At 57.4% G+C, this 225,019-nt stretch carries 232 protein-coding genes, 2 tRNA genes and 1 pseudogene (2 of these 235 only partly in view); 132 read left to right on the forward strand and 103 right to left on the reverse strand.

All coding sequences use genetic code 11. The features are described 5' to 3' along the window. Positions 1–492, reverse strand: partial view of a leucine--tRNA ligase gene (leuS, locus tag MWU39_RS13125; RefSeq protein WP_247160584.1) — the beginning only. Its footprint begins 2,019 nt before the window's first position; only the first 492 of its 2,511 coding nucleotides appear in the window; its start codon is at positions 490–492; the stop codon falls past the left edge of the window. Between the two features lie 25 nt (positions 493–517). After that, the gene (locus MWU39_RS13130) at positions 518–922 is read right to left on the reverse strand and encodes a DUF3576 domain-containing protein (RefSeq protein WP_247161101.1); all 405 of its coding nucleotides are present in this window, start codon (positions 920–922) and stop codon (positions 518–520) included. Positions 923–1,350: 428 nt separating this feature from the next. On the opposite strand from MWU39_RS13130, the gene MWU39_RS13135 reads away from it, so the two are divergent. From MWU39_RS13135 to MWU39_RS13155, 5 genes are all read left to right on the forward strand, one after another. After that, positions 1,351–2,103 carry a hypothetical protein gene (locus tag MWU39_RS13135; RefSeq protein WP_247160585.1) on the forward strand — a complete coding sequence of 251 codons (753 nt, stop codon included), beginning with the start codon at positions 1,351–1,353 and terminating at the stop codon, positions 2,101–2,103. Between the two features lie 129 nt (positions 2,104–2,232). Further along, the gene (gene phbB / locus MWU39_RS13140) at positions 2,233–2,955 is read left to right on the forward strand and encodes an acetoacetyl-CoA reductase (protein ID WP_247160586.1); all 723 of its coding nucleotides are present in this window, start codon (positions 2,233–2,235) and stop codon (positions 2,953–2,955) included. A gap of 89 nt (positions 2,956–3,044) precedes the next feature. Continuing rightward, positions 3,045–3,707 carry a PilZ domain-containing protein gene (locus MWU39_RS13145; protein WP_247160587.1) on the forward strand — a complete coding sequence of 221 codons (663 nt, stop codon included), beginning with the start codon at positions 3,045–3,047 and terminating at the stop codon, positions 3,705–3,707. A gap of 41 nt (positions 3,708–3,748) precedes the next feature. Next, complete coding sequence (locus tag MWU39_RS13150) at positions 3,749–3,961, forward strand: TIGR03643 family protein (RefSeq protein WP_247160588.1); 213 nt, start codon at positions 3,749–3,751, stop codon at positions 3,959–3,961. 212 nt (positions 3,962–4,173) lie between these two features. Further along, positions 4,174–4,434: a ribbon-helix-helix domain-containing protein gene (locus MWU39_RS13155; RefSeq protein WP_247160589.1), complete on the forward strand. Its 261-nt coding sequence runs from the start codon at positions 4,174–4,176 to the stop codon at positions 4,432–4,434. On the opposite strand, the gene MWU39_RS13160 is transcribed toward MWU39_RS13155, so the two are convergent. Together MWU39_RS13160 and murA are read right to left on the reverse strand one after the other, a co-directional pair. Next, positions 4,376–5,575 (reverse strand): hypothetical protein, encoded by a 1,200-nt coding sequence (locus tag MWU39_RS13160; RefSeq protein ID WP_247160590.1) that lies wholly within the window; start codon positions 5,573–5,575, stop codon positions 4,376–4,378. The two genes, MWU39_RS13155 and MWU39_RS13160, sit on opposite strands and share 59 nt — an antisense overlap. Next, complete coding sequence (gene murA, locus MWU39_RS13165; protein WP_247160591.1) at positions 5,575–6,858, reverse strand: UDP-N-acetylglucosamine 1-carboxyvinyltransferase; 1,284 nt, start codon at positions 6,856–6,858, stop codon at positions 5,575–5,577. Before murA ends, MWU39_RS13160 begins: the two co-directional genes overlap by 1 nt. A 127-nt stretch (positions 6,859–6,985) precedes the next feature. Between murA and galU the strand changes: the two genes are divergently transcribed. Further along, the gene (galU, locus tag MWU39_RS13170) at positions 6,986–7,867 is read left to right on the forward strand and encodes a UTP--glucose-1-phosphate uridylyltransferase GalU (RefSeq protein WP_247160592.1); all 882 of its coding nucleotides are present in this window, start codon (positions 6,986–6,988) and stop codon (positions 7,865–7,867) included. Between the two features lie 76 nt (positions 7,868–7,943). Here the strand turns inward: galU and MWU39_RS13175 are convergent, their stop codons facing one another. The 8 genes from MWU39_RS13175 to glnE form a co-directional block, all read right to left on the reverse strand. Next, the gene (locus MWU39_RS13175) at positions 7,944–9,680 is read right to left on the reverse strand and encodes a flotillin domain-containing protein (protein WP_247160593.1); all 1,737 of its coding nucleotides are present in this window, start codon (positions 9,678–9,680) and stop codon (positions 7,944–7,946) included. 24 nt (positions 9,681–9,704) lie between these two features. Further along, on the reverse strand, positions 9,705–10,346 hold the full coding sequence (locus tag MWU39_RS13180; RefSeq protein ID WP_247160595.1) for an OB-fold-containig protein: 642 nt from the start codon (positions 10,344–10,346) through the stop codon (positions 9,705–9,707). A gap of 195 nt (positions 10,347–10,541) precedes the next feature. After that, complete coding sequence (locus MWU39_RS13185; protein ID WP_247160597.1) at positions 10,542–11,834, reverse strand: cytochrome P450; 1,293 nt, start codon at positions 11,832–11,834, stop codon at positions 10,542–10,544. Next, complete coding sequence (locus MWU39_RS13190; protein ID WP_247160599.1) at positions 11,834–13,372, reverse strand: acyl-CoA synthetase; 1,539 nt, start codon at positions 13,370–13,372, stop codon at positions 11,834–11,836. Before MWU39_RS13190 ends, MWU39_RS13185 begins: the two co-directional genes overlap by 1 nt. A 212-nt stretch (positions 13,373–13,584) precedes the next feature. After that, complete coding sequence (locus tag MWU39_RS13195; protein ID WP_247160600.1) at positions 13,585–14,301, reverse strand: M23 family metallopeptidase; 717 nt, start codon at positions 14,299–14,301, stop codon at positions 13,585–13,587. 157 nt (positions 14,302–14,458) lie between these two features. Continuing rightward, positions 14,459–15,250 carry a ferritin-like domain-containing protein gene (locus MWU39_RS13200; RefSeq protein WP_247160603.1) on the reverse strand — a complete coding sequence of 264 codons (792 nt, stop codon included), beginning with the start codon at positions 15,248–15,250 and terminating at the stop codon, positions 14,459–14,461. A gap of 8 nt (positions 15,251–15,258) precedes the next feature. Then, positions 15,259–15,732, reverse strand: coding sequence for a peroxiredoxin (locus MWU39_RS13205; protein ID WP_247160604.1), 474 nt, complete (start codon positions 15,730–15,732; stop codon positions 15,259–15,261). A gap of 3 nt (positions 15,733–15,735) precedes the next feature. Beyond that, a complete protein-coding gene (gene glnE / locus MWU39_RS13210) occupies positions 15,736–18,498 on the reverse strand; it encodes a bifunctional [glutamate--ammonia ligase]-adenylyl-L-tyrosine phosphorylase/[glutamate--ammonia-ligase] adenylyltransferase (RefSeq protein WP_247160605.1) in 2,763 nt (920 codons plus the stop codon). Between the two features lie 75 nt (positions 18,499–18,573). Here glnE and MWU39_RS13215 point away from each other — a divergent pair, with 75 nt between their 5' ends. The 4 genes from MWU39_RS13215 to MWU39_RS13225 all read left to right on the forward strand — a co-directional run bounded on the left by MWU39_RS13215 (position 18,574) and on the right by MWU39_RS13225 (position 22,332). After that, positions 18,574–20,277: a M28 family metallopeptidase gene (locus tag MWU39_RS13215; protein ID WP_247160606.1), complete on the forward strand. Its 1,704-nt coding sequence runs from the start codon at positions 18,574–18,576 to the stop codon at positions 20,275–20,277. A 49-nt stretch (positions 20,278–20,326) separates the two neighbouring features. Continuing rightward, positions 20,327–21,310, forward strand: coding sequence for an agmatine deiminase family protein (locus MWU39_RS13220; RefSeq protein WP_247160608.1), 984 nt, complete (start codon positions 20,327–20,329; stop codon positions 21,308–21,310). 40 nt (positions 21,311–21,350) lie between these two features. Continuing rightward, entirely contained in the window at positions 21,351–21,485 is a 135-nt protein-coding gene (locus MWU39_RS14580) for a hypothetical protein (protein ID WP_281501234.1), read from the forward strand. An 88-nt stretch (positions 21,486–21,573) separates the two neighbouring features. Then, positions 21,574–22,332: a DUF1223 domain-containing protein gene (locus MWU39_RS13225; protein ID WP_247160610.1), complete on the forward strand. Its 759-nt coding sequence runs from the start codon at positions 21,574–21,576 to the stop codon at positions 22,330–22,332. A 5-nt stretch (positions 22,333–22,337) separates the two neighbouring features. Here MWU39_RS13225 and MWU39_RS13230 read toward each other — a convergent pair whose 3' ends face one another. The 3 genes from MWU39_RS13230 to MWU39_RS13240 form a co-directional block, all read right to left on the reverse strand. Continuing rightward, complete coding sequence (locus MWU39_RS13230) at positions 22,338–23,084, reverse strand: sulfite exporter TauE/SafE family protein (RefSeq protein WP_247160611.1); 747 nt, start codon at positions 23,082–23,084, stop codon at positions 22,338–22,340. Positions 23,085–23,101: 17 nt separating this feature from the next. After that, complete coding sequence (gene thrS, locus MWU39_RS13235) at positions 23,102–25,102, reverse strand: threonine--tRNA ligase (protein ID WP_247160613.1); 2,001 nt, start codon at positions 25,100–25,102, stop codon at positions 23,102–23,104. 81 nt (positions 25,103–25,183) lie between these two features. Next, a complete protein-coding gene (locus tag MWU39_RS13240; protein WP_247160615.1) occupies positions 25,184–25,420 on the reverse strand; it encodes a hypothetical protein in 237 nt (78 codons plus the stop codon). A 49-nt stretch (positions 25,421–25,469) separates the two neighbouring features. Between MWU39_RS13240 and MWU39_RS13245 the strand changes: the two genes are divergently transcribed. From MWU39_RS13245 to MWU39_RS13255, 3 genes are read left to right on the forward strand one after another with little or no spacing between them, the layout of a single operon-like run. Next, positions 25,470–25,646 carry a hypothetical protein gene (locus MWU39_RS13245; protein ID WP_247160616.1) on the forward strand — a complete coding sequence of 59 codons (177 nt, stop codon included), beginning with the start codon at positions 25,470–25,472 and terminating at the stop codon, positions 25,644–25,646. Continuing rightward, the gene (locus MWU39_RS13250) at positions 25,643–26,254 is read left to right on the forward strand and encodes a hypothetical protein (RefSeq protein WP_247160617.1); all 612 of its coding nucleotides are present in this window, start codon (positions 25,643–25,645) and stop codon (positions 26,252–26,254) included. The genes MWU39_RS13245 and MWU39_RS13250 overlap by 4 nt, the downstream gene beginning before the upstream one ends. Next, the gene (locus MWU39_RS13255; protein ID WP_247160618.1) at positions 26,254–26,445 is read left to right on the forward strand and encodes a helix-turn-helix transcriptional regulator; all 192 of its coding nucleotides are present in this window, start codon (positions 26,254–26,256) and stop codon (positions 26,443–26,445) included. Before MWU39_RS13250 ends, MWU39_RS13255 begins: the two co-directional genes overlap by 1 nt. A gap of 4 nt (positions 26,446–26,449) precedes the next feature. On the opposite strand, the gene MWU39_RS13260 is transcribed toward MWU39_RS13255, so the two are convergent. Next, positions 26,450–28,114, reverse strand: a complete 1,665-nt coding sequence (locus tag MWU39_RS13260; RefSeq protein ID WP_247160620.1) for an alkaline phosphatase D family protein — start codon at positions 28,112–28,114, stop codon at positions 26,450–26,452. 76 nt (positions 28,115–28,190) lie between these two features. Between MWU39_RS13260 and MWU39_RS13265 the strand changes: the two genes are divergently transcribed. From MWU39_RS13265 to MWU39_RS13290, 6 genes are all read left to right on the forward strand, one after another. Then, a complete protein-coding gene (locus tag MWU39_RS13265; RefSeq protein ID WP_247160622.1) occupies positions 28,191–28,922 on the forward strand; it encodes an alpha/beta hydrolase in 732 nt (243 codons plus the stop codon). An 11-nt stretch (positions 28,923–28,933) separates the two neighbouring features. Beyond that, positions 28,934–29,779 carry a tetratricopeptide repeat protein gene (locus tag MWU39_RS13270; RefSeq protein ID WP_247160623.1) on the forward strand — a complete coding sequence of 282 codons (846 nt, stop codon included), beginning with the start codon at positions 28,934–28,936 and terminating at the stop codon, positions 29,777–29,779. Beyond that, positions 29,776–30,783: an LLM class flavin-dependent oxidoreductase gene (locus MWU39_RS13275; RefSeq protein ID WP_247160625.1), complete on the forward strand. Its 1,008-nt coding sequence runs from the start codon at positions 29,776–29,778 to the stop codon at positions 30,781–30,783. The genes MWU39_RS13270 and MWU39_RS13275 overlap by 4 nt, the downstream gene beginning before the upstream one ends. Before the next feature lie 95 nt (positions 30,784–30,878). After that, a complete protein-coding gene (locus MWU39_RS13280; RefSeq protein WP_247160626.1) occupies positions 30,879–35,600 on the forward strand; it encodes an NAD-glutamate dehydrogenase domain-containing protein in 4,722 nt (1,573 codons plus the stop codon). Positions 35,601–35,648: 48 nt separating this feature from the next. After that, entirely contained in the window at positions 35,649–36,899 is a 1,251-nt protein-coding gene (locus MWU39_RS13285) for an FAD/NAD(P)-binding oxidoreductase (RefSeq protein ID WP_247160627.1), read from the forward strand. 12 nt (positions 36,900–36,911) lie between these two features. Further along, positions 36,912–38,072, forward strand: a complete 1,161-nt coding sequence (locus MWU39_RS13290; protein ID WP_247160628.1) for a CoA transferase — start codon at positions 36,912–36,914, stop codon at positions 38,070–38,072. Here MWU39_RS13290 and queG read toward each other — a convergent pair. Continuing rightward, on the reverse strand, positions 38,069–39,133 hold the full coding sequence (gene queG / locus MWU39_RS13295; protein WP_247160629.1) for a tRNA epoxyqueuosine(34) reductase QueG: 1,065 nt from the start codon (positions 39,131–39,133) through the stop codon (positions 38,069–38,071). The genes MWU39_RS13290 and queG overlap by 4 nt on opposite strands. Before the next feature lie 70 nt (positions 39,134–39,203). On the opposite strand from queG, the gene MWU39_RS13300 reads away from it, so the two are divergent. From MWU39_RS13300 to msrB, 4 genes are all read left to right on the forward strand, one after another. Continuing rightward, a complete protein-coding gene (locus tag MWU39_RS13300; RefSeq protein ID WP_247160630.1) occupies positions 39,204–40,178 on the forward strand; it encodes an ATP-binding cassette domain-containing protein in 975 nt (324 codons plus the stop codon). Then, positions 40,175–41,491, forward strand: coding sequence for an ABC transporter permease (locus MWU39_RS13305; protein ID WP_247160632.1), 1,317 nt, complete (start codon positions 40,175–40,177; stop codon positions 41,489–41,491). The genes MWU39_RS13300 and MWU39_RS13305 overlap by 4 nt, the downstream gene beginning before the upstream one ends. Before the next feature lie 93 nt (positions 41,492–41,584). After that, entirely contained in the window at positions 41,585–42,922 is a 1,338-nt protein-coding gene (locus MWU39_RS13310; protein ID WP_247160634.1) for a cytochrome P450, read from the forward strand. An 87-nt stretch (positions 42,923–43,009) separates the two neighbouring features. After that, positions 43,010–43,510 (forward strand): peptide-methionine (R)-S-oxide reductase MsrB, encoded by a 501-nt coding sequence (gene msrB, locus MWU39_RS13315; RefSeq protein ID WP_247160637.1) that lies wholly within the window; start codon positions 43,010–43,012, stop codon positions 43,508–43,510. A 32-nt stretch (positions 43,511–43,542) separates the two neighbouring features. Here msrB and MWU39_RS13320 read toward each other — a convergent pair whose 3' ends face one another. Then, positions 43,543–44,172, reverse strand: a complete 630-nt coding sequence (locus tag MWU39_RS13320) for a PilZ domain-containing protein (RefSeq protein WP_247160639.1) — start codon at positions 44,170–44,172, stop codon at positions 43,543–43,545. Positions 44,173–44,321: 149 nt separating this feature from the next. After that, positions 44,322–44,406, reverse strand: a tRNA-Leu gene (locus tag MWU39_RS13325). A 131-nt stretch (positions 44,407–44,537) separates the two neighbouring features. On the opposite strand from MWU39_RS13325, the gene MWU39_RS13330 reads away from it, so the two are divergent. Beyond that, positions 44,538–46,220: a cation:proton antiporter gene (locus MWU39_RS13330; protein ID WP_247160640.1), complete on the forward strand. Its 1,683-nt coding sequence runs from the start codon at positions 44,538–44,540 to the stop codon at positions 46,218–46,220. A gap of 18 nt (positions 46,221–46,238) precedes the next feature. Here MWU39_RS13330 and MWU39_RS13335 read toward each other — a convergent pair whose 3' ends face one another. Both MWU39_RS13335 and MWU39_RS13340 read right to left on the reverse strand, forming a co-directional pair. After that, positions 46,239–46,520, reverse strand: coding sequence for an integration host factor subunit beta (locus MWU39_RS13335; protein ID WP_247160641.1), 282 nt, complete (start codon positions 46,518–46,520; stop codon positions 46,239–46,241). A gap of 180 nt (positions 46,521–46,700) precedes the next feature. Further along, entirely contained in the window at positions 46,701–47,039 is a 339-nt protein-coding gene (locus MWU39_RS13340; protein ID WP_247160642.1) for a GntR family transcriptional regulator, read from the reverse strand. Between the two features lie 184 nt (positions 47,040–47,223). On the opposite strand from MWU39_RS13340, the gene MWU39_RS13345 reads away from it, so the two are divergent. From MWU39_RS13345 to MWU39_RS13365, 5 genes are read left to right on the forward strand one after another with little or no spacing between them, the layout of a single operon-like run. Then, positions 47,224–48,897, forward strand: a complete 1,674-nt coding sequence (locus tag MWU39_RS13345) for an oligopeptide:H+ symporter (protein ID WP_247160643.1) — start codon at positions 47,224–47,226, stop codon at positions 48,895–48,897. 26 nt (positions 48,898–48,923) lie between these two features. Beyond that, a complete protein-coding gene (locus tag MWU39_RS13350) occupies positions 48,924–50,321 on the forward strand; it encodes an amidohydrolase (protein ID WP_247160644.1) in 1,398 nt (465 codons plus the stop codon). Further along, positions 50,318–51,628: an amidohydrolase family protein gene (locus tag MWU39_RS13355; protein ID WP_247160646.1), complete on the forward strand. Its 1,311-nt coding sequence runs from the start codon at positions 50,318–50,320 to the stop codon at positions 51,626–51,628. The genes MWU39_RS13350 and MWU39_RS13355 overlap by 4 nt, the downstream gene beginning before the upstream one ends. Then, positions 51,628–52,128: an FKBP-type peptidyl-prolyl cis-trans isomerase gene (locus tag MWU39_RS13360; protein ID WP_247160648.1), complete on the forward strand. Its 501-nt coding sequence runs from the start codon at positions 51,628–51,630 to the stop codon at positions 52,126–52,128. Before MWU39_RS13355 ends, MWU39_RS13360 begins: the two co-directional genes overlap by 1 nt. A 27-nt stretch (positions 52,129–52,155) precedes the next feature. After that, on the forward strand, positions 52,156–52,827 hold the full coding sequence (locus MWU39_RS13365) for an NnrU family protein (protein ID WP_247160650.1): 672 nt from the start codon (positions 52,156–52,158) through the stop codon (positions 52,825–52,827). Here the strand turns inward: MWU39_RS13365 and MWU39_RS13370 are convergent. From MWU39_RS13370 to rpe, 10 genes are all read right to left on the reverse strand, one after another. After that, positions 52,824–53,621: an alpha/beta fold hydrolase gene (locus tag MWU39_RS13370; RefSeq protein ID WP_247160652.1), complete on the reverse strand. Its 798-nt coding sequence runs from the start codon at positions 53,619–53,621 to the stop codon at positions 52,824–52,826. The two genes, MWU39_RS13365 and MWU39_RS13370, sit on opposite strands and share 4 nt — an antisense overlap. 12 nt (positions 53,622–53,633) lie before the next feature. Then, the gene (locus MWU39_RS13375; RefSeq protein ID WP_247160653.1) at positions 53,634–54,431 is read right to left on the reverse strand and encodes a crotonase/enoyl-CoA hydratase family protein; all 798 of its coding nucleotides are present in this window, start codon (positions 54,429–54,431) and stop codon (positions 53,634–53,636) included. Between the two features lie 283 nt (positions 54,432–54,714). Continuing rightward, positions 54,715–54,945, reverse strand: coding sequence for a hypothetical protein (locus MWU39_RS13380; RefSeq protein ID WP_247160655.1), 231 nt, complete (start codon positions 54,943–54,945; stop codon positions 54,715–54,717). After that, the gene (gene dxs / locus MWU39_RS13385; RefSeq protein ID WP_247160656.1) at positions 54,945–56,870 is read right to left on the reverse strand and encodes a 1-deoxy-D-xylulose-5-phosphate synthase; all 1,926 of its coding nucleotides are present in this window, start codon (positions 56,868–56,870) and stop codon (positions 54,945–54,947) included. The genes MWU39_RS13380 and dxs overlap by 1 nt, the downstream gene beginning before the upstream one ends. Positions 56,871–57,011: 141 nt before the next feature. Further along, positions 57,012–57,473: a transcriptional repressor gene (locus MWU39_RS13390; protein WP_247160658.1), complete on the reverse strand. Its 462-nt coding sequence runs from the start codon at positions 57,471–57,473 to the stop codon at positions 57,012–57,014. Between the two features lie 49 nt (positions 57,474–57,522). Beyond that, positions 57,523–58,209, reverse strand: coding sequence for a peptide-methionine (S)-S-oxide reductase MsrA (msrA, locus tag MWU39_RS13395; RefSeq protein WP_247160659.1), 687 nt, complete (start codon positions 58,207–58,209; stop codon positions 57,523–57,525). Then, positions 58,206–58,385 (reverse strand): hypothetical protein, encoded by a 180-nt coding sequence (locus MWU39_RS13400; RefSeq protein WP_247160661.1) that lies wholly within the window; start codon positions 58,383–58,385, stop codon positions 58,206–58,208. Before MWU39_RS13400 ends, msrA begins: the two co-directional genes overlap by 4 nt. A 377-nt stretch (positions 58,386–58,762) precedes the next feature. Then, complete coding sequence (gene purH, locus MWU39_RS13405; RefSeq protein WP_247160662.1) at positions 58,763–60,385, reverse strand: bifunctional phosphoribosylaminoimidazolecarboxamide formyltransferase/IMP cyclohydrolase; 1,623 nt, start codon at positions 60,383–60,385, stop codon at positions 58,763–58,765. 20 nt (positions 60,386–60,405) lie between these two features. Then, positions 60,406–62,283 carry a heparinase II/III family protein gene (locus MWU39_RS13410; RefSeq protein WP_247160663.1) on the reverse strand — a complete coding sequence of 626 codons (1,878 nt, stop codon included), beginning with the start codon at positions 62,281–62,283 and terminating at the stop codon, positions 60,406–60,408. Beyond that, entirely contained in the window at positions 62,283–62,945 is a 663-nt protein-coding gene (rpe, locus tag MWU39_RS13415; protein WP_247160665.1) for a ribulose-phosphate 3-epimerase, read from the reverse strand. Before rpe ends, MWU39_RS13410 begins: the two co-directional genes overlap by 1 nt. A 218-nt stretch (positions 62,946–63,163) precedes the next feature. On the opposite strand from rpe, the gene MWU39_RS13420 reads away from it, so the two are divergent. Both MWU39_RS13420 and MWU39_RS13425 read left to right on the forward strand, forming a co-directional pair. Further along, the gene (locus MWU39_RS13420) at positions 63,164–63,679 is read left to right on the forward strand and encodes a DUF2141 domain-containing protein (RefSeq protein WP_247160667.1); all 516 of its coding nucleotides are present in this window, start codon (positions 63,164–63,166) and stop codon (positions 63,677–63,679) included. A gap of 45 nt (positions 63,680–63,724) precedes the next feature. Next, positions 63,725–64,930, forward strand: a complete 1,206-nt coding sequence (locus tag MWU39_RS13425; RefSeq protein WP_247160669.1) for a M20 family metallopeptidase — start codon at positions 63,725–63,727, stop codon at positions 64,928–64,930. 8 nt (positions 64,931–64,938) lie between these two features. Here MWU39_RS13425 and MWU39_RS13430 read toward each other — a convergent pair. Beyond that, positions 64,939–65,015, reverse strand: a tRNA-Arg gene (locus tag MWU39_RS13430). A 142-nt stretch (positions 65,016–65,157) separates the two neighbouring features. On the opposite strand from MWU39_RS13430, the gene MWU39_RS13435 reads away from it, so the two are divergent. The 17 genes and pseudogenes from MWU39_RS13435 to MWU39_RS13515 all read left to right on the forward strand — a co-directional run bounded on the left by MWU39_RS13435 (position 65,158) and on the right by MWU39_RS13515 (position 80,272). Further along, positions 65,158–65,559 (forward strand): hypothetical protein, encoded by a 402-nt coding sequence (locus MWU39_RS13435; RefSeq protein WP_247160671.1) that lies wholly within the window; start codon positions 65,158–65,160, stop codon positions 65,557–65,559. 44 nt (positions 65,560–65,603) lie between these two features. After that, a complete protein-coding gene (locus MWU39_RS13440; RefSeq protein ID WP_247160673.1) occupies positions 65,604–66,095 on the forward strand; it encodes an MmcB family DNA repair protein in 492 nt (163 codons plus the stop codon). Between the two features lie 39 nt (positions 66,096–66,134). Next, positions 66,135–66,905: a sterol desaturase family protein gene (locus tag MWU39_RS13445; protein WP_247160675.1), complete on the forward strand. Its 771-nt coding sequence runs from the start codon at positions 66,135–66,137 to the stop codon at positions 66,903–66,905. Further along, positions 66,902–67,339, forward strand: coding sequence for a DUF2141 domain-containing protein (locus MWU39_RS13450; protein WP_247160677.1), 438 nt, complete (start codon positions 66,902–66,904; stop codon positions 67,337–67,339). The genes MWU39_RS13445 and MWU39_RS13450 overlap by 4 nt, the downstream gene beginning before the upstream one ends. Positions 67,340–67,480: 141 nt before the next feature. Continuing rightward, positions 67,481–68,080: pseudogene (locus tag MWU39_RS13455) on the forward strand (hypothetical protein); the annotation flags it as partial. Positions 68,081–69,425: 1,345 nt separating this feature from the next. After that, a complete protein-coding gene (locus MWU39_RS13460) occupies positions 69,426–70,517 on the forward strand; it encodes a phosphatase domain-containing protein (protein WP_247160679.1) in 1,092 nt (363 codons plus the stop codon). Continuing rightward, positions 70,518–71,483 (forward strand): alpha/beta hydrolase, encoded by a 966-nt coding sequence (locus tag MWU39_RS13465; RefSeq protein ID WP_247160680.1) that lies wholly within the window; start codon positions 70,518–70,520, stop codon positions 71,481–71,483. A 10-nt stretch (positions 71,484–71,493) separates the two neighbouring features. Next, positions 71,494–72,873 carry a M48 family metalloprotease gene (locus tag MWU39_RS13470; protein ID WP_247160681.1) on the forward strand — a complete coding sequence of 460 codons (1,380 nt, stop codon included), beginning with the start codon at positions 71,494–71,496 and terminating at the stop codon, positions 72,871–72,873. A gap of 64 nt (positions 72,874–72,937) precedes the next feature. Then, a complete protein-coding gene (locus MWU39_RS13475) occupies positions 72,938–73,627 on the forward strand; it encodes a DsbA family protein (RefSeq protein WP_247160682.1) in 690 nt (229 codons plus the stop codon). Continuing rightward, complete coding sequence (locus tag MWU39_RS13480) at positions 73,627–74,619, forward strand: hypothetical protein (RefSeq protein WP_247160683.1); 993 nt, start codon at positions 73,627–73,629, stop codon at positions 74,617–74,619. Before MWU39_RS13475 ends, MWU39_RS13480 begins: the two co-directional genes overlap by 1 nt. 92 nt (positions 74,620–74,711) lie before the next feature. Then, positions 74,712–75,926 (forward strand): histidine kinase, encoded by a 1,215-nt coding sequence (locus tag MWU39_RS13485; protein WP_247160684.1) that lies wholly within the window; start codon positions 74,712–74,714, stop codon positions 75,924–75,926. 2 nt (positions 75,927–75,928) lie between these two features. Then, complete coding sequence (locus MWU39_RS13490) at positions 75,929–76,726, forward strand: LytTR family DNA-binding domain-containing protein (protein ID WP_247160685.1); 798 nt, start codon at positions 75,929–75,931, stop codon at positions 76,724–76,726. A 282-nt stretch (positions 76,727–77,008) separates the two neighbouring features. Beyond that, positions 77,009–77,869: a carboxylating nicotinate-nucleotide diphosphorylase gene (nadC, locus tag MWU39_RS13495; protein WP_247160687.1), complete on the forward strand. Its 861-nt coding sequence runs from the start codon at positions 77,009–77,011 to the stop codon at positions 77,867–77,869. Continuing rightward, complete coding sequence (locus MWU39_RS13500) at positions 77,866–78,297, forward strand: hypothetical protein (RefSeq protein ID WP_247160689.1); 432 nt, start codon at positions 77,866–77,868, stop codon at positions 78,295–78,297. Before nadC ends, MWU39_RS13500 begins: the two co-directional genes overlap by 4 nt. Positions 78,298–78,318: 21 nt before the next feature. Beyond that, positions 78,319–78,762, forward strand: a complete 444-nt coding sequence (locus tag MWU39_RS13505; protein WP_247160690.1) for a hypothetical protein — start codon at positions 78,319–78,321, stop codon at positions 78,760–78,762. Then, positions 78,759–79,466 carry a ribonuclease T gene (locus MWU39_RS13510; RefSeq protein ID WP_247160692.1) on the forward strand — a complete coding sequence of 236 codons (708 nt, stop codon included), beginning with the start codon at positions 78,759–78,761 and terminating at the stop codon, positions 79,464–79,466. Before MWU39_RS13505 ends, MWU39_RS13510 begins: the two co-directional genes overlap by 4 nt. 56 nt (positions 79,467–79,522) lie before the next feature. Next, positions 79,523–80,272 (forward strand): STAS/SEC14 domain-containing protein, encoded by a 750-nt coding sequence (locus MWU39_RS13515; RefSeq protein ID WP_247160693.1) that lies wholly within the window; start codon positions 79,523–79,525, stop codon positions 80,270–80,272. A gap of 44 nt (positions 80,273–80,316) precedes the next feature. On the opposite strand, the gene MWU39_RS13520 is transcribed toward MWU39_RS13515, so the two are convergent. Next, positions 80,317–80,775, reverse strand: coding sequence for a nucleoside deaminase (locus MWU39_RS13520; RefSeq protein WP_247160694.1), 459 nt, complete (start codon positions 80,773–80,775; stop codon positions 80,317–80,319). Positions 80,776–80,927: 152 nt separating this feature from the next. Between MWU39_RS13520 and rpmB the strand changes: the two genes are divergently transcribed. Continuing rightward, entirely contained in the window at positions 80,928–81,215 is a 288-nt protein-coding gene (rpmB, locus tag MWU39_RS13525) for a 50S ribosomal protein L28 (protein ID WP_247160695.1), read from the forward strand. Positions 81,216–81,297: 82 nt separating this feature from the next. Here rpmB and MWU39_RS13530 read toward each other — a convergent pair whose 3' ends face one another. The 4 genes from MWU39_RS13530 to xseA are packed head-to-tail and all read right to left on the reverse strand — an operon-like array spanning position 81,298 to position 84,919. Continuing rightward, positions 81,298–82,269: an esterase-like activity of phytase family protein gene (locus MWU39_RS13530; RefSeq protein WP_247160696.1), complete on the reverse strand. Its 972-nt coding sequence runs from the start codon at positions 82,267–82,269 to the stop codon at positions 81,298–81,300. 1 nt (position 82,270) lies between these two features. Continuing rightward, positions 82,271–83,194 carry a M23 family metallopeptidase gene (locus MWU39_RS13535; protein ID WP_247160697.1) on the reverse strand — a complete coding sequence of 308 codons (924 nt, stop codon included), beginning with the start codon at positions 83,192–83,194 and terminating at the stop codon, positions 82,271–82,273. 5 nt (positions 83,195–83,199) lie between these two features. Continuing rightward, entirely contained in the window at positions 83,200–83,403 is a 204-nt protein-coding gene (locus tag MWU39_RS13540; protein ID WP_247160699.1) for a DUF2093 domain-containing protein, read from the reverse strand. Positions 83,404–83,428: 25 nt separating this feature from the next. Next, positions 83,429–84,919, reverse strand: a complete 1,491-nt coding sequence (gene xseA, locus MWU39_RS13545) for an exodeoxyribonuclease VII large subunit (RefSeq protein ID WP_247160700.1) — start codon at positions 84,917–84,919, stop codon at positions 83,429–83,431. On the opposite strand from xseA, the gene purD reads away from it, so the two are divergent. Both purD and MWU39_RS13555 read left to right on the forward strand, forming a co-directional pair. After that, positions 84,918–86,201: a phosphoribosylamine--glycine ligase gene (purD, locus tag MWU39_RS13550; protein WP_247160702.1), complete on the forward strand. Its 1,284-nt coding sequence runs from the start codon at positions 84,918–84,920 to the stop codon at positions 86,199–86,201. The genes xseA and purD overlap by 2 nt on opposite strands. A 44-nt stretch (positions 86,202–86,245) precedes the next feature. Next, positions 86,246–86,608, forward strand: coding sequence for a hypothetical protein (locus MWU39_RS13555; protein WP_247160704.1), 363 nt, complete (start codon positions 86,246–86,248; stop codon positions 86,606–86,608). Between the two features lie 186 nt (positions 86,609–86,794). Here MWU39_RS13555 and MWU39_RS13560 read toward each other — a convergent pair whose 3' ends face one another. Beyond that, entirely contained in the window at positions 86,795–87,805 is a 1,011-nt protein-coding gene (locus MWU39_RS13560; RefSeq protein ID WP_247160706.1) for an adenosine kinase, read from the reverse strand. 5 nt (positions 87,806–87,810) lie between these two features. On the opposite strand from MWU39_RS13560, the gene MWU39_RS13565 reads away from it, so the two are divergent. The 3 genes from MWU39_RS13565 (at position 87,811) to MWU39_RS13575 (ending at position 90,031) form a co-directional block, all read left to right on the forward strand. Then, on the forward strand, positions 87,811–88,617 hold the full coding sequence (locus tag MWU39_RS13565; RefSeq protein ID WP_247160709.1) for an EI24 domain-containing protein: 807 nt from the start codon (positions 87,811–87,813) through the stop codon (positions 88,615–88,617). Further along, a complete protein-coding gene (locus tag MWU39_RS13570) occupies positions 88,610–89,008 on the forward strand; it encodes a hypothetical protein (protein ID WP_247160711.1) in 399 nt (132 codons plus the stop codon). The genes MWU39_RS13565 and MWU39_RS13570 overlap by 8 nt, the downstream gene beginning before the upstream one ends. A gap of 63 nt (positions 89,009–89,071) precedes the next feature. Then, a complete protein-coding gene (locus tag MWU39_RS13575; RefSeq protein ID WP_247160713.1) occupies positions 89,072–90,031 on the forward strand; it encodes a hypothetical protein in 960 nt (319 codons plus the stop codon). A gap of 21 nt (positions 90,032–90,052) precedes the next feature. On the opposite strand, the gene MWU39_RS13580 is transcribed toward MWU39_RS13575, so the two are convergent. From MWU39_RS13580 to MWU39_RS13640, 13 genes are all read right to left on the reverse strand, one after another. Next, a complete protein-coding gene (locus MWU39_RS13580; protein WP_247160715.1) occupies positions 90,053–90,409 on the reverse strand; it encodes an iron-sulfur cluster assembly accessory protein in 357 nt (118 codons plus the stop codon). Next, a complete protein-coding gene (locus MWU39_RS13585; RefSeq protein WP_247161102.1) occupies positions 90,409–90,906 on the reverse strand; it encodes an SUF system Fe-S cluster assembly protein in 498 nt (165 codons plus the stop codon). Before MWU39_RS13585 ends, MWU39_RS13580 begins: the two co-directional genes overlap by 1 nt. Next, positions 90,906–92,138, reverse strand: coding sequence for a cysteine desulfurase (locus MWU39_RS13590; RefSeq protein WP_348646399.1), 1,233 nt, complete (start codon positions 92,136–92,138; stop codon positions 90,906–90,908). The genes MWU39_RS13585 and MWU39_RS13590 overlap by 1 nt, the downstream gene beginning before the upstream one ends. Further along, positions 92,135–92,893 carry a SufD family Fe-S cluster assembly protein gene (locus tag MWU39_RS13595; RefSeq protein WP_247160716.1) on the reverse strand — a complete coding sequence of 253 codons (759 nt, stop codon included), beginning with the start codon at positions 92,891–92,893 and terminating at the stop codon, positions 92,135–92,137. Before MWU39_RS13595 ends, MWU39_RS13590 begins: the two co-directional genes overlap by 4 nt. After that, positions 92,893–93,144, reverse strand: coding sequence for a hypothetical protein (locus MWU39_RS13600; RefSeq protein ID WP_247160717.1), 252 nt, complete (start codon positions 93,142–93,144; stop codon positions 92,893–92,895). The genes MWU39_RS13595 and MWU39_RS13600 overlap by 1 nt, the downstream gene beginning before the upstream one ends. 50 nt (positions 93,145–93,194) lie before the next feature. Continuing rightward, positions 93,195–93,962: a Fe-S cluster assembly ATPase SufC gene (gene sufC, locus MWU39_RS13605; protein ID WP_247160718.1), complete on the reverse strand. Its 768-nt coding sequence runs from the start codon at positions 93,960–93,962 to the stop codon at positions 93,195–93,197. Next, positions 93,962–94,486: a hypothetical protein gene (locus MWU39_RS13610; protein WP_247160719.1), complete on the reverse strand. Its 525-nt coding sequence runs from the start codon at positions 94,484–94,486 to the stop codon at positions 93,962–93,964. The genes sufC and MWU39_RS13610 overlap by 1 nt, the downstream gene beginning before the upstream one ends. Positions 94,487–94,491: 5 nt before the next feature. Further along, positions 94,492–95,049, reverse strand: a complete 558-nt coding sequence (locus MWU39_RS13615) for a DUF559 domain-containing protein (protein WP_247160721.1) — start codon at positions 95,047–95,049, stop codon at positions 94,492–94,494. Continuing rightward, positions 95,046–96,548, reverse strand: coding sequence for a Fe-S cluster assembly protein SufB (gene sufB / locus MWU39_RS13620; RefSeq protein ID WP_247160723.1), 1,503 nt, complete (start codon positions 96,546–96,548; stop codon positions 95,046–95,048). Before sufB ends, MWU39_RS13615 begins: the two co-directional genes overlap by 4 nt. Then, complete coding sequence (locus tag MWU39_RS13625) at positions 96,545–96,973, reverse strand: SUF system Fe-S cluster assembly regulator (RefSeq protein WP_247160725.1); 429 nt, start codon at positions 96,971–96,973, stop codon at positions 96,545–96,547. Before MWU39_RS13625 ends, sufB begins: the two co-directional genes overlap by 4 nt. 87 nt (positions 96,974–97,060) lie before the next feature. Continuing rightward, positions 97,061–97,933 carry a helix-turn-helix domain-containing protein gene (locus tag MWU39_RS13630; RefSeq protein WP_247160728.1) on the reverse strand — a complete coding sequence of 291 codons (873 nt, stop codon included), beginning with the start codon at positions 97,931–97,933 and terminating at the stop codon, positions 97,061–97,063. Positions 97,934–98,129: 196 nt separating this feature from the next. Beyond that, on the reverse strand, positions 98,130–99,023 hold the full coding sequence (locus MWU39_RS13635; protein ID WP_247160730.1) for a helix-turn-helix transcriptional regulator: 894 nt from the start codon (positions 99,021–99,023) through the stop codon (positions 98,130–98,132). A gap of 4 nt (positions 99,024–99,027) precedes the next feature. After that, complete coding sequence (locus MWU39_RS13640) at positions 99,028–100,848, reverse strand: DUF885 domain-containing protein (RefSeq protein ID WP_247160737.1); 1,821 nt, start codon at positions 100,846–100,848, stop codon at positions 99,028–99,030. A 361-nt stretch (positions 100,849–101,209) separates the two neighbouring features. On the opposite strand from MWU39_RS13640, the gene MWU39_RS13645 reads away from it, so the two are divergent. The 3 genes from MWU39_RS13645 (at position 101,210) to MWU39_RS13655 (ending at position 105,945) form a co-directional block, all read left to right on the forward strand. Continuing rightward, positions 101,210–102,262, forward strand: coding sequence for a quinone-dependent dihydroorotate dehydrogenase (locus MWU39_RS13645; RefSeq protein ID WP_247160739.1), 1,053 nt, complete (start codon positions 101,210–101,212; stop codon positions 102,260–102,262). Between the two features lie 10 nt (positions 102,263–102,272). Beyond that, the gene (gene ggt / locus MWU39_RS13650) at positions 102,273–103,991 is read left to right on the forward strand and encodes a gamma-glutamyltransferase (RefSeq protein WP_247160740.1); all 1,719 of its coding nucleotides are present in this window, start codon (positions 102,273–102,275) and stop codon (positions 103,989–103,991) included. 133 nt (positions 103,992–104,124) lie between these two features. Then, entirely contained in the window at positions 104,125–105,945 is a 1,821-nt protein-coding gene (locus tag MWU39_RS13655; RefSeq protein ID WP_247161104.1) for a long-chain fatty acid--CoA ligase, read from the forward strand. Between the two features lie 8 nt (positions 105,946–105,953). On the opposite strand, the gene MWU39_RS13660 is transcribed toward MWU39_RS13655, so the two are convergent. The 3 genes from MWU39_RS13660 to MWU39_RS13675 form a co-directional block, all read right to left on the reverse strand. Then, positions 105,954–106,484: a hypothetical protein gene (locus tag MWU39_RS13660; protein ID WP_247160742.1), complete on the reverse strand. Its 531-nt coding sequence runs from the start codon at positions 106,482–106,484 to the stop codon at positions 105,954–105,956. Between the two features lie 70 nt (positions 106,485–106,554). Then, on the reverse strand, positions 106,555–107,535 hold the full coding sequence (gene thiS / locus MWU39_RS13665; RefSeq protein ID WP_281501235.1) for a sulfur carrier protein ThiS: 981 nt from the start codon (positions 107,533–107,535) through the stop codon (positions 106,555–106,557). Between the two features lie 61 nt (positions 107,536–107,596). Further along, positions 107,597–107,977 carry a MerC domain-containing protein gene (locus MWU39_RS13675; protein WP_247161106.1) on the reverse strand — a complete coding sequence of 127 codons (381 nt, stop codon included), beginning with the start codon at positions 107,975–107,977 and terminating at the stop codon, positions 107,597–107,599. Between the two features lie 131 nt (positions 107,978–108,108). Here MWU39_RS13675 and MWU39_RS13680 point away from each other — a divergent pair, with 131 nt between their 5' ends. From MWU39_RS13680 to rpsI, 5 genes are all read left to right on the forward strand, one after another. Next, entirely contained in the window at positions 108,109–109,203 is a 1,095-nt protein-coding gene (locus MWU39_RS13680) for a COX15/CtaA family protein (protein ID WP_247160745.1), read from the forward strand. Then, complete coding sequence (gene cutA / locus MWU39_RS13685) at positions 109,200–109,535, forward strand: divalent-cation tolerance protein CutA (RefSeq protein WP_247160746.1); 336 nt, start codon at positions 109,200–109,202, stop codon at positions 109,533–109,535. The genes MWU39_RS13680 and cutA overlap by 4 nt, the downstream gene beginning before the upstream one ends. Before the next feature lie 42 nt (positions 109,536–109,577). Then, entirely contained in the window at positions 109,578–110,297 is a 720-nt protein-coding gene (locus MWU39_RS13690; RefSeq protein WP_247160748.1) for a hypothetical protein, read from the forward strand. A gap of 208 nt (positions 110,298–110,505) precedes the next feature. Beyond that, entirely contained in the window at positions 110,506–110,985 is a 480-nt protein-coding gene (rplM, locus tag MWU39_RS13695) for a 50S ribosomal protein L13 (RefSeq protein ID WP_247160751.1), read from the forward strand. Continuing rightward, positions 110,985–111,503 carry a 30S ribosomal protein S9 gene (gene rpsI, locus MWU39_RS13700; protein WP_247160752.1) on the forward strand — a complete coding sequence of 173 codons (519 nt, stop codon included), beginning with the start codon at positions 110,985–110,987 and terminating at the stop codon, positions 111,501–111,503. Before rplM ends, rpsI begins: the two co-directional genes overlap by 1 nt. Before the next feature lie 81 nt (positions 111,504–111,584). Here the strand turns inward: rpsI and MWU39_RS13705 are convergent, their stop codons facing one another. From MWU39_RS13705 to MWU39_RS13715, 3 genes are all read right to left on the reverse strand, one after another. Beyond that, the gene (locus MWU39_RS13705) at positions 111,585–111,782 is read right to left on the reverse strand and encodes a hypothetical protein (protein WP_247160754.1); all 198 of its coding nucleotides are present in this window, start codon (positions 111,780–111,782) and stop codon (positions 111,585–111,587) included. A gap of 120 nt (positions 111,783–111,902) precedes the next feature. After that, positions 111,903–112,646 carry a metallophosphoesterase gene (locus tag MWU39_RS13710; RefSeq protein ID WP_247160760.1) on the reverse strand — a complete coding sequence of 248 codons (744 nt, stop codon included), beginning with the start codon at positions 112,644–112,646 and terminating at the stop codon, positions 111,903–111,905. 52 nt (positions 112,647–112,698) lie between these two features. Beyond that, positions 112,699–113,010, reverse strand: coding sequence for a hypothetical protein (locus MWU39_RS13715; RefSeq protein WP_247160762.1), 312 nt, complete (start codon positions 113,008–113,010; stop codon positions 112,699–112,701). 187 nt (positions 113,011–113,197) lie between these two features. Between MWU39_RS13715 and MWU39_RS13720 the strand changes: the two genes are divergently transcribed. Then, positions 113,198–113,506, forward strand: coding sequence for a UrcA family protein (locus tag MWU39_RS13720; protein ID WP_247160764.1), 309 nt, complete (start codon positions 113,198–113,200; stop codon positions 113,504–113,506). A gap of 131 nt (positions 113,507–113,637) precedes the next feature. Here the strand turns inward: MWU39_RS13720 and MWU39_RS13725 are convergent, their stop codons facing one another. From MWU39_RS13725 to fumC, 3 genes are all read right to left on the reverse strand, one after another. Further along, positions 113,638–114,393: a LytTR family DNA-binding domain-containing protein gene (locus MWU39_RS13725; RefSeq protein WP_247160765.1), complete on the reverse strand. Its 756-nt coding sequence runs from the start codon at positions 114,391–114,393 to the stop codon at positions 113,638–113,640. Next, positions 114,386–115,570, reverse strand: a complete 1,185-nt coding sequence (locus tag MWU39_RS13730) for a histidine kinase (protein ID WP_247160766.1) — start codon at positions 115,568–115,570, stop codon at positions 114,386–114,388. Before MWU39_RS13730 ends, MWU39_RS13725 begins: the two co-directional genes overlap by 8 nt. A 198-nt stretch (positions 115,571–115,768) precedes the next feature. Then, positions 115,769–117,202, reverse strand: coding sequence for a class II fumarate hydratase (gene fumC / locus MWU39_RS13735; protein WP_247160767.1), 1,434 nt, complete (start codon positions 117,200–117,202; stop codon positions 115,769–115,771). Positions 117,203–117,392: 190 nt separating this feature from the next. Between fumC and MWU39_RS13740 the strand changes: the two genes are divergently transcribed. The 5 genes from MWU39_RS13740 (at position 117,393) to MWU39_RS13760 (ending at position 122,630) form a co-directional block, all read left to right on the forward strand. Next, positions 117,393–117,995 (forward strand): protein-L-isoaspartate O-methyltransferase, encoded by a 603-nt coding sequence (locus tag MWU39_RS13740; protein WP_247160768.1) that lies wholly within the window; start codon positions 117,393–117,395, stop codon positions 117,993–117,995. Continuing rightward, on the forward strand, positions 117,995–119,470 hold the full coding sequence (locus MWU39_RS13745; protein WP_247160770.1) for a TolC family outer membrane protein: 1,476 nt from the start codon (positions 117,995–117,997) through the stop codon (positions 119,468–119,470). Before MWU39_RS13740 ends, MWU39_RS13745 begins: the two co-directional genes overlap by 1 nt. A gap of 51 nt (positions 119,471–119,521) precedes the next feature. Continuing rightward, positions 119,522–119,998: a DUF2497 domain-containing protein gene (locus MWU39_RS13750; RefSeq protein ID WP_247161108.1), complete on the forward strand. Its 477-nt coding sequence runs from the start codon at positions 119,522–119,524 to the stop codon at positions 119,996–119,998. Positions 119,999–120,066: 68 nt separating this feature from the next. Beyond that, on the forward strand, positions 120,067–122,220 hold the full coding sequence (locus MWU39_RS13755; protein WP_247160772.1) for a S9 family peptidase: 2,154 nt from the start codon (positions 120,067–120,069) through the stop codon (positions 122,218–122,220). After that, the gene (locus MWU39_RS13760; protein WP_247160773.1) at positions 122,217–122,630 is read left to right on the forward strand and encodes a (2Fe-2S) ferredoxin domain-containing protein; all 414 of its coding nucleotides are present in this window, start codon (positions 122,217–122,219) and stop codon (positions 122,628–122,630) included. Before MWU39_RS13755 ends, MWU39_RS13760 begins: the two co-directional genes overlap by 4 nt. Positions 122,631–122,639: 9 nt before the next feature. Here MWU39_RS13760 and MWU39_RS13765 read toward each other — a convergent pair whose 3' ends face one another. After that, positions 122,640–122,957 carry a hypothetical protein gene (locus tag MWU39_RS13765; RefSeq protein ID WP_247160774.1) on the reverse strand — a complete coding sequence of 106 codons (318 nt, stop codon included), beginning with the start codon at positions 122,955–122,957 and terminating at the stop codon, positions 122,640–122,642. A 135-nt stretch (positions 122,958–123,092) separates the two neighbouring features. Between MWU39_RS13765 and MWU39_RS13770 the strand changes: the two genes are divergently transcribed. From MWU39_RS13770 to xth, 3 genes are read left to right on the forward strand one after another with little or no spacing between them, the layout of a single operon-like run. Then, positions 123,093–123,524 carry a CBS domain-containing protein gene (locus tag MWU39_RS13770; RefSeq protein ID WP_247160775.1) on the forward strand — a complete coding sequence of 144 codons (432 nt, stop codon included), beginning with the start codon at positions 123,093–123,095 and terminating at the stop codon, positions 123,522–123,524. Positions 123,525–123,561: 37 nt separating this feature from the next. Continuing rightward, positions 123,562–123,891, forward strand: a complete 330-nt coding sequence (locus MWU39_RS13775; protein ID WP_247160777.1) for an iron-sulfur cluster assembly accessory protein — start codon at positions 123,562–123,564, stop codon at positions 123,889–123,891. A 38-nt stretch (positions 123,892–123,929) separates the two neighbouring features. Further along, positions 123,930–124,742, forward strand: coding sequence for an exodeoxyribonuclease III (gene xth, locus MWU39_RS13780; protein WP_247160779.1), 813 nt, complete (start codon positions 123,930–123,932; stop codon positions 124,740–124,742). A 78-nt stretch (positions 124,743–124,820) separates the two neighbouring features. Here the strand turns inward: xth and MWU39_RS13785 are convergent, their stop codons facing one another. From MWU39_RS13785 to MWU39_RS13830, 10 genes are all read right to left on the reverse strand, one after another. After that, positions 124,821–125,492, reverse strand: coding sequence for a cell wall hydrolase (locus tag MWU39_RS13785; protein WP_247160780.1), 672 nt, complete (start codon positions 125,490–125,492; stop codon positions 124,821–124,823). A 199-nt stretch (positions 125,493–125,691) separates the two neighbouring features. Continuing rightward, positions 125,692–126,033, reverse strand: coding sequence for a DUF1491 family protein (locus tag MWU39_RS13790; RefSeq protein WP_247160781.1), 342 nt, complete (start codon positions 126,031–126,033; stop codon positions 125,692–125,694). After that, entirely contained in the window at positions 126,030–126,506 is a 477-nt protein-coding gene (locus MWU39_RS13795; protein ID WP_247160782.1) for a PaaI family thioesterase, read from the reverse strand. The genes MWU39_RS13790 and MWU39_RS13795 overlap by 4 nt, the downstream gene beginning before the upstream one ends. Then, positions 126,496–126,957, reverse strand: coding sequence for a PTS sugar transporter subunit IIA (locus tag MWU39_RS13800; protein ID WP_247160783.1), 462 nt, complete (start codon positions 126,955–126,957; stop codon positions 126,496–126,498). The genes MWU39_RS13795 and MWU39_RS13800 overlap by 11 nt, the downstream gene beginning before the upstream one ends. Positions 126,958–127,113: 156 nt before the next feature. Continuing rightward, a complete protein-coding gene (gene raiA, locus MWU39_RS13805; RefSeq protein ID WP_247160787.1) occupies positions 127,114–127,677 on the reverse strand; it encodes a ribosome-associated translation inhibitor RaiA in 564 nt (187 codons plus the stop codon). Between the two features lie 55 nt (positions 127,678–127,732). Next, the gene (dnaQ, locus tag MWU39_RS13810) at positions 127,733–128,440 is read right to left on the reverse strand and encodes a DNA polymerase III subunit epsilon (RefSeq protein ID WP_247160789.1); all 708 of its coding nucleotides are present in this window, start codon (positions 128,438–128,440) and stop codon (positions 127,733–127,735) included. A gap of 62 nt (positions 128,441–128,502) precedes the next feature. After that, positions 128,503–129,102, reverse strand: coding sequence for a dephospho-CoA kinase (coaE, locus tag MWU39_RS13815; protein WP_247160791.1), 600 nt, complete (start codon positions 129,100–129,102; stop codon positions 128,503–128,505). Beyond that, positions 129,099–129,956: a shikimate dehydrogenase gene (gene aroE, locus MWU39_RS13820; protein WP_247160792.1), complete on the reverse strand. Its 858-nt coding sequence runs from the start codon at positions 129,954–129,956 to the stop codon at positions 129,099–129,101. The genes coaE and aroE overlap by 4 nt, the downstream gene beginning before the upstream one ends. After that, positions 129,953–130,555: a Maf family protein gene (locus MWU39_RS13825; RefSeq protein WP_247160794.1), complete on the reverse strand. Its 603-nt coding sequence runs from the start codon at positions 130,553–130,555 to the stop codon at positions 129,953–129,955. Before MWU39_RS13825 ends, aroE begins: the two co-directional genes overlap by 4 nt. Beyond that, positions 130,552–131,397: a pyruvate, water dikinase regulatory protein gene (locus MWU39_RS13830; protein WP_247160795.1), complete on the reverse strand. Its 846-nt coding sequence runs from the start codon at positions 131,395–131,397 to the stop codon at positions 130,552–130,554. Before MWU39_RS13830 ends, MWU39_RS13825 begins: the two co-directional genes overlap by 4 nt. Positions 131,398–131,734: 337 nt before the next feature. Here MWU39_RS13830 and hemE point away from each other — a divergent pair, with 337 nt between their 5' ends. From hemE to MWU39_RS13855, 5 genes are all read left to right on the forward strand, one after another. Next, complete coding sequence (hemE, locus tag MWU39_RS13835; protein WP_247160797.1) at positions 131,735–132,754, forward strand: uroporphyrinogen decarboxylase; 1,020 nt, start codon at positions 131,735–131,737, stop codon at positions 132,752–132,754. A gap of 9 nt (positions 132,755–132,763) precedes the next feature. Next, positions 132,764–133,207 (forward strand): CopD family protein, encoded by a 444-nt coding sequence (locus tag MWU39_RS13840; RefSeq protein ID WP_247160798.1) that lies wholly within the window; start codon positions 132,764–132,766, stop codon positions 133,205–133,207. A gap of 177 nt (positions 133,208–133,384) precedes the next feature. Next, positions 133,385–134,650 carry a transcription termination factor Rho gene (gene rho, locus MWU39_RS13845; protein ID WP_247160800.1) on the forward strand — a complete coding sequence of 422 codons (1,266 nt, stop codon included), beginning with the start codon at positions 133,385–133,387 and terminating at the stop codon, positions 134,648–134,650. 18 nt (positions 134,651–134,668) lie between these two features. Beyond that, positions 134,669–135,106 (forward strand): hypothetical protein, encoded by a 438-nt coding sequence (locus tag MWU39_RS13850; protein ID WP_247160802.1) that lies wholly within the window; start codon positions 134,669–134,671, stop codon positions 135,104–135,106. A 61-nt stretch (positions 135,107–135,167) separates the two neighbouring features. Continuing rightward, positions 135,168–135,560 (forward strand): BLUF domain-containing protein, encoded by a 393-nt coding sequence (locus MWU39_RS13855; RefSeq protein WP_247160809.1) that lies wholly within the window; start codon positions 135,168–135,170, stop codon positions 135,558–135,560. Positions 135,561–135,570: 10 nt separating this feature from the next. On the opposite strand, the gene MWU39_RS13860 is transcribed toward MWU39_RS13855, so the two are convergent. After that, positions 135,571–135,972: a nuclear transport factor 2 family protein gene (locus MWU39_RS13860; protein ID WP_247160813.1), complete on the reverse strand. Its 402-nt coding sequence runs from the start codon at positions 135,970–135,972 to the stop codon at positions 135,571–135,573. A 148-nt stretch (positions 135,973–136,120) separates the two neighbouring features. On the opposite strand from MWU39_RS13860, the gene MWU39_RS13865 reads away from it, so the two are divergent. From MWU39_RS13865 to MWU39_RS13890, 6 genes are all read left to right on the forward strand, one after another. Next, entirely contained in the window at positions 136,121–136,381 is a 261-nt protein-coding gene (locus MWU39_RS13865; RefSeq protein WP_247160814.1) for a DUF6489 family protein, read from the forward strand. 21 nt (positions 136,382–136,402) lie between these two features. Beyond that, a complete protein-coding gene (gene mnmE / locus MWU39_RS13870) occupies positions 136,403–137,680 on the forward strand; it encodes a tRNA uridine-5-carboxymethylaminomethyl(34) synthesis GTPase MnmE (RefSeq protein WP_247160815.1) in 1,278 nt (425 codons plus the stop codon). Positions 137,681–137,777: 97 nt separating this feature from the next. After that, complete coding sequence (mnmG, locus tag MWU39_RS13875; protein ID WP_247160817.1) at positions 137,778–139,643, forward strand: tRNA uridine-5-carboxymethylaminomethyl(34) synthesis enzyme MnmG; 1,866 nt, start codon at positions 137,778–137,780, stop codon at positions 139,641–139,643. 11 nt (positions 139,644–139,654) lie between these two features. Further along, positions 139,655–140,278 (forward strand): 16S rRNA (guanine(527)-N(7))-methyltransferase RsmG, encoded by a 624-nt coding sequence (rsmG, locus tag MWU39_RS13880; protein ID WP_247161109.1) that lies wholly within the window; start codon positions 139,655–139,657, stop codon positions 140,276–140,278. 54 nt (positions 140,279–140,332) lie between these two features. After that, positions 140,333–141,109, forward strand: coding sequence for an AAA family ATPase (locus tag MWU39_RS13885; RefSeq protein ID WP_247161111.1), 777 nt, complete (start codon positions 140,333–140,335; stop codon positions 141,107–141,109). After that, positions 141,106–142,083 carry a ParB/RepB/Spo0J family partition protein gene (locus MWU39_RS13890; protein ID WP_247160818.1) on the forward strand — a complete coding sequence of 326 codons (978 nt, stop codon included), beginning with the start codon at positions 141,106–141,108 and terminating at the stop codon, positions 142,081–142,083. The genes MWU39_RS13885 and MWU39_RS13890 overlap by 4 nt, the downstream gene beginning before the upstream one ends. A gap of 111 nt (positions 142,084–142,194) precedes the next feature. On the opposite strand, the gene MWU39_RS13895 is transcribed toward MWU39_RS13890, so the two are convergent. Next, positions 142,195–143,121 carry a hypothetical protein gene (locus MWU39_RS13895; RefSeq protein ID WP_247160820.1) on the reverse strand — a complete coding sequence of 309 codons (927 nt, stop codon included), beginning with the start codon at positions 143,119–143,121 and terminating at the stop codon, positions 142,195–142,197. Positions 143,122–143,270: 149 nt separating this feature from the next. Next, entirely contained in the window at positions 143,271–143,768 is a 498-nt protein-coding gene (locus tag MWU39_RS13900) for a GAF domain-containing protein (protein ID WP_247160822.1), read from the reverse strand. Positions 143,769–143,830: 62 nt separating this feature from the next. On the opposite strand from MWU39_RS13900, the gene MWU39_RS13905 reads away from it, so the two are divergent. Next, the gene (locus tag MWU39_RS13905) at positions 143,831–145,315 is read left to right on the forward strand and encodes a PQQ-dependent sugar dehydrogenase (protein ID WP_247160825.1); all 1,485 of its coding nucleotides are present in this window, start codon (positions 143,831–143,833) and stop codon (positions 145,313–145,315) included. A 4-nt stretch (positions 145,316–145,319) separates the two neighbouring features. On the opposite strand, the gene MWU39_RS13910 is transcribed toward MWU39_RS13905, so the two are convergent. After that, positions 145,320–147,062 carry an acyl-CoA dehydrogenase gene (locus MWU39_RS13910; RefSeq protein ID WP_247160827.1) on the reverse strand — a complete coding sequence of 581 codons (1,743 nt, stop codon included), beginning with the start codon at positions 147,060–147,062 and terminating at the stop codon, positions 145,320–145,322. A 92-nt stretch (positions 147,063–147,154) separates the two neighbouring features. Here MWU39_RS13910 and MWU39_RS13915 point away from each other — a divergent pair, with 92 nt between their 5' ends. Next, on the forward strand, positions 147,155–148,093 hold the full coding sequence (locus MWU39_RS13915) for an L-threonylcarbamoyladenylate synthase (protein WP_247160836.1): 939 nt from the start codon (positions 147,155–147,157) through the stop codon (positions 148,091–148,093). Here MWU39_RS13915 and MWU39_RS13920 read toward each other — a convergent pair. The 6 genes from MWU39_RS13920 to MWU39_RS13945 form a co-directional block, all read right to left on the reverse strand. Beyond that, entirely contained in the window at positions 148,090–148,422 is a 333-nt protein-coding gene (locus tag MWU39_RS13920) for a YfjI family protein (protein ID WP_247160837.1), read from the reverse strand. The two genes, MWU39_RS13915 and MWU39_RS13920, sit on opposite strands and share 4 nt — an antisense overlap. A gap of 62 nt (positions 148,423–148,484) precedes the next feature. Continuing rightward, positions 148,485–149,264: a head GIN domain-containing protein gene (locus MWU39_RS13925; protein WP_247160839.1), complete on the reverse strand. Its 780-nt coding sequence runs from the start codon at positions 149,262–149,264 to the stop codon at positions 148,485–148,487. Between the two features lie 160 nt (positions 149,265–149,424). Then, complete coding sequence (locus MWU39_RS13930) at positions 149,425–149,961, reverse strand: CarD family transcriptional regulator (protein ID WP_247160845.1); 537 nt, start codon at positions 149,959–149,961, stop codon at positions 149,425–149,427. Between the two features lie 312 nt (positions 149,962–150,273). Next, a complete protein-coding gene (gene fdxA / locus MWU39_RS13935; RefSeq protein WP_247160847.1) occupies positions 150,274–150,612 on the reverse strand; it encodes a ferredoxin FdxA in 339 nt (112 codons plus the stop codon). Positions 150,613–150,708: 96 nt separating this feature from the next. Further along, positions 150,709–150,993, reverse strand: a complete 285-nt coding sequence (locus MWU39_RS13940; RefSeq protein ID WP_247160848.1) for an RNA-binding S4 domain-containing protein — start codon at positions 150,991–150,993, stop codon at positions 150,709–150,711. Beyond that, positions 150,990–153,545, reverse strand: a complete 2,556-nt coding sequence (locus MWU39_RS13945) for a helicase-related protein (protein WP_247161113.1) — start codon at positions 153,543–153,545, stop codon at positions 150,990–150,992. The genes MWU39_RS13940 and MWU39_RS13945 overlap by 4 nt, the downstream gene beginning before the upstream one ends. Before the next feature lie 287 nt (positions 153,546–153,832). Between MWU39_RS13945 and MWU39_RS13950 the strand changes: the two genes are divergently transcribed. The 5 genes from MWU39_RS13950 (at position 153,833) to MWU39_RS13970 (ending at position 158,297) form a co-directional block, all read left to right on the forward strand. Further along, positions 153,833–155,548: a M23 family metallopeptidase gene (locus MWU39_RS13950; RefSeq protein ID WP_247160849.1), complete on the forward strand. Its 1,716-nt coding sequence runs from the start codon at positions 153,833–153,835 to the stop codon at positions 155,546–155,548. A gap of 63 nt (positions 155,549–155,611) precedes the next feature. Further along, on the forward strand, positions 155,612–156,607 hold the full coding sequence (hemB, locus tag MWU39_RS13955) for a porphobilinogen synthase (RefSeq protein WP_247160852.1): 996 nt from the start codon (positions 155,612–155,614) through the stop codon (positions 156,605–156,607). After that, the gene (locus MWU39_RS13960) at positions 156,600–157,172 is read left to right on the forward strand and encodes a GNAT family N-acetyltransferase (RefSeq protein WP_247160853.1); all 573 of its coding nucleotides are present in this window, start codon (positions 156,600–156,602) and stop codon (positions 157,170–157,172) included. The genes hemB and MWU39_RS13960 overlap by 8 nt, the downstream gene beginning before the upstream one ends. Further along, positions 157,165–157,722 (forward strand): GNAT family N-acetyltransferase, encoded by a 558-nt coding sequence (locus MWU39_RS13965; RefSeq protein ID WP_247160856.1) that lies wholly within the window; start codon positions 157,165–157,167, stop codon positions 157,720–157,722. Before MWU39_RS13960 ends, MWU39_RS13965 begins: the two co-directional genes overlap by 8 nt. A gap of 2 nt (positions 157,723–157,724) precedes the next feature. Next, on the forward strand, positions 157,725–158,297 hold the full coding sequence (locus tag MWU39_RS13970; RefSeq protein WP_247161115.1) for a gamma carbonic anhydrase family protein: 573 nt from the start codon (positions 157,725–157,727) through the stop codon (positions 158,295–158,297). 185 nt (positions 158,298–158,482) lie between these two features. Here the strand turns inward: MWU39_RS13970 and MWU39_RS13975 are convergent, their stop codons facing one another. Then, positions 158,483–158,995 (reverse strand): DUF1993 domain-containing protein, encoded by a 513-nt coding sequence (locus MWU39_RS13975; RefSeq protein ID WP_247160858.1) that lies wholly within the window; start codon positions 158,993–158,995, stop codon positions 158,483–158,485. Positions 158,996–159,044: 49 nt separating this feature from the next. After that, on the reverse strand, positions 159,045–160,640 hold the full coding sequence (locus MWU39_RS13980; protein WP_247160861.1) for a cisplatin damage response ATP-dependent DNA ligase: 1,596 nt from the start codon (positions 160,638–160,640) through the stop codon (positions 159,045–159,047). Between the two features lie 89 nt (positions 160,641–160,729). Here MWU39_RS13980 and MWU39_RS13985 point away from each other — a divergent pair, with 89 nt between their 5' ends. After that, on the forward strand, positions 160,730–161,032 hold the full coding sequence (locus MWU39_RS13985; RefSeq protein ID WP_247160862.1) for a hypothetical protein: 303 nt from the start codon (positions 160,730–160,732) through the stop codon (positions 161,030–161,032). Between the two features lie 25 nt (positions 161,033–161,057). Here MWU39_RS13985 and MWU39_RS13990 read toward each other — a convergent pair whose 3' ends face one another. From MWU39_RS13990 to MWU39_RS14010, 5 genes are all read right to left on the reverse strand, one after another. Continuing rightward, entirely contained in the window at positions 161,058–162,089 is a 1,032-nt protein-coding gene (locus tag MWU39_RS13990) for a ligase-associated DNA damage response exonuclease (protein ID WP_247160864.1), read from the reverse strand. A gap of 38 nt (positions 162,090–162,127) precedes the next feature. Continuing rightward, a complete protein-coding gene (locus MWU39_RS13995; protein WP_247160866.1) occupies positions 162,128–162,658 on the reverse strand; it encodes a hypothetical protein in 531 nt (176 codons plus the stop codon). A 5-nt stretch (positions 162,659–162,663) separates the two neighbouring features. Beyond that, positions 162,664–165,063 (reverse strand): ATP-dependent Clp protease ATP-binding subunit ClpA, encoded by a 2,400-nt coding sequence (clpA, locus tag MWU39_RS14000; protein ID WP_247160868.1) that lies wholly within the window; start codon positions 165,061–165,063, stop codon positions 162,664–162,666. Between the two features lie 115 nt (positions 165,064–165,178). Next, positions 165,179–165,802, reverse strand: coding sequence for a hypothetical protein (locus MWU39_RS14005; RefSeq protein ID WP_247160869.1), 624 nt, complete (start codon positions 165,800–165,802; stop codon positions 165,179–165,181). Continuing rightward, the gene (locus MWU39_RS14010) at positions 165,799–166,002 is read right to left on the reverse strand and encodes a DUF1192 domain-containing protein (RefSeq protein ID WP_247160870.1); all 204 of its coding nucleotides are present in this window, start codon (positions 166,000–166,002) and stop codon (positions 165,799–165,801) included. The genes MWU39_RS14005 and MWU39_RS14010 overlap by 4 nt, the downstream gene beginning before the upstream one ends. Before the next feature lie 135 nt (positions 166,003–166,137). Between MWU39_RS14010 and MWU39_RS14015 the strand changes: the two genes are divergently transcribed. After that, a complete protein-coding gene (locus MWU39_RS14015; RefSeq protein ID WP_247161116.1) occupies positions 166,138–167,124 on the forward strand; it encodes an NAD(P)H-quinone oxidoreductase in 987 nt (328 codons plus the stop codon). Further along, a complete protein-coding gene (locus MWU39_RS14020) occupies positions 167,117–167,746 on the forward strand; it encodes a glutathione S-transferase family protein (RefSeq protein WP_247160872.1) in 630 nt (209 codons plus the stop codon). The genes MWU39_RS14015 and MWU39_RS14020 overlap by 8 nt, the downstream gene beginning before the upstream one ends. 23 nt (positions 167,747–167,769) lie before the next feature. Here the strand turns inward: MWU39_RS14020 and MWU39_RS14025 are convergent, their stop codons facing one another. Further along, positions 167,770–168,456 (reverse strand): hypothetical protein, encoded by a 687-nt coding sequence (locus tag MWU39_RS14025; RefSeq protein WP_247160875.1) that lies wholly within the window; start codon positions 168,454–168,456, stop codon positions 167,770–167,772. Positions 168,457–168,673: 217 nt separating this feature from the next. On the opposite strand from MWU39_RS14025, the gene MWU39_RS14030 reads away from it, so the two are divergent. Beyond that, positions 168,674–169,489 carry a DUF1013 domain-containing protein gene (locus tag MWU39_RS14030; protein WP_247160877.1) on the forward strand — a complete coding sequence of 272 codons (816 nt, stop codon included), beginning with the start codon at positions 168,674–168,676 and terminating at the stop codon, positions 169,487–169,489. A gap of 125 nt (positions 169,490–169,614) precedes the next feature. After that, positions 169,615–171,279: a long-chain fatty acid--CoA ligase gene (locus MWU39_RS14035; RefSeq protein WP_247160879.1), complete on the forward strand. Its 1,665-nt coding sequence runs from the start codon at positions 169,615–169,617 to the stop codon at positions 171,277–171,279. 84 nt (positions 171,280–171,363) lie between these two features. Here MWU39_RS14035 and MWU39_RS14040 read toward each other — a convergent pair whose 3' ends face one another. After that, positions 171,364–171,771 carry a polymer-forming cytoskeletal protein gene (locus MWU39_RS14040; RefSeq protein WP_247160881.1) on the reverse strand — a complete coding sequence of 136 codons (408 nt, stop codon included), beginning with the start codon at positions 171,769–171,771 and terminating at the stop codon, positions 171,364–171,366. A 4-nt stretch (positions 171,772–171,775) separates the two neighbouring features. Continuing rightward, positions 171,776–172,948 carry a peptidoglycan DD-metalloendopeptidase family protein gene (locus MWU39_RS14045; RefSeq protein ID WP_348646400.1) on the reverse strand — a complete coding sequence of 391 codons (1,173 nt, stop codon included), beginning with the start codon at positions 172,946–172,948 and terminating at the stop codon, positions 171,776–171,778. A gap of 301 nt (positions 172,949–173,249) precedes the next feature. Between MWU39_RS14045 and MWU39_RS14050 the strand changes: the two genes are divergently transcribed. From MWU39_RS14050 to MWU39_RS14085, 8 genes are all read left to right on the forward strand, one after another. Next, on the forward strand, positions 173,250–174,530 hold the full coding sequence (locus MWU39_RS14050) for a glutamate-5-semialdehyde dehydrogenase (RefSeq protein WP_247160884.1): 1,281 nt from the start codon (positions 173,250–173,252) through the stop codon (positions 174,528–174,530). 18 nt (positions 174,531–174,548) lie between these two features. After that, entirely contained in the window at positions 174,549–175,190 is a 642-nt protein-coding gene (locus MWU39_RS14055; protein WP_247161120.1) for a nicotinate-nucleotide adenylyltransferase, read from the forward strand. A gap of 90 nt (positions 175,191–175,280) precedes the next feature. After that, positions 175,281–175,709 carry a ribosome silencing factor gene (rsfS, locus tag MWU39_RS14060; protein WP_247160889.1) on the forward strand — a complete coding sequence of 143 codons (429 nt, stop codon included), beginning with the start codon at positions 175,281–175,283 and terminating at the stop codon, positions 175,707–175,709. 242 nt (positions 175,710–175,951) lie between these two features. Next, positions 175,952–176,374, forward strand: coding sequence for a 23S rRNA (pseudouridine(1915)-N(3))-methyltransferase RlmH (locus tag MWU39_RS14065; protein WP_247161121.1), 423 nt, complete (start codon positions 175,952–175,954; stop codon positions 176,372–176,374). A 4-nt stretch (positions 176,375–176,378) separates the two neighbouring features. Beyond that, positions 176,379–177,629, forward strand: a complete 1,251-nt coding sequence (locus MWU39_RS14070) for a peptidoglycan DD-metalloendopeptidase family protein (RefSeq protein WP_247160890.1) — start codon at positions 176,379–176,381, stop codon at positions 177,627–177,629. Positions 177,630–177,760: 131 nt separating this feature from the next. Next, positions 177,761–179,098, forward strand: coding sequence for a S41 family peptidase (locus tag MWU39_RS14075; RefSeq protein ID WP_247160893.1), 1,338 nt, complete (start codon positions 177,761–177,763; stop codon positions 179,096–179,098). 19 nt (positions 179,099–179,117) lie between these two features. Continuing rightward, on the forward strand, positions 179,118–179,588 hold the full coding sequence (locus tag MWU39_RS14080; protein ID WP_247160895.1) for a disulfide bond formation protein B: 471 nt from the start codon (positions 179,118–179,120) through the stop codon (positions 179,586–179,588). Continuing rightward, positions 179,585–180,106, forward strand: coding sequence for a demethoxyubiquinone hydroxylase family protein (locus tag MWU39_RS14085; RefSeq protein WP_247160896.1), 522 nt, complete (start codon positions 179,585–179,587; stop codon positions 180,104–180,106). Before MWU39_RS14080 ends, MWU39_RS14085 begins: the two co-directional genes overlap by 4 nt. Before the next feature lie 118 nt (positions 180,107–180,224). Here MWU39_RS14085 and MWU39_RS14090 read toward each other — a convergent pair whose 3' ends face one another. Then, positions 180,225–181,568 (reverse strand): nucleotide sugar dehydrogenase, encoded by a 1,344-nt coding sequence (locus tag MWU39_RS14090; protein ID WP_247160906.1) that lies wholly within the window; start codon positions 181,566–181,568, stop codon positions 180,225–180,227. 174 nt (positions 181,569–181,742) lie between these two features. Between MWU39_RS14090 and MWU39_RS14095 the strand changes: the two genes are divergently transcribed. Beyond that, positions 181,743–182,321, forward strand: a complete 579-nt coding sequence (locus MWU39_RS14095; protein ID WP_247160909.1) for a hypothetical protein — start codon at positions 181,743–181,745, stop codon at positions 182,319–182,321. Positions 182,322–182,331: 10 nt separating this feature from the next. Here the strand turns inward: MWU39_RS14095 and MWU39_RS14100 are convergent, their stop codons facing one another. Beyond that, on the reverse strand, positions 182,332–183,345 hold the full coding sequence (locus MWU39_RS14100; protein ID WP_247160911.1) for an SDR family NAD(P)-dependent oxidoreductase: 1,014 nt from the start codon (positions 183,343–183,345) through the stop codon (positions 182,332–182,334). 35 nt (positions 183,346–183,380) lie between these two features. Next, complete coding sequence (locus MWU39_RS14105) at positions 183,381–184,679, reverse strand: sugar transferase (protein WP_247160914.1); 1,299 nt, start codon at positions 184,677–184,679, stop codon at positions 183,381–183,383. A gap of 222 nt (positions 184,680–184,901) precedes the next feature. On the opposite strand from MWU39_RS14105, the gene MWU39_RS14110 reads away from it, so the two are divergent. From MWU39_RS14110 to MWU39_RS14200, 19 genes are all read left to right on the forward strand, one after another. Next, complete coding sequence (locus tag MWU39_RS14110) at positions 184,902–185,900, forward strand: GDP-mannose 4,6-dehydratase (protein WP_247160917.1); 999 nt, start codon at positions 184,902–184,904, stop codon at positions 185,898–185,900. Between the two features lie 34 nt (positions 185,901–185,934). Next, entirely contained in the window at positions 185,935–186,741 is an 807-nt protein-coding gene (locus tag MWU39_RS14115; RefSeq protein WP_247160919.1) for a hypothetical protein, read from the forward strand. Between the two features lie 37 nt (positions 186,742–186,778). After that, a complete protein-coding gene (locus MWU39_RS14120; protein ID WP_247160921.1) occupies positions 186,779–188,344 on the forward strand; it encodes a lipopolysaccharide biosynthesis protein in 1,566 nt (521 codons plus the stop codon). After that, on the forward strand, positions 188,331–189,407 hold the full coding sequence (locus tag MWU39_RS14125) for a glycosyltransferase (RefSeq protein WP_247160922.1): 1,077 nt from the start codon (positions 188,331–188,333) through the stop codon (positions 189,405–189,407). The genes MWU39_RS14120 and MWU39_RS14125 overlap by 14 nt, the downstream gene beginning before the upstream one ends. A 67-nt stretch (positions 189,408–189,474) precedes the next feature. Then, on the forward strand, positions 189,475–190,797 hold the full coding sequence (locus MWU39_RS14130) for a hypothetical protein (protein ID WP_247160924.1): 1,323 nt from the start codon (positions 189,475–189,477) through the stop codon (positions 190,795–190,797). 75 nt (positions 190,798–190,872) lie between these two features. Continuing rightward, positions 190,873–191,964, forward strand: coding sequence for a glycosyltransferase family 4 protein (locus MWU39_RS14135; protein ID WP_247160928.1), 1,092 nt, complete (start codon positions 190,873–190,875; stop codon positions 191,962–191,964). After that, the gene (locus tag MWU39_RS14140; protein ID WP_247160930.1) at positions 191,964–192,524 is read left to right on the forward strand and encodes an acyltransferase; all 561 of its coding nucleotides are present in this window, start codon (positions 191,964–191,966) and stop codon (positions 192,522–192,524) included. Before MWU39_RS14135 ends, MWU39_RS14140 begins: the two co-directional genes overlap by 1 nt. Continuing rightward, positions 192,521–193,744, forward strand: coding sequence for a glycosyltransferase family 4 protein (locus MWU39_RS14145; protein WP_247160931.1), 1,224 nt, complete (start codon positions 192,521–192,523; stop codon positions 193,742–193,744). The genes MWU39_RS14140 and MWU39_RS14145 overlap by 4 nt, the downstream gene beginning before the upstream one ends. 6 nt (positions 193,745–193,750) lie before the next feature. Next, positions 193,751–194,923 carry a glycosyltransferase gene (locus MWU39_RS14150; protein ID WP_247160936.1) on the forward strand — a complete coding sequence of 391 codons (1,173 nt, stop codon included), beginning with the start codon at positions 193,751–193,753 and terminating at the stop codon, positions 194,921–194,923. 14 nt (positions 194,924–194,937) lie between these two features. Next, positions 194,938–195,480 (forward strand): putative colanic acid biosynthesis acetyltransferase, encoded by a 543-nt coding sequence (locus tag MWU39_RS14155; RefSeq protein ID WP_247160949.1) that lies wholly within the window; start codon positions 194,938–194,940, stop codon positions 195,478–195,480. 83 nt (positions 195,481–195,563) lie between these two features. Continuing rightward, positions 195,564–196,415, forward strand: a complete 852-nt coding sequence (locus tag MWU39_RS14160) for a glycosyltransferase family 2 protein (protein ID WP_247160954.1) — start codon at positions 195,564–195,566, stop codon at positions 196,413–196,415. A 20-nt stretch (positions 196,416–196,435) separates the two neighbouring features. Continuing rightward, a complete protein-coding gene (locus tag MWU39_RS14165) occupies positions 196,436–197,407 on the forward strand; it encodes a UDP-glucuronic acid decarboxylase family protein (RefSeq protein ID WP_247160957.1) in 972 nt (323 codons plus the stop codon). A gap of 27 nt (positions 197,408–197,434) precedes the next feature. Further along, entirely contained in the window at positions 197,435–198,745 is a 1,311-nt protein-coding gene (locus tag MWU39_RS14170; RefSeq protein ID WP_247160960.1) for a UDP-glucose/GDP-mannose dehydrogenase family protein, read from the forward strand. Between the two features lie 34 nt (positions 198,746–198,779). After that, on the forward strand, positions 198,780–199,541 hold the full coding sequence (locus MWU39_RS14175) for a glycosyltransferase family 2 protein (RefSeq protein WP_247160963.1): 762 nt from the start codon (positions 198,780–198,782) through the stop codon (positions 199,539–199,541). Continuing rightward, a complete protein-coding gene (gene gmd, locus MWU39_RS14180; RefSeq protein WP_247160965.1) occupies positions 199,538–200,659 on the forward strand; it encodes a GDP-mannose 4,6-dehydratase in 1,122 nt (373 codons plus the stop codon). Before MWU39_RS14175 ends, gmd begins: the two co-directional genes overlap by 4 nt. Before the next feature lie 19 nt (positions 200,660–200,678). Further along, positions 200,679–202,100 carry an O-antigen ligase family protein gene (locus MWU39_RS14185; protein ID WP_247160966.1) on the forward strand — a complete coding sequence of 474 codons (1,422 nt, stop codon included), beginning with the start codon at positions 200,679–200,681 and terminating at the stop codon, positions 202,098–202,100. A gap of 76 nt (positions 202,101–202,176) precedes the next feature. After that, positions 202,177–202,890 (forward strand): polysaccharide biosynthesis/export family protein, encoded by a 714-nt coding sequence (locus tag MWU39_RS14190; RefSeq protein WP_247160968.1) that lies wholly within the window; start codon positions 202,177–202,179, stop codon positions 202,888–202,890. A gap of 8 nt (positions 202,891–202,898) precedes the next feature. After that, a complete protein-coding gene (locus MWU39_RS14195; protein WP_247160970.1) occupies positions 202,899–205,016 on the forward strand; it encodes a polysaccharide biosynthesis tyrosine autokinase in 2,118 nt (705 codons plus the stop codon). 135 nt (positions 205,017–205,151) lie between these two features. Further along, positions 205,152–206,240, forward strand: a complete 1,089-nt coding sequence (locus MWU39_RS14200; RefSeq protein WP_247160972.1) for a hypothetical protein — start codon at positions 205,152–205,154, stop codon at positions 206,238–206,240. 7 nt (positions 206,241–206,247) lie between these two features. On the opposite strand, the gene fabI is transcribed toward MWU39_RS14200, so the two are convergent. The 3 genes from fabI to MWU39_RS14215 all read right to left on the reverse strand — a co-directional run bounded on the left by fabI (position 206,248) and on the right by MWU39_RS14215 (position 209,083). Further along, positions 206,248–207,066, reverse strand: coding sequence for an enoyl-ACP reductase FabI (gene fabI / locus MWU39_RS14205; RefSeq protein WP_247160982.1), 819 nt, complete (start codon positions 207,064–207,066; stop codon positions 206,248–206,250). Then, positions 207,063–207,935: a YihY/virulence factor BrkB family protein gene (locus MWU39_RS14210; RefSeq protein ID WP_247160984.1), complete on the reverse strand. Its 873-nt coding sequence runs from the start codon at positions 207,933–207,935 to the stop codon at positions 207,063–207,065. Before MWU39_RS14210 ends, fabI begins: the two co-directional genes overlap by 4 nt. A 182-nt stretch (positions 207,936–208,117) precedes the next feature. Continuing rightward, positions 208,118–209,083, reverse strand: a complete 966-nt coding sequence (locus MWU39_RS14215) for a DnaJ C-terminal domain-containing protein (RefSeq protein ID WP_247160985.1) — start codon at positions 209,081–209,083, stop codon at positions 208,118–208,120. Positions 209,084–209,243: 160 nt separating this feature from the next. Between MWU39_RS14215 and pdxH the strand changes: the two genes are divergently transcribed. Beyond that, complete coding sequence (gene pdxH / locus MWU39_RS14220) at positions 209,244–209,897, forward strand: pyridoxamine 5'-phosphate oxidase (protein WP_247160986.1); 654 nt, start codon at positions 209,244–209,246, stop codon at positions 209,895–209,897. Between the two features lie 11 nt (positions 209,898–209,908). Then, complete coding sequence (locus MWU39_RS14225; protein WP_247160988.1) at positions 209,909–210,718, forward strand: PhzF family phenazine biosynthesis protein; 810 nt, start codon at positions 209,909–209,911, stop codon at positions 210,716–210,718. Here MWU39_RS14225 and MWU39_RS14230 read toward each other — a convergent pair. After that, the gene (locus tag MWU39_RS14230; protein ID WP_247160989.1) at positions 210,703–211,851 is read right to left on the reverse strand and encodes a serine hydrolase; all 1,149 of its coding nucleotides are present in this window, start codon (positions 211,849–211,851) and stop codon (positions 210,703–210,705) included. The two genes, MWU39_RS14225 and MWU39_RS14230, sit on opposite strands and share 16 nt — an antisense overlap. A gap of 35 nt (positions 211,852–211,886) precedes the next feature. Here MWU39_RS14230 and MWU39_RS14235 point away from each other — a divergent pair, with 35 nt between their 5' ends. Beyond that, positions 211,887–212,231 carry a hypothetical protein gene (locus MWU39_RS14235; protein WP_247160991.1) on the forward strand — a complete coding sequence of 115 codons (345 nt, stop codon included), beginning with the start codon at positions 211,887–211,889 and terminating at the stop codon, positions 212,229–212,231. A gap of 3 nt (positions 212,232–212,234) precedes the next feature. On the opposite strand, the gene MWU39_RS14240 is transcribed toward MWU39_RS14235, so the two are convergent. Next, positions 212,235–213,170, reverse strand: coding sequence for a GDP-L-fucose synthase (locus MWU39_RS14240; RefSeq protein ID WP_247160992.1), 936 nt, complete (start codon positions 213,168–213,170; stop codon positions 212,235–212,237). A 68-nt stretch (positions 213,171–213,238) separates the two neighbouring features. Further along, on the reverse strand, positions 213,239–214,423 hold the full coding sequence (mnmA, locus tag MWU39_RS14245; protein WP_247160994.1) for a tRNA 2-thiouridine(34) synthase MnmA: 1,185 nt from the start codon (positions 214,421–214,423) through the stop codon (positions 213,239–213,241). A 137-nt stretch (positions 214,424–214,560) separates the two neighbouring features. On the opposite strand from mnmA, the gene MWU39_RS14250 reads away from it, so the two are divergent. From MWU39_RS14250 to MWU39_RS14275, 6 genes are all read left to right on the forward strand, one after another. Next, a complete protein-coding gene (locus MWU39_RS14250; RefSeq protein ID WP_247160995.1) occupies positions 214,561–214,950 on the forward strand; it encodes a hypothetical protein in 390 nt (129 codons plus the stop codon). Next, on the forward strand, positions 214,947–215,246 hold the full coding sequence (locus MWU39_RS14255; RefSeq protein ID WP_142787698.1) for a DUF1153 domain-containing protein: 300 nt from the start codon (positions 214,947–214,949) through the stop codon (positions 215,244–215,246). The genes MWU39_RS14250 and MWU39_RS14255 overlap by 4 nt, the downstream gene beginning before the upstream one ends. Positions 215,247–215,418: 172 nt before the next feature. Further along, positions 215,419–215,682, forward strand: coding sequence for a GlsB/YeaQ/YmgE family stress response membrane protein (locus MWU39_RS14260; RefSeq protein WP_247160996.1), 264 nt, complete (start codon positions 215,419–215,421; stop codon positions 215,680–215,682). Between the two features lie 272 nt (positions 215,683–215,954). Further along, on the forward strand, positions 215,955–217,205 hold the full coding sequence (locus tag MWU39_RS14265) for an efflux RND transporter periplasmic adaptor subunit (RefSeq protein WP_247160998.1): 1,251 nt from the start codon (positions 215,955–215,957) through the stop codon (positions 217,203–217,205). 45 nt (positions 217,206–217,250) lie between these two features. Further along, positions 217,251–220,778: an efflux RND transporter permease subunit gene (locus MWU39_RS14270; protein ID WP_247160999.1), complete on the forward strand. Its 3,528-nt coding sequence runs from the start codon at positions 217,251–217,253 to the stop codon at positions 220,776–220,778. A 127-nt stretch (positions 220,779–220,905) separates the two neighbouring features. Then, positions 220,906–222,129, forward strand: coding sequence for a DUF445 domain-containing protein (locus MWU39_RS14275; protein ID WP_247161122.1), 1,224 nt, complete (start codon positions 220,906–220,908; stop codon positions 222,127–222,129). A gap of 5 nt (positions 222,130–222,134) precedes the next feature. On the opposite strand, the gene MWU39_RS14280 is transcribed toward MWU39_RS14275, so the two are convergent. From MWU39_RS14280 to MWU39_RS14290, 3 genes are all read right to left on the reverse strand, one after another. Next, a complete protein-coding gene (locus tag MWU39_RS14280; protein WP_247161000.1) occupies positions 222,135–223,025 on the reverse strand; it encodes an energy transducer TonB in 891 nt (296 codons plus the stop codon). A 67-nt stretch (positions 223,026–223,092) separates the two neighbouring features. Next, on the reverse strand, positions 223,093–224,022 hold the full coding sequence (locus tag MWU39_RS14285; protein ID WP_247161002.1) for an electron transfer flavoprotein subunit alpha/FixB family protein: 930 nt from the start codon (positions 224,020–224,022) through the stop codon (positions 223,093–223,095). Between the two features lie 23 nt (positions 224,023–224,045). Further along, the gene (locus tag MWU39_RS14290; RefSeq protein WP_247161003.1) at positions 224,046–224,792 is read right to left on the reverse strand and encodes an electron transfer flavoprotein subunit beta/FixA family protein; all 747 of its coding nucleotides are present in this window, start codon (positions 224,790–224,792) and stop codon (positions 224,046–224,048) included. Between the two features lie 223 nt (positions 224,793–225,015). Here MWU39_RS14290 and MWU39_RS14295 point away from each other — a divergent pair, with 223 nt between their 5' ends. Then, a protein-coding gene (locus tag MWU39_RS14295) for a DUF6265 family protein (protein WP_247161004.1) crosses the window boundary here: on the forward strand, positions 225,016–225,019 show its beginning. It continues 929 nt past the right edge of the window; only the first 4 of its 933 coding nucleotides appear in the window; it begins with the start codon at positions 225,016–225,018; its stop codon lies beyond the right edge, outside the window.

Genomic DNA, 225,019 nt, shown 5'->3' on the forward strand with positions numbered 1-225,019 from the left:
CATATCGACCGGATCCCAGTTCACCTCGGATGATTTTCGGTACACCAGGCCGGCGGCGTACATATCGATGAAAAGCGATTGTTCGTGTCCGTAATATTCGGGATCGCAGGTCGCAAACTCGCGCGTCCAGTCGAGCGCAAAGCCGATCCGTTTCAGCTGCGCCTTCATCCCCTCGATATTCGAACGGGTCCACGCGCCGGGATGGACTTTCTTTTCCATCGCCGCATTTTCTGCGGGCATGCCGAAAGCGTCCCAGCCCATCGGATGGAGCACTTCGCAGCCGCGCATCTTCTTATAGCGCGCCAGCACATCGCCCATCGTGTAATTGCGCACATGCCCCATATGGATGCGCCCCGATGGATAGGGGAACATCTCAAGGATGTAGCTCTTGGGCTTTTGGCTATTGGAATCCGCGTTGAACGTGCCCGCGTCATCCCACGCGCGCTGCCAGCGCCCGTCGGCCGAAGACGGATCGAAACGATTATCAGTCATGTGAAACCCGCTAACGCGAATTGGATCAGGAAGCGAGAGCCTTGCGGCGCAGATCGCGCGCTTTCGTCAGGATAATGTCTTCGAGCTTCTGCACAGTCGCGGCCTGAACAGGCGCTTCGACCCATTGGCCGCTCTGCGATACCTGACGGCTCGCTGCGACGCGAAGGGCGTCTGCACGCAGATCCTGATCAAGAATAGTCACGGTCAGCTTCACGCGCTCGTTCGGGTTGCTCGGGTTCGCATACCAGTCAGTCGCGATCACACCGCCTGCGCTGTCTGCGGAGGCAAGCGGAGCAAAACTGACTGTTTCAATCGCAGCGCGCCACAGAAACGCATTCACGCCAATCGTGTTGATTTGCGCCGATTGCAGTTCGGATGTTGGGCGATCACGGCCACCACATGCTGCCAGAGTGGCGAGCGCACCCGCCATGAGTGCGATGCGTGTCGTGTTCGAAAATGCGAGTTTGGCGCGTGTCACTAGAGGCAAATCCCTTTGTCTGTCTTCAACGGCTCTATAACCCGCACACCGCGCGCGGCAAGCTTTGTGCAGCGATGATTGTTGCACAAACCGTTATCAGTTCTGACCGTTGGAAAGCCATCTTTGGCCTTAAGGGGCGCTGAATTGCCCGCATTCTCTGGGCGAATCTGTGTGCAGGGAGCAACAGTTTAACGGGGAACTGCAATTCGCAGTGTGGAAAAGATTGCGCAGGGGCGTGCCATAATTCAGTCTCCCCAGTGTTGTAAGAGTTATTCCGAGTCGACTCAGTAACCGTTCAGGCAACTGATGCGAATAAGGGTAATAACAGCGACCGATTCCCACCTTTGGGGATCATCACAAGACAGGGGCAGTCGAAAGACATGGCACGCGGTTTGAACATTGGAGCAGGAAAGCAGCGTAAGCTGCCATTGCTCGGTGTGGCCGGCGCTCTAATGCTCGCACTGCCTTCGGCTGGACTTGCGGTTGTCGGCTTTGGCCCAGCCACCGTTTCCGGCGATGACAGTGGTTTTGGAATTTTCACTCCGGCTTCAATTGATCCGGATCTCGCCGCTCGAGTGGCTGATAAGGCCCGTGCGCAAGGGATTCGTTTTACACCTGCCGGATCAAACCCGGTTCTGAGTAACAACACTGTGACCGTTGCAGTGCGGATTGATGCCGATACTGCGAAAGCCGTGTCTGTGCGCTCCGCAATCGAAGCGGCTCCCGGCGCTGGCAAGACAATCGCTTCGCTGCAGTCCAGCCGTTTCAATCTCGGCACGGCGCGCGGTTATCAAAGCTTTGCTCGGCAGGTTGAACTGCCCAGCAATGTTCAGAACCTCGCCGTTCCGGACTTGACCGAATTTGAGCCCGCGCAGCCGCGTGCTGTTAAGAAGCCAAGCCGTCTGCAACCGCGGATCGAGCTTGAGGATGAAGCGATCGCTGGTCGCTCACCGAACACTCTCGACTCGCTCGGTTCGCAAACCGTCGATGTGGGCGGCAGCTTCAGCCTTTCGCCAAACCTCGATGTGACCGCAGGTGTCCGTTACTCGCAAGAACGCGAGCGCCTCGATCCGCTGACCAATTCGGTTCAGGACAGTCAGGCGGTCTATGTCGGGACCCAGATCAAATTCTGATCGGGAGACCGGAAGGCACTCACCACGAGACATTCGTATGCAAGACCTCGCTTCGGCGGGGTTTTTCTTTGCCTTCCGTAACGTCAGGTCTAGGTTTGCTTTTGAAATCACTATTCGAAAGGACAAACGATGAACCGTGTAGCCGTAGTCACCGGAGGAACGCGTGGGATCGGGCGCGCGATTTGCGAACAATTGAAATCGGACGGGTTCAATGTTGTCGCCAATTACGGCGGCAATGATGCCGCCGCGCAGCAATTCTCCGAAGAAACGGGTGTGGCGACATACAAATTCGATGTCGGCGATCACGAAGCCACCCTGGCCGGATGTGAACAAATCGCCGCGGAAGTCGGCCCGGTCGAAGCGGTCGTCAACAATGCCGGGATTACCCGCGACGGGACGCTGCACAAGATGAGCTATGACGATTGGCATGAGGTCATGCGCATCAATTTGGGTGGGTGCTTCAATATGTCGAAAGCCTGTTTTCCCGGCATGCGGGAGCGCGGATGGGGCCGGATCGTCAATATCGGCTCTATCAACGGGCAGGCGGGCCAATATGGCCAAGTGAATTATGCAGCAGCCAAATCGGGCATACACGGCTTCACCAAAGCGCTCGCGCAGGAAGGCGCACGCGCCAACATCACCGTGAACGCTATTGCGCCCGGCTATATCGACACAGATATGGTCGCCGCCGTTCCGCAAGGTGTGCTTGATAAAATCGTCGCGAAAATCCCGGTCGGGCGTTTGGGACAGGCAGGCGAGATCGCGCGCGGGGTGAGTTTCCTATGTTCCGAAGAAGCCGGTTTCGTCACCGGCTCCACCATGAGCATAAATGGCGGCCAACATATGTATTGAGCACCTTGCTGGCAGCTCCCGCAATTTAGTCATTCGTTAAGCATATCTGGTTAACTTGCCTTATCCATAAAATTGGTGGGGAAGTTTTGATGGCCGAAATGCAAAGACTATCACCGTCCGAAATGGGACGTCGCACGGTTCGCCGCGCCGATCCTGAGCGTGTCGATCTCTGCAACCGCCCTGCCAAAATCGTTAGCCATTCCGGCGAATATCTTTGCCTGATGGAGGCCTGTTCCACGATTGATATCGCCTTGGGGTTTCTTCACGCGGCACCTCCTGAACCGCGCTTGCTCTTGCAGCTTGAAAATGGGCTGACATTCCCGATCGAACGGGTGTGGACTGGCAAACGCCGCGCTGGATACCGTTTCGCGGGTGAAGTTCAGCTTGATGATTTCGCTGTGGGAACCGGAACGTTCGAAGCGCGCCCGATCCGTTTGAAAATTTCAGCGCCGGCTCAAATCGTGGATGGCAACGAGAGCAGCCATGTTCAGCTGATCAATCTGTCACGCGGAGGCGCACAATTTGAAAGCACCGCCGCGCATCAACTAAACCGCTTGGTCAGCGTCGCGATTGCAGATGGCCCGCAATGCCTTGGTGAGATTCTCTGGAAAGACGGAGACCGGTTCGGAATGAAATTCCAGCATCCGCTTTCCATCGAAGAATTGTCCAACGCGGCGCTCGCGCTGCAGCCGCTTGACGCGCCGTTCCAGACGCCGCTGACCTCAAGCTTTGGAAAAGCGCGCGCAGCCTAAGCAATCGGAACCAATCCGGTGGCTCCCTAGTTTCTAGGGATATGTCGTCACCGGAACTCAGCGAAGCAGAAATCAGCGCGGTCATTGAAATGGCGCTGAGCGATCATATCGCCTTTGCCGAGATTGAGGCGCAATTTGGTTTGGCGGAAAAGCAGGTCAAAGTGCTGATGCGCGAGAACATCAAACCATCCAGCTACCGCACCTGGCGCAAGCGCGTGCGCGATTTTTCGGATCGGCGCGAACACTATAAATAGGCGAACCCTCGGGCCGCCAAGTTTTCCTACATCGATGCAGACCGCTACGGATGATCCGGTTCTTTGAAATCGTCGATCCGCCGAAAAGTTGGACATGTGTCACCCGTGCCCTACACTTGGTTTTCCAATGAAATCATGAATTTACTCTGTAGGGCACACATGACAACCCGCCCGATATGTCATGCGTGTCCTACATCTGGTAACACGCCCGCATGACAACGACACCGCTCTATCATCCCCCAGTCAAACGCTCGATCGAGATCGCTGGTCACAAGACCAGCATTTCTCTTGAACCGTTATTCTGGGAAATGTTGCGAGATGTAGCGCAAGCCGAAAACGTCCCGATCAATGCCATTGTCGCCCGCGTCGATGCCGAGCGCATCCGGGCCGAAACCCCGCCCGGATTGGCCAGCGCTATTCGGGTGTGGCTGGTAAGCCAGGCCCTTGTTCAGAGGCCGGGCGAACAGCCCTGACGGTGTAACGGCCAGGCCTCAGCGCGAGTTTGACACTCTCGCCCGGGTCCACCCAAATCCGGTCGGCAGGAACAGCATTAAATGGATCGCCTGCATGAAAAGCTTCGATCACGAATGGTCCGTTTGTAGGCGCCAGCTCATCCGGACTGGAAATTTCAACTCGCCCGTCGCCAAAACGCCATTCCGGTTTGCCGTCCCTGAATGAAGGAACCGGATGGTCGACGATATAGTCAAACCATCCTTCGATAGTCGCGGGAGCCTTTGACAATTGCACGGCGTCGCCGCTTCCCCGGCAATGGGTCTGCGAGATCGTTAGTGGGTCAATCCCCGTCATGCGTTTGAGGCGAGCTGCCATCCACGCGCTTTCAGACCCATCCTCATTTTGCGTGATGAACTCACGGGCGTGTGAATACCCCACATGCACAATCAATTTTTCTTCAGCGCCCATTTCAGCGATGATTGCCACGAGGTTTTCGGCCTGGGCCTGCTCGCGCCGCGCAATCGAAAGCTGTACATCCGTCCGGTCCGCGTTTGGATCGTAAACCTGCTCGTAGGCGGCAAACCGAAAACCGAGCCGCTTGGCCTCTCGCAACATCTCACCAAAGACTGGCTCCCTGCTGTACCAGCCAAGGCGATAATCAATGTGGGAGACGCCCGCATAGAGAGCGACCGGATCGGGACTATCGGCTTTGTTCGCAAAAGTTTCCGCCGCCAACACGCCGAAGCCGTGCGGCCTGAGCGCCGCAATCACTTTGCGTGAAAAGTCGCGATGCTGGGTCGCCTTGTGGCTTTCATTGATGATGACAACCCGGTGAGACATCGCAGCCTTCACAATCCGGTCAATCACCGCCTCTGCACCGATTGCCGGAGCGGCGATGGCCGCACATGCATCGGGGCTGTATTCGCCGCTAGTTTCGGCGCTGTGATCCTCGCGCCCCAACATCGACCATTCTTGCTCAACCACGCCCGACCCGGGGAAACGTTCATCCTCTTTGGGTCGCTTATACAGGTAAGGGGTATGGGTCTCATCCGCCTCAATCGGGCTGGAAATCACATCGAGTATGACTTCGCTTTCTTGTTCAGGAGCAAAGCCGCCGACAAGCAAAGCTGCAACACAGATGGTCGCCGCCTGCCGCAGCATCAATCGTCGCCGACGCGCTCTATATCAGCGCCAACCAGTTGCAGTTTTTCCTCAAGCCGTTCGTAACCGCGATCCAGATGATAGATGCGGCGCACGGTTGTTTCGCCTTCGGATGCAAGGGCGGCGATAATCAGGCTCATCGAAGCGCGCAGATCGGTCGCCATGACTTCGGCGCCTGTCAGATCGACCGGGCCTTTAACGATCGCGGTGCGGCCTTCGGTCGCGATATCCGCGCCCATCCGTGCCAATTCGGGCACGTGCATGAAACGGTTTTCAAAGATCGTTTCCTTGAGCACGCTGGTGCCTTCCGCCTTGCACAGCAGGCTCATCAATTGGGCCTGCATATCGGTGGCCAGGCCGGGGAATGGAGCGGTTGTCAGGTCGGTCGGTTTGAGCGGACTGTTGGCCGCCACTCGGACACCTTTGGCGTCTTCCTCCACGTCCAAGCCAATGGCGCGAAGGGCAGTAAGCGTGGAGGCCATATCATGCGCGCTCGCCCCTTCGAGCCGTACATCGCCGCCCGTGATCGCCGCTGCGCAAGCGTAAGAGCCGGCTTCGATACGGTCGGGCATGACTTTATAGGTCGCGCCGTTCAATCGTTTGACACCGTGGATGGTCAGATCGGATGATCCGATCCCTTCAATCTCGGCGCCCATCGCGACCAGCAAATTACAAAGGTCGACAATCTCTGGTTCGCGAGCAGCGTTGAAAAGCCGGCTTGTACCATTGGCCAGCACCGCCGCCATCAGCGCGTTCTCTGTTGCTCCGACTGACACGACCGAGAAATCGAAATCGCCGCCCGGCAGGCCGCCATCAGGCGCAATGGCTTTGACATAACCTTGGGTCAGTTCAATCTCAGCGCCGAATGCTTCGAGAGCCTTCAAGTGCAGGTCAATCGGACGGTTGCCGATGGCACAGCCGCCCGGCATCGATACGGTCGCTTCGCCCATCCGGCCCAGCATCGGGCCAAGCACTAGGATCGAAGCACGCATTTTGCGCACCAGATCATAAGGTGCGACGGTCGAGGTGATCCGCGTGCCTTCAAGCGTCATGACCCGGCCGAAATCTTCCGGACGTGTTCCCTGGATCGCGGTCGTGATCCCGAACTGATTCATCAGGTGCTGGAACCCGTCAATATCCGCCAATCGCGGCAGGTTGCGCAGCGTCAGCGGTTCCTCTGTCAGGATCGCGCATGGGATCAGAGTCAGGGCGGCATTTTTTGCGCCCGAGATAGGAATGGTGCCGGAAAGGCGGTTGCCGCCACGAATGAGTAGTTTGTCCATGGCGCATTCCTTTAGAGTTTTTGACAGCCCGCGCAAATGCTCCGGCTGACAAACGAGCGGCATAATAAAAATGCAATGAGGATGCGCCGGTTGACGGAGGCTTAAGCAAACCAGTAATCGGATCGACATGACCAATCCAAAACCAATCAAGAAGGCCGTTTTTCCCGTCGCGGGCCTTGGCACTCGTTTCCTCCCCGCGACCAAGGCGATCCCAAAGGAACTGCTTCCCATCGTTGACCGCCCATTGATTCAATATGCGGTCGATGAAGCGCGCGAGGCGGGGATCGAGCAGATGATCTTTGTTACGGGCCGCGGCAAGACGGCCATCGTCGAACATTTCGATGTGGCTTACGAGCTTGAAGACACGATGAGCGAGCGCGGCAAGGATATGACCGTGCTGGATGCGACCCGTGCAACGCCGGGAGACATCATCACCGTGCGTCAGCAAGTGCCGATGGGCCTGGGGCACGCGATCTGGTGTGCACGGGCGATTGTTGGCGATGAACCGTTCGCGATCTTCCTCCCCGATGAATTGATGATCGGCAAAAAAGGCGGCACAGGCTGCATGAGGCAGATGGTCGAGGCCTACAATCAAGTCGGCGGCAATTTGATCAGCGTGCTCGAAGTTCCGATGGAGGAAGTTTCCAGCTACGGCGTCATCAAGCCAGGCGCGGAGAACGGTGCGCTGACCGAAGTGACCGGGCTAGTTGAAAAGCCGCCCGTGGCAGAGGCTCCGTCGAACAAGATCGTGTCGGGTCGCTACATCCTTCAACCCGAAGTGATGCGCACTCTTGAAACGCAGGGCAAAGGCGCAGGCGGGGAAATTCAGCTAACCGATGCGATGGCCAAGATGATCGGCGATCAGGCCTTCCACGCCGTGACATTTGACGGAAACCGTTATGATTGCGGCAGCAAATTGGGATTTGTCGAAGCGACCCTAGCCTTAGCGTTGCAGCGTGAAGACATGGGCTCGGATGTACGCGCAATGGCCGAGCGTTTGCTCAAGTAAGCTCGCGCTGCACGCACAAACAAAAGCCCCGGGGAAGCGTGATGCGACCCCGGGGCTTTGTTTTGGATAAGCGCGCTTACTCGGCGGCTTCGTCGCTCGGCGCTTCTTCTTCGCCAGCACCTGCATCGTCAAAGTCGATGTCCGGGCTCAAGCTAGAAAGTGCCTTCGCTGCGTCCGATTCCGGATCTTCCGCTGCGGCTTCGACCAGAGTGCTGAGCGAGGAGCCGTTAAGGCCAAGCTCTTTCATCAGCCCGTCCAGCACTGGCGCCTGCGCACGGTAAGCGAGGGCCGCTGATACGGCGTCAGTTGCCAGGTTTCCCGAGCCGCCTCCGGCACCTCCGGTTGATCCGCCGCCCGACGATCCACCGCCATTGGTAAGCCCGTCGACCTGAACGATCTTGATCGAGTCGATTGCTTCCATCGGCTTGGCGCTTTCACGGATAACCTCAGGCAGCACCTTCAGCAGGGCAAGCTTTGTCTGCAGGCTGATCTGATCCATCGAAAGGATATTCGCCGCCTCGTTGATGGCTTCCTGACCAGCGGCTTCGACTTCAAAGCGCACACGGTCGGCTTCGGCCCGCAGGATTTCGGCGTCGGCTTCACCCTTAGCCTCGAGGCGCGCTGCCTCGGCGCGGTTGGTCGCAGCGTCTTTCTCCGCTTCGGCTTCAACCTTGATGCCGATTGCATCACGCTCCGCCTGCTTCGCAGCTTCGATCAGTTCGATCTTCTTCTGACGCTCGGCGATCTCGCTTTCACGTGAAGTGACAACTTGCTCTTCGGCAGTAACCGCTTTCGCACGGGCCGCGTCGGCTTCGGCCTTGGCCTGGCTTTCCTCACGCGACTTGTTCTGAACCGCAATTTGCTGTTCCTGACGGGCGATTTCGAGAGCACGCTTCTGGTCGATACGAGCTTCTTCGACGAGACGGTCTGCCTCAATCTGTTGTGCATCGACCTGCTTCTTCGCTTCGATCCGCGCGGCATCGGCTTCACGCTGACGCTCGGCTTGCTCACGGGCGATTTCCGATGTTTGCGACGCGCGGCGGATTTCCACTTCGCGCTCTTGGCCTAGGCGTGCGTATTCAGTGTCACGCCCGATTTCGAAGGATCGCTGATCCGCTTCGAGGTTCTTCGTCTCCATCTCTACGCGAGTGTCCTGCTCGATATCGTTACGCAGTTTCTTGCGCGCTTCGATTTGTTCAGTCAGCTTGGTAAGACCTTCGGCGTCAAACGCGTTATTGGCGTTGAAGTGCTCGATGCTCGTTTGGTCGAGTCCAGTGAGCGAGACCGATTCCAGTTCGAGACCGTTCATCGCAAGGTCGTTCGAAGACACTTGCTGCACTTTTTGCACAAAGTCTGCGCGTTGCTCATGCAGCTCGTTCATGCTCATACCCGCCGCAACAGAGCGCAGCGCGTCAACGAATTTACCTTCGACGAGGTCTTTAAGCATTTCCGGCTGCATCGTGCGCTGACCCAGCGTTTGCGCGGCCATCGCAATGGCCCCTGCGTCCGGGCGAACGCGAACGTAGAATTCGGCCTTCACGTCGATCCGCAAACGGTCGAGCGTAATCAGCGCCTCTCCGTCCCTGCGGACCACTGCCAACACGAGGGTGTTCATATTGACCGGCATCGTTTCGTGAAAAACCGGGAAAACCATGGCGCCGCCATTCATGACGACTTTTTCACCGCCAAAACCGGTCCGCACAAAGGCAGTCTCTTTGGACGCGCGGCGATACAGCGTCGTCATGAAAATGAAGATGATGATGATCAGCGCGATCCCGCCGCCAACCAGCATTGCAAGTGTTAAAAGATCCATGTTCCCTCCAATAATTCAAACAGTTCAGGGCTGTAGCAACGGGCTTTCGTAGCGCACGCCGAAGAAAATTTCTCCTTCGCGGCGCACCAGAAGCACTGTCTCACCCTCGGTCAGTTCCGCTTGCGGATCATGCGGTTCGACCATGACAAAGTGGGGATGCCCGAAAGCATCTTTGACTTTCGCGCGGGCTGGTGATGCCTCGCGGGCTGTGCCCGTCTGAATCACCGCGTCGCGCCTGACGAGGCTTTCCAAACCCACCGCCGTCGTCTCGTCTTTGGGAAGCACTTTCTCGATTGGCCTCACGGCCAAGCCATTCAGCGGCAGCGAAGCACCGCCAGCCAGCAAGCCGGCGAGACCTGCGGACAAAGGCGAACCGGCTAGGCTCGAAATGATCCACTGCCCGAAAACACCTGTGACGGTGAATACGAACAACAGGCTGGACAGCCACACCAAGAAAGGTACGCGGCCAAGGCCGAGCACGCTAGACACGCCATCCAGAAAGCCACTGGCTTCGAGCCCGTCAGCAACATCTGCGTCTATCTCAATCTCGATATCGTCAGCGCCTTCGAAAAGGTCACCCACGCCGATGATTTGCAACGCTGCGATGATAAACAACGCGATGAGCGAAGCTGCAAAAGGCAGGTTGTGCGGTTCAAGCAGGATCATTGGATTTCACCCGCAACAAACCGCGCTGCAAACATTGCAACGATCTGTTTCCTGATTTTTCCCATGAACCGAGCATTAACACATGTTTCGCAAAAATAATAGAAAAATCGAACTTTGAGTTCGATAAATACGTATGACGAACGATTGTTATTCAATACTGCTTGAATTGTTGCGAATCGTCCCCATATCCAGAGCTTATGCTGGCGTTATTCGCAGGGGAAGCGATTTCAATCCGCCCACGAAAGTGCTGGTTGCACGGCGCGCTTCGCCCGCAGGTTCAACCGCTTCGATCCGATCCAGCAAAACCTCAAACAAGATCCGCATTTCCATACGCGCCAGGTGCAAGCCAAGGCACTGATGCGCGCCTGCTCCGAAGGCGAGGTGACGGTTGGGCGAACGCGCCGCATCGAACCGGCGCGGATCGTCGAACTGCGCGGGATCATGATTGGCTGCGACATAATTGATCATCAGCCAGTCGCCCTTTTTCAGCTCCTGCCCGCCTAGCTGCGTATCCTCCGCCACAGTCCGCATGAAGTGCTGCACCGGCGAGGTCCAGCGGATCGCTTCTTCGACAATACCCGCCAGCAATGAACGGTCCGCTTTGACCCGTGCGAATTGCTCGGGATCATGCGACAAAGCCATCATCGCCCCTGCCGTGGAGGCGGAAGTGGTGTCATGCCCTGCCGCGGCGAGAATGATGTAATAACCCATCATATCCCGGTCATTCAGAGGCTCTCCATCAACCAAGGAATTGGCAATGGTGCTGGCGACATCTGATGTGGGATTGGCACGCTTTTCGGCGGTAATGCCTGCAAAATACGCCTCAAAATCCTTTACCGCACCCGCGACAAGCTGCGTGATCTGCTCCGGCGTCATTGCCGCCATGCCAGACTGGTTCAAATCTTCGTCTTGCCCGCCGAACATCTGCTGTGTCAGCATCATCATGCGCGGCTCGTCTTCTTCGGGCACGCCCAGAATCTGCATGACAACGTGCAAGGGATACGGGCCGGAGACTTGCTTCACAAAGTCAATGTCCGGCCCGGCTGCCAGCATCCTCTCGACCGTGCGTTCCGCAATGGCGCGAATTTCGCCCTCAATGCCGCGAAGGTTCTTTGGCATGAACCATTCCTGGGTCAGCTTGCGATATTTCATATGGATCGGCGCATCGAAAGTGACGAGGCTGGCGACCATATGCTCGCTGCCACCGGTCATGGCCTTGGCAAAGGCGATGCCTTCATTCAGCGAGAAAACCACCGTCTGCGGATTGTTGAGATAGGTCGCATTGTCTTTGGAGACCTGCATCACTTCGTCATATCCGGTGACCAGCCAGAACGGGCGGTGGACATCGTCTACGCCTTCGACACGGACGACCGGCGACTGGGCACGGATTGCATCGAAGCGGTCGAGCAAATTGTCCCAATCTGCGTAACTGGCGGGATCTATGATTGCGCGGCCGTTGACCGCATCAAGCGTCGGAGCGCTGGCCATCAGCTTGCTGCCTTTGCTTCGTATTCGTCGCGAAGCTCGCGCTTATACAGCTTGCCGTTTGCCTCGCGCGGCAGGTCAGGGCGGAAATCGAACAGTTTCGGCATCTTGATCCTCGCCAATTGTGGGGCGAGGAAATCGCGCAGTTCCTCTTCGAATGCGTCTCCTGCATCGGCCATATCCAGCGGCTGAACCACGGCGACGACCTTCTCACCCAGATCAGGGCAAGACGCACCGATCACGGCGGCGTCCATGACCTTGTCATGGGTTACGAGCAGGTTCTCGATTTCCTGTGGGTAGATGTTCACCCCGCCTGAAATGATCATGTGGCTCTTTCGGTCGGTCAGGAACAAGAACCCGTCTTCGTCGACATGGCCGATATCGCCGAGTGTCATCCAGCCTTTAGGATGGGTTGCCTCGCGCGTCTTTTCAGGATCATTATGGTATGTCGGCAGAAGCGCGTTTTCGAAATAGATCAGCCCGTCTTGACCAGCGGGTACATCTTCGCCGTCAGGGCCGCACACATGCAGTGTGCCGTAGATCGCCTTGCCCACCGTGCCGGGATGGGTCAGCCAATCCTCCGACTTGACCAGTGTCATGCCGATACCTTCGCTGCCAGCGTAGTATTCGTTCACGATTGGGCCCCACCACTCGATCATTTCCTGTTTGATCGGAACAGGGCACGGTGCCGCGGCGTGCAAGGCGCGTTGATGACTGGACAGATCATATTTGGTGCGGATCGCCGGATCGAGTTTGAGGAAACGCACGAAATGGGTCGGTACCCACTGACTATCGGTGACCTTGTAGTCCTGGATCGCTTGAAGCGCGGCTTCCGGTTCGAACTTTTCCATGACAACCACTGTTCCGCCCAAACGGTGCGCGGTCGATGCCCAGCCAATCGGAGCCGCATGATAGAGCGGCGCGGGCGATAGGTAGACCATCGATCCATCGGCAGGCATGCCGGCACCCATCATTGCAAGCCCCATCAGCGGGTTTGGAGCCAAGGGGTCGGGATCCTCCGGGGGTGCGGGCCGGATTCCTTTCGGGCGCCCCGTAGTGCCGGACGAATACAACATGACTAGGCCGGCGCTTTGATCGTCAATCGGTTTGCAGCTTTGCGCATCCAGCAGCGATTGAAAATCATCTGCATCGCCAGAATCCATGACCAGCATCGGGATATTCGGACATTCGGTCCGAATATCGTCCAGCACGTCATCGAAGGCAGTCGAAGTGATCAAGAACTTCGCCTCGGCATCCTTCAGGATGTACGAGATTTCAGGTGCGGTCAGACGGGTCGAGATCGGTACCAGCATCGTGCCAGCACGCTGAGATCCCCAGACCAAAGTAAAAAACTCAATCCTGTTCTCGAGCAGCACTGCAAACGCATCATTAGCGCCCAAGCCGCGCGTGCGCAGCAATTGAGCAAAGCGGTTTGATGCGGCATCAAGCTCAGCAAAAGTCATTTGCTTCCCGCTACCCGCCATGATCACCGCAGGATGATCTGGCCGATTTTGGGCGTGCGTAATGGGGTGCAGGCTCATGAATTTTCTCTCCCTAGCGCGGCCTCATAGAGGCGCGCGCGATTCACTCTCTAAATGAAACCTAACGGCGGAAGAGCCGCACTCAAGCGAAATCGGAAGTCGCGCCAGCCAATCGATGGCGCAAAAAAAGGCGGCGGGTAAACCCGCCGCCTATACTCGGACATCCTCTCCAATGTCCGACCCGCTTTTGAGCGGGTTATTCCGAATGCGGCTTACTTGCCGCCGCGACCGGTCAGCGTCGCCTGATTAGAGGCTGCGACCTGCGTTTCGGTTTCTAGCATATAGGGAATCGGGTTGACTGCAACCCCGTCGACACGGACTTCATAATGAAGATGTGGACCAGTTGACCGACCGGTAGAGCCGACATAGCCAATCACATCGCCTTTGCGAACCGTATCACCAGCGGCAACAGCCAAGCGTGACATGTGCGCATAACGGGTTTCGAGATCGGAACCGTGATCGATGCTGATGTAAAGACCGTAGCTGGAGAACCAGTCGGCGCGCTCAATGATGCCATCAGCGGTAGCGTAAATCGGTGTGCCAGTCGGCGCGGCCAGATCGACGCCCTTGTGACGTGCGCGGCGGCGAAGAACCGGGTGATTGCGCATTCCGTATCCGCTCGTAAGCGTCGAATTGGAAAGCGGGCTGCGCGACGGAACCGAAACGACTGGTTGCTGTGTAACAGGAGCGCCCGGGCCTTTTTCGTCAAGCGCTGTCCAGCTCGCGAACAGCTGGCGGAACCGCGGATCGCCTGTATTCAGACTTTCAGCTTTCGCTTCTTCAATTGGCTGGGTGATATCCGCTGTCGCGGTAGAGGTGTTGGCCGTATTTGCCGTGTTCGCTGCAGCCGGAGCCGCTGCAATCAACGAAGCCGCAGCCACAACAGCTGCAGTCGCTTTTGAAATCGGACGCTTGAAAAGCGTGTTCATACTAACCCGGTCCTTTTGCGCCTTATGAACGCATTATCTCAACTCAAATCACCCAAAATACCGGCAGTCTTTGCGCTGCATTCCGTAAATCGATGATCGTTCAAACCGGCGATAGGCCTGTCAAAACTTGTAAGAGCGGAGTTATCGGGCCGAAATCTTAAAGCGCAACTTCCGCGTAGAATTCGCGCGATAAACCGGCTGCAAGACGGGCTGAGTCGTTAAATGGCGGCTTAACCGCCCCTCTGAAATAGCGCTGGACCAGAGTTTTCCACATCGATTCTGGCGGATTTCCGTGGTTTTCGGCGCATCGCAGAAAATGTTTTGTCCCGAATCGGACGTGCCGAATTTCATCGTCAAGAATGCGCGTCAAAATCTTTGCGCCGTTCTCGTCACCCGCACTCTGCACGCGCTCCAAAGTGGCAGGCGTGACGTCAAGCCCGCGCGCCTCCAGCACCATTGGCACAATCGCGAGGCGAGCCGCGACGTCATGCCGGGTTGTATGCGCCGCCTCCCATAACCCCCCATGGGCCGGCAATGCGCCGTAATGGCTGCCAAGGGTTTTCAGCTTTCTGTCGAGCAGAGCAAAATGCATCGCTTCATCGGCAGCGACATAGAGGAAGTCCGCAACGAACTCCTCACCCATTTCCTCACCAAAGCGCCCAGCCATATCAAGCGCCAGATCAATCGCGACAAATTCTATATGGGCGAGCGAATGCCACAGTGCGATTCGCGCACGGTCTGAACCGAATTTGCCGCGCTTAGGCATCTTCTTTGGATCAAGCAGTTCGGGCGTGTCAGGGCGGGCGGGGTATTCCGGCATTGTGACGTCAAAGCGCCACTCCAGATCACCTCGCCGCCAGCGCCGCGCGACATCGCGGGTCGCGAAGCATTTGGCGCGCGGATCGGCGGTCATCAAAGCCGCTTGAATGGCGGAAGACAGGCTTTGCATAGTTTGGATCAGAGTGCCTTTGCAGCGGCCAGCACCTCTTCGGCATGGCCTTTGACTTTCACTTTATTCCAGATCTGCGCGATCTTGCCATCAGCATCGACCAGATAGGTCGAACGGACCATGCCCATATAGGTTTTCCCGTACATCTGTTTTTCGGTCCAGATGCCAAGCGCATCGGACAATCCACCCTCTTCCGCGTCGGTGGCGAGCGGTGTTGTCAGGCCATGTTTGGCGATGAAATTCTGGTGTTTTTTCGCGCTGTCTTTGCTCACACCGAGCAGTTCGGTGCCAGCCGCATCGAAGTCCGCTTTGAGCGCGGTGAAATCTTTCGCTTCCGTAGTGCAGCCGGGCGTGTTGTCTTTCGGATAAAAGAACACGACCAGCTTCTTGCCCTTGAAATCGGATGCTTTGACGGTGCCCCTCTCAGGGGTGCCCATTTCAATATCCGGCATCGCGTCGCCCACTGCGGGGAAATCACTCATACTTCACTCCATTCCATCATGACTTGTGTCTTCGAGAGATAGCGCTTCACCGAAGATCGCGTTCCAAACCTCTGCGACTTCTTGCCGCGCCTGTTCGAGAGCTTCGAGCAAGGCAACAAAATCCTTTTCGCCGCATGCCCGTGCCAAGGCTCGCGCGGCACTCGCAGGAGGCTCCATAGTATCGGGCGCAAGCAAACGCCCTGCAACCAGCGCCCGCGTCATCACATCATGCGCCCGACCGATTTCAGCAGGCATCAAGTCAGCCGAAATCAGGGCCCGAACAGCTGTACCCAAGTCAGGGTCAAAAGCATCCGGATGCGTTTCGACGAGTATGGAGCCGTCTGTCATCCGACCCTTCAGCTGTAGATAGTGCACAACAAACTCAAGATCGACCAATCCGCCGCGCCGCAACTTCACATCCAGGATCCCACGCGGATGCTTGTGTTTGGCCATTTCGGCGCGCATCGATAGGACCGCTTCTTGCAACTGAGCGTGGTCCCGTTTGCTTTGTAGCACTTCTTCCAGCAGGCCATCGAGATCAGCGCGCGCCGCATCAGATCCGGTCAGCACGCGCGCGCGGGCAAGCGCCATATGCTCCCATGTCCAGGCAGTCTCGCGCTGATACTTGGCGAAGGCATCGCAGCTAACCGCAAGCGGTCCTTGCGCACCTTGAGGCCGCAGTCGCGTATCCACTTCGTATAGAGCGCCTTGCGCTGTGGGCACCGAAAGCGCCGCAGTGACACGGCTCGCCAAGCGGTTGAAATACTGCGTGGCACCCAGCGGGCGTGGACCATCGGATTGCGCAGTAAAATCCCCGGTAAAGAGATACACAATGTCCAAATCGGAGGCATGTGTGAGCGCACCGCCGCCCAGCCTTCCAAGGCCAAGGACCAGCAATTCGCCGCCTTTGATCCGGCCATGTGCACGAGCGAATTCGGCTTCGGTCTCCCGCATCGCAATATGCAATCCAGCCTCAGCCGTCCGCGATAAAGCGCGCGCAATATCGAGCGGATCGGTCATGCCCTCTATCAGTTGCACGCCCAACGCAAAGCGTATGTCGCCAGTGACCGAACGGATCGCATCGAGCGCAGCCTCATAGTCGGGTCGGATCATCGATTGACTGATACTGGCAGCGATTTCTTCGACCGATCCGGGCAATTCAAGCGCGCTCTGATCAAGCAACGTGTCGAGCAATTCCGGGCCACGAGCGAGTTCGTCTGATAAAGTCCGCGTCAATGTTAGCGTGGCAACCAAGCGTTCCAGCACATCGGGTTCGGCGGCAAGCAGTCGGAACAGCGTTATGGCAGAAGTCGCTCCATCGAGAATACCTTCCCAGCGGGTGATCGCGAGTTCAGGGGCGTCGCTTGCAGCGATAACAGTCAGAAAGGTCGGAAACAGTCGATCAAAGGCTTCAATCGCAGCTTCGGAACGCAAACATGCAAACCTGCCATCGCGCCAGCCTTCGATCCGTTTTGCCAATGCCTCAGGATCAGCAAAGCCTTGCTCACCGAGCTGCCGGACGAGCTCGTTTTGCTCAGGAACCGCACCCTGGGTTGGGTCTGCTTGTCCGATCAAACCTTCGTATATTTGGCCCACTTGATCGGTAAGTGCGGTTAGCTCTGCGACCAGTGCTGCGCCATCCGATAGCCCGTCGAGCCGCGCTGCATTATCAAGCGCTTCCCCCTCGGGAAGTGTGTGCGTTTGACGGTCGTTCACCATCTGCAACCTATGCTCGATTGTGCGCATCCGGTCATAGCCATCGCCCAGCACCTTAGCGTGATCCGCTTCAATCCGCCCGGCTGCAGCGAGCGCATTGAGCGCCGCGCGTGTGCCACTGACCCTTATATTTAGATCCCGACCTCCGTGTATCAATTGATGTGTCTGTGCGAAGAACTCGATCTCTCGGATGCCCCCGCGCCCGCGCTTCACATCAAAGCCCGGACCTGGCCGAACAGGGCCGTCATAACTCTCTCGAATGCGCAATGTCAGCGCGCGGATTTCTTCGACAGCGCCAAAATCGAGCGCGCTGCGCCACACAAACGGCCGGATTGCCTGGAGGAACCTTTCACCAGCACAGACATCACCAGCCGCCGCTCGCGCGCGAATGAAGGCCGCCCGTTCCCAAGCGAGCGCTGCGCCCTGATAATGCGCCTGCGCCGATCCGACAGGCACGGCCATCGGACTGATTTCGCTCGCCGGGCGTAAACGCAGATCGACGCGCTGGACATATCCCTCTGCAGTATTCTCGCCGAGTATTTTGACAACGCGGCGCGCATAGCGCTGGGCCGCATCGCCCGGATCATCGTTCTCACGGCATCTCAGAGTGGCCGGATCATACAGCAGGATTGGGTCGATATCCGACGAGTAGTTGAGTTCCCCTGCCCCCTGCTTGCCAAGCGCGAGCGCGAAAAACCCCTCCGGTTCGCCTTCACCAACACGATCATCAATTGCCGCTCTAATAGCCCGATCCAAAGCCCTGTCGGCAAAGTTGCTTAGCTCCGCGACGACCCTCGAAAGCGAAAGTGCGTTGGCGAGATCGCCAATCGCCAACGTCGTAGCGAGTGCCAACCGTTCCCGGCGCAGCCCGATACCCACATCCTCATGCACACCGCGTTTCTGCGTCCACACAAGAGCCGCATCGATATTTCCCGCCGCTAGTAATTCGCGCAGCTCAGGCTGTCTCTCAAGCGCGCGCGCCAAAAACGGTGCATGCGCCTCCGCACGCCTCAGCGCGTCGCTCCAGTCTGGTTGCTGATCCGCAGTCATCCCGCTCTCTCTTGCAGTGCCCCCAATGCTCTGCAAGAGAGGCGGCTTACTATTTTTGACGAGAGGACAACCCCGATGATGAAACGCATGAGCGCCTTAAGCGCCCTTGCCGCAGGTGCGCTGACTCTAGCGGCTTGTGACGGCATGATGATGGGCGGCGAAATGACCGCTGATCTCGATATTCCTGACGTGGAAGCAGGCGAGCTGTCCGAAGCGACGATGGTCGACATCACCCGCGAGCTTTCCAGCGATGAGTTCGAAGGGCGCATGCCGGGTACACCGGGCGAGGAAAAGACCGTAGCGCTTCTCACGGAGCGGTTCGAAGCTGCCGGGCTTCAGCCGGGCAATGGCGATAGCTGGGTGCAGGAAGTTCCCCTTGTCGAAATTACAGGCAAGAACTTCGCGCCGCTTACAATCACCAATGGTGAGACCGATCTCGTTTATGATTTTGCCAGCGAATGGGTTGGTGTGACCTATCGGGAAGAGGCGAATATCCAGCTTGCCAATAGCGAGATGGTGTTCGTTGGATACGGCATCAACGCGCCAGAGCGCGACTGGAACGATTATGAAGGCGTCGATGTAACCGGTAAAACCGTCGTCGTTTTGGTCAACGACCCCGATTGGGAAACAGAAGGGCTCGACGGCACATTCAACGGCAGAGCGATGACGTTCTATGGTCGTTGGACTTACAAGTATGAGGAAGCCGCGCGTCAGGGCGCGGCTGGCGTCCTGATCGTCCACGACACCGAACCGGCCAGCTATGGCTGGAACGTGGTCGAATCCAGCTGGCAGGGCCCACAAGCCTACCCCCAGCGCGGCGAAAATGCGCCGTCCTTCACAACCATGAACGGATGGATTCAGAAAGAGGTTGCGCGCGAAGTTCTAGCCGCTGCAGGTCAGGATCTCGACGAGCTGACCGCCGCTGCAAAAACAGCGGATTTCAAAGCGGTGGAGCTCGGCATGACCGCCTCGACCAGTTTTGAAAACGACATTCGCACATTTGAATCGCAGAATGTGATCGGCATCCTTCCCGGAAGCGAAGCGCCAGACGAATATGTCATCCACACCGCGCACTGGGATCACTTGGGCCGTTGCCCAGCCGCACCCGATGGCGATGATATCTGCAACGGCGCGGTCGACAATGCGACCGGCACAGCAGCGCTCGTCGCTCTAGCAGAGGCGCACGTCAAAGCGGGCGCGCCGCGCCGCAGCCTCGTGTTTCTTGCCGTGACAGCCGAAGAATCCGGTCTTCTCGGCGCGTATTACTACGCCTCGAACCCAGTCTTCCCACTCGAACAGACCGTTGGCGGCGTGAACATGGACGCGTTTCTTGTCGCGGGCCCATCCAAAGATGTGACGGTGGTCGGCCCGGGCAAATCACAGCTCGACTTGTTCCTTGAAGCGGCTTTGGTTGCGGACGGGCGCGTTGCTACACCAAATCCGAGCCCGGAAGCCGGGTATTATTACCGTTCCGATCACTTCGCGTTTGCGAAGCAGGGCGTTCCGATGCTGTATGTCGATGGCGGTGAAGACCTGATCGATGGCGGCCGCGAAGCGGGTAAAGCGGTTGCGGATGATTACCGTGCGAACCGGTATCACGGCCCGAAAGACGAGTTCAACGAGGAGTGGGACTGGTCCGGTGTGATGGCCGATCTTCAGCTGATGTATCGTCTTGGCCGCAGCATGGCGATGAGCACCAGCTGGCCCAACTGGAACGAGGGCGACGAGTTCAAAGCCACCCGCGATGAAAGCTGTGCCGCTGCCGAAAAGGGCTGCTGAGGGGCCACTGAAACGACCCTAAAGCGACTGAAACGAACAGAACCGATCCATGGCCACCCTTATGCCGCCCGAATGGGCACCTCAGGACTGGCTATGGATCGGTTTTCCGCATCTGGCCGATGAATGGCCGGACTATCTGGAGGCTGCGCAAAAGCAGATCGCCGATTTTGCCAGCGCGGTTGCGGACAGCGGGCAAGAGGTTCGTCTGCTGGTCAGGGACGATGCCAATGCAGCACGAGCCCGCGAATTGGTAAGCGACAAAGTCACGCTTGAGCAGCGCGCCTATGGCGATGTCTGGCTGAGAGATACCGGGCCGCTGATTGTTGCCGAAGATGGCGCGGAGTCGGCGCGCCGATTCGGCTTTAATGGTTGGGGCGGCAAATATGAGATGCCGGGCGACGAAAGCATCGGGGCGGAACTGGCCCGCGATGCCGGGTTGCCGATCGAAACGTCTTCAATGATCCTCGAAGGCGGCGCGATTGATGGGGATGGAACCGGCCTTGTCGCGACGACGGAACAGTGCCTGCTCAATCCCAATCGCAATCCAGCCATGACACGGGAGGATATTGAGGTTGAGCTCAAACAAGCGCTCGGCTTCGATCGCGTGCTGTGGTTGGGCGACGGCTTGATCAACGATCATACCGATGGCCATGTCGACAATATCGCGCGCTTTGTCGGGCCGAACCGTTTGGTGGTTCCCGAAGCGACCGGCGAAGACGACCCCAACGCAGAGATCTATGCCGATGCAGCAATGCGCGCAGAGAAGTTTGGCATGGAAGTCGTCCGCATACCTTCTCCTGGCCTGATCATCCGCGACGGGGCGGTCGAGCCAGCGAGCTACGTCAACTTCGCGATCACGACGCATCTTGTTGTGGTGCCAACCTTCGGCTCACCCCACGATGCGGATGGTGTTGCCGCGATTGCCGCCCTCTTTCCCGATCGGGCAACTGTCGGACTGGCCGCTGATGCTGTGCTCGCAGGTGGCGGCGGCTTTCACTGCGCCAGCCAGCAAATGCCCAGCACGCGTACATAATCTTAACACCTCGTTAGGGTTTTGCCGCGAGAATGTCGGCATGACCAAAGCGATCACCCTTTCCAGAACAGCCTTTGAATCTGCGCATGCGCGCCGGCTCGAAATGGTTCGCGGCGTGATCGTGCTGGGCTGCGGTGTGGCTTTGATCCTCGCCGGGCAGCCGCTTCCGCTTTAAGCGATCTCCGAAAACCCGTCATTGGTAGGTTTGTAACCACAGGCGGGTTTCGCGCGAATAATCTTCGAGATGTTATCGAGGTGATTTCATGCGCACATCCCGAACCCTGACCTTTACTCTTTTGGGCTTTTGCGCCGTCGCGCTGGTCTGGGCCATTGGTATTCCAACCGGAAGCGCCCAACCGAGCTACGCCCCGCACAAGGGTGAGCCCGTTCTGATCGAACTGTTCACCAGCCAGGGCTGTTCTTCGTGTCCGCCCGCCGATCGATTGGCGGCACGATTGGCAAGGGAGGACGACCTCGTGGTGATTTCCAGGCCGGTCGATTATTGGGACAGACTTGGATGGAAAGACACGTTCGGCAAAGCGGAAAACACCGCATTACAGCGCAGCTATGCTCGTCGCGGCCTTGGCGGATACAATGGCGTTTACACTCCGCAAATTGTTGTTGCTGGCTCGCTAGGAGAAGTCGGTTCCGACGAGAGAGCGGTGCGCGGTTTCGTCAATCGAATTGGTTCAAAACCGGCTGCTGCCATTCGGGTGCGCGGTTCATCAGAACGCGGTTTCTCCATCGGTGTTGCTGGGACCACAAGCCGTTCTGCGGAGCTGATGCTGATCGGCGTTTCTACCGAAGAAAAGATCGATATCGGCCGGGGTGAAAATCAAGGCCGCAGCCTGACCTACACGAACGTGCACATTTCAGAGCGAGGCATCTCCAACTGGTCAGGTGGAAAAGCAAGCCATGTGCTTACCGCCAGTCAGCTATCGATCGCAGGCGCGGATCGCTATGCGCTGGTTTTGCGGGTTCCGAATGGCGGAAAAGTGCTGGCCGCGAGCTGGCTCGAATAGCAGGTTCAGTAAAGCAGCTTGACCAGTGCAGCGAGCGCTGCTGCTGCCAAAACAAACGCCACAAAGCTGCGCCAGACGGTATCGCTGACTTTGCCGAAAGCGAAACTGCCCAGCCAGTTGCCAAGCAGCACAGCAGGAAACAGGAGCAGCGCGAGCCACAGCAACCGCAATTCAAGCTCGCCAATCGCATAGCCTGACGCCAGCCCCGCAAAAGCCGCAACTGTGAAGATCGCCAGCATGGATGCCTTGGCAATCTCCCGCGCGATTTTGCGCCCGACATAATAGGGTACGACCGGCGGCCCCGGCATACCTGCAAAGCCCGTCAACAGGCCGCTGATAATTCCGGCTCCGACCGTGGTCGCCGCGCCCGGCATCTTCGCTTCGCGAGTGGGCAACAGGATCAGGACAAACGCCGAAAGAGCAACGAGCGCAATGAGCAGCCGCGCAATATCAGGCGGCGTTGCTGCCAAGGCAATCAGCCCGGGTGCGGTGGTGATCAGAACCAGCCCGCTGATCACCCAAGCCGATTTCTCAGCATGTTTCAGGAACATGCGCAGCTCGCTCAGTCCGATAAACAGCGCGAGGAAATTGATGATCAGCACCGCCTCGATTGGCGTAAGCGCCAGCGCGAGGATCGGAACCAGCAGGATCGCCATGCCGAACCCCGCCATCCCCCGCACAAAGGCAGAGGCAAAAGTGGCGATCACGGCAATCGCGATCTGAGCCCACCCAAAACTGGCGAGAAGTTCCATGCGCCCCGTCTGGACCGTTAGACGCGCAGATCCGGCGGGGTGGCTTCTGCATTGAGGAAGGCGACCGCCTCGTCCAGCGTCAGGACCTTCTGATCCTTTTCGCCCAATGTGCGCATCGTAACCTTGCCTTCTTCCTCTTCGCGCTTGCCGACCACAAGGATGTGCGGAACCTTCGCGAGGCTGTGTTCGCGCACCTTGTAGTTGATCTTTTCATTGCGAAGATCGCTCTTCACGCGAAGGCCCGCTGCGGTCAGCTTGGCTTCGACCTGCTCGGCATAGCCATCGATGTCGGACACGATGGGCGCGACAACGGCTTGGACGGGCGAAAGCCATACCGGCAGACGGCCAGCATAGTGCTCGATCAGAATGCCGATAAAGCGCTCATACGATCCGAAGATCGCCCGGTGCAGCATGACGGGGCGATGCTTGCCGCCGTCTTCGCCGATATAGGTCGCATCCAAGCGTTCGGGTAGAACGCGGTCGGACTGGATCGTGCCAACCTGCCATGTCCGGCCAATCGCATCGGTCAGGTGCCATTCCAGCTTCGGCGCATAGAACGCGCCTTCGCCCGGCAGTTCTTCCCAGCCGAATTCTTCGGTCGCCATGCCTGCCTCTGCGACGGCATCGCGCAATTCCTGCTCGGCCTTGTCCCAATCCTCATCGGAACCGAAACGCTGCTCAGGACGGGTCGCGAGCTTGATTTCGTATTTGAAGCCGAAATCCTGATAAACGGCGTCGGCCATTTCACAGAACTTGCGCACTTCCTCGACCACCTGATTTTCGGTGCAGAAGATATGTGCATCATCCTGAGTGAACTGGCGCACCCGCATCAGGCCATGCAGCGCGCCATGCGGCTCGTTACGGTGGCAGCAGCCCATCTCGCCAAGGCGGATCGGCAGATCGCGATATGACGTGATGCCCTGTTTGAAGACGAGAACATGCGCGGGGCAGTTCATCGGTTTCAACGCCATCCAGTCGGCTTCGCCGCTGATAACAGGCCCGTCATCTTCGGTGTTGGGCACTTCGTCGGGGATCACAAACATGTTCTCGCGGTATTTGCCCCAGTGGCCGGATTGCTCCCACTGGCGCGCATCCATGACCTGCGGTGTCTTGATCTCGCGGTAGCCGCCGCCATCCATTTTGCGGCGCATATAGCTCTCAAGCTCGCGCCAGACGCGGTAGCCTTTCGGATGCCAGAACACACTGCCATGCGCGACATCGGAGAGGTGGAACAGGTCCATCTCTCGGCCGAGTTTACGGTGATCGCGCTTGGCCGCTTCTTCGAGCCGCATTAGGTGCTGGTTGAGCTGTTTCTTGTTGAGCCAGCCCGTGCCGTAAATACGCGTCAGCTGCGCATTTGCTTGGTCACCGCGCCAATATGCGCCCGCAACCCGCATCAGCTTGAACGCCTGCGGGTCGAGTTTCCCGGTGGAGGGCAGGTGCGGCCCGCGGCACATATCGAGCCAGTCATCGCCCGACCAATAGACCGTCAGTTCTTCGTTTTCGGGCAGTTCCTTGGCCCATTCGGCCTTAAACGTTTCGCCTTCGGATTCCCATTTTTGGATCAGGGCCGCGCGTGACCAAGCCTCGCGCCGCAGCGGTTTGTCCGCCTTGATGATCTCGCGCATTTTCGCTTCGATATCGGGCAGGTCTTCGCTGCTGAACGGTTCGCGGCTGGCCGGTGCCATCACGTCGTAATAGAAGCCGTCATCGGTCGCTGGACCAAATGTGATTTGCGTGCCTGGATAGAGCGCCTGCACCGCCTCGGCGAGGACGTGGGCAAAATCGTGCCGCGCCAGTTCCAGCGCATCTTCCTCGTCCTTGGAGGTGATCAAAGCGAGCTCGCTGTCACCTTCAAATGGACGGCCAAGATCGCGCACCTCACCGTTTACACGCGCCGCGAGCGCGGCTTTCGCAAGGCCGGGGCCAATCGCAGCAGCGACATCAGCGGGAGTGCTGCCCGGCTCCATTTCGCGCACGGAGCCATCGGGCAGGCTGATCTTAAGCAGTTCGGTCATTGTTCTTCCGTCTCGTTTCCCTTGCGCCCATGGCACACTCATGCACGCGCTTGAAGAGAGGTGCCTTGATATTTCCAGATTTCAGGAAGCTGACACCGCGCCGCCCGAAACCGGTAGTCCGGGGCGCGGGTGTGGCTGGGTCAGACCAACAGCAACCGGCCCCGGAAAACCGGGGTGGTGGTAGTGGTGGTGGTCGTCACACGGTTGGCCATGGCCAGCGAGATAGCGATGCGCGGCGCGGTTGTCACCCACCCAGCACACGAGCGCCACAAAACGGAAAGCACCCGCTCCATATTGGAAAGTTAGCTTGACATTCATGCGAATCAATGACAAGTGTGCTTTCCATAAGTGAAAGGGAGCTTTCCGAATGACACGTACAACACAAGCATTGATCTGGGCCGCGATCATCATCGCAGCCGCGCTGATCTCCGCCTCTTATGGACTGAGCAATGCCGCTAGCTTTGGCATTATTTCCGGTCTCAGCGGCGCAGCATGGGGCTCGCTCCAAGCGGACTCGCCTTGTGTACGGGGATGCTTGCAATGAGCGGTGCCCGGACTCAAACAAAGTGCAAACCCGTCTTGCCGTGGTTTGTCGTCTTCTTCGCCTTTCTGATCGGTTCTTTGGTCGCAATCGATTTGCTTGACGTGAAAAACCCGCTGATCGCCAACGGCTTGATCCTGCTTTCAATGATCCCTCTTGCGAAGGCCGGGCTGAATGCCTCTGCCAATGCCGCTTCACGCGGAGAGGTGGGCAATGCAACGCGCAATTACCTGATCCGTATGTTGGTGGTCAGCGTTGCCTATATCGGGGCGGTTTTCGCAGCGAGCCAATTGATTGACGATGGCGATCCGGTGACCGTTCTAAGCGTGATCATTGCGCTGGTTCCGGGCCTTGCGATTGCGCTCTATTTCTGGGCGATGGGCAAGTATCTGGCCGAGCAGCAGGATGAGTTCTTGCGAATGCTGATGGTTCGCCAGGCGCTCATCGCGACCGCGATTGCCTTTTCTGCCGCAGCGATCTGGGGCTTTCTCGAAAGCTTTGGCCAAGTCCCCCACATTGACGCGTATTGGTGGCCCATAGTCTGGTTCTTGGGGATCGGCATCGGCGCAATCTTCAACAAAGTTCAATATGGAACCGTCGGAGAGCTTTGATGAACAACCGCCTCAAAGTGCTCCGCGCCGAGCGGGACTGGTCGCAGCAGGATCTGGCTGAACGACTCGGCGTGAGCCGCCAGAGTGTGAATGCGATTGAAAAGGGCCGCTATGACCCGTCGCTTCCGCTGGCCTTCACGATCTCCGAAACCTTCGGCTTACCCATCGAAGAAATCTTCAGCCGCGACTGAGCCACTACGTCTTCAGTGAGTGCGACCCCGCCGCACTTTCGACCCGCTTCGTCCCCGCGAGGCGGGTCGATCGCGTCTTGATGCCCGCTATAAAGCGGTATTCGGTGATCGCTTTGGTGGGCGTCAGCTCGACCGCCATATAGCCGCGCTGCGATGTGTCCGCCCACTTCAATTCATCATTGGCGCGCACCACTAGGCTCGCCATTTTATCGGGTGCGATCACAGGCAAATAGGTTTCGAAACCGGGCGAACTCACCGAGCACACGCCGAGCTCAACGCCCACTTTCTCACCTTCATGGCCAAGCTCGAATGCCCAGCCATTGTGTGTGTCACCAGCGAGCACCAACAGGTTCGCATCCGCTTCGAGCGCGCTTTCAAACACGCGGTCACGCGCGGCGGGGTAGCCGTCCCAAGCGTCCATATTGAGCGGCAGACCAGCCTGACTTGCCATGGCCGATGCCGCGACACGGTTGCGCACAAAGGGCGGTATGCCCTCGCCCAGCATGTCCAGCAGATCGGGCGCAGCAGAGAGTTTACCCATCAGCACTTGCTGGACCAGCACCTGCCATACGGTGCCGTCTGACTTTGACCGGGCCAGCCCATCCGCAAGCCATTGTTCCTGCGCCTCGCCCATCAATTGCCGCTCGGGATCGGCCCATTCGCCTTCGCGAAACTTCGTCAGCGCAGCGATCATCGCATCGGGATTTTCCTGACCCTCCAACACCTTTTGCAAAGAGAACTGCTCATCGCGTCCCTCCAGCCGTGTGTCGAGCCGGAACAGAGTCGCCAGATTGCCAATGTCATAGGCAGCATAGGGCTCATCCGAAACCGGCATCCATTCGCGGTAAACGCGCTTCGCCACTGCTTTGCGCACCTCCCAATCGCCTTCGGTTGCCTCCTGATGGTTTTGGGCGCCGTCTTTCCAGCTGTCATTGGCGCTTTCGTGATCGTCCCAAACCGCGATCATCGGCATCACCTGATGCAGCCGCCTCAAATCTGGGTCGGCGCGGTATGTCGCATAGCGAAGCCGGTAGTCCGCCAGCGCAACAATCTCGCTTTCGGGGGCCAGTACTCGTTCCGCCACCGCTGCACCCGCCGACGGATAGGTACCTGCACCATATTCGTAAATGTAATCGCCAAGATGCAGCGCTAGGTCGCAGTCATTAGCCTCGGCCGCATGGGCATAGGCATTGAAATAGCCAAAGCCGAAATTGGAGCATGAGAAGACAGCGAGTTTGAAACTGCTTTTCGGCCCTTCCGGCAAAGTGCGAGTCCGGCCAATTTCAGATTGAGTGCCATCCGGCGCGCCGAATTGAAAATAGTACCAAGTGTCCGGCTCCAGCCCCTCTTTGGCGATCGCCTTAACGCAGTAATCGCGCTGTTCTGTGACAAGCGCATACCCTTCACTCACTGGCTGAGAGAGGTCAGCGTTCTTTGATATCCTCCAGGTGAGCGTATCCACCTCACCAACATACCGTGTCCACAAAAGGACGCTGTCCGAGTGCGGCTCCCCACTGGCGACGCCATGGGTAAAGCCGGTGCCAAATGTTCGTGCAGAGGCAGGAGTCGCGGCCACGGCAGCCGATGCTCCCGCCAGAGCAAACAGGTTGCGGCGGGATATGCCTGTTTTGGCGCGGGCGGGCATTTCGGCAGCGTCAGTTTTCATCATTGTCTTCTCTCCCCAGAGCCGGCTCACATACATCGGAGCTTGCGCGCCGTGCACAGGTGCGGGCATGATAGCTGTCATGTCAAATGTGCAGTTTCATGAAATGCCCGATCGGCGTAAAATCGCTTATCGTCACACCTCGGGGAGCGGGCCGACACTGGTGTTCTTGCCCGGCTACATGTCCGATATGGATGGCGGCAAAGCAACATCGCTGTTTGCAGAGGCAAAGGCACTGGGCCGCTCTTGTCTGCTGCTCGATTATTCAGGCTGCGGCGCAAGCTCCGGCGATTTTGCGGACGGCACGCTGTCGAAATGGCGCGATGAAGTGCTGGCTTTGATCAAGGCCCATGCGACCGGCCCGATCCTGCTAATCGGATCATCAATGGGCGGCTGGCTGATGTTGATGGTAGCAGAGAAGTTGGGAGACCGGCTTGCAGGGATTGTCGGCATCGCATCTGCACCCGATTTCACCGAATGGGGCCGCAGCGAAGCGGATCAGGCCAAACTATTGGCAGGCGAAACGGTTTATGACGAAAACCCTTACGGGCCTGAGCCAACGCCGATGCACCCCGGCTTTTGGGCGGACGGTCAGGCCAACCGCATGCTCGACAGCGAGATTGCAATCCACTGCCCCGTCCACCTGCTCCACGGACAGCGCGATGCCGATGTTCCGTGGGAAATCAGTATGCGACTCAGCAAAGCCCTGCGTTCGGACGCGGTACAGGTGACACTGGTAAAGGACGGCGATCACCGCTTGTCGCGCGATTCTGATATCGCGCTGCTTAAGGCGGCTGTCTCCAGCTTTTACTAACGGAAATCATCGTGTCACTGCTTCTCGCAACTCTTCTTCAGGCGGCCCACGGCAATACCGGCGCGATGCCGAATTTGCCCGACGACCTGATCCATCGCCCGCCACGGTCAAATGTGATCGAAGCGCCCGCAAATCCCACCAGCGCATGGCTGTCGGAATGTCTGGATCAGCTTGCCGAGGACCCGGCGCGTGCGCATTCGAAAGCGCAAATCCGCCGCACCGAAACCAGCGGCGCGGACCGTGTGATTGCGAACCATTGCCTGGGGCTTGCATCGACGGAACTGGGGCTGTGGGATGACGCCAGAGCCGCTTTCCTCGCCGCACGTGACGAAACACCTGAAGGCGAAAACAGTGCCCGCGCGCGGTTCGGCACGATGGCTGGCAACGCTGCTCTCGCTGGCGGCGATGCGGAGGCTGCCGCTGCCATGCTGACTGCAGCGCGCCAGGATGCCAGCACAGCAGCCTCAGCGACTTTGGAGGCTCTCGCTGCAATCGATCAAGCCCGCGCATTGGTTGCCCTGAACCGCGGAGAGGACGCCTTGAATGCGCTGAGCGCCGCGACACAACTTGAACCGGCGATGGTGGAAGGCTGGCTGTTCAAGGCGACGCTTTTGCGCAGGATGGACAGGCTTGACGAAGCCCAAACCGCGATTGAGCGCGCTTCCGATCTCGCTCCGGTCGATGGGCAGATCGGTTTGGAAGCCGGCGTGATCGCGGTGCTTTCGGGCCGCGAAGACTCAGCGCGAAAGAGCTGGCAATCGGTGGTCAACACTCAGCCCGACAGTCCCGCTGCGCAAACCGCCAAAAGCTATCTTGCGCAAATCGGCCCAGCGGCAGACACACCTGCAGAACCATGACCCAATTCTCTGTCCTCGATCTTGTCCCGGTTAGCGAAGGCCGCACGCTGGGCGATGCTTTCGAGGCAAGCGTTGCGCTTGCAAGGACAGCCGAAAGACTGGGCTGCAAGCGCTACTGGGTGGCCGAACATCACGCCATGGAAGGCATCGCAGGGGGTGCGACATCGGTGGTGCTGGCCCATATCGGCAACGCCACGAGCAGCATTCGCATCGGGTCTGGCGGCATCATGCTTCCCAACCACACGCCGTTCCAGATTGCGGAACAGTTCGGCACGCTTGATGCGCTTTTCCCCGGACGGATCGATCTGGGCCTTGGCCGCGCTCCGGGAGCTGGACCCGAATTGCAGCGAGCGCTGCGCAAAGACCTGCATCAGGCTTCTGAGTACTTCCCTCAGGATGTGGTCGAACTTCGCGCGCTCCTGACCGGAGACCTCGACTTGCCAATCAAGGCGACGCCGGGTCTAGGCGCGAATGTCGATTTTTGGATGCTGGGGTCAAGTCTGTTCGGCGCCCAGCTCGCTGCGAAACTTGGGCTGCCCTATGCGTTTGCCGCGCACTTTGCGCCCGATCATCTGGACAATGCACTCGAGATTTATCGCCGCGGCTTTCAGCCATCCAACGCGCTGGTGAAACCTTATGTCGCGGTTGCCATGAACGTCTTTGCCGCGTCCAACGATGGCGAGGCGGAATATCTCGCATCCAGCCAACAGCAGGCATTCGTTGCCTTGCGCACTGGCACACCGGGCAAGCTCAAGCCGCCAATTGAAGGCTACAAGGCGACGCTCCCTGCGCCTCATCGCGCGATGCTCGATCATTTGAGCCAAGCCGCAGCCGTCGGAACGCCTGCAACGGTTTGTGAGAAGATCGTTGCCTTTGCGGATCGCACCAAAGCGGATGAGATTATCCTGTGCGGATCGACTTTTGATCCTGATGCTCGGGTCCGCTCGCTTGAGCTCACGATGGAGGGACTTGCAGCTTCTCAGGCGGCGTCCATTCCTGCGTAGTTTTCCGGATGATCGCGCTTGCACACCTTAGGCAAAAGCGAGTAAGCCGTAACGATAAAACAAACCAGCATAATAATGTTGCTCGGAGCAGGATCATGGTGTCGAAGGCGTCGGAGAAATCCGCTAAGCAGCCCGCTAAACAAGCAGGCGCTTCCAATGCGTTGCTCACTTCGCTGAAAAAGCATCTGAAGGCATCGATTTTACCGGGCGACACCTCGCTCGACGGGCCAGCGCTTGCTGAAGCGGCCGAATTTATCCTCGAAGCGGCGCATCAGCGCGATTCCCAACGATCATCGCTCCGGCTCGAATCGGCGGCGGGTGAACGGCGCAAGATGCGCATCGCCATCATCAATGACGATATGCCGTTTCTGGTGGATTCGATTGCTGCGACGATTGCAGCGCAATCGCTCAGCATCGACCGGCTCGTGCACCCGGTCCTTTGCGCAGAGCGCAACGAAGCTGGCGAGCTGATTCGTTTGAGCGATGCCAAGAGCGACGGCCTGCCATTGGAATCGTTGATCTACATCGAAACACCGCGTGTCGATGCGCGCCAACGCCGTGAGTTGGAACAGGCTCTGCGTGTTACCCTTGGTGATGTCCGCGCGGCTGTTACCGATTGGCCCAAGATGCAGGCCCTGATGGCATCGGACATAGAGGCAATAGGCGATGATGAATCGCAAGCCCTTATGACCTGGCTGAACAAAGGGATGCTGACGCAGCTCGGTCATGTAAAACGCGACCGTGATGGCAAACAAAGCGAAGCTAAGGGTATCTGCCGTAAGAGTACGCGTGATATTCTGGCCGAGGCCTCGATAGAACGTGCGTTCGATTGGTTCGATGATTGTGATACGCGCAATGATCGGCACGATTTGCTGGTCATCAAAGCCAACCGCCTTTCCCATGTGCATCGGCGCATCCCGCTCGATCTGTTTATCGTTGGCCTGCGCGATACGAAGAGCGGCAAGGTGCAGACGCTGTCGATTCATGCTGGCATCTGGACAAGCGCTGCGATGGCGACCCCGCCAACAGAAGTGCCCGTGTTGCGGGCCGACCTTGAAGCGATCTCGCAAAAGCTTGGCTTCAGTACGGGCGGTCACGCAAGCAAAGCGTTGATCCATGCATTCACCGCATTGCCGAATGATCTGCTGATCGGCTTCACTCAGGATTCCATCGCTCGCCTCGCCACCACGATGATGAGCCTTGTCGACCGGCCCCGCCCGCGTCTTGCGCTGATCACATCACGGCTCGATCGGCACATTTACGCGTTCGTCTGGCAGCCACGCGATACAGTCTCGACTCAGGTCCGCTTGCAAATCGAAGATATGTTCACGGCGCATGAAGGCACAGCGGTGCTGGATTGGACCCTTGAAGTCGAAGGCGGCACGCTGGCCATGCTGCAATTCGTAATCGACATTCGCGAAGCGAAACAATTGCCGAATGAAGCAGCGCTTGAGCTGCAGTTCCAGGACATGCTGCGCGGTTGGGGCGAAGCGGTCGAGAAGCAACTGTCCGAAACTATGGACCCGTCGCGCGCAGCGGCACTGGCTTCGCGATATGCCGACGCTCTGCCAATGAACTACCGCGGGCGTTATGACGCAGCGGAGGCGGCCCTCGACATCACCTGCCTTCGCGGTCTGAACAGCGATCTTGAAAATAGGCGCGGTGTCCGCCTCTATTGCATCGGCAAGGATCCTGCGCACCGGCTACGCCTTAAGATTTATCAGCAGGAAGGCGCGCTGCCGCTGTCAGACGCTGTGCCCGCTCTCGAAAACTTCGGCTTCCGAGTGATCAAGGAAATCCCCGTCACGCTGGATGAGGGCAAGCTTGGCACGATCCACGAATTCACCGTCGACCTGCCCGAAGGCGCATCGGCTGCCAAACTGCTGGAGCGCGCGCACGCAATCGAGCCCGCAATCGCCGAAGTGCTGAACGGCGGAGCGGAAGATGATCCGTTCAACCGTTTGGTAGTAAGCACCGGTCTTGCCGCGCGGGAAACCGAATGGCTGCGGGCGATTTATCGCTATCTGCGCCAAACCGGCATGGGCTTCACCATCTACACTGTGGTTGATGCGTTGGGACGCGCCCCTGATGTTACCCGCGCAATGATCGACCTGTTCGTTGCCAAGCATAACCCCGGCTTTTCGAGCAGCCGGGATGAAGCGGTTTCAGGCGCGGGGGCTGCGTTCAATCGCGGTCTCGCCAAAGTCTCCGCGATCAACGATGATCGCTTGCTGCGCCTGTACCGCGCCGTGATCGACGCGGTCTTGCGCACCAACGCGTTTGCGCCAGCCGCAGCCGAAGCGCTTGCGTTCAAAATTGATTCCGCCCTTGTGCCGAACCTGCCGAAGCCTGTGCCGTGGCGCGAGATTTTCGTTTATTCGCGCCGCGTCGAAGGCATCCATTTGCGCTCAGGCGCGATTGCCCGCGGCGGCCTGCGCTGGTCCGACCGGCGCGACGATTTCCGCACCGAAATTCTTGGCCTGATGAAAGCGCAGCGGGTGAAGAACGCTGTCATCGTGCCGACCGGTGCGAAAGGCGGCTTCTACCCGAAACAATTGCCATCACCTGCAACCGACCGCGAAGGTTGGGCCGCGGAAGGCCAAGGCAGCTATGAAGTGTTCATCAGAACGCTGCTGTCTGTCACCGACAACATCGTCGATGGCAAAGTCGTCCATCCTGAAAAAGTCGCGATCCATGACGGAGAAGACCCCTATTTCGTAGTCGCCGCCGACAAAGGCACTGCGCGGTTCTCGGACGTGGCAAACGGGATCGCTGGAAGCCGCGATTTTTGGCTCGACGATGCCTTCGCAAGCGGCGGCTCAAACGGATACGACCACAAGGCGATGGGCATCACCGCGCGCGGCGCGTGGGTTTCTGTGCAGCGACACTTCCTCGAAATGGGTGTCGACGTTCAGAAAGACAGTATCCGCGTCGCAGGGTGCGGCGATATGTCCGGCGATGTCTTTGGCAATGGCATGCTGCTGTCGAAAGCGATTAAGCTGGTCGCGGCGTTTGATCACCGCCACATCTTTATTGACCCCGATCCCGATCCCGCAGCCAGCTGGAAAGAGCGCAAGCGCCTTTACGACCTGCCGCGCTCGAGCTGGGAGGAATACAATTCCGATCTCATTTCCAAAGGCGGCGGCGTCTATTCGCGCGACCTGAAACGCATCAAGCTTTCCAAGAAAGCGCGCGAGATGCTCGGCATCGAAGAGAAAGAAATCGAACCTGATGCACTGGTCAGCGCAATCCTTAAGGCAGAGCTGGACCTGATCTGGTTTGGCGGCATCGGCACTTACATCAAAGCGGAACACGAAGGCCATCTGGCAGTTGGCGATCCCGCCAACGATGCGTTGCGCGTAGACGCAGCGGAGCTGCGCACCAAAGTCATCGGCGAAGGCGCAAACCTTGGCATTACGCAAGCGGGCCGCATCGCGTTTTCGATGAATGGCGGGCGCATCAACACCGACTTTATCGACAATTCGGCGGGCGTCGATTGCTCGGATAACGAAGTGAACATCAAGATCGCTTTGGCTGCCGCAACGCGCGAAGGCGCGCTGACCGAGAAGAAGCGCAACAATCTGCTAGCCAAGATGACGGATGAAGTTGCGGAAATCGTGCTGGAAGACAATCGCCTCCAAGCACTGGCGCTTTCCGTCGCAGAGGCGGCAGGGCCGGAAGCCACTGCATCCTATATCCGCCTGATCGAGCAGCTTGAAGAGATCGGCGATCTCGACCGGCGAACAGAGGGGCTTGCGCAAAGCGACGCCTTCACGCGCCGCGCCGCTGATGGCAAAGGCCTGACACGGCCAGAGCTCGCAGTGCTGCTCTCTTCAGCCAAGCTGGCTTTGCAGGACGCCATCGAAGGAAGTGGATTGCCGGATGATCCAATGCTGGAATCCTCTCTCATCGCACTCTTCCCAGAGCCGATGCGTAAGAGCTTTACTCCGCAAATTCAGGGCCACCGCCTCCGCCGCGAGCTGGTCGCGACTGACCTTTCCAACCGCATCGTAAACCGGCTTGGTCTGGTCCACGCATTCGAGCTTGCAGAAGAAGAGGGTGTGGGCCTTTCAGATGTCGCCGCTGCTTTCGTGGTGGTTGAACGGATGTTCGATCTCGGCACGCTTTGGGAAGAGCTCGACACCGCGAAAATGAGCGAAGCGGCCCGATTGACTTTGTTTGACCGCGCTGCCGCGGCAGTCGGAAATTTGATGTCTGACGTGCTGCGAACTGCAGCAGGTCAGGTGCAAGCTGGCGAATTGGTCGAAACGCTCCATTCGCGCATCGGCATATTGAAAGAGGCACACAGCGAGCTTTTGTCGAGCGAAACGCGAGAGAGATCGGAGCAACTGCGCCGTCATTTCGTTGATCAGGGTTGCCCCGATGCACTCGCTCTCAAAGTGGCGAACCTGTTTGATTATGATGGATCAATCGGGCTGGCTCAGCTGTCTCTCACGACGGATCTCGATCCCAAACAGATAACCCACGCCTTTACCGATATTGGCGGACGGATCGGGCTGGATTGGGCGCAGGGCACCGCCGCGCACATGTCTCCATCCGATATCTGGGAACGACTCCTCGTCGACGGGCTTGCGCGCGATTTCCAGCATATGCGGCTTGAATTTCTTCGCCGCTTGCTCCGCCGAAAGGGTGGTAAAGACGATCCGCAGGGCGCGATTGCCGATTGGGCAGCGCGCAATGAGAACGCCGTTGCGCAATTCCGCGCGATGATTACGCGGGCTCAGGCGCGGCCTCCAATCGCTCCGGCGGTGCTGGCGCAGATCGCCAGTCAGGCCCGCAACTTGCTGGAACGCTAAGTCTCTAACGGCTTGACGGACACGCAATTTGCGGCGACCCATTCGCGCATGACGCAAGAGGGAAATGCTCCGGACCACGCAGATGTGGTGATCGTCGGCACCGGCCATGGCGGCGCGCAAGCAGCGATTGCGTTGCGCCAGCAGGGCCATGAAGGTTCGATCCTGATGATCGGGCGCGACAGCATCCCGCCCTATGAACGCCCGCCCTTGTCCAAGGAATATCTGGCGGGCGATAAGGGATTTGAGCGGATCATGATCCGGCCCGAGAAATTCTGGGCCGACAAGAATATTGATCTGCTGCTCGGCAGCGGCGTAACCGAAATCGACTGGATGGGGCACAACCTCACGCTCTCGAACGGAAGCGCAATCGGCTATCGCAAGCTGATCTGGTCGGGCGGCGGCGATCCGCGACGCTTGGGCTGTCCTGGCGCGAATCTGAAAGGCGTGTTCTACGTTCGTGACAAGCGCGATGCTGATGCAATGATGGCTGCGCTGGAAGCCGGAGCGAAACGCGCTGTTGTAATAGGCGGCGGTTATATTGGACTGGAAGCAGCCGCTGTCCTGCGAAAGCTCAGCTGCGAAGTGACGCTAGTGGAAACGCTGCCGCGCGTTCTTGCCCGTGTCGCTGGCGAGGACCTCTCAAATTTCTACCAAGCCGAGCACCGCAGACAAGGCGTCGATATACGTCTTGAAACCAGCGTAACCGAGATTGTCGGCACTGACGGACACGTCTCCAGCGTGACGCTCGACAATGGCGAGGGTGTCGAGTGCGATATGGTCGTGGTGGGCATCGGGATTGTGCCAGCGGTGGCGCCGCTGATCGCTGCGGGAGCGGCTGGATCCAACGGGGTCGATGTCGATTTCTGCTGCCGCACGACTTTGGACGATATCTACGCGATTGGTGACTGCGCCGCGCACGCCAATCCCTATGCGGATAGCGCCGTCATCCGCTTGGAGTCGGTCCAGAACGCGCATGATATGGCGAACATCGTTGCCAAGGCGATCATGGGCGACAAACAGGAATACAATTCCCTGCCCTGGTTCTGGTCCAACCAATATGATCTGAAATTGCAGACGGCGGGACTGAGCCTTGGCTATGATGAGACTGTCTTGCGCGGCGACCCGGACACGCGGAAATTCACCGTCGTCTATCTCAAAGAGGGCAAACCAATCGCCTTTGACTGCGTTGGCACGATGAAAGACTATGTGCAGGGCCGCAAAATGCTCGAAGCGGGAACCGAGAAAGTGGATCGGGACTTACTCGCCGACCCTGACATACCGCTCAAAGAAATGCTGTAAGGGCTCGCCCCAATGATAAGTGCCAATGACGGAAAGCCGATGCTCGAAGGCGTGGAGGTCATTGACCTGACCAGCGTCGTTTTCGGCCCCTATGCCACGCAAATCCTGTCAGATTACGGCGCGGATGTCATCAAAATCGAAGGGCCTAGTGGCGATGCCTATCGCCACGGTGCAAAGCCCGCCCAAACGCCAGGCATGGGGCCAGGCTTTATCGCGCTCAATCGCGGCAAGAAGTCGCTCGTTCTCGACCTTAAGAACCCCGACGATGCAACGACGCTTCGCGATCTTTTGAGCACCGCCGATGTGTTCGTCCACAATGTCCGTGAAGCGGCGATTGCACGTCTTGGGTTCGACTATGACACGGTCAAAGCGCTGAATCCGGCCATCATCTATGTCCATTGCGTCGGCTTTGGATCGGGCGGACCCTATGCCGGATTGCAAGCCTATGACGATGTCATTCAAGCCGCGACGGGCACCACCACCCTATTGCCGCGCGTCGATGGAGATGAGCGCCCGCGTTACCTGCCGTCGCTGATCGCGGATAAGGTCGCGGGGCTACACGCCGCCTACGCCACGCTCGCCGCGATCACCCACCGTCTCCGCACGGGCAAAGGCCAGCATGTCGAAGTGCCGATGTTCGAGGCTTTTGCCAGTTTCATGCTGAAAGAGCATCTCGACGCGAAAACATTTGATCCGCCAAATGGTGATGCGGGTTATGGCCGTCAGGTCGACCCCGATCGTCAGCCGATGATGACCAAAGATGGCTGGATCAGCATCGTGCCATACACTCTGCCGCAATTCCCCAAAGTTGTGGCGCTGCTGGGCGATCCTGAACTGGTGGGCGAAGAACGGTTCAAGGACCCGCGCGGGATCATCGCCGCCGCGCCCGAGCTCTATCAGCGCATGGCCGCACTCACTCCTCTAAAAACGACCAGCGAGTGGCTGGAGATCCTGCGCGAGCACAACATCCCATGCATGGCAGTGACCGACCTAGATGATGTGATCGACGACCCGCATTTGCGCGAGACTGGCTTTTTCGAGCTTTCCGAGCATCCAAGCGAAGGGGCGCTGTATCAGATGCGCGATCCCAACACGTTCAGCGATTGGTCCCCCGAAGCGCCGGGCCACGCTCCGCGTCTGGGCGAGCATAATAGCGAGTTTGGTAAGAACTAGGCCAACCGCGCCGCTGCCCATTCGGCAGCATCTGCTACCACCGGATCGGGATCGCTTTTCAGCGCCATGACCTGCGGCATCAATCTGGCATCACCGCTATTGCCCGCCGCATAAAGGCAGTTGCGCACGAACCGATTTCGCCCGATCCGTTTGATAGGAGAGCCGGAGAAGAAAGAACGAAAGCCCGCATCATCCAGCGCCAGCAACTCGCCAAGGCGCGGCGCTACCAATTCGGCGCGCGGTAAGAATTCACGCATCGCATGCGCTTGATCGGCAAACTTGTTCCATGGGCACACGGCAAGGCAATCGTCGCAGCCGTAGATCCGGTTGCCCATCGCCTCGCGGAATTCCTCCGCCACCGGGCCTTTGTGTTCAATCGTAAGGTAGGAAATGCAGCGCCGCGCATCGAGCTTGTAAGGCTGCGGAAAGGCATCGGTCGGGCAGCTATCAAGGCAGGCGCGGCATGACCCGCATTGATCGCGCTGCGGCTCACTTACGGGCAGGTCGAGCGTCGTGTAGATCGCACCAAGAAACAGCCAGCTGCCATGCTCGGGACTGACAAGGTTCGTGTGCTTACCCTGCCAGCCGATCCCCGCTGCTTCACCCAGCGGCTTTTCCATAACCGGGGCGGTATCGACGAACACCTTCACTCGGGCGTCGGGTTGATCAGCAACCAGCCAACGGGCCAGCGCCTTCAGCTTCTTTTTGACGACATCGTGGTAATCCTTGCCCTGCGCATAGACCGATATCCGCGCGTGGCTTTTCGCGTCTTCCAGCGCCATCGGATCATTCGCAGGCGCGTAGCTCATACCAAGCGCGATAACGCTGCGCGCTTCGGGCCATAACCCTTGCGGAGAGCGGCGATGCTCCAGCCGGGTCTCCATCCACTCCATCGAACCGTGATTGCCTTCGCCCAGCCATGTCTCAAGCCGTTCGGCCCGCACAGGATCCGTACCCGCGCTGGCTATCCCGAACGCAGCAAAACCTAAGCTGCGCGCTTCTTCCTCCAAGCAATCCACCAGGGCAGTCTCGGGGTTATCGGTAACTGCGCTGTTAACCACGCTTGGGGTTGCTCCCGTTCAGTTTCGCGCGTTAACCACCGCGCTTATGCATATGACAGTAGGCGAACACATGACGGCTCACAACGTCGCAGAACCCGGTGCGGATGATCGACCGCTCGCAATTGAAGCGCGCGGGCTGGTCAAAGACTTTGACGGAACACGTGCAGTAGACGGCGTTGACATCTCGGTACCCGAAGGCGCGATCTATGGCATTCTTGGCCCTAATGGTGCGGGCAAGACCACAACTTTGCGGATGCTGCTCGGCATTATTGACCCTGATGAGGGTATCCGCCGCGTGTTCGGGCATGATCGTCCGCACGACATCGGCCGCTTGATCGGCTATCTTCCCGAAGAGCGCGGGCTGTATCCGGCAATGAAATCGGTTGAAGCCATCGCTTTTATGGGCGCGCTGCGCGGGCTACCGTTGGCCGAAGGGCGCAAGCGCGGGATGGAATTGCTTGAACGGCACAATCTTACCCATGCGGCTGATCGCCAGATCCGTCAGCTCTCCAAAGGCATGGCGCAGACCGTGCAATTGCTCGGCACGCTGGTTCACCGGCCGCGCCTTGTTGTTCTAGATGAGCCATTTTCCGGCCTCGATGCCATCAATCAGGGCAAGCTCGAAGGGATGATCCGCAACCTCGCCGATGACGGCGTGACCGTGATCTTCTCGACCCACGTGATCCATCATGCAGAGCGCCTCTGCGAAGGCGTAGCGATCATTGCAGGGGGCAAAGTTCCCTATGCGGGCAGCGTCGAGAGCGCACGAGACCGTATTCCAGCGCAAGTTCGCCTCGAGACACGCGCCCGCGAGGGTGCATGGACCAACGCCATGCCGGATGATGCACGGCGCGAAGGCGACTTCTTCTATTTCTCGCTTCCCGAAACCGGTGTTGAGCCTTTGCTCAAACGCCTGATCGAAGGCGAAGCAGGCATTATGTCGCTTTCTATCGAGCGCGCCGGTTTGCACGATGCATTTGTCGCTATCGCGGGTGAAGCTGCGGCCCGACAACTTGAGACGGATCAGGCGGGAGGTGCATCATGAGCAATCACGATCAAGCCGCCATCGACGCGCGTCCGCGCCTCTCTCGTCTTGAGGCCGCATGGGTAATTGCCCGGCGCGACTTTATTGCTGTGCTCTTCAGCCGTGCATTTTTGTTCTTTCTGATCGGGCCGCTCTTCCCCGTATTGGTTGGCGGGCTTGCTGGCAGCATTGGCGGGCAGAATTCCCGTGCAGCTGTCAGCAGCGAGATCGGCCTTGCCATGAGCGCCGAAGACAACGCCGCGATGATCGCTGCAGCAGCCAATCTGAAGCCGCAATTGCGCGGCGGTGTGCCCGATCTCGTTACAGTGCCTGAGGCGGCGGATAATCCGAATTTCGACGCCCGGGAGCACCTGGAACAGCGCAAGGGCAACTACGTCGCCATAGTTGGCGGCTCGCTTTCAGCGCCTGCGATCACGGGAACCGAAGGGCAAATCAACCGGTGGAAAGGCCCCGTCGAACTCCTCGCCGGAACTGCAATGAGCGCTGCACCAAGCACTTTCCCACAAAGTTCGACCACGCTGGTCACTTCCAGCGCTGCTTCGGAGCGCTCTTTGCGCCTGCGCACAGCGGGGGCAGCACAGATGATCCTGTTCCTTCTGACGATGCTGCTCGGTGGAATGGTCCTCTCCAACCTCGCCGAGGAAAAGGGTAACAAGATTATCGAAATCCTCGCCGCCGCACTGCCTATGGATGCGGTTTTTATGGGCAAGCTGTTTGCCATGTTGGGCGTCAGTTTTGTCGGCATCGCCGTGTGGGGCGCGTTTGGATGGGGTTTCTGGGCTGTGGCCGAAGATGCCATCGTCACCGTGACGCAAACCAATTACCGCGAGCTTCCCGGCCCCGCTGTCGGCTGGCCGATGTTTATGACGCTGGCGATCCTGTATTTCTCGATGGCGTATCTGCTGCTCGGGTCTTTGTTCCTGACAATCGGGGGCATGGCGAGCACCGTGCGCGAAGTGCAGACAATGTCGATGCCGGTCACAATGATGCAGCTGATGGTGTTCTTCCTCGCCGCCTACACGGTGACCATGCCGGGATCGGCGCTTGAAACGGTTGCAATCATTTTCCCGCTGTCGTCGCCATTCGCGATGCTGGCTCGGGCCGCCCTCGAAGAGACGCTGTGGACCCATGCTCTTGCTCTACTTTGGCAGGCATTCGCTGTGATCGTCTTGGTCAAAGGCGGATCAATGCTGTTCCGCAAGCGTGTAATGAAATCGGGCGGCGGAGGTCATGCGAAAAAGCGTCGCAATTGGTTCGGTAAACGGGGCCCCACCAATTCGGCGCAACAATCTTCCATCGAGCCGGCAGAATAAGTCGCATTTCGCAACCGAGTATTGACACCTGTGTCAGTTACGGCAGGATGCGGGCCCAGAGACAGGAACACGTTGTCCTGACGGGAGAGAGATATGGCCACGATTGCCCCAAAGCGCCCTGAAGTGCGCACATCGCCGACTGCTTATGAAGCTATCAAAGAGCACTACGAGAACAATCCAGGCGAACGCCCCGAGCATCCGCACAAGTGGGATGTGAGCCGCAGCGATATCTATTTCGAGGACAAGTGGCAGCCGATCTTTGCTGAGATGCAGGAAGCCGGCCCGCTCCACTACATTCCCGAAAGCCCATACGGCCCGTACTGGGCGGTGGTTGGCCATAAAGCGATCCAGCATATCGAGGCCCTTCCAGAAACCTTCTCGTCCAGCTGGGAGCATGGCGGGATTACAATCCTAGAGCGCTTGACAGAGGAAGAGGCTGAGGCCGCCGGGGCTGACACGCGCGAGCTGCCGATGTTTATCGCGATGGACCGCCCGCAACATACTGGCCAGCGCCGTACGGTTGCCCCCAAATTCACACCGTCGGCGATGGTCGATATGGAAACAGAGATTCGGCGGCGCACAGGCGAGTTGCTCGACACTCTGCCGCGCGGCGAAACCTTCGACTGGGTTGAAGAGGTTTCTATCGAATTGACCACGGGCATGCTGGCAATCCTGTTCGGTTTCCCGTGGGAAGACCGCCACTTGCTGACATTCTGGTCCGACTGGTCAGGTGATACAGAGCTTGCCACTGTGCGCGATCTGGACGCGACCCGCTGGGAAATCCTGCAAGAGATGGCTGGCTATTTCCAGTCGCTCTGGATCGAACGCACTCAGGACAAAGAGCCCGGCGATGATCTCATTTCGATGATGATCCATTCCGAAGCGATGAACCAAATGCGCCCCGAAGAGTTCATGGGCAATCTGGTACTGCTTATCGTAGGCGGAAACGACACCACCCGCAATTCGATGAGCGGCTTCATTCATGCGCTCGACAAGTTCCCGGATCAGCGCAAAGTGTTCGAGGAAAACCCCGATGTAATCCCGAACGCCGTACAGGAAATGCTGCGCGTGCAGACGCCGCTCGCGCATATGCGCCGTACCTGCACCGAAGACACCGAAGTTTTTGGACAGACAATCAAAAAAGGCGACAAAGTCGTCTTGTGGTATCTCGCCGCCAATCACGAAGAAGGCGTGTTCGAAGAGCCGCACAAGCTCGATCTGCGCCGTGACAATGCCCGCCGCCATATCGCTTTTGGTTACGGCATTCACCGCTGCGTCGGTGCGCGCTTGGCCGAATTGCAATTGCGCATTCTTCTTGAAGAGATGCACAAGCGCCGGATGCGGGTGCATGTGGCCGGTGATGTGGAGCGTGTACGGGCGAACTTCGTCCACGGCTTTCGCAAACTTGAAGTCGAAATCACCGATTTCTGAGCTGGCCTAAGCGCCCAAGTGAAACTTTTTGGACGTTTCCAACGTAAACAGAGGTGAGACACTTTTGTTTTGTCGGGAGCAAAACGCATGAAATTTGGACTATCCAGCCGCCGCCGCTTTATCGCGAGCGCCGCAATCGCAGCCTCCATGCCAGTGCTTGCGAGCTGCGGAGCTACCCCTGCGCAGGCCCGCAAAGATTTCCGCATTCGGAAAACCGAAGGGCAATGGCGCCGCTCCCTGACCCGTTCGGAATTCCAAATTCTGCGCGAAGCGGGGACCGAACGCGCGTGGACCTCACCGCTGAACAAGGAAAAGCGCAAAGGCACATACAAATGCGCCGGATGCGGGAATGCAATTTACTCGTCAGCCCACAAATATGACAGTCGCAGCGGTTGGCCGGCATTCTACAAAGCCATCGACAAAGGCGCAGTCGGCACATCCGTCGATTACAAGATCGGCTATGCCCGCACAGAGGTGCACTGCGCGGATTGCGGTGGGCATCTGGGACACATCTTTGGAGACGGCCCCAAGCCAACAGGCAAGCGTCACTGTATCAATGGGATCGCAATGGACTTTGTCCCGGCATAAGCAGTTCGGGCAGTCATCTGGACCTGAGGGGCTTAGTCGGAAAGAAGCGTAGGCGACTGTAACTTGGCTGCCAATCGAGCGAAGTCGCCAAGCGTGAACGTGTCATCGAACACCACGCCATACTGGTTGTCTCGCCGCCAGCGTACTTTCGCACGAACTTCCTTTAATCCCTCAGGGCTGGAAAGACGCAAAGTCTGATCAATTGCAAACACACCGTCGCATTCGAATCGCGCGCCTTGCTGCGACAGGTTTTCGACAACAGCTTCGCATGACTGAGTCAGCGTACCGACCGTGATGGGGAAGAAAACGCCCAGACGCAGTCCGCGTTTCGGGTATTCGCCAGCCTCATTGATAAGTTGAGCGACATCAACGGAATTTGTGAATTCAAAACCGGCTTCGTTGTTGCGTTCCCAGACGGGCCTCACTTCGTAGCGTCCGCCGCCAGGCATATGCAGTTCCAGCGGGTCACCTTTCGGCAGCCCATGGAACAAACGCACGCTCACGCCAGTCTCGGACACGTCGCGGATCACGCAGACAAATTCCCCCTCATGCGCGACCAAACGCGCAGCCCGGATAAGCAGCGTAAAGCGCGGTGCAACGCGCAGTTCGGCTGCATTGTCCGGTTCTGTTTCAACGCGCGGATTGGTCGCCATATTGTCCATTTCTGGTCGCCTTGCACCCTGCATAATCCTGATCAGATGCAGAGAACCGAGAGTGGTCGTAAAGATTCGAAAAGAATCGATAGGTCCAGACCGGTTAAGACGGCGATAATGCCGGGCTATGGTTGGCAGATAATTGGAGAGTTGGCAGCTGGTGCGGGTGGCGGGACTCGAACCCGCACGATCAAAGATCAGGGGATTTTAAGTCCCCGGCGTCTACCATTCCGCCACACCCGCCGATGCAATTGCCCAGCTGAAATTGCGCGATAGCCAGCGGAGCTCGACACGGCAACCGATCAAACACCTCGCTTGCCACTTCGCACTTTAGGCCCCATTTGCCAGAGCCAACGCATCATTCAGGGACAGCTATGGCAGGCGAACTTCACGACGCGCATTCAGTGGTCGCCACAATCCAACCGGCGATTACCTTGCTTGGCCTCGGAATAGGGGCCGCGCTAATCTCGCGCGCGTGCCGCCTCAATCCGATTGTCGGCTATCTCGGGCTGGGGCTCGGGATTGCGGCACTTGGCTATGCCGATGACTTTAGCGGTCCGGTGGTCGCAGCAATGGCTGAAGCTGGCGTGATGTTTCTGCTGTTTAATCTCGGACTGCACTTCTCGCTTGGACGCATAAAAGCCGAGGCCGCCAATATCTTCGGTTTCGGCAGCTTGCAGATGCTCATCGCAGGGGGCGGATTTGCTGCCCTATTCTGGGCGATCGGATTGCCCGTTGAGTTCGCCATTATCGGTGGCTTTGCCATGGGCCTGTCTTCGACTGCGGTTGTCATTGGCCTCGTACGCGAGCGCGATCAGGAAGATTGCCCGGTCGGGCGCGCCTCGCAATCAATCCTGATCTTTCAGGACATCGCCGCGATCCTCCTTCTTGTCGCAGCAGGAGCATTGGGAAGTGGCGGGGCCATTGCGCCGCAACTGGGCCTGGCCGGCCTCAAAGCACTGGCGGCATTTGGGATTGCAGTCGTGTTTGCGCGCTATCTGATCGGTCCGCTGTTCAAACTTATCGCGAGAGCCGGCAGCAGCGAGGTGTACACCGCAACCGCGCTGTTCATTGCGCTAGCTGCTGGTTGGGCGACTGGGGTTGCGGGTCTTTCGCTCACCCTTGGGGCGTTTCTCGGCGGTATGGCAGTGGCGGACTCCCGTTATCGCATCATGGTGCAGACGGAAATTGACGCGTTTCGTGGGCTATTTCTCAGCTTCTTCTTTATCTCGGTCGGCTTGGCGATCGATCCGGCAATCATCGCCGAGAATTGGATCTTGGTGATCGCCGCCGCGGTTGGATTGATTGTCCTTAAATGCGGATTCAACGTGCTCGCGGGGCTGGCGAACCGTTGGTCTGTGCCAGGCTCGATCCAGCTTGGTTTTCTTCTTGGACAGGGCAGCGAGTTTGCGCTGGTTCTGTTCGCGATCCCGGCTGTTGCTGGTCTGGTCGATAGCGAGGCGCTTTCGATCCTTGTGTCAGCCATCGCGATCAGCCTTGCCGTGACGCCGCTCGTTTCGAATATCGGCCGGAAACTGGCAGGCAAATTGCGGGCTGGCCCAGCAGACAAAAAGCTCGAAGGTGATGATGCGCCGGTTGTCATAATCGGGCTGGGGCCGGTCGGGCGCGGCGTCGCCGATGCGCTCGCATACAACGACATCGGCTATCTTGCTGTGGAACCCAATGTAGCGCGCTTCGAAACCGCTTTGGCAGATGGTTACCACGTGCATCAGGCCAATGCAGGCGATCCGCGCAGCTGGGATGCAATCGGCATGGGTAAGCGCGAAGTTGTTGTCGTTGCTACAAACAATCTCAACGTTTCACGCGAACTTGCGCCGCTTGTTGAAGATCGGCTGCCCAATATTGAACGGGTGATCGGCTTGCCGGGGCCCGAAGGTCTCGAGGAATTTGCCGAGCTTGGGATGATGCCAGTCGACGTGACACGCGAAGGCGGGCCCGATCAGGTCGTCGACATGGTGTTTGCCGCGCTTAATCGCGAGCGCAAATTGCCGAACTCCAACTTCGTCAATGACGAGGCTGAGCGGGTCACTGCATGATAGGAATGATGAGCGGCGTTAGGAGCCGTTCAAACGCTGCCGAATTTCTTTGCCAGCTTTGAAATACGGCACACGTTTCGCCGGTACTTCGACAGATTCGCCGGTGCGCGGATTGCGTCCTGTGCGAGCATCGCGTTCTCGTGTCGAGAATGCCCCAAAACCGCGAAGTTCGACCCGGCCACCTTCGGCCAGCCGCTGCGTAATCTCGTCAAAGAAGATATCGACGACCTGCTCGATCTCTTCAGCGCGCAATTCCGGATTGTCATTGTGCAATTGCTGCAGCAATTCGGATCTAATCATATCTTTGACTTCCCAGTGATCCAGGACGGACGCATGAATGTATGCAATCCGTCGTGCCCCTCAACTATGCCCCGACCCAAAGGCGCTTCATGAACAAACGCTGCCATGCCCGCGCCCATGTGGCAAGTCGGAGGTGGCATAAAGTTGCATTTTTCTCATTACGGCACAGGAATTTGCCGTTTAAGTGCACTCGGCCAGCTCAGCGAGGTCCAATCCGAGTCGGCGCATCCGCGCACGAATTTCCGGCCATTCCTCCTGGAGGAACTGTTCTTTCTCGCGAGTGCGCAATTGCTCAGCCGCGCCCTCGACAACATACATGCCGACGCCGCGCTGGACCTCGACTAACCCGTCATTCTGAAACTGCTGATACGCTTTGGCCACTGTCAGCGGATTTGCGCCTTGCTCAGCCGCAAGCGCGCGCACCGACGGCAACATTTTGCCCTCGGCATATTCGCCTTGAATGATGGACGCGGCGATTTGATCGCGCAGTTTCAGGTAAACAGGTCGGCTTTGGCTCATAACATCCTCGCAAAGTGCAGTAGTGCCATAATACAGCGAAGCGCGTCAAGTTCCCGCCCTTTGTGAGGCGTGCGACGAACCGTGCAACAAAAGCTTCACAGCGCCGAAACACACGTTAGGGTGCGCCGCTTGATGCGCCCGTGGGGTCGGGCGCGACGATAAGATAAATAGGGATCTGCAGAACATGGGCGAACTTAAAGAATTTGCGATGTGGGGATATGGGGACTGGGCCATGGTCGTGGCCTCGATCGTCCTTGGTATCTTTCTGATCGGCGGCGCTTGGGCGGTAACCCGCCCTCAAGAAGAGGTCATGGGTCACCCCAAAGGACTCTACATGCTGTTCTTTGCCGAGATGTGGGAGCGTTTCTCTTACTACGGCATGCGCGCCTTGCTTACGCTCTATCTGGTCAAGCACTGGATGTATTCGGATGGCAGCGCCAACCTGATTTATGGTGCCTATACCAGCCTCGTATACATCACGCCGGTGCTCGGCGGTTGGCTGGCTGACCGATACTTGGGACAACGCAAAGCGGTTCTGTTCGGCGCTGTTCTGCTGACACTCGGTCACTTCTTTATGGCGTTCGAAGGCGACGGCTCGGGCTATGCCAACGATCCAACGCTCAACGTATTCTGGCTCGCTCTGGCATTGATCATTGTTGGCTCAGGCTTCCTCAAAGCGAACATCTCCGTGATCGTGGGTCAACTGTACCCGCGCACAGATATTCGCCGCGATAGTGCTTACACGATCTTCTACATGGGCATTAACCTCGGCGCAGCGGCAGGCGTTCTGATCGCCGCGTATCTGGGTGAAACTGTCAGCTGGGCGCTCGGCTTTGGCCTTGCTGGCTTCGGTATGCTGCTCGGCCTGATCGTGTTCATCATCGGCAAGCCGCTGTTGAAGGGCAAAGGCGAAAGCCCGAACCCTGCGAAGTTGAAAGAGAAAGTCGGCGGCATTAGCCTCGAATGGCTGCTGTACGGTGTCGGCTTCGCCGGTGTCGCGGTGATCTGGTTCCTGATCCAGTATCAAAGCCTTGTCGGTGGCATCTTGCTGGCTTCGGGCATCGCGCTTCTCGCATACGTTCTGTTTGAAGCGTTCAAGCTCGACAAAGAAGCACGCGAACGTGTGTTCGCGATGATCTTCCTGATCTTGCTGATGCCTTTGTTCTGGGGTTTGTTCGAGCAAGCTGGCGGTTCGCTTAACCTGTTTACCGATCGCCACGTTGATAAGGGCGGTATTCCAACCACCTTCTTCCAATCGATCAACCCGATCTACATCATCCTGCTTGGCCCGCTTTTCGCAGGTCTGTGGCAGTGGATGGCACGCAAAGGGATTGAACCCTCAACGCCTGCCAAAATGGGATTGGGCATCGCGCAGATGGGCCTCGCCTTTATCGTAATGGTCTGGGGCGCTGAAACCTTCAGCACCACTGGCGAAGCTGGCGCGATTATGATGCCAGTGCTCTTCCTGTTCATCTTCTACCTGCTGTCGACCACTGGTGAGCTTTGCTTGTCACCGGTCGGCCTCTCGGCGATGAACCGGCTGTCCGTGAAGCACATGGCCAGCCTGATGATGGCAGCGTTCTTCTTCGGCACGGCAGGCGGCAATTATGTCGCAGGCTTCATGGGCTCGCTCATGGGTGAAGGCGAAGGCGGCAACATGACCCGCGAAGGCGCTCTTGAAGCGTACTGGACCATGGGTCTCGTCGCTTTTGTCGTCGGCATCTTGGTTTGTTTCGTCAGCCCGCTGGTGAAGAAGCTGATGCATCTCGACACGCTGAAAGACGAAGAAGACGATCACCTTGCTGGCGAAGCCGAACTTGGCGAACCTGCAGCTGCTGGCACTCACCCGGCGCAATAACCCGTTAAGTGAACAGGGGAATGAATGTGACTAAGAAAGTCTGGATTGCAGCAGCAAGCGCCTTTGCGCTTGCTGGCTGCGCGACGACCGGTTCGGCCAATACGGCTGGCGACGATAGCGGATCCGATGATGCGCCTCGCTTTGCTGCCCAAACCGAAGCGGAAGGGCCATTCCCCTCAACTTACAATGCCTATCCGGGCACGCCGACCGCTCTGGTTGGCGCGACCGTGTATGACGGTGCGGGCAATCGGATCGAGGGCGGCACTGTCCTCTTCCGCAATGGCAAAGTCGAAGCTGTCGGCGGCAGCGATCTTTCGACCGAAGGCTACGCAGTCCTCGATGGCACCGGTAAATTCGTCACACCCGGGATCATCGATATCCACTCGCACCTTGGCGATTATCCATCACCGGGTGTTCAGGCACACAATGACGGCAATGAAGCCACCGCGCCGACTACACCGGATGTCTGGGCCGAACATTCGGTGTGGCCGCAAGATCCCGGTTTCAGCCGCGCGCTCGCCAATGGCGGCATTACCTCGCTGCAAATCCTGCCCGGCTCAGCCAACCTGATGGGTGGTCGCTCTGTCACGCTTAAAAACGTGCCAAGCCGCACTGTGCAAGGCATGAAGTTCCCCGGTGCGCCATACGGCTTTAAAATGGCCTGCGGTGAGAACCCAAAACGCGTTTACGGCGGACGCGGGCGTAAGCCTTCGACACGCATGGGCAACTTCGCAGTCAACCGTCAGACTTGGTACGACGCAATCGAATATGCGAATAATGACGATGCCAAACGCAACCTCGGCAAAGAAACGCTGAAAGGCGTTCTCGAAGGCGACATCCTCGTCCACAACCATTGCTACCGCGCGGATGAGATGGCGCTGGTGATGGATATGGCCAAAGAGGTTGGCTACAAAGTCACCGCGTTCCACCACGCGGTCGAAGCCTACAAAATCGGCGATCTGCTGCGCGAGAATGGCGTATGCAGCGCAATCTGGGCCGACTGGTATGGCTTCAAGATGGAAGCCTATGACGCGATCATGGAAAACGCCGCGCTGCTCCAGAAAGAGGGCGCCTGCGTGGTCATCCACTCAGACAGCCAAAACGATATTCAACGCCTCAATCAGGAAGCTTCCAAAGCGCAGGCAGCCGGTGCGCGGATGGGCATCGAAATTTCCGACGCGGACGTGATCGGATGGATCACTCTCAACGCTGCGAAGGCCATGGGCATCGACGATATGACTGGCAGCCTTGAAGAAGGCAAAATGGCCGACGTTGTCCTTTGGAACGGCGATCCTCTGTCCGTCTATTCACGGCCTGAAAAGGTCTGGATCGACGGGGCTCTTATGTATGATGCGATGGACCGCAAACGCCGTCCGGTTAGCGATTTCGAGCTTGGCCAACCCGGCGAAGGAGATGTGAAATGAAGCGCCTCCTAACTCTCGCGGCTTCGGCCATCGCTCTTTCTGCAACCCCGGCCTTGGCTCAGGATGTGGTTATCGCAAATGCGACCGTCGTAACTGGGGATGGCAGCGAGCCGATCCAAAACGGCGTCGTTATGGTCGAGAATGGCCGCGTCACCTATGCAGGCACGGCAAACGGTCAATCGTTCGCGACAGACTTGGTTGTGGATGCGGATGGCGCCTGGGTCACACCGGGCATCTTTGCAACCGTCACAACGCTCGGGCTCGTCGATGTCGGCGCGGTGAGCGAATCCAATGATAGCCGTGCGGGCGGTGCTCCGTTCAGCGCGTCGCTCGATGTCGCTCCTGCGGTCAATCCAAACTCGCAGAATATCATGATCCACCGCGCCGCAGGGATCACCCGCGCTGCGACAACCACGCTTCCTTCGGCTTCGATTTTTGCCGGACAAGGCGCGATCATTGATCTGGATTCCGACGGCACGCCCATTGTGAAAGCCCGCGCTTTCCAGATGGTCGACCTCGGCGAAGGCGGTGCGCGCCGTGCCGGTGGCAGCCGCGCTGCGACCTACACCTTGTTCCGTGCATCCTTGCGCGAAGCTCAGGCGCTATCCGGAGGGGGAACTCCGCAAACGACCGAAATCACCGCCGACGGCGAGGTACTGCTAGGCCGCTTCGATGCCGAGGCTTTGAAGCCAGTGGTTGCGGGCACGCAAAAACTTTATGTCGGGGTCGAGCGCGCAGCAGACATTCGCAGCGTGCTCGCGCTCAAATCCGAATTCCCGCGCCTCGACATGGTGCTAGTGGGTGCGAGCGAAGGCTGGCTGGTAGCCAACGAAATCGCGGCCGCTGGTGTGCCAGTGCTCGCTGATCCGCTGGACGCATTGCCGACCGGTTTCGATCAGCTTGCTTCCACTCAAAGCAATGTTGGCCGAATGAAGCGCGCTGGCGTAAAAGTCGGCTTGAACGCGGCGAGCATCGAGAATCCACGGCGTTTGGCACAGCAGGCCGGCAATCTCGTCGGTCTCGCGAAAATGCCTGGAGCAGCCGGACTGACATGGGGCGAGGCGTTCGCCTCGATCAGCTCAATCCCAGCCGATATAAGCGGGATGGGCGGCAAAGCGGGCGTGTTGAAACAAGGCGCTCTCGGTGATGTCGTGATCTGGGATGGTGATCCGCTGGAAGTGACATCCGTCCCGACCAAAGTGTTTATCGGCGGTGTTGAGCAGCCTTTGGACAGCCATCAAAGCCGTTTGAAAGAGCGGTACCGCGATCTTGACGAAAGCGATCTGCCAAAGGCTTACGATTGGTGATGCGGGCGATTGCAGCGGCGGCGCTTGCCGTTTCGATGATCAGTGCGCGCCCTGCAATTGCGCAGGAAGACACGGTAGAGGAAACCGCCGAGCAGGCGGTGAATGACATCGCCTGGCACACCGCCCAGCAAACCTATCTGTTCGATCTGAAAACTGCGGATGGCTGGCGTTATATGGATGGCGGCCTGCGGTGGCGATGGACCCGATATAACGGTTCTGAAGAGAGGCCGAGCGTCGCCGATACGGTGACCCTGCATTACGAAGGCAAACTCATCGACGGGACGGTGTTCGACAGCTCCTATCCACGCGGAGAACCTGCGACTTTCCCTCTCGGACGTTTGATTGAAGGCTGGAAAATGGCTGTGCCGAATATGGCAGTGGGCGAAGAGATCGAAATCGCGATTCCTTCTGACCTTGCTTACGGCGCTGAAGGTAGAGGCCCGATCCCGCCCAATGCCACTCTGCTGTTCAAAGTTGAGCTGATCGCTATCGCAGAGTAAGTTGACGGCAATCTAGGGGGATTGCTCATGTCTGCGCTCACGGAACTTGTTGCTGCAAACGTAGCTTTTGTTGGCACACATTTCGCCATGTCGCACCCTTTGCGCGCGCCTTTGGTTGGGGTGCTTGGCAATGTCGGCTTTCAGATCGCTTATTCGCTGGTCAGCTTTGCGACGCTTGGGTGGATCTACTTCGCGTTCAAGGCAGCGCCAGCAGCTGACCTACCCGGTTCGGGCGATTTTGGCTGGATCATTGCTACGATCATCACTCTGCCCGCGATGATCTTGCTGGCGGGTTCGTATGTCAGCAACCCTGCAATGCCAACGCCAAAAGCCGCAGAACAAGCCCGCGCAGAACCGAAAGGCGTGTTCAAAGTCACCCGTCACCCGATGATGTGGAGTTTTGCACTGTGGGCATTCTCCCACATCGCCATCCATTACAGCTGGCGCACCATGATCACCGCATCGGCGATGGGTTTTCTCGCGCTGGTCGGAGCGCATCTTCAGGACCGTAAGAAACAAGTTCTTATGGGCGAAGCGTGGGCCGAATGGGAAAGCAAGACCAGCTTTTGGCCGCGTTGGAGCGCGATCTTTGGCGCCGGAGCCTTTCCTTGGGCGGTGGGGCTGATCTTCTTCGTTTTCTTCTGCTGGCTCCACTTGCCAATTGGCGGCGTTCCTGCGGGCATTTGGCGCTGGTTCTAACGCTCAAAATCGAGCGACAAAATCCAGTCTCGCCGGGCTTCTTGGGATCGGCGCTCAAAACTCAGCCCATGACCGGAGCCGTCAAAGGTTTGAAATTCGTGCTCCTTGGCAAGCGCGGCGAGCGCCCGCCCATGTTCGTACGGCACGACAAAATCGTCCGTGCCGTGCTGGATCAGGATCGGCATATCAAGCTGCCCGATCTTGGCTGCGTTGTCATATTGCTCTCGGACAAGGCTGCGCGCGGGAAGCCACCACAGGTTGCTCTGCGCCGCATCGGGCAATGACGTGAACGGCGCGATGAGCACAAGAGCCGCTGGGTCATGGCGCAGGGCCATTTCCGTACCCACGCCGCCTCCGATCGAATTGGCGACGATGACCGTTTTTTCCGGATAGATTCCTGCCTCAGCAAGCCAAGCCATCGCGGCGTCACCGTCGAGGTAGAGCCCCTTTTCCGAGGGATCACCCGGATTGCCGCCATAGCCGCGATACTCAACCATAAAGACGCCGAAACCAGCCTCAGCAAAGGTCATATTGGAAGCGCTCGCCGCCTCGAGAGTGCCGCCATTGCCGTGAAAATAGACAATTGTGGGAAGCCCCTCTTGCGCAGGGCGGTAAAACGATCGGAGGTTCAACCCATCCGAAGTCTGCAGCGTGACCTCCTCATAGCCAGGCGTCAGCACGGCTGGAGACTGCGGAGCCGGATAGATGAAATGCGATTGAAACGCCCACATGATCACCAACACCGTGACATAGCACGTCGCAACCATAACCAGCGCGGATCGGAGCCATTTCATGCGGGCGGCAGCCTATTCGCCCTTAAAGGTTGCAGCGCGCTTTTCGATAAGCGCGGCGACACCCTCAGCATGGTCTCCGGTCGTATGCATCATCGCCTGAGTGTTGGCCGCCATTTCCAGCGCCGTGTCATAATTCACCTGAGTGCCCTGCCGCAGCAGCATCTTGGACTGACGCAGTGAGTGGGGCGGCATCGCTGCGATCTTCGTCGCCATCTCCTGAGCTTCGGCCAGCAAGTCATCATGCGGTACGACGCGGCTGACGAGGCCCCAATCCTGCGCTTGCTGAGCGCCGATAACATCGCCGGTGTAGAACAATTCCGATGCGCGGCTCATCCCGATCACGCGCGGCAGGATCCACGTTCCACCATCGCCGGGAATAATGCCCAGTTTCAGGAAAGTGACGCCGAACTTGGCCTTGTCGCTCGCAATGCGAATATCGGCGAGGCATGAGACATCGCAGCCAAGACCAATAGCAGGCCCGTTGACCGCAGCGATAACTGGCACGCGGATAGCGTGGAGGGCGCGCAGCATCATATGAATATTGTCGCGGTATCCATCGGAGATTGCAGGCGTGGAGCCGCCAAACGTGCCGGTCTTGCTCTGCATAGCTTTGATATCGCCGCCCGCGCTAAAGGCCCTGCCTGCGCCCGTCAGAATGACGCAGCGCACATCGATATCGCGATTGATCGCATCGCAAGCGGCGCGGAATTCCTCCCCATCCCCCGGCGCGCCTAGCGGGTTCATCGTATCGGCGCGGTCGATGGTCAGAGTGGTGACGGGGCCGTCGCGTGTAGTCTGGAGCAGGGGCATCGGGTTCCTCAAGTGATTGCGATGCTTCGGTCTAGCACAAAAGGCCGCTTTGAACAGTTGGATGCGGATGACACTTTTCCCAACATGTCACCCTGTTTTCTGGGGCGTTACTTCGTCTTTTCAGAGGGTTGGTGATGTTGGATACAGGTGACACTTGTCCAACTCTGGGAGTTTTATTGAGGCATTTGTACGGCGGGGGCATGGCCTAACCGCTATGCCAGCGACGCATGATGTAGGAAAGGCAGCCACAGCTTCGTCACCCCTGCGGAGGCAGGGGTGACGATTAGTCAAAAATCGAAAGCAGCCTTCGTGTTCCGAGACCAATTGCCGTCAAGATCGCAAGCCATAACGCGGTGACCACAAGTTGAGCGACGGGGTCCAACGGCTCGCTTGTGGTCGCGCCTCCGTTGGCAAACCAAGTGAACGCGTAGATAAGCGTGACGACCAGCGCCAAGACTACGCCTAAGGCCCTGATTATAATTTCGGCAAAGGTTTCAACCAGCCAGCGCGGCATCAGGCCGAAGCCTCCTCAGCAACCCCCGCGCTGTTATGCTTCAGCGCCTTCAAAACCGTATCGACGATCTGCGGCGCGTTCAGACCTGCTTCGTCATACTGCTTCGCCGGGTCATCGTGATCCTGGAATGTGTCCGGCAGGCGCATCGTGCGAACCTTCAAACCGCTATCCGTCAGCCCCTCATCCGAAGCATAGGTGAGAACGTGTGCACCGAGGCCGCCGATGGCGCCTTCCTCTACCGTGATCACCACTTCATGCTCGCGCATCAGTTTGGCGATCAGGTCTTCGTCGAGCGGCTTGGCAAAGCGCATATCGGCGACGGTGGTCGAAAGCCCCTTTGCCTCCAGCGTGTCAGCCGCCTTCTTTGCCTCTTCAAGACGCGCACCGAGTGACAGGATAGCGACCTTGGTGCCTTCGCGCACCACGCGTCCCTTGCCGATCTCTAGCTTTTCAAGCGTGTCAGGGATCGCAACACCCACGCCATTTCCGCGCGGATAGCGGAAGGCAATCGGCCCGTCGTCATATTCGACCGCAGTGTAGGTCATATGCGCCAGCTCGGCTTCGTCAGCCGCCGCCATCACCACCATATTCGGCAGTGTCGCAAGATAGGTAATGTCGAACGCGCCAGCATGGGTGCAGCCATCCGCACCGACCAGCCCGGCACGGTCAATCGCAAAGCGGACCGGCAGGTTCTGGATCGCAACGTCATGGACGACTTGGTCATAGGCGCGCTGTAGGAAGGTCGAATAGATCGCAGCGAATGGACGCATGCCCTGCGCGGCGAGACCGGCAGCGAATGTCACGCCGTGTTGTTCGGCAATGCCGACGTCAAAACTGCGCTCCGGATGCGCTTTTGCAAAACGGTCTACACCGGTGCCCGATGGCATCGCGGCGGTAATCGCGCAGATACGGCTGTCGGTTTCAGCAAGCTTCGCCAGAGTATCGCCAAAAACGTTCTGATAGGCGGGCGGACCGGCAGCGCTTTTCTTTTTCTCGCCTGTGACAACATCGAATTTGGGCACGCCGTGATATTTGTCGGCGCTTTCTTCGGCGTATTTGTAGCCTTTGCCCTTCTGCGTAACGACATGGATCAACACCGGGCCTTCAGATGTGTCGCGTACATTCTCGAGCACAGGGATCAAGTGATCAAGATTGTGCCCGTCGATTGGCCCAACGTAATAAAAGCCGAGCTCTTCAAACAGCGTGCCGCCGGTGACCATACCGCGCGTATATTCTTCAGCCTTGCGAATGCCTTGGTGCATCCGGCGGCTCATTTTCTTGACTGCTTTTGAAGCAAGACTGCGCAGGCCAAGATATTCGCTCGAAGAAACCATCCGCGCGAGATAGGCGGAAAGACCGCCCACCGGCGGCGCGATCGACATATCATTGTCGTTGAGGATCACGACGAGACGATTGCCCGCCTGCTCGGCGTTGTTCATCGCCTCATAAGCCATGCCAGCGCTCATCGCGCCATCACCGATCACCGCGATACCGCGACCCGGCTTGTCGTTCAGCTTGTTTGCCATGGCAAAGCCAAGCGCGGCCGAAATCGATGTCGACGAGTGCGCTGCGCCAAACGGATCATATTCGCTTTCCGTGCGCTTAGTAAAACCTGACAGCCCACCGCCCTGGCGCAGGGTGCGGATACGGTCGCGCCGTCCGGTTAGGATTTTGTGCGGATAGCACTGGTGCCCCACATCCCAGACGAGTTTGTCATCGGGCGTATTGAAAACATAGTGGATCGCCACAGTAAGCTCGACCACGCCGAGGCCCGATCCCAAATGGCCGCCAGATGTGCTGACAGCATCGATCATTTCGGTGCGCAATTCGTCTGCGAGCTGGCGGAGTTGTTCTGGCTCTAAATCACGAAGCTCGTCTGGTGTAGGCACTTGATCGAGCAGTGGAGTGTGGGGCTTTTGATTCATGAGAAGCGCTTTACACCCTCAAAATGAAACTGTCGATGAACGGCTCGCCGCTCATAGAGAACGCTTCAGCGCTCGATCAGACCCTCCACTCAAGCTCAGATGCGCCTTTTGCACCTTTCCCTTCGGCTCGCGGCAAACTGTTTAAGCGCATGCACGGCAGACGCCGCGAATCTCCAAGACAGGGCGTTCAGCCTTGAAATTCTTCGCCGCGGCAAGAGCACGCACGGTCCGGCTAACCTCTTCATCATCAACGTGGGTCGCATCGCCGCATTCATCGCAAACGAGGAAGATGCAGTCATGCTCGCAGCCCGGGTGAGTATTCGCGAGATAGGCGTTGGAGCTTTCCACGCGCAGCGCGAGATTGTTCGAAACAAACAGATCGAGAATGCGGTAAACGCTGTTGGGTGCCACCCGCTTGCCGCGCGCAGCGGAAAGATTATCGGCGATGTCATAGGCCGAGACCGGGCGTTCGTGCTTGGCAAGCTCGGCAAACACGGTTTCGCGCATGCCGGTCCATTGTTCGCCCGAGCCCGTCAACGCATTGCGCGCCGCCTCAACCAGCGTTTCTCCGGAATGTTCGTGGTGCGCGTGATCATGTGCCATGCGCGATGATATAGGCGCGGATTGGTCCCTCGCCAAGCAGCGGCAGTGCTTAAGCCCCGTCGCGGAGGAACTTGGTCCTGTAATCACGCGGGAACATAACACGCAACGCCTTCACTTTAGGGGCGTCCCAGCGGACGATGTAACCGTGACGCGGGTTCTTCGCCATAAAGTCCTGATGGTACTTTTCAGCAGCGTAGAATTTCCGGTGCTTCTCGATTTTAGTGACGATCGGGCGCTTCCAGATACCGGATGCGCTCATCTGCTTGAGATAGGCTTTGGCAACCGCATTCTGCTCGGCATTCAACGGAACAAGTGCGCTGCGATAATGCGCTCCAACATCAGGCCCCTGACGATTCTTTAGTGTCGGATCGGTGACCACCGAAAAGAAGATTTGCACCAGCTCGTCATAACGCACGACATAGGGGTCATAGGTGATCATCACCGCTTCGGCGTGATTGGTGCCGCCCGCGATAATGCGGTTGTATTTGGCCGTTCCTGCAGAGCCGCCATGGAAACCAGAGACCGCTGATTTCACGCCTTTGACGTGGCTGAAAACGCCTTCCACGCCCCAGAAACAACCGCCTGCAAAAATGGCGGTTTTGAGGCCCGCGCCCTCTTTGGCTATCCGCTTGGGCGCGGGTGCGTTGACTGGCTCTTCCAATGCTAGTGCGGGAGAGGAACAGGCCGATAGGCCCATAGAGATAGCGGCCAGGCCGAGGACAAGAGTGCGCTTCATTCGGAAATGCTCCAGAAATCATCCGAAGGCTGCGGCGCTTCCAGTGTCACAGCGGCGTTCGCCGGCGACGAGATTTGATCGCCCCATTGATCAATCGTCGCCGCACCAACAATCACTGCTCCAACGGCAAAACCAAGAGCAAAGTTGCGATAAAGATCAGGGGCAAAGAGGTTCATAGGGATTCTCAAGATTTCGTTTTGCGTGTCTCAAGCGCCCCATTGCACCGCGCCGGATTGCGCGAAAATGAATGCGGCCTTCATGCGACAATTCGCGACAAAGTTCGATTTAGTTACGCCTCTAGAGAGAAAAAGATGCCAAGCCGTTAACCTTGTTTGTTTCGCGCCCTCAAACGCCGGGCGCGGGCCATCCGGCCCGCTTGGCTTCCTCGCATAAGCTCGGGCGGCCGGTCGGCCTTGCGATACCTTCGGCATCGAATCGGTGCGAAAGCTTAGGTAAAGCTGCGGAGCACGGCGCGCAGCGCCGCAAGGGCGACCGCCCGCCCGCAGGTCCGAAGGGCCTAGGAAAGCGCACCCCGGATGGGGTGCGCAAAACATCAATGCCTAAAGTGCCGCATGCTGGTCAGGACCATTGCGAGGCCTGCCTCATCAGCCGCCGCGATCACTTCTTCGTCTCTAATCGAGCCGCCAGGTTGGATCACAGCAGTTGCCCCCGCTTCGGCGGCTGAGATCAGTCCGTCGGCAAACGGGAAGAACGCATCCGATGCAACCGCACTACCAACGGTGCGCGGCTCAGACCATTCATAGGTTTCCGCAGCCTCTTTCGCCTTGATCGCCGCTATGCGGGCTGAATCTCGGCGGTTCATCTGCCCCGCTCCGATGCCAGCCGTCGCCCCGTCTTTGGCATAGACTATTGCGTTAGATTTGACGTGGCGTGCCACCGTCCATGCAAACAGGCAGTCTTTGAGTTCTTGCTCTGTCGGCTCACGCTTCGTCACCACCTTCAGATCATCGAGCGTCACCGCGCCATTATCGCGCCCTTGGATCAGCATGCCGCCTGCGATGGTCTTCATTGCAAAGCCGCCCCGGCGCGGATCGGGCAAAGTTCCGCATTCAAGCAGGCGCAGGTTTTTCTTCTTGGCAAAGACCTCGCGTGCTTCGGCGCTGACTTTCGGCGCGATCACAACTTCTGTGAAGATGCTGGCGATGGCTTCGGCAGTTGCGCCGTCCAATTCCGTATTCACCGCAACGATACCGCCAAAAGCTGAAACACTGTCGCATTGAAGCGCATCATTCCAAGCCGCCAGCAGCGAACTGCCTTGCGCCACACCGCATGGGTTGGCGTGTTTGACGATCACAACCGCAGGGTCTTGTCCGGCAAATTCAGCGACCAGTTCCAGCGCCGCATCAGCGTCGTTCAAATTGTTATAGCTCAGCGCCTTGCCTTGAAGCTGTTCAGCCTGCGGAACGCCGCTCGTACCAGTCACTTGCGGGACATAGATCGCCGCTGATTGGTGGGGGTTTTCGCCGTAACGCAGGATATCTTCGCGTTTGAAAGCCAGTGGCATGGTGTCGGTGAAAGGCGTGGCCTTGAGAGCTTCCGGACCAAGCGGATTGGTAAAGGCATCGCCAAAGGCGAACCAGTTCGCAATCGCCGCATCATAGGCGGCCGTGCGCGCATAGGCCTTGCCCGCCATGCGGATACGGAACGCATCTGACGTCGCGCCATCATTCGCGTCCAGCTCTTCGAGAAGCTCGGCGTAGTCCGCCGCGTCTGTCATGATCGTCACAAAGCCATGGTTCTTGGCCGCGCTGCGGACCATGCTCGGCCCGCCAATGTCGATATTCTCGATCACTTCCGCGCGTTCCGCGCCTTTGGCGACAGTAGCCTCAAACGGATAGAGATTGACCACAACGAGATCGATCGCGCCGATACTGTGTTCGTTCATCGCGGCGACGTGTTCGTCATTATCACGCAGCGCCAACAATCCGCCGTGGACGGTCGGGTGCAGCGTCTTAACGCGGCCATCCATCATTTCCGGAAATCCGGTAAGTTCAGACACATCGAGCACATCGAGACCCGCATCGCGCAATGCCTTGGCCGTGCCGCCTGTGCTCACCAGCTCAACGCCGCGTGCTGCCAGTGCCTTGCCCAAATCCGCAAGGCCACTTTTGTCGGACACCGAAAGCAGCGCCCGCTTGATTACCGTTTTTGCCAATTCTCTAATCCCTTTGGGTTTTAACCCATCTTCTTGAGCAGCCAGGAGAATTGACCCCCGCCGCGTGACGTCAAACCTTCGATCACCAATTGCTCTGTCGGATGCGGACGACCATCGCCATCGACCCACAAGCTGTCTTCGCATTTCAGCGCGACATCCGCCGCGCCCGCCGCGTCACCGCGCAAGCGGAACTGCCACAGCTTTCCATCCGGCGTGAGCAAGCTTGCACCGCGTCCGTCTTCGGACAGATGCGCCTCAACCCCGCGCCCGAGATGGAAACGGATCGCAAAGCCGATCTTGCCGCGTTTGCCCTTGCGCGAGACGGGCAAAAGGATGTCTTCACCCGCCAACTCGCTGCCATCCGTACGGAGGGAAAGGACCCGCTGGTGCGTGAGGCCAAAGCGGGCGCCGTAGCCATCGTGGCTGGCCTCAATCCGGTGCGCTTCGCGGCCATGTTTGCTCAGCACTTTGCGCTCAACGTCAACCGTTTCCGCCCCGCGCCCAAGCTTACCGTGCAGCAGCACAGCTGTGGAGTTGGCATTGTCGAGAATAAGAGTGGAATGCGCCGCAGTCGCGCGCAGGCCTTGCCCAATTCTCGCAGGGATCTGGCCACCTGAAAGCGACGATCCGCCACAATTGACGATCAGGCGAGACGGGCCGTCTGAAACTTCAAAAGCAAGCGTCGATGCGCAGCCATTGCGAACATGGCGCGCGCGGGGAGGCGGAGCGGCGTCAAATTGCACCACTGTTTTGCCGCCGCGCAGCCGGTGAAAGCCCCAATGCTCAACTTCCTTGAGCGGGCGCGTGCGAATGCCCGTTGCCGCAAGCAATGACGCCACTCGGTCGGCGGCGATTGCGCCATTGCCTTGCCAACTGCCCAAACCGCCATCGCCGTGACGCAGCACCAGCAGCGGCGGCACCAAAAGCTCGCGCATCACAATCAGCGCTTCGGGAACATCGACCTCAACTGCTTCATAGCACGCGATCAAGTTGGTCAGAACCGCGATGGCGTCCATTTGCGCCTCTGGGCAGCGAGCCAGCACGCCGCCATCTTCGCCAACCAATTCCCCAAGCGCGCGAATAAGCGCAGCTTCGCCATAAAGGCGTCGAGGCTTGCCTTCCGGCAACAAAAGCCCGGCTGCCGTCACGCCAGCAAGACCAGCAATCTGGCCAAGCCCTGCGCCTGTGCGGACCGCTTTGCGGTCAAGCCAACCGGCTGTTTCCTGAATGGCGGCAAGCAGGCGAGGCCGCAACTCACCACCTTTGGTGCCGAGGATTAGAGGCGCGTGGACCAGCCAAGCGAGCAGGCGGAGGCCGACATTCTCCACCTCCCACGCCGGGCCTTTTGCAGGTTCACCATTCGCTTCGAGCCAACGCAAGGTGATCCGTTCAGCAGAACTGATGCAGTCTTCGCGCGGCGCGCTAGCAGCGAGGTCCGCCAGCCAAGAGAAAGAGTGCAAGGTGCGCTCAACCCGCGGCGCCGACTTAGCAGTGGCCTCAAAATTGACCTGGGCGATCGGCAGTTTGACGCCATCGATCAGAAAATGCCCCGCTCTGATCGCAGTCCCGGCGGCACGATTGCCAATGGCGGGAGCATCGACCGTGGCGAGAATACGCACAGGTGCCGCGCGGCGGAAGGGAGCCGCGAGCGCATGACCGGGCACACCCATACGGTATGCCATGCGGATCAAAGCCTCACCTGCGCTGGAACGCGGCGCGATAACATCCGTCAGCGCGAGAGCGCGCGATGTTTCGACTTCGGGATGGAGGCTATCTTCATCGCCAGCAACAACGGCCAAACCGCCCGCATGCTCATTTCCCCCGCCTAGGGGAAGGGCGGCATCATCAGCAATATCCTCGATCTCGTCTTCGGGAGTATCGCGGAACAGGGTTGCCATTACCTCTCGCCCTTAAGCGCGGCGATATTGGCAGCGTATTGATCGGGACCGCCTTTGAATGTGGCTGACCCTGCGACCAGCACATCGGCGCCGGCCTCTTCGCACAATCGCGCAGTTTCCGGGTTTACTCCGCCATCAACTTCGAGGTGGATCGGGCGACCCTCTTTTTCGATCATGGCGCGGATGCGGCGCACTTTATCGAGCTGTGAATGGATAAACGTCTGCCCGCCGAAACCCGGATTGACGCTCATCACAAGCACCAGATCGACGAGGTCCATCAGATTATCGAGCACCTCGACCGGCGTGCCGGGGTTGAGCACCACACCGGCCTTTTTGCCCAGCGCGCGGATCGCCTGAAGCGTCCGGTGGACGTGGGGCCCTGCTTCGGGGTGAACGGTGATGATGTCCGCGCCAGCCTCGGCAAAAGCCTCCAGATACGGATCGACAGGCGCGATCATAAGGTGGACGTCAAATGTCTTGCTTGTGTGCGGGCGCAGAGCCTTAACAACATCTGGTCCGATTGTGATGTTGGGCACATAATGTCCGTCCATCACATCGATATGCACCCAATCTGCACCGGCTGCGTCAATCGCTCGCACCTCCTCACCCAACTTCGAAAAGTCAGCGGAAAGAATTGAAGGAGAGATCAGTGGTGCTGGCATAATTGTATCTTCGGGTGTGGGAAAAGTCCCGTATCGCGCTGCTCCACCATACGGCACGCACGAATCCTCTCACAAGCGCGGGCCGAACCCTTTTCCACCGGTGTAAGGCTCAGTTTTGGGTCAATTCAGGTGGAATTCAGCGCGCCTGTGCCATTTGTCGATGCATATTGGGCCCCGTGAAACGGCCACGAATGTATTTGAAGGTTTGGAATACGACTATGAAACCAATGGCAATTGGCTTTGGAGCGCTGGGCGCTCTGGCGCTCGGTTCAGCGCTGGCAATCGCGCCAGCTGCCTCCGCACAAACGGCTTACGCCCAGGTAAGCGGCAACGATATGAGCAAGTGCGCCGCGGGCAACGGCCCTGCGGTGCGTCTCCGTGTGAGCGGATTGAAGTCTTCCAGCGGCAATTTGTTCGTACGCGTTTATTTCGCCAAGAGCGGCGATTGGCTCAAAAGCAAACGGTACCTCACCCGCATCGACACGAAACCGCGCCAGGGGTCTATGACAGTCTGCGTGCCAGTGCCGCGCGCAGGCAACTACGCCATCGCTGTTCAGCATGATGCGAACGGCAACCGCGAAATGGACTTTTCGAAAGACGGTGCCGGCATGTCGAACAATCCGAAGATTGGTTCGTTTCTCGGTATCCCGCGCCCACCTTCGGCGAAGAAAGCCAGCTTCAGCGTTGGAAACGGCGTCAAGCCACTCGCCATTACAGTCCGCTACCGCGACTGACTTTAACCGCTATGCGCGCGGGGCAGGCAGCGCTAACCTGCCGTCATGCTAACCGACACACTTCTCGATTCCGCCCGCGCACTCGCGCCTGATATCATTGCGCTGCGCCGCGCCATCCACGCCGAACCGGAACTGGGCCTACACACGCCGCTGACCATGGCGAAGGTGCGAGAGGCGCTGTCCGATCTGCCGCTTGAATGGAAGACCGGCCCGTCAACGACAGGCGCTGTCGCGACACTCACAGGCGGAAAGGCCGGCGCAGATGCTCCCCGCGTGCTGCTACGCGGCGATATGGACGCGCTGCCTATGGACGAGAAAACCGATCTCGATTTCGCATCCACCATTCCGGGCCGGATGCATGCCTGCGGTCACGACACTCACACCGCAATGCTAACGGGTGCCGCGCGAATTCTCGCCGCGCAGCAAAGCGAGTTGACCGGCACTGTCGATTTCATGTTCCAGCCGGGCGAAGAAGGGTATCATGGCGCGCGCTTTATGCTGGATGATGGCCTGATTGATCCGCTGCCCGATGCCGCGTTTGCGCTCCATATTATGCCCAACGCCGCATACGGTGTTCTCGCGGGCCGCGCAGGGCCGCTAATGGCAGCAGCTGATCAATTCACCATCACCGTCAAAGGACGCGGCGGGCATGCCTCCATGCCGCATGATTGCGCCGATCCCGTGCCAGCCGCAGCGGCGATTGTCGGTGCGATCCAAGCCATGGTGACGCGCCGTTTTAAAGCCACCAATGCTGTGGTTGTGACCGTGACCCAGATTCACGCAGGCACCGCCCACAACGTAATTCCGGACGATGTCGTTCTGGGCGGCACGATCCGCACGCTTTCCGCCGATCACCGGGAGAAAGTGCACGGCCTCATCGCAGAAACCGCGCGCCAAACCGCGGCTGCATACGGCGTCGAGGCAACATGCGAGCTTGAGTTCGGCTTTCCCGTGACGCTGTGCGATACAAGGGCTGTCAATCTGGGCGAGAAAGTCGCGAAGCAGCTAGGCGGAGCAGAAGGTTGGCGCGATCTACCCGACCCGATCATGGGCGCAGAGGATTTCTCCTACCTGCTCGAAAAAGTGCCGGGCGCGATGTTCTTTTTGGGCGTTGCGCCCGATGGCGAGGACTGGACACAGTGCTGCGCGATCCACTCCCCTCGAATGCATGTAGACGAAGGCGCATTACCACACGGGGCAGCAATGCTCGCAGGCTGCGCGCTCGAATTCATCGAAAACGGGTTCGCGTAGAGAAAAAATGGCGCACCCGAGAGGATTCGAACCTCTGGCCTCTGCCTTCGGAGGGCAGCGCTCTATCCAGCTGAGCTACGGGTGCCGATTGCCTGACGCTACAATCACGCCGGGCGCGCCGATTAGCAAGGCTTATGCCGCTTCGCCAGCCAATAATCGACATCGGGCGCAAATGGCCAATCCAACATTAACCAAAAGACAAGGCGTTCGCGTCTATACAGCGCTCCATGTCAGCACTACCTCCAGAGCAGATGCGCGTAATGCGCGAAACGGCCGAGCAGGCCACACGCCCCATCCAGGCGCTCGCGCAGAAATGGGATGACCTGCACAGCAGAGCTGCTGAGGTCGCGGCTCTGGCGCAGCTTGCACCCGAAAAATCGGATCAGGACGCTGACCGCTTCGCGACAGCGCTTGGTCAATCTGCCGAATGGCAACGCGAACTGGCGTGGCAGGGCATCGAGGATATCGATGCAATGATGCAGCCCGGATTAAGAGCGCTAAAAGTCATCACGGCTCGCGGCATGGATGCAAATGCTCCCGCACTGGCGCTTTGGCGCGAATTCCATATGGCACGCGAAGGGGTCCTGCATGTGCTCGTGACCGACAGGCGCGCGGTGCCCCGCGACTAAGTCAGCAGGTTGACCTTGTTCGCGGTATGTTCCAATCATGCCGCATGACTTCTACCGTTCCAGACACAATTGATTCGCCTTCAACTGCTCAGGATGTGGCGCGCGGCATCATGCGCCTATTCGCGCGCAACGATATCTGGTGTCTGCCAGAGGTTCCGCTCAAGAATGGGCGGCGATCTGATTTGATGGGCGTTGATGCCAAGGGCCTGATCGTGATTGTCGAGATCAAGGTCGCTCGCGGCGATCTGCTCGGCGACAGCAAATGGCCCGATTATCTCGATTATTGCGACCGCTTTTTTTGGGGCGTGCCGCCAGGGCTCGACCGAAGCCCGCTGGAAAGCGAAGCGTACCGGCCTGATGCCTGCGGCGTCATAGTGGGCGATGGCTATGACGCAGAGATATTGCGCCATGCCCCTCTCGATCCGCTCGCAGCTGCCCGGCGCAAGGTTCAGGTCGAACGGCTCGCCCGAATGGCGATGCGACGCCACACCGTCTTACATGATCCGCATTGCGGCGATCCGGTAAGCGCGGGATAGGACTGTTTTCGGTAAGCTTTCTGCGTCATACATGGCGCCATGCTATCGCCTGACACGCCCATCCTACTTGCCTTATTGATCGTTAGCCTCGTGACGTCGGGATTTGTCGCGGCCCGGTACTTCGCGTCCAGTGGGCTTTTCGCATGGATCACTCAGCGGGTTCGCCCGGGTCTCTATGATGGACAGCGGGCGCAAATTGGCCGCGAGATCCGCTGGTCCTTGCTCGCCACGGTCATTTACGGCGCGCCCGCCGGGATGCTTTTCTGGAGCTGGAACCACTTTGGCTGGACACAGCTTTATGCAGGTTTCACCGACTATCCGCTGTGGTACCTGCCGCTTTCGGTGCTGATCTATCTCTTCGCGCAGGACACGTGGTTTTACTGGACCCACCGCGCGATGCATGAACCCCGATTGTTCAAAGTGATGCATAAAGTCCATCACGACAGCAAACCGCCAACCGCGTGGACAGCAATGAGTTTCCATTGGCTGGAATCGATCATTGGGGCGGCGCTGATCCCTGCAATGCTGCTCATTGTGCCAATCCACATCGCTATGCTGGGCGTGGTGCTGTCCATCGCAACCCTGATGGGCGTCACCAATCACATGGGTTGGGAGATTTTCCCGCGATGGCTTGTTCATTCCCCGTTGGGACAATGGGTGATAACAGCCAGCCATCATGAAAAGCATCACGAGGAGTATCGATGCAACTTCGGTCTGTATTTCCGTTTCTGGGATCGCGTTTGCGGGACCGATCGCGGCTTCTCGAAACGCATCGTGAGCGAAGCCGGGCACGAAAGCGCCCAAGCATGATACGCTCCGTGGTTCTTGCCGCGGGCACCGCTTTGACAGCGATGGCTGCGCCCGTCGCCGCGAGCGAAGTCACGATCACGGTCACCAATTTGCGATCAACCGAAGGGGTTGTGCGAGCCTGCATCACCGCCCTCGAAAAGGCTTTCCCCAAGTGCAAGAAAGACCCTGAATCGCTCCGCACCGTCGTGCCAGCAGGTGAAACTGTGACCATTACGTTCAAAGGTGTGAAACCCGGCAAATATGCCATCGCGCTGCTGCATGATGAAAACAACAACGGCAAAGCCGATCGTGCCTTGGGCATGATGCCAAAGGAAGGATATGGCTTTTCGCGCGATGCACCGGTCCGGATGGCGCCGCCGAAATTCAAAGATGCGGTGTTCGATCTTGGCGAAGCACCACAAAACCTGACGATAAAGATGCGCTACTTCCTCTAGGCAAGCACGCAATTGGCTGACTGACGTCACTGGCCCTATCGCTCGCAATTCTCAGAATTCCAGCATGCACTTAACGGGATGTTTACCACGCATCTCCAGAACCCCAGACGGTAAACGTTAAGCAAGGGGCGTGTTAAGGCCATGGACAATCTGCGGGGTACTTTTGATTCCAGCGATCCGATCGGCAACGATCAGGACTGGGATGCCCACGAAGACGAGGTGGCGCGCGAATTGCCGCCCGAAGCAATCGGCCAGGATGAGCGCCGTATGCAAGTGCGCGCTTATAATCACTGGGCCAGCCTGCTTGCCGATAACAGCTTTCCTTCGATCGAAGATCTTGAGCCGCACAATCTCCATGATTTCGGCCCGAACAGCGTGCTGCTCGATTTTTCTGCTGGCGTTGAAGACCCCGCCGTTCAGTATCTGGGGGACCAGCTTGCTGAAGAATGCGGCACAGACGGATCGATCAAACAGCTGTCAGACGTGCCGCCGCGCTCTTTGTTGAGCCGGATTACCGATCACTATATGCAGATCCTCGCCAATCAGGCGCCAATCGGCTTCGAAGCGGAATTCGTGAACCAGCGCGGTTCCTCGATCATGTATCGCGGTATCCTGCTGCCATTTTCGAGCGACGATGAAACCATCGATTTCATCTATGGCGTGATCAATTGGAAAGAAATCGCGGACCAGGTCACTTCGGACGAATTGCTGCTTGAAATCGATCAAGCACTCGAAGCAAGCGACGAGCCAGCCGAAGATGAAGACGAACCGCAAAAGCATCATGCCGATCAGCTTGTCGACGCACCCAGCGCCGACATTTTTGAACTCGGGGCAGAAGCCGAAATTTCTGAAGAAGCCCCGGCATTTGAGCCAGAGTTCAGCGACAATGTCGCCTCGCTTAGCGGCGACTATGAAAGCCCCAAAGACGAGAACGATCTGCCGCTTCCCGACTTCGGGCAATATTCGCTTGACGATCCTGATGATGAGGAAGACGAAGAAGAAAGCGATGCAGGATACAGCTTCGCTTCCCTATCGGACTACATCGAAACGCCTACCAAAAAGGCAGTCGACCTCGAAGCAGATCATTTTGATGCTGCGGACTATCAGGCCGAGTACAACGATGACGTGCCTGAGAGTGATGACAGCGAATTCTCGGACTACGCACCGCTTTCCGATGAGATTGCGGAAGAGGACACTCCGGCTGAACCCAAAGCGAAAATGCCGATCGACCTCGGCAGCTTTGGCGAGCCAGAAGAATTCAGCGAACCTTCTATTGAAGAAGTGAGCGAGATCGAAGAGCCTGTCAGCGAACCGCTTTACGACGAAGAAGAAGCGGTGGAAGAAGAGAGCTTCGTTGCCGAGCAACCTGCTCCTGAACCGATCGATGTCCCAGCGGCTCCCGACATTAACGACGAGCTTGGCGAAAATGCCGACCTGTATGATTTCCTCGCGGCCGCACGTGAGCTTGCACAGTCGGCAAATGTTGCGGAAGATCGCAGCCGCACCGCGCTCTATAGCGCCGTTGGCCGCGCCTATGACTTCTCGCTAGCCGCGAAAGCCGCGCCTGAGGAATATAACGAACTGCTCGAAGAGAGCGGCCTGAGTGTTCAGGATCGCGCGCCGATGACCCCGGTCGTCAAGCTCGTGTTTGGCAGCAATTACGACAAGACCCGCCTGACCGAATATGCTGCCGTTCTGGCGCATGCTCACCGCCATGAAATGGAAAGCGGATCGCTCGCAGAATTCCTGGAGAACGCCGATGGCGGTCTTAAAGGTGTCGTCGCGGCAGAACGCCGTCTGCGCCGCGAGGAAGCAGGCAAAGAAGTCGAGGCAGCCGATGAAGTCCGCCGCGCGCTCGCCAAGAAACTGCGCGAGTTGGAGGAGCTGACATTTGAGGCTCTGTCTGGCGACGGTGCAGAATTCTCGCTCGTCGTGGTACGCCGCGATGGCGCTGGCAACGTGTCCATGATCGGCGAAATCGATGACGATATTCCGATGATTGAACGCGCTGCCAGAAAGCTCGTCGGCTAAACACCGCTAAAGTCATGCTTGGACTATAGAGCGCTCGCCGCTAGGCGCAGCGTCTATGGTTTTTGGCCGCGCATCCCGAACTCCCGTCAGGGTACAACCGTTCTTCGGCTATCGCAGTGCGTCGGCGTTATTTCTAACCGCGCGCGCTTTAGCCCAACCAGAGCCATTGTTTGAAAAGCGCGGCTTTTGGCGCAGTCTTTCGGTGATGTTCGGGCAATATGCGTCGCGCGAAGTGGCAGGGCTTAACGTGCAGCTCGAGTTTGCACTCGGCACAGGCGAGACTATCCGCGAAACGGCGACAAGCGATGAAGAGGGCTTTGTCCATTTCAAGATCGCCTTCCAGCAGGCCCACGAACTGCCCGTTCAAACAGGCTGGGATGCGGCGGCGCTAACTTGGCGTCCTGCCCCCAAAAGCCCCGAACGCTCAAAGACTGCATATATTCTCGCGCCCGGGAAAAACGCGGCAACGGGCGTGATTTCCGATATCGATGACACAATCCTCGAAACAGGCATCACCGGAAGCGCGCGGGCAATTCTGCGCAATTGGAAACGTGTTCTAGCGCAAATGCCAGGCGAGCGGATTGTCGTGCCCGGTGCGCCGGAATTCTATTCGGATTTGGGCGGCGGCACAGGGCGCAAACCGTCGGATCGCGGCCCTTACAATGCGCCCGTTCCGCAGCCGATCCCCCGGCCTGTCTTCTACGTCTCATCAAGCCCGTGGAACCTGTTTTCGTACCTCGTTACATTCAAGCATCAACGCGATTTACCGCTCGGGCCGATCATGCTGCGCGATTGGGGGTTGAACCGGGAAACTCTTGGCTCTCAGGGGCACGGATCGCACAAACAACGGGCAGTGGAGCGGCTGCTTGCAACTTATCCGGATATGCGGTTCGTGCTGGTCGGCGATGATACGCAGAAAGATCTGACAGTCTTCGGTGAAACCGCCCTCGCTTTACCCGATCGGATTGCAGGTGTGTTCATCCGTCAGGTCGCGAACCGCAAATTGAACGATGCCGAAAAGGCGATTCACGTAGGGCTAGAGGCATCACCAGTTCCGTTTTGGACGGGATCGGACTACGCCGCAGCTCGTAACTTTCTAGCCGCTGCGAATTTGCGCGGTGATGTAGCGCCAAATAAGGTCAATTGAATGAACGGAAAAAGGATGCGCCGAATGATTGTCTGGACGCTCGGCGGGCTGGTTGTTGTTGGCGTTATCGGCGCGCTGGTATTGCAATATGCGATTGCGCAGAACGGCCCTGCCGTGCTGAGCGCGGTTGACCGGCTCACCGGTGGCGACGGCGGTGCGGAGCAGTTGGCCGTCGTCTCTACCGGCGATCACCCCCAACAAAAGCTGGTCGTTTGGGGGCCGGACACGCAAGAGCATGCGCGCAGCGGAAAGCCCCGCCCTGTCCTGTTGTTTGTCCATGGCGGCAGCTGGCGATCTGGCGATCCGGAGGACTATGACTTTGTTGGCCGCGCTTTTGTCGAACGCGGTTTCCTTGTCGTCTTGGCGGGATACCGGCTTGAAGAAGCAGGCAAATATCCGGCCATGTTGACCGACACCGCAAGCGCTATCGGCTGGACCCATCGCGAAATCGCAAATCATGGCGGGGACCCGGAAAACATTGTTGTCGCTGGCCATTCTGCCGGAGCTTACAATGTCGTAATGGCTGCGCTTGAAGACAAATGGCTCGCCGAAGAGGGGCTGTCGTCTGATGACATCAAGGGCGTGATCGGCATGTCTGGTCCGTATGATTTTTATCCTTTTGATAGCGATTCCACTATCGCAGCCTTTGGTGAAGCGCCTGAGCCTGAAATCACCCAACCGATCGCCCATATCACTGGCAACGCGCCGCAAATGCTGTTTCTCCATGGCGAAGAAGACACCACCGTGCGCCCGCGCAACAGCCGAATCCTGGCAGAGAAATTGAAAGACGAAGGCGGGCACGCGCTCACCGTCTTCTTCCCTAAGAAAGATCATATCGATCCACTGACGTCACTCGCGGCCCCATGGCGATCACGGCGCGAAGTGGCCGATTTGATTGCCGGGTTTGCGACCGGCGTTACCAGTTCTGACACGGTTTCAGTTCCTGTTCAGGAGGAAACGCGTTAGCAGGAGCCCAATGCGCCCGCTCCAAAATCTCTCGCTCACGCGCTTTTGCGCCTATTGTCTGGCTCTGCTTGCCAGCAGCCTCATCACGCTGAACCCGGCGGCTGCGCAATCTATTCTGCGCGATGCAGAGACCGAAGCCCTGCTGCGCGATATGACCGCCCCTCTGGTCGAAGCTTCGGAGCTGGAGCCCGGCAATGTCGATATTGTTCTGATCAATGATCCGTCGATCAACGCCTTTGTGGCGGGCGGCCAGGTCATTTATGTCCATGCGGGCCTGATCAACGCTGCCGAAACCGCCAACGAAGTGCAAGGCGTGCTCGCTCATGAGCTTGGCCATATTACCGCCGGTCACGTTGTCCGATTTAATGAGCGCACGACCGCCGCAAACGGAATCAGCATCTTGTCGCTGCTCATTGGTGTCGGTGCGGCGCTTGCCGGGGCTGGTGATGCAGCGATTGGCGCTATCATGGCCGGTCAACGCGCGGCGCTGGGCAGTTTTCTCGCCTTCAACCGCAATCAGGAAGCCTCAACCGATCTTGCCGGCGCTCGCTATTTGTCGGGCGCAGGTATTTCAGGCCGGGGAATGCTGAAATTCTTTGACCGTCTGCGCGATCTCGAAATTCGCCGCGGCTTTAGCCAAGGCGATGAAGCCACTTACACCCGCACCCACCCGCTTTCCGGCGACCGTATCCAGACACTGCGCGATCTTTTGCAGGAAGATGCCGCATGGGATGCTCCCGATGATGCGGAGTTGCAGGAGCGTTTCTTGCGCGTGCGCGCCAAATTGTTCGGCTATCTCGCCGAGCCGCGCCGGACGTTTACGATGTACCCGGAGAGCGATACGAGCGCACCAGCTCGCTATGCCCGCGCCTATGCCTATCACAAGGACGCACAGGTAGAGAAAGCGCTGGCGGAAACCGACGCGCTCCTCGCAACCGATCCAGACAATCCGTATTTCCTCGAAGTGCAGGGCCAGATCCTGCTGGAATCAGGCCGCGTAGAAGACGCGCTGATCCCGCTTCGCCGCGCAACTGACATTACACTGAACCAGCCGCTCATCGCAGGAATGTTCGGGCACGCATTGATCGCGACCGAGGACAGAGATAACTACGCCGAGGCCGAAAAAGTGCTCCGCGCGGCGGTGGCCAAAGATCGGTTCAATCCCTTCGCTTGGTATCAGCTGGGCGTTGTTTACGCGGCCAAAGGCGATATTCCGCGAGCGAAGCTTGCCAGCGCCGAACAACAAGTGATGAACCGGGACTATCCTCAGGCGCTGCGCAATGCTCAGGCAGCCGAAGCGGGATTGCCGGTCGGTTCGCCCGATTGGCTGCGCGCTCAAGATGTCGCGCTTCAGGCGCGCTCCGAATTGGAGCGCCTGCGGGACCAATAAGGCAGATATGATCTGCTGGCGTTTTGAATAGGCCACGTTACTAGTCACCAACATGGAAAACGGCATGCGTACTTCGCTTCTCACCGCGCTGTTGGCGCTCGTATTCGGCTTTCTGGGCGCTGGGGTGTGGTCTTTGGCGGGCCTCGCCGACAACCGCACGCGCGGGTACTTGGTAGAAAATCCAGAAATCCTCGAAGAAATGGCGATGGCGCTGCAGGATAATCAAGCGCGTGAACGGCTCGCCAAAGCAGGGGACGAGATTTACGAGGCGTTTCCCGGCGCGGTTATGGGCAATCCGGATGGCAGCAGAGTGCTGGTGGAATTCACAGACTACAATTGCCCCTATTGCGAAGCGAGCCTGGCTGATGTGAACCGCTTGATCTCGGAAGATCCCGATTTGAAGGTTGTGATGCGGGAATGGCCGATTTTCGAAGGCAGCGATGCCGCCGCAAGAATGGCTTTGGCTGCCGGGCTTCAGGGCAAATACGCCGCATTTCACGAAACGATGTTCAAACTGGGCCCGACCACTCCCGAAGCCATCGAAGCTGCCGCTATCGAAGTGGGTTTGGATCTCGACCGGGCACGAAATGATGCGGCCTCTGATGCGGTTTCGGTAGAACTTGCCAAGAATCTCAGTTTCGCCCGCTCGCTCGGTTTTAGCGGAACTCCCGCTTGGATCGCTGGTGACAACGCAATGGGCGGAATGGTCGGATACGAAGCGCTGAAAGAGGCGCTCGACGAAATCGAAAGCTGATGATCCGCAGTTTCGCAATCTGCGGAATTGGCGCTGCGTTGCTCGCCACGGCGGCGCTCGCATCTGCGTTTGATCGCAGAGCGGTCGACTACGCCGCAGAGCGCGCCGCGATCGAAGAGTTTCAAGAGCTCGATCAAAGATTGCAGGATGTCGGCTGGAAGCTTGCGCGCGCTAACGCCGATTTTTGCCCCCGCACTGCCCCTTCCATCGGTCTGCAATTGCAGGATATGGCGAGTTATGGCTCGCCCGATATCGCCCGCCGTGCGCTTAACTTGATAGCTGACTTCGCGGTGCAAACCGCCGCACAAGGATCGCCATCCGCGCAGTCCGGTGCCTTTCCCCGTAACCGCGAAATCGTAGCGGCTGACGACCTCCGCTTTGGTGAATGGTCAGCCAAGCCGCGCCTCGACTGGCAGCGGCTGGTCCGCGCGCATGATGCCATTGATGCCACGCTTGAAAGCGACGGTGAAATAACCTTCCGGTTCAGCGATGCTTCGACCGAGACAATCAAACCCGTGACCGTTTGCCAAACCCGTTTCGAATTGTCGGGCGAGGGCGAACGCGCCGTGGCCGATGGCAAACGTGTGGTGATCGGCTCGCGCTTTTACGGCTTCACTTATGTCGAAGAGCTGTTCGCCGCGGCTGTCGCGCATGAGCTTGCACACAACCTGCTCGGTCATCGCGATTGGCTCGATAAAAACGGGCGAAAGCGCCGCAATGTCCGCGCAACCGAACGCGAAGCTGACAAATTGATGCCGTGGCTGCTCGCCAATGCTGGCTATGACCCTGCCGCCGCCGCCCAGTTCTTTCGCGAATACCAACCCAGCAGCGGCGGTGCGTTTCTCCTGCCCGGATCGCACGATTCCTGGCAAAAGCGCGCCAGAGCTGTCGAAGCCGAAGTGCCGCGCATTCAATCCTTGATTGAAGCCGGCGGGAAGGCCGATTGGTCCGCCCAGTTCGAGCGCCTGATCGAGCCAATAGAGCCGCGCTAAACAGCAAAACCTGCGCCCAGCCGGTGCGCACCTGCGCCGATCCATGCAAAACACACTGCTAACCGGCTAAAATTGAGCTATGGGTAAAGAATATGGCAGTGCTTCAAATTCAGCCAGCACCGTTTTTCGCGAGCAAAAACCGCGCCTTTTGGAATCTCCAGCTGGCCGGCTGGGGCGGTGCGTTTCTGCTGCGCGCGGTGAATGCTGCCGCCAATGGATTGCCATACAGCCAGCTAATCCTGATCCTGATTATGACTATCTCAGGCTTTTCTATCAGTCTGGTTCTCTCGGTTATCTATCGCCAATTGATCGGTCGCCGTCCTTTGGTCACATGGGGCGGCACGGTGCTGGTCCTGATCGGTGCAGTGATCGTTTACGCTTCGATAGATGCCTGGGTTCAGGTTCTTTATTATGGCGATGCGCGCGAGGCGACATTTGCGCAGCGGTTCATCGGCTTGTCGTTTATTCCGCTAACACTGCTGGGCGCGTGGAGCGCGCTGTATTTTGCGATCAATTACTTCCTGACGGTTGAGCAACAGGCCGACCGGCTGGAGCGGTTGGAAGCGCAAACCACCGCAGCCCAGCTTGCGATGCTGCGGTACCAGCTGAATCCCCACTTCTTGTTCAACACGCTGAATTCAATCAGCACGTTGGTTCTGCTCAAACAAACCGAGCCCGCAAACGCGATGCTTACCCGGCTTTCAAGCTTTCTTCGCCACACGCTGATTGCTGAACCTGGCAGTCAGGTGACGCTCGATCAGGAAGTCGAGACCCTTGGCCTCTATCTCGATATTGAGCGTATGCGGTTCGAAGAGCGGCTGCGCACCCATTTTGAGATTGAAGAAAAGGCCCGCGTGGCATGCCTGCCTTCGATGCTGCTTCAGCCGCTGGTTGAAAACGCGATCAAATATGCGGTCAGCCCGCAAGAGGAAGGCGCACGTATCTCTGTGACCGCACGCGTCGTTGGCGAGCGGCTTCGCATGACTGTTGAAGATAGCGGCCCCGGCGTTGATGGGCCGATGCAAAACACGATGATTGACCATCTCGGCAACCCCTCGCCCAGTCAGACCGTGTCGACGGGTGTCGGCCTCGCCAATATCCGCAACCGTTTGATGCAGGCTTATGGCGACAGCCATCTCTTCGAGACACGCTCTGAGCCCGGCGGCGGCTTCACAGTTATGATCGAAATCCCATATCAGCCTTTAAGAGAGGCTACGCCCGACAACCCCGAAGCAGACGATGCTGGATCACCCCCCGATGCCAGCAACGTCATAGAATTAAACCCCCAACGCGCCACTGGATCATAGTTATGACTATTCGCACCATCCTCGTCGACGATGAGAAACTCGCTATTCAGGGCCTGCAAGTGCGGCTCGAACCTTTTGAAGACGTCGAAGTGATCGAAACCTGCTCGAATGGCCGCGAAGCCATCCGCAAGATCAAGACCGAAAAACCCGACCTTGTCTTCCTCGACATTCAAATGCCCGGTTTTGATGGATTTTCCGTCGTCAAAGGCGTGATGGAAATCGAACCCCCGCTGTTCGTTTTCGTAACCGCTTATGAAGAACACGCGATCCGCGCGTTTGAAGCCAACGCCGTCAACTACCTGATGAAACCGGTGGATGAGGACAAGCTCGCCGACACAATCGAGCGTGTGCGCCAACGCATTGCCGAGAAGAAATCGTCTGAAGATGCCGACAAATTGCTCGACGTGCTGGCCGAGGTCGCACCAGACCGCGCCGCCAATTTCAGCGAGGGCGATGATGCTGGAGCGGATCGTTTTGAAAAACTGATCAACGTGAAAGATCGCGGCCAGATTTTCCGCGTCGAGGTTGAAAGCATCGAGCATATCGAAGCGGCGGGCGATTACATGTGCATCTATACTGGCGACAACTCGCTGATCCTGCGCGAGACGATGAAGGATCTGGAGCGGCGCCTTGATCCGCGCAAATTCCAGCGCGTCCACCGTTCGACAATCGTCAATCTCGACCAAGTGCGTCAGGTGAAGCCGCACACCAATGGCGAATGCTTCCTCGTGCTGGATAGCGGCGCAGAAGTGAAAGTTTCGCGGTCTTACAGAGATGTGGTCGCGCGTTTCGTGCATTAAGGCTTTGCGAATGCGCATCCGCGCATTCGTCCTCGCTAGATGCGCAGCAGAGCTGCGCCCGCTGCGGGCGGGCCGTCGCCCTTGCGGTCGCTTTGCGACCGATCTTCGCCGCTAGCCTTCCAATTTGGCACCGGTTCGACGCCGCAGGCGTCGCAAGCCCGACGGGGCGTCGCGCCTGATGGCGCGCAGCCAAGTGAGCGGATGCGAACGCTGGCGCTTGAAGCGAAAAACAAAAAACTCCTCCGCTTGCGCAAAGCAAACGACTCCGCCAAACCCGATCTCATGGCTTTCACACTCCTCGGTTTTGACCTCGACAAATTTGTTCGCGAAACTCTTGATGAAGACCTCGGCGTCGGCCTTGAAGGCGGCGGGGCGGATGTCACCTCGACCAGCGTGATCCCCGCCGATGCACGCTTTTCAGGCGTGATGGACAGTCGCGATCCTGTAGTGGTTGCGGGCTTACCGTTGGCCGAAGCGTTCTTCCGTTCGCTTGATCCCGGCGTTGAGATTGAAACGCTTGTCGCTGACGGCGACAGTGTGAATTCAGGCACCGACCTGATGCGGCTTAAGGGCAATGCTCGTGCGCTCCTTACCGCAGAGCGGAGCGCGCTCAATATCGTGCAACACCTCTCAGGCATTGCGACCATGGCGCGCGAATATGTCGATGCGATGGACAACCCCGATTGCACTTTGCTCGACACACGCAAGACCCTTCCCGGGCTGCGCGTGCTGGAGAAATACGCGGTCCGCATGGGCGGCGCGCAGAACCACCGAATGGGCTTGTGGGATGCCGCCATGATTAAAGACAACCACGTCGCGGTCGCTGGCAGTGTTGGCGAAGCGGTGCGGCGCGCGCGCGATGCAGGCGTCAAACCGATCATTTGCGAAGTCGACCGGCTCGACCAGATCGAACCTGCTATCGAAGCGGGCGCGCACCACCTGTTGCTCGACAACATGTCACCGGATGTCCTTAAAGATGCGGTCGCCATCGTCGCAGGCCGCACCGCCACCGAAGCAAGCGGCGGGATCAATCTCGATACGATCAAGGCAAAGGCCGCGAGCGGCGTTGACTATTGCTCCGTCGGCCGGCTCACGCAAAGCGCCCCCGCCGCCGATGTCGGGCTGGATTTCACGCCGCTGTGAGGATTGCCAAAGGTCCCCGGCCTTGGTCCATCAATCTGTTCGCGGGCATCCTGTTGATCCTAGCGCTCTGGAATCTGTCTGTCGCGCTGTTCGATCTGCCCGCGCAAGAGGAGTTTCTGCGCTCGCTTGGCTTGGGGCTCGACTGGAACCGCGACTGGACCATTGTGACAAGCTCGGCATGGTTCACCATTGAGCTGATCCCGATTGCTTTGGTCTGGGTGGCCGCCAGCCGCTTTGCTCGCGTCTTCGTCGGCTGCATGGCGGGATTGAAGGCGGTATTGCTTCTCACCAACCTTCCCGCGCTCTATGCCTTGCCCGGAATGCTCGCGGGACAATCGATTTCGCTTGCAGCGGTCGCGTTGCTCTTCACAAAGGGTGCCAATGACTGGTTTTCTGCGAAGGAAGCAGACCCTGAAATATTCGAATGATCTGCAGTGAGAGAAGAACTTATGAAACCCAAATCCATCATCATGTTCGACAAGCTGTTCTGGATCTCGATGATCTTGGGTCTGCTCTATCTGGCCTACACATGGAACAGCATCTTTGCTGAGCTGGACACAGCCGAATTCGGCGACGATCCAATGGTCAGAAGCATTCTCATCGGATCGCTGATTGTGGGCCTGCTGTTCGCTTACGGCATATCGATCCTGCTCTGGTATTTGACTTCACGCAAAGCGAACAATGTCGCCCGCTGGATTTACATCGTGCTGACAGGGCTCGGCGTGCTGATGACTATTGGCGGCCTTTTCGCGCTGCCGATGGATGAAGTGATCATATCGATCGGACTATCGCTCCTGCAGATTGCAACGGTGGTTTACCTTCTGCTGCCGGATGCCGCCGCTTGGTTTGCGAACAAAGGCAAGCCTGACACGGACATCTCGACATTCGAATGACTCGCACGGCTCAATTGTTCGCTATTGCGGCATTGGCGATACCTGGCCAGCTCGCCGCTCAGGCCTATCAATGCCGCGCGCCCAATATTGCCAGCGTACCGCAGATTTCCTCGGATAGCCGTCCGCGCAATCTGCCGGTAACTGGCTACACAATGGCGCTCAGCTGGTCGCCGGAGTTCTGCAAGCCGCGCCAAGACAGCCGCTCTCACAAAGTCCAGTGTTCGGGCGACAATGGGCGGTTTGGCCTGGTGGTGCATGGTTTGTGGCCGCAAAGCGCGAATGGCAGCTGGCCGCAATGGTGCCGCGCGCCCGGTGTTCTCACCCCGCAGGAACTCCGCCGCAACATGTGCATGATGCCCTCGGCCCGCCTCGCAGCGCGCCAATGGGCAAAGCACGGCAGCTGTATGGTCAAAAAGCCGGAGACCTATTTCAAAGTTACGCGCATCCTGTGGGATAGCTACCGAATTCCTGATTATGACCGGATCAGCCGCGAAGATGATTTGACCGCGGGCCGCATCCGCAAAGCCTTTGCCGATGCTAATCCCAGTGTTTCAGCCAGCGCGGTGGGCGTAAAGCTCAACAGTCGTGGTTGGCTGCAGGAACTGCGCATTTGTTACGGGAAACGCTTCAGGCCTACGCGCTGCGATGACAGACGCTTTGGTGCGAGGGATGGTGTCAAAGCGAAGATCTGGCGGGGGTTGTGAAGGCAAATTGATTCAGATCAAGGCGCGGATTTGCGAATCGCAATATTCGAGTCAGCATGATCAACATCGAAAAACTCTCCGGCAAGGCGCATCACATGGTTGTGATGGGTGAATTCCTTCAGGCAGATGCTCAGCGGCTTGTCGATTTCGCTGGTGAGTGCAATGCGGTGGGCGGCGGTGGAAACGTCCTCATTGACCTAACAGCGGTTACCGATTTCTCGTTTTCCGCCGTAGCAATCGAATTGGCCCACATGCCAACCCTGTTCAAATGGGTGTACGGCCTCGATCGGATCGCAATCATCTCAGACAATGATTGGGTGCGGACCGGAGCCCGGATTGAAAGCGCGTTGCTGCCCGGTGTCACCTACGAAGTGTATGACGAGGATGAAGTAGACGCAGCCGTCGCTTGGATCAAAGAGGGAGCCGACGGCGCACATACTGGCGCGGTCCGCGAACTCGACCTCGGCAAACCCGACATCGCGGCATATGAGATATCGGGAAGGCTGGACCGCGAAGAATCCGAACGCGGAACGGCCATGATCCGCTCCCGGTTCGCCGCATCCGATTGCTCACGCTTGATGCTCGTCATCCGCAATTGGCATGGATTTGATGCAGACACGATGTTCAGCAAGCAAGTTTTTTCAGCCAAGCTTGAATTGATGAAGCAGCTGGATCGTTATGCAATTGTCGGCGGGCCGAAATGGATCAGAAACATGGCAGGCCTCATAGATCCGCTGATTAAGCCGAAGCTGCGTTGCTATGAACTGGATGAGCAGGACGAAGCGATTGCGTGGCTGGAAGCCTAATCTGAGATTGTAGCTGACCCGATCTCTGTATCACCGCTGCGCCATTATTTTCGCCGTTCCTTGAAAAACGCCTTTAGCAATTCTGCCGCTTCACCCTCTCCCATGCCCGAATAGACCTCTGGGCGATGAAGGCATTGCTCTTGTTCGAAAACCCGTGAGCCGTGCTCCACCGCGCCGCCTTTGGGATCGCTCGCGGCGTAATACAGCCTTGCAATCCGTGCGTGGCTGATGGCTCCTGCGCACATCGCGCAGGGCTCAAGCGTGACATAGAGATCGCATCCCGTCAGCCGCTCGTCTTCCAGTTTGGTCGCAGCTTCCCGTAGCGCGCGAATTTCTGCGTGACCGGTCGGATCGGGCGGTGTGCGGGTTGCATTGGCAGCCACCGCGATAACCTCACCGTTCTTCACCACCGCCGCTCCAACGGGCACCTCATCAGCCTGCGCAGCGTCATGTGCGGCGTCTAGCGCTATCTGCATCGGTTGCGGGATCGGCCATCTGGTCATAGTCACCGCGCTAGCGATGCAGGCCCACACGCGCAACTTTGCTTGACGATTCGCCAGTGCGGGGTTAAGTGCGCCGCTTCCCGGGATAACCCGAGCTTTTGGTCCGCCGAATCATCCGTGCGGCCCGTAACCGTGAACAGACGAGAGATAACATGTCGCGTATTTGCGAACTGACCGGCAAAGGTCGCCAGGTGGGCAACAATGTCAGCCACGCCAACAACAAGACCAAGCGCGTTTTTCTGCCAAACCTGCAGAACGTCACGCTGCTGAGCGAAAAGCTTGATCGTGGTTTCAAATTCCGCGTGTCGACGCACGGTCTGCGCTCGGTTGAGCACAATGGCGGTCTCGATAACTGGCTGCTCAAAACCAAAGACGAAAAGCTTTCGACTCGCGCTCAAAAAGTGAAGCGTGAACTTAAGAAAGCGGCTGCCGCTTCTTAAGCCTTACGGCTAAAGCGATATGCGAAAAGGCGTGCGGAGTTCGCTCCGCGCGCCTTTTGCGTTTCCGGTGCGGCGGCCTACCTTATTCGCCGATTGTGTCCGGATCGAGGATCAGCTTTGCCAGCAATGTGCGCTGCATAACCGACAGGTTATCATCCGAGATCAGCCAGATCGCGACACGCCCATCGGGTAGAGCGCGTGCAGCAATCCCTTCGTAATTTTCGCGCGGGATCACGCCTGCCAGATTGAGCGTGACCTGCGGTGCCCAGGTATCCTCGCTGCCTGTTTCGGGAGCCGGCCCGATGGCCAACTTGCTCTCAAACGGCGGAATACCGACGGACGGCGCTAGGTTCCGCAGCAACAGCACAATCCGCCCATCGGGCAACTGCACCATATCGGTGGTCGCATGGCCCGGAACCGGCGGAAGATAGGCGAAGGTGGTGTGGGCCTCCTCTCCAAGAGGATCATCGGAATAGATCAAGCCGGTGCGGCGGCCCTCCGGGATCACAACAAACCGCCCGTCATTCAGGCGGGTCATTGCCTCTGCACCGGTGTTATTCGACCAACCAAGCGCTTTTGCATCGAGCTTTAGAATGCCCGTCGGAGTATGGTCGGCGGTGAAACGGTGAATGCCGTGATTGTTCTCTAATGACGCCCAATAGGTACCGCTTTCGGGATCACGCGTCGCGGCCTCTATGTCGGCAAGCATGGTTGGCCCGGCGACGGCGAGAGTTTGGCGAATCACGCTTGCCTTGGGATTGGGCTGATCAGGTTCGGTCAGGCTAAAGCGCGCGCCGCGATCAGACAGGCTGAGGAGGCGGTTATCCGGAAGGGCAATCAGCGAGGAGAACCCGCCGAATATCAGGCTTTCGCCCTCATAATGCCAAACGCCCTCGACGCTCCATCCCGGCGTATCCGTCTCGCCCGAAGTCTGAATCTGTTCGGCATTGATTTCGGCGGGCGGTTCCCACGAAACGGGCGTGCGCAGGAAAGTGCCCGGCGCGCAAAGGCAGGCGATCATGATCGCCGCAAATACGCGGCGGCGCCTGCTCATCTCAGTTCATCGGGCCGGTAAACAGCAGGGGATCAAGCCGGGCATCGTTCCATTTCAGGCTCCAGTGCAGGTGGGGCCCGGTGGAGCGACCGGTCGAGCCGACATTGCCGATATAATCGCCCTGTTTGACCGTCTGTCCCTCTTTCACCGCCAGCTTGGACGCGTGAAGAAACGCGCTGTTGAGGCCCGCGCCATGATCGATGATGATAATGTTGCCCTCAAGGCTGAAACCCGTCCGAGCGAGCACCACTACACCGTCAGCGGGCGCGACAAACGGCACACCGTTGCCCGGCGCGATATCGATGCCCGAATGATAGCTGCCCGGTTCGCCGCGATAGATGCGCTGGCGGCCGAAATGACCGGATATGCGCCCTTTCACCGGCCAGACAAAATCCTGCTGCCAGCCAGTCGATCCGGTGACCTTCTCGCGCGCGCCTTTGATCGCCAGCCATTCCGGCTCGCGCTTCTTCCACCATGCCTCGCTGCTGCCACCGCCGCGCTTGGCGACATTGACCCGCTGGATGTTCCATTTGCGCGGAGCGATCTTGAGGGTCTTCTTCACAATTATGGCGCCGTGAGCCATTAAGAGGAGCTCTTCAGCACTATCGCGATCGAACGCGGCGAAAAACAAGCCATCATCACCAACAGGTATTTCCTGACCGTCCAACAACACAACCGTAGTTCCGGTAGGAGCCAAACCCCTAATATAGCCACCTTGAGTCAGCTCGCCAGAATACGAAAAATTCATAACAGGATGAATGCTCGGCTCAGGCGGCGGGATGTAAATCACCTCCTGAGCATCCGCGAACGCTATAGGTTTTGCATCGGTTTCAGACGCGCTGGCTTCAATAGGCTCAGCGATTTGGACGCCTCCACAGCCGGAAGTCGCGCAAGCCAGCGCCAAGGCAATCCAACTCAATGCCATGGGCCTCACCCTTCGCCGAGGAGACGGCGCGTGGCGATTTCCGGCGAGGCATAGGCCTCCTGATGCTCGGAGCTCCAATAACGCAGCTCCTCAAGCGGAATGACTTCGCCCGAAACGGCGCAATAGACGTGTTGGCCGGGCCGCAATACGCGGAAGGCAGAGGGGCCATAATGGAGTTTGGCGGCTTTATCGCCGGAGGACATCAACATGGGTCAGGTCTCTAACATCGTGGGTTCAGTCAAACAAATCGTTCTGCTGCGGCGGAGTTCCGGTGGCAGGTTTGGGTTTTGGCGCGCGTTTTGGCTTGGGCGATGACGAAGCCAAGGGCGAAGCACCTGTCGTCACTTCAAGCATGTCATCCTTGAATTGAAGCTTAAGCGCCGCCTCGCGCTCGGCCTGCGCCTTTGACGTTAGCGCCTTTCCGGAGGCATCGCGGACAATCGCATAACCGCGCTCCAGAGGCCGCTCTGGATGAAGTTGCTCTGCCAATCGCGATAGGGATGCAAGCGCATCGCGTTTATTCGCCAGCGGGCGCTCGACCAATCCGCGAACCAATCGGGCATTATCAAGCCGCCGCTTTGCATCGCTATGCGCGCGTTTTAGTGCGTTCGGCGATAGCCGCGAGGCCACTCCAGCGAGGCGTTCACGCCCCTGTCCAGCGCGGTCCATCAATCCGCGTCGCAATCGCTCGGATGCCTCATCGAGCCGCTGCGATTGCGCCTGAAGAACCTGTTCGGGCTTTGGCAAACGGCGCACCCGCGCCTCCAACCGCTCGCGGCCTAGCTCGACAGGACGATAGACAGCGCGGCGTTGGCGCGCGGCGAAGTCTGCCAATGTCGCATCCAGATCGACCCGCACCGGAACGGCCATTTCGGCTGCTGCTGTCGGTGTTGGCGCGCGCCGGTCGGCCGCGTAGTCTGCAAGGGTCGTATCAGTCTCATGCCCGACAGCCGAAATAACCGGAATGGTACATTCCGCTATCGCTCGAACCACCGTCTCTTCGTTGAAGCTCCACAAATCCTCGATCGAACCGCCACCGCGCGCGACGATCACGACATCAGGGCGCGCCACTGCACCGCCCTGTGGAAGCTCGGAAAACCCTCTAATCGCTGCAGAAACCTGCTCTGCTGCGCCTTGGCCCTGAACCAATACAGGCCAGACCACGACATGGCTAGGAAAGCGATCCGCCAGCCGGTGCAGGATATCGCGAATAACCGATCCGGTCGGCGAAGTAACCACACCGATAGTGCGCGGCAGATAGGGCAAAGCGCGTTTGCGCTCCCGGGAAAACAGCCCCTCCGCCTCCAGCCGCGCTCGGGTTTTCTCCAGCAAAGCCAGCAAAGCGCCCTCACCCGCCAGCTCAAGGCTATCCATCACGATCTGGTATTTTGACCGGCCCGGATAGGTCGTCAGCTTGCCCGTCGCGATCACTTCCAACCCGTCTTCTGGCACGAAGGCCATGCGGTTCGTATTGCCGCGCCACATCACGCCATCAAGCACGGCTTTGTCGTCTTTGAGCGCGCAATAAAGGTGGCCAGATGCGGCCCGCTTTACACCGGACAATTCCCCGCGCAGACGCACGTGACCGAAACGATCCTCGACACTGCGTTTCAGCGCCTGCGAAATCTCGGTGATCGACAGCGGCTCGGCGTTGTCGCCCTGACGCTCTCGCGCTACCAAACCGCCAGATTCGGAATCGTCATAATTTGAGGGGGCGCGAGCCATGAATGTCCTTTTGCTTGGATCGGGTGGACGCGAACATGCGCTGGCATGGAAGCTGGCGCAATCCCCTACGCTAACCCGGCTGTTTGCTGCCCCCGGAAATCCCGGCATTGCCGAGTGTGCGGAGCTGTTGACGCTGGATGCGAGCGATCACAACGCATGCATCGGTTTTTGTCAGGAAAACGCGATTGATCTGGTGGTGATCGGGCCGGAAGCGCCCTTGGTCGACGGCCTCGGCGACAGTCTTCGCGCGGCAAACATTGCGGTGTTCGGCCCCGACAAAGCCGCGGCGCAATTGGAAGGGTCAAAAAGCTTTACCAAACAGCTTTGCGACCGCGCCAATATCCCAACTGCGCGTTACACAGAAGTGTTCAATTACCGCGAAGGGCTCGATGCCCTTGGCGACTTTGAGAAACCCTATGTCATCAAGGCGGACGGGCTGGCAGCAGGCAAAGGCGTGTTCATCGCGGAACACAATGACGCCGCACGCAACGCGTTTATCGAAATTTTCGGTACTGACAAAATGGACACTGTAGAGGGTTCAAAAGCGGTGATCGAGGAGTTTATGACAGGCGAGGAAGCGAGCTTCTTTGTCCTGACCGATGGCGAGACGATTCTGCCATTTGGCACGGCGCAGGATCACAAACGCGTTGGCGAAGGGGATGAAGGCCCGAACACCGGCGGTATGGGTGCCTATTCACCCGCACCCGTCCTCACACCAGAGCTGCAACAGCGCGCGATTGACGAAATCATTCGCCCGACAGTCGACACAATGCGCGCCGAAGGCATGCCCTATTCGGGAGTGCTTTATGCCGGCCTAATGCTGACCGATCAGGGGCCTAAGCTGGTCGAATACAATTGCCGCTTTGGCGATCCAGAATGTCAGGTCCTGATGATGCGCCTGCAGGGTGACCTTGCCGCAATCATGCTCGCCTGCGCCAAAGGAGAATTGGCCAGCGTTGAAGCGCAGTTTGCCGAGGAAACCGCCCTAACCGTGGTGATGGCGGCGGAGGGCTACCCAGCAAGTGCCAAAAAGGGCGGCGCTATTGAACTGGGCGAGGCTGAAGCAAGCGGCGCCAAGGTCTTCCACGCGGGCACGGCGATGAAAGACGGCGCGCTGGTCGCAAATGGAGGCCGAGTGCTGAATGTCGCTGCGCGCGGAACGAGTGTTACGGCGGCGCAAAAGTCGGCTTACGAAGCCGTCGATGCGATCAGCTTCGAAAGCGGGTTTTGCCGCAGGGACATCGGCTGGCGCGAAGTTGAGCGGGAAAATCCGCAAAATTGATCTGAGTCAATGAGGCCCCACGCGGCTCATGCTCTATTGCGCGCATGAACCAGTCCAAAGGCCTATGCACCGTCGCCCTAATCGTCTCCGCACTAGCGGTTGCTGGGTGTCAGCCGCACCCGAGTCCACAAACTGCTGGCTCCGGATCGCCGCCCTCCCTTATCGCAGGGGTCTGCGGCGATTGCCACGGGGTGGAAGCACCCTTCATCTCGCCCAACCCGGAAGCCCCTGGCTTTGATGCCATCGCCAATCGCGAAGGTCTGAATGAAAAGACGATGAACTCTTGGCTGCTCAACGCGCACAATTATCCGCTCCAGATGGAGTTTGAATTGTCTGAAGGGGAAGCCAAGCAAATCGCCGATTACATGCTCACGCTGCAGAGCGACGATTATGAGCCAGAGCAGTGATTTTCCTACTTCGATGAGCGGCGCTAACCTGCGCGCGGCTCTTTCAAATCGTCAGCTTCCCCGCTCACAATGCGGGCGTTTCAGTTGGACATATGTCACCTGTGTCCAACATCGCTAACTTCATGAATTACAGGCGAAATACCATGTAGGCACCGCATGACACTTCGCCGATTTGTCATGTGGTGCCTACAGCTTTTCAGCCATCAGTGCCTGCATGTCGGTCTCCGGACGCGGGCCGTAATGCGAGATCACTTCGGCAGCGGCGATTGCGCCGCGTTTCAGGCAGGTTTCCAGGGCTGCGTCTTTGACAAAGCCAGATAGGAAGCCCGCCGCAAACTGATCACCTGCGCCGGTTGTGTCGATCACTTTGGCGACCGGCTCGGCGGCGACTTCGGCGCGTTCTCCGTGTGCAATCGCAACAGCACCCTTCTCGCCTTTGGTCGCGACCAGTACCGGCACCTTGCCAGCAATCGCGGCAATACCCGCTTCGAAATCATCCTCGCCAGTCAGCGTCGCGAGTTCGCTTTCGTTGACGAACAAAATGTCGATCACGCCGTCTTCGATCATCGCACGGAAATCATCGCCATGCCGATCAATCACAAAGCTTTCACTGGCGGTAAAAGCGACCTTGCGACCTGCCGCTTTTGCAACGTCGATTGCCCGGCGCATCGCACGGCGTGGTTCTTCGGGATCCCACAGATACCCTTCGAGATAAAGGATGCTGGCGCTGGCGATCAGATCTTCGTCCAGCGCAGCGGCGGGCAGGAACTGGCCCGCACCAAGGAAGGTGTTCATCGTCCGCTCGCCATCCGGCGTCACAAAGATGAGGCAGCGGCCCGTAGGCGGCTCAGATTCGCGCATCGGCGTGTCAAAATCGATGCCAGCCGCGCGAATATCGTGGGCGAACACTTCGCCGAACTGGTCATTAGCAACCTGCCCGATAAAGGCGCATTGCGTGCCGAGCTGTGCAAGGCCCGCCAGCGTGTTGGCGGCCGAACCGCCTGATTTTTCAGTCGCTTGACCCATTGCTGCGTAGAGCGTGTCAGCGCCATCTGCATCCACAAGCGTCATTCCGCCGCGATTGAGGCCAAGCTCGGCAATGGTTTCATTTTCGCAACTGGCAATAATATCGACGATGGCATTGCCGATAGCGATCACATCATAGCGTGGGTCTGTCACAAAAAGGCGTCCTGTCATGAGAAGTGTTTGAAGTTCGCGACCGCCTAGCCGGAACCGGAGGAGACGCCAAGGGGTGGATGAGTGGCTGTTTCGCGTTTGACTTCGAAGGCGCGGCACACCATCGCAGTCCTATGAACGCGGTCCTCGCCTCTCTTTCCAAAGCGTTTGGCCAATTGAGCGACCCGGCAATCATGCGCGTCGCGGCAAAAAGCATCGGGATCACGGTGCTGTTGTTCGTGCTGGCCGGTTTTGGGCTGTATCTGGGGCTTGAGTGGTTTTTTGCTTGGAACGGCTGGGAAACTGGCGGCATGGCGCAAGCCGCGGCGGCGGCAATCATCGCGATCATCGCATTCTGGTTTCTGTTCCGCGTTGTAGCGCTCGCTGTCTTGCAGTTCTTTGCCGACAAAATCGTCGCTGCGGTGGAGGCAAAGCATTATCCCGATCTTGCCGATAAAGCGCAGCCGCTGCCCTTGCCTCAGGATATTGCAAATTCGGTTCGCGGGCTTGGCCGCGCATTGGGGTTCAATCTGCTCGCGCTGCCTTTCGCGATTGTGCTTATCTTCACTGCATTTGGTCCGGCAGTCGTATTCTTGCTGGTCAATGCGGTGCTGCTCGGACGGGAACTTACCGATATGGCCTGGCTCCGCCACACTGGCGGCAAGCGCAAGGCAAGTCCGGTCAAGGGCAGTGACAGGTTGATGCTGGGCGGCGTGATTGCGGCGATGATGCTGGTCCCGTTCCTCAACCTGATCGCTCCGGTGGTCGGCGCAGCGGCAGGGACGCACCTTGCCCATGATGCGATGCGCCGAAAGGAATTGGGTCATGCGTAGTGTGATGTTGCCCGTTATATTGCTTTCGATCTCTGCTTGTTCGGCCGGATCGGGAGCCACCTATGTCCCGCCAAACGCTTCGGCACCGCCGAACAACCAGCCAACCGAAACATTTCGTCGACCAGCAGTTGACCGGGAAGCTGGTCTTGAAAGCATAATCGGCGCGCCTGCATCACGTTTGCTATCGCGCCTTGGCGAGGCGCGAATTGACCTAACCGAAGGCGATTCTCGCAAATTGCAGTTCACAGGTGAAAGCTGCGTGCTCGACATCTACCTCTACCCCTTGCAGGCGGGCACAGAGCCGGTGGCGACCCATATCGAAGCGCGCATGCGCAGCGGCGGTCGTGCGATCGACAAAAGCCAGTGTCTGGGCGAAGTCGAGGCACGGTAACCGGGTCTTAAGTACATTTGTGTCATACCCTCCTTGGATTTTTATGAGGTTTGACGCAGTTCCATGACCACACATTTCACCGAACTGGCGCAGCGCGCCGCCGCCGATGGTGTTGTATCGCCAGAAGAACTTCTTGGCCTTCGCCGTCAGGGCTGGGGCGATGGGATCATCACCCGCGAAGAGGCGGAAGCCCTATTTGCCATCAACAATGTGCTGGATGAACGCGACAGTGAATGGTGCGACTTCTTCGTGGAAGCCATCGGCGAATATGTTCTCAACGGCACCCAGCCGCGCCAGCAATGCAACGCCGAAGAAGCCGAATGGCTAATCGCGCAGGTTGATCATGACGGCGTGGTTGATAGCCTCGTTGAGCTAGAAACGCTGGTTCGCATTGTAGAACGCGCGGAAAATGTACCGGAGCGCCTTAAGAACTATCTGCTTGAGCAAATTGAACGCGAAGTGATGACTGGCACTGGTCCGACTCGCTGCGGCGGTGAACTATCAGCAACACATGTCAGCGCCGCGGAAGTCAGAATTCTGCGCCGCGTGATCTTTTCAAGCGGCGGTTACGGCCCTGCTGCTGTCAGCCGGTTTGACGCCGAACTTCTGTTTCGGATCAAAGACGCAACCCTTGAAGACGAAAACGATGCTGGTTGGGCCGATCTGTTTGTGGACGGCATTGCCAATTACCTACGCGGGTTCGTCCTCGACAACGCGCAGCTGAGCCACGAGCGAAAGCTGGAGCTCGTGAAATTTGTCGAAGCAGAAAGCAAAGGCCATGCCGCGTTCCTCGGCGCAATGGCGAAGAGCAAAGTCGGTCTCGGGCAGCGCATAGGCTGGGCCATGGAGCATTTGAATGGCACCGATGGCCCGCAGAACGATTACTATGCCGATGCAGAGGCTGGCCACGCGGTTACTGCGAATGAAAAAGGGTGGCTGGACAGCGCGATCGACCAGGATGGACAGATCGACGAATTAGAACAGCGCTTACTCAGACGGCTTGTCGAAGAAGACGCGCTCTGATTCTTCGGCCAACAGGCCCTATCAGACCATAAAGCTTTCGCCGCAACCGCAGGCGCCTTTGGCATTGGGGTTTTCGAACGTGAAGCCAGCTGTGAAGTCGTCTTCCACCCAATCCATGATTGACCCGACGAGGTAGAGCACGCTGGCACCGTCAATGTAGAATACGCCGTCAGGTGTTTCGATTTTCTCGTCGAATTTCGCTTCCTCGGTGACGTAGTCAACCGAATAGGCAAGGCCAGAACAGCCGCGGCGGGGGGTCGACAGCTTGACGCCTATGGCATCATCTGGGGCGAGGCTCATCAAATGGGCGATGCGTTCTTCCGCGCCTTTGGTCAGAGTGACAGCAGCGGGTATCTGGCGAGTTTTGGTATCGGCCATCAAAGCATCCCCAGTTCGAGGCGTGCCTCGTCGGTCATCTTTTCGGGACTCCAAGGCGGATCCCACACCAGGTTTACCTCGGCATCGCGAATACCTGGCACCGATGCAGCGCGCAGCTCAACCTCGCCCGGCATCGTTTCGGCGACGGGGCAATGCGGTGTGGTCAGTGTCATCGTGATGGTCGCGTCGCGTTCGTCATCGACATCCACACCGTAAATCAGGCCAAGATCATAGATATTGACCGGAATTTCCGGATCGTAAATTTCTTTGAGCGCATCAACCACGGCGGTCTGCAGATCGCTACCCGGGCCGCCGACTTCACCAGCCGCAGGTTGCTGTTGCAGGAACCCGTCGAGATAATCCCGCTTGCGCGATCCGGTGTCGGAGGCGACATCGGAATCAATAACGTCTGAAACACGCGCACGCGGCGGTTTCACCACTTCATCGTTCGGCGCTGGGGCCGCGACAAATTCGGTCTCGTCCTGAGGTTTGTTCATCATACTTTCCCAAAAATCCGGCGCGTGCGGGCAATGCCCTCAAGCAGTGCGTCGACATCATCATGTGTCGAATAAAGGCCAAAACTGGCCCGCGCGGTCGCTGTCACATCCAGATAATCCATCAAAGGCTGCGCGCAATGGTGTCCTGCGCGGATCGCGACGTTCGCTTCGTCCAAAATTGTGCCGAGGTCGTGCGGATGAATGCCCTCGATCGCAAAGCTTACAATCCCCGCGCTGTCGGCAGGACCAAACAGAGTGACATCGTTCATAGAGCCGAGTTCACGGCGAAGGCGCTCCACCAATTCCGCTTCGTGTGCGTGTAGACGGTCCAAACCCGCCTCACGGACGTAATCCGCTGCAGCAGCGAAAGCGATGGCTTCACCAATGGCTGGCGTACCCGCCTCAAAACGCTGCGGTGCAGTCGCGTAGGTCGTCTTTTCAAATGTCACACGGTCAATCATCGCACCGCCGCCTTCCCATGGCGGCATCGCGTCCAGAATTTCACTGCGCGCCCACAGCGCACCTATGCCTGTCGGGCCGTAAAGCTTGTGTGCGCTGAAGACATAGAAATCACAGCCAAGCGCGTTCACGTCAAAGTTGATCCGGGGCGCGGCCTGACATCCATCCAACAGCAGCTTCGCGCCGACATTATGCGCCAGCTCCGCCGCACGCGGTGCATCCAGAACACTGCCGAGCACATTCGACACATGTCCGAATGCAACCAGCTTGTGCCGCTCGGTCAGCATCGCTTCTGCAGCGTCGAGATCAATGCGGTGATCATCGGTAAGCGGGCAAATATCGATGATCGCGCCGGTTGCTTGGGCAATCATCTGCCACGGCACAATGTTAGAATGGTGCTCCAATTGAGAGAGCAGAATGCGATCACCCGGCTTTAGGTTTGCACGGCCCCAGCTGTTCGCAACGAGATTGATCGCCTCAGTCGCGCCTCGCGTGAAGACAATCTCGTTTTCCGCGCCGCCAAGAAAGCGCGCGACCATCCGGCGGGCGTTTTCGTATGCCTGTGTCATTTCGGCAGAGCGCGAATAGACACCGCGATGGACCGTGGCATAATCTTCGCCCAGCGCTCGGCTCATCGCATCGATCACAGCGCGTGGCTTCTGTGCGGTCGCCGCGGTGTCGAGGTAATGCCAAGGCGCACCGTCATGCGTGACCATGCCGGGGAAATCCCCGCGCAGGTCAGGCAATGTCGAGATGGCTGCTGGTGCGTTCACAGCGCCGCTCCCTCAAGGGCAGTCAACGCTGCCTCGAGCAACCTTTCGCGCTCAGCTTCATCTTCCAGTTCGACGAAGGCATCACCGAGGAAAGCCTGCACCAACAGGCGCTGTGCCTGCTCCGGCGAAAGGCCGCGCGCCGCCATGTAGTAGCGCGCCGCTTCGTCCAGTTGCCCTACAGTCGCGCCGTGTGCGCACTTCACATCATCTGCGAAAATCTCAAGCTGCGGGACGGCATTGGCGCTTGCACCAGCTTCGAGCAGCAGGCCTTTAAAATCCTGTGCCGCATCGGTCTTCTGCGCGTGGCGGGCAACTTTGATCTCGCCAAGAAAATTGCCCGTGCCCGTGCCCCAATGGACGCTACGCACCGTCTGATTGCTGGTGCCATCTGGCTCCGCGTGAACGGTCGTCGTCACAAATTCGCGCACAGCATCGCCGCCGCCAATTGTCACACCGCCAAATTCGAAATGCGCACCCTTGCCCAAAGTCACTTCGACTTCGAGGCGGGTGAAATCCTGTCCGATATTAGTCGCAAACAATTCGGCCCGTGCGCCATCGTCAAGCGTAAGGCGAATGCGGTGCAATTCCGGCGCATCCGAACCAATGAGCATGGTGTCATGCCATGTTTCGCCAGCAGCAACGCTGACCTCGTTCCACGCACTGAGCGCGCCTTCGCCGAGACGCTGAACCGCATCAATATCGGCATAGCGCCAGGCCTCATCGCGGCGTGTCGGCAGAGTTGTTGCTTGGGTCATTACGATGTCTTCTTCATTGCGCGCTCGAACTGTTCCACCAGCCCGTTGCGGCTCTTGCGGATGCACTTTTCGATGGCACCCGTTTCCTTCGCGCCCTTACGCACACATTTGGTGGCGGCACGGCAAAACTTATCATCCAGCCGCGGGCGACCAGTTGATCCGCTTAAGGAACAATTCCAGCTTCCTTCCTGGTCTTGGCCAACCGTGACCTGAAGGCTGCGCAACCGTCCAAGAACAACGATCTCGGGCACGGGTTCAGCCGCAGGCGCCGCCTGCAAGGAAAAGAGGAGAGCGGAAAGGATCACGCGGCCGCTTCTGCCATGACAGCATCATAGCCTTCATCTTCGAGACGCAGAGCAAGCTCAGGCCCGCCCGTCTGAACGATCCGGCCATCGGCCAGCACGCTGACGCGGTCCGGCTTCACAACGTCCAAGAGGCGCTGATAGTGAGTGATGAGCAGCACGCCTTTGTCCGGCGCACGCATGATCGAGTTGATGCCCTCACCCACGATCCGCAGCGCATCAATGTCGAGCCCGCTATCGGTTTCGTCCAGCACCGCAAAGGCCGGGTTGAGAATGCCCATCTGGACCATCTCGGCCCGCTTTTTCTCACCGCCGGAAAATCCGACATTCACCTGCCGCTTAAGCATCTCCATGTCCATTTTCAGGAGGCCGGCTTTTTCCTTCGCCAGTTTCAGGAATTCGCCGCCCGAAAGCGGTTCTTCCTCGCGATATTTGCGCTGCGAATTGAGCGCTTCACGCAGGAACTGGACGTTTGATACGCCGGGGATTTCGACCGGGTATTGAAACCCGAGAAACAGACCAGTTGCAGCGCGTTCATGCGGATCAAGATCGAACAGATCTTCACCTTGGAACTCAACAGAGCCTTGAGTCACTTCGTATCCCGGCTTTCCGCCAAGGACGTTTGCAAGGGTCGATTTGCCGGCACCGTTCGGGCCCATAATCGCATGCACCTCACCCGCTGGCACTTCCAACGAAAGGCCTTTGAGGATCGGTTTTTTGCCGCTCGCGCCGTCTACTTCGGCGTGAAGGTTGTTAATTTTCAGCATTACTTCGATGCGTCCTCAGTCTTTTTCTGGCTCTGATCGATCGCGGATTTCACGACCGACGCATCGAGCAAATCCATAATCAAGCCCTTGGGCTTGGTTTCATTATATTCCGTCTCGGCGCGCTCAGCGCTCGCCATTCTGTTGACGAATTGAGCGTCCAAATCAGCCCCACGTGCGATGTGGATGCGGCCGATATGGGCGAACACTTCGGCGACGTCGTCAGGCGAATAATCTTCAAGTTCACCGCGATTGGCGAGAATTCGATTGGCCTCAGACTGAGCTGTTGCAGACGTTTCGGCACAGCGGGGAATGTCGCTGCGATGCTGCTCTTCAAGATTGGCTTCGCCCGAGACCATACGGTTCACCACGTTCAGACATCGGCGATAGTCATGAATGAACGGAGTGATGATGCGTGGATACTCGACGGTCCACGTTTCAGGAGTGTCGTTCTTGATCGCGACTGGTGTTTGGCCTGCCGCCTGCAAAGCGAGCAATGGGGCGAGAGCAATTGAAAACATAGGCATAGCGTTCAGTCCCGTGAGTAATCGTTGTTCGTGCGTGAGGGGCGATCATTCTCGTCGCGGCGTTGGTAGTAATCCTGTTTCGGGTTTGCCTCCCGGTGGGCGCGTGCGGCTTCACGTTTGTCACCGATGCGGGCGCGCATGCCGAGTGTGATCCGTTCCAGCACTTTATCCATATCGTCGAGGATGTCGGAAGCGCGGATGCGCATCACTTTGATGCCAACCGCTTCAAGGCTTTTGTCGCGCCGCGATGCAAGCGCCTCGTTGTCGTCCTCTTCAAAGATATCGATCGCCATGCCGAGCGTGTGGCAATTGAAATCGACAATCGCGCTGCCGACAACGGCAAAGCGTTTGAAGGTGTGACGGCCCAGATTGGCTTCTGAAAACCGCTTCGCAAGAGCTTTGTGAGCGGGCGAAGCAAACCGCTTCATTTCGCGCGCACGATCATGCAGCTCATCAAGACGCTTGTCGGAGATCTTCCAACCGCGGCCCTTTTTGTTGAGGGTCTCAGTAACGTCGCCTTGCTCGGAAGGCGGTTTGAGAGCGAGTTTTTTGCGATCAGTCATCCCACGCTCCCCTCAAGCGAAATTGCCAGAAGCTTTTGCGCTTCGACGGCGAACTCCATCGGCAGTTCTTTGAGCACATCCTTGGCAAAGCCGTTAACGATCAGGGCCACGGCCTCTTCCTCGTCCAGCCCGCGTTGCATCGCGTAGAACAATTGCTCGTCGCTGATTTTGGAGGTGGTGGCCTCGTGCTCGATCTGCGCGCCGGGGTTCTTGACCTCAATGTATGGCACGGTGTGCGCGCCGCATTCGTCGCCCAAGAGCAGACTGTCGCATTGGGTAAAGTTACGGACGTTATCAGCAGATGCGCCTACGCGAACGAGGCCGCGATAGGTGTTGTTGGATTTGCCCGCGCTGATGCCTTTGGAGATGATCGTTGAACGGCTGCCTTTGCCGTTATGGATCATCTTCGTACCGGTGTCCGCCTGTTGGAAATTATTGGTCACCGCGACCGAATAAAATTCGCCAACGCTGTTTTCACCGTTGAGCACGCAGGATGGATATTTCCATGTCACTGCGGAGCCGGTTTCGACCTGCGTCCAGCTGATTTTGGAGCGGTCGCCCTGACACAGCCCGCGCTTGGTCACGAAATTGTAGATCCCGCCGACGCCTTCGGAATTGCCGGGATACCAGTTCTGGACGGTCGAATATTTGATCTCCGCGTCTTCCATCGCGACCAGTTCAACCACGGCAGCGTGCAGCTGGTTCTCATCGCGCATCGGCGCGGTGCAGCCTTCGAGGTAAGAGACGTAAGCGCCCTTTTCGGCGATGATCAGGGTCCGCTCAAACTGGCCAGTATTTTCGGCGTTGATGCGGAAATAGGTGCTAAGCTCCATCGGGCAGCGCACGCCCTCTGGCACATACACAAATGTCCCGTCCGAAAAGACCGCCGCGTTGAGGCAGGCAAAGTAGTTGTCGCGTGTCGGAACAACGCGGCCCAGCCACTTTTTCACCAGCTCTGGATATTCTTTGATCGCCTCTGAGATCGAGCGGAAGATCACGCCCGCCCGCATCAACTCCTCGCGAAAAGAGGTTGCCACGCTGACGCTGTCAAACACGGCATCAACGGCGACTTTCTTTGCGCCCTTCACCCCGGCGAGAACTTCCTGTTCGCCAAGAGGAATGCCAAGCTTGTCGTAGACACGCTTGATCTCCGGATCGAGATCATCGAGCGAATCCAGTTCGACCTTTTTAGTAGGTGCGGCGTAATAATACGCGTCCTGATAATCGATTTTCGGATAGCCGACTTTCGCCCAATCGGGCTCTTCCATTTCCTGCCACATGCGGAAAGCCTTCAGACGCCAGTCGAGCATCCATTCCGGCTCGCCCTTCTTGCCCGAGATAAAGCGGACGGTGTCCTCCGTCAGGCCTTTTTCGGCAAATTCGGTCTCGATATCCGAAGACCAGCCATGCTCATATTCGCCAGCGTTCGCAGCCGCTGCAGCTTTCGCATCAGCATCCATTTCCGCTTCGGGAGTTTTGAGATCGACGGTTTCGGTCATGCCACTTCTTTTTCGCGAGAGAGGGGTTCGGTGCGTAATTGCGTTAAAGTGATTTCGGCCAGCGCGCTGCGCAACGCATCATTGATGACAGGCCAGTGGGGCTTCATGGAACAGCGCGCTTCGTGATCGCAATCGCCGTTCGCATCAATACAAGCAGTGAGAGCAATAGGCCCTTCGACTGCCTCGACAATATCGGCCACGGTGATCGCGGCGGCTGGCCGCGCAAGTTGCAGCCCGCCATGCGCGCCGCGTTCCGACCTAAGCAACCCAGCCCCTGTCAGCTTACTCACCAGTTTTTGAACGGTCGGCTTTGGCAGGCCCGTTTCTGCTGCGAGTTCACTCGCGCTGGTACGGCTGCCACCGCAATGGCCAGCGGCCGCGCTCATCGTGATGACGGCGTAATCTGCAAGGTTGGAAAGGCGCATGCACGCTAATTCGGAGCATTTTGATCCGAATTCAAGTCAAAACCCCTTGTTGCGAGTCGTTAGCGGTTTGAGATCAGGGCGCTAGCGCTATTCTCCGATGCTTCGGAATTCCTTCAACCGGTCGAGATTTTTCATCCGCAACAGCGTCTGAAACAATGGCTCTTTCGGCCCGCCCAGCCGCGTCGGAGTGTAACCGCAATGCCGGCGAATCTCGCGGATCATATGCGGCTGGTCATAAAACGCGGCCGCAATTTCGGCCTCGCCTTCATCGGTCAGTTCAGGCTGGGCGAGAAGATTCGCCGCCCGGATAGCGCGAAATTTACGTGCGAGAGCTCTGGGCGTGAGGCCGAAATAGCGGGTGATTAGACGTTCCGTCTGGCGGCGCGAATACGGGCTGCCAGCAACCAAAACGTCTATGTCGGGATTGAGCGAGGAGCTAAGCCAGTAAAGGCCCTGTTCGATGATTGGCACATGCTCTTCGGGCACCGGCTCAAATCGCGGCGCGATCCAGTCTGCCAGCACATTGCAAGCCTCGGCCCCAGTAAGATCGCCGGTGCGGTACCGCTCGTTTGTTTCTTTGGCGAAGGCGTTCACATCTGATCCAACCAGCTCGTCTGCAGGGATCAGAGTGTTGTAATGCTTGTTCGCAGGTTGCCGGGCCAAAGCTGCCCAGCCCAGCGGCGATAGCGACGCGCCGATGGCATGCCACGGGCCCTCCATCGTAAAGGGAACGGCCTTTTCAAATCCGGCCAGCATATGCACCTCGCCCTGCACAGGCTCGACGCGATCGTCGAATTGCATTTGCCCTTTGCCATGCGGGAACAGAACAATCTGCGGCAAAGCGCCCGGATGACGGTCCGAGATGTCGTCCTCGTCCCATGCAAAATAGAACAGCGCCAACACATGCCGTGACAGTTCGGGCGGGGGATCAAAGTATTCGAGATGGAATTGGGGCGACATGACGGCTTATTGCGACCCGCCGCCGCGCCGCCCCCACTGCCGATGGTTCAGGAACTGGAGATCCCGCCTCACGCGGCTTGGACATAAGACTAATTGGGTGAAGCGGTTGGTCATTGTATTCTGGCGACATTGCGATTTTCTATCGCCGGGATAGCAATTATTGGACCATCGTCAACAGCTGCAAGCCTTTAAAAAATCAGCGTAAAATTTTGGCACCTTCGCCATGAGCGTCGGGATCAAGTGTGTCCTGCATCAGCGACGTTTTCTTGAGCGCAGTGGGCGTCCGACCAGTATATCTTCGAATATCGCGGATGAGATGCGCTTGATCGAAATATATCCCGAGTATGTCGCTCCGCATCGCTTCCGACAGATCAGGATTGGCCAGAAACATAGCGGCACGCATCGCGCGATATCGCTTCACGAGACGCGATGGAGACACGCCAAAGTACCGCTTGCAAAGGCGCTGCGCAGAGCGAACCGACACGCCCACCTCGGAGTAAAGGGCTTCCAGCGGCGGGTTCAGCGCACTGGACAACCATTTTGTGACGATGCCCACGAAGCGCGCATGTTCGGCGTTTATCTGGCCGCTGCGCCGCCGAACGACATCTGAGATCGCATCACAAATCACTTCATTCGGCACCGATCCGCGGCGACTTTCTTGCGCCAGCCCCTCTAGCTCAGCGATTTCCTGCGCTTCGAGGATTTTCTCTGACGGGACCATGCAATTGTTGACCTCATCCGCAGCCAAGCCCGACAGGCAATGCCAACCAAGAGGGGTCAGCGAAGCTCCAACAATTTTGGTTGGCCCTTTCAGTGTAAACGGCGTCGCCGACAACAGCGGAGCGGTGCATGTAACGGGTTGCGATTCGAAAATCGTATCGCCTTCCGGGCACAAGTCAGAGCTTCCCTCGACATAGACCATCAGTTGCGCCGAATAGGCGGGCATCATTTCTTCGAGACGTTTAGAATCGCTCGTCGCAACAAAGAATGTGTTGATCAGCTCAGCGCAATCAGCGGGGGCAGGTATCAGCTCGAAACCAAACGGGATCGAGTGCCCAATTTCCAATTCTCGCAGCTGAGCATGAGGCATGGTGCTATCTCGCTTTCTCGCGCTCAACCCACTTCACAACATTCTCCTCAAGAATATCGAGTGGGACCGGGCCGCTTAGCAAGACCGCATCGTGGAAACCCCGCCAGTCGAAATCGTCGCCAAGTTCGCTTTGCGCCATGCTACGCAGCTCCATGATTTTCAGTTTGCCGATCATATAGGCCGTCGCTTGACCGGGAGTCGTGATGTAGCGTTCGATCGCCTTCACGATATCGCCCTCTGGATTGGGCGTATTATCCTTAAGGTACTGAATAGCCTCTTCGCGTGTCCACCGCTTTGAATGAAGCCCGGTGTCGACCACCAATCGGCATGCGCGCCAAAGCTCCATGCCTAACCGTCCGAAATCGGAATAGGGGTCTTGATAGAAGCCCATGTCCTTGCCGAGTTCTTCGGTATAGAGGCCCCATCCCTCGGTATATGCGGTTACGCCGCCAAACCGCCGGAATGGGGGCACATCGCCCAATTCGGTTTGCAGGGCTCGCTGCAAATGGTGGCCCGGAAAGCCCTCATGATATGCGAGCGCTTCCAGCTCATTCTTGGACATATCGCGGAGGTTATAGAGGTTGACGTAATATGTGCCGGGGCGCGAACCATCTGCGGCAGGACTTTGGTAAAACGCCTTGCCCGCGCTCTTTTCACGGAATGCTTCGACGGGTTTGATGATCATCGGTGCTTTGGGAAGCGCACCGAAATATTCCGGCAGCTTCACTTCCATCGCATCAAGCTTGGCCTGCGCATCGCGCAGATAATCTTCGCGGCTGGTGTAGAAGAACCGGTCGTCGGTGCGGGTGAATTCAAAGAAATCCTGCAGCGATCCTTCAAAGCCCACTTGCGCCATGATTGTGCGCATTTCACCATGAATCCGCTCGACCTCACGCAGCCCTATATTGTGGATTTCGTCTGCAGAAAGATCGGTGGTGGTGTAGCTTTTCAGCCGAGCGGCATAATACGCATCGCCATCGGGCAAGCGCCAGATCCCGTCATCCGTTGGCGCGATTGCCTGCTGACGCTTCATCTCGGCAAGCAGGCCTTTGTATGCCGGAAGCGCGGATTCGCCCCAGGCATTCAGGGCGCTATCGATCAGAGCCGCATGCGCTTCAGTGTTAAAGCCTACAAAGTCCACTTTCTTCCGGAAATCTTCCAGAATAGCATTGTCATCGCCGGCAGCGATCATCGCTTCGAGGTCCGCTATGACATAGGGATACACCCAGTCTGGCGGCATGATCCCGGCATCCGCACGCTCACGGGCTTCGGCAGTGAGGCTGTTAAGTTGGGGGCCAATCCCGCGAATCCGGTCAACATAGTCCTCTGCATGGCCGGGTTCGCTGATACGGTGAATGTTGATCAGGAATGCCGGAATGTTGGAATGGGCACCGCGCCTGTGATCGAACAGGAAATTGTATTCGCGATACGGGTAAAGCGATGCGCTGCGCCCGACCATTTGTTCATATAGGCGATATGACAGCGCGTCTTCTTCGGAGAGTGCGGCCAGATCATAGTCCGCCTGCATTGTCGCTAATGCGTTCTGCATGACCTTGAATTCAGCAGCGGCAGCCTCATCCGAGGGGTCGTCCCATTTGCCGTAATCCTCATCGCGGATACCGCGATACGCCCGGGTGATCGGCGACATCTCAAGCTGCTTCGCATTATACGCCTCAAAAAACTCCGCGATACTGGCAGGCTCAGTGTCCGATGGAGAGGTGGCAATCGGAGCAGAAGCGCTCTCAAGCGAAGGCTTAGCCGCTGGCGAGCAAGCCGCCATTGCCAATGCGATCGCCGAAACTGCAACGAGTGAGTGAGTGCGCATGGAGACCCTTTTTTATGTATTACCCGATTTATGCCTAACGCTCGCCAATGCGTCTTTACAAGTCAAGGCTTACGGCGTGTTCGGAACCTGCATTCCGGGCCAAAAAACCAGCCTGAAACAGGGCTCTGGATAGCCAAAGATGGCGTTGAGAAAAAAAAGGGCGGCTCCAACAAAGGAAGCCGCCCATTTGAGTTGAGGAACTCTTCGCATTGCTGCTTCGAGCCCTTCGGGTCGCAAAGCCGTATTAGGACAAACAACTGGCTAGGAATTGTATGCAAACGACAAGCATGCAATTTATCCGATCGGTAAGTCGCTGCGCCGGACACTCGACGAGCCTTGAATCCTACGATATTCGCGCTGCATGCTTTTCCGACTGATAAAACCGGCTGTCTTCGCGCTTGATTCCGAAACCGCTCACAGACTCGCAATTACCGCCCTCAAGGCAATGCCAACCCGCGGTGCGCAATCATCGCTCGCCAAAGCTGGCGCGTTGACAGTGAATGTTGCGGGCCTTGAATTCCCCAATCCTGTCGGTGTCGCGGCGGGTTTTGACAAGGATGCCGAGGTCCCCGATCCTCTGCTGGGCCTCGGTTTCGGATTTACCGAAGTCGGCTCAATCACCCCTCTCCCCCAAGCAGGCAATCCAAAGCCGCGCCTGTTCCGTCTTGTCGAGGACGCGGCTGTTATCAATCGCATGGGTTTCAACAATGCGGGTGCAGAGGTGGCCCTCGGGCGGCTTAAGGCACGGTCCGGCAAACCGGGCATTGTCGGGATCAATGTCGGCGCGAACAAGGATTCCGACGATCGCACCGCCGATTATGCGACCATGACGCGAATCATGGCCCCTTATGCGAGTTACTTGGCAGTCAATGTGTCCAGCCCCAACACACCCGGCCTGCGCGCGCTTCAGGATGAAGGCGCGCTGACCGCCCTTATCGATGCAGTGATCGCGGCGCGCGACGAAGTGACCAGCGCCGCCCCGCCACCGATCTTCCTGAAAGTCGCCCCTGACCTGGAACCTGAGGACATTGATGCGATTGCCCGCATCGCGATCGACAAGAAATTGGGCGCGCTGATCGTGTCGAACACCACAATCTCCCGGCCCGATCTCAAATCTGCTCATGCTGGCGAGACCGGCGGGCTCTCAGGTGCGCCTTTACGCAGCCTCGCTTTGCAGCGCGTCCGCGATTTTCGCGCTGCAACTGACGGCGAAGTTCCCTTGATCGGGGTCGGCGGGATTGCGAGCGCTGAGGATGCATGGGCACGCATTCGCGCCGGCGCCAGCCTCGTACAGTTTTATTCCGCGATCGTTTTTGAAGGGCCGGGCCTCGGCGCGCGCATCGTGTCGGGCATGGAGCGCCTGATGAAACGGGATGGCTTCACCAGCATTGCAGAGGCGGTCGGAACAGAATAGCGAGGGGTCTATGTTGAAACGCACCTTCGCAGCACTCGCCCTGTCGGCCAGTCTGGCCGCTTGTTCACCCTATGAAACACCAGTGCAGGCTTCTGCGCCTGTCGCCTCCGACAGAACACCGGAAGGTGCCGTCAGCGCAGCCGATCCGCGCGCAGCCGCAGCGGGCGAAGCCATCCTTGCCAAGGGTGGGTCCGCCACAGACGCGGCAATTGCCGTCATGCTGGCCCTCACCGTCGTGGAGCCGCAGAGCTCGGGTATCGGCGGCGGCGGATTTATGATCCATGCGGGCGAGAACGGCGTTACCAGTTTTGACGGACGCGAAACGGCGCCAGCGTCAGCAACAGGCACGCGCTTCTTAGATGCAGCAGGCAATCGTCTGCCGCGATCATCGCGCACTCTTTCCGGTCTCAGCGTCGGCGTACCCGGCAATCTGGCTCTCGCGGCCAAGGCTCACCAGCAATATGGCAAGCTTGAATGGGCCGAACTGTTCGAGCCTGCCATCGCTCTTGCACGCGACGGTTTCTTGATGAACCGCCGCCTGAATGGCTCGCTTTCGAGCAATAAAGGACGGGCTGACAAAACCGCTGCCGCTCGCGCAATTTTCTTCGATTCTGATGGCGAAGCGCTAGCCGTGGGAACGCGTATCAAAGTGCCTGACCTCGCGGATACGCTAGAGCGGGTGGCCTTGAACGGCTCCGAAGCATTCTACAGTGACGCCGCGAACGCTCTGGCTGCTTATGTAGCGACAGAAACCCCGCAAGACGGCACACTAACCGCCTCTGACATCATCGGATACGAAGCGAAACAGCGCGAAGCGGTCTGCGCGCGTTACCGGACATACAAAGTCTGCGGCATGGGCCCGCCATCATCCGGCGGCGTTGCGGTTGCGCAAATGCTGGGGCAGCTTGAGCGTTTTGACCTCGCCGAAATGGGGCCGGAAAGCCCGACCTTCTGGCACGTCTTCCTCGAATCCCAGCGCCTCGCCTATGCTGATCGTGAGCTTTACATCGGCGATAGCGATTTTGTTGCTGTGCCGGTCGAGGGCTTGGTCAATGCCAGCTACATCGCCAGCCGCGGGGCGCTCATTGATCCAGCCAACGCCATGTCCGAAGCAAAGCCGGGCACACCTCCCGGTGCGCCGCTTGCACGGGCAGACGGTGATGAGCCTCCAGAGAACGGCACCACGCACTTCTCGGTTGTTGATGGCGAAGGCAATGCAGTCAGCTACACCTCCACAATCGAAGGAGCGTTTGGTTCAGGGCTGCATTTTGGCGGCTTTTACCTCAACAATGAGCTGACCGACTTCAGCTCTTCACCAGAGATAGACGGCAAGCCTGTCGCGAACCGTGTCGAAGGCGGCAAACGCCCCCGCTCTTCGATGGCACCGACCATCGTGTTTGATGAAAATGGCGAGGTTGTGCTGGTGATCGGCGCGGCTGGCGGGCCGACAATCCCTGTTCAGGTCGCGCGCTCAATTATCGGCGTGCTGGATTTCGGAATGACAGCCGAAGAGGCCCTAGCACTGCCGCTCGTCATGGGTTTTGGATCGACTGTAATAACCGAAGAAGGCGGGCCCGTCGCTGATATGACAGCGGAATTCGAAGCCCTTGGTCACGGAACTTTGCGTGTTTTGTCCCCACGCGGCAAAGCGAACGTTCTTCGCCGGACAGAGGATGGCTGGGAAGCTGCGGGTGATCCGCGCGTCGCCGATCTGCTCGATTACGAGTAAGGCATTTGCGCTGATGCTTGCCGCTGAGGCGCGTAGCCACTAATTCATCACAAGAGAGAGACATTGAGCCCGTGTTTAGGGCGCAGGAGAGAAATTGGTGAACGCTCCAGAAACACATATCAGCGATCGACCCGTGGTCGATCCCAATGACGCGCAGTGGCTGCAGGATATTGATGCTGCCAGCAATCTGGTCGAGTTGTTTCTTAAGCGTGCCGATGAAAAAGGCGATGCACCGTTTCTAGGGCGCAAGTCGGACGGTAAATGGGTCACGCAAAGCTGGGCCGAGACCGCAGACCAGATTTGCTTGCTGGCAGAAAGCCTGCGCAAACTGGGTTTGAACGAAGGCGACCGCGTCGCGATTGTCTCTGAAAACCGCCCTGAATGGTGTGTCGCCGATATCGCGATCATGGCGGCGGGCTGCATTTCGGTGCCGACCTACATCACGAATACGGAGCGCGATCACGCGCATATCCTCGACAATTCCGGCGCGCGCGCTGTGATTGTTTCGACCGAGAAATTGCTTGGCCCACTGGTTGGCGCAATCGGGCAGACCGGGATCATTGATCATGTGATTGGCATCGAAGATTTGCACCGCAAACAATCTGGCAGTTTCGATTATCACAATTGGAGCGATCTGATCACTGGCGATGCGACGGCGGCTCGCAAAGCCGTTGACGTTCGGGCGGGCAGCATTGCGCGCGAAGACACCGCTTGTCTGATCTACACCAGCGGCACAGGTGGCGCTCCGCGCGGCGTGATGCAGCACCACGGATCAATACTGTGTAATATCGCAGGCGCGGCAGAGATCCTGATCACCGATTTCGGCATTCAGGACGAACGCTTCTTGTCATTCCTCCCGCTCAGCCACGCTTACGAACACACCGGCGGACAATATCTGCCGATCTCTGTCGGCGCGGAAATTTTCTATTCAGAAGGCCTCGAAAAACTCGCCAGCAATATCGAGGAAACCCGCCCGACGATCATGGTTGTCGTCCCGCGTTTGTTCGAAGTGCTACGCACGCGGATCATGAAGCAGGTCGAAAAACAGGGCAAAGTCGCCAATTTCATGATGGATAGCGCGCTGAAAATCAGCGAGAATTCCAAAGACGGCAAGAAACGGCTACGCGACAAGCCGCTCGATTTCCTTGTCGAAAAAACGCTGCGTCCGAAAATCCGCCTGAAATTTGGTGGCCGGATCAAAGCTATGGTCTCCGGCGGTGCGCCGCTGAACCCCGAAGTCGGCAATTTCTTCGAAGCGATGGGTCTCACCATGCTGCAGGGTTACGGCCAAACCGAAGCCGGGCCTGTCATGAGCTGCAACCGACCAAAAACCGGTCTCAAAATGGATACGGTCGGCCCGCCTATGCGCAGCGTTGAGATCAAGATTGCTGAAGATGGCGAAATTTTGTGCCGCGGCGAATTGGTGATGCACGGATACTGGCAAAACGACGCCGAAACGGCGCGCACGATTGTCGATGGCTGGCTGCACACGGGCGATATCGGTCACCTCGATGAGGCTGGCCGGATTGTAATCACCGACCGCAAGAAGGACATGATTGTCAACGACAAGGGCGACAATGTCGCGCCGCAGAAAATCGAAGGCATGCTGACCCTGCAACCAGAAATCGCACAGGCGATGGTGAGCGGTGACAAGCGGCCTTACGTTGTCGGCCTGATCGTCCCGGATGCGGAATGGGCGCTCGAATGGGCGCGTGCCAATGACGAGAAGTATGATCTGAAGGCGCTGCAGGACCTGCCCGCATTCAAACAAGCGGTGCGCAAAGCCGTCGACCGGACCAATGTCGATTTGTCGGTAGTCGAAAAAGTGCGCAAGTTTGAGTTTTCAGACGAGGCCTTCTCGATCGACAACGAAGAGATGACGCCGAGCATGAAGATCCGCCGCCACAAGATCAGGGACCGCTATCAAGAGCGGATCAATGGAATGTACCGTTAGAACGGCTGTCAGGCTGCTTCTGCTTCCTCGATAAATTCGGGATAGAAGCTTGGCTCCGCATCTGACCATGCAGGCGCTGTCGCTGCGGCTTCGCTTAAGCTTTGAAGCAGCACTTTGCGATGCTGCGGGCGGATCATAGGCAATGCCGCCGCAGCGCAGAATGCCGCTGGCAGATAAGGCCGCGCAGACGCACCCAGAAGACGTTCGTAGAGGAAGCGGAAGGCCGAGAAACTCTCGAGTTGCTCCTGGCCCAGATCGAATGTCGTCATCCGGGTCAATTTACCGATGAAGCGCTCAATTTCACCAATCGAGCCATCTTGCGGGACCATTGATCTAAGCGCTTTGAGGTCCTGATAGGCGACATACTGGCGCCGGATGGCCGCGTTGTCGCTTTCTGTGGTGCCCCACAGCTTGAAAGCATCACTGCGCGCAAGACCGATGTCGAGGCTCCGCTTGATGTAGCGCTGCTCTGATGGGTCGAAGCCCGCGAACTCACGCATTTCGCCAATCGATAGGTTTGCAGTGCTGGTAAGTGTCACGGTCGTCTCCCTGTTCGAGAGACGTTTTCAGGCAACGTGGTTAATTTACGGTAACCGTGTTCGGCTTTTTCTAGATCAGCCCAGCCAGCGGCGAGCTTGGATCGGCATATCTGCGGCGACCCATTCGGCCAGAAAGATAGGCTTCCCGCCCTCCTTCAACCGCAAGCTTCATAGCGCGGGCCATACGGATCGGATCTTTCGCCTCCGCAATCGCTGTGTTCATCAGGATGCCGTCACACCCCAGCTCCATGCCAACCGCCGCGTCAGACGCGGTGCCCACGCCCGCATCAACAAGAACCGGCACATTGGCGCCTTCGACGATCAAGCGGATCGTCACTTGGTTCTGAATACCCAGACCCGATCCAATCGGCGCGCCAAGCGGCATCACCGCAACGGCGCCGGCATCCTCGAGCTGTTTTGCAGCGATGGGATCATCAACGCAGTAGACCATCGGAAGGAAGCCTTCTTTGGCGAGCGTCTCGGTCGCTTTCAGCGTTTCGCGCATATCGGGGTAGAGCGTGCGTGCCTCGCCGAGGACTTCGAGTTTGACCAAATCCCATCCACCAGCCTCACGCGCCAGGCGCAGTGTGCGAATTGCATCATCGGCGGTGAAACAGCCGGCTGTGTTGGGCAGATACGTGATCTTTTTCGGATCAATGAAATCCGTAAGCATCGGAGCCTTGGGATCGCTCACATTCACTCGCCGAACGGCTACCGTCACGATTTCTGCACCGCTGGCTTCCACAGCAGCGGCATTCTGTTCGAAATCCTGGTATTTGCCAGTGCCGACAATCAACCGCGACGTGAATGTCCTTCCGGCAACGGTCCAAGTGTCTGTCTTGTCCCCGCCTCCGACAAAATGAACGATCTCCAGCGTGTCGCCATCATTAAGGGTGACGGTTTCAAGCGTCGAGCGGGCTACAATTTCGCCGTTGCGCTCAACCGCTACCTTTTCTGGCGTTAGTTCAAGCTCGCGAACGAGGTCAGCAATTGTCGATGCCGCGCTTTTGCGCACATCGCCATTGAGGGTGATTGATTTCATTTCACTCATGGCGGATTGAAATAGACCGCAGCGCGCGAAGCGCAACCGCCAGTTTGCCACCTTGCTGGATTCAATCGCGCTTTAAGAAGGGCCGCATATTGAGCAAGTGGCCGATAGTGACCAGCGATACGCCGATAATTGTCAGCACAGCCTCACCCATACCATGTGGCATCGCAAGCGCGCCGCCCATAAATGTAAGGCCCATCATCGCGGTTACGAATGGTGCTGCACGGCGATGTTTGAGTGCGCCCCAACCGATCGCGACCGCTGCAACGATCAATGCGAGGGCCAGTCCGATCCGGTGAATTTCTGGCGAAAGCAGGAAGTGCCCACCAACTCCCAGGGCAGACACCAACACAACCGTCGCAACGCAATGCAATGCGCATAGCCCTGCGAGCATAATGCCTGTCCGGTCAAACCGGCGGCGAATCGAGGATGATGTGTCAGTCATGCTGTGGAATTGCACATATGTAACATTATCACATTTCGCAAGCTGCAATTGCGATTATTGCGCTGCACACACCATCATTTGCGGCAAATAGGCTTGCGTAGTTGCCTCGACGGGCACATTGACGCGGCACTATGGCAAGTGCTTCTCAGACTGCAGCAAATATAGGCGCAGAGGCTGGACTCTTCGCGCGCCCGCTCGCGATTGCCCGATGGCTGGAGGTGGTTGCTGCATTCGTCGTGATCATTGTGCTCGTTGGCGGTATCACTCGCCTGACAGAGAGCGGCCTCTCCATAACGGAATGGGATGTCGCGACAGGGATACTCCCGCCACTGACAGAAGCCTCATGGCAGGAAGAGTTCGCCAAATATCAGGCGACCCCGGAATATCGGTTAGAAGCAAGCATTGGCGGAATGACGCTTGCCGAATTTAAATTCATTTTCTTTTGGGAATGGTTCCACCGTCTGCTCGCCCGGTTGGTTGGCGTGGTCTACGCTTTGCCGCTGGTTTGGTTCTGGGTGAAAGGTGCGATCCCCGCTGGATACAAAGGGCGTCTGATCGGCCTGCTCGCATTGGGCGGGCTTCAGGGGCTATTCGGTTGGCTTATGGTTCAGTCGGGCCTTGTCGGCGATATGACCGACGTCAGCCATTTCCGGCTCTCGCTCCACTTGCTGACCGCGCTTCTATTGCTCGCCTGTCTGGTGTGGACCGCACGCGATATGCGGCGAATAGCGCGCGATCCGCACGCGCGCCCCGCGCCGATAACGGGTGCATCCACGGTGATTGCTGCCGTTCTGTTTGTTCAATTGCTGCTCGGCGCCTGGGTTGCCGGTTTGAATGCGGGCCATGCGGCCTATGACTGGCCTTTGATGAATGGTCGTTGGATCCCGGAGATCAGTTTCTCATCCGGCTTTTGGTGGACACTTACCCATGATCCGTTCTTGCTCCACTTTTTGCATCGCTGGTGGGCGTGGATCGCTGTTGCGGCATTGATCTGGCAAGGTCGACGAACGCGGAGGTCCGATCGGTCGGCATCAATTGTTCTGAATGCCGTGTTCGGCATCATGATTGTCTTGGGAATAGCGACAGTTCTGAGCGAGGTTTCGCTTTGGATCGCTGCTGCGCACCAACTGGTTGGTGCACTTCTTGTCGCAGCGACAGCTTGGGCCATGCATGCAGATGGCGCAGCGCATCAGGCGGCAAGCGGTTCACAGAAAGCCGTCACTTGAACGAAGTTGGCGCTGTCTTGGTTTGGTGCCCATTTCCCAATCGGGCCAAAGCGCGTGAAGTATCAAACGCGCTTCTCGACCAAAAACTGATCGCTTGCGCCAATATCGTCGGTGATATTGAAGTTATCTACGAATGGAATGACAGTCGCTGCAACGAGAATGAAGTAGGCGTTCTGTTCAAGACTACGGATGCCATATGCGATGAAATGATTCAGAAGTTGGGTGATTATCACCCCTATGATACACCCGCGATTATTGGCTGGCGTTGTGACAATTCGCACCCGTCTACTCGGGCATGGCTGATTGAACAGACTTTGTCTGAAGAGGGCTAGCTGTTTCACGCAAGAGCAAACGATAGGGGAAGATTGGGCGCAATGGACGGAATTTCACGCCGAGATTTCGGGGTCGGATTGGCGACTACCGGCATCACTCTTCTCACCGCCAATTCGGCATTTGCGGCGACCGGAATTTCAATCCCAGCCACACCGATGCTTCTATCACGAAAGGTGACGAGAGGCCTTGGCGATGGCAACAGCCTATCCGTCTATCGCGAGTGGATGATTGAATTTGCGATCCAGGGACGGGGGTTTTCTGTGTCTGGCACGCAGACCCACGCCAAAGTCGATGCTCCAGAGAATTTGGCCGCGATCGCGCAAATCGAAGAAAGCCGATCAACTGACAAGATGTGGCCCATCTTGCTTTCGTCAGATGGCCAGATTTTGGGAGCTGGCGACTTTATCCGGGAAGAGGATCTCGCTGCAGCAGTACAGGCGGCGGAGCATGCGATTTCGCAGAATGATCAGCCAGCTGCTCTGCAGATCCAGCAAAAGCGTTATCTAGCTCAGATGCATCAAGCTGGCTCTTCCTTAACCGATCAACTGCCCCCTGATCTCTTCTTTCCTGCAGGAGACAAGCAAGACCTGGTTCGCACAGTGAACTTGCCCGAGGGCGGCGTGGGCGAATTCAGCGTATCCTACAAAGCCAAGACGGCGACGGATGGGCCTTGGCTGTCAGAAGCGATGCGAAAGATCACAACGCGGATCGGCAAAGACACCAGAGAATCCAGCGAAGAATGGCATTTGAACGCCATTTAGACACCGGATTTGCCTCACGGTATTATTTTACCTCCTCTGAAACCCGCAGTTTTGCTTGACTTGCAGCCTCTCTGCGCACAAATGCGCCGCACTTGTCTTGCGCGAGTTTTTGATTCCGCACGATTCGCTGTTGCCAGTCACTGACTGGCCAGCATCACAACCACAAACCTGCAGAGTTTAAAGCTCTCAGCTTTAAGGACATTCAGCCATGAAGGCCCTCAGTAAACAGACCCAGTCGGCGAAGCCGGCAGAGGTCGAAAAAAAATGGCACATCATTGATGCGGACGGCCTCGTAGTCGGTCGCCTCGCAGCCATCATTGCCAATCACCTGCGCGGTAAGCACAAGCCAAGCTATACTCCGCATGTCGATTGCGGCGATCACATCATCGTGATCAACGCCGACAAGGTGAAATTCACCAGCAACAAAGCTGAGAAGAAAATCTATTACAAGCACACCGGCCACCCGGGCGGTATCAAGGAAACAACCCCTGCGAAGATTCTCGAAGGTCGTTTTCCTGAGCGCGTGCTTAAGAAAGCCGTTGAGCGCATGATCCCGCGCGGCCCGCTCGGCCGTGATCAGATGCGCGCTCTGCACCTCTACAATGGCACCGAGCACCCACATGACGGGCAAAACCCTCAAGTGCTCGACGTGGCTTCCATGAACCGCAAGAACAAGGTCTCCGGATAATGGCTGACGAAAACAACACCGTCTCCGACCTGTCGGATCTCAAAGACATCGCTGGCGACGCACCCGCTGCGGATGCTGCTGAAATTGCTCAAAATCCTGCGGCGCCGCTGCGCGAGCAAGAGCTGGACGCACAAGGCCGCGCCTATGCGACCGGTCGTCGTAAAGACGCCAAAGCACGTGTCTGGATTAAACCAGGCACCGGTAAAGTCACCGTCAATGGCCGCGATCAGGAAGTGTATTTTGCACGTCCGACACTGCGTCTGATCATTGATCAGCCTTTCACGATCACCGATCGTCAGGGCCAGTATGACGTTGTTGCAACTGTCCGCGGCGGCGGCCTTTCAGGCCAAGCTGGCGCGGTTAAGCACGGCATCAGCCAGGCACTTGCCAAGTTTGAGCCTGAGCTGCGCGCTACCGTGAAGTCGGCCGGGTTCCTTACTCGCGATAGCCGTGTTGTTGAGCGTAAGAAGTATGGCCGTGCGAAAGCGCGTCGTAGCTTCCAGTTCTCGAAGCGTTAATCCGCCTCGCAGCACATACCTTACAAAGAAAAGGGCGGCATCCTTCGGGATGTCGCCCTTTTCTTTTGGCATCATGATCCGCTATTTTTGCAGCAGCATCAGCGCCCATGCGAGGCCGCTGCCTGCCAGAAAAATCGGCCATGACCAGAACACTCTCAAGTCACCAAGCGCCATCGAATGCACATCAAGCGGGCCACCACTTGCCCCTTGCGAGCCAATTACACCCGCTATGGAACCGGTCAGGATTGCCCCCAGAACAAACGCTTTCAACATATCCATCGGCTCTGCCTCCAACAGATTGAACCAAACTGGCAGCGGTTATGATCAACACCGGGTTAACGCCGCACCGACAAAAACGGTTAAAGCAAAACCGCATATGTTTACCCGCGCGGGGACTCGTTAGTGCGTGACTTCGCACAATTCGGACGTGATTTTTCCGCCTGGCCCGCAAGAGATCCGGCGAAAGGATGGTGGAGCTCCGTGCCGAAGACGGGTCGACAAAGTCCCCGTTCCGATCAAGCGCATGCTCTGACCGCCAACGGTTCGAACCTCATCGAAAGGCACATGCACATGTCCCGATATCACGGCATGTGCACCCGCAGCGGCTATCGCCTCGAATGCTTGATCCCCGCGGATGGTCGGGTTCGCGGATGAGCCCTTTGGCCCCAACAGAGGATGGTGCGCGGTTACGATCTTGGTGCGCGGGTCCCCCACCAGGTCCTTCAATCGGCCTAAGGTATCGTCCAGCGCGGCGCCCATGACGACACCGTCTGACCATGGAAAGCGAGCCTGAGCCCGCACAGTCGTCTTCAGCGGAACGAGCACAACATCGTCCGACGTCAGTTCGGAACCGACTTCTTCTTTGAGGGTGCGATACCGCTTGTAGGGATCAGTGAACCGCTCCCACAGATTGTAATACGGCATGTCGTGATTGCCTGGATCGAGCACTACCGGCACATCAAGGGATGCGAACCACTTTGCTGCATCGGCGTATTGGGCATGCGTGGCGCGCTGTGTCAGATCACCCGTGCACACCACCGCATCGGGCGCCTCATCCGCAACGATGCGCTCAACCATAGCCAGCGCACTGCGGTCCTCGACTCCGAAATGGACATCGCTAATATGAATAAGCCGAGTAGTCATGCCTTAACCCAATGGGCAATATTCGCGCCGAAGCAATCTCTATTCACCAGCACTACGCCCTCCCCGACAGGATCAGCCAGGCCGCTCCAGCATTCAGCGCACTATATGCAAGGTATCCCCACATCAGCTCGGGCCAGCCATTTGCCACCAACAACATCGCTATGAGCAGCACCAAAAATTCTGCAACCAGCGTCAGCTTCCCGCCCATAAAATGGATAAATGCCGGCATTTGATCGAGCATAGGGTGTTCGCTGTCGAGCACAGCTTTATGCAATGCGAAGTTCCCAACCCCGAGCACGAATATGATAGCGACAGCGATCCACATAGTTACAATCTGACGTAATCCTCTGTCGGCTTGATACAACCGTTGGTCGGGCGAATTACAGCATCGGTCAAGCAGGTACCCCGCCAATCGAACGACATAGGGGCTTTGGTCGACCTCAGGATGATTGCCAATCCCGTACAGCGTATTTCTTCAATCAACAGGACGGATGGTTCCCCGCTTCGAACCCCCGCTCGAACGCCAGCCATCCTGTTGGAGGAGAATACCCATGAAGACTTTCGCAATCGCGACTGCCGCCATTGGCTTGGCAGTAACAGCAGTTCCCGCATTTGCTGGACCTACCGATGTTCCGGTCGAAAAGGTTAGCACCGCAGGCCTGGATCTGGACACTCCAGCTGGCCAGAAAATGCTCGACCAGCGGATCGATCGCGCTGCCCGTTCGGTGTGCCGCGTCAACGAAGTGCGCACCGGCTCACGATTGAAAAGTGTCGAAGCCCGCGCCTGTGTTTCCAAAGCTCGCGCCAGCGCCAAACGTCAGATTACCAGCATTATCGAAAACGAACGCCTGGGCGGATAAGCTATACCCGAACCTCCTACTCCGATCGCTCCCCGTATTGCGATCGTGTAGGACACAGCGGCTCGAACCCTAACAGTCCCGGGGTTCGGGCCGCTTCTTTTTTGTCGACGCTTTAAGAAAAGTGGCGCGAATTAGCGTCCAGCCATGGATTTGACCTTGGACAGATAAGTCCGGCCGATCCTCAATGCCTCGCCATTCTGCAACTCTGCCGACCAAACGCCCAACCCATCGTGCCGCAATCCGCGAATGTTATCGCGGCGCAAGATCGTTGAGCGGTGAATTCGGATAAACTCGTCCGGGTCCAGCCGCGCTTCGAGACCTGCGATTGTCTGAAGCAAGAGGTAAGACCGCGGTGCTTCAGCGGTTCCTACGTGAAGGCGGACATAGTCTCTTTCGGCGTCGATTTGGTGCACTTCGCTCACGGCGATACGGAGCAGTTCAGATCGGTGCGGAACCCACAGTTCATCAAGCCACTGGCTGCCAGATTCCTTACGCTCGCCCTTGCGTGCAACCGCGCGTTCGATCGCTCGCTCCAGCCTGTCGGCGGAGACGGGTTTCAACACGTAGTCAATCGCCTCAAGATCGAACGCTTCAACGGCAAAATGATCATGCGCTGTTACAAAGATCACGGCGGGCGGATCATCCGATTCTGCCAGCTTACGCGCGACCCCTAAGCCATCCAGTTCCGGCATGGTCATATCAAGCAACGCAAGTTCCGGTTGCAGCTTTTCAGCCAGTCGCAAAGCGGCCGCTCCATCGCTCGCCGTGCCCACAACATTGATCGCGGGCAGTTCCGCACAAATCACCTGAATGCGCTCAACCGCGAGAGGTTCATCATCGACAATCAGGGTGCGCAGCGCGGTGTTTTTAGACATGCTTTCAGCCATGGCGGGTCAATGGAATCCGTATCTCTGTTGTGTAGCCGCCCGGAACGGGGGCAGAAGTGAAGCCGATGTCCGGGCCAAAGCGAGCTTCGAGCCGATCGCGCACATTCGCGAGTCCAATTCCGAAACCATGAGGAGATCCCTCAGGAACCCCAGGGCCATCGTCACTCACGCTAATGACCAGTCTGTCAAATTCCTCGCGCGCGGCAACACGGATTGTTATGTTCCGCGTCACATTTGAGACTGCGTACTTTACCGAGTTTTCAACCAGTGGCTGCAAGATCATGCCCGGCACGCGCGCTTCTTTCAGATCTTCCGGAAGGTCAAACTCGCATGTCAAACGATCCGGGAAGCGAACGGCTTCGATATCAAGATAGAGCTGCTGCAGGTCAAATTCGTCTTCAAGCGCGACATCACTGGTCGGCTCATCCGCAAGCGAGTGACGATAAAACCGGCTGATGCTCTGGATCATGCGCTCTGCACGTTCTGCCTTGCCCGTCATAACGAGCGCTGACAGCGAGTTCAGTGTGTTGAACAGGAAGTGCGGATTGACCTGATATCTCAGAGATCGAATCTCTGCCGCTTTGGCGGCTGAACGGAATTTCTGTTCGCGCCGCTCTGCCTCGCGAGCCTGAGCAATCGCAAGAAAGGCGATGTACAGCGCAGCCCAAGTCAGCAGAATATAATATCGGCTGAGCGAGGCATCGATCAATGGGTACCATTTTTGGCCCGTATCTTCGGCATCCTGCAGGATAAAAGTGATCACTGGCGGATTGTCAGGATCGAAATCGTCTACGTTCTTCAGCTGCCATTCCTGAGGAGCATCAATTTCAGCGAGCAGATTGCCCGATTCATCGCGGCGCAGCTTAAACCCGCGTTCTTCGGCGTATTTCTGCTCCAGCCGCTCGTTTAGCGACGTAAACAGCACTTGATTGACTTGCGCGATGGCAATGGCGCCGGGGAAAGCCACCACAAGAGCAACTGCGAAAAGCACCCAACGCTTTTGCTGTTCGAAAAGGCGGAGGATGAACCACAGCACCACGGTGATAAACACAGCGAACGTACAAACAATGCTACGCCGCCAAAGCAGTTCAGGCTGAATATCCAGCCCAAGCATGGCGCCGCGGGCCGAGATCAGAAGGAAATAGACGATCCAAAGGCCGACGATAGACGCAAGCACTGTCGGAAAGGGCACACTGATGTTTGTCTTCCGCGAAGACGCATAAGGGGGGTGTTTGCTATTCATATATCTCAACTGAGATAGCGATCAGCACCCTAAAGCGCCACCAACCGGCTGACGGATAGTCGGACAGGGTTGGACATTTGTCGATTGAAACACCCTTCCCCGACTGCAGTTTTGCCGAAAATCACATTCGAATCATCCGCGCGGCTTGATCATTTCTGATGGGATAACCCATTCGGCAAACTGCTCTTCGGTCAGCAAGCCCAATTCAAGTGCAGCCTCTTTCAAGGTCGTACCATCCGCATGCGCTTTCTTGGCGATTTTTGCGGCATTGTCATAACCGATATGCGGGTTGAGCGCTGTCACCAGCATCAGGCTCTCATTCATCAACTTGTCGATCCGGTCTGTGTTTGCCTCGATTCCGACCACACAATTATCGGTGAAGCTGCGCGCCGCGTCGCTGAGCAAGCGGATCGATTGCAGCACGGCATTGATCATCACAGGCTTGAACACATTGAGTTCGAGATGGCCGTGCGATCCGGCCACGCTAACGGTCGTGTTGTTGCCCATGACCTGCGCGCAAACCATGGTAAGTGCTTCACACTGCGTCGGATTGACCTTGCCCGGCATGATCGAAGAGCCCGGCTCATTCGCAGGCAGAGCAATCTCACCGAGACCGCTACGCGGACCAGAGCCCAACAAACGGATGTCATTGGCGATCTTCATGCAGCTGACGGCGACAGAATTGAGCGCGCCGGACAATTCGACGAGCGCATCATGCGCCGCAAGCGATTCAAACTTGTTGGGGGCCGTAACAAAGCTGTGGCCTGTCGCTTCGGCGACTTGTGCAGCGAATTTTTCGGCAAAACCGACTGTAGAATTGATGCCTGTACCGACAGCGGTCCCGCCCTGCGCCAACTCCAGCACCCGAGGCAAAGCGTTCTCGAGACGAGCAATCCCGTATTCGACTTGCTTGGCGTAACCGGAGAATTCCTGACCCAACGTCAAAGGAGTTGCATCCTGCAAGTGTGTCCGACCGATTTTGACGATATCGGCATAGGCGGTCGCCTTTGCGTCCAGAGCGCTCTGCAAATGGTCAAGCGCAGGGATGAGTTGCTCAATCGTTTCACTCGCGGCTGCAATATGCATGGCGGTAGGGAATGTATCGTTTGAGCTCTGCCCCATATTGCAGTGATCATTTGGGTGGACTGGTTCTTTCCCACCCAACTCACCGGTCAAAAGCTCGTTTGCGCGGCTGGCAATCACTTCATTGGCATTCATATTCGACTGCGTGCCTGAGCCAGTCTGCCACACCGAAAGTGGGAATTGGCTGGCAAGCGTACCATCGATAACTTCATGCGCAGCTTTGATGATCGCATCACCAATTTTCGCATCAAGCACGCCCAAATCCATATTGGCGCGCGCAGCGGATTGTTTCTGGATACCAAGCGCTTTCACCAAGGGCGCAGGCATCGTCTCAGTACCGATCGCAAAGTTGGCAAGACTGCGCTGTGTCTGTGCGCCCCAATGCGCATCCACGGGTACAGCAACTTCGCCCAGCGAGTCGGTTTCAATCCGAACTTTGCCCGTGGCTCCAAAGATCTTGCCGTCGTTATGAATGTCACTCATCGAAGTGTTCCCTGTTTCGGTCGATTGCGTGCCCCCATAAGCATCGCGGACGCTAGAGGTCAAAGAGATAAGACCTGTCTGAAAAGTGGAGCTGAAATACAGTGCCAAACCACTTGGCCAATCAGCCAGCGAACGGTAGTAAGGGTTGACGTGCTGTATTGTGTGACTAATACAGTCAATCGGAGTTAATATGACGACCATGACAGCCCCTTCCGAATCCGCCACTGCCCGCCGTGCAATGATCGATAGCCAGCTGCGCACCAGCGGCGTGAACGAAGAGTTCGCGCTGGCCCGTATGTTGGCTGTGCCTCGCGAGGATTTTCTTCCCGAAGACAAAGCGGCGCAGGCCTATACCGATCGCTCCATCGCTATCGGCGAAGATGCTTATCTTGGATCGCCTTTGTTTTACGGAAAGCTTCTGCTCGAAGCCGATCCGGACAAGAACGACAATGTGCTGATCGTAGAAGGCGGCACCGGATATCTGGCAGAGCTGCTGCGCCCGCTGGTCGGATCAATCGATACAATGTCTGTGGCTGATGCTGCGGCAGGTAAAGATGCCAAAGGCGGCTCGTATTCGCTCGTCGTGATCGACGGCGCTATTGAGCAGTTGCCCGATGCCATCGCCTCCTGCGTCGCCGAAAACGGCCGGATCGTTTCCGGTTTGCTTTTACGCCAGGTCACTCGCCTCGCCGCGGGCCGCAAAGTCGCAGGCCACCTTTCGCTTCAACCTGTTGAAGATATCGGCATCCCCGTGCTGCACGCCTTCGATAAACCCAAGAGCTGGACTTTCTAATGAATGCACATGTCGGCCTGAAACGCGCATTGTTCGCCGCCGCCGGTCTCGGCGCGATTGCGATTGGCGCACCGGCACAGGCCGACACTCTGCGCGAAGCTCTGGTGAAGGCATACAATACAAACCCCACGCTAGAAGCCGCCCGTTCTGATCAGCGCGCCACCGATGAAGGTGTGCCAATTGCCCGTGCGCCGGGCCTGCCAAGCGCCAACGTCACAGCAACGCACATCGAGTTTGTCCGGCGCTCCGCAAACAGCTTCACGGCGCCAGAGCGCAATCTCGGCATTAATGGCCAGCTCGTGGTTCCGATCTATTCCGGCGGAGCGGTGAAGAACAATCTGCGCGCCGCCAAAGAACTGGTCGCAGCCGGGCAGGCATCACTTCGAAACACCGAAAGCGCCATTTTTAGCCAAGTGGTCGCCGCATATATGGATGTGCTTCGTACAGAAGCGCTGACCGCATTGACTGCCAATCAGGTTGAGGTTTTGAGGATCAATCTCGAAGCCACCAATGACCGGTTTGAGATTGGCGATCTGACCCGCACCGATGTCGCCCAATCGCAATCCCGATTTGCTCAGGCCCAAGGCGACTTTCAGCAAGCACAGGCGAATCTCATCGCCGCGCGCGAGTTGTACATTCAACTGGTTGGCACGGCGCCCGGTGAACTCGACGCACCGCCGCCTCTTCCCGGCCTGCCCGAAACGGTAGGACAGGCAATCGTCACAGCCCTGGAACAGAATCCCAACCTGATCGCAGCGAAAGAACGCGCAGAAGCGGCTGGTTTCAGCACCAAAGCCGCAGGGGCCGGTAGATATCCGACGGTCGGTGTCTTTTCTAACGTCGATTACAGCGACTTTTACGGCACATTGGGTGGGCCGATATCGTCCGACTTCCTTCAAAGTGAAACGACGGCGAATGTTGGTGTGCGTCTCACAGTGCCGCTGTTTCAAGGCGGGCTGCCCGCTGCCCGTCAACGTCAGGCTGGCGCGCGTGAAAGCGCCGCTTTGAACGAAGTCATTGCATTCGAACGCGACGTTATTGCGCAAACCCGCGCAACCTACGCCAATTGGCAATCGGCCGGCGCAGTCATCAAAAGCTCGCAAACGGCCGTTGAGGCAGCTGAATTGAGCCTCGAAGGCGTGCGCGCGGAGAACTCCATCGGCAATCGCTCAATTCTCGATGTTCTGAATGCCGAACAGGAATTGCTATCCGCACGGGCGCAATTGGTAACTGCACGTCGCAACGCTTATGTCGCAGGCTTCAATCTGCTAGCCCTTATGGGAAAGGCCGAGGCGCGCGACCTCAATCTCGAAACCGGCGGCCCGCTATACGATCCTATGGTTAATTATGAGCGTGTTCGCGGACGCCAATGGGATTGGGATCGCGATCCAAAAGCAGAAGCGCAGTCGACCAGAACCGTTGACATTCCGCCCGCTGACGCGATGATTGGCCCACGTCTGGAACCCGGCGAGTAAAGCCCGCGTTCTGATTCGGAATGGTTAACAGTGACAGGTCTGGGACAAGCAGTGGCGCAAAACGAAGCATCGGTCGAAGAGATCCTCGAATCGATCAAGAAGGTTATCGCGCGCGATAACCGCGAAAGCACTTTGCAAACTCGCAAGCGCCGCGAAGAAGACGCGGATCGCGTCGAAACCGACGCGCTCGATGTCGAGGACGCTGAAGATGTCTTGGACCTTTCCGAGATGGAGCTTGAGGCCGAGGAAGCATCACAGGATGATGCGGCATCAGAGCCTGACATTGCCGAACCGTTGGTGACGGAAGAAGTGCGGGGCGCGATGCAGGAGAATCTTGCAGCACTGGCCATGCTTTCTGAACCAAGCGCACGCCCGCAAATTGTTCGCTCGGGCGAGACCTCGCTTGAGGATTTGACGCGTGAATTGATGCGTCCAATGCTTGCAGAATGGCTTGATAAGAACCTTCCAAGCATGGTCGAAAAGATGGTTCAGGCCGAAATCGCGCGGATCGCTGGCAAGAAAAGCTGAAGCCTTAGGGCCCACACACTTCCGGTTTCACTAGCGCGCGGCGGATAAGCCCGTTACTCCACACACCCATGCGATGGACACAAATCTTCAGTGCTGCAGCCGCAGCAGCTGCATTTACCTCGGCGCCGCTAGCCGCCGACGATCACACCGTTTCAGGCCTAAAGGTGCCGGCAATGTCGGCCCAGGATCTGGTTACGATGCCCCGCCTTGGCGGAGCAACCGTGGCACAGGATCGCTATGCGGTGTTTTCCGTCACCGAAACCGATCCTGACACATATGACAGATCACGAAAGCATTATGTGATCGACCTTCAGAACGCAGATGCGACACCGGTCGCGTTTGACCTTGGGATTGATGCATATTCACTGGCATTCGGCCCCGATGATTTCCTGTATTTCCTCAGCACGGATCACACCGATCAAGAACAGGAACCACGATCACGGCTGTGGCGCGCCGCGCTTGAGGCCAATGGAAATGTCACAGGCCCAATGCTCGTGGCGGAATTTCCAGACACGGATATTGCCGGGTTCAAGATCGCTCCGACGGGCAAGCGAATTGCTCTTTGGGCAGAGTTGTCACGCGACTGTACACGCTTCGCCTGCAGAGACAGTGCAGCCAAGCATTTGCCCGGGCCGGGTAACGGTCGTCTCTATCAAGGTGACGAAGGCTTTTTCCGCCACTGGGATCGCTGGGCAACACCCGGGATTTACAACCGCGTATTCCTCTTCGGATTGGAAGAGGGCAAAGTCGTGGGCGATGGCACACCTGTCGACGGTGCGGACTCCTCCACTGGGATTACTGGCAACACGCCAACCATGCCGTTCGGAGGTGGTGAAGATATCGCTTGGGCGCCCGACGGATCAGGCGTGTATTTCGTCGCGAGAGAAGCGAACGCAGACGAACCTATCTCGACCGATCACGATATCTATTTCTCAGACTTCTCCGGGTCCGCACCGCAAGTTTTGACCGATGCCAATAAGGCTGTCGACATTGCGCCCGCCCCTTCGCCAAACGGCAAGCATCTTGCCTATCTCGCTATGGCGCGGGCCGGATATGAAGCGGACCGGCTGGTCGTGCAGTTGCGCGATCTTGAAACCGGCGAAACACGCGCGCTCACACAGGATGTTGATCTGTCATTCGGCGGTCTGTCATGGAGCGCAGACGGGTCTTACCTTCTCGCAAGCGCAGCCGACGTGCTAGATACACCTGTTTTCAAGATTGATCCGAAGACTGGCAAAACCAGCAGGCTCGATCTGATGGCGGGCAATGAGGCGCATATTGGCAATGTGGTGCCGCTTTCCGGCGATCGGCTTTTGTTCACGCGCGATTCCATTGGCGTTCCAAACGAGCTGTTCCTGTCGGACGGTATGGGCCAAGCCCGCCCGCTCACCGATATTGTCACAAGCCGAATGGGCACAATGGCATCGACTGTTACATCGCGTTTCAGCTTTGCCGGAGCTGAAGGTGACACTGTTTGGGGTCAAATCACACGACTTGAGAATCAAACAGGGCCTATTCCGGCAATTCTATATATCCATGGCGGCCCTCAAGGCAGCTTCCGCGACGGATGGTCCAGCCGCTGGAACCCGCGCGTTGTTGCGAGCCAAGGCTATGCCGTGATCTCTGTCGATTTCCACGGAAGCGCTGGATACGGCCAGGAATTTATGGATTCCATCAACCGCGATTGGGGCGGTAAGCCTTTGGAAGACCTGCAAAAAGGCCTCGCCGCCGCGCTTGAACTCGACGATCAGATTGATGGCTCGCGCGCCTGCGCAATGGGTGCGAGCTATGGCGGTTACATGGTCAACTGGATCGCGGGCAAATGGCCAGATCGCTTTAATTGCCTTGTTCAGCATGACGGATTGTTCGACATGCGCAGCTTCTACTATTCGACCGAGGAATTGTGGTTCCCTCGTTGGGACTTCGGCGGCTCTTATGCCGAAGCGCGCGAAGAGTATGAGCGCTGGAATCCCGTCAATCATGTCGATCAATGGAAGACACCGATGCTTGTAGTGGCTGGCGAGCAGGATTTCCGCGTGCCTTACACCCAAGGCCTGCAAAGCTTCACAGCTTTGCAAGAGCGCAAAATTCCTTCGCAATTATTGGTGTTCCCAGATGAAAACCATTGGGTTCTGGGCGCGGAAAACTCATTGCAGTGGCATGAAACGGTGTTCGATTGGCTCGATCAATGGCTTACGAAAGAAGATACGGCAGCAGAATGAGCGACACCGGTAAACTGGCAGCGCAGGTCGCGCTCGCCAAGAAATACGGGACCGAGGAAAAAGGCGACGGAATTGAGCGTCATATCTTCCTTTGCGCGCTGTCCGACAAAGAGAAATGCTGCTCGCGCGCTGACGGGGAAATTGCTTGGCAGTTCCTCAAAGACCGTTTGAAAGAGCGGGGTCTAGTGGGGCCTAAAAGGACTGAACAGCACCAGAGAGGGGCTGGCGGAGGTATTCAGCGTACCAAAGCGGACTGTCTGCAAATCTGCGGCAACGGACCGATCGCGGTCGTTTGGCCAGAAGGCGTCTGGTACCATTCCTGCCATCCGGAAGTTCTTGAGCGGATCATCGAAGAACACCTGATCGGCGGGGTGCCGGTTGAGGAATTCAGATTGACCCCTCCCGCTTGATCTGGCGCCTTATTTGTCGTCCGTCTTATCGCCGAACAACTCATCTGCATTCGGCAATCGATTATCGACGGCTTCATCGTGGCCGGTCCCATTCGATAGGAACAAAAGCCCCATCAATCCGCCAGTCAAAAGCATCGTGAAGGCTATGCCGAGAGCCACAGCAATGTAAAAATGCACGGAAATCGCGCCATTGAAAGCGTACAAAACGCCCAGCGCGACCGCGACTACCGCAATCGTTACGACCAGCAGCAATCGCATGACTTGGCGATATCTGGCCCAAGCATGGGCGGCTGTTTCCGGATCATCGAGCGGTGATTTTCTGGCCATAGCTTTCCCATGAATGCGCACAGCCGGGTTTGCAATGGCCTTGCTTGCAAGTGCTCTTGCACCGGGCCGGACACAGCTTGATTCGCTTTTCGCTCGCAAAAGTGGCATTTTCTATTCGTAAGAAAGGAGAGCCCTATGACAATTGCAAAGATCATCGCAGGTCGCTCGGCTGCGGATGTCGTGTCTTGCGATGTGACCACGCCTGTATCAGAGGTCGTCGCGATCCTCGCTGGAAAGCGGATTGGCGCCTTGCCAGTGATGCGTGCGGGAAGCGTTGCCGGAATCATTTCAGAGCGCGACATCATTTACAGGCTGGCAGACCAAGGTGCGAGTTGCCTGAATATGCCGGTTGAGGCGATCATGACCTCCCCTGCTGTAACCATCGAATCTGGAACACAAATCGACGACGCAATGGCATTGATGACAAAGCGGCGCTTTCGCCATTTCCCTGTCGTCGAAAACGGTGCGCTCGTCGCCTTTATCTCGATCGGTGATCTGGTGAAGGACAAGATTGACGCGGTGGAGCAAGAAGCAGAGGCAATCCGGAACTATATCCAGACGGCTTAAGCTTGTGGTTCACTCCCCCTGCACCTAGATCATATCCATGGCTGAAACACTTACCCTCACCCCTGCCGCAGCGAAACGCATAGCTTGGATCGCCGATAAGCAGACCAAACCCGCTATCTTGCGACTTTCGGTCGAAGGTGGGGGCTGTTCGGGTTTTCAGTACAAGTTTGATCTCGCCGACAGTCCCGAAAGTGACGATTCGATTAGCGAAACCGACGGGGTTAAACTGGTTGTCGATCCGATGAGCCTCGACCTTGTCGGCGGAAGCGTCGTTGATTTTGTCGAATCGCTCGGCGGGGCAGCCTTTAAGGTTGAAAATCCCAAGGCAGCGGCCGGTTGCGGCTGCGGATCAAGTTTCGGGATTTAGGTTTTACCAAAGGGCGCATTTCGGGCAGTAGTGCTGCCATGAAGATTGCCACCTACAATATCAACGGTATCAAAGCGCGCCTGCCGCGATTGAAGGAATGGCTTGCCGAAACACGGCCTGCTGTTGCTTGCCTGCAAGAAGTTAAAAGCCAGGACGAAGGCTTTCCCGCGTCCGAATTCGAAGAGCTTGGCTACCACGCGATCTGGCACGGCCAGAAGAGCTTTAACGGCGTGGCTATCTTGACCGATAGCAAGGCAGGCTATGAGCCTCCGAAAGAGATCCAGCGCGGATTGGGCATCGACGGCCCGAAAGAGGGCGAGGGCGAGCAATCGCGCTATCTCGAAGCGGATGTGACGGACAAAGATGGCCGTACCATCCGCATTGTCTGCATCTATCTGCCCAATGGAAACCCGCATCCGGGGCCAAAGTTCGACTACAAGCTGGCCTGGATGGAAAAATTGCGCGCGCGCATGGGCGAAATTTGGGCTGAAGAAGTTCCAGCGGCAGTGTTGGGCGACTACAACGTGATCCCGCAGGACGATGATACCTATTCAGTAAGAGCAATGGCGTCCGATGCTTTGATGCAGCCGGAAAGCCGCGCCGCCTATTCGACATTGCTCGCTGATGGTTGGACCGACGCGGTCCGCACAATGAATCCGCGCGGCGGAGTGTGGACGTATTGGGACTATCAAGCCGGTGCATGGCAGCGCGATCACGGCTTTAGAATCGATCACATCCTGCTGACCCCAGAATTGGCGGATCGGCTGCACTCTGTGGGTGTTGACCGTGATCACCGTGGCCGTGAAAAGGCCAGCGATCACGCCCCAACTTGGGCTGTACTTCGGGGCTAACTTCCAGAATTCCCCCCGCACAAACAAAAACCCCCGCCGGTGAGGGCGGGGGTCTGTGTTCTTCACCGGATCAAATGATCAACGATAGAAAATGTGTGTATCGATCTGCGCAGTGCGCGTCTTACGGCGGCTCCACGAAGGACGGACGTAATTTGCGTGGAAGTAGACTGCTTCGCCCGCTTCGGATTCCCACATTTCTTCATGCGCGATCCGGGCGATTGATTTTGCGCGGTCCCAAGCGGCAGAGCCGGTCTTGATGCGCGGCATGCGGCCGTTTTTCACGAAGGAAAACTGCGCGCGTTGATACACAACGCCGCAATAGCTGGCCGGGAAACGGCGATCGTCAGCACGATTGATGACCACTTGCGCCACAGCAAGCTGCCCAGCGAGTGGCTCGCCGCGCGATTCGAAATAGACAGCACCTGCGAGGCAACGCATTTGCTCACTCATATCATCGCTCTGATCGACTTTGCTCACCAATTCGCGAAGCGAAGCGGCGTTGTAAGTGATTTCGGCGTTTGGTTCGTCTGCGGTTTCTTCCGCGACAGGCTGCACCACTTCTTCCGATACGAAAACGGTCGCCTGGGGTACAATTTCCACCAACTCTTCAGCGGTGGTTGCGGTTTGATCCGCCGCGGGGAGAGCCGCTGCGTCTTGTGCGAAAGCTCCTGCGCCATCAGCGCTTGAAAAGCTCAAACCGGCAGTGGCTGCAATAGCGACTGCGCTTAAAGAGTAAGTCTTACGACTCATCAAATCTACTTTTTATGCGGTGAGCGAGCTCCGACGCAGGTGAGAACCTGTTGCGTTATTTGCGCAAATTTTATGATGGTTCTTCTTGCCTGCCGGCTGCCCCCCGTCTGCGTGCTGATCCCACGGCCTTATTGCCGCATTGCCAGCCTCCGCATGTGGAAGCAGGGGTCCAAATAGTCTCAGATGAAACTAAGTCAAGTTAACCGGGCAGAAGTGCGATGAACCGTTCCGGGTCCGCGATATCCACCTCTAAAATCCAAATATCGGGGTCTTGTTCGCGCCTGCGGCTGAGATAGTCAGAAAATTCATAATGATTTTCAGTATCTTGTTCTTTTGTGCGCACGAAAGAGCGTGTTCCGTCCATCTGCGGCATTCTTTCCCATAGCTGGGCGCTGCCGCCGCGATACATGGTTACCAAGAGGATCGTACCCCCGTCGCGCTCGCCTTTGGATAGCACCATCGCCGAGCCATTATTGGATTCGGCAAGGCGAATCAGGCTGGAAATTTCGACATGCGCAGGAAAGCGAACAGGTTCGGTCATCCGTCCGAAGAATATCCGGGAAGACTGGAAAGGGCGATGCGCGACCGCATGAATGTGCCTGTGCCGCGGCCGATTTCGTCACCTTCCGCATCGATCAAGCGCGATTCTGCAACAAAAACGCGCCGCTTGCCGCTTACCCAGCGACCTTCGGCGATAACTTCGCCCACGCGAACAGGCTTTGTGAAATGGAGGTTGAAACTCGTTGTCAGCAAGAACCGGTCCGTTGCCAGGGTATTCGCCGCGTAAAACGCCGCGTCATCGAGCATCTTGAAATAGATGGTTCCGTGCGCCGCGCCGGCGGCATGAAACACATCTTCATCAATCGTGAAGGTCAACCGCGACCGGCCTTCACCCGGCAATTCTATCTTTGAGGCGAATTTCTGGTTGATCGGCGCAGAAGAATACAGCCGCTCCAAAGCCCGGTAGTGCGAATCCGCACCCGGCATTGCGTCACTGGCCTCTTCAGGCGGCATCGCGCAGGAACTGGTTCGTCAGCAAGGCAAAGATTGCCTCCGCATCAGATGCGTCGTTCAAGGACTGGAGTCTGTTTTCATCACGCATGAAGCGGGAAATCGCTGCCAGCGCATGAAGATGGGTGGCGCCCGCGTTCTCTGGTGAAACCAGGCCAAAGAACAAGGATACAGGCATCGCATCGGCCGCGTTGAAATCGACCGGTTGCTCCAATTTGAGCAAAACCAGAGTCGGGCGGCGTACCGACGCATTGCGGCAATGCGGAATCGCTGCTCCACGGCCAAAGCCGGTGCTGCCAAGCGCTTCGCGCTGCTCGAGGCCATCCAGCACTTCGGCAGCGTCCAAGCCGTAAATCTCGGCAAATTGCTCTGAAATCTTGGTTAGAACTTGCTGCTTGTTCTCCAGACGGTCGATCAAGACCGCCTCGGGCAGCATGGTGATATTTACGTCCATTACGAAACTAAAATCCTGAATAACTTTACCCAACAAGGGTAGGGTCCACGCATGACATCAAGTGACCGCGGGCGGGGGTGCGGTCTCCTCTCCTGTGATGCACAGCTTACGCAGTCCTACATATGGTGCCGTTTTATCAACGGTACAAATGTGGCTCTATCGTGGCTCAACCCAGCCGATCGAGCCGTCAGCGCGGCGATAAACCATATTATGCCGGTCAGTTCCAGCATTTTTGAAAAACAGCGCGGGTGTATCGCGCAGATCCAGCATCATCACTGCATCAGCAACGCTGTAGGTCGGGATGTCTACGCTGGTTTCCGCAATAATGGGCGGAGCGTCAGCCACAATTTCTTCTTCCGGCTCTTCGGCGGCGAAAATTGTGTAGGCAGCCTCTTCCTCAGCACGAACCTGGCTGGCGCGCTCATGCCGATCGGTCAGACGGCGTTTATACCGGCGCAGCTGCGTTTCAATCTTGGTGGCGGCATTGTCGAGCGCTTGATGCGCGTCATGCGCGCTGCCTTGCGCCTTTAGAATCGTTCCGTGGTTTACGTGGGTAACAATATCGCAGCTAAACGCCCCGGCGGGGGCTTTGCCAAACGTGACATGAGAGGAAAGCGCCCCGTCGAAATATTTGTCGACGATCCCGCTCAATCGATCCGATGCATGCTCTTGCAAAGCTGCGCCCGTTTCCACCTGGTGGCCCGATACCCGAATATCCATCGTCGCCCCGTCTCCTTTATCGTTACAATTCTCTCTTGGCTGACCGATAATTCGATCAGTGAGCCCAGATCGCGTCCTTGATCCCGGCTATAAATTCTTTGTGTCGCGCCAATTCCTGAGGGGAAGCCGCATGCACGCGCGGCTCGCGTCGCGGTTTGTCTGGCCTCTTTGACAAAGCAGGTGTCACGAACCCTGCCGTATCAGACGAAGCACCCGAAGGCGCTGCATCAGCCGCCAGCTCAAGTCCGATCTGCCGGCCGCCATTCAGTTCGACATAAACCTGAGCGAGCAGCTCGGCATCAAGCAGTGCGCCATGTTTGACACGGTGGCTGCGATCAATCCCATAGCGCGTGCACAATGCATCGAGTGACAATTTCGCCCCCGGATGCCGTTTGCGGGCAATCGCGACGGTATCAATCATCCGGTCCATGGAAATCGGCTCTTTGCCAATTTTTTCGAGTTCCGAATTGAGAAAGCCAAAGTCGAAACCTGCATTGTGCGCAACCAGCGACGCATCGCCCAGAAATTCAAGCAATTCATCCGCTGTTTCGGCGAATTTGGGTTTTGTCTCAAGAAACGAGATTGAAAGACCGTGCACCGCTTCAGCAGCAGAGGGCATATCACGTTCTGGATTGTAGTAGGCGTGGTAGGTGTTTCCGGTTTCTACCCGGTCGATCATTTCCAGACACCCGATTTCGACCATCCGGTCCCCTGTTTTGGGGTCTAGGCCGGTGGTCTCGGTGTCGAAAATAATCTCACGCATTGGAGATGTTATTCACCCAAGTTTGGCGAAGCGCAAGGGGTCTGATGGCCCCAGAACGGAGCTTACACTCGGCTCGACGCGATCTCATTGATAATCGCGGCGACTTGCGCCCGCGTCTCATCGAATGTGGTGCCAGTATCAATAACAAAATCTGCGCGGGAGCGCTTTTCCGCATCCGGTGTTTGTAACGACAATATGTGTTCAAACTTCTCTTCCGTCATACCGGGACGGGCGAGAACCCGTTCGCGCTGTAAATCTGTAGGGGCGGAGACGACTACAACGACATCAACCGATTCGTTGCCCCCCCCTTCAAACAATAGGGGGATATCGAACAGGATTATGGCTGCGCCCTCATTGTCGGCAAGAAACTGCATGCGCTTCTTACCCACCGACGGATGGACAATCGCTTCGAGCCTCGCGAGAGCGTTTTTGTCACCGAACACCAACTTGCCAAGCGCGTCACGGTTCACCCCTTCCGGGCCGGTTGAGCCGGGGAAGGCTGCCTCAATCGCGGGGTTCAATTCGCCATCGGGCCCCTGCATCGCCCGCACCTCGGCATCGGCATCGAAGACCGGAATGCCGGCATCTTCAAACATCGCCGCGACGGTCGATTTGCCCATTCCAATGGAACCGGTGAGACCAATGATCACAGGCTTGGTCATTTGAGCAGCAGCTCCTGCAATTCCTGATCGTGTTCGCGCGGAGGAGGCGCTCCGAAAAACTTCTCGAATGCCGCCGCTGCTTGACCGATTAGCATTGCAAACCCGTTGATCGTTTCGTGGCCGCCCTCGCGGGCCGCTTTCAGAAATGGTGTTTCGATCGGATTGGTCACAATATCATAAGCAATGCCGCCCGGAGGTGCGTGGCTCCAGTCGAAAGCGAGTGGAGGGTTGCCTTCCATCCCCAGTGGGGATGCGTTCACCACCAGATCAAAACACCTGTCGCGATCGTCGAAAGGAAAGTCGGTCGGCTCGGCAAAATGGGCGATATCGATCGCGTGATGTTCCCCGCGCGGAGCCAATTCATCAAGCAAGGCGCGCGCCTTACTCGGATTGCGTCCAGCCACCACCAAAGTGAAGCCTCGATCTGCCAGAGTAGCAATGACCGCGCGGGCCGCACCGCCTGTGCCGATAATACGCGCCATGCGAAATAGGTGTTCTGTTTCAAGCATAGGAAGCAGCGGCTCAAGAAATCCGGAGGCGTCGGTATTGAAACCTTTCAGCACCCCGTTTTCGTGCCGGACAACCGTGTTCACAGCGCCGAGTTTTTCAGCGACCGGGTCCAGTGCATCAATCTCAGCAATGATGCTTTGTTTATGCGGCATTGTGACGTTGCAGCCGATCCAACTGCCATCATCGCGGTACTTGGAAAGATAGTCTCGCAAAGCATCCGCTTCGACATGCCGCGACTTATATCGGCCAGAAATGCCGAGCTTCTCCAGCCAAAAACTATGGATGAGCGGCGATTTCGATTGTGCAATCGGATCACCGATGACGTGTGCGAAGGGAATGCTCATGCTGGCAAGACACCACGTTCACGCAGCGCGCCAAGGACCGGAAGCAAAGGCATGCCGAGCACCGTAAATTGATCACCTGTGATCGATTCAAACAACTGAACACCGATCGCCTCGATCCGAAACACTCCGACTGTGTAGCTTACCTCGGGCCATTCTTGTTCAAGGTAGTATTCGATGAATTCCTCCGAAAGGTCCCGAACGGTTAGGCTGGCAAGATCGGTGTGGCTCCATTCGCATGTGTCGTCGCGGACCAATGCAGCGGCGCTGTGCAACTCGATCACCTTGCCGGAAAAGAAGCGGAGATGCTCGGCAGCGTTTTCGCGCGAGGTGGGCTTATCGAAACGCTGACCACCAGCGACAACGAGCGAGTCGCTTCCAAGAACCAATGCGCCGGGGTTGGACGGGGCGAGGGCGGCCGCCTTTGCCACGGCCAGAGCTTCGGCGATTTCAGCAGGCGCCGCGCCAGAGAGCTCCGCTTCGATAGCGCGCTCGTCAACGTCAGCAGGAATTGCCTCATAATGCACACCCGCAGCATCAAGCATGGCGCGGCGAGAGGCCGATTTTGACGCAAGGATCAGGGAGGGGCGGGCGTCACTCATATCGGTTTCGACACTCCATCGACTTGCCCGTCTTTGCGTTTGCGTTCTTGCACAAGACGGATGATCGCCGCTGCGCTTTCCTCGATAGACCGGCGGGTCACATCGATTACTGGCCAGCCATTGTCCGCAAACATGCGGCGCGCGAATTGCAGCTCGGCTTTGACCCGTTCGTCATCCACATAGGATGTTTCGGTTCCTTCATTGAGCGATAATAGCCGGTTGCGGCGGATCTGGACGAGCCGTTCGGACGCGGTGGTCAGACCAACCACAAGCGGGTGCCGCAATTGAAACAGCGATTCAGGTGGCGGACTTTCAACAACCAGAGGAATGTTCGCGGTTTTATACCCGCGATTGGCGAGATAAATGCTCGTCGGTGTTTTCGAACTGCGCGAAACGCCTGCGAGGACAATGTCTGCCTCTTCCCAATTCTCATGCCCAATGCCGTCATCATGCGCGATGGTGAATTGGATCGCGTCCACCCGCTTAAAGTAATCGTCATCCATCAGGTGTTGACGGCCCGGGCGACCATGCGCCTCTTGCCCCAGTTGTGATTCAAGCGCGGCCGTAACCTGATCAAGCACGGGGACCGCAGGCAGGCCAAGGTGACGGCAATGCTCTTCCAGCCGGTCTCTGGTGTCCGGGTTCACCAGCGTAAACAGCACCAAACCGGGGTTGTCGGCAAGATCAGGCACAATCCGATCAAGGTGCTGACGCGAACGTACCATCGGCCAGAAATGACGATTGACCTCGGGGTCATCAAATTGCGCGAGCGCAGCTTTGGCGATCATCTCCAGCGTTTCACCAGTGGAATCTGAGACAAGGTGCAGGTTCAGTCGGTTCATAAGGTTATCGCTGGCTGCTATCGGAGGTTGGTGAGCTTGTGGATATACAGGGGCATAAACCACGGCAAAGAACAGTCGACAAGCATGGGAGGAAATTTCATCCTCGAAACCGCGAAGTTGTGAGGGGTGCTTGTCGACACAAGCCAGCGTTTTTAAACAGGGTGGGGACAGCGTGGATAGTTTCCGCTTGACCACACAAAAGTGTAGAGTCGCATGGACACTTTGGGGTGTTCACAGCGGGAGAAATCGGGCAGTTGCTGGTAATTCCCGCTTTCCACAGGGCCAACACCTACTCCATCCTTTTATATAAAAATTATATTAGATTAGAGGAACTCCAATGCCGGGCCCACTGCTCGAAACTCTCAAAGGTTCGAAACAAGAAATAGCGCCAGTTTGGCTCATGCGCCAGGCCGGTCGGTACCTTCCTGAATATCGTGAATTACGGGCAGAGAAGGGCGGCTTTTTAGAGCTGGTCTATGACAGTGAAGCTGCCGCCGAAGTTACCGTGCAACCTATCCGCCGCTTTGGGTTTGACGGCGCAATTCTGTTTTCCGATATTCTAATCGTACCGCACGCGATGGGGCAGGGTCTGGAATTTCTCGCAGGGGAGGGACCGCATCTGAGCCCAACATTGCGCGATGTTGATCTGGCTGATTTCACCCAAGCGAAAGAGCGTTTCGATCCGGTTTATGAGACGGTTCGCCGAACCCGCCAGCAGATCTCTGATTCCGTCACGATGTTGGGCTTTGCGGGGTCTCCCTGGACAGTTGCGACGTATATGATCGCGGGACAAGGTTCCAAGAACCAGGAGCCAGCGCGATTGATGGCGTATCGTGACCCTGCTCGTATGCAGGCGATCTGTGATGCAATCATTGAAATCTCTGTCGAGTATCTACGCGGACAGATTGATGCGGGAGCGGAAGCCATCCAGCTGTTTGATAGTTGGGCTGGCAGTCTTGCTCCGGACGAGTTTGAACGCTGGGTCATTGCACCCAATGCGAAAATCACAGCAGAGCTTAAAAGTTCGCATCCCGGCACGCCGATAATTGGCTTTCCGAAGGGTGCAGGGGCCAAATTGCCCGCATATGCGCGCGAAACCGGTGTTGATGCGATTGGCCTTGATGAAACGCTCGATCCGGCCTGGGCCCATGCCAGCTTGCCCGAGGGAATGCCTGTTCAAGGCAATTTTGATCCGCTGCTGCTCGAAGCTGGAGGTCCTGAGATAAAGAAACGGGTTCATACGATTATTGAGGCATTTGAAGATCGGCCGCACATCTTCAATCTTGGTCATGGAATTGGCCAGTTCACGCCGATTGAGCACGTTGAAGAGTTGCTAGAAGCCGTTCGCGGCAGTTAAAGCGGCACGATGCAGGACTTTCTTCTCTCGATTTATCCATGGCTCAAAATCGGCCATGTCATCTTCATGGTGTTTTGGCTTGCGGGGCTATTTATGCTTCCGCGCCAGTGCATTTACATGCTCGATCATGAGCCAGGATCCGCTGGTGAAGCCAAATGGGCTGAGCGAATGGGCAAGCTGCGCAAAATTATCCTTACGCCGAGCTTGATCATCGTGTGGGTACTCGGGATTTCTATAGCGATTGCTATCGGTGCATTCTCGCAAGGTTGGTTGCATGCCAAACTGGCGCTCGTCCTTGGATTAACCGGCTATCATGGTTGGCTGGTTGGTCAGACTAAGAAGATGGCTCGCGGTGAGCGCCCGCTGACTGAAAAACACCTTCGGATGATTGGCGAAGTGCCTGGGTTTTTGCTCGTTCTGATCGTTGCGCTCGTTTATCTTAAGCCGTTTTGATAAATGCCGATTGACCGCGCGATGCTGCGCCTCTAATTTATAGCTCTTAACCGGTTTGGACCGTGCATCCCTGCATTGTCCTGTCTGCTTTCTCCAAGCCCAGCCTTCATCAAAAGGCGCCTCGTTCAAGAGGTACTGACAATCCGGCCAATCCACTGATTTTGGAAATGATTTTCAATGCATCTTAAAGACCTCAAAGAAAAAACCCCGGCCGAACTTGTTCAGATGGCTGAAGAACTCGGCGTCGAAGGCGCGTCGACGATGCGCCGTCAGGACCTGCTGTTCAGCATTCTGCGCGAACTCGCTGAAGACGAAGAATACGAAGAAAAGATCATGGGTATCGGCACTATCGAAGTGCTGCAGGATGGCTTTGGCTTCCTCCGTTCACCAGAAGCGAATTATCTCGCAGGGCCCGATGATATCTATGTTTCGCCAAACCAGATCCGCAAATGGGGCCTGCGTACAGGCGACACGGTTGAAGGTGAAATTCGCGCTCCAAGAGAAGGCGAGCGTTATTTCGCACTGACCGGGCTGACGACGGTAAACTTCGAAGACCCCGCGCAGGTTCGCATGCGCACCAACTTCGACAACCTAACGCCGCTTTATCCGGACCAGAAACTGTCGCTCGACACGCTCGATCCAACGGTAAAAGACAAATCGGCGCGTGTGATCGACATCATTTCGCCGCAAGGTAAAGGCCAGCGTGCTTTGATCGTGGCGCCGCCGCGTACCGGTAAAACCGTGCTTCTGCAGAATATTGCGAAAGCGATCACTGACAACCACCCTGAGGTGTTCCTTCTGGTTTTGCTCGTTGACGAGCGTCCAGAGGAAGTCACCGACATGCAGCGTAGCGTGAAGGGTGAGGTTATCTCCTCCACCTTTGACGAACCAGCCAATCGCCACGTTCAAGTCGCTGAAATGGTTATTGAAAAAGCTAAACGTCTGGTTGAGCACAAGAATGACGTTGTTATCCTGCTCGACTCGATCACGCGTTTGGGCCGCGCTTACAACACGGTTGTGCCAAGCTCGGGCAAAGTCCTGACCGGCGGTGTTGATGCCAACGCTCTGCAGCGTCCGAAACGTTTCTTTGGTGCCGCGCGTAACATCGAAGAGGGTGGCTCACTCTCCATCATTGCCACCGCTCTGATTGATACGGGCAGCCGGATGGACGAAGTTATCTTCGAAGAATTCAAAGGCACTGGTAACTCGGAAATCGTTCTGGATCGCAAGGTTGCTGATAAGCGCATCTTCCCGGCTCTGGATGTCGGTAAATCCGGCACGCGTAAGGAAGAGCTGCTGGTCGAGAAGGACAAGCTTTCCAAGATGTGGGTCCTTCGCCGCATTCTCATGCAGATGGGTACGATCGATGCGATGGAATTCTTGCTCGACAAGATGAAGGATTCGAAGACCAACGAAGATTTCTTCGACACCATGAACCAGTAATTCGGCAAGAGCACGGCGATGGAAGACACCGAAAATTCCATGGTCGTGCTCGCCATATTTGTATCCCGTTTTGAAGCGATTGCCGTTGCTTCGATGCTACGAGCATACGGTGTTCATGTGTCCTTGGACGGTGAATGGCACGCATCGATCGAATTCAATTCAATGACGCTAGGTGGGCATCGCTTGCGAGTGATGCGGCGTGATTATGGCGATGCGTGTGAAATCATTCGGCAAACCCAACTAGCCGAACGGGATTACGCGTCCAGCAAGCCCAATTCCGCACTGCTCGCCATGGTTGGATTTGTTGGCGCTGCCTTTGCGTCCTTTTTCGTTCCGGCGGTTTTGCTGGGCGCTATGCCTGCATGGACTTTGGTGTACGTGCCATACTCGGTTTACAGCATTCCGGTCGATCCAAAGGGGAAGGCTGACTATTTTCTCACAAAGCTAGCGGAATAGTCTCGGGCAGAGGCGGGATGTGATTGGCAAGATCAGAATTCGCCATTAAGCAATCTCCAATATGCTAAGCCAATATCTCTACATCAGCACTGCGCCGAGCCTTTCTCGCGAAGAAGTTGATTCGATTCTCGCCAGCAGCGCGCGCAACAATCCTGCGCGCGGTGTAACTGGGCTTCTGCTCTACAATGGCCGCAATTTTCTGCAGTTGCTTGAAGGCGGTGAGGCTGAACTTGTCGATCTGATGGTTCGGATCACGCATGATCCCCGTCACACTGGCGTTTCTATGCTTGAGCACCGAAAAGTCGAACAGCGTGCATGTTCTGATTGGGCGATGAAGCGCATAATGATCTCTGAAAGTGTCGAGAACCGTCGTGAGGCGCTCGATACAGACTTGCCGGAGAATTTGGATACCCAGATCCGCAAGATCATCATGAATTTTGCGGTTCTGAACTAGGCCTACGTTTTCATCCTGATTTCTGGCGCTCCAGTTCAGCCGCCATCATGTCCCAAACCTTGTTCACTGCCTTGAGTGGACGGATCATCACTTTGAAATCTTTGATTAAACCGTCGTCGTCGAACTCAATCATGTCGACACCGTTGACGGCGATGCCCTCCATCTCGGTGGTAAACTCTAGCACCACGGTATCTTTGCCCACGACCTCGCGAACATAGCGGAAGCTTCCGTTGCCAAGAGTTTGTGACGCAGCAGAAAGATAGGCGACCACGATCGGGCGGCCTTTCTGCGGTGTGTGCACGACAGGAGAATGGAACACGGCATCTTCACGCATGATTGCTGCGAGCTCATCGGGTTTGCTGCCATTCTTCGCAACTTCATGCCAACGGGATAGGGCTGTTTGGGTGTCCATCGTATTCCTGAGAAGTGTTGATCCCAGCATTCCTACGCGATTGATCCTGTTTGGCCTATCCATGACCGACAGGTTTTGCCAAGTTCGCATTGAACGCACATAGGGGCGTATCGCACCGCAACAATGCGGGCCGTCAGGGAGAATACCGATGAAGGTCAATATCGAGATTGATTGCACGCCTGAAGAAGCACGCAGTTTTATGGGGCTTCCCGATGTTAGCGAAGCGAACAGCGTTTATGTCGACAACATCACCAAAGCGATGAAGGGTGTGAGCAATCCGGCACAAATGCAGGAATTTGCTCAAGCTCTCGCGCCGATGGGGCAGGTCGGCTTGAAGATGTTCCAGAATTTCGTTGAAGGCGGCATGCGAGGCGGCAAGACAAAGTCTCCCCAGAAAGACGACGATTGATTTTCCAAAAGGCCCCTATCCATGGCTGAGACGATCTTCGCGGTGTCGAGCGGCGCTCCACCGGCGGCCATTGGTGTTATCCGAATTAGTGGCCCAGATGCGCAAAAGGCGCTGAATTTGCTCTGCGGACGCGAATTCGAGCCTAGACGCGCAAGTGTTGCCAAACTGCGAAATATGAGCGGTGCGGTGCTTGATGAGGCTCTGGTGCTGTGGTTTCCCGGTCCAAAGACCGCAACAGGCGAGGATCTGGTTGAGTTTCATTGCCACGGTGGCCGTGCTGTCCTTGCCGCCGTTCAAGCCGCTCTTGGCGCGATTGACGGACTCCGACCCGCTCAACCAGGTGAATTCACCCGGCGCGCCTTTGCGAATGGCCGGATCGATCTTGCTGAATCGGAGGGGCTAGCCGATCTGCTCTCTGCTGAAACAGAGCTTCAACGTTCGGCGGCAATTGCGAATGCAAGCGGAAAGCTGTCTGGGCAAGTCGAAGCGTGGCGCTCCGAATTGCTGCGGCTTTCGGCGCAGATCGAAGCTGCTCTCGATTTCTCAGATGAAGACGATGTAAGTGAATTGCCCAAGGGTTTCGTGAGTGATGTTGAATTGCTTGCGAAAGAGTTGGCGGATTGGTTGGAAAGGCCTCGCTCGGACAAGCTGGGCGAGGGATTCCGTGTCGTTCTGGCAGGTCCACCCAACTCGGGGAAATCGACGCTCTTCAATGCTCTGATCGAAAGTGAAGCCGCGATCACATCTCCGATTGCCGGGACAACAAGAGATGTGATTGAGCGACCTGTTTCAATCGGCGGAGCGCCATTCTTGTTTGTGGACACCGCCGGCCTCAGAGACGACAGCGATGATGAGATCGAAGGAATAGGCATAGATCGCGCTAAAGCTGAATTGGAGCGCGCCGATCTAATCCTATGGCTTGGCGACGAAGGTGAAGGCCCGGCCGAAGCATATGAAATTGATGCACGGACCGACGAAGCTTCACACCTAGCAAAAGAACAATCCTTAGCGTCGGTTTCCGCGGTAACAGGCGAGGGTGTTGCTGAGTTAAAAATGCGGTTGGTGGAACTGGCGCGCGCTGCGTTGCCGAAGCCGGGAGAGGCTGCGTTGAATGCGCGGCAACATGGGCGCTTGAGCGAGGCACTGGCAGCGCTGAAAGGCGCAGGGGGGCAGTCAGATTTGCTCTTGATAGGCGAAGAGTTGCGGACCGCGCGCGTCGCGTTCGATCGTTTGATAGGTCGCGCAACGACTGAAGACATGCTCGACGCGCTATTCGGGCGGTTTTGTATCGGGAAGTAGAGGGTTGGGACCGGGCAAGTGTTTCACGTGAAACACATGGAGACCTGACGCAAAATCGACTTTGACGCGGAGAGGCACAATCTCTATTTGCGCGACTATGCAGAATTTCGATGTCCTTGTAATCGGCGGCGGTCACGCCGGTGTAGAAGCGGCCTGCGCCGCTGCACGCATGGGCGCGCGGACCGGACTCGTCAGCTTCGATCTGGATGCCGTTGGGGCTATGAGTTGCAATCCCGCAATTGGTGGTCTGGGTAAAGGTCATCTCATGCGCGAAGTCGATGCTCTCGACGGAGTTCTAGGTAGGGCGGCTGATGCTGGGGCGATCCACTACCGAATGCTCAATAAGTCAAAGGGCAGCGCCGTTTGGGGGCCACGGGTTCAAGCGGACAGGGTTCTCTTCAAAGCGGCTGTTCAAAGCATTGTTGGCAAACAGAGCAATTTGACGTTGATCGAGGGAGAGGCCGCAGCTCTCGTTCTTGAAGGTGGCTTTGTCGCTGGCCTCGAACTGGCAGACCAGACAATTATTAGTGCACCGCGTGTCGTGCTCTGCACAGGCACGTTCCTTGGCGGAATACTGTTCCGCGGCGAAGAACGCTTTGAAGGCGGCCGCATCGGAGAGAACGCGGCTACAAAGCTCGCCCAGCAACTCCGAGATGCCGAGTTGCCAATGGCCCGGCTTAAGACGGGTACGCCACCTCGGCTTGATGGACGGACAATCGATTGGGCTGTGCTGCCCGAACAGCATTCCGATACCGATGATTGGACCATGTCGCCGCTTACAGAGAAGCGACCTAACCCTCAGGTCTTTTGCGCAATCACGCGGACAACACAGGAATCGCACGATACCATCCGCGAAAACCTTCATCGGTCTCCTCTCTTTTCGGGGGCAATTGATGCTGCGGGACCGCGCTATTGCCCCTCTATCGAAGACAAGATCCACCGATTCGGGGATCGAGATGGCCATCAGGTTTTTCTCGAGCCAGAGGGGCTGAACACACATCTCGTTTATCCCAATGGCATAAGCACATCTCTACCGGTCGACGTGCAGCAGAATATGCTGCGCGCGATGCCTGGTCTGGGACAGGTCAAGATGGTCGTCCCTGGCTATGCCGTCGAATATGACCACATTGATCCACGTGCCCTGACGCCTGATTTGCAAGTGCGGGCGATCCCCGGGCTGTATTGTGCAGGCCAGATCAATGGCACGACAGGCTATGAAGAGGCGGCCGCTCAAGGGCTTATTGCTGGGCTTGAAGCGGCGGCTGCAGAGCTTGGGAGGGCGCGGCCCAAGCTTGATCGCGCCAATTCGTACATTGCCGTAATGATCGATGATCTCACCCTGCAGGGCGTAAGCGAACCTTACCGTATGCTCACATCCCGCGCGGAATACCGCCTCCGGTTGCGCGCAAACAATGCCTCTACCCGCCTGACACCGTTGGGCATCGAGGTTGGATGTGTCGGTGCGGAGCGTCGCAATTGGTTTGAGCGGCGCGAGGAAAATCGCACTCGAATTGATGCCGTGTTTGGGAAGCCTGTTCACGCACGTGAACTGTCGGACGCGGGCCTATCTGTGCGGCGCGACAGCGGTGAAAAACATCTGCGCGAATGGCTTCGTCATGACGGAATCGATCTGAAAACTCTGGAGCCGTGGATGGATGGCGCAACTGAGTTGGACCACCTTTTGGCGGAAGAAATGGCTGAAGACGCCAATTACGCGCCATATCTGGAGCGGCAGGAGGCCGAACTGCGAGATTTGCGTGCAAGCGAACAATTGCCGCTAACACCTGACTTTCCATATGGCCAAGTGCCCGGTCTTTCCAATGAGATGGTTGAGCGTCTGGGTAAGGCCGCACCAGGAACACTGGCTGCAGCTGGCCGGGTGCCAGGGGTGACCCCGGCTGCGCTCTCAGCATTGCTCGTCCATGCACGCCGTTATCAGCAATCAGGTCAGTTTGCAGCGTGAGCCAAGACCGCCTGATCGAAACCGAAGTACAAGCTCGCGCATACGTAAAAAGTATGGTGGGAGAAGCCGCGTTCGAGCGCGTCGAAAGACTTACGGCGTTGTTGCTGGCTGAAAATCAGCGTCAGAACCTTATCAGCAAGGCTTCTGAATCGCAGATCTGGCAGCGCCACATGGCTGATAGCGCGCAGTTGCTAGAGCATGTTCCACGTGAAACACTCAATGCAACCTCTGATCCATGGTTGGACCTGGGCACAGGGGCGGGTCCACCAGGCTTGGTAATCGCGGCACTGCTTCCTGACTTGCCTGTTTGTCTTGTTGAGTCCCGCGGGCGGAGGGTCGAGTTTCTTCAGAGTTGTGTGGATGAACTTGGATTATCGCAATGCCGGGTGATTGGTGACCGATTGGAGCGAATCGAACCATTCCCGGTAAATGTCATTTCGGCACGTGCTTTTGCTCCTTTAGATAAGCTCCTTCGGTTATCCGCACCCTTCTCCACAGGGGCTACACGCTACCTCTTGCCGAAAGGGCGGTCTGCGGCGCACGAATTGAAACAACAGAAAAAACCGATTCGAGCGATGTTTCACGTGGAACAATCGTTGACCGATCGCGAAGCAGGCATCATCGTAAGCACCTGAACGACGCGATTTGTGCAAATGGGCACTGAAATCGGCCCAAAAGGTGAGAAAACCATGCTGACAATTGCCATTGCGAACCAAAAAGGCGGTGTTGGAAAGACGACGACTGCTATCAATATGGCGACAGCAATGGCTGCGACCGGCTGGCGCACACTCTTGATTGATCTTGATCCCCAAGGGAATGCCTCGACGGGAATGGGTGTGGATTCCGCATCGCGCGACCTATCGAGCTATGACCTATTGGTGGATGAAATTCCCCTCATCGACGCTACTGTCACAACGAGTATTCCGGGTCTGGATATTGTGCCGGCAACTCAGGATCTAAGCGGGGCTGAGATCGAGCTTGTATCAGTCGAAGAGCGCACCGCACGTTTACGCAATGCACTCGATAAGCATTCAGGGCACGACGTGTGCTTTATCGATTGCCCGCCTTCGCTTGGGTTGCTCACACTAAACGCACTTTGTGCAGCCGATACGCTGTTGGTGCCGTTGCAATGCGAGTTTTTCGCACTCGAAGGGCTCAGTCAGTTGCTTCAAACCATTGAACAGGTTCAACAACGATTTAATCCGTCGCTCGATATTATTGGCGTCGCACTTACCATGTATGACCGCCGCAACCGTTTGACGGACCAGGTTTCCGATGATGTACGGGAATGTTTGGGAGATTTGGTGTTTGATACGGTAATTCCGCGCAATGTGCGGCTTTCGGAAGCGCCAAGTCATGGTTTACCCGCGCTTGTTTATGATCATTCCTGCACCGGTAGCCGCGCCTATATTGCCTTGGCGCGCGAGCTGATTGGTCGTTTCCCACCTGAAAGGAAAGCCGCATGAGCAAGAGCAGCGATCCCATTCGTTTTTCAGTGCCGCAGCGCAGCCCGGCAGATAAAAAGAAGAAGCTCGGCAAAGGGTTGGGCGCCCTTCTGGGGGAAACGAAGCGAGAGGAACCTCTCGTTCGTGATGAAGTGACAGGTGAGCCCGTTTTGTCGAAGGCACCTAGTGATTCTTCGCTTCAGTCGCTCTCAGTTGCATCTATCAAACCCCTGCCGGGGAACCCTCGTAAGCATTTTGATCAGGATGCTCTGGAGGAACTGGCCGCTTCGATTGCAAAGCGCGGCGTAATCCAGCCTATTATCGTGCGGCCGCTTTCGTCGGGCAAATATGAACTTGTCGCGGGTGAGCGTCGTTGGCGGGCAGCGCAAAAGGCGCGGCTGCACAATATTCCTGCGCTCGTTAGAGATTTGGATAATCGCGAGGTTATGGCGCTTGCGCTGATTGAAAACCTACAGCGCGAGGATTTAAATCCTGTTGAAGAAGCGCGGGCTTATAAAAGACTTGCAGATCAAGAGGGCATGACTCAGGCGGAAATCGCCAGGATGGTCGAGAAATCGCGCAGCCATGTCGCGAATACTCAGCGGCTGCTTAATCTCCCCGAGAAAGTCTTAGATCTCGTGGAGGGCGGAAAACTCTCCATGGGTCATGCTCGGGCGCTGATTGGACAGGACGACGCAGCAAACCTCGCTGATAAAGCGGTGAACGACAATCTTTCTGTCCGTGAAATCGAGAAACTCGTCCGAAAGTTGGCAAGGGCTGTCAATCCAAAGCCTGCATCACCCAAATCCTCGCAGGGTGAGCAAGCGGCCAATGCTGATATAGCGGCCGTCCAAAACCATCTTGAGGAATTCCTTGGATTGCCCGTCAGGATTAAGTCTGATGATGATCCGAGGACTGGCACAGTATCGATCCGCTACGCGTCGCTCGATCAACTGGACTTGGTTTGTCAGCGCCTCACCGGCGGTGAATTCTAGCAAAAGAAAAGCGCTAAACCTCTGTTCTAAAGAGGTTTAGCGCTCATACTGTTCTTTCGGAGAGGTTCCAGAAGTTGCGCTGCGCAACTTTTGAATGCCTCTATTCCGCTATCATTTAATCATCTTGATTGGGCGTGGTGCGCGCGAAGGCGCAACCCGAACAGGCTGCTGTTTGATCATTTTGATCGGCTGTGGATTGGCTGTTGGTACCGGCATAGGAGCCTCGATCTGACGGATGGCGCCAGGCACTTCGTAGGTCTCTTCACGAACAGTCTCGCGTACAATCACACGCTGTTGCTGCTCATAACGGACCGGCACATAGACGATCTGCTGCGGCGGTTGGTATGTATAGGAATAGGCTGGCGCGTAGCTGTATTGCACAGGTGCGGCGTAGACTTGGTGACCATAGCCGTATGCAGGCGCAGGAATGGTGCGGGTGGCGATGTGGTGACCACCTCGGCCGTGTTGCGAAAGATAAGCATCCAGGGCTGCGGCACAGTCATAGCGCTCGCCCTTCTTGCCACCGCCGATCAGGCTGCCCAAAAGCAAACCACCAAGTCCGCCAGTGCCTGCACCGATCAAGGTTCCGCCGAGTCGATCGCCAGCTCCAGCGACACGGTTGCCGATAATACCACCGGCAACAGCGCCTAGCAGGCTGCCAATGATCCCGCCCTTTTCTTTTTCACCGCGACCATTGGTGCGGCGCTCACATTCTTCGATCCACTGGTCGCGTTCAAAAACGGTGGCCGTTGGCGAGTGAGCGTAGGAATAGTGAGGCTGAGCCGCGTATTCGCGCTCGCTCTCGTAATACTCTGTGGCTGGGGCGCTATGTTCAATCCGGCGAGTGCGAACAATGGTTTCCACCCCATCCGGACCAACAGAAGTGTCGGTGTAATCCTGCTGTACGGGCCCCGACCGATATTCGCTCGGCAATTGCGAGAGTTCGGCATCGCTCAATTGAGCAGCTGCCGGGCTGGCAATGGCAATTGCGGACGCAGAAAGTGCAATGCCGGCAAAGGTGCGGGTCGTACGAGACATTTTGATTCCCCTGAGTGAGACGCACGAGGCTGGCTCGCACAGTTTAACTTGGTTAGCCAAATGTTTACCATCGCAAAAGGCAATTGCCCAAGCGCGGTGTAAAGCCTTGTCTCGTTTCGGGGCGTTTGCGCGCCTTGATTTGAATGAAATCAGACCCGATCGGCCAAAAGGTCAGCCAGTCTCTCTAGCCCGGCCGCATCTTCAGCCGAGAAACGGCCAGGACTCGGACTGTCCAGATCAATCACCCCAACCACTTCACCGTCTCGCGTCACCGGTACCACAAGCTCTGAACGGCTCGCTGAATCGCAGGCGATGTGCCCCGGGAATGCATGGACATCTTCGACAAGCTGGGTTTGACGCGACGATGCGGCTGCTCCGCAAACGCCTCTATCAAGCGGAATGCGGATACAGGCCGGGCGCCCGACAAACGGGCCAAGCACCAATTCCTGTCCCTGTGACTTCGCAGGCGCAATCCGGTAAAATCCAGCCCAATTTAAGTCTGGCACAAATTCCCAGATCAGCGCAGCCACGTTGGCCATATTGGCGATTGGGTCTGGTTCGCCCGCGGTCAAAGCATCTGCCGCATCGCATAATTGGCGGTATCGTTCGGCCGTGTCGAGCGCATCATCGGGTTTGAAATCGTACATTGCGCTTCCTTGCGAGCGTTGAACTGTTGCCGCAAGCGTTTTGCGGCTCTACTTCCATCCACATGGCTATTCTTCGCAAACTCGCAATCGCTTTGCTCGTCCTGATTCTGATTCTGGGCGTCGCATTCTTTTTCCTATCGCGCGGCGACACCGCTGATCTTTCGGTCGATGAAGTCGCTGGTACGGAGCCTGTGCTTCAAGCGCCTGAGGCGGAGAGTTTCCCAACCGTACAGATTGCGAAACCGGTTGGCTGGAAAGAGGGCGAGCTGCCAATTCCTGCTGATGGGATGACAGTGAACCGATTTGCAGAAGGTCTGGAGCACCCACGTGTTCTATACGCACTTCCGAATGGCGATGTTCTTGTGACGCTGACCCGATCGCCAAAAACCGACGATGACGGCGAAGGCGGTTTCATGGATACGGTGCGCGGCTGGGTCGCATCCTATTTGTTTTCAGAAGCCGGGGCATCCGGCGATTCGCCCAATCAGATTGTGCTGCTTCGCGATGAAGATGGTGATGGAGCCGCAGAAACACAGATTGTTATCCGCGAAGAGGGGCTCGATTCTCCTTCGGGTCTGAGCTGGCGGGATGACACACTCTATGTTGCCAATCATGATGCCGTTTTGGCCTTCGACTATGAGCTCGGAAGTGACGCGGTAACGGGCGAAGGCCGCAAATTGATGGATCTCGCTCCGGGTGGCGGACACTGGATGCGGAATATGGAAATTCATCCGGATGGCGACCGGCTCTATGTCGCTGTCGGTTCGGTCAGCAATATCGGTGAAAGCGGCATGGCGGTTGAAGAAGGCCGCGCGATGATTTTGGAGTACAACCTGGAAACCGATCGTCAGCGCCAGTTCGCGGCGGGCCTGCGCAATGCGAACGGACTGGATTTCAGCCCATGGTCGGGCGAGCTTTGGACGACAGTCAATGAACGCGATATGCTTGGCTCCGATCTGGTGCCTGACTACCTCACCAATGTACCGGTTGGCGCCCATTACGGTTGGCCGTGGCTCTACTATAAAAACAACATTGACCGCCGAGTGAAGGCGCCGATGCCGGCGTATCTTATGGAATATACGCGCAATCCCGAATTTGCACTCGGGCCACATGTTGCGGCGCTCGGGTTGGTTTTCACCGCAGAAGGCCACCGGATGGGCGATGGTATGAACAGCGGTGCTTTCATCGCTCGTCACGGTTCCTGGAATCGCAAGCCGCCATCGGGGTATGACGTTGTCTATGTCGAGTTTGACGAGCGGGGCAACCCGACTGGTAAGCCCGTTACTGTCCTGGGCGGCTTTTTAAACGAAGATGGCACGACCAAAGGGCGCCCGACATGGGTGGAATGGGCCGGAGATGGCTCGCTGCTCGTATCAGACGATACAGCCGGGATCATTTGGCGGACGGTCGCACCGAACGCAGAGCCCGGTGCAGGGATTGAACGCCTAACCGGACGATCATTGCCTCCGCAACGCGAATTGCGTGATCCGCAGGCGATCTTCGAAGAAGACTACTTGCGGACCCAAGCAGGGCAGGAAATCGACTAGGCCTTTATCCGGCGAGTTGCTCGCTGGAAATCGCGTAGAGCAAGTCCGAACCCGCAATCGCCCCAGCCTTAAGGCCGAGTGCCTCGGGAACGATCCGGTCGAGGAAAAAGCGCGTGCTGACCGGTTTCGTCTTGGCCAGCGAAGGCGCGGCGCCATTGGCGACGGCCTCTGCCTGCTTCATCATTTGCCAGCCTGCTACAGCGACGGCTGACATGGTGCAGAACGGAACACTGCCTGCGAGCCTATCATCGAGGCTCGCTTCGTCGCGCATCCAACGCGCAACATTTACGCATTCGGTTGCTAGCAAAGAAAGCGTAGCCTCGTTTGATGCGTCGCGGGCGATTTCATCGAACAGGCTGATCATCGCTTCGCCGCCTTCAAGGCCGAGTTTGCGTGTTACCAAGTCAGCGGCCTGTATGCCGTTGGTGCCTTCATAGATCGGAGCGATGCGCGAATCGCGCCAATGCTGGGCAGCGCCAGTTTCCTCAACGAAGCCCATTCCGCCGTGGATTTGAATACCGATCCCGGTAACCTCGACGCCGACATCTGTGCCCCACGCTTTAAGCATTGGAACAAGGATTTCGGCGCGATTTCCTGCGTCAGCATTGCCGATTGCCCCGCGATCGACTTGGCCCGCGCAATAATACAGCAGTGCGCGTACGGCCTCGGTTAGGGCTTTCATGCGCAGGATCATGCGCCGCACATCGGGGTGCTCGATAATCGCGACCGGTGTTTTGTCCGGGGACCCTGCGCGGGCCGATTGCACTCGGTCCATTGCATAGGAAATCGCTTGCTGAGTGGCACGTTCGGCGATTTGCGTGCCTTGGTTGCCGACATTGATCCGTGCATTGTTCATCATCGTGAACATGGCCATCAATCCGCGATTGGGCTCTCCGACGAGTTCGCCAATGCATTCATCATTGTCGCCATAGCTCATGACGCATGTGGGTGACGCATTGATGCCAAGCTTATGTTCCAAACTGACGCAGCGCAGATCGTTGCGGTTGCCGAGAGAGCCATCGGTGTTGACGTGATATTTCGGGACCACGAACAGCGAAATACCGCGCGAGCCTTCAGGCGCGTCAGGCAAACGCGCCAGGACGAGGTGAATGATATTCTCGGCAAGTTCGTGCTCACCCCAAGTGATGTAGATCTTTTGGCCTTTGATCTTGTACTTGCCAGCATGCTCTCCGTTTTCGATGGGCATAGCGGTTGATCGGAGCGCGCCAACGTCGCTGCCCGCGGCTGGCTCTGTCAGGTTCATGGTGCCTGACCATTTGCCGCTTACGAGATCAGGCAGATAGATTGCCTGCTGATCGGCGCTTCCGTGATGCTCCAGAGCTTCAATTGCGCCAACAGACAGCATCGGCAGCAGGCAAAACGCCATATTTGCCGACCCCAGGTTCTCAAGCACATTGCAAGACAAGGTAAAGGGAAGGCCTTGCCCGCCATGCGCCTCCGGCGATGCAATCGCATTCCATCCTTGCTCGACATAGGATTCGTAGGCCTCTTTGAACCCGTGAGGCAGTCGGACCACGCCATTTTCCAGTTTCGCACCTTCCAAATCGCCAATCCGGTTCAGCGGCGCGAACTCGCCTGCAGCAAACTGACCGACACCGTCGACAATCGCTTCGACCAGATCAGCCTCCGCATGGGCGAATTTTTCAGAAGCCGCGATCTCTTCAATTCCTGCATTCACGCGAATGGCGAGCAGTTGATCTTGGGTTGGGGGCGTAAAAGGTGTCACGGGCGTGTTCGTCCTGTTTGGGTGGGGCGCAAATTGAGCGGAAAAGCGCGTTTCGCTTGGCAGCGCTTCTCCAAGAATATAGCGACCAACGCATGAGCGGCAAGAACGTTACGGAAGTGGTGCTGGCGGATGCAGATGGGATTGCGAGGGCGGCCGCGATTCTCGAATCGGGAGGTCTTGTCGCTGTTCCGACCGAGACGGTTTACGGCCTTGCCGCACGAGCGGATAGCGCAGACACCGTGGCGAAGATTTACGCTGCCAAAGGCCGGCCAGATTTCAATCCGCTGATCGTCCATGTCAGGGATGCGGAGCATGCTTCCACCTTTGCTGTGATGGATACGAAGGCCCGCGAGCTGGCGGACCAATATTGGCCCGGACCGCTGACACTTGTTGTGCCAAGGCTCTCAAGTGCCGTTCTCGCTCCGGCAGTGACCGCGGGTCTTTCCACACTTGCCATTCGCGCGCCCTCGCATCCGGTGATGCAGGCATTACTTGCTGCGGTGCCGTTCCCGCTTGCCGCTCCTTCTGCCAACCGCAGCGGGTTTATCAGCCCGACAACTGCAGAGCACGTTGTCAGATCCCTTGATGGGCGGATTGATCTCGTGCTTGATGGCGGGGCGACCACGGCCGGTGTCGAATCGACTATTGCTGCGATACGCGAGGATGGCAGTGTCGAAGAACTCCGCCCCGGACCAATCGAGTTGGATAGCCGCGCGCGGGGATCATCACCCGGCGAGGGAATAGAAGCTCCCGGACAGCTCGCAAGCCACTATGCTCCAGGGAAACCCGTGCGGCTTGATGCGCAAATAGTTGCGCCAGACGAGTTTTGGATCGGGTTTGGTGGATTGAGTGGGGACTGCAATCTGTCACCGTCCGGCGACCTCACCGAAGCAGCAGCGCGCCTGTACGATTGTCTGCATCTCGGCGCCGCTTCCGAAAAGCCCCGTATCGCGGTTGCACCTGTACCCGAAGTGGGTATCGGACGAGCGATAAATGACCGTTTGCGTAGAGCGGCTACGCCTGCGGACTAGTCGTTGCTATCCGGTTCGACCGGAAGCGTGGGAATGAGCTCCTGCATAGCCCGGTAGGTTTTCTGCGCGTCATCGCAGGCCTTGCGGCTTCCATCCTGGCACTTGCGCAACTCCTTACCATAGCGGCGCTCAAGTTTGCCGAGCTCCTCTTCGCGCTTGCGGAGTTCCCTGCCACGCTTCTCGTCTGCTTCTGATTGGCTGGTGGTGGCCAGATCGACAGCCTTACTGCCGACCTTCACGGGCGCCGTCACGACATCAGCAACCGTACCAAGACAGCCCGAGAGCGATATGCCTGCTGCGGCAAGCATAAGAAATGAAAGAGCGCGCATGGTGGGTACCATGCGCGCTCTGAATTGGATTGCAAGCCGCTTGGGACAAGCTGATGCGATAATTAGCTCTCTTCAAGAGCAACCGGCTCGGCTTCAGCCTCCGTGTCTGCGGAGGTCGGCGTGCAGTTCAGACTGCCCGAACCGAAACTGTTGAGGGTGCATTTGGCATTGCCTGTCACGTTGACATCGCCTGCTCCAGCGATGTTGGCTTCGACTTCGCCGTCGGATGCAAAACTGACGCTGCCCGATCCTCCGATGGATACCTCGGCATTTGTCGCTTTGAGACCGGCGAGATCGACATTCCCTGATCCGCCGATGGTCACTTCGAGCCGATCGGTAGTCCCGCTGCCTTTGATGTCGCCCGACCCGCCAATGCTGATTTCCAGCGTCTCAGTGGTGATTGAGTTCATGACGATCGAACCGGATCCGCCGATGACCAATTCCGGGTTCGCAGACAATGCGGCAGTCTCGACCGAACCAGAACCAGCGATGACGATGTTCTCTGGTGCGGGCATAGTGACACGCACAATTGCCGCGCCATCTTTGATTTCGAGATCGGGATCGCTAGTCACGCCAAGCGTATTCTCATCCAGAGTAAAGCGCAGCGCTGTTTCCGGATCATTCTCGACGGAAATTTCAAGCCCGTCACCTTCTGTTAGGATGACGGTTGCGTTGGTGGCGACCACCACTTCGGTTGGTGCTGCGTTGGCGGTATCAAGCTCTGCGAGAGGGACGCCTTCCTCACCATTGATCTTCATATCGATGTTGCCGCAGCCGGAAAGCGTGGCGCCCATGGCCAATGCCGCCAGCGGGGCGAGGCCTTTCAAAATCCGTTCGATCATTTGTGTGTCTCCACCTGAATACGAAATAGCGTATTGCTGATGTAATACACCAACAAGGCAAGTGCAAGTACCAGCTGCCATTTCGCTAACACACGATGCGAATCAAAAAGGGCCGCCCGACCGGGCAGCCCTTTGAATGCAGTCCGAAAGACTTACAGCTTTAGCCGTCGTCTTCATCGTTATCGTAATATTGCGGAGCGTGCTCGCGCAGTACATCAAGGATCTTCTCGAGAGCCGTTGCTTCGTCGGTCTCTTCCATCGCGCCAAGTTCGCGCGCAAGCCGGCTGGAAGCGGCTTCGAAGATTTGACGCTCGGAATAGCTCTGCTCTGGCTGGTCTTCCGGACGGAACAGGTCGCGGGTGACTTCGGCGATCATAACGATCTCACCAGAGTTGATCTTTGCTTCGTATTCCTGCGCACGGCGCGACCACATGGTACGCTTAACCTTGGGTTTGCCTTTGAGCGTTTCCATGGCTTCTTTCAGCGTCTTATCCGAAGACAGCTTGCGCATGCCGATCGACTCAACCTTGTTGGTCGGCACGCGGAGCGTCATGCGCTCTTTTTCGAAGCGAAGCACATACAGCTCAAGCTGCATGCCTGCGATCTCTTCATTTTGCAGTTCGATAACACGGCCAACACCGTGCTTCGGGTAAACAACATAATCTCCGACAGTAAAGGCGGGCGCATTGCTTGCCATGCGAATTCCTTTCATTCGGCCTTCCAAAACAGACACAGAAGGCGGCTTCGTTCGGCGCCCTACGAGCCTGTAAAACAGGCACGAGCACCGGAATAAAACCGTTCAAATCTATGATTGTTGGGCTGCGGCCTTTCTAGTTTTCATCGCCTGCGCCGGGACCAACCAGCGCGGTTGCATCATTATATAACATAATCGCAACAAAATTGCGAGTCTGATCAATAGGTACGCATCATCCCACCCCAGATGTGGAATCTAGCAAGCCGGTGGAACATTGATTTGTTGGTGAGGGCGGCCCGAATCGACCGCGCAAGTTTAATCGCCTTCGCCGGGTTCCGGGCTGAAGAATTTTTCAAACTTGCCCTTTTCGCCCTTGTACTCGTCCGCGTCGGCAGGCGGCTCTTTCTGGCTCGTGATGTTCGGCCATTCAGCCGAAAACTTGGTGTTCAGCTCAAGCCACTTTTCAAGGCCATCTTCGGTGTCTGGCAGGATTGCCTCTGCCGGGCATTCCGGTTCGCACACGCCGCAGTCGATGCATTCGCTGGGATTGATTACCAGCATGTTCTCGCCTTCGTAAAAGCAATCCACCGGACACACTTCGACGCAGTCGGTGTATTTGCATTTGATGCAGTCATCGGTGACGACGTAAGTCATAAAACAAGGCTCTCGGAAACAACGCGTACTTGAACGGGAGGTGCTATGGCGATTTCCCGAATTTGGTCAAGAGTGAGCTTGGTCCGGAATGTTACCTCAGCCTAGTTCGCGGTAATGCTGTTTGGCCGCTGCAGGCGACGCGCGACGCTGTGGGATGGCAAGCACTTCGACGATGCGAACCGTCTCGCCCTGAACAAACGTCAGCACATCGCCCACTGCAATGCCTTCGCTCACACGCTTCACATGTATGCGGTTGCGGCGAAATGAGTGGCCTTCGATCATGGCACAGGCGGCTGAGCGGGTGCGGGCAAAACGAAGGTAAACCAGCAGCCGGTCTAGCCGGATGGTCTCACCTTCATGTTCGCGCCCGCTTACGCTCATCCGCCAAGCAAGTCCGCCAATCCATCGAACGCGCCGCCCGCTTTTGCTGGGCCAGTGTCGCCGCGTTGTTTGGGTGGACGAGGTCCGCCTTTGCCTTTGGGTTTGCCGCGGCCACCTTTGTGCTGACCTTTCGCAGCGCTCTGCCTGTGTCTGTCTGGCTTGGCTCTGTTTTGCGCATCGCCTGGGCGGCGCGGGCGCCACGTCCAACTATCAGGCGCAGGAGGGCCATGAGCTGCCTCATCAAGCGCGCGAGCCCGTTGAACCTTAAAGCCTGCGCTACCGAGCAAGCGGCGAGCATTTTCTTCTTCGAGACCAATGGAGATTGGGAGGGCTAGGTTGAGACGGAAGCGTGGATTGCGATCTTTAGAGGTTGCATCGGTCGCCTTGGCGCGCGCCTCAAAAGCTGCTTTCAATATCTTCTCGGCCAGATCGACGCGGATCACTTGCGATCCAGCGGGACGGTAGCCGGCTGGCAATTGCTTTGTTTCCGCCAGAACCGGCAACATCGCTTCCTGAAGTGGTCGCTTGTCCAACCCAAGCGCATGCAGCAATTGCCGCGGCGCAGGCTTGAGCAACGGATGCGCAAAGATATCGAGCGCGCCAAACGTCACACCCAGTTTGCGAAGAAACGGGCGCATTTCTTTCGGAAGATGCTCAAGCCCCGCTTGTTCGCGGCTGACAACGCCGCGCGCATCGATCAATGTGATAAGAAGCGCCCGCGCTTGCGATCCCGCTTCAGGATTGCGTGCCGCCTCGGCCAATTTGCGTAAAGGCGCGAGCGGCTCAAGCTTTGCGCCTAACCATTCTGTCAGCCCGGCTTCGAGTTTGCCGCGTGCAGGCTCCGCAAGCAGCGCGATGTCGCGGGACAGGGTGAGCCGCGCTGCTGAAAAATCATCAGGCATCGTGATATCGGCCAGCGTGCTGCCCTGCCAACGGATCGCACCGCGTTCGATGGCAAGCTCTCCAATACCATCGCCGAGCAAGTATTCCGCGCGCTGCGCAAGGATCGCAGGCATTGCCTTCTCGCCCGCCGAAAGCAGCATTTTGCGATCGGCAAGGCCTGTTCCGGCGTCGACTGTGAAGCGAAAGCCTTCGAGCTTTCCGATCAATTCACCCTCAACGGTGATACGGCCATCCGCCTCAAGCGTTACAGGAAGTGCGCCGGCATCTTGCCCAAGCGATTTCATCAGTATTGTCGTCCTTCGATTGACAAAGCGTTCGGTCAGTCGCGTGTGCAGCGCATCGGATAGCTTTGCTTCGACTGCGCGGGCTCGCGCAGCCATTTCATCTCGTGCCAGAACCCAGTCCGGTCGCTGGCAGATATAGGCCCAGGATCGGATCGCGGCTATCCTTCCCTGTAAAGTATCGATGTCGCCGCCGGTCCGATCAAGCTCCGCAATGCGCGCCGCCACGAAATCCGCGCCGAGATAGCCTTCGCACAGATCCTGCCACAGCCGCGCAACGAAACGCGAGTGCGGATCGACCCCGATCTGCCGGAAATCGGGCAGCGAACATGCTTCCCAGAATCGACTGACCAGATGAGGGCCGCGCACGGTCTTCGCAATTGGGTCATCGGCAAGCCGTTTGAGCACCGCGAGATCAATTGCGGGCGGTGCTGACCGCAGCACATCGTGCCGCGGGCGGCTCTCGAGGTCTCCGATCAAGACTGGCAGACTGTGAAAACGTGGTTCGGCTTCGCGCCAGTGCAGTTTGGTCAGCGGCGCGAATTTGTGCTCTTCGATTGCAAAGACTTCTTCATCGCTGAACTCGAGCGGCGCGCCGGATCGTGTCCCGCCTCCGGCGAGCGTTCCGAAACTCCCATCGCGTTGATGCCGCCCTGCGCGCCCTGCGATCTGCGCCATTTCCGCCGGAGTGAGGCGCCGTTTGCGCCGCCCATCGAATTTGGACAACGCCGCGAAGGCGACATGATTGAGGTCGAGATTGAGCCCCATGCCGATCGCATCGGTGGCGACGATGTAATCGACTTCTCCATTCTGAAATAGTTCGACCTGTTTGTTGCGCGTTTCGGGCGACAACGCGCCCATGACCACCGCAGCACCGCCTCTGAAACGCCGGAGCGCTTCGGCCATGGCGTAAACTTGCTCTACTGAAAAAGCGACGACTGCGCTGCGAGGGGGGAGGCGCGAAAGCTTTGCGGTGCCGGAATGAGTGAGGGTGGAAAAACGCGGACGCTCAACCATTTCGACCCCTGGAATCAGGGCTTTGACGATCGGCTCTAACGTAGCCGAACCGAGGATCATCGTCTCTTCGCGGCCTCGTGCGTTAAGCAGTCGGTCGGTAAAAATATGCCCGCGTTCCGGGTCCGCACCAATCTGCGCCTCGTCAATCGCGACAAAGGCGTGGCCGCCCCCGCGCCGGTCCATCGCCTCCATCGTGCAGCAGAAATAGCGCGCGTTTGGCGGCTCGATCCGTTGTTCGCCGGTAATCAGTGCGACGGCATCGTCGCCTTTGATCGCGCGCACCCGGTCGTAAACCTCGCGAGCCAGCAATCGCAGCGGAAAGCCCATCATGCCGCTCGAATGGGCGCACATCCGCTCGATCGCGAGGTGAGTCTTGCCGGTATTAGTGGGGCCGAGCACCGCTCGCACACGTGAATTGCTCGAATTCTGGATCACAATAATCGGCTTGTGTCAGGCTTCGGGACAGGTCGCAATGGGCTCATTCGCCCCTCTGTCATCTATACGCATAAGCCCGTAGATCGGTCCACCGCAGCAACGAGTCATTTGGTCGCTGCTTAACGCGGTGTTTACTTTGTTTCCCCATGGATTTCAGCCAAAGACAGGCATCAAGAGCCGATTAAGGCACAGAGGATTTCGGGTTGGATCACGCACGTGACATCTCAGATGGCAACGCCGAACAGCAGGAAGAGCTGTTCGAGGCCGATCAGGATGCGCCTGAAACACCGAAGCTGGATGCGGCTACAATTGCTGGACTCGCGCACTACGTCGAGAATGCGGATAGGCCTGAGAGCACTTCCAAGCTGGGTGCGATGAAACAGAAGTTCCTTTCTGGTTCGGGCGGGTTCGCTGAGCGATATGACGGGTGGAAACGTTCCGCCAATGATTGGCTCGACACGGTCGATCTAGCGCCTGATCTTGCCGAAGATATTGGAAGCCGCCGGTGGTTCCGCGGGCTCGGCACTATGATTGGGCTGGGTGCGGTCGCGCTTATGTTTTGGCCCAGTATTGAGCCGCTTGAGGCGCGCACTGCGATGCCTGAAAGCGAAGAGATTCGAGACGAGTTTCGCAGCCAAATGATTATGCCGCTGGCGCTTGGCGCTGATAGCGGCCGCCGGATGGGCCCGACGGCTACGGTTATTCCGCTGGCTAGCGCACCGGAGCGGCCCCAGATTACACTGTTGGCAACGCTTGCTCCGGGCGACAGCTTTGCGAGCATGCTGCGCCGGGCCGGGGTTTCGGCCACAGATATTGGTCAAGTCAGCGCTCTGGTCGGTCAGGCGATGCCGCTTTCAGAAATCGAGCCGGGCACGCAAATGGACATTGTTTTGGGTCGCCGCTCCGAGGCAGGTGAGGCGCGTCCGCTGGATACTCTGAAGTTCCGCGCCCGTTTCGATCTTGAACTTGAAGTCGCCCGCCAGTCCGCAACCGAGCAATCGTCAGAAGGTGGCCTTCTTGCACTTCAGAAAAACGTGATCCGGGTCGATGATACGCCTTTGCGGATCCGCGGCCAGGTCGGCTCCAGCCTTTACCGATCGATGCGCGCTGCTGGCGTACCCGCCAGCGCCGTGCAGGATTACATCAAGACACTCGACGATCAGATCGACATGGATCGCCAAGTCCGTTCGACCGACGAATTCGATATCGTGTTGGCCTATCGCCGCGCTGCGACAGGTGAGCGCCAAGCAGGCCAATTGCTCTATGCGGGTATTGACCGGGATGGCACGCCGAAAACGCAGCTGATGCGTTGGGGAGACCAAGGTCGCTTTTTCGAGGCATCCGGAGTGGGTGAGCAGCGCAATGGCTTGGTTGCTCCCGTGCCAGGACCGGTATCATCGCGATACGGCATGCGCCGTCACCCAATCCTTGGCTATCGCCGGATGCATGCGGGCCTTGATTTCCGCGCGCGCCGCGGAACCCCTATCGTTGCGGTGACCGATGGCACGGTTACATCGGCAGGGCGTGCCGGCGGTTGCGGGATTGCCGTAAAGCTCAAACATGGCGGCAACCTCTCAACCAGATATTGCCATATGAGCCGGATGTCGGTGCGCAGCGGTCAACAAGTCCGGCGCGGTCAGGTGATCGGCTATGTTGGCTCGACGGGCCTCTCGACCGGGCCCCATCTTCACTACGAAATGTATCGCGGTGGGCGCTCGATTAACCCGGCCAGCGTCAAGTTCGTCACTCGAGCGCAGCTTTCGGGCACTGAACTGATCGATTTCAAACGCCAGCTGATCAAGCTGAAAGACATCGAGGTAGGGGCCGCTCTTGCCGACCTTGAAGCGCTACCGACCGAAGTTGAAGAACCCGAGCGCGAGATCGAAAAAATCGACTTGGCGGCGAGCTACGATAACTAGGCTGCATCGCTTACCTTTCTTGGCATTGCGGCGTCGCTGCAATTGCGGCTACACCTCGCGGCCATGACGGGAAAGTATCCAAATACGAGACTGCGCCGTACGCGCGCCAATGGCTGGAGCCGCGCGCTTCACCGTGAAACACTTCTCACGCCAACCGACCTTATCTGGCCGCTATTTGTCACCGAAGGCAATGGCGTCGAAGATCCGGTTGCAACGCTGCCCGGTGTTTCGCGGTGGTCGGTTGACGGAATCGTGGCGCGCGCGAAAGAAGCGGTTGATCTTGGCATCCCGGTAATCGCTCTTTTCCCGAACACTCTGAGGGAAAAGCGCAGCGATCAGGGGGAAGAGGCGCACAATCCCGACAATCTGATGTGCCGCGCGATCAAGGCGATCAAGGATGCCTGCGGCGATGATATCGGTGTGCTGACCGACGTTGCGCTCGATCCCTACACCAGCCATGGGCAAGACGGTTTGCTGAATGACGCAGGCTATGTCGTCAACGATGACACCGTCGCCGCGCTGGTCGATCAGGCGATCAATCAGGCCGAAGCAGGCGCCGATATTATTGCTCCGTCAGATATGATGGATGGCCGCATCCACGCCATCCGGATGGCCCTAGAAATGGGCAATCATCACAATGTCCAGATTATGAGTTACGCCGCCAAATATGCCAGCGCGTTTTACGGCCCGTTCCGCGATGCGGTGGGATCGGGCGGCTTGCTGAAAGGTGACAAGAAAACCTATCAGATGGACCCGGCCAATTCGGACGAAGCACTGCGCGAAGTCGAGATGGATATTGCCGAAGGCGCGGACAGCGTCATGGTGAAGCCCGGCCTTGCCTATCTCGACATTATTTACCGTGCGAAACAGCAATTCGGCGTGCCTGTTTTCGCCTATCAGGTGAGCGGCGAATACGCGATGATCGAGGCGGCTCAGGCGGCTGGCATAGGAGACCGTGACGCGCTTTTGATGGAGAAATTGATCGCGTTCAAACGCGCCGGTTGCTCCGGCGTTCTGACCTATCACGCGCCGGCTGCTGCGCGCATTTTGAATGGCTGAATTCCGCCACGAGACGGAGCGTTTGATCCTGCGCGATTGGCGTGATGAGGATTGGGCGCCGTTCTGGAAGCACCTCAACACGCCCAATGTCATGCGGCATCTTGGCGGGCTGGCCGATGAAGCGACCCGCAAAAGCGCGCAGGAGCGTTTACTCAAATATAACAGCGATGCCGGCCACACATTCTGGGTGGTCGAGCGCAAATCGGACGGCGGACATTTGTCCGGCGAAATCCTTGGCTTTTGCGGGTTGAAGCGTTGCAACGAACCCGAGGGCCCGATTGGCGATATGGAGGCCGGATGGCGCCTTCGCGAAGATGCCTGGGGCCATGGTTATGCCAAAGAAGCGGCGCAGGCTTCGCTCGCTCTGGCCTTTAAACGTTTTAATGCGCCGCATGTCATTGCTTTGACTGTCGAAGAAAACGTTCCAAGCTGGGGCCTGATGATCAAGCTCGGCATGACACGGCGCAGCGATCTGGATTTCCCCGATAGTGTCAGCTGGGCGAAGGGCGAAACCATCATCGTGTACCGGATTGAACGCGGCGAATGGGATGCGCTGAATGGGTGATCTGGTGTTTGAAACGGATCGCTTGATCCTGCGCAAGATCAGCGAAGGTGATGCTGTGTTGCAAGACCGTTTCCTGAACACGCCCGCCGTGATGGAGCATCTGGGCGGAGTGATCGAACTGCACGAGATCGAGGCGAAGCATGCCAAAAGTATGGGCTGGTTCGCCCGCGAAGGCTTCGGCTTTATGATGATGATAGAGAAGGCGACGGGCGATCTGGTGGGCCATTGCGGGATGAAGCGGGTCGACAATCCGCTCGCGCCAAATGTCGGAGACTACGAGATTGGTTGGCTGGTGCGCGAGGATCGCTGGCGGCGCGGATACGCGCATGAGGCCATGCGCGCTGTTCTCGATTGGGCATTTACGTCCATCGGTGCGCCGCATGTCGTTGCGCTGACAAGTGACGCCAATGTTGGCAGCTGGAAACTGATGGAAAAGCTCGGGATGGAGCGCCGCAAAGACCTCGACTTTTCCGATCCGGCCTATCCGCCCGAAGACAATCCAGCGATTCAATATTCGCTCACCAAAGAGCAATGGGAGACAACCCGATGACCATGACCGATCCGCGATTTCCGGGCGCGAATATCATTTCGATCCACGGCAAGACGCCGAAAATTCACGATACTGCCTTTATCGCGCCGGGATCGACGATCATCGGCGATGTGGAGATCGGAGCGGGTAGTTCGATCTGGTACAATTGCGTGGTGCGCGCCGATGTCTTCACCATTCGCATTGGCGAACGCAGCAATGTTCAGGATGGCAGCGTCCTGCATTGCGATCCGCCGCGCCCCGGCGATGAAGAAGGCTCTCCGCTGATCATCGGCGACGATGTTCTGATCGGGCATATGGCGATGGTGCATGGCTGCACGATCCATAATCGCGGTTTTGTCGGCCTCGGCGCGATTGCGATGAACAAATCGGTGATAGGCAGCGATGCGATGCTGGCGGCGGGCGCGATGCTGACCGAGCGCAAGATTATGGGTGAGCGTGAGCTATGGGCGGGCCGTCCGGCCAAGCGTCTGAAGGAACTAGGCGAGGGCGCGATTATGGGCATGAAAGTCGGCACCGCGCACTATGCCGAAAATGCCAAACACCATGCCGAGGCGGTGCGAAAAGCGATGGAATAAATGTAGGACACACATGACAAATCGCCGATCTGTCATGCGGTGCCTACAGGGCCAAATCATTGAAATTCAATGGAACCTGCGTGTAGGATACAGGTGACAACTTCCCAACTTTATGGCGAGATCGACGATGTCAAAGAGCACCGTCGATCTTGCATTTTCGTGCCGAGTAGGAAAGCGCGCCTGCCTCAACCCGGCATTTTCGAGACGTGTTTCATCATGTGCGGCATGAAATCGATTTTGCCGATGTCCAGCCCTTCCATCCGCAAAATCGCATAGGCCGTGGTGAGGTGGAAATAGAAGTTCGTCAGCGACCAGTCCTGCACATATTGCTCGGCTGTCAGCGTGAATTGCATGCCGTTCGGTAGATCTACCACAAGTGTCTCGTCCGCCGGAACCAGCTCTGATGCGTCAATGCTGTCGAGCAACGCTTTCGTCTCTTCGATGGCAGCCTGCGCGCCCGCGATCGTCGTTTCATTGTCATCGCGTGATGCAAATTCGCGTTTCGTCAGACGGGGCAAAGCTTCGCCTGGAAGGTTTGCGACAAAGCGGATTTGCGTCGCCAATGGATGCATGTCGTCGGCCAGCTTGGATTCGAGCAGCGCATCACCTTTCGGATGCGCAGCGGCCTTGGCCAGCAGGCCCGACATTGTGTCGAGGCGCGAACGGTAAACGGCGATGGATTGATCGTAGAGTGTCATGTGATTTCTCCCTTTCCGCCGAAATAGCAATTCCGTTGCAAATTACAACTTAATCTCTGATGAGCGACCGCAAGACCTCGATCCGGTCTGCCTCATGCACCGGCTTGTCCCATCGGATGCGGTGGATGCGGGGGAAACGCATCGCGAGGCCGCTTTTGTGGCGCTTTGATGTGTGGACGCTGTCGAAGGCCACTTCGAATACTAACGTCCGTTCCACTTCGCGCACCGGGCCAAAGCGGTTTAGCGTCGTCTGGCGCACCAGCTTGTCGAGCTTCTTCAACTCCGCATCGGTAAAGCCGGAATAGGCCTTTCCAACCGGCAGCAGTTCGGCGCCCGCATCGGGATCACCATCCCAGCACCCGAATGTGTAGTCCGAGTAGAAACTGGAGCGCCTGCCGCTGCCGCGCTGCGCATACATCATCACGCAATCGATCAGCAGCGGATCGCGTTTCCATTTGTACCAGTACCCGACCTTGCGACCTGCGATGTAGGGGCTGTCGCGGCGCTTGAGCATAAGGCCTTCGATCGCATCATCGCGGGCGCCTTCACGAATTTCGGCAAGGTGCGCGAAGTCGCGTGCTTCGACTATGGCCGAGATATCGAAGTGATTTTCCGGTAGGCGCGGCATGAGCGCTTCGAGCGCATTGCGGCGCCCGCCCCATGGCTGTTCTCGCAGATCCTCGCCCTCGACAATCATAGCATCATAGAGCCGCACAAAGGCCGGCGCTTCGGCGAGCATTTTCTTCGACACGGTTTTGCGGCCAAGCCTTTGCTGAAGCGCGTTGAAACTGGCCGCGCCGCCTGCTTCGCCGCCTTGAGAGGTTCCGCGGACAAGCAACTCGCCATCGAGCACTGCGTCCATTGGCAGCACATCGAGCAGTTCGGGGAAGGTTGCGGAGATATCGTCGCCGCTGCGGGAATAGAGCCGCGTTTCCCCTGCAACTTGCACCAGCTGAACGCGGATACCGTCCCATTTCCACTCTGCGGCATATTCCGCCAGATCGACCTCGGTCTCTTCGAGCGGATGGGCCAGCATAAACGGCCGGAATAGTGGGCGGTTTGAAACGTCCGGCGGATCGGCGCCATCGGCGGCCCAGGCGAACAACTCCGGATAGGGCGGTTCCAAAGCGTGCCAGTATTCTTCCACTTCATCGACTGACACATCAAACGCCTGCGCGAATGCAGTCTTTGCCAACCGTGCAGAAACACCGATCCGCATTCCTCCGGTCGCAAGCTTGATCAGGGCAAACCGGCCATTGGGATCAAGCTGGTCCAGAAGTTTGGGCAGTTCTTGCGAGGCCGTGTTCCGGTTCATCGCGGCCAGCATGTCGACCGTTTGTGCAACGCTTGGCTCCTCGCCCGTGGGTTGCTGCGGACCCGGCCAAAGCAAGCTGGCGGTTTCCGCAGTGTCACCCACGAAATCGCGGCTAAGCGTCCACAAAACGGGATCAACGCGGTCTTTCATCAGATTTCGGATGGTCGAGGATTTGACCGCGGGAAAATCAAGCTCGCCCGTAATCGCCGCCAATGCGTAGCCGCGATCGGGATCGGGCGTCTCGCGCAGATATTCCGCGATCAAAGCCAGCTTTCGATTGCGGCTGGTGGTGTAGACGAGCGTGTCGAGCAAGGCTGCGAAACGGATCATGACTTGCCCGTGCTTGCTTCATCGCGCAGACATGAAGGCGCTCTAAAGCCAGCGCACTGTTTCAAGATACCAAAGAAGGAAGTCCCTCGATGAAAGCCCCATTGCTCGCCGCCGCCCTGACACTCGGCCTGACCGTAAGCCCTGCGATGATGACTGCCGCCTCCGCTCAGGAAAAGGCCGCATCGTTCTCTACCGATACGCCGATTGAGCAGCTTGTCGCCGATAAGCGTGCCAAGACTGTGCTCGACAAGCATATTCCGAACCTCGACAAGCATCCTGCCTATGGCCAGTTTAAAACGATGAGCCTGAATGCGGTTGCCCCGTTCTCGCAAGGTGCGATCACGCCGGAAATGCTGGCCAATATCCAGAAAGACCTTGCCGCGATCAAATGATCCGGCGGCGGAGCGGGGAGGGTGATCAGTCATCCTCTTCCTCCCGCCCGACCAGAGCCAGTGCGCGCGCTTTGCGCTGGCCAAGCTCGCACCAACGCAGCAGCGCTTCCTCGCGGCCATGGGTGATCCACGTCTCTTGCGGATTCACCTCCTCGATTGTTCGCGTCAACTCGTTCCAGTCGGCATGGTCTGAAATGATCAACGGCAATTCGACACCGCGTTGACGCGCTCTGCCGCGCACCCGCATCCACCCGCTCGCCATGGCGGTGATGGGATCGGGCAGACGGCGTGACCATGTGGTGTTCATCGCGCTGGGCGGCGCGACAATGATGTGCCCGCGCATATCGTCCTTCGCGGCATCGCTGACGAGCCGCAATTCGCCCAGATCAACGCTGTGCTCTTCATAGAGGCGGCACATCTTTTCCATCGCGCCGTGGAGATAGATCGGCTGGTGGTGCCCCGCCGCGCGGAGCTCCGCGATCACACGCTGCGCTTTGCCCAAAGCATATGCGCCCACCAAGACCGAGCCATCCGCGCTTTGCTCCAATGCTCCGGTCAGCTTCGCCATTTCATCTGCAATCGGCGGGTGCGTGAACACGGGCAGGCCAAATGTCGCCTCGGTGATGAAGATGTCGCACGGGGTCACTTCGAACGGAGCGCAGGTCGGGTCGGCGCGGCGTTTGTAGTCGCCGGTTATGACGACCCTCTCGCCCGCATGTTCCAGCAGGATTTGAGCCGAACCCAGCACATGCCCAGCGGGAATGAAGGTCGCATCGACCCCGCCTTTCAGTCGGATCGTTTCGCCATAAGCGCACGGCACAGCTTTGGATGGAATTTCACCAGTCCCGTCCTCCGCGCCGGTTTTGTAGCGCAGCTCCATGATCGCAAGCGTTTCCGGCGTGGCAATCGTCTCGCCATGTCCGCCGCGCGCGTGATCTGCATGGCCATGGGTGACAAGCGCCCGATCCACCGCGCGGCCCGGATCAATCCACACATCGGCAGGCACAATATGCACGCCCCACGGTTCGGGGCGGATCCATGAGAATGGCGCGGTCATAATGAGAGAACCGGGAAAGCGCCCAATCCGTTCCGCAATTAGTTGCGTTTGCGGGCCTCTAAATGCCCAAAACAGGCCGCTTCTTCCGAAAGCTTGATAGAAGCTGGATTGGAGCGTGCGATCATGCTTGGCCACATGCACATATGCAGTGCTTTCGTGTCAGCGTCGGTCAAGACTGCAAAGCCGAACTCGTCCTTTGGGTAGGACGCGGGGTCGGTGGTGCTGCCCATGCAATCCGGCAGCCCATTCCCGGTTTGCGCTGTGGTGATCAGCCAGTGATACCCATCATCGCGCTTTTCAACACGCCACTGATTTACAATCCGCTGCTGACCGCTTTGAATTCTGCCGACGCCGCTCCCATCGAATTCCCAGATTTCGGTGCATTCCGGCGCGCCATCGGTTCCAATTTTTCGACTTATGAAGGTCCATGTCTTCACAGACGAAAGCCGCTCGAACAGCGCTTTGGCAGTAGGACTGGTGCCGTGCGCCAACGCAAGAGAAGGCTGGCTGAGTAAACCCAGACTGCCTGCCGCCAAAGCAAACTTCCAGCGACCAGAGGGATGCGCCAAAGAGATCAGCTCTCTTTGTCGCTATCTGACGCTTCGGGATTGGTATCACCCGTATCCTTTGCCGGGGGCGTTTTCTTTGCGGCGGGCTTTTTCTTCGCCGCCGGTTTGCGCTTTGGCTTGGCCTTGGGCGGGGCCGGCGTTAGCTCGAAACTGGGCTTGCCATCCTTCACCGTGACATGAACCTCGCCGCCATCGGCGAGCTTACCGAACAGCAATTCTTCGGCCAGCGGCTGCTTGATCTTGTCTTGGATCAAGCGACCCATCGGACGTGCGCCATAGAGCTTGTCGTAGCCTTTTTCGGCCAGCCAATCGCGGGCATCGCCATCGAATTGAATGTGGACGTTCTGTTCGGCCAGCTGGAGTTCGAGCTGCAGGATGAACTTGTCGACCACACGCGCAACTGTGCTCTTGCCGAGATAGGCAAATGGCACGATCGCATCGAGACGGTTGCGGAATTCCGGCGTGAACATCTTTTTGACCGCTTCGGCGCCTGCATCTTCTTTCGACACATCGCCAAAGCCGATGCCTTGGCTGGCCATCATGGATGCACCGGCATTGGTCGTCATGATGAGCACGACATTGCGGAAATCGACTGTTTTGCCGTGATGGTCGGTCAGACGGCCATTATCCATCACCTGAAGCAGGATGTTGAACAAGTCGGGGTGCGCTTTCTCGATCTCGTCGAGCAGCAGCACACAATGCGGGTTCTGATCGACCGCATCGGTCAGCAGGCCGCCCTGATCATATCCGACATAGCCCGGAGGCGCACCGATCAGGCGCGAAACGCTGTGGCGCTCCATATATTCGGACATGTCGAAGCGTTTCAGCTCGATGCCCATGATCGACGCGAGTTGGCGCGCAACCTCTGTCTTGCCGACGCCGGTCGGGCCGCTGAACAGGAACGAGCCGATGGGCTTGTCCGGATCTCGCAGACCAGCACGCGACAGCTTCATTGCTGTGGCGAGGCGAGTGATCGCTTCGTCCTGACCAAACACGACGTGTTTTAGATCACGGTCGAGGTTTTGTAGCGCCGCCTTGTCATCCTTGCTGACCGATTTCGGCGGGATACGGGCCATCGTCGCGATGACTTGCTCGATCTCGCGCGCGGTGATTTTCTTTTTGCGGCGGCTGGGCGGGACCAGCATCTGCATCGCACCAACTTCGTCGATCACGTCGATAGCTTTGTCGGGCAGTTTGCGATCATTGATATAGCGCGCCGACAATTCGACGGCGGTTTTCAGCGCGTCGGGTGTGTATTTCACACCGTGGTGATCTTCGAACGCGGTGCGGAGGCCTTTGAGGATTTTGATCGTGTCCTCAATCGTTGGCTCGTTCACATCAATTTTCTGGAACCGGCGCAGCAGCGCGCGATCCTTTTCGAAGTGATTGCGGAATTCCTTGTAGGTGGTCGAGCCGACGCAGCGGATCGTGCCGCCGGACAACGCTGGCTTTAGCAGGTTGGACGCATCCATTGCCCCGCCGCTGGTCGCGCCAGCACCGATGACGGTGTGAATCTCGTCAATGAAGAGCACCGCGTGCGGCATCCCTTCGAGTTCGGTGACGACCTGTTTAAGTCGCTCTTCAAAATCGCCGCGATAGCGCGTGCCTGCAAGCAGAGCGCCCATATCGAGCGAGTAGATAACCGCCTCATTCAGGACTTCGGGCACATCGCCTTCGACGATTTTGCGCGCGAGACCTTCTGCAATCGCTGTTTTACCAACGCCGGGATCGCCAACATAAAGCGGGTTGTTTTTCGACCGGCGGCAGAGGATCTGGATCGTCCGGTCCACTTCTGGCCCGCGACCAATCAGCGGATCGACTTTGCCGTCTTCGGCTTTCTTGTTGAGATTGACGGTAAACTGGTCGAGCGCGGTTTCTTTCTGCTTGCCACCGTCTTTGGTCGCTTCGGCGGTCTCGCCCGCATTCTCGTCTGCACCGGTCGGCTGGTTAGATTCGATCTGACGTCCGCCTTTGCCGATGCCGTGGCTGATAAAGCTCACCGCATCCAGACGGCTCATATCCTGCTGTTGCAGGAAATAGACCGCGTATGAATCACGCTCAGAGAACAGCGCCACCAGAACATTCGCGCCTGTCACCGTATCCTTGCCCGAGGATTGAACGTGCAGGATTGCGCGCTGGATCACCCGCTGGAAACCGGCGGTCGGCTGCGGATCGGCGTCTTCCTCAGTCTTCAGCGACTGGTATTCCTGATCCAGATATTGCTTCACGACATCGCCCAGCTCGGCGAGGTCCACACCGCACGATGCCATTACAGCGGCGGCATCCTCATCATCGATCAATGCGAGCAGCAGGTGCTCTAGCGTCGCATATTCGTGGCGACGTTCGGACGCATTGCCGAGCGCATTGTGGAGGGTCCGTTCGAGATTTTGGGCAAAACTGGGCATTAGGGAGTCTCTTTGAGAGTGCGGAATTGGCCGCGGGAATCGGGGCCATATGAGAGGTACGATAAACTATATGGTATGGTCGCAAACAATTGCGAGACCGTTTGCGGCTGTGTGGTCATTTTGCGCAGGCCCCTCCAATATGGGATGGCAAAGGCCACGTGACGATTAAGCTCGGGTAAGGGGCATCGCCGGTATCTTTGGCATCGAATACCGGTTTCTCCCCAAATCGTGCTGCTATCTGGTTAGTCTCTGAGGTGTCCAAGATTGCTCCAGTGAGACGTCCTTTGTTGACTATCAGCGCCATGTCGCTGTGGCCTTCTACCAACCAAACGTGCTCGCGATTGCGCAGCCCCGTGTGGTGAATGATCCGATCGTAATATCCGATCATTGTTGCTGTGATGCCGCTGTGTTCAATTTGGGTGCCAATTTCTGCATGGCGAACGCACTGGCGCGGCCAGATCATCGCCAATTGTGACGCTTCCTCGCAATCGGGGCGCGGCGGAACGTAACCATTGACGCTTTTGCAGACCGAGCGGATGCAATGCATCGTCTCGTCAGAGCAGTTCGCGATCCGCATGACGGATTGCCCACTTTCTCCGATGTAATACGCCCGCCCGCTGCGCAGGTCTATCTCAAGCGCTGGCAGAATGGTGTACCGTTCATGCGAGAAGTTTTGAGCAGGCGTGTTTGCGGGCAGCAAGATTGCGGCCACGGCCAGAAATGCCAGCCGAAACCTCAAGTGGGCTTCCCGCCGAACAAAGCATCTGCGGCGGCTCTGTGCGCGGAGGCTTTATCGCGGTGCGTTTCGACCCGTGTGATCTCGGCTTTGAGTAGCGCCACACGTTCGTCCAGTTCATGCCGAGAATAGGGGGCAAGGTCTTCAGCTGCGAGCTTGCTCGCGGCATCGCCTTTCGGGCGGGGAAGGTCGCCGTCGTCCATAATTATGTAACATCCAATCCTACTGGCTTGCTGTCAATGCGCATGCTGGGTATTCGTCGCATTGCATTGCACCAAGTGCGATCAAACGGGGCAGTCTTGATGGTGGAAAAGCAGAATCCGGTGTTGCCGGAAACGATGTCGGCTATTGGTTTTACTGCGCCGGGCGGGCCGGAAGTGCTTGCGGCAGAGCAGATCGCAGTGCCGATTGTCGGTGACAGTGATGTCTTGATCCGGGTGGCCTATGCGGGCGTCAACCGGCCCGATTGCATCCAGCGCGCCGGGCACTATCCGGCTCCTCCCGGAGCTTCGCCAGTGCTTGGCCTTGAAGTATCCGGCGAAGTGGTTGCTGTTGGCAGCGACGTTCCCGATGAAATGCTGGGCCAGAAAGTGGCCGCTCTCACACCGGGTGGTGGATACGCCGAATATTGCACCGCGCCGTGGAACCACTGCTTGCCTATCCCCGAAGGACTCGATCTGAAATCAGCGGCTGCGCTGCCCGAGACGCTGTTCACGGTGTGGCATAATGTGTTCGAGCGCGGCATGGCGCGCGATGGCGAGCGGTTGCTCGTCCATGGCGGCACAAGCGGGATCGGGACGATGGCGATCATGCTTGCCAAAGCGTTCGACATCGAAGTGATCGTGACCTGCGGCGACGAAGCCAAATGCGAAGCAGCGCGCAAAGTCGGCGCGGATCTGGCGATCAATTACCGTGAGAGTGATTTTGTCGAAGCGGTGAAGCAGCATACCGGCGGTGAAGGCGTGAACATCGTGCTCGATATGGTGTCGGGCGATTATGTGCCGCGCAATTTGCAATGTCTTGCCGAAGATGGCCGCCATGTCACCATCGCCGTGCTGGGCGGAGCGAAGGCGGAACTGTTCATTCCAATGGTGATGATGCGTCGGCTCACGCTGACCGGATCGACGCTGCGCCCGCGCTCCGACGCTTTCAAAGCGGCGCTGGCGGATGAAATCGCGGCGAACGCATGGCCCTTGTTTACAAGCGGCGAGCTGGCTCCGATCATGGATCAGACATTTCCGCTCGCCGAGGCTGCTTCAGCCCATGCCCGGATGGAAGCGGGCGAACATATCGGCAAGATCGTGCTAAAGGTCGCTGATGACTGAGCGTTACACCCTTCACGAAGATCCCTGCAGCGGGAATTGCTACAAGATCAAACTGACTGCCGCGCTGTTGAATATCCCGATCGAGACGAAGCAATATGATATTCTCGCCGGAGAAACGCGGACAGAAGACTTTCTGGCGAACGTAAATTTGAACGGTCGCATTCCCGTTCTGCAAATCGACAATGACGCCGAAACCCGCTTTCTGCCAGAAAGCAATGCGGTCTGCTGGTATCTGGCGCATGGTTCGCCATTAATCCCGCAAGACCGGCTCGGTCAGGCCGATATGCTGCGCTGGATGTTCTTTGAGCAATACAACCACGAACCCAATGTCGCGACACTTCGTTTTTGGAAGCGGTTCGTGGGTGAAGCCAATCTCTCAGACCGGCAGGTTGCGCAAATCGAAACTAAGCAAGCCGCTGGCAATGATGCGCTGCGCGTGATGGACGAACATTTGGCGGGCCGCGCTTTTCTAAGCGGTGATAGCCTGTCGCTCGCGGATATCGTGTTGTTTCCCTACACCCATCTCGCGGAAGAGGGCGGATTTGCCCTACGCGGTTTCCGGCATCTGCGGGCATGGATTACGCGGATCGAAGCCTTGCCCGGTTTCGTGCCAATGGGCTGAACGCCCCTCGCGTGCAGTGACTGTTACGAACCGTCGCCCCAGCCGCCGCCCTCTGACATGTCTTCTTCGTAAGAATAGCTGTCTTGTGCGGCATCGTCATATGCCCAGCTGGTCTCGCCAGAATCGCCGCCCCAATCATCCGTAGTGGATGACCAGCTTGCCTGAGCCGCTTCGCTAAGATGCCGCTGATACAGCGCTGTGGTTGCCAGCTCTTCAAACTGTTCGAGGTCTTGCATGCCAATCGCGGCAAGTGAGATCACCTCGGCAACCTCTTCCGCCGAACCAGCGGTTGACCGGCCCTTTTCGATATCCCTGTCCCAGCTCCGCATCGCGAAACGAAGGGCCTTTTCGATTTCGGGCTCCGACAAGTATTCTGTGCCCGCTGCAGTCTCCCGGGTGACCATTGGCAGGTCTACTGTCACATCGATTGTGGTCCGACCAGCGGACTCTTCGGTCATATGAAACAGAAATTCACCAGAATCGCCGCCGGGATTTGGCAGCGTGTAGCGGACAGCGCGGAAGTCCTCGCCTGTTTCGCGTGTGATTTTGACGGGGCGGACACCAGCGGCACTGGTCAGGCTGTTGGGGTTCAGCTGGGTAAAGGCCTTCGCCACCCGCTCTGAAGACGCGTCTACTTTCACGACAAAGTCTTTTCCGCCGCAAGCGGTGAGCAGTGGAATCGCGAGAATTGGCAGAACTTTGCGAAACATGATGATGTACCCTGAACAAACCCTTTGGAATTGAGCGGTTTAGGCCATTCAACTTAAGGAATAATTGAGAGCAGGTCGCGATTATTCATCACGAGAGTGCGGCCCGCCTGCTGTCAGTTCCGCTTTCGCTTGCCCAACGCGGCCCTTTGCCCTATCTGCGAGAGTGCAATGGCCGCTCCGAAAGGGGCGGCCCTTCTATTTTTTACGGAGTTTTCCTATGGGCCAGCCCACACCGCTGATGCCACACGCAACCGCCACTTGGCTGGTTGACCACACTGGTCTTTCGTTCGAGCAGATCGCCGAATTTTGCGGAATTCACATTCTCGAAGTTCAGGCGATGGCCGATGATCTTGCAGGCAGCAAATACACAGGCCGCGATCCGGTGCATGCTGGCGAACTGACACTCGAGGAAATCGAGTTGGGTCAGGCGGATGAGAACTACTCGCTCAAAATGCACAAAGCACCGGTTGAAGTGACCCGCACCAAGGGGCCGCGTTACACGCCGGTTTCAAAACGTCAGGACAAGCCGGATGGTATCGCTTGGGTTCTGCGCAATCACCCAGAAGTATCGGACGCTCAGATCGGCAAACTGATCGGTACCACGCGCAACACAATCGGCGCGATCCGTGAGCGCTCGCACTGGAATATCCAGAACATCCAGCCGAAAGATCCCGTCACTCTTGGCCTGTGTTCGCAGCGCGAGCTTGATGCTGTCGTTGCCAAGGCCGCCAAGCGCGCCGGAATCACCGAGGAAGTTGAAGCGGTCGAAAACGCCGATGCCCGGAGTGACAAGGACAAGCTGATCGACGAGCTGCGTGCAGAGCGCGAAGCAAACGTCAAAGCAGCCGCCGAAGCCGCTCAGGAAGCCGAAGCCGAAGCATGGCTGACCGCCAAGCGTGAAGCGGAAGAAAGCGGCGAAGACATTATCGATCCGGAAAGCGGTTTCAAAGATACGGCGGAAGAGGCGGCACCAGAAGTCGCCGCTGAAGAAGCCGTAGAAGCACCTGAAGAAGACGGCGAAACTCCGGCCTGATTTTGGGACTAGGCCGCGGGGCGATTCCTCGTGGTTTTCCTACCGTTTGCAGACGAACTGAATTCTCGCATTTTGCGGATCAGTTTTGCTTGTGAAAAATCGGGCGATCGGCCATGTCTACTGACATGAATGTCAATAAAGCTTCCTATCACCACCCCACCCCTTGGGATGCCGAGTTTGAATTGATGAGCCTGCCTGAAATGTTCAGGCGGACCGTCGCGCACGATTCCAATGCGCCTTTCCTCCATTTCCTCGGCCGAACCTATTCCTACGGTGAAATGTATGACGAGGCGCAGCGCTTTGCGGCTGGTCTAGCAGAGATGGGCGTGAAAAAGGGTGACCGCGTAGGCTTGTTCCTGCCCAACGTCCCCATTTACGCCTCGGCCTATTACGGCGCGATGATGGCGGGCGCGGTGGTCGTGAATTTCTCGCCGCTCTATTCGGTGGAAGAGCTTTCGTGGCAGGTTGGCGATAGCGGCACGCGCGTTCTGGTAACGCTCGATGTGCCCGAACTTTATGGCACTGCTTCCGAAGTGTTGAGCGAATCCGATCTGGAGACCCTGATCGTCGGGCGCCTGTCCGATATGCTGCCTTGGATCAAAGGCACAGCGCTGAAACTGCTAAAGCGCAGCCAAATTGCCACGGTCGGCTACGGCCCGCGTATCAAGGCCTGGAACGATTGCACGCCTGCAAAGCCCGCGCCTGACATTGCTATCGATGCCGCTGAAGATCTGGCTTTGCTGCAATACACTGGCGGCACGACCGGCCGGCCCAAAGGCGCGATGCTTGGGCATAGCCAGCTTACGATGAACGCTCAGCAAGTCGCCGCAATCAACCCGTTCGGAAACCCGCGCGAAGAAGTGTTTATGGGCGCGCTGCCGTTCTTCCATGTTTTTGCGAACACTGCCTTGCTCAACCATGCTGTCGCCAGCGGTGCCTCGATTGCGATGGTTCCGCGCTTTGAAACCAAGCAAGTCCTGCAAACCATCGAGAAATATAAAGCGACCGGATTTCCGGGCGTGCCAACGATGTTTCAGGCGATGCTTGACCATCCCGATCTTTCGAAGACCGACCTATCGTCTCTAAAAGTCTGCATTTCCGGCGGTGCGCCTATGCCAGCGCCCGTCCATACAAAGTTTGAGGACGTCACCGGAGTGCGCGTGGTCGAAGGATACGGCCTGACCGAAAGCGCGGGTGTTGTGTCGGTCAATCCCTACGAAGGAACACGCAAAAAGGGCACGATCGGTCAGCTTGTCGCGGGCACGGAGATCGTATTGCTCGACAAGGAAGACCCGACCAGGCTTGCCTCCGAAGGTGAGCCGGGTGAACTGGCGATCCACGGCCCGCAGATCATGCGCGGATATTGGAACAAGCCTGATGTCGCCGATGAGACATTCGTGACGCGCGATGGCAAGAAATGGCTCCGTACCGGAGACGTCGCGGTCATGGATGAAGACGGCTTTCTCGCGATTGTTGACCGCATTAAAGATATGATCGCAGTTGGCGGGTTCAAAGTTTTCCCGAGCCAAGTCGAGGACGTCGTTCTGGAGCATGAATTGGTCAAAGAGGCGCTTGTTATCGGCGTTCCCGACGATTATCTCGGCGAGGTTCCGCGCGCCTATATAACGCTGGAACCCGATGCCGATATTGGCGCCGATGCATTGCGCGGATGGCTGAATGATCGGGTTGGCAAACACGAACGGGTCGATCAGATCGTGATCCGTGACGAACTGCCGAAGACCATTATCGGTAAGCTTGATCGGAAAGCGCTCCGCGCAGAAGTGCTCTGACGCTGCACATTAATGCCCCATAGAATCAGAAACGCCGCGAAACCCTAAGGTTCGCGGCGTTTTCTGTTCTGCCCGGCCTAGATTTTACTTGGCGATCTGCAATTCCGATTGCGCATCGGGCACCGCTGCGGGTTTCGACCCCGAGGCAGGCTTATCGGCTTCGCGGCGGCGGGCATTTGGGGCGAACCGTCCATCAACCTGCGCGCCTTGTTCGATAGTGAGCGCGTCATAATGGACGTCGCCTTCGATCTTGGCGGTTTTTAGGATAACCAGCTCTTTCGCTGTGATCGAACCGGTCACACGGCCCGCAAGACGAGCGGTATCAGCGGTAACGCCGCCATTGACCTGGCTACTTTCACCTTGGACGAGCGAAGCGCATTTGATGTCACCTTCGATCGCGCCATCTACGTGCAAGTCGGCAGAGGCGGTGATGTCGCCTTTGATATTGATATCGGAACCAATCACCGAAAATGTCGAATTGTTGTTGGCCATTGGCTTACTCACTGGTCGCGGGGTTGGAGCGGACCGATCCGGCTCCGCGGACTTCTTTGAGAACATCGGGGGCTGCCTCCAGAAACGGACGTGGATTGATCGCACGATCATTCATGCGAACTTCGAAATGCAAATGCGGGCCGGTCGAGCGACCCGTATTGCCGAGACCGCCAAGAGTGGCTCCGGCATCGACCGTTTGGCCGACCGTAACACCAAGGCGGGACATGTGCGCATAGCGGGTCATCAGGCCATTCTCATGCTTGATTTCAACCGTCTTGCCATAGCCGCCTTTCCAACCTGCAAACACAACCTCTCCAGAGGCTGCGGCATAGATGGGCGAACCATAGGCGCCTTTGAAATCGATGCCGTTATGCATCGCGCCGCCGCCATTGAACGGGTCACGGCGGTAGCCAAAGTTGGACGTGATCTTGGTCACGCTGGCAGGAACAACCTGCGGCACACCTTCGAGTGCACGCTCAAGAGCGTTCATGCGTGACAGGCTGAGGCCGAGACGTTCGAAGCGCGGATCGATTGAACCGTCAGCAGAAGTCGCGAGGACTTCGAACGGACCACCGACATTCGACTGTTCGACATTGGCAGCCATCGTGCGCGGATCGAGATTAAGCTTGCGCAAGGCGGCCTCTGCGCGCTGCGCCCGCCAGTCTGCAAAACGGGTCATCTTCTCGACGTAAGCGATCTGGCGTGCCTCGATTTCGGCAAGGCCGCGCGCTTCGGGGAAGAGTTCACCAATCTTCTCGACGGTTTCGGCGGTTTCTTCGGAACTGTCCGTAACATTGACACCGGCCTCACGGATTTCTTCCGGAAGCAAAGGCAGCATCGCATCGACCGCATCCTGACGCGCGGTAAGCTCATCGACGACGCGGCCCATATCGGAGCCATAGGCTTCAAGCCGCTCTTCTTTCGTCGCGATGTGGGCTTTTTCATCCTGGAACGATGCCAGATCAGCCTCGGCCTGGTATTTGTTCCAAGCCATCACACCCATCGAACTCGCCCAGACTAGGATCAGAGCCAGTACTGCTCCGGCGGCGCCCATTTGTAGGCGCGGGGAAATTTTGATGAATCGCACATGGCCTTGCGAGCGCATAAAAAATTCGCGCTCGGGGAACCACTCTTTGAGCCGATCACCCCACGGCTTAGCAGATTTGGATTTTGACAAGGCGGCCCCGGATTTTTTGATCTCGTGTTCTGACCGGGTGGTAACCGAGCAAAGGGAGGGGGTCGAATCCATGTATTCACGCTTCGGTTGAGCTGACTGCGATTCACGATGAGTCGTTCATTTGCCAGCAATCTGAGCGACGGAACCCCCATTTCATCCGGGATTGCAGCCAGTTTTTGGCGGTTTTTCGCGAATCTTGGCCGCTCGACGGATTCGATTCGCGCCATCACAAAACGCATCAATCACTTTGAGTTTAACCAAACGAATTGCGCCGCGCACACTAAGCCTCCACATAAACCGCATGACTGATCAACAAACCGTTCCTGTCGCGCTTGACGTCGAAGCATTGATAAAGCGGATTGCCGTTGAGGGGCGTTCAGCGCAGCGGCAGCTTGCCGCCATGCCGAGCGAAGCACGGGCTTCCGCTTTGATGTGTGCTGCGGCGCGCCTGAGGGCTGATAGCGCGTCGATTCTGGAGGCAAACGCGAATGACCTCGCCGCGGCGCGAGAGAATGGCCTTTCGCGCGCTATGCTTGATCGGTTGGCCCTAGATCCAGAGCGTCTTGAAAGTGTCGCAGCGGGTGTGGAAGCCGTTGCCAGCCTCCCTGACCCTGTCGGGCAAGTGATCGACTCTTCCCGGCGGCCCAATGGCCTCAAAATGTCGCGGATTCGCGTGCCGATTGGCACTATCGGGATTATCTACGAAAGCCGCCCAAATGTGACGGCAGATGCGGCGGCCCTGTGCGTGCGTGCAGGTAACGCAGCGCTCCTTCGCGGGGGCAGCGAGGCCGTGCATTCAAACCGCGCGATCCTTGCTGCATTGACGGCGGGCCTCGAAGAAGGCGGAGTGCCAAAAGCTGCGGTGCAATTGGTTCCGACGCAGGACCGGGCTGCGGTTGGTGCGATGCTGACGGCTTCTGGTTTGATCGACATGATCGTCCCGCGCGGCGGGAAGAGTCTGGTGGCGCGCGTGCAGTCGGACGCGCGCGTTCCTGTGCTTGCCCACCTCGACGGGATCAACCACACCTACATTCATTCCGCCGCCGATCCGCGGATGGCGCAGGAAATCGCGCTGAATGCAAAGATGCGCCGGACTGGCATTTGCGGGGCGATGGAAACCCTGTTGATCGATACCAGTTTTGAAGCCGCAGATGCGCTGGTATCGGCTTTGCTTGATGCGGGATGCGAGTTGCGCGGTGATGGGCGGGCTCAAGCGCTTGATGCTCGTATAACCCGTGCCAGCGCAAATGATTGGGACACCGAATATCTCGACGCCGTGCTGTCCGTAGCGATAGTCGATGGTCTGGATAAAGCGCTGGAGCATATTGCGCGGCATTCTTCTGCGCATACTGACGTCATTGTGACGTCAGATGCTGCTGCTGCGGAGCAGTTTTTGACCCACGTCGACAGCGCAATTGTCATGCACAATGCCTCTTCGCAATTTGCCGATGGCGGGGAGTTCGGCCTCGGCGCGGAGATTGGCATTGCGACAGGCCGCCTGCATGCGCGTGGGCCGGTAGCGCTCGAAGGATTGACCACCTATAAGTGGATTGTGAGAGGGACCGGACAGGCGCGTCCCTGATACCGGAGACCCACGCTGATCCGCACCGGACTTCTTGGAGGCAGCTTCAATCCTGCGCATGGCGGCCATCGCCGAATCACACGCTTTACAATTGATGCGCTGGGTCTGGACGAGGCGTGGTGGCTGGTTTCACCTGGGAACCCGCTAAAGCCCAAAGCTGGTATGGCGCCCTTATCCGCACGGCTTAAATCTGCCGAAGTTCAGGCGCGCCGCGCGCCGATTGTGCCAACCGCGATCGAGCAGCATTTGGGCACCCGCTACACCGTGAACACCTTGGCCAAGCTCAAACGGCGATACCCCAAGCGCGAATTTGTGTGGCTGATGGGGTCCGACAATTTGGCCGATTTTCACCGCTGGAAAGACTGGCGCAGGATCGCGCGAATGATGCCGATTGCGGTCATCGCAAGGCCCGGCTATAACGCGGATGCTTTGGCGAGCCCCGCCATGGCATGGCTCAGGCGCTATACCGTGTCTGCCGCCACATTCCGTAACACGGGGCAATGGAGCGCACCGGCACTGGTGTTTTTGCGTTTCGATCCAGACCCACGCTCTGCCACGGCCATTCGCCGGGGCAACGCAGATTGGGCCTTGCAATATCGAGGTGCACCGGCGCGCGATCGGCTGACTTTCAGACACGTACAATCAAGTGAGGCTTCATGAGCCGCTGTTCCGGCGCTCAATCCCCTTATCTTGCTAAACGGCCTGCACAGCCCCATTTTCACAGCATATTCAGGAGCTATTTCTTAGCCTATGACACAGGCACAATCCGCCTCGGCCAATGCCGGAGCATCCACCAACAGAGCAGTACAATCGATGGCAGCAGCTAATATGGCCAAACACGAACTTCACGATCTGGTTTTGAGCCAGCTGGACGATGATCAGGCGCAGGAAATCGTCTCGATCCCGCTCGAAGGAAAAAGCTCGGTTGCCGATTTTATGGTGATCGCGAGCGGCCGTTCGACGCGTCAGGTCGCCTCCATCGCGCAAAAGCTTGCCGAAACGGTCAAACATGCCGGCCACGGTCCTGCGCGGATCGAAGGCCTGCCGCAGGCTGACTGGGTGCTGGTCGATGCCGGAGATGTGGTCGTGCACCTTTTCCGCCCGGAAGTGCGCACGTTCTACAATCTGGAACGCATGTGGTCATTCGAAGGCGGCGAACCGCAGCAGGGAAGAGCGTAGTTTTCTTTTTTACGCCCTCAGACGCCGGGCGCGGGCCATCCGGCCCGCTTGGCTTCCTCGCATAAGCTCGGGCGGCCATTCGGCCTTGCGAAACCTATTGGTTTCGAACTAGCGCGAAAGGTGAGGTAAAGCTGCGGAGCACGGCGCGCAGCGCCGCAAGGGCGACCGCCCGCCCGCAGGGCCGTGAGGCCCGAGGACGTCGCGCGCCGGATGGCGCGCACAAAACAAAAGGAACCCAGACAATCCTTCTTCACGTCATCGCTCGCGGTAAGATTGCCCGCTCGCCCGAGGCTGATCTGGTTGCGCGGTATGAGAAACGGCTGACATGGCCGGTGAAGCTAACCGAACTGCCCGAAACAGGCGGCAAAATCCCTGATCCACAAGCGCCATACAAAGCCGTGCTTTTGGATGAGCGCGGGAAAGCGATGCCGTCTGAAAAGCTTGCGACAACTTTGGGTCGCTGGCGTGATGATGGCATGCGCGAAACCCGCTTTGTCCTGGGCGCGGCGGATGGCCATTCCGATGCAGAGCGAGCGGAAGCTGACCTGTTGCTCGCTTTCGGTCCGGCGACTTGGCCGCATCTGATGGCGCGCGCGATGTTGATGGAACAGCTCTACCGCGCGACAAGTATCCTTGCAGGACATCCCTATCATCGGGCAGGGTAGGATCATGGCGAGATCCACCGTGCCATTTGCCATTTTTGCTTGCGCTGCGCTGATCGCGGTGGGCGCCTTTGTGCCTATGGGAATAGCGCAGCGTGATGTTGGCGTGATGGAGCCTGATGAAGCGCAAGCACAGCTTGAAAGGGCCACACGCGAAGGCCAGCGCGCAGAGGCCCGGGCCGAGCGGCTTGCTCGCGAGGCCGAAAATGCGAGCGAGGCGGCAGACAAAACCGCGCGTGAGATCGCGTCGATGGCGGCGCGAATTCAGCGCGCTGAAGCCGATATTGCAGCGGCCCGGGCTCGTTATTCGCTCGCGCAGACCGACCGGGCTGCTTTGTCCGACCGATTGTCCAAACGCCAGGAACCGCTCGTGCGGCTTACAGGCGCGCTGCAGACCACTGCGCGCCGTCCGCTATCGTTGTCTGCGCTGCAGCCAGGATCGTTGAAAGATCTAGTCTATGTCCGCGCGGTGCTCGACAGCGCGGTACCGCAAATTCGCGAGCGCACTGCGGCATTGCGCGGCGAGCTCGAAGAAGGTCGCCGGCTGGAACGGCGGGCGGCAAGCGCGCTCGAAAATCTGCGGCTTAAGGAGCAAGAACTGCAAGGCAAGCGCGAAGAGCTCGCCAGCCTCGAAGCGCAGCAAAGGCTGGCCTCACGAGATGCTCGCAGCAGTGCAACTCGGGAAAGCGAACGGGCGCTTGCCTTGGCCGAAGAGGCGCGTGATCTTGACGGGCTGATGGGGGACATAGACGCCGCAGCGGGATTGCGCCGCGAACTGGCTGCGCTCTCTGGCCCGGTTATGCGCCCGGCAAACTTGGGTGGCGGGTCGGCCAGCACGGTTCCGACCACACCTGATCCAACGCCTTCCGCGACACCTACAACGGCCTCGGTTCCGCCGCGTGATTTCCAATTGCCTGTTCAGGGTCGCACAATCGCCGGGTTCGGCGAGGAGCGTGATAGCGGCCTGCGCAGCACCGGCGTTTCGCTTGCTCCGGTCGCTGGCGCACAAGTCGTATCGCCTGCATCGGGCCGTGTGGCTTTCGCGGGGCCTTACCGCGGATATGGTAGCATTGTGATTATCGAGCATCCAGGCGGGTGGACCAGCCTTGTCACAGGTCTTGCCCGAATCAATGCCGAGGTCGGCGATGAAGTGATTGGCGGAAGCCCGCTGGGCGTGGCCGCGACCGAAGAACCTTCGATCACAATCGAGCTAAGGCGCGATGGTGAGGCGGTCAATCCGCTGCAATTCCTCAGATAGTCGGACGGTCTTGTTCATTCGCAGAGGATCGATTGCCCCGTCGCGGGACGGGTTTATGCCCGCGGAATAGTTATCTGGCATTCAGATTGCGCCTACTATACCCATTGGCCTGAGAAGGAGCCGTGAGTCATATGAAGATCGCTGCATTGTTGCGCAACACCGCCTTGGTCGCCGCTGGCGCCATTTTGGCAACCACCACAACCGTCGTCGCTCAGGGTGACGCACGCGGCGATCCTGAATTTGCCAAAGTCTTTGCGGTCTACCAACGGATCAAAACCAGCTATGTCGAGCCGGTTGATGATGAGGTGCTGACGCGTGGCATGATCGACGGAATGCTCACCGCGCTCGATCCGCATTCGGGCTATCTTGATGGCAGTGCGCTTCAGCGGCTCAACACCATGATTGACGGCAATTATTCGGGTCTCGGCCTTTCTGTCGTGATGGAAGACGGAGCTGTTAAAGTTATTTCGCCGTTCAAGGGTAGCCCGGCTGACAAAGAAGGCATCAAGGCGGGTGATTTCATCACGCATCTGAATGGTGAGCTGATTGTTGGGGGCGATCTGGATGATGCGGTTGCGCGGATGCGCGGCAAAGCCGGCACATCGATTGACCTGACCATTTTCCGTCCGGGCCGCGAAGTGCCGTTGGAACTGACAGTGACACGCGGCGTAATCGAGCTTGAGCCCGTCACTTTCGAGCTGTCTTCTGGCAATATCGGCGTCATCACAGTTAACGAATTCTCTGCCGATGTCGGTGCGGATGTGTTCCGCGCATGGACCAAAATTCAGGAAGAGGCGACGGGCCGCGTTGGCGGATTGGTGCTCGATCTTCGTTCGAATCCGGGCGGTTCGCTCGATGAAGCAGTCGCGCTTTCCGATCTGTTCCTCGACGAAGGCCGGATCGTATCGCAGCGCGGTCGCGCCCGCGGCGAAACGCTGCTCTATGATGCGGAAACCGTATTCCGCGGCGATATGGCCGAAGATGTTCCTGTTATTGTTTTGATCGATGCAGGCTCCGCGTCTGCGTCTGAAATCGTGGCAGGCGCTTTGCAAGATCATCGCCGCGCTCTCGTTATGGGTGAGCGCAGCTTTGGCAAAGGGTCGGTTCAATCGCTACTGCCGCTTGGCCGCGATGCCGCGCTTAAGCTGACGACGGCGCGCTACTTCACGCCGAAAGGCAATTCGGTGCAGGAAGGCGGGATCAAACCCGATATCACTGTGCCCCAGATCAGCGATCCGGACCTTGCTCTGCGCCAGAAATATCTGACCCGTGAAAGCGATTTGCGCGGGCACTTGGTCAACGAGCTGGGTGTGAAAGACGAAGAGATGGAGCTCGATCAGATCGATGATCCGCGCTTCAAACTCACTTCCGAACAGCTTGAAGAGGCCGGTATCGAAGATTTCCAGCTGCACTACGCACTCGAAACGCTTCGCCGGACGACCAAGAGTTCGGTGGCGCTGCGCAAGTAAGCATCCTAGATAGTCAGGCATGACAGGTGTGAAGCAGGCCAAGCTGCTCGCCATAGCGATTCCTGCTGGATTGCTGGGCGGTGCATATATCTCCGAATACGGCTTCGGATTGTTCCCGTGCGAAATGTGCTGGTGGCAACGCTGGCCGCACTTCGCCGCATTGGGCACAGGCGTGCTCGCTTTGTTTCTGAAGCCGGCGCAGGTCTGGACCGCTTTGGCTGGCCTCGCGATCCTGACATCAGGTTTGATTGGCGGCTTTCATGCCGGTGTCGAATATGGCTGGTGGGAAGGCATCACAGGCTGCGCGACTTTGGGAAGCGCGGTTGATGTGATGGATCCGTCTGCGGCTCCGCTCATCCGCTGCGATGTCGCCCCGTGGAGCTTGTTCGGTATTTCTCTCGCGGGATGGAATTTCCTCTTCTCAACACTGGGCGGGATCGCCATCTTGGTCTTGAGCGTTAGAGGCTCAGGAAAAGAGAAAACGCTATGAACAAGCAAGAACTTCATCGGATGATCCGCGTCGATCAAGCGGGCGAGTTTGGTGCAACGCGCATCTATGAAGGCCAGCTTGCTGTGATGGGCGATCGCGGACCGCATTCTGCTGAGATCCGTCATATGGCTGAGCAGGAAGAGGTTCACCGCGCCAAATTCGACGCGCTGATGGCAGAGCGCGGCGTGCGCCCGACAGCGCTGCATCCGTTCTGGTCGGCGGCCGGCTACGCACTCGGCGCGGGTACAGCTCTGCTGGGTCCTGAGGCGGCGATGGCCTGCACTGCTGCGGTCGAAGAAGAGATCGACAAGCATTATTCTGAGCAGCTCGATCGGCTGGCCGAGGTGGATGCGGAGCCGGAACTTGCCGAAATGATCGAGACTTTCCGCGAGGAAGAGCGCGAGCACCGTGATGCGGCGCTCGCCAATGGCGCAGAGCAGGCGCCAGCCTATCCTTTGCTTTCAGGCGCGATCCGCCTGGGCTGCAAAATTGCGATCAAGGTCAGCGAGCGGGTTTAAAGGCTTTATTTATTCGCACGCCATCCGGCGCGCGATTTCCTCGCTTATGCTGCCTAACGGCCGCGTCGCTGCGGGCGGGCGGTTGCCCTTGCGGTCGCTCCTCGCGACCGGACCCATCCTACAAACTCCAGTACGTTAGTGTATCTGGCACGACTTCGCGATTTAGTGCGGACTTCACATCCACTATCACTCCGCCTTCTTTTACTCGCCGGACAAGAGCGGTCTGATCGGCGATGTATTCCTTGTGGTTCACCGCTAGAATAAGCGCGTCCAGCTCTGACAGGTCATCACACGGTGTCAGTTCGAGCCCGTATTCGCGGCTTGTCTCCTCAGACGAAGCCAATGGATCGGCGATCATCGGGTCCACGCCATATTCGCGCAGCTCGGCGATAATATCCGGCACTTTGGAATTGCGGATATCGGGCACGTCTTCTTTAAAAGTCAGCCCCAAAACACCGACGCGGGCATTGCACGGCGAAATGCCTTGGGCTGCGAGCAGTTTTACGGTCTTCTGCGCAACCGCCTCGCCCATCGAATCATTGATCCGGCGACCGGCAAGAATGACCTCCGGTCGGTAGTCGAGCCGTTCGGCGGCTGCAGTCAGATAATAGGGGTCCACACCGATACAGTGCCCGCCGACAAGGCCGGGCGTGAAGGGTAGGAAATTCCACTTGGTACCTGCCGCGGCCAAGACGTCACTCGTCCTGATGTCCATCCGGTCAAAGATCAGGGCTATCTCGTTCATCAGTGCAATGTTGAGATCGCGCTGAGTGTTTTCGATCACTTTGGCCGCTTCGGCGACCTTGATGCTGGGCGCTTCGTGCAGGCCCACATCGACAATAGCGCTATAGATCGCGCGCATACGGGCCAGAGCATCGTCGTTTTCGGCAGCGATAATCTTTGTGATCGTTTCGAGCCGGTGGACGGTATCGCCCGGGTTGATCCTTTCGGGGCTATAGCCAAGCGCGAAGTCTTCGCCCTGTTTCAGGCGCGAATGTTCAGCGAGTAGCGGTCCGCAATATTCTTCGGTCGCACCAGGGAAGACAGTGGATTCGAACACAACCAGACCTCCCTTTTGTAGGCGGGGGCCGATGGTTTCGCACGCTTTGCGCAGCGGAGTGAGATCAGGGCGGCGCTCTTCGGTAATCGGTGTTGGCACCGTGACTATGAAAGCGGTTGCGCCGATCAGGCTGTCTGCGTCGTCTGTGACGTCAAGACCGCAAGCGGCGAGGCGTGCATCGTCAATTTCACGGGTGAAATCATGCCCGTCACGTAGTGTGCGGATCCGGTGCTCGGAAATATCAAAGCCGATCACATCGGTGCCATGGGGGCGGAGCCGCTCGGCCAAGGCGACTGCGACCGGGAGGCCAACATAGCCCAGACCGACTACGACAATGCGCTCTCGCTGCTGAGCGTGTGGTACATCACTGATACCAGTTGAGGGCTGAAATGGTGCGTTCATGCCCGCTGCCATGCGACAATATGCTCAACATATTGCTAACCATGGCGAAGATTTGCGTTCTGTCCGAGTGATTTGCCGCAATTCACGCTCAATTCACGGGCGAGTGACTATCGGCAAAGACATGTTAAAGCGTATGCAGCACGCGCTGCCCCGCTGAATTCAAGGAATATGACGATGACTAAGCTGTTCAACACCGCCGCCGCCGCACTTGGCCTTGCCTTTGTCGCGGCCAGCCCTGCCGCAGCGCAGGACAAGGCCGGCGACAAGGTCAATATGGTTATTGCCTATGACGAAAACGAATGCCCCGAAGCAGGTGAGAACGAGATCGTCGTTTGTGAAATTCTGGTCGAGGCCGAGCGGTACCGCATCCCATCAAATCTGCGGCAGAGCGATTCTCCGCAAAATACCGCCCGCCGCGGTGAAGTGGAAACACTGCGCTATATCACGCAATCAGGCGCGATGAGCTGCAGCCCAGCCGGAGCCGGCGGTTTCACGGGTTGCACCCAGCAGTTTATCGACGCTGCATACGCTGAGAAAAGCGAAGCGGAGACCATTCGTTTCGGCCAGCTGATCGAACAGGCCCGCCAGGAACGCCTTTCAACGATCGATGAAGATGCTGCTGCTGAACAGGGCCGGGTCGAGCAGATCGAGCGTGAATATCTCGAGCGGCTGGAGCGTGAACGCAATCAACCGCTGCCCGGTGAAGAAGAAGTCCCTGCAATCGGACCGAAAGCCGAAGAGCCTGAAGGCTGAGCGCTAGCGCTTAGATCGCGTAATAGTCGCGGTACCATGCAACGAACTGACGGATGCCTTCCCGAACATTGGTTTCAGGCGTGTAGCCAGTCAGTTCCTGAAGCAAAGTCGCATCGGCCCATGTTGCAGGCACATCGCCTTTTTGCATCGGCATGAAGTTCTTGATCGCCTCGCGCCCGCATTCGGCTTCGATTGCGCTGATATAGTCCATCAGGCGGACTTTTTCGCTGTTGCCGATATTGACGATACGCCACGGCGCAACCGGCGATAGGCTATCGTGCTCGCCAATGTCTTCTGCGCTATCGGGCCGCTCTGGTGCAGCGTCGATCAACAACCGGATTCCGCGCACCAGATCAGTGACGTAGGTGAAGTCGCGGAACATCTCGCCATTGTTGTAAATGTCGATCGGGGTGTTTTCGAGGATACCCTTGGTGAATTTGAACAGGGCCATATCCGGCCGGCCCCACGGGCCGTAGACTGTGAAAAAGCGGAACATGGTGGTCGGCATATTCCAAAGATGGGCATAGGAATGCGCCATCGCTTCGTTCGCCTTTTTCGTAGCGGCATAGAGCGTGAGCTGCGTGTCGCATTTCTCACGCTCGTTAAACGGCATCTCTTCGTTTGCGCCGTAGACCGAGCTGGTGGATGCCATCAAAAGGTGATCGACGCCCAGCTCGCGCGCGCATTCCATAACGTTGAATGTGCCGGTGACATTGGCGTCCATGTAAGCGCGCGGGTTTTCTAGGCTGTAGCGAACGCCTGCCTGCGCTGCGAGATGGACTATGATGTCTGGCTTTTCCTGCAGTGCAAATTCACGCAGGGTCTCGAAATCCTCAAGCATCCCGACTTTGGCTTTAAAATGCTGATTTTGCATCAACATTTGGTGGCGGCGCTCTTTCAAGCGGACATCGTAATAGTCGGTAAGCCCATCAAAACCGACCACGCGGAAACCCTCTGCCAAAAGCAGTTTTGCGAGGTGAAAGCCGATAAACCCGGCGGTTCCGGTGATGAGTACAGTGCGCAAGGAATGGGTCTCGTTTCTAGCCTAGCGGATACGCGTCATTTCGCGCCGGTGCCAGTCAGTATGACGCGGAATGTCTTCAAAACGATTAGGAAATCGAGCCAAAGCGAGATGTTTTTGACGTAGTAGAAATCAAACCGCAGTTTCGCGTTTACGTCCGATACATCGGTCACGTGACCCTGTGTCACTTGCGCCCAGCCGGTAACACCGGGCCGAACGATATGACGATAGGAATAAAACGGAAGCTCGGATTCGTACCACTTCGAGAGCGATTTTGCCTCAGGCCTAGGGCCGATCCAGCTCATTTCCCCGCGCAAGATGTTAAACACCTGCGGCAGTTCGTCGATGCGAGTCTTGCGCAGGAAACGACCCAGACGGGTGATGCGGTCATCGTCCGATTTGGTCATCGCATCATTGCGCTGATCTGTTTCATCTTCAATCGGCCCGCGCGGACGCATGGTGCGAAACTTGATCATTTTGAAGGACCGTCCGCGAAACCCTACGCGCTCTTGCAGAAAGATCGGATTGCCTGCGGAATCGAGCCGGATCAGGATCGCGATAACAACGAATGCAATCGATAAAAACGGGAGCAACACGAGCGAGCCGAGGACGTCGATCGCGCGCTTTGTGGTCATGTAGGGCACGTTGGGAATCAGCGACCCAAGGTCGTTTTCCGCGAGGTGCGTGATTTTGACCTGGCCGCTCTGCATCTCGGCCACCTGCCGATAGTGATACACCGGAACACCAGCGAGCGCGGCTTTAGCAAACAGCCGCTCCCATTCATCCGGATGGTCATAATGGAGATCGGCGACAAGGGCGGCATTCAGACGCCCTGCCTGAACCAGACTTTCCAACTCGATCAAACTGGGAGCAGGGATGTACTGGCCTTCAATGCGAATTTCGGACGACCGCCCACCGCCAACGATAAAATGCGGGCGGCGAAGGCGGCGATTATACGCCGTGAAAACATAGCTGACGACGATGGTGGCGGCTGTTCCGACGCCAAATAGCGGGATCGAATAGCTGGCGCGGAGCAGCGCAATCACTCCAAGCGCCCCGCCGAATGCCAGAAAGCTGATCGGGAACACATATGAAAGCGCCCGTGCTTTTGCATATTCGCGCAACCGTGTGAGGGCATACCAGGAAAGGCAAGCGGCAAATCCCAGAGCATAGAGCGTGTTGATCAGGAAATAGGACGTGATTGAATTGCCGACGGCCAGCCACGCAAGAGTAGGAGTCAGCAACGCCGCAGCTAGAAACATTGCTAGCTGAAAATTGCGATCCAGCAGCAGCAGGCTGCCCGACTGTTTCGGCTTGGCTACGGTGTTAATGAACATGTTTGCCTGTCCTCGGCACACCGGACGATGGGTTCGGGCATCCGGCTACAGACAAGCACGCCATTGTGCAAGGGTGCGAAACAGTGAATTTCGGTGTCGCTTCGGTGGTCTTTGCCCGTCGCTCGTCCGTCTTGAAATCGGAAGAATGTTGATCTCGCGTTGAAACAGGCTATGCCGCCGCCAACCGTTTAGAGCGCGTCCCGCATTGCCGAAGCAATGCTGATGAGCAGGAGTTCCAGCGTTTCCATTATGAGCAAACGAGCACTTATCTGCGGCATTTCCGGTCAGGATGGCGCGTATCTGGCGAAATTGCTGGTCGAGAACGGTTATGAGGTGTTCGGCACCTCGCGCGATGCCGAGCGATCGGAATTTTCCAATCTCGCAAAATTGGGCGTGAAAGATCAAGTAACACTGCGATCAATGTCTCTGGCTGATTTTCGCAGCGTGCTTTCGACTGTTGCGGCTGTCGAGCCAGACGAGATCTACAACCTTGCCGGCCAAAGCTCGGTTGGATTGTCTTTCGAACAGCCGGTCGAGACGATGGAAAGCATCAGTCTCGGGGTTCTTAACCTGCTTGAGGTTATTCGTTTTACTGGCGGCAGGGCGCGCCTCTATAATGCCGGATCAAGCGAGTGTTTTGGCGATACTGGCGAAGTGCCGGCCAATGAAGAAACACCGTTTCGCCCACGCAGCCCATATGCTGTGGCCAAATCTGCCGCGCATTGGGCGGTCGCCAATTACCGCGAAGCGTACGGGATTTACGCCTGCAATGGCATTCTGTTCAATCACGAAAGCCCGCTCAGGCCGGCACGTTTTGTAACGAGCAAAATCATCCAGTCCGCCGTGGCAATCAAGCAGGGGCGCTTGGAGAAACTATCGCTCGGCAATATCGACATTGCCCGCGATTGGGGCAGCGCCCGCGAATATGTCGAAGCGATGTGGAAGATGCTGCAGCAGGATCAGCCTGATGATTTTGTGATCGCCACCGGGCAGACCAGCACGCTGGCGGAGTTCCTCGCGGCGGCTTTTGACGCTGTCGAGCTGGATTGGCAGGATTATGTCGAGTTTAACAAAGCGTTCGCGCGCCCGTCAGACATCCGCTTTAGCGGAGCCGATCCGAGCAAGGCTGCGCGTGTTCTCGGCTGGTCGGCCCAGAGCAAAATGCGTGATGTTGTAAATGAAATGGTCGCCGCGGAATTTGAGCGGCACTCCAATCAATAGAAATTCCCATCTCTCCTCAAGGGACTGATAAATAATGCTTAAAGAGTTCATCAAGAAAGTTGGTATGGCCGTCGCGCCTGAGCTGACTCTGGAATTGTTGTCCGCCCGTTCGCAGGCGTTGATCATCAAAATCGAACGTGAGACTGGCATGCTTGCATCCTCTCACAAGTTTGTAGAAAAATATGGCCGCACCGTCTTGCGCGGTCCGTTCAAAGGGCTTCGCTATTCAGAGCGTGTCTCGAAAGAGCGCAATCAGGTGCACCGCCTGGTCGGCAGTTACGAAAACGAGCTGTATGATTGGTGTGAAGAGATCATTGCAGCAAAGTATCCAGTGCTGCTCGACATCGGCACGGCAGACGGGTTCTATGCCGTCGGTTTCGCGCAGCGCATGCCGGAAACGCAGGTTATCGGCTTTGATACTGACAAATGGGCCCGCGCCGCGACGCAGGAGCTCGTTGACGAAAACGGCGTAACCAATGTCGAAGTCAAATCGATGTGCTCGCCTGAATGGCTCAATCAGAATTTGCAGCCAAACACGCTGATTTTCTCTGATTGCGAGGGATATGAGATTGTGATGTTCAATCTCGATCTGGTCCCAGCATTAATTGATTGCGACATGGTGATCGAATTGCACGAACGTCCGTCGCCTGACGTTGAGGATGTGCTGCGCGCTCGTTTTGCAAAGACGCACGACATTCGCCTTGCCACATATCTTGACCACGACCCTGCTGATTTTCCCGAGCTAGAACTGCTTGAGGAATCGAAGCGCGCGACAGCGATCAGCGAAGGCCGCGGCGGTCCGCAAAACATCCTCTTTCTGACCAGACGCCCACAATCGTGACGGTGCGCGGCGAAGCCAAAACGTGAATTGATCGCCAATGCTGCGCTGGCTTACCCGCTCTCGATCCGATCCCGTTGGCAAGGGCGGGGTGTCGCCATTTGACACGTCGCATCTTGAAAGCGGTTTGGGCAAGCGCACAGCAAGCAGCGCGGCGACGACGCTCGTTTCGAGCGTGCTCACCTTCGCCATCCAGATTGCTCAGCTCGCGATCCTTTCGCGCTTGTTGACACCGGAAGATTTCGGTCTCGTCGGGATGGCTATCGTGGCAACCGGGTTTATTCGGCTGTTTGCGGATATCGGGCTGGCGACGGCGACGATGCAGCGCGATGAGATTGATCAGGCATTTGTCAGCGCGCTGTTTTATATCGATTTGATCGTTGCCACCGGCTTGATGCTGCTGTGTCTGGCAATCGCGCCGCTTTCTGCTTCAGTGTTCAGCGAACCGCGAGTTGCGGTGATTATCGGGGTGGTTGCCCTGACCTTTCCGCTTGTGGCTTTGCGGGGTCAACACCAAGCTCTTCTTGCTCGCCGAATGTTTTATGTGCGCATCAACATTACGAGACTGGCGTCCAGCATTCTCGCGGCGCTTGCCGCCACCCTCAGCGCATGGTGGTTTGAACTGGGCTATTGGTCGATCGTCATCGGTATTGTCGTTGGCGATGTTTCGCTGGTCTTGTTCAGCTGGATCGCATCGCCTTGGATGCCTTCGAGGCCCGGATCACTCGCGGCAGGGAAATCGGCTCTCGGATTTGGCCTCAATTTGCTGGGGGCAAACATTGCGGGGTGGCTCTGGAAACAAGCTGACCGCGCCTTTATCGGCTGGCGATGGGATGCGAGCGAGCTGGGGTATTACACGCGGGCCTATTCGGTCCTGATGGTGCCGCTAAACCTCGTTAGCGGCCCGATCGGGAGCGCGGTTATTCCGGCCTTATCCCGGCTTCAGAACAAACCGGCGGAATGGACGGCATTGATGCTGACAGCCGCGCGGGCGATGGCGTTCTTTTCGGGCTTGCTTACTCTCGGACTGGCGTTGAACGCGCACTACATCATCCTCCTGCTGCTCGGCCCCGACTGGTCATACAGTGAGACTATCTTTTCGCTTCTGGCTTTGTCCTTGTTCCCGAGCTTTATCTGGGAGCATTCTCGGTTTGTATTCATATCGCGCGGGCGGACCGACGTGATGCGAAACTATGCTGTGGGTGCGGCGATCGTTCACGTTGCGGCGTTTGCGATCGGCGTTTCTTGGGGCGCGGTTGGTGTCGCGATCTCGCTGGCCATTGCTTCGGCTTTGGTAACGCCGGTTTTGTTGGTCGTTGCGGCGCGGGTTTCGGAATGCTCTGTCTGGACGCTCACCATTCAGTCCGTGCCTTCGCTTATTGCAATGCTTGCAGTTTGGGGACTGGCGTGGCTTGCCGCTCCAATGTTCTCAGAAGACGCGGGCTTATGGGAGACGTGTATCAAGAGTGCGGCCATTGTGCTGGCCTATTGCGGAGTGCATTTAATCGCTTTGCCCTTCTTCGAAGGTTGGCGGAGTGACATTCGCCGAGTATGGGCCTTTGCGATCAAGCATATGCAAAAGGGCGCGAGCGATGAAGCCGCATAACAATTCGGCAATGCGCGTCGTTCTGCTCGGCTATATGCACGGCCGCGGTGGAATTCAGACGCACACACGTTTTCTTGCAGAAGGCCTGCGTGAGCGCGGCCATGAAGTAACAATTGTTTCGCCGGCACCCATGCGCTCTCACGGCCATGAGGATACCACCGAGGGTGTCCACATTTATAACGGATTGGCAGATCTTGTTCGCATTGTTCGCGGTGCTGAACCCGATGTGGCTGTGGCAACAGGAACAGGTTGGGCATCGATGCTTGGCGTGCTCGCCGCAGGCCGTTCCTGCAAAAAGGTCTTTTTCGAAGTCATGAGCGGCGCCCGGCCCGCTGCATTTGACCCGCGTGTTCTTTCACGATTCGGTTTTGATGCGATTGTGGGGCAGGGTTCACCTGTAACGCGGCGCTTTATGAAAGAGTTCAGTTGGCGCGGGCCAAGCGAGACGATCCCGGCTTTGCCAGAGCCGCTTGAGCGCCAGTTTACAATCCCTGCTCGGAAACTGAGATCCGTAAAAAAGGGAGTCCGCTTCGCCTATTTCGGCCGCTTTGGTCCTGCGAAGAATGTGCGGCTTCTGATCGAACGTTTCGAAGACTATGCCGGATCGAAGGGGACGCTCGACATTTGGGGCGGTGGGAGCGATGCCGACGAGCTCGCCAAACTGATCAAAGACAGCGGTCTGGCCGATCGGATCACAATGAAAGGCCGCTATCCCGAAGGGCAGGCCTATATCGGCTTGCTGCAGGATTACGATCTGATGCTTCTGCCGACGGTTGCAGAAGAAGGAGCGCCGCTTGTCTTGCTAGAGGCGATGGCTTGCGGTTTGCCGTTTGTTGCAAACGGCATGGGCGGCATACCGGACTATACCAATCCCGACAGTATCATCACTGAAAATGGCGATATTACGGACTTCATTCCGTCCGTTGTAAAAATGGTTGAGCGGCTGGAAAGTGCGGACGTTGATCTGGCGCGCTTGCAAAAGCACTACGCTGACCATTTCAGCTTTGTCAGGCTCGTAGATCGCTGGGAGGCTTTCTTACTCACTCTCGCGAAGCCCGAATGATGGACACAAAGTTGGAAAGTCTCGTCGCAAAGGCTACAGCTCGGGTGAGCAGAGTAAAGCGCACCTGATGGATACGTCCCTTGCAATTCTGATACTGATCGGCGTTTCGCTGGCGGTTGTAGCAATTCGAAACGGCAGAAATGCCGATATTTTTACATTCCCATTTCTGTTCCCTGCAGTGACGTTGGCCTTTGTGCTGGTCGAATTTTCCGACTTCATGCTCAATGCCGGCATTCTCTTTGAGATTTATAGAGATACGGGCACTGTAACGATTGCCCTGTTTATGATCGCCAGCTGCGCGATTTTGGGCCTTTCGGGATACGCGTTGGGCGCGCGCGGTACGGTAAAAATGCGCACGGCACCAAGCGGTCTGCAACCACCGAGCGAACGTGATATTCGGTACATGCACATCGCATCGATTGTGCTTGGTGCAATGTCATTCGCCGCATTCCTAGCTTTGGCCAGCTTGAGCGGCGGGGTCGAAGCCTATGTCTTCTATTCGGGATCTTACTCTCTCGAATGGCGAGGCCTGCCAGTCTATCTGATTTTTGTCGTACGGCTTGTCTACGCATCGATCGTGATTCAGCTGTGGCTTTGGGTCCGCACGAAGCGGCAGCGTCATCTGCGCTGGGCCGCACTTTTTGCACTGATCCCGTTGATCAATATCATCTTTATTTTCCGTCGATCGGAAGTGATCAAGCTAGGGGTGTTTTTCGGCTATTTCCTGACAAATTATCGCTACATTTCTATCGGGCGAGTTCCTGCATTTTTGGGGCTGGTCGGCATGTATGGCGTGTTCAAAATCTTCCCATTCCTGCGGAATGAGGCCGGCAAGCAGTTAGAGATGAACGAGCTTATCGACAAAGCACTGGATCGAAAGACATACGAAGACACCGAAATCGCCTCTGGCTTGTTCAGAATCTATCATTCGATGGAGACCGGGTTTTTCGAGTATGGAGCAGTCTTCTACAATGCTGTAATTGGACAGTTTGTCCCCGCTGGACTGGTCGGAACCTCGATTAAGTCGATGCTGATGCTTCCCATGATTGAGTACACCGACAGCAGTTTTTCTGCTTATCGTTTCTACCTTTCTCCGATGGGTTTTGCGCAGGCTTATCAGCAATTCTGGCTCTTTGGCGGCGTGATTTTCTTCGCTTTGGGGTTCTTTATGGCGCGGCTGGAAAGTCGCCGTTTCGACAATCGGCGCATCGAAATCTTTCTTGTTCTCATGATCCCGTCTGCAGTCTTTACGGTATCTGCCGATCTGGCCTTGTTCATGCCGCAAATGATCACTTGGCTGATCGTTACACTGATTTGCGTTCCAAAGGTTCTGGGCTCGCCCAAGGCATCTTTGGCGCAGCAACGCAGCTTGGTTCACCAAGGCCGCTGAACAATGAAAGTAACTGTCCTCCAACCCGGCGCGCGACACGGCTATCTACAATCGCGATTCTTGCACCGCGCAGATATGCTGCAGAGGATCTACACTGATTTTGCGATGGCCGATCATGCCGTATCCAAAGCGCTGGCCAAGTTCACACCTAAGCAATCGCTCCGTGCCAAACTTTCACGCCGCACCATCGCCGAAATCCCTCAATCGAAGATTTCACTGTTCACCAAGGCGGCGCGTCAGAACCGCATCGGCCGACCAGATCCGTGGCCAGTATCTGCGAAAGATCTGGCCGAGACCGATGTCTACTTCACGCAATATTACTCGGGCGGACATGGCTTGAGAGAGCGAGCCAAGAGCGGATCGAAAATCGTCTCTGATGTTTTCACCGTCCCCTCGACTCACAAGATTGTGAATGCTGAATGCGAACGCTTTCCCGAATGGGGTGAGAGGGCTTGGGATGACGCATTGAATGCTCAGTACGAACGCTTCACTCTTGATATGCTTGAGGATTGCGATGGACTTTTTTGTCCAGCGCAATCCGTGATTGATGATGTCGGCGGCTACGGAAGCCAATATCGCGAAAAGTGCATGCTTGTTCCTTACGGATCGAGCCTTTCATTTCCCTCTAAAGTCTTGCCAACGCCGCGCCGGGTCCTGTTCGCTGGTACGATTACGCTGCGCAAGGGCCCGCAATATGTGAAGCAAGCGGCGGACTTGCTGGCCAAAGCTGGCTTCACATTCGTGTTTGCTGGCGGCATCAGCGATACTGCCGCTGCGCAGCTTGAGGGGGATAATATCGAACTGCTCGGGCATGTTTCCAAAGAACAAATGGCCACGGAGTATTCGCGTGCGGATGTGTTTGTGCTTCCTTCGCTGGCAGAAGGTTCTGCTGGCGTGGTACTCGAGGCGATGAGCGCAGGGCTGCCCGTTGTGGCCACTAGAAAGGCCGGCGTCGATTTTGCAGATGGAGAAGCGGGAATCTATGTGCCGGAATGCGATGGGGGTGCCATTGCTGCTGCTCTTGAGAAGATTTGCAATGACCGTGACCGTCGCAGCATGATGTCGAATGCCGCCCTTGAGCGTGCAGGCGAGTACGACAACGCAGCGTGGGAACAATGCTTTGTCGATTCAATCAAGCGCGTTCATGCCGGATTGGTGGTGGCCTGATGAACGCGATACTCGACTGGAAAGTGATTTTGCGTGGTTGGTTTTACCGGCTCTTGTCCGGCATCTGGTTCAAAAGGCTAGGGCAACGTCCTCGAATTGCTGGCAAGCAACGCTTTTATAGGCCCTTGATGAAAATCTCGATTGGTGATGATGCAATGTTGGGCGACAATCTGTTCTGGCAGGTCGCACGCAGCAGCGAAGTAAAAATTGGTGATCGCTTTAGCCTAAACGCCAATGGCCTGGTGGTGATCAGTTCTGGTCTCACCATCGGCGATAATGTCGCGATTGGAGAAATGGTGTCGCTGCGCGATTCAGAGCATAAGTTTCATCCCGATCACGGCGTTCGCGGGCAGGGTTTCAGCACTGCACCGATCGTAATCGAGGACAATTGCTGGATTGGCAGAGGAGCCTATATCGGGCCGGGTTCGCACATTCGGCGAGGGTCTATCGTCGCAGCCCACTCAGTGGTGCGCGGCGAATTCCCTGCAGGAAGCCTGATTGCCGGGGCGCCTGCCAAGACCAAAAGGTCTCTTCTGAGCGAAAGCGGCACTCCATCATGAAGATCGCGATCCTCTTTGACCGCTTCGGCCCCTATCATATTGCCCGCATCAAAGGGGCGATGGAGCATGCAGAAATGCTGGCGGTTGAAGGCGCGCCGCACCGCGCGGTCTATGATTGGGTGCCACCTGAATTGCCTGAGGGGTTGGCCTATGCCGCGCTAACCAAGGTTTCTGGCGAGGAAACGGATGCCGCGCTGATTGAGCGGCGGCTGGATGAATTGGTTGCGCCATTCAAGCCCGATGTTCTGGCGCTGGCAGGCTGGTCAAACATGATCACGCTTACGGCTCTGCGATGGTGCGCCCGGAAAGGCATTCCAGCGGTGTGCATGACGGAAACCAACGATTGGGATTTTGAACGCAAATGGCTTGCCGAACGGGTCAAGAAGGGCATTGTCGCCCACTACAGCGCGGGCCTCGCGACGAACGATAGCCAGGTGAATTATCTCGCCGGATTGGGCGTCAGGCGCGACGCGATTTTCCGCGGCTACAATGCGATCGACAACGCGTTTTTCCGCGCTGAGGCTGAAAAATGGCGGTCGCAGCCCGGCTTGCCGCCTGAAATCGCCGGTGCTGTGCCGGATGGCGCACGGGGCCAATACTTCCTCGCATCCAACCGTTTTATTCCCAAAAAGAATTTGGCGCGTTTGCTGGATGCCTGTGCTGCGTTCCGTTCCGAAAGGAGCGATGATCCAGCCGATTGGCCGCTCGTGCTATTGGGGGACGGTGATTTACGCGGCGAGATCGAAGCCCAGATCAAAGCTTTGGACTTGTCTGCGCATGTGCATCTGCCGGGTTTCCTGCAGGTTGATGCTTTGCCGCGATATTATGCAACCGCCGGTGCATTCGTCCATGCCAGCACAACCGAGCAATGGGGGCTGGTGGTAAATGAAGCGATGGCGTCCCGTCTGCCTGTGGCCGTCTCTGATCGCTGCGGATCGACGCATTTCCTGATCGAAGACGGTGTAACCGGGTATTCGTTTGATCCGTTCAAAACAGATGAGATTACCCGTGCGCTGAATGAGCTTGCCGCACTGCCCGCTGACACCCCGCTGCTTGATGCAGCCGATGCCAAGGTCGACGAAGTCAGTCCGGCTAAATTTGGTGCAGGCCTCGCAAATGCGGCGCAGGCCGCCGTTGCATCGCCAGCAAAGCCGGGTGCAATTGATCGATTCGTGCTCGAATTGGCGATTGCCCGCGCCGCTCGCAACGAAAGAGCGTAGCTCTTGATGCGCAAAGAAGAGCCGCTTTCGCTGGGTATCGTAACAGGTTCAATGTCCCGCAATGCTGGGGGGTTGTTTAACTCGGTTCGCAAATCGGCACTGAACCTCGCGGAGATCGGTGCCGATGTCAGTGTCTACGCGCTTGAGGATGAGCATAGCGCGGCTGACTATGCTGAATGGGCGCCGCTGCAGCCAAAGGTTCTGCCTGTGCGGCTCGGCGGGCTTTTTCCCTATGCACCAGCGCTTCCGCAACGGCTCGACCACGCGAAGCACGATGTCCTGCATCTGCACGGGATTTGGCAGCTCAATTCGCGCGCGGTGAACAATTGGAAACGCCAAACTGGCCGCCCAGTTATGATCTCCCCGCGAGGCATGCTGGATCCATGGGCGCTATCCAACTCGGCTTGGAAAAAGAAGCTGGTCGGCGCATGGTTTGAGAACCGCAATCTGGGTGAAGCGGACTGCATGCATGCGCTTAACGCTTCAGAGGCAGCGTCGATGCGGGCATTTGGCCTGACCGGCCCAATTGCGACTATTCCTAACGCCACCGATCTTCCTGAAATTGGCGAACGCATGCCGCGTAGCGGCAAAAAGACATTGTTGTTCCTAGGGCGGGTCCATCCGAAGAAGGGACTTTCTGAGCTGATCGATGCTTGGGCCGCTGCCTGCAAGATGCGCCCAGAGCTTACTGATGAATGGTCGCTGGCAATCGCTGGATGGGATGATGGTGGGCATCTCGCGCCGCTCCGACAAAGCATTGCAGAGCAAGGCGTGGCGGATAGCATCTCCATTCTCGGCCCGGCCTTTGGCAATGAAAAAGACAAACTGCTTCGCGATGCGGATGCATTTGTTTTGCCGTCATATTCCGAAGGCTTGCCAATGTCGGTGCTGGAGGCATGGGCTTACCGTTTGCCGGTTTTGATGACCGATGCCTGCAACCTGCCCGAAGGGTTCGCCGAGAATGCCGCGCTACAGATAACAACCGACCCGGAAGAGCTGTCTCAAAGCCTTGTATCGGGCCTGCTCGACAGGGATATTTCCGTTCTTGGGGAAAATGGACGTCGGCTCGTCCAAGACAGGTTCAGTTGGCGCCATGTCGCCCAAGAGCATTTGGCGGTGTACGATTGGCTCCTGGACAGAGGACCGCTCCCGGCTTGCGTTCAGATGCAAGGAGCCTAAACCGGCACACCGCGATGACGACCGATATTACCACGAACCGAACCGCTCAGAAATGGAGCCGACGCGCGCAGATCGGGCGCGTGCTTTGGCTGTTTGCGACGCCATTTTTCCGGCTAAGCCCTCGCCCATTATGGGGTTGGCGGCGCATGCTGTTGCGGATGTTCGGGGCGAAGATTGGCGATAACGCCCACATTTATCCAAGCACTCGCATCACAATCCCCTGGAATTTGGATGTTGGACCGCAGGCCGCGGTTGGTGATCATGCGATCCTCTATGCGCTCGGCCCAATCCGAATTGGAGCGCGCGCCACAATCTCACAATATGCGCACCTGTGCGCGGGAACGCATGACTGGCGTGATCCGGCCATGCCATTGATCAAGACACCGCTGGTTGTTGAGGATGATGCATGGGTATGCGCGGATGCGTTCGTTGGCCCCGGAGTGACGATCGGCCAAAAGGCAATACTCGGAGCAAGAGCAGTGGCCATGAATGATGTTGCGCCGGATACGATTGTCGGCGGCAATCCCGCCCGAGAAATCGGCAAGCGCGAAGGCTAGGTTACCTCGCAATCTTATGCGCGTTGCCTTAACGGAAATTGGGGGTGGGCAAGCAGCAGACTTGCCTCTAATGCAACGCCGAAATGATGCAGCGCAGCAAAACCACTCTCCCTGTAACCGTTGCGGTTCCAGTGAAGAACGAAGAGGCCAATCTGGCTCGCTGTCTTGAGCGGCTGGACCGCTTTGCTGAAATCGTTGTGATCGATAGTGGATCGACCGACCGGACATGCGAGATCGCAGCCGAATATGGCGCGCGCGTGGTCGATTTCCGCTGGGACGGCAAATACCCGAAGAAGCGCAATTGGTTCCTGATGAACGAACCGCCCAAGCAGGATTGGGTGCTTTTTCTGGATGCTGATGAGTTTCTCGACGATGCGTTTTGCGATGAAGTCGATGCGGCAATCGCCAAGGATGACAAAGACGCCTATTGGCTCGCATATGACAATTACTTCCTTGATCGCCCGTTGAAGCACGGAATTGCTCAGCGTAAGCTCGCGCTGTTTCGCGTTGGCAAGGCGATGTATGAAAAGATCGACGAGGATGGCTGGAGCCAGCTCGACATGGAAATCCACGAGCACCCGATTGTCGAGGGTGAGGTCGGAGAGATTTCCGCACCAATCGATCACCGCGATTATAAGGGCCTCGGCCACTTCATTCAGAAACACCGTGACTATGCCCAGTGGGAAGCGCGCCGCTTTGTCAAAATGCAGAATGACACGGCCGTTTGGGAACGGATGACTGGGCGTCAAAAGCTCAAATATCGCAACCTCACAAAGTGGTGGTTTCCGTATTTCTATTTCCTCACAACTTACATTGCGAAACTCGGCATTCTCGACGGATCGCAAGGCTTCCACTATGCGGCCTATAAGGCATGGTATTTCAAAACCATTCGATTGATGATTCAGGAACAGGCCGCTGCGGCGGACCGGACCTGATCGACTGACAGGAGCACACATTGGCTCGAATTTATGAAAGCCGGAAACGAATTCTGGTAACCGGCGGCGCGGGCTTTCTGGGCTCGCATTTGATTGACCGTTTGATCGCGCAAGGACACGAAGTCCTCTGCGTCGATAACCTTTTCACCGGGACAAAGCGCAATATCGATCATCTGCATGATGAGCCGCGCTTTGAATTCATGCGCCACGATGTGACGCAGCCATTGGTCGTCGAAGTGGATGAGATCTACAATCTCGCCTGTCCGGCATCGCCGATCCATTATCAGCACGATCCGGTTCAGACGACCAAGACAAGCGTCCACGGCGCGATCAACATGCTTGGTCTGGCCAAGCGTCTGAAGTGCAAGATCTTCCAGGCATCGACCAGCGAAGTCTATGGCGATCCGCATATCCACCCTCAGACCGAGGATTACTGGGGCAACGTCAATCCGATTGGCGAGCGTTCTTGCTATGACGAAGGCAAACGCTGCGCGGAGACACTGTTCTTTGACTATCACCGCCAGCACGATCTGCAGATCAAGGTTGCACGTATCTTCAACACCTATGGCCCGCGCATGCATCATGCCGATGGGCGCGTGGTTTCGAACTTTATCGTTCAGGCGCTGCAGGGCGAAGATATCACGATCTACGGCGATGGTTCGCAAACCCGTTCGTTCTGTTTCGCAGACGATCTGGTTGAAGGCTTCCTGCGCCTGATGGACACCGATCCGAGCGTTACCGGCCCGATCAATCTGGGCAATCCCGGCGAATTCACGATCAAGGAACTGGCCGAGAAAGTCATCGACATGACGAACTCGAAATCCAAGCTCACCTTCCTTGATCTGCCATCAGATGACCCGAAACAGCGGCGGCCTGATATTGCCAAGGCCAAGGAAATCCTCGATTGGGAGCCGCAAATCCAGCTTGAAGAAGGGCTCGCCAAGACGATTGCCTATTTTGAAAAGCGACTACCGGAAATCATGGGCCGCTAAACAGCGACCATTAAAGGAACCGATGACATGAAGATTGCAATGGTTGGCTCGGGCTATGTGGGCCTCGTCTCTGGAGCATGTTTTGCCGATTTTGGTCACGATGTGGTTTGCATCGATAAAGATCAAAGCAAGATCGATCGTCTGCATGACGGGATTATGCCCATCTATGAGCCGGGCCTCGACACGCTGGTTGAAAGCAATGTGAAGGCAGGACGCCTGTCATTCACCACGTCGCTTGCCGAAGGGATCAAGGATGCATCTGCCATCTTTATCGCGGTTGGCACACCAAGCCGCCGCGGTGATGGGCACGCTGACCTTTCCTTCGTCTATGCTGTTGCCAAAGAAGTCGGCGAAAGTCTGGCGAATGATGCGGTTGTTGTGACCAAATCGACCGTTCCTGTTGGCACAGGCGATGAGGTTGAGCGGATCATTGCTGAAACCGGCACCAAGCATCAGGTCGCCGTCGTATCGAACCCTGAATTCCTGCGCGAAGGCGCAGCGATTGACGATTTCAAGCACCCAGACCGGATTGTGATCGGTGCAGAGAGCGAATTTGGCGAAACCGTGATGCGCGAAGTGTATCGCCCGCTGTTCCTCAACGAATCGCCGATCCTGTTCACCAGCCGCCGCACTAGCGAGCTGATCAAATACGCAGCCAACGCCTTTCTCGCGACCAAGATCACTTTCATCAACGAAATGGCTGATCTGTGCGAGAAAGTCGGCGCGAATGTTCAGGACGTGAGCCGCGGTATCGGCATGGATGGCCGTATCGGCGCGAAATTCCTCCACGCGGGCCCGGGCTATGGCGGATCGTGCTTCCCGAAAGATACGCTTGCGCTGCTCAAGACTGCCGAGGACTATGACAGCCCGACGCGGATCATCGAAGCAGTCGTCAACGTCAATGAAAGCCGTAAGCGTGCGATGGGCCGCAAGGTTCTTGATGCGCTGGGCGGTGCAGAAAAGGCGCGCGGCAAAAAAGCGGCGCTGCTTGGCCTGACGTTCAAACCGAACACGGATGATATGCGCGACAGCCCGGCGATTGCCGTGGCGCAGACGCTGACTGATGCCGGCGTCGAGGTTGCCGCCTATGATCCGGAAGGCATGGAGCTGGCTCAGCCGCTGATGCCTGACGTCACGATGTGCGGCGATCCATACGAAGCGATCAAGGGTGCCGACGCAACTGTTATCGTGACCGAGTGGGACGCATTCCGCGCGCTTGATCTTGCGAAAGTCAAAGCGACTGCGAAGGCACCTGTGCTTGTCGACTTGCGCAATATCTACACCCCTGATGATGTACGGGCCGCAGGCTTCGAATATTCGTCAGTCGGCCGGGCCTGATCGGGGCGGCGCGAGCAAATAGCGCCAGTTTGGCATGAAAATATCCGTCGTCACCGCAGTCTACAACCGCGCGGGCACGCTCCGCGCGGCCATCGATAGCGTGCAGGCGCAAACCTACCCGAATATCGAGCATGTCATTCAGGACGGCGGATCGAGCGATGGGACGTTGGATGTGGCTCGAGAAGCTGCGACCAGCTCCACCGTTATCGTTTCGGAGCGGGATGACGGAATCTACGACGCGATCAATCGCGGCATTTCCAATGCCACGGGCGATGCGATCGGATTGATGCATTCCGACGACTTTTTTGCGGGTCCGCATGTGATCGACAAAATCGCCGCCGCGCTCGCTGATCCCGCAATCGACGGGGTTTACGGCGATTTGCAATATGTCGCTGCAGATGCCCCCGAGCGGGTGATCCGCCATTGGAAATCAGGCGAATACAGCGCGGCAAAATTGCGCCAAGGCTGGATGCCACCGCATCCCACGCTCTATCTGCGACGCGAAGTGTTTGACCGTCTGGGTCTATATGATACCGGCCTGCAGATTGCTGCGGATTACGACGCGATGCTGCGCTATTTGGTGAAAGGCGGGGTCAAGCTCGCTTATATCCCCGAAGTGCTCGTCAAAATGCGGGTTGGTGGGGAAAGCAATCGATCGCTGGAGCGCATCGTGCAAAAAAGCCGCGAAGATCTGACAGCCATTCGGAGAAATGGCGTCGGAGGAGTGGGTGTGCTGATCCAGAAAAACCTGCGTAAAGTGGGACAGTTCTTTGTGAAGGATACATCGGGACAATGACGAAAACCGCACTCATCACCGGCATCACCGGTCAGGATGGCTCTTATCTGGCAGAATTCCTGCTCGAAAAGGGATATGAAGTGCACGGTATCAAGCGCCGTGCGTCGCTGTTCAACACGCAGCGCATCGATCACATTTATCAGGACCCGCATGAGCAGGGCCGCCGGATGAAATTGCACTACGGCGATCTGACCGACACATCGAACCTGACCCGGATTATCAAAGAGGTCGAGCCGGACGAGGTCTATAACCTCGCCGCGCAGAGCCATGTTGCGGTAAGTTTCGAGGCTCCCGAGTACACCGCGGATGTCGATGGTATCGGCACATTGCGGATGCTGGAGGCGATCCGGTTCCTAGGGCTTGAGAAAAAGACCAAGTTCTATCAGGCGTCCACGTCCGAATTGTACGGTTTGGTGCAGGAAACCCCGCAGAAAGAAACAACGCCGTTCTATCCGCGCTCGCCCTATGCTGTGGCAAAGCTGTACTCCTACTGGATCACAGTGAATTACCGCGAAGCGTACGGCATGTATGCCTGCAACGGCATCCTCTTCAATCATGAAAGCCCGCGCCGTGGCGAAACCTTTGTGACGCGGAAAATCACGCGCGGCCTCGCAAATATCGCACAGGGCCTCGAACCATGCCTGCATATGGGCAACATCGATGCGCTGCGCGACTGGGGCCACGCGAAAGACTATGTCCGCATGCAGTGGATGATGCTGCAGCAGGACGTGGCCGATGACTTCGTTATCGCGACGGGCAAGCAATATACGGTGCGAGAATTCATCACTTGGTCGGCCAATGAACTTGGCATTTCGCTCGAATTTAGCGGCGAAGGTGTCGATGAGATTGCCACTGTCGCAGCGATTGAGGGTGACAAAGCGCCTGCTTTGAAAGTCGGCGATGTGATTGTTCGGATTGACCCGCGCTATTTCCGTCCTGCTGAAGTCGAGACGTTGCTGGGAGACCCTACCAAAGCCCGCGAAAAGCTTGGCTGGGAGCCTGAAATCACTGCGCGTGAAATGTGCGAAGAGATGGTCGCGTCGGACCTCAAGGAAGCCCAGCGTCACGCTTTGCTGGCCAAGCATGGGTTCGAACTTCCTGTAAGCATCGAGAACTGAATTCAGCTAGACCAAGCCCATGAGCCATCAGGCAACATCCCGGCACGGCACAAACCGGCCAAGCGCTGAAGCGGTCCATGTTATCGTTTGGCTTGCGCTGTTCGCTGGCCTGGTGACATTCCTCGGCGGAAGCTCGCGTTTCGATGCGGTCCAGGCCGCTGCGTTGAGACCGCTGGCTGCGTTGTTCCTGATCCCTGCGCTGTACTGGTATTCAAAACAGAAATTGGATGCAGCGCGCGCGCCGATGGTGCTTCTGGGGCTTACGGCGCTCTGGACTGCGATCCAGTTGATACCGCTTCCCCCGTCGATCTGGCATTTATTGCCCGGACGCGCGGCCATTGTTGAGCTTGATGCGTTGCACGGCCTTGAAGCGACCTGGAGGCCCATATCGTTTGTGCCAATGCGCGGCTGGAATGCGCTTATGGGCATGATCGTGCCGGTTTCCGCCGGATTGCTTGCCGTGGCGCTGCGGCCGCGATTGCGCACCTTGTTTTTGGTCATTGTCGGCATCGGTGTGGTGGATGCGCTGCTCGGTTTGTTGCAAATTATCGGCGACCCGCAGGGGCCGCTCTACTTCTACACCTTTACTAATGGCGGAGCGCCTGTCGGCATTTTTGCCAATGAGAACCATTCCGGGGTGTTTTCGGCGATCACACTTTTGGTGATCGCGCGTATTGGTTTGAGCGCGCGTAAGCCGGATCGCGCCAGTGTTCTCAACATAGCCCTTGCCATCGCGTTCTTGCTTGTCACGCTCGCAGTCTTGGTCAGCGGCTCTCGCGCGGCATTTGGCCTTGGCGCTGCAGCCTATGCTGCGACCGCCTTAATGGCTTGGCTCTGGCTTAAGCGCCCGGAACTGGTTGGCCAAACATCGGGGCCAGCCGCCATGATCGTTCGCTATCCCCGCGCAAGCATTATTGTCGGGTTGGCGGTGGCGGCTGGATTGCTGTTTGGCCTGATGCAGTTCGAACGCGCTCCGGGTGTCGTCGACGCCTTGAACCAGAATGCCTTTGAAGATTTGCGTTGGCGTATCGGATATATTCTTGGGAGCATGATCTCTACCCATTGGCTGTTTGGAACGGGTTTCGGATCATGGGATGCCGTCTACCAGATTTACGAGCCGACGACGTTTATGGGCCCTGCCTATGTGAATCAGGCGCACAATGACTGGGCACAGCTCATCATCGAAGGCGGCGTACCGGCTGTATTGCTGCTGCTCGCACTGGGGCGGTGGATCGCGTCCAGAATCCGGCGATTGTTTGCAAAGCGGCCATCCGCACTGGCTCGCTGTGTGTTCTGGCTTTCCATTCTTGCGATTGCAGCGGCGGCTTCTCTCGTCGATTATCCGCTTCGGACACCAATTTTCCAATTGGTCGCGATCTGGCTGGTTATTGCGTTGGCTTTCGATGCACGTGACAACAAGGTGTCGTCGCTCCCAAATTAAAGTGATTTTACCGCCAAAACTGTTGGACACGTCGCAAAATGCAGTATGGCAATAGCGACACTCGATGAGGGCCGTGATGAATTTGACAAGAATGCACCTACTGATTGCTGCAGCGGCTCTTATGCTAGGCGGCTGCGCCAGCGTGGATCGCACCTTTGGCGTCGCGCCAGATATTGAGGTGGCGGACCTTACAGAACTGCCTGCACCAACCGCACAGCAAATCTATCGACTAGGCCCTCAAGAAGTGGTCGATATTGCCGTAGTGGGCGCTGAGACATTGAGCGGGACATTCCTCACTGATGCTCAAGGCAACATCGAGTATCCTTTGTTGGGCTTGGTTCCAGTTGCCGGAATGTCACCGACCGAAGCGTCACGTATGATCGCAGACGGTTTGCGCGGTGATTATTTGCGCAACCCGCAAGTCCGGGTAATCCCGAAAGACCTCCCGTCATCTTCGATTTCGATAGGTGGAGAAGTTGTTAGACCCGGCAACTATGCCGCGCTGGGCAATGTCACTCTGCTTCGCGCGGTCAATCAGGCTGGCGGTTTAGACGAATATGCGAAACATGATGACGTCCTGATCATGCGAACAGTCGAAGGCCAGAACTATATCGGCGTATACAATATCGCCGCAATTCAACGCGGAAATTACGCTGACCCCAAACTGTATGCTGATGACGTGGTGATGGTCGGCGATTCTCCCAATCGGCGAAGGATTGACCGAATCATCGCGATTACCGCGCCTGTCATTTCATCGACAGCCGTCATCCTCAATCAGCTCATCCGGTAAAGAACCTTATGTCCGACAATCAGATTTCCGACGCAGGCGCATCTCAGAACGCCGGATATGTTGAGCAGGCGAGCGATCGCTTCCACCTTGATCTCGAGCGTTACTGGGTTGAGGCACGGGCGGTAAAATTCTGGATTGCGGGCATTATTGCGCTCGCGGTCTTGGCGGGCGTTGTCGCCACAATGCTCTCGACCGAATTGTTTCGCGCGAGCGCACGGATCGAAATCCAGCAAGAAGTTGATAATACGACCGGTGTTGATCCGTTGGACCGCCGGTCGCGCGGATCCGAGTTGACCTATCTCAACACCCAGTATGAGCTACTCGAATCGCGCTTTATGGCGACGCGGGTGATTGAGGCCGGTAATCTGAGCCGCGACGAAGAATTTCTGGACGCGTTCAACCTCCAAAACGCGCAGGAGATTTCTGATCGTCGGCTGACCGGGTTGCTGATCTCGAATGTCAGTATTTCGCCGATCATTCAGTCGAACCTTGTCGACATCCGTTTCTCCAGCTCGTCGCCTGCGGTTTCAGCCAAACTATCGAATCTTTGGGCACAGGAATTCATCGCCGCAAATTACGAAAAACGGTTCGGTGCGAATATTGAAGCACGCGAATATTTGAACACGCAAATCTCAGAATTGCGCGAAAAACTTGCCGATTCCGAAGCGGAATTGATCCAGTATGCGAATGCCAATGAAATCCTAATTCTGGAATCAACTGGCGGCGAAGCGGGCTCTGAAAGCGCGAGTCAGACGTTGATCGCCAACGATCTGGAGGCCCTCAACACTGCGCTTGCTGCTGCGGTTTCCAACAGGATTGAGGCACGTGCTGCTTCCCTGTCAAATGACTTCCCGAATGATGATCCCCGCGCTGAGTTGCGGAGCGATCTGATCAAGGCCGAGTCCGAATTGGCTCAACTCGAACAGAATTTTGGTCCGCGCTATCCAGAGTTGATCGAAAAGAAAACTCAGGTTGAATCGCTCCGCTCGGCTATTTCGCGTGAGACCTCTTCAGTGTTGCGGACTGCTGAAGTGCGCGAGCGCGATCTGCGCGCCAGGTTTGAAGCGGCCAAGTCCCGCTTTCTGAACCAGCAAGGACAGAGCATCAATTACGGTATTCTCAAACGCGAAGTCGATACGAACCGTGAGCTTTACGATGCGCTCTTGCAGCGGTTCAAAGGGCTTGAGGCATCAGGCGCTGGCCAAAACAATATTACGTTGATCGACAGCGCATCACCACCGAGTGCGCCTTATGCTCCATCACTCGCCAGCAATCTCCTAATTTCGCTGTTCGCTGCAGTGGTGGCCATTGCCGCATTGGTTTACCTCCGTGTGGCGCTTAGTCAGACCCTCAAAGATCCACAGGATATTACACGCCGTCTCGGTCTTCCTGTGCTTGGCACGATCCCGAGGATTCAGGGGGCCTCCATTGCGGATAGCCTGCTTGAGCGGTCTTCCGAGATCACGGAAGCTTACAAATCTGCGCGTACGAACCTTACCTTCCTCACTCCGGAAGGTGCGCCGAAATCGATTATGCTCACGTCTTCTGTACCGTCCGAAGGTAAGTCGATTTCGTCTTTCGCATTGGCTTCTAGCTTCGCCCAACTCGGCAAGAAAACCCTGCTCATTGATGCCGATTTGCGCAATTCGCGTATGGTCGATCTTGTCGGAGCCGCGGCTGCGGAAGGTGGAGGACTTACCTCTCTACTCACTGGCGCGAGCGACAGTGTGGGGTCCGAAACAGTCAAGGTCGAAGGGCATGACTTTGACTTCTTGCCGCATGGCCAGACACCGCCAAATCCTGTGGAATTGCTCGCAAGCCCTCGCTTCAAAGAGATTCTGACGCTTGCCAAAGGGCAATACGATCATGTGATCATCGATAGCGCGCCGATGCTCTCGCTCGCTGATGCGATTGAATTGTCGCGCGTCGTGGACGGCGTTGTTTATGTTGTCGAGTTCGATCGAATGAAACTGCGCGCTATCGAGAATGCGCTCGGCAGAATTCAAGCGACCGGTGCAAAGGTCTTTGGTGCGATTGTGACCAAGCTGGACGATAAGGGCGCGGCCTATGGTTATGGGTACGGCTATGGCTATGGCTACGGTTATGGCGCCACCGAAGAAAAGTAGGATTGCGGCAACTGCGCATCTGAAAGATCATTTGGACCGATTTGACCTGTGACGAAAATTGCTCCCAAACGCCTGGCAATCAGTGTCACGATCGGTCTTGCGCTGAGCATCATCGTTGCGCTTCAAACCCTTAGTATGCTTGCGACAAAAAGTTCGCCGGACGTCGCGTTTCAATTGTTCAGCGCAAACGCGGCGGCTTATGAGAATGCCGCTTTTGCGTCCTTTTCTGAGCAAGCCGCCCTCAATCCCAATGACCTTTCCGGTGCGGCACGATCTGCCCGATCATTGGCCGTTGAGGCGCTCAGGCGCGATCCGACCAGTGCCAAAGCGCTGGCGTTGCTCGCACTTTCTGAACCGGAAACGGAGCGTCACAAAGCAGCCATTGCCGCTTCACAGCTCAATCGGCGTGATCTGACTCTTCAAGGCCTTACCCTAGAAGCACGTTTGGCGAATGAGGAAACCAGTCAGGTTATCGAAACGCTGGATCAGATCTTGCGCGTGCACCCCGAATATTCGCGCGAGTTCTTCCCGGTATTGGGTCAAGCGTTGGAAAATCCGGCGGCCATTCCTGCCTTTGTGCGCTACCTTGATGGCTCATCACCGTGGCACGAATATTTCTTCACGAATTACGCCGTCGGACAAGCCAGCCTCCGTCCAAATCTGGCTACGATCCGGCTTGAACAACCTATCGGTGATGCAAATTTTGATCGCCGGCTCGTATCCCAGCTGGCGAAAGACGGCGAATTCGCCACAGCCCAGGCATTGTTCGATCATCTAAACAGCGCAAAAGGTGATGAGAAGAGCGGAACAGGCCAAGTTGGTTGGTCTTCTGATTTCCCGCCCTTTGACTGGAATTTCACAGATGAAAGCGGCTTTCGCGCACAGGCAAGTCTGGATGGCGAGTTGCTGGAAATCTTCGCTCGGCCAGGTAATGGCGGTGCGATTGCCGAACGGATTTTCGCGATGCCACAAACGCCATTCGAGTTGCGGCTCGAACAGAACGAGACAAATGCGAACCAAGCCGAAAACGTGCGGATCGAATTGAGTTGCCCGGGCCAGTCAGAACCATTTCTGACAGAGAGGCTTGCTCTGGGCAGAAACCAGATTGCCGTCGCTGAAGCTCCCGGTTGTGATCAGATGCGACTGGTGATCAACGCGCGTGCTTTTTCCGGTGAGGCAACGCTTCGTGCCCGGCTCAGCCAGATTGCGATCGTGGCGCGCTAAGCTCAGATTATCCGAGAGCGATGTCGGGCGCGTCTTCCTGCTTCATCCCGACAATGTGATAGCCACCATCGACGTGGTGGGTCTCTCCGGTGACGCCTGACGATAGGTCTGATAGGAAATAGAGGCCTGATCCGCCCACATCATCGATTGTGATGTTTCTGCGCAAAGGTGCGTTGAGTTCGTTCCATTTCAGGATGTAGCGGAAATCACCAATACCGCTGGCAGCCAGCGTTTTCACTGGCCCAGCGCTGATAGCATTGACGCGGATATTGCGCGGGCCGAGATCATTGGCGAGATATTTGACGCTGGTTTCCAAAGCCGCTTTTGCGACACCCATCACGTTGTAATGCGGAACAACCTTCTCCGCCCCGTAATATGTCAGCGTCAGGATGCTCCCGCCGCTTTCAGGCATCATCTCGGCCGCCCGCTTTGTCACCGCGACCAGCGAATAGGCAGAGATGTTCATGGTCATCAGGAAATTATCGAGGCTGGTATCAACATACTTGCCGCGCAGTTCGCTTTTGTCGGAAAAGCCAATGGCATGGACGACGAAATCAAGCGTATCCCAGCGCTCTTTGAGGGTATCGAACGCGCTATCCAGCGAATTCATGTCCGATACGTCGCATTCAAAACAGAAATCACTGCCGAGCTGCTCGGCAAGCGGCTTCACACGCTTTGCCAGTGCGTCTCCCTGATAGGAAAATGCGAGTTCGGCGCCATGTTCGGCAAGTTGCTTGGCAATGCCCCAGGCCAGCGATTTGTCATTGGCCAAGCCCATGATGAGACCACGTTTGCCGGCCATCAATTTTGCTACTGACTCGCTCATCCTGCATTCTCCTCAGATGTATCGCTGGCATTCTCTGGTTCAGCGAGCGCTGCATTCAATTCTGCGCCAATAACGAGGCCAAGCCCAACCAGCCAGAAAAAGAACAGCGCGATAATAATTCCGGCAAGGCTGCCATAGGTCAAATCATACGTAAAAAACTGGCGAAGTACGATTGGCAAAGCTGTTGTTACGCCGAGCCACCACATCGCTGTAAACAGAGCGCCGGGCCACTTCGGGTATTTGCGGGTCCGGTATTCGCCGGGCGTAAGCGTATAAAACAGCAGGTAAAGCGAAAACCCTAGGCCCAATGCCGGCACAATCCGCGAAAGACGCAAGGCGCCGATGAGCTCTGTCAATTGCGGCAGGCGAGCATCGATCACCTGCTGCGCTGTTCCAATGGCGACTTGCGCAAACAGGCTCACCATAAGCAGCACGACCGCGCCCAATATGAGGCCTGCGGAGAACAGCCTATACTTCCAGAATGCATGGCTTGCTTTGGTGCCATAAGCACGCCTGAGGATATCGCGTATGGTCTCAATCAGGCTTGAAACGGTCCAGAGCGCTACGCCTGCGCCAAACCATAACAGCCATCCTTCGCGCGCTATCATGGCATCCCGGGCGACCGGTTCAATCACACCGGCGACTGTCGGCGGCATACCCAGTACAACTGCGTCTACCATCTGAACCGCGAGCTCTTGACCGCCGACCAATTCAATAATTGCAGCGCCGATGATGAAGAACGGGAAGATCGCCAACATGGAAAGGTAGGCAAGATTGCCCGCATGGATGAAGCCATCATTGTAGGTGCCGTAAGACGTGCGGCGGACAACTTCGAACGCCCGGCTTCCGGGTGCAAGTGGGCCAGCCATGGCAGAGAGAACTTTGCGCCATTCAGGCAAGCGTCTTTCCGCGATCGGTCCGGAAGTAAGTGATTGCGGTGCGCTCACCCGCATTCTGTGGCGCCGCGCCTCCGGCGATAGCGAGGTGACCGTACGATCAGATGGAGGCGGGAGATCGGTCTGTTTGACCATGCGGCGCAGCTCGATCGACCCTAAAGGCCGAATTTCTCGCGCGGCTTGGATGGGTCTGCCCAGTCACCCAGCTGCTTTTGAAGTGCGTCAATGTCTTCGGGGAGCTGTATCTCGAGTGTGACCAATTGATCGCCTCGCGCCGCTTTGCCTGCTGTTGTTTTGCTGGCGCTTCGGGTCCAACCCTTGCCCGCCAACCGCATCACAGTCCCGCCATTTGTTCCGGGCTTGATTGTCAGCATCACAGGGCCATCGACCGTAGGGCATTTGACCTTGGCTCCGCGCAAAGCTTCATCCAGTGTTAGCGGCAAATCCATCCGGATGTGATCGCCATCGCGGCGGAAAAACGGGTGCGTCCCAACCTCTACTATGACGATGCCATCACCATTGCCGCCCGGCCCTTGATGGCCTTTACCCTTGAGGCGCATCTGAGTGCCGTCTTCGACACCGCCCGGCAGTTTCAGGTTGATCGTCTTGCCATCGGCCAGTGTGATGCGTTGATCCTTGCCTGACGCCGCATCCACGAATGGCACAGCCAAGCGGTATTGAATATCTGCGCCGCGTTTCTTTGGAGGTGGTGGCGGGCGTTGACCGAATCCCCGGCGCCCGGCTCCCGCGTTGCGGGCTTTCCCGCCGCCGAACAACCCTTCGAACAAATCGCCCAAATCCATGTCGTCTGGCGTGAAACCGCCGGGATCACGATAGCCGCCGCCCGGGCTGCCACCGCGACCGAAACCGCCACCCATCCCGCCAAACGGATTGAGCGGGTTGCCGTCAGCGTCGATTTCGCCCCGATCAAACTGAGAGCGTTTGTTTTTGTCAGACAACAAATCATAGGCTGCTGTCGCGTCCGAGAATTTCTCGGCAGCCTTCGGATTGTCTTTGTTCTTATCCGGATGGAACTGCTTGGCCAGATTGCGGTACGCACTCTTGATCTCTTTTTCAGAAGCGGTGCGCGCGACGCCAAGTGTGCCGTAAGGGTCTTTCATACCGTGTTAGCTAGGTGAGACAGTGCGCGGGTGCAAGCGTGGAAGCGGATTTGAAGAAACGTGCAGCCAATCAGAGCTTTCGGTTGTACCTTCCGGGTGAGGGATTACTTCCACCATAACGAAGCATGATATTGAACTGGTTTGAAAGGCCACTTTCCCGATGAATGACAATTCCGGTCTCGATTCTGCGCAGTTGGCCGATAGCGTGATCCCAGCAGGCGCCGATCCCTTTGTACTGTTCGACGATTGGTTTGCTGCGGCCAGTGATAGCGAGCCGAACGATCCCAACGCGATGGCGCTGGCGACTGCGACACCGGATGGTGCGCCATCAGTGCGGATGGTCCTGCTTAAAGGGCATGGCGCCGAAGAAGGCGGATTTACGTTCTTCACCAACGCAGAGAGCCGCAAGGGCGGTGAAATTCGCGCAAACTTGCAGGCGAGCCTCCTATTTCACTGGAAGAGCCTCCGCCGTCAGATCCGTATCGATGGGCCGTTGGTCGAGGTAACGCCGCAGCGAGCGGATGCGTATTTCCACTCGCGCCCCTACAAGAGTCAGGTTGGCTCAGCCGCGAGCGATCAATCCCGCCCGCTAGAGAGCCGGCAGGACTATCTGGACCGGGTAAAGGCATTGTGGGCCGAGCACGAAGCGTCTGGCCAAGTGCCGCGTCCGAAGCATTGGACCGGCTTCACGCTCAATCCTCAGCGGATCGAGTTTTGGATTGACCGCGACAACCGCCTTCATGACCGGCGCCTTTTCACACTTGAGGGTGCTGGTGATGCACTCTCTTGGTCCGACACACTGCTTTATCCGTAAAGGCCGAATTGATGACTCAAACGATTCCTTACTGGCATGTTGATGCTTTCTCCGATGTCCCTTTCGGCGGAAATCAGGCGGCAGTGATGGTGTTGGACGAATGGCTTCCCGATGACGTGCTGGTGAAGATCGGCGGCGAAAACATGTTCGCCGAAACTGCCTTCGTTGTCCCGGATCAATCGGGTGAAGCCGATTGGGAATTGCGCTGGTGCACGCCGACCTATGAAATTGCGCTATGCGGCCATGCGACTCTGGCGGCAGGACATATCTTGCTTACCCGTGACGGCGGCGACCAGATTCGGTTCCGCACCCGCAAATCCGGCATATTGGAAGTGCGCAAGACACCCAAAGGTTATGAAGTCGGTTTGCCTGCTATTCCCACGCACCCGGAGGATCACGCCGAAGCGGCATCTTACATCGGTGGGAACCCCGTTGCGATTTACAGGTCCGGCGGGGAGCAAATTGGCTACAATATCTTCCTGTTCGAAAGCGAAGAGGAGGTGCGGGCTCTATCTCCCGATCTCAAATCTCTGGCTAAACTGGGCACGGATCAGTTTGACTGCACCGCACCGGGCAAGAACAGCGACATCGTAAGCCGGATTTTTGTGCCAGGTGCCGGAGTGGACGAAGACAGCGTCACTGGTTCAGCGCACGCCGCGCTCACACCGTTCTGGGTCGAGCGACTCGGCCGAAACCAATTCACCGCGCATCAGGCATCGGAACGCGGCGGCGATTTAATCTGCCGGCTGGATGGCGATCGTGTCTGGCTGGGCGGACCATGCGTTACCGTGGTCGAGGGGCAGTTTCACCTCGCCGGATAAAGCGCAATGATGTCGGCGGCTTCCTGCAACATTGCAGGACGCTCGACAGATGTCGAATGGCCTAGCCGGACCAGAGTGACGCCTTGCTCCGGCGAAACCAGTACATATTGCCCCATATGCCCGATGAGCGAAAACAGGCTCGCAGGCGCACGCTCGGGGAACAGTGGATGGCCGAATTCTGCGCCATTGGCGCCAAGTGGTCGGTTCAACCACGTTTGAAAGCCGTATTGCGGGGCTGTCGGGCTTGGCTCTGTCATTGCGCTGACCCAGCGGCTTGGCACCAATTGCTCACCATCGGGCGACCGGCCCTGATTGCGCATGAACTCGCCAAACTTTGCCCAATCGCGCGCGGTTGCGTGCATCAGGCTGCCACCGATGAGCGTGCCCGAGGCATCGTATTCAGCGACCATTGATGACATGCCAAGTGGCTCGAACAGCCGCTCTTTGAGGTAATCGTCGACCGCGCTTCGGCGTGTTTCGGCATCATCGCTTGATGTAAGTGCGCTCGCCGCGATGTCGGCGAGAATGACAGTCGTGTTGGACGAATATTCGAAATTCTCGCCGGGTTCTGCTTCCAGCGGCTGCTCTTTGGCCCAGCGCGCCATATCATCGCGCCCGTCGAGGAAGAGCATCCGAACTTCGGATGATTCGTAGGGTGGATCGCCAGCTTCCGTGTGCCGCAGCCCGCTGCTCATCTGTAGCAGTTGGCGCAGCGTAATTTCTGCGCGCGGATCACCGGGCCGCTGCCACATGGCAATCGGCGCAGGCTCATCGACATTCAGCTTACCATCGGCCACAAGCATCCCGACCAAAACCGCTGTGATCGTCTTTGCCATCGACCAGCTGATCATCCGGGTCTCTGCATCATAGCCGTCAGAATATCGTTCGGCTGCCAGTTCGCCATCCGCTATCAACACGATGGCACGAGTTTCGCCGAGACCTTCCTTTGTAAAGAGATCATCGATTTGTCGCGCGAGCTGATCTTTGGGGGCACCCGCTTTATCCGTGACGACGGCCATTGCCTCATCACTCAGTGGCGCGGGCACGGGCTCAGCTGTCCCTCCGCATGCGCCGAGAACGGCGGCCAAGGAGAGCGGAGCAGCGAAACGGAGCAAGGCTTTGCGATCAGTCATTGCGCTCTCAATTCCCTAACGATAACGCCAAGGCAATGGCTAAATCATCGACCCCCCGTTCTTCGTCCCGTATTGCGCTATGGCTTCTATTGATCATCGCTGCGGCAATCGCTGCTGCCCTATACGCCTATCGAGCGCCTATTGGCGGCTACGCTGATGTCGGCACGTCATACGCAGCACGTGTTGCGTGTTCGTGCCGCTTTGTGGCGGGACGGACGATGGAAGATTGCGAAAAGGACAAGCTGGGCGGAATGGAGCTTGTCACTTTGTCCGATGATGTTGAAGCAAAGAGCGTGACTGCGCGATTCCCGCTCGTCACCAGCAACACAGCCACTTTCCGCGAAGGGTATGGCTGCGTGTTGGAGAAGTGGGAAGGTTGATCCCTACTTTTCGGCGACGTTGTCGAGGAACCAGCGATAAGCGCTGGCAATGCCTTCTTCGAGGCCGATTTTCGGCTTCCACCCCATCTTAGCGATCTTGGAGCCATCCATCAATTTGCGCGGGGTTCCGTCTGGCTTCGTTGTGTCCCGTTCAATGGAGCCCGTAAAGCCAACCACCTTGCAAACCGTCTCGACCAGTTCATTGATCGTGAGGTCAGTGCCCGAGCCCAAGTTGACATGGCCCGCGTCCGAGTAATTCTCCAGCAGGAAGATACAGCCAGCGGCCAGATCATCGACATGCAGGAATTCGCGGCGCGGCGTGCCGGTGCCCCAGATCATGATGCTGTCTGCACCCGCCAATTTCGCCTCATGCGCTTTGCGGATCAAAGCGGGCAGAACATGGCTTGATTGCAGATCGAAATTGTCGCCCGGACCATAAAGGTTGGTCGGCATCGCGCTGATAAAGTCAGATCCGTATTGTTTACGGTAAGCTTCGCACAGCTTGATCCCAGTGATTTTGGCAATCGCGTACCATTCATTGGTCGGCTCAAGCGGGCCGGTGAGCAGCGCGTCTTCGGGGATTGGTTGCGGGGCAAGTTTCGGATAGATGCACGATGATCCGAGAAAGAGCATTTTCCCGGTTTCACTGCGATGCGCAGCCTCGATCACATTGGCTTCGATCATCAGATTGTCATAGAGGAATTCAGCCGGGAAGCTGTCATTCGCAAGAATGCCGCCGACCTTCGCTGCGGCCATCACCACTGCATCGGGCCGGTTGGCGGCGAACCAATCGCGCACCGCAGCTTGTTCTCGCAGATCAACCGATCGCGGCGCTGTCAGAACTTCGACTCCGCGGGTCTCCAACTGGCGAACAATCGCCCCGCCCACCATGCCGCGGTGACCGGCGACGTAAATCCGTTTGCCGTTGAGATCGTACATAGCAGGCTGAATCCTGATCGAGAGAGGAGACTATTGATGCGAAAACGCTCGCACTGGGCGCACGCGCTTTAGGCGGCAGCTTCGCTCTGTGCAACCGAGTGTGTGGAGTCGATCCAGCCGCCGCCGACAACACGCTCACCTGAGTAGATTACAGCGGCCTGACCGGGGGCGACTCCAAACTCCGGTGTCGCAAAGCGAATGCGCGTGGATGCATTGTCGCCGAGCGGCCCATCCAGCGTAATCGGCACAGGCTTTGCCAGGCTGCGCACCTTCGCTGTTAAAGGTCCGCTGGGCAGGTCGCCAATGCAATTGGTTTCGATAACTTCGGCGGATTCCACAGCAAGCAGGCGTTTCGGCCCGACGCGGACTTCGCGAGTCTTCGCATCTAGCGCGATCACATAGAGGGGCTCAGGCTGTCCGCCGATATCAAGCCCTTTGCGCTGGCCAACTGTGTAGTGGACAATGCCTTTGTGCTCACCAAGCACATCGCCTGATATTGCGTGGACGATGTTGCCAGGAATGCCGCCCTCCGGCCGCATCTTTTTGACGATCTTGGCGTAATTGCCATCGGGAACGAAGCAGATGTCCTGACTGTCAGGCTTTGCCGCATTGCGCAGTCCCGCTGCTTCGGCGAGCTCACGGACCTGTGTTTTTGGCAGACCGCCTAGAGGGAAACGGATGTAGTCGAGCTGTTCCTGCGTGGTCGCATAGAGGAAATACGACTGATCCCGGGTCGCATCGTTTGCGCGGTAAAGATGCGGTCCACCTTCATTTTCTACACGGCGGACATAGTGGCCGGTCGCAAGGCAATCCGCACCCAGCTCACGCGCCATGCGGAAGAGGTCTGTAAATTTCGGCCCCATGTTGCACCGAATACAGGGAACGGGCGTTCGGCCAGCAAGATATTCATCAGCAAACTGTTCCACAACGTCTTCGCGGAAAGCGCTTTCATGGTCGAACACATAATGGGCAATGCCAAGCCGGTCTGAAACGGCCCGCGCATCAGCGATATCGTCACCAGCGCAGCATGCGCCTTTGCGCCCCGTTGCCGCGCCATAGTCATAAAGCTGGAGAGTAATGCCGATCACTTCCGCCCCAGTGTCAGCCGCCAGCGCGGCAACAACAGACGAATCGACCCCTCCGCTCATGGCAACGACGATCCGGCATTCCGCCGCAGGGCGGGGCAGATCGAAGAGAGCGGCTGTATCAAGCCCGAAGGTCTTGCTGGCTTTAGAGGCGGTGGTCGAGGTCATGGAACTGGCGCGCATATAAGGGGCAACACGCCTTTGCGCCACCCTTTGCCGAGCGAACTTTGACCTCGTGAGTTTCCTAAGGCGAAGTAAATGCGGGTTTTACAAGTTTTTGACGTTCGTCCTTTAGAGACGAGGGCATGTTTGAAAAAGTCATCCCTGTTTCCCGCTCTAAGAACAGCAGTGATTCTGTTGATTCGCGCGGCGACGATTTGCTGATCGGCAATGTCGACGTGGCGCGTGGTCTTGGCGGCAATGGTGGTGCTTTGCGGGCTCTTGAGTGGAATGAACTGACCGCTCGTTTGTCCGCGGCGCGTGATCTTCGCCTGCTTATGAGGCGCGATTCGCGCTTCAATATCGAAGAGGCCGCTTTCAGCTTTGGCGATGCCGCCGCGAGCTATTTCCAAGCTCTAGAGCATGACGAACAGGTTATTAACCCTGATGCTTTAGAGCGCAGCAAAGCTTCGAGTTGCATAAGGTTTGAACAAGCAGACGACGCAGCACAAAGCGACGCGAGAGACTATAGATGATTGAAAACCAAGACATCCGCCCCGCACAAGTGATCGGCCCGCTCGGCGAGCCGCTTACGATCAAGGACCTGCCTTCGCCTAAGACGAAGCGCTGGGTCGTGCGCCGCAAGGCCGAAGTGGTCGCTGCGGTGAATGGCGGCTTGCTGACCATTGATGAAGTGCTGGAGCGCTATGGCCTTACTCTTGAAGAGTTTGCTTCGTGGCAGCGCGCGGTTGATCGTTCGGGCATGCAAGGCCTCCGGGTGACCCGTATTCAGCACTATCGCGATCTCTATGAGCGCCAGCTGAAGTACTGATTCTTGCGGAAATTCTGAAGCGGGGCTGGTCCTAACGGACCGGCCCCGTTTTCTGTTTGGGCGGATTGAATCTGGACAAACCTCCGTATTGTCCCGCAAAGAGTGGGAACAGACTTGCGCTTTCTGCATTATACAGGCGTAAATCATTGAAAATATAACAGGAGGCTGGAATATGGGTTGGATTATCGCATTAATCGTTGGGGGCGTTGCAGGCTGGCTGGCTAGTCTGGTGATGAACCGTGATGCCTCGATGGGCATTTTCTGGAACATTGTCGTTGGTTGTGTCGGCTCGATCGTTGGTAACCTTATCGCCAATCAGTTCGGCATTGCCGGAAGTGTTCAGGAATTTTCGATCACCGGCCTGATCGTTGCTGTTGTTGGCGCGATTGTGCTGCTCGGTGTGGTCAACTTGATCCAGCGTGGACGCGTTCGCTGAATTAGATGATTAGCGCGTTTTTTCGCGCAATCTCACAATAGAATGGGCGGCGGGGTATGTTCCCCGCCGCCCTTTTTATGTCTTCGGGGGTGCCAAAAGGCGCTCGCCCTTCGTCTAGGCTCAAAGTCGTCAGTCGAACCCCGCATTGCGCCATTTTGAGGGCAGGCCTAAGACCTATTGCGCTTGGTGAGTTATATCGGTAATACACTTGAGCTCCATCGGATCCGCATGTGGGCCGGCGCAATATTCAGCCCTGCAAGAGGCCAACCGAAATGAACTACGAAACGACAATCACAGCCGAAGCAGCGGAGAGCATTCCGGCAGACGCCGCTTCCGCGCGCCATGACCGAATGTCAGGTGGCAAGCGTGCTATGCTGATTGGAGCCCTAGTTGTATTTGGCTTGTTGCTTGCGATTGCAGCATATTTTGCATTTGCTGGCGGCACCCCTGTCGCTGCGGGTGACGACAATGAACAGGCGCCGGTTGTAACTGTGATTGCACCGGGCCAGACCACTATTGATGGTATCGTTGAAGTGCCGGGCACGATCGCGGCTCGCCGCGAAATGCCGGTTGGTATTGTGGGCGAAGGTGGCCGGGTGCTTTCTGTTCCGGTTGATGCAGGTGACTGGGTCGGCCGTGGTCAGGTGCTCGCGGTTATCGATCGCTCGGTCCAGAACCAGCAAGCTGCTGCACAGGCTGCGCAGATTGAAGTGGCGAAAGCCGATGCTCAGCTGGCGCAGTCGAACCTTGATCGCGCTTTGCAGCTCGTCGAGCGCGGATTCGTCTCCAAAGCCGATGTTGACCGGCTTACGGCGACGCGTGACGCTGCAAATGCCCGTGTGAAGGTGGCTCAGGCGCAGCTTTCAGAACTCCGAGCGCGCAATGCCCGTTTGAGTGTGGTCGCCCCCGCATCTGGTTATGTGCTTGAACGCAATGTCGAGCCAGGTCAGACGGTAAGCGGCGGAACCCCGGCATTGTTCCTCATCGCACGCGGCGGGGAGATGGAAATGCTCGCGCAAGTGGGTGAAACCCAGCTCGCCAGCCTTTCGCAAGGTGTATTGGCCGAAGTTGTGCCGACGGGCACAGATAAGAGTTTCAAAGGGCAGGTCTGGCAGCTTTCGCCCGTTATTGACCCGCAAAGCCGCCAAGGTACGGCGCGGATCGCATTGTCTTATGCCCCTGAATTGCGCCCTGGCGGTTTTGCCACGGCGCGCATTCAAAGCGGAACGATGACTGCAACCGTGCTGCCAGAAAGCGCCGTCTTGGCGGATGATGAGGGAAGCTTTGTCTATGTCGTCGGTGAAGACAACACCGCAACGCGCCGTTCGGTGACGACCGGAATGGTCACGCCTGATGGCCTAGCCATTACCGAAGGGCTTTCCGGCACAGAACAAGTCGTTCTGCGAGCGGGCGGGTTCTTGAATCCGGGCGAGACGGTCAAACCACGCCGCGAAGGCGGGCAGATAGCAAGCGCAGCACCAACCCACGCATCCGAAGACAAAGCCGAACGTAACTCTGATTAACCGCCGCCCCTCAACGCGGCTGCTCAACAACCAGGCAGGCCAGACATGAACTTCAGAAATCTATCCGCCTGGTCGATCCGCAACCCGGTGATCCCGCTCGTGATGTTCACGGCTCTGCTGTTCGCCGGCATCGTCAGCTTCATGCGGATGGATGTTACGAACAACCCGGACGTCGAGTTTCCCGCGGTCATTGTGAACATTTCACAGCCGGGCGCAGCGCCGACCGAAATCGAAAACCAGATCACTCAGCGCGTCGAAAGCGCCCTGCGGTCGATCAATGGTGTGAATTCTCTTCAATCGACAGCGCGCGAGGGCAATTCGCAGACCTTTGTCGAGTTTGAAATCGGCACCGAGATTATCGAAGCGGTCAATGAAGTTGAAACGGCCATTTCAGGTATTCGCGGAAGTTTGCCGGACGGCATTTTGGAGCCGCGGGTCTCAAAGGTAGACGTTGCTGGCGATCCTATCGGCTACATCGCGGTAGAAGCCGATGATATGACAATCGAGCAGCTGAGCTGGTTCGTGGACGATACGGTTTCGAAGCGTCTGCTGAAAATCGAAGGCATGGCAGAGGTTGGTCGTTTTGGCGGTGTCAATCGCGAGATCGAAGTCATCTTGGACCCGGCCAAAATGCAGGCGCTGGGCGTTACTGCGTCACAGATCAACTCGGTTCTCCGCTCGTCAAACGTCAATGCGGCGGGCGGCCTCGCAGAAGTTGGCGGCACGCGTCAATCGCTGCGTGTCCTCGGCAATAATGACACTGCATTTGAACTGTCGCAGCGACAAATTCAGCTCGGCGGTGGCCGCACGGTTCGTCTGGCCGATGTTGCGAATGTCCGCGACGGATTTGCCGAGCGAAATTCGGTTAGCGAAGTCGGCGACCGCGAAGTCGTGAACTTCTTTATGAATCGCGCTCGCGGTGCATCCGACCTCACCGTTTACGAAGCCGCGCTTGAAGAGATGGACAAGATCGAAGCTGAAACCGAAGGCGTTCGCTTCATCAAGATGTTCACCAGCACCACCTACACTGATGGCCAATATAAGAGTTCGATTTGGGCCCTTATCGAAGGCGCGGTTCTGGCGGTTGTGGTTGTGTTCCTGTTCCTGCGCGATTGGCGCGCAACTTTTATCAGCGCCGTTGCTATTCCGCTTTCAGCGATCCCGACATTCTTCTTTATGGACCTGCTCGGGTTCAATCTGAACTTCCTGTCGCTTCTGGCCTTGGGCTTGGTGGCCGGGGTGTTGGTCGATGATGCGATCGTGGAGATCGAGAATATCGTCCGGCATATGAGGATGGGCAAAACCGCCTATCAAGCCAGTATTGATGCCGCCGACGAGATCGGTCTGCCTGTGGTCGCGACCAGTTTCTGTATCGTTGCGGTGTTCCTGCCGGTTGGTTTGATGCCGGGTATTTCCGGGCAATTCTTCCAAAACTTTGGCCTCACGGTTGTGGTCGCGGTGCTTATGTCGCTGGCAGTGGCACGTATGATCACGCCGCTGATGGCGGCATATTTCCTCTCGGCCAAGGGTCACGCGACCCACGGCGAAGGCCCGATGATGGACCGCTACATTTCGGTGCTCGGCTGGACACTCAACCGCGGCAAGATGCGTGATCGCCGTGCAGGGCTGGAAGGCCCGCGTTTCCGCGCGGGATACGTCTTTTCACTATTGATTACGGTTCTGGTGCTGCTTGGTCTGACTGCGTATTCAATGTTCGCAATCTCAGGTGCTCTGGCGGAATTCGATATTCCAAAGAACGTAGCAGAGGCCGTGTCCGGTGATCCAAACAGTACCCTCTTTTTCCTCGTATCGAAGACGTTCGACATCGTCCTCCTGCTATTCGTTTGCTTGATGGCCTTTGTGGTCGGTTGGATCGCTTTCAAAGCGATTGAGCTGCTTTCCCGACTGGGCGGCAGGTTCGGATCGAGCGTCAAATACATGGCTGCCCGTTTCTACGATCACCGTATCTGGATGCTTGGGGTTGGTTGGTTCTCGTTTCTCATCACGATTTTGCTGTTCGGTCAGATACCACCTCAGTTCCAACCGACTATTGATGATGAGAACTCGACCATCGAGATCGAGATGGTTCCAGGCACAACGCTCGCCGGGACGAAGGTGGTCTCCGACAGGGTTTACGCCCTGCTTGAAGAGCAGCCCGAAGTGGAGCAGATGCTGCAGCGCATTCGCATAGGCAACTCGACAATCTTCATCAGGCTTTCCGAGGATCGCGAACGCACATCAATCGAATTTGAACGTGAAATTGCACCGCAATTGGCCAATATTGCCGATGCTCGGGTTCGTTTCCGTTCGCAATCGGGTGGTTTCGGCTCCGGGCGCGACCTGACAGTTATGCTCGCTGGTTCAGACCCTAAGGTGCTGGACGAAACAGCTGCTGAACTGGTCGAGCAGATGAAGGGGCTCGACAGTCTTGTCGCCCCTCGCATCAGCGCCGATCTCAACCGGCCTGAGATCATCATCACCCCGCGTGAGGAAATCGCGGCCGAACTGGGCATTTCGACTATCGCTCTGTCGCAAACAATCCGGATTGCGACGCTCGGCGAGATTGAACAGAACGCCGCGCGCTTCTCGCTTTCGGACCGGCAAATCCCAATCAGGGTGAAGCTGTCTGAAGAAGCGCGGACGAGCATGACCACGATCGAGAACCTGCCGGTGCAGACTGCCTCCGGAGGGACTGTACCGCTCAGCCAGGTTGCGGATATCACGTTTGGCTCCGGCCCGACCGCGATCCAGCGCTACAACCAGAATCGCCGTGTGCTGGTGGGTGCTGACTTGGCTTCCAATGTTTTGAAAGGCGAGGCGCAGCAACAAGTGGACGCGCTGCCGATCCTGCAGGAACTGCCGACTGGTGTGATCCGCGATGTTGTTGGTGAAGATGAGTGGCAGCAAGAGCTGATCCAGAACCTGATCATCGCCATCATTGCTGGTGTGATGCTCGTGTTTGCCTGCCTCGTCCTGCTCTACAAGCGTTTGATGAGCCCGCTGGTCAACATGACGTCGCTGGCGCTCGCGCCGCTCGGAGGCATCCTGCTGGTGTGGCTGGTTGGCATGGCGCAAAGTATGCCCGTCTATATCGGCATCTTGTTGCTGCTCGGCATCGTTTCCAAGAACTCGATCCTGCTGATCGATTTCGCGATTGAGGAAATGGAACGCGGGACTGCCAAACTCGAAGCGATTATGGAGGCGGGGCACAAGCGTGCACAGCCGATTGTGATGACCACCGTTGCGATGACGGCGGGTATGATTCCAACTGCGATCTCGCTGACCGGCGATGGCGCATGGCGTCAACCGATGGGTATCGTGGTTATTGGCGGTCTGATCCTGTCGACGCTGCTGACTCTGGTGATTGTACCAGCGGGCTTCAGTCTGGCGGATGGGTTTGAGCGGCGCGTAGGGCCTTGGCTGCGTGAGCGCATGCTGACCTATAAGCCGGGTGACGACACCAAGCCGCATGGACCCGCAACAGACGGGCCAGATGTGCCTTTCCCGGGCAAGCCTAGCGGTGCGGCGGTGCCTGCGACCCGCATTCCTCCGGGGGCTGAGCCTGCTGAGTAGTCGGTCTTTTGAAGGGTCGGGCATGACTATCCGCCGCTTTTCAGGCAGATAGCCGCGCATGTCCGAAGCTCGATCTGTTCCCCTTGCATTTGGCGGTGCCCCGCTGACGGCTGATCGCGCCAAGCGTATGCGCTGGACGGCGACCGGAATGCTGGTTGCGATGGCTGTGCTGTTTTTCTCGACCCACGCTTTGGCGGAGGGTGGGCATCCGGCATGGGGTTATGTCAATGCGTTTGCCGAGGCGGCCATGGTTGGCGGGCTGGCCGACTGGTTCGCCGTGACGGCTTTGTTCCGGCATCCGCTCGGCCTTCCGATCCCGCACACTGCCATCATTCCCGAGAACAAGGACCGTATCGCCGATACGATGGCGCAGTTCCTTCGCGAGAACTTCCTCACACCCGCGGTTGTCGCACGGCGAATGTCCGGCATGAATGTGGCGCGGGCTGTCGGAGATTTCTTGATCGCCAGTCCTAAAGAGGGCGGCGATGACACCCGGTCGCGGATCACCGGCGGTGCGGCGGAGATGCTGGCCGAAGTGCTCGAATCGCTTGATCCGGACAGGCTCGGAAATCAGATGCGTGCAGGCCTCGCGGGCCAGTTGCAAAAGCTGGATGTGTCCCCGCTCGCAGGGCGTATGCTCGAAAGCGCTATGGCCGATCGTCAGCATCGCCCGCTGATCGACGGGATCGTTCGCTGGACCGGCCTGACGCTCGAAGACAATGAGGAGATGGTCAAAGACATCATCCACAAACGCGCCAATTCGGTGCTGCGCTGGACTGGCCTTGATGAGCGGATTTCAGCCAGCGTGTTGGACGGTCTCTATAAACTTCTGGCCGAAGTGCTGGTCGATCCCGATCATCCGCTGCGCTTCAAAATTGAAGAGGGCCTCGAGAAACTGGCTCAGGACCTTCAGCACGATCCGGAAACCCGCGAGCGGGTCGAGGAAATGAAGCGTGATCTGATCGAGAATCCGGCTGTCGCAGAATGGTGGATGGGTGTGTGGGAGCGTATCCGCCAATCGCTGATCCGCCGCGCGCGTGAGGCCGATAGCGGTCTGGGTATCGAAATGCGCAACGGTCTGGCCGATCTCGGCAAAGCGCTGGCCAGCGACGAACGTCTTCAGCTTCAGATCAATCGCTTTGCGCGCCGTACAGCTGTGGGCGTTGCGACCCGCTATGGCAGCGAAATCGTGACCCTCGTTTCAGAAACAGTGAAACGCTGGGACGCTACAACGATTACAGGCCGGATCGAAAATGCAGTGGGCCGCGACCTTCAATTCATCCGCATCAACGGCACGCTGGTCGGCGGGCTGGTCGGTATGACGCTGCACTTTATTGTGAGTTTTGTGTAGGGGGGTTAATCCCTGATCCGATATGTGATCGATGTGGCATAATAGGAGGCAATTGGTTTTCCCTTTGCATCGATTGCCGGGTCAAATTCGGCCATTTCCATGTTTTGACAAAACGGGGAATTGAGCTTGTCGGTAACGGTTGCCTCGTTCAGAATGCAGTCGGTTACGGTGCCACTCTCGTCAATCATTACGCGCATCCTGAGGATTGCTTCCTCACCGCGGACCAGGGCAGCATTCGGATATTTGCGAACCGCGGAGCGCACCACTTCTTTTTCATTTTTCCAGACTGGCGCCCTGCTCAGCTTTGACTGTTCCTCAGGGTTCAAGCCCCAATCACGAACAAGATCGGCGGTACATTTGTTGAGAACGGCAAACGCGTCACCCAAAGGGCCCGTGTTCAATTGAACTTCCTTGCCGCGCTGCCGAACCCAAACGAATTCGACCTTGTTGGCGAAATTGGTATCCAATTGATTATTTGGAGCGCCCGGAGCGTAACCTTGGTCTGCCTCCGCACCCATCGACAAGCTTATTGATGAATAGACGATCGCAGGTCCAACGCTTTCTGTGTCCCCTTTGAATGGTTCAGTCGGCATTGCCTCTTGACCGTCGAAGAACTTCATTCGTGTGTTGGTTTTGCTGCGGAAACGCTTGAAGCGCGGACCGGCGAGCGACAACCCGGTTCTAGCGCTTGGCCAGTACTGCTCAAAGAAAATGGCGTGGCGGTCTTCGCCTTCGCCAAAAGTGCGGACAAGCCTGCATTTATTGGGGGCAAAGTCGACCAGCCATTTGGAGCTGGCATCCAGCCCGCGTGGTTCTTTCGCGGCCAAAGGCGCAGAAATCGTCAGGACGAACGCCAGCGCGAATGCAGTTCCAGAAATTGCTACAGCCAGCCCCATAAACAAAAACCTCCGCCGGGCATGGTAGCGCGGCGGAGGCTTTGATCAACCTTCAGGTTTTCTGCAATTACAGTGCGTTGGTAAGCTCCGGAACCGCATTGAAGAGGTCAGCAACGAGGCCAATATCCGCCACCTGGAAGATCGGGGCGTCTTCGTCCTTGTTGATGGCGATGATGACTTTAGAGTCCTTCATGCCGGCAAGGTGTTGGATTGCGCCCGAGATACCGATTGCGATATAGACTTCGGGAGCAACGATTTTGCCGGTCTGGCCGACCTGATAATCGTTCGGCACATAGCCGGCATCAACCGCAGCGCGCGATGCGCCGATTGCCGCGCCAAGTTTGTCGGCGAGCGGGTTGATGACGCTTTCGAAGGTTTCGCTGTCTTTCAGCGCTCGGCCACCTGAAACGATGACTTTGGCAGACGTCAGTTCCGGACGCTCACTCTTCGCGACTTCGCGCGAGACGAAGCTGGAAATGCCTGCGTCACCCGGACCCGATGCGTCTTCTACAGAAGCCGAACCGCCTTCGGTTGCCGCCTTTTCAAACGCGGTGCCGCGCACGGTGATCACCAGCTTGGCATCGGAGGATTGTACGGTGGCAATCGCGTTACCGGCGTAGATCGGACGGGTGAAAGTCTTGTCGCCTTCGACCGAAAGAATGTCCGAGATTTGCATCACATCAAGCAGCGCAGCGACGCGCGGCGCGATGTTCTTGCCCGATGTCGTGGCAGGCGCGAGGAATGCGTCATAGTTCGCCATGATACCAGCGGCGAGCGGTGCGACGTTTTCGGCAAGACCTTCGCCATATGCCGCATCGTCCGCTTTCAGCACTTTGGAAACGCCTGCGATCTTCGCAGCCGCTTCGGCAACGCTGCCGCAATTGTGGCCAGCGACCAGCGCTGTGACATCGCCCATTTTGCCCGCGGCGGTAACCACTGCGAGAGTTGCGTCATTGACGCTCGAATTGTCGTGTTCGACGAGAACCAGAGTGTTCATTGTCTTTTGTCCTTCCTATCCGCTTACGCGATGCCGAGCGCTTTGATCTTTTCGACCAGAGCGGCGACGTCTTCGACCTTTTCACCGGCCTGACGGACAGGCGGTTCGGAAACGTTGGTGGTGGTGAGACGCGGTGCGATATCGACGCCGAAATCGGCCGGGGTCTTGCTGTCGAGCGGCTTCTTCTTCGCTTTCATGATGTTCGGCAGCGAAGCGTAACGTGGCTCGTTCAGGCGAAGATCGGTCGTGACAATGGCAGGCATCGCCAGTTTTACGGTTTCAAGACCGCCATCAATCTCGCGCTTTACGACAACTGCATCGCCATCAACTTCAACAGTGTTGGCGAAGGTGCCCTGCGGACGGTCCATCATCGCCGCGAGCATCTGACCGGTCTGGTTGCTGTCGTCAGAGATCGACTGTTTGCCCAGCAGGACGAGGCCTGGCTGTTCTTCTTCAGCGATTGCTTTGAGGATCTTGGCAACGGCCAGCGGTTCGACCTCTTCGTCGGTCTCGACGAGGATCGCGCGGTCTGCACCCATTGCAAGTGCGGTGCGCAGTGTTTCCTGAGCCTTTGCCGGACCAACCGACACAGCGATGATTTCTTCGGCTTTGCCCGCTTCTTTGATGCGGATCGCTTCTTCGACAGCGATCTCATCAAACGGGTTCATGCTCATTTTGACGTTCGCAAGATCAACGCCGGAGCCGTCTGCTTTGACGCGTGGCTTTACGTTGTAATCAATCACCCGTTTTACGGGGACGAGGATTTTCATGGATGTTTCCTTTCCCTTTGGCGTGCTCTGCAAAGTGCGCAGGGCACAGCGAATCTCGTATGTTTGGCGGACTAGCTTGCGTTTACGTAAACGTCAAGTTGACCGTGCACTCAATTTATTTCTATTCGTCTGTCGTATCGCGCTCTCGCGCTACGTCTATCTTGCGTCAACCCTCCCATATCATGCACCGTGCGTTTGAGCTGCATTTTGTGGGACAAATTGGATGG

This window comes from Erythrobacter sp. F6033, from assembly GCF_023016005.1.
Classification (GTDB): Bacteria; Pseudomonadota; Alphaproteobacteria; order Sphingomonadales; family Sphingomonadaceae; genus Erythrobacter.

Excerpts from the sequence above, each read along its gene's own strand:
- MWU39_RS13130 (WP_247161101.1), bottom strand. The coding sequence starts at position 922 with ATGGCGGGTGCGCTCGCCACTCTGGCAGCATGTGGTGGCCGTGATCGC.
- MWU39_RS13135 (WP_247160585.1), top strand. The coding sequence starts at position 1,351 with ATGGCACGCGGTTTGAACATTGGAGCAGGAAAGCAGCGTAAGCTGCCA.
- phbB (WP_247160586.1), top strand. The coding sequence starts at position 2,233 with ATGAACCGTGTAGCCGTAGTCACCGGAGGAACGCGTGGGATCGGGCGC.
- MWU39_RS13145 (WP_247160587.1), top strand. The coding sequence starts at position 3,045 with ATGGCCGAAATGCAAAGACTATCACCGTCCGAAATGGGACGTCGCACG.
- MWU39_RS13150 (WP_247160588.1), top strand. The coding sequence starts at position 3,749 with ATGTCGTCACCGGAACTCAGCGAAGCAGAAATCAGCGCGGTCATTGAA.
- MWU39_RS13155 (WP_247160589.1), top strand. The coding sequence starts at position 4,174 with ATGACAACGACACCGCTCTATCATCCCCCAGTCAAACGCTCGATCGAG.
- MWU39_RS13160 (WP_247160590.1), bottom strand. The coding sequence starts at position 5,575 with ATGCTGCGGCAGGCGGCGACCATCTGTGTTGCAGCTTTGCTTGTCGGC.
- murA (WP_247160591.1), bottom strand. The coding sequence starts at position 6,858 with ATGGACAAACTACTCATTCGTGGCGGCAACCGCCTTTCCGGCACCATT.
- galU (WP_247160592.1), top strand. The coding sequence starts at position 6,986 with ATGACCAATCCAAAACCAATCAAGAAGGCCGTTTTTCCCGTCGCGGGC.
- MWU39_RS13175 (WP_247160593.1), bottom strand. The coding sequence starts at position 9,680 with ATGGATCTTTTAACACTTGCAATGCTGGTTGGCGGCGGGATCGCGCTG.
- MWU39_RS13180 (WP_247160595.1), bottom strand. The coding sequence starts at position 10,346 with ATGATCCTGCTTGAACCGCACAACCTGCCTTTTGCAGCTTCGCTCATC.
- MWU39_RS13185 (WP_247160597.1), bottom strand. The coding sequence starts at position 11,834 with ATGGCCAGCGCTCCGACGCTTGATGCGGTCAACGGCCGCGCAATCATA.
- MWU39_RS13190 (WP_247160599.1), bottom strand. The coding sequence starts at position 13,372 with ATGAGCCTGCACCCCATTACGCACGCCCAAAATCGGCCAGATCATCCT.
- MWU39_RS13195 (WP_247160600.1), bottom strand. The coding sequence starts at position 14,301 with ATGAACACGCTTTTCAAGCGTCCGATTTCAAAAGCGACTGCAGCTGTT.
- MWU39_RS13200 (WP_247160603.1), bottom strand. The coding sequence starts at position 15,250 with ATGCAAAGCCTGTCTTCCGCCATTCAAGCGGCTTTGATGACCGCCGAT.
- MWU39_RS13205 (WP_247160604.1), bottom strand. The coding sequence starts at position 15,732 with ATGAGTGATTTCCCCGCAGTGGGCGACGCGATGCCGGATATTGAAATG.
- glnE (WP_247160605.1), bottom strand. The coding sequence starts at position 18,498 with ATGACTGCGGATCAGCAACCAGACTGGAGCGACGCGCTGAGGCGTGCG.
- MWU39_RS13215 (WP_247160606.1), top strand. The coding sequence starts at position 18,574 with ATGATGAAACGCATGAGCGCCTTAAGCGCCCTTGCCGCAGGTGCGCTG.
- MWU39_RS13220 (WP_247160608.1), top strand. The coding sequence starts at position 20,327 with ATGGCCACCCTTATGCCGCCCGAATGGGCACCTCAGGACTGGCTATGG.
- MWU39_RS14580 (WP_281501234.1), top strand. The coding sequence starts at position 21,351 with ATGACCAAAGCGATCACCCTTTCCAGAACAGCCTTTGAATCTGCGCAT.
- MWU39_RS13225 (WP_247160610.1), top strand. The coding sequence starts at position 21,574 with ATGCGCACATCCCGAACCCTGACCTTTACTCTTTTGGGCTTTTGCGCC.
- MWU39_RS13230 (WP_247160611.1), bottom strand. The coding sequence starts at position 23,084 with ATGGAACTTCTCGCCAGTTTTGGGTGGGCTCAGATCGCGATTGCCGTG.
- thrS (WP_247160613.1), bottom strand. The coding sequence starts at position 25,102 with ATGACCGAACTGCTTAAGATCAGCCTGCCCGATGGCTCCGTGCGCGAA.
- MWU39_RS13240 (WP_247160615.1), bottom strand. The coding sequence starts at position 25,420 with ATGAATGTCAAGCTAACTTTCCAATATGGAGCGGGTGCTTTCCGTTTT.
- MWU39_RS13245 (WP_247160616.1), top strand. The coding sequence starts at position 25,470 with ATGACACGTACAACACAAGCATTGATCTGGGCCGCGATCATCATCGCA.
- MWU39_RS13250 (WP_247160617.1), top strand. The coding sequence starts at position 25,643 with ATGAGCGGTGCCCGGACTCAAACAAAGTGCAAACCCGTCTTGCCGTGG.
- MWU39_RS13255 (WP_247160618.1), top strand. The coding sequence starts at position 26,254 with ATGAACAACCGCCTCAAAGTGCTCCGCGCCGAGCGGGACTGGTCGCAG.
- MWU39_RS13260 (WP_247160620.1), bottom strand. The coding sequence starts at position 28,114 with ATGATGAAAACTGACGCTGCCGAAATGCCCGCCCGCGCCAAAACAGGC.
- MWU39_RS13265 (WP_247160622.1), top strand. The coding sequence starts at position 28,191 with ATGTCAAATGTGCAGTTTCATGAAATGCCCGATCGGCGTAAAATCGCT.
- MWU39_RS13275 (WP_247160625.1), top strand. The coding sequence starts at position 29,776 with ATGACCCAATTCTCTGTCCTCGATCTTGTCCCGGTTAGCGAAGGCCGC.
- MWU39_RS13280 (WP_247160626.1), top strand. The coding sequence starts at position 30,879 with ATGGTGTCGAAGGCGTCGGAGAAATCCGCTAAGCAGCCCGCTAAACAA.
- MWU39_RS13285 (WP_247160627.1), top strand. The coding sequence starts at position 35,649 with ATGACGCAAGAGGGAAATGCTCCGGACCACGCAGATGTGGTGATCGTC.
- MWU39_RS13290 (WP_247160628.1), top strand. The coding sequence starts at position 36,912 with ATGATAAGTGCCAATGACGGAAAGCCGATGCTCGAAGGCGTGGAGGTC.
- MWU39_RS13300 (WP_247160630.1), top strand. The coding sequence starts at position 39,204 with ATGACGGCTCACAACGTCGCAGAACCCGGTGCGGATGATCGACCGCTC.
- MWU39_RS13305 (WP_247160632.1), top strand. The coding sequence starts at position 40,175 with ATGAGCAATCACGATCAAGCCGCCATCGACGCGCGTCCGCGCCTCTCT.
- MWU39_RS13310 (WP_247160634.1), top strand. The coding sequence starts at position 41,585 with ATGGCCACGATTGCCCCAAAGCGCCCTGAAGTGCGCACATCGCCGACT.
- msrB (WP_247160637.1), top strand. The coding sequence starts at position 43,010 with ATGAAATTTGGACTATCCAGCCGCCGCCGCTTTATCGCGAGCGCCGCA.
- MWU39_RS13320 (WP_247160639.1), bottom strand. The coding sequence starts at position 44,172 with ATGGACAATATGGCGACCAATCCGCGCGTTGAAACAGAACCGGACAAT.
- MWU39_RS13330 (WP_247160640.1), top strand. The coding sequence starts at position 44,538 with ATGGCAGGCGAACTTCACGACGCGCATTCAGTGGTCGCCACAATCCAA.
- MWU39_RS13335 (WP_247160641.1), bottom strand. The coding sequence starts at position 46,520 with ATGATTAGATCCGAATTGCTGCAGCAATTGCACAATGACAATCCGGAA.
- MWU39_RS13340 (WP_247160642.1), bottom strand. The coding sequence starts at position 47,039 with ATGAGCCAAAGCCGACCTGTTTACCTGAAACTGCGCGATCAAATCGCC.
- MWU39_RS13345 (WP_247160643.1), top strand. The coding sequence starts at position 47,224 with ATGGGCGAACTTAAAGAATTTGCGATGTGGGGATATGGGGACTGGGCC.
- MWU39_RS13355 (WP_247160646.1), top strand. The coding sequence starts at position 50,318 with ATGAAGCGCCTCCTAACTCTCGCGGCTTCGGCCATCGCTCTTTCTGCA.
- MWU39_RS13360 (WP_247160648.1), top strand. The coding sequence starts at position 51,628 with ATGCGGGCGATTGCAGCGGCGGCGCTTGCCGTTTCGATGATCAGTGCG.
- MWU39_RS13365 (WP_247160650.1), top strand. The coding sequence starts at position 52,156 with ATGTCTGCGCTCACGGAACTTGTTGCTGCAAACGTAGCTTTTGTTGGC.
- MWU39_RS13370 (WP_247160652.1), bottom strand. The coding sequence starts at position 53,621 with ATGAAATGGCTCCGATCCGCGCTGGTTATGGTTGCGACGTGCTATGTC.
- MWU39_RS13375 (WP_247160653.1), bottom strand. The coding sequence starts at position 54,431 with ATGCCCCTGCTCCAGACTACACGCGACGGCCCCGTCACCACTCTGACC.
- MWU39_RS13380 (WP_247160655.1), bottom strand. The coding sequence starts at position 54,945 with ATGCCGCGCTGGCTGGTTGAAACCTTTGCCGAAATTATAATCAGGGCC.
- dxs (WP_247160656.1), bottom strand. The coding sequence starts at position 56,870 with ATGAATCAAAAGCCCCACACTCCACTGCTCGATCAAGTGCCTACACCA.
- MWU39_RS13390 (WP_247160658.1), bottom strand. The coding sequence starts at position 57,473 with ATGGCACATGATCACGCGCACCACGAACATTCCGGAGAAACGCTGGTT.
- msrA (WP_247160659.1), bottom strand. The coding sequence starts at position 58,209 with ATGAAGCGCACTCTTGTCCTCGGCCTGGCCGCTATCTCTATGGGCCTA.
- MWU39_RS13400 (WP_247160661.1), bottom strand. The coding sequence starts at position 58,385 with ATGAACCTCTTTGCCCCTGATCTTTATCGCAACTTTGCTCTTGGTTTT.
- MWU39_RS13410 (WP_247160663.1), bottom strand. The coding sequence starts at position 62,283 with ATGGCAACCCTGTTCCGCGATACTCCCGAAGACGAGATCGAGGATATT.
- rpe (WP_247160665.1), bottom strand. The coding sequence starts at position 62,945 with ATGCCAGCACCACTGATCTCTCCTTCAATTCTTTCCGCTGACTTTTCG.
- MWU39_RS13420 (WP_247160667.1), top strand. The coding sequence starts at position 63,164 with ATGAAACCAATGGCAATTGGCTTTGGAGCGCTGGGCGCTCTGGCGCTC.
- MWU39_RS13425 (WP_247160669.1), top strand. The coding sequence starts at position 63,725 with ATGCTAACCGACACACTTCTCGATTCCGCCCGCGCACTCGCGCCTGAT.
- MWU39_RS13435 (WP_247160671.1), top strand. The coding sequence starts at position 65,158 with ATGTCAGCACTACCTCCAGAGCAGATGCGCGTAATGCGCGAAACGGCC.
- MWU39_RS13440 (WP_247160673.1), top strand. The coding sequence starts at position 65,604 with ATGACTTCTACCGTTCCAGACACAATTGATTCGCCTTCAACTGCTCAG.
- MWU39_RS13445 (WP_247160675.1), top strand. The coding sequence starts at position 66,135 with ATGCTATCGCCTGACACGCCCATCCTACTTGCCTTATTGATCGTTAGC.
- MWU39_RS13450 (WP_247160677.1), top strand. The coding sequence starts at position 66,902 with ATGATACGCTCCGTGGTTCTTGCCGCGGGCACCGCTTTGACAGCGATG.
- MWU39_RS13460 (WP_247160679.1), top strand. The coding sequence starts at position 69,426 with ATGGTTTTTGGCCGCGCATCCCGAACTCCCGTCAGGGTACAACCGTTC.
- MWU39_RS13465 (WP_247160680.1), top strand. The coding sequence starts at position 70,518 with ATGAACGGAAAAAGGATGCGCCGAATGATTGTCTGGACGCTCGGCGGG.
- MWU39_RS13470 (WP_247160681.1), top strand. The coding sequence starts at position 71,494 with ATGCGCCCGCTCCAAAATCTCTCGCTCACGCGCTTTTGCGCCTATTGT.
- MWU39_RS13475 (WP_247160682.1), top strand. The coding sequence starts at position 72,938 with ATGCGTACTTCGCTTCTCACCGCGCTGTTGGCGCTCGTATTCGGCTTT.
- MWU39_RS13480 (WP_247160683.1), top strand. The coding sequence starts at position 73,627 with ATGATCCGCAGTTTCGCAATCTGCGGAATTGGCGCTGCGTTGCTCGCC.
- MWU39_RS13485 (WP_247160684.1), top strand. The coding sequence starts at position 74,712 with ATGGCAGTGCTTCAAATTCAGCCAGCACCGTTTTTCGCGAGCAAAAAC.
- MWU39_RS13490 (WP_247160685.1), top strand. The coding sequence starts at position 75,929 with ATGACTATTCGCACCATCCTCGTCGACGATGAGAAACTCGCTATTCAG.
- nadC (WP_247160687.1), top strand. The coding sequence starts at position 77,009 with ATGGCTTTCACACTCCTCGGTTTTGACCTCGACAAATTTGTTCGCGAA.
- MWU39_RS13505 (WP_247160690.1), top strand. The coding sequence starts at position 78,319 with ATGAAACCCAAATCCATCATCATGTTCGACAAGCTGTTCTGGATCTCG.
- MWU39_RS13510 (WP_247160692.1), top strand. The coding sequence starts at position 78,759 with ATGACTCGCACGGCTCAATTGTTCGCTATTGCGGCATTGGCGATACCT.
- MWU39_RS13515 (WP_247160693.1), top strand. The coding sequence starts at position 79,523 with ATGATCAACATCGAAAAACTCTCCGGCAAGGCGCATCACATGGTTGTG.
- MWU39_RS13520 (WP_247160694.1), bottom strand. The coding sequence starts at position 80,775 with ATGACCAGATGGCCGATCCCGCAACCGATGCAGATAGCGCTAGACGCC.
- rpmB (WP_247160695.1), top strand. The coding sequence starts at position 80,928 with ATGTCGCGTATTTGCGAACTGACCGGCAAAGGTCGCCAGGTGGGCAAC.
- MWU39_RS13530 (WP_247160696.1), bottom strand. The coding sequence starts at position 82,269 with ATGAGCAGGCGCCGCCGCGTATTTGCGGCGATCATGATCGCCTGCCTT.
- MWU39_RS13535 (WP_247160697.1), bottom strand. The coding sequence starts at position 83,194 with ATGGCATTGAGTTGGATTGCCTTGGCGCTGGCTTGCGCGACTTCCGGC.
- MWU39_RS13540 (WP_247160699.1), bottom strand. The coding sequence starts at position 83,403 with ATGTTGATGTCCTCCGGCGATAAAGCCGCCAAACTCCATTATGGCCCC.
- purD (WP_247160702.1), top strand. The coding sequence starts at position 84,918 with ATGAATGTCCTTTTGCTTGGATCGGGTGGACGCGAACATGCGCTGGCA.
- xseA (WP_247160700.1), bottom strand. The coding sequence starts at position 84,919 with ATGGCTCGCGCCCCCTCAAATTATGACGATTCCGAATCTGGCGGTTTG.
- MWU39_RS13555 (WP_247160704.1), top strand. The coding sequence starts at position 86,246 with ATGAACCAGTCCAAAGGCCTATGCACCGTCGCCCTAATCGTCTCCGCA.
- MWU39_RS13560 (WP_247160706.1), bottom strand. The coding sequence starts at position 87,805 with ATGACAGGACGCCTTTTTGTGACAGACCCACGCTATGATGTGATCGCT.
- MWU39_RS13570 (WP_247160711.1), top strand. The coding sequence starts at position 88,610 with ATGCGTAGTGTGATGTTGCCCGTTATATTGCTTTCGATCTCTGCTTGT.
- MWU39_RS13575 (WP_247160713.1), top strand. The coding sequence starts at position 89,072 with ATGACCACACATTTCACCGAACTGGCGCAGCGCGCCGCCGCCGATGGT.
- MWU39_RS13580 (WP_247160715.1), bottom strand. The coding sequence starts at position 90,409 with ATGGCCGATACCAAAACTCGCCAGATACCCGCTGCTGTCACTCTGACC.
- MWU39_RS13585 (WP_247161102.1), bottom strand. The coding sequence starts at position 90,906 with ATGAACAAACCTCAGGACGAGACCGAATTTGTCGCGGCCCCAGCGCCG.
- MWU39_RS13595 (WP_247160716.1), bottom strand. The coding sequence starts at position 92,893 with ATGACCCAAGCAACAACTCTGCCGACACGCCGCGATGAGGCCTGGCGC.
- sufC (WP_247160718.1), bottom strand. The coding sequence starts at position 93,962 with ATGCTGAAAATTAACAACCTTCACGCCGAAGTAGACGGCGCGAGCGGC.
- MWU39_RS13610 (WP_247160719.1), bottom strand. The coding sequence starts at position 94,486 with ATGCCTATGTTTTCAATTGCTCTCGCCCCATTGCTCGCTTTGCAGGCG.
- MWU39_RS13615 (WP_247160721.1), bottom strand. The coding sequence starts at position 95,049 with ATGACTGATCGCAAAAAACTCGCTCTCAAACCGCCTTCCGAGCAAGGC.
- sufB (WP_247160723.1), bottom strand. The coding sequence starts at position 96,548 with ATGACCGAAACCGTCGATCTCAAAACTCCCGAAGCGGAAATGGATGCT.
- MWU39_RS13625 (WP_247160725.1), bottom strand. The coding sequence starts at position 96,973 with ATGCGCCTTTCCAACCTTGCAGATTACGCCGTCATCACGATGAGCGCG.
- MWU39_RS13630 (WP_247160728.1), bottom strand. The coding sequence starts at position 97,933 with ATGTCGCCCCAATTCCATCTCGAATACTTTGATCCCCCGCCCGAACTG.
- MWU39_RS13635 (WP_247160730.1), bottom strand. The coding sequence starts at position 99,023 with ATGCCTCATGCTCAGCTGCGAGAATTGGAAATTGGGCACTCGATCCCG.
- MWU39_RS13640 (WP_247160737.1), bottom strand. The coding sequence starts at position 100,848 with ATGCGCACTCACTCACTCGTTGCAGTTTCGGCGATCGCATTGGCAATG.
- MWU39_RS13645 (WP_247160739.1), top strand. The coding sequence starts at position 101,210 with ATGCTTTTCCGACTGATAAAACCGGCTGTCTTCGCGCTTGATTCCGAA.
- ggt (WP_247160740.1), top strand. The coding sequence starts at position 102,273 with ATGTTGAAACGCACCTTCGCAGCACTCGCCCTGTCGGCCAGTCTGGCC.
- thiS (WP_281501235.1), bottom strand. The coding sequence starts at position 107,535 with ATGAGTGAAATGAAATCAATCACCCTCAATGGCGATGTGCGCAAAAGC.
- MWU39_RS13675 (WP_247161106.1), bottom strand. The coding sequence starts at position 107,977 with ATGACTGACACATCATCCTCGATTCGCCGCCGGTTTGACCGGACAGGC.
- MWU39_RS13680 (WP_247160745.1), top strand. The coding sequence starts at position 108,109 with ATGGCAAGTGCTTCTCAGACTGCAGCAAATATAGGCGCAGAGGCTGGA.
- MWU39_RS13690 (WP_247160748.1), top strand. The coding sequence starts at position 109,578 with ATGGACGGAATTTCACGCCGAGATTTCGGGGTCGGATTGGCGACTACC.
- rplM (WP_247160751.1), top strand. The coding sequence starts at position 110,506 with ATGAAGGCCCTCAGTAAACAGACCCAGTCGGCGAAGCCGGCAGAGGTC.
- rpsI (WP_247160752.1), top strand. The coding sequence starts at position 110,985 with ATGGCTGACGAAAACAACACCGTCTCCGACCTGTCGGATCTCAAAGAC.
- MWU39_RS13705 (WP_247160754.1), bottom strand. The coding sequence starts at position 111,782 with ATGGATATGTTGAAAGCGTTTGTTCTGGGGGCAATCCTGACCGGTTCC.
- MWU39_RS13710 (WP_247160760.1), bottom strand. The coding sequence starts at position 112,646 with ATGACTACTCGGCTTATTCATATTAGCGATGTCCATTTCGGAGTCGAG.
- MWU39_RS13720 (WP_247160764.1), top strand. The coding sequence starts at position 113,198 with ATGAAGACTTTCGCAATCGCGACTGCCGCCATTGGCTTGGCAGTAACA.
- MWU39_RS13725 (WP_247160765.1), bottom strand. The coding sequence starts at position 114,393 with ATGGCTGAAAGCATGTCTAAAAACACCGCGCTGCGCACCCTGATTGTC.
- fumC (WP_247160767.1), bottom strand. The coding sequence starts at position 117,202 with ATGAGTGACATTCATAACGACGGCAAGATCTTTGGAGCCACGGGCAAA.
- MWU39_RS13740 (WP_247160768.1), top strand. The coding sequence starts at position 117,393 with ATGACGACCATGACAGCCCCTTCCGAATCCGCCACTGCCCGCCGTGCA.
- MWU39_RS13745 (WP_247160770.1), top strand. The coding sequence starts at position 117,995 with ATGAATGCACATGTCGGCCTGAAACGCGCATTGTTCGCCGCCGCCGGT.
- MWU39_RS13755 (WP_247160772.1), top strand. The coding sequence starts at position 120,067 with ATGCGATGGACACAAATCTTCAGTGCTGCAGCCGCAGCAGCTGCATTT.
- MWU39_RS13760 (WP_247160773.1), top strand. The coding sequence starts at position 122,217 with ATGAGCGACACCGGTAAACTGGCAGCGCAGGTCGCGCTCGCCAAGAAA.
- MWU39_RS13765 (WP_247160774.1), bottom strand. The coding sequence starts at position 122,957 with ATGGCCAGAAAATCACCGCTCGATGATCCGGAAACAGCCGCCCATGCT.
- MWU39_RS13770 (WP_247160775.1), top strand. The coding sequence starts at position 123,093 with ATGACAATTGCAAAGATCATCGCAGGTCGCTCGGCTGCGGATGTCGTG.
- MWU39_RS13775 (WP_247160777.1), top strand. The coding sequence starts at position 123,562 with ATGGCTGAAACACTTACCCTCACCCCTGCCGCAGCGAAACGCATAGCT.
- xth (WP_247160779.1), top strand. The coding sequence starts at position 123,930 with ATGAAGATTGCCACCTACAATATCAACGGTATCAAAGCGCGCCTGCCG.
- MWU39_RS13785 (WP_247160780.1), bottom strand. The coding sequence starts at position 125,492 with ATGAGTCGTAAGACTTACTCTTTAAGCGCAGTCGCTATTGCAGCCACT.
- MWU39_RS13790 (WP_247160781.1), bottom strand. The coding sequence starts at position 126,033 with ATGACCGAACCTGTTCGCTTTCCTGCGCATGTCGAAATTTCCAGCCTG.
- MWU39_RS13795 (WP_247160782.1), bottom strand. The coding sequence starts at position 126,506 with ATGCCGCCTGAAGAGGCCAGTGACGCAATGCCGGGTGCGGATTCGCAC.
- MWU39_RS13800 (WP_247160783.1), bottom strand. The coding sequence starts at position 126,957 with ATGGACGTAAATATCACCATGCTGCCCGAGGCGGTCTTGATCGACCGT.
- raiA (WP_247160787.1), bottom strand. The coding sequence starts at position 127,677 with ATGGATATTCGGGTATCGGGCCACCAGGTGGAAACGGGCGCAGCTTTG.
- dnaQ (WP_247160789.1), bottom strand. The coding sequence starts at position 128,440 with ATGCGTGAGATTATTTTCGACACCGAGACCACCGGCCTAGACCCCAAA.
- coaE (WP_247160791.1), bottom strand. The coding sequence starts at position 129,102 with ATGACCAAGCCTGTGATCATTGGTCTCACCGGTTCCATTGGAATGGGC.
- aroE (WP_247160792.1), bottom strand. The coding sequence starts at position 129,956 with ATGAGCATTCCCTTCGCACACGTCATCGGTGATCCGATTGCACAATCG.
- MWU39_RS13825 (WP_247160794.1), bottom strand. The coding sequence starts at position 130,555 with ATGAGTGACGCCCGCCCCTCCCTGATCCTTGCGTCAAAATCGGCCTCT.
- MWU39_RS13830 (WP_247160795.1), bottom strand. The coding sequence starts at position 131,397 with ATGAACCGACTGAACCTGCACCTTGTCTCAGATTCCACTGGTGAAACG.
- hemE (WP_247160797.1), top strand. The coding sequence starts at position 131,735 with ATGCCGGGCCCACTGCTCGAAACTCTCAAAGGTTCGAAACAAGAAATA.
- MWU39_RS13840 (WP_247160798.1), top strand. The coding sequence starts at position 132,764 with ATGCAGGACTTTCTTCTCTCGATTTATCCATGGCTCAAAATCGGCCAT.
- rho (WP_247160800.1), top strand. The coding sequence starts at position 133,385 with ATGCATCTTAAAGACCTCAAAGAAAAAACCCCGGCCGAACTTGTTCAG.
- MWU39_RS13850 (WP_247160802.1), top strand. The coding sequence starts at position 134,669 with ATGGAAGACACCGAAAATTCCATGGTCGTGCTCGCCATATTTGTATCC.
- MWU39_RS13855 (WP_247160809.1), top strand. The coding sequence starts at position 135,168 with ATGCTAAGCCAATATCTCTACATCAGCACTGCGCCGAGCCTTTCTCGC.
- MWU39_RS13860 (WP_247160813.1), bottom strand. The coding sequence starts at position 135,972 with ATGGACACCCAAACAGCCCTATCCCGTTGGCATGAAGTTGCGAAGAAT.
- MWU39_RS13865 (WP_247160814.1), top strand. The coding sequence starts at position 136,121 with ATGAAGGTCAATATCGAGATTGATTGCACGCCTGAAGAAGCACGCAGT.
- mnmE (WP_247160815.1), top strand. The coding sequence starts at position 136,403 with ATGGCTGAGACGATCTTCGCGGTGTCGAGCGGCGCTCCACCGGCGGCC.
- mnmG (WP_247160817.1), top strand. The coding sequence starts at position 137,778 with ATGCAGAATTTCGATGTCCTTGTAATCGGCGGCGGTCACGCCGGTGTA.
- MWU39_RS13885 (WP_247161111.1), top strand. The coding sequence starts at position 140,333 with ATGCTGACAATTGCCATTGCGAACCAAAAAGGCGGTGTTGGAAAGACG.
- MWU39_RS13890 (WP_247160818.1), top strand. The coding sequence starts at position 141,106 with ATGAGCAAGAGCAGCGATCCCATTCGTTTTTCAGTGCCGCAGCGCAGC.
- MWU39_RS13895 (WP_247160820.1), bottom strand. The coding sequence starts at position 143,121 with ATGTCTCGTACGACCCGCACCTTTGCCGGCATTGCACTTTCTGCGTCC.
- MWU39_RS13900 (WP_247160822.1), bottom strand. The coding sequence starts at position 143,768 with ATGTACGATTTCAAACCCGATGATGCGCTCGACACGGCCGAACGATAC.
- MWU39_RS13905 (WP_247160825.1), top strand. The coding sequence starts at position 143,831 with ATGGCTATTCTTCGCAAACTCGCAATCGCTTTGCTCGTCCTGATTCTG.
- MWU39_RS13915 (WP_247160836.1), top strand. The coding sequence starts at position 147,155 with ATGAGCGGCAAGAACGTTACGGAAGTGGTGCTGGCGGATGCAGATGGG.
- MWU39_RS13920 (WP_247160837.1), bottom strand. The coding sequence starts at position 148,422 with ATGCGCGCTCTTTCATTTCTTATGCTTGCCGCAGCAGGCATATCGCTC.
- MWU39_RS13925 (WP_247160839.1), bottom strand. The coding sequence starts at position 149,264 with ATGATCGAACGGATTTTGAAAGGCCTCGCCCCGCTGGCGGCATTGGCC.
- MWU39_RS13930 (WP_247160845.1), bottom strand. The coding sequence starts at position 149,961 with ATGGCAAGCAATGCGCCCGCCTTTACTGTCGGAGATTATGTTGTTTAC.
- fdxA (WP_247160847.1), bottom strand. The coding sequence starts at position 150,612 with ATGACTTACGTCGTCACCGATGACTGCATCAAATGCAAATACACCGAC.
- MWU39_RS13940 (WP_247160848.1), bottom strand. The coding sequence starts at position 150,993 with ATGAGCGTAAGCGGGCGCGAACATGAAGGTGAGACCATCCGGCTAGAC.
- MWU39_RS13945 (WP_247161113.1), bottom strand. The coding sequence starts at position 153,545 with ATGTGCGCCCATTCGAGCGGCATGATGGGCTTTCCGCTGCGATTGCTG.
- hemB (WP_247160852.1), top strand. The coding sequence starts at position 155,612 with ATGACGGGAAAGTATCCAAATACGAGACTGCGCCGTACGCGCGCCAAT.
- MWU39_RS13960 (WP_247160853.1), top strand. The coding sequence starts at position 156,600 with ATGGCTGAATTCCGCCACGAGACGGAGCGTTTGATCCTGCGCGATTGG.
- MWU39_RS13965 (WP_247160856.1), top strand. The coding sequence starts at position 157,165 with ATGGGTGATCTGGTGTTTGAAACGGATCGCTTGATCCTGCGCAAGATC.
- MWU39_RS13970 (WP_247161115.1), top strand. The coding sequence starts at position 157,725 with ATGACCGATCCGCGATTTCCGGGCGCGAATATCATTTCGATCCACGGC.
- MWU39_RS13975 (WP_247160858.1), bottom strand. The coding sequence starts at position 158,995 with ATGACACTCTACGATCAATCCATCGCCGTTTACCGTTCGCGCCTCGAC.
- MWU39_RS13980 (WP_247160861.1), bottom strand. The coding sequence starts at position 160,640 with ATGATCCGTTTCGCAGCCTTGCTCGACACGCTCGTCTACACCACCAGC.
- MWU39_RS13985 (WP_247160862.1), top strand. The coding sequence starts at position 160,730 with ATGAAAGCCCCATTGCTCGCCGCCGCCCTGACACTCGGCCTGACCGTA.
- MWU39_RS13990 (WP_247160864.1), bottom strand. The coding sequence starts at position 162,089 with ATGACCGCGCCATTCTCATGGATCCGCCCCGAACCGTGGGGCGTGCAT.
- clpA (WP_247160868.1), bottom strand. The coding sequence starts at position 165,063 with ATGCCCAGTTTTGCCCAAAATCTCGAACGGACCCTCCACAATGCGCTC.
- MWU39_RS14010 (WP_247160870.1), bottom strand. The coding sequence starts at position 166,002 with ATGGACGACGGCGACCTTCCCCGCCCGAAAGGCGATGCCGCGAGCAAG.
- MWU39_RS14015 (WP_247161116.1), top strand. The coding sequence starts at position 166,138 with ATGTCGGCTATTGGTTTTACTGCGCCGGGCGGGCCGGAAGTGCTTGCG.
- MWU39_RS14020 (WP_247160872.1), top strand. The coding sequence starts at position 167,117 with ATGACTGAGCGTTACACCCTTCACGAAGATCCCTGCAGCGGGAATTGC.
- MWU39_RS14025 (WP_247160875.1), bottom strand. The coding sequence starts at position 168,456 with ATGTTTCGCAAAGTTCTGCCAATTCTCGCGATTCCACTGCTCACCGCT.
- MWU39_RS14030 (WP_247160877.1), top strand. The coding sequence starts at position 168,674 with ATGGGCCAGCCCACACCGCTGATGCCACACGCAACCGCCACTTGGCTG.
- MWU39_RS14035 (WP_247160879.1), top strand. The coding sequence starts at position 169,615 with ATGAATGTCAATAAAGCTTCCTATCACCACCCCACCCCTTGGGATGCC.
- MWU39_RS14040 (WP_247160881.1), bottom strand. The coding sequence starts at position 171,771 with ATGGCCAACAACAATTCGACATTTTCGGTGATTGGTTCCGATATCAAT.
- MWU39_RS14050 (WP_247160884.1), top strand. The coding sequence starts at position 173,250 with ATGACTGATCAACAAACCGTTCCTGTCGCGCTTGACGTCGAAGCATTG.
- rsfS (WP_247160889.1), top strand. The coding sequence starts at position 175,281 with ATGACACAGGCACAATCCGCCTCGGCCAATGCCGGAGCATCCACCAAC.
- MWU39_RS14070 (WP_247160890.1), top strand. The coding sequence starts at position 176,379 with ATGGCGAGATCCACCGTGCCATTTGCCATTTTTGCTTGCGCTGCGCTG.
- MWU39_RS14075 (WP_247160893.1), top strand. The coding sequence starts at position 177,761 with ATGAAGATCGCTGCATTGTTGCGCAACACCGCCTTGGTCGCCGCTGGC.
- MWU39_RS14080 (WP_247160895.1), top strand. The coding sequence starts at position 179,118 with ATGACAGGTGTGAAGCAGGCCAAGCTGCTCGCCATAGCGATTCCTGCT.
- MWU39_RS14085 (WP_247160896.1), top strand. The coding sequence starts at position 179,585 with ATGAACAAGCAAGAACTTCATCGGATGATCCGCGTCGATCAAGCGGGC.
- MWU39_RS14090 (WP_247160906.1), bottom strand. The coding sequence starts at position 181,568 with ATGAACGCACCATTTCAGCCCTCAACTGGTATCAGTGATGTACCACAC.
- MWU39_RS14095 (WP_247160909.1), top strand. The coding sequence starts at position 181,743 with ATGACTAAGCTGTTCAACACCGCCGCCGCCGCACTTGGCCTTGCCTTT.
- MWU39_RS14105 (WP_247160914.1), bottom strand. The coding sequence starts at position 184,679 with ATGTTCATTAACACCGTAGCCAAGCCGAAACAGTCGGGCAGCCTGCTG.
- MWU39_RS14110 (WP_247160917.1), top strand. The coding sequence starts at position 184,902 with ATGAGCAGGAGTTCCAGCGTTTCCATTATGAGCAAACGAGCACTTATC.
- MWU39_RS14115 (WP_247160919.1), top strand. The coding sequence starts at position 185,935 with ATGCTTAAAGAGTTCATCAAGAAAGTTGGTATGGCCGTCGCGCCTGAG.
- MWU39_RS14120 (WP_247160921.1), top strand. The coding sequence starts at position 186,779 with ATGCTGCGCTGGCTTACCCGCTCTCGATCCGATCCCGTTGGCAAGGGC.
- MWU39_RS14125 (WP_247160922.1), top strand. The coding sequence starts at position 188,331 with ATGAAGCCGCATAACAATTCGGCAATGCGCGTCGTTCTGCTCGGCTAT.
- MWU39_RS14130 (WP_247160924.1), top strand. The coding sequence starts at position 189,475 with ATGGATACGTCCCTTGCAATTCTGATACTGATCGGCGTTTCGCTGGCG.
- MWU39_RS14135 (WP_247160928.1), top strand. The coding sequence starts at position 190,873 with ATGCTGCAGAGGATCTACACTGATTTTGCGATGGCCGATCATGCCGTA.
- MWU39_RS14140 (WP_247160930.1), top strand. The coding sequence starts at position 191,964 with ATGAACGCGATACTCGACTGGAAAGTGATTTTGCGTGGTTGGTTTTAC.
- MWU39_RS14145 (WP_247160931.1), top strand. The coding sequence starts at position 192,521 with ATGAAGATCGCGATCCTCTTTGACCGCTTCGGCCCCTATCATATTGCC.
- MWU39_RS14150 (WP_247160936.1), top strand. The coding sequence starts at position 193,751 with ATGCGCAAAGAAGAGCCGCTTTCGCTGGGTATCGTAACAGGTTCAATG.
- MWU39_RS14155 (WP_247160949.1), top strand. The coding sequence starts at position 194,938 with ATGACGACCGATATTACCACGAACCGAACCGCTCAGAAATGGAGCCGA.
- MWU39_RS14160 (WP_247160954.1), top strand. The coding sequence starts at position 195,564 with ATGATGCAGCGCAGCAAAACCACTCTCCCTGTAACCGTTGCGGTTCCA.
- MWU39_RS14170 (WP_247160960.1), top strand. The coding sequence starts at position 197,435 with ATGAAGATTGCAATGGTTGGCTCGGGCTATGTGGGCCTCGTCTCTGGA.
- MWU39_RS14175 (WP_247160963.1), top strand. The coding sequence starts at position 198,780 with ATGAAAATATCCGTCGTCACCGCAGTCTACAACCGCGCGGGCACGCTC.
- gmd (WP_247160965.1), top strand. The coding sequence starts at position 199,538 with ATGACGAAAACCGCACTCATCACCGGCATCACCGGTCAGGATGGCTCT.
- MWU39_RS14185 (WP_247160966.1), top strand. The coding sequence starts at position 200,679 with ATGAGCCATCAGGCAACATCCCGGCACGGCACAAACCGGCCAAGCGCT.
- MWU39_RS14190 (WP_247160968.1), top strand. The coding sequence starts at position 202,177 with ATGAATTTGACAAGAATGCACCTACTGATTGCTGCAGCGGCTCTTATG.
- MWU39_RS14195 (WP_247160970.1), top strand. The coding sequence starts at position 202,899 with ATGTCCGACAATCAGATTTCCGACGCAGGCGCATCTCAGAACGCCGGA.
- MWU39_RS14200 (WP_247160972.1), top strand. The coding sequence starts at position 205,152 with ATGCTTGCGACAAAAAGTTCGCCGGACGTCGCGTTTCAATTGTTCAGC.
- fabI (WP_247160982.1), bottom strand. The coding sequence starts at position 207,066 with ATGAGCGAGTCAGTAGCAAAATTGATGGCCGGCAAACGTGGTCTCATC.
- MWU39_RS14210 (WP_247160984.1), bottom strand. The coding sequence starts at position 207,935 with ATGGCTGGCCCACTTGCACCCGGAAGCCGGGCGTTCGAAGTTGTCCGC.
- MWU39_RS14215 (WP_247160985.1), bottom strand. The coding sequence starts at position 209,083 with ATGAAAGACCCTTACGGCACACTTGGCGTCGCGCGCACCGCTTCTGAA.
- pdxH (WP_247160986.1), top strand. The coding sequence starts at position 209,244 with ATGAATGACAATTCCGGTCTCGATTCTGCGCAGTTGGCCGATAGCGTG.
- MWU39_RS14225 (WP_247160988.1), top strand. The coding sequence starts at position 209,909 with ATGACTCAAACGATTCCTTACTGGCATGTTGATGCTTTCTCCGATGTC.
- MWU39_RS14230 (WP_247160989.1), bottom strand. The coding sequence starts at position 211,851 with ATGACTGATCGCAAAGCCTTGCTCCGTTTCGCTGCTCCGCTCTCCTTG.
- MWU39_RS14235 (WP_247160991.1), top strand. The coding sequence starts at position 211,887 with ATGGCTAAATCATCGACCCCCCGTTCTTCGTCCCGTATTGCGCTATGG.
- MWU39_RS14240 (WP_247160992.1), bottom strand. The coding sequence starts at position 213,170 with ATGTACGATCTCAACGGCAAACGGATTTACGTCGCCGGTCACCGCGGC.
- mnmA (WP_247160994.1), bottom strand. The coding sequence starts at position 214,423 with ATGACCTCGACCACCGCCTCTAAAGCCAGCAAGACCTTCGGGCTTGAT.
- MWU39_RS14250 (WP_247160995.1), top strand. The coding sequence starts at position 214,561 with ATGTTTGAAAAAGTCATCCCTGTTTCCCGCTCTAAGAACAGCAGTGAT.
- MWU39_RS14255 (WP_142787698.1), top strand. The coding sequence starts at position 214,947 with ATGATTGAAAACCAAGACATCCGCCCCGCACAAGTGATCGGCCCGCTC.
- MWU39_RS14260 (WP_247160996.1), top strand. The coding sequence starts at position 215,419 with ATGGGTTGGATTATCGCATTAATCGTTGGGGGCGTTGCAGGCTGGCTG.
- MWU39_RS14265 (WP_247160998.1), top strand. The coding sequence starts at position 215,955 with ATGAACTACGAAACGACAATCACAGCCGAAGCAGCGGAGAGCATTCCG.
- MWU39_RS14270 (WP_247160999.1), top strand. The coding sequence starts at position 217,251 with ATGAACTTCAGAAATCTATCCGCCTGGTCGATCCGCAACCCGGTGATC.
- MWU39_RS14275 (WP_247161122.1), top strand. The coding sequence starts at position 220,906 with ATGCGCTGGACGGCGACCGGAATGCTGGTTGCGATGGCTGTGCTGTTT.
- MWU39_RS14280 (WP_247161000.1), bottom strand. The coding sequence starts at position 223,025 with ATGGGGCTGGCTGTAGCAATTTCTGGAACTGCATTCGCGCTGGCGTTC.
- MWU39_RS14285 (WP_247161002.1), bottom strand. The coding sequence starts at position 224,022 with ATGAACACTCTGGTTCTCGTCGAACACGACAATTCGAGCGTCAATGAC.
- MWU39_RS14290 (WP_247161003.1), bottom strand. The coding sequence starts at position 224,792 with ATGAAAATCCTCGTCCCCGTAAAACGGGTGATTGATTACAACGTAAAG.